A 222,932-nucleotide genomic window follows, 5' to 3' on the forward strand; every position below is an offset into this window, starting at 1 on the left:
AGCGCGCTGCTGCGCGACCGGCGCTTCCGGCAGGGCAACGCCCGGTGGCCGGCGCAGAACGGCATTCACTCCGGGCTCTTCTCCGACTGGTGGCAGGAGACGCTGCTCAGCCTGGAGGGCGACGACCACGCGCGGATCCGCCGACTGATGGTGCCGGCCTTCCGCAACAAGACCATCGCGGCGATGCGGCCACGCTTCCGGGCGCTGGCCAACGAGCTGATCGACGGCTTCGCCGACCGCGGGTCGGTCGAGTTCATCTCCGAGTTCGCCGAGCCGTACGCCGCCCGCATCATCTGCGTCCTGCTCGGGCTGCCCGAGGACAACTGGCTCCAAGTCGCCCACTGGGCCGACGACCTCGGCGCGTCGTTCTCGATCGACGTCGGCAACCAGGTGCCCCGGATCGAGGCAGCGCTGAACGGGCTCTACGGCTACGTCGACGAGATTGTCGCCGACCGGCAGGCCCACCCGCAGGACGACCTGGTGACGACCCTGGTGCAGGCCTCCGACGACGGCGACCGGCTGTCGCGGCACGAGCTCGGCGTGGCACTCGTGTTCCTGGCGTTCGCCGGCATGGAGACGACCCGCAACCAGCTCGGTCTCGCGCTCCAGACGATGCTCGCCCACCCCGACCAGTGGCGCCTCCTCGGTGAGCGGCCGGAGCTGGGCGAGCAGGCGGTCGAGGAGGTCATGCGGGTCAACCCGACCGTCACCTGGGTGACCCGGGAGGCGCTCGAGGACGTGGAGTTCCAGGGCCTCCACATCCCGCGGGGCGGCATCGTGCAGATGCTGTCGCACAGCGCCGGCACCGACCCGAGCGCGATGCCGGACCCGGCGTTCGACATCACCCAGCAACGGCCGCCGCACCACGGCTTCGGCGCCGGGGTGCACCACTGCCTCGGACACTTCGTCGCCCGCACCGACATGGCCGTGGCCCTGCCGCTGCTCGCCCGCAGGATGCCGGACGCCGTGCCGGACGGCCCGGGCGAGTGGCTACCGGTGTCGGGCAACACCGGAGCGCTGAGGTTCCCCATCACCTTCACGGCAGGAGTGCGCGCATGACCGTCGCTGTCACCGGATCCACCGGAGCCGTGGGCGGCCGGGTCGCCCGAGCACTCGCCGACCTGTCGCCCCGACTGGTCGTGCGCGACGCGTCCCGCGCACCCGCGGGCGACGTCCGGGTCTGCGAGTACGCCGACGAGGCGGCCGCCGTCGCGGCGCTCGAGGGGGTCGAGACGCTCTTCATGGTCTCGGCGGCCGAGGCCGTCGACCGGCGCGACCAGCACCGCACCTTCATCCGGGCCGCAGCGACGGCGGGGGTCGGCCACATCGTCTACACGTCCTTCGCCGGAGCGGCCCCGGACGCGACCTTCACGCTCGGCCGCGACCACTTCGATGCCGAGGCCGCGATCCGCGAGTCCGGCATGGCCTACACGCTCCTGCGCGACAACTTCTACAGCGACCTGCTGCCCTACTTCGCCGACGCGTCCGGTGTGATCCGCGGTCCGGCCGGTCACGGCCGGGTCGCGGCCGTCGCGCGCGCCGACGTCGCCGACGTGGCGGTCGCGGTGCTGCGCGACCCGGCCGGCCACGCGGGGGCGGCGTACACGCTGAGCGGACCGGAGGCCCTGACGATGGCCGAGATCGCGGCCCGTGCCGGTGCCGTCGTCGGACGCGAGCTGCGCTTCGAGGACGAGACGGTCGACGAGGCCTACGCGTCCCGGCGAGCGGCGTACGACGCCGAGCAGTGGCAGCTCGACGCCTGGGTCAGCACCTACACGGCGATCGCCGACGGCTCGGTCGGCACGGTCACCGACGACGTCGAGCGGGTCACCGGCCACCCGGCCCGGACGCTGGAGGAAGCGCTCACGCAGTGAGGTGGTGCACGTAGCACCAGCGCCAGTCCTCGCCCGCCTCGGCGGACTGCATGACCGGGTGCTGGGTCTCGTGGAAGTGCCGGGTCGCGTGCTGCTTCGGTGAGGAGTCGCAGCAGGCGACGTTGCCGCACTCGAGGCAGCGCCGCAGCGCCACCCACTGGGTGCCCTCGTCGAGACAGGCCTGGCAGTACGTCGCCGGCTCGTCGTCGACCTTGTCGTAGCGCCCGAGGTCGTCGCAGAGGTCGCCGGTCGTCCAGCGCCGGCTGGCGTAGGCGACGGTCTCGTCGCGCTCCTGCTCCGCACTGTCGAGCATCGACTCCTCGACGTCGAGCATGGCGAGCACGTCCGCGATCACCTCGGACGGGACCGTGCCGGACTTGCGGATGTCGAGGATCCGGCGCCGCTCGGCGTCGATCATCGCGGTCCGGACCCGGAAGTAGAGCGCGGCCGGCGACTCCTGGTCGGCCGTCGTGCTGAGCCGCTCCCAGGCCGCGAAGTTGCGCTGGTCGAGCCGCTGGCGCACCAGGTCGACGACACCGGCGTGGTCGTCGTACTCGAGCTCGTCGAGCTCGTCGAGCGCGGCCTTGGACGCCTGCTGGAGCAGCGTGGCGCGGGCGAGCGCGTCGTCGAGGGGGTCCGGAGCGGGGACGCGCAGGATCCGTGCGAACCACGGCAGCGTGAGGCCCTGGATCAGCAGGGTGCCGGCCACGACCGTGAACGCGATCATCAGGAGCACCTCGTGGTGCTCGGTCTTGGTCGGGATGATGAACGCAGCGGCCAGGGTGACCACGCCACGCATCCCGGCCCAGCCGACCAGGAAGGTCTGACTGAGCGGCGGCCGCTTGCCGGTGAGCGGGTCCGGACCGGGCCGGACCAGGATCCACCGCGACGCGAAGACGCAGACCAGCCGCAGCACGATGCAGGCGACCAGCGTGGCGGCGCAGACGGCGGCGATCCGGCCGCCGCTCATCGTGCTGTCGGCGAGGTCCTGGAAGAGCCACTGGGCCTGGAGCCCGATGAGCGCGAAGACGGCGTTCTCGAGGAGGAACGCGATCGTCTTCCAGTTGGTCCGCTCGGCGATCCGCGACTGTGCGGTCTGGAGGATCGGCGCCTTGTGCCCGAGCAGCAGACCCGCGACGACGACCGCGACCACGCCGGAGGAGTGCAGCTCCTCGGCGACCAGGAAGCACGCGAACGGGATCACGAACGAGAGCCCGACGTCGAGCACCGGGTCCTTGATGCGGCGGCGCATCCGGGCCACGATCAGGAAGGCCGCGATGCCGAGGAGCACGCCGCCGACCGAGGCCACCAGGAAGTCGACACCCACCCGCCACAGCGCAACGCCGCCGGCTGCCGCAGCGAGCGCCGTACGCAGCGTGACGAGCGCCGTGGCGTCGTTGAAGAGCGACTCGCCCTCGAGGATCGTGACGACCCGCCGCGGCAGGCCGATCGTGCGACCGATCGCGGTCGCGGCCACTGCATCGGGCGGCGCCACGACGGCACCGAGGGCGAAGGCGATGGCCCACGAGACACCCGGGACCATCATGTGCACGACCCAACCGACGCCCAGGGTGGTGACCAGCACCGCCCCCACCGACAGGGTCAGGATCACCCGCCGGTGGGCGTTGAAGTCCACCAGCGACGACGTGACGGCGGCCGAGTAGAGCAGCGGCGGCAGCAGGCCGAGCAGGACGACCTCGGGCTCGAGGTGCACCTGCGGCACGAACGGCAGGAACGACGCCGCGGCCCCGACCACCACGAGCAGCAGGGGGGCCGGGACACGGAGATAGGGCGCGACCACGACGCCGGCCAGGACGCCGACAGCGAGGGTGACCAGGAAAAGAGCGACGTCCACACACCCATCTTCCCGGATGGATGAGTCAGGCGGGTTGCGCGACCCAGCGCATGGGGTCGCCCCAGCCGAGCTCGTCGACGCCGTGGGCACCGAGCGCGAGCGCCACGAGGGTGCGCCGGTGAGCCGCGAAGGTCAGTACGTGGGCGATCATCCCGCCGTAGGTGAAGACCTCCGCGGGCTCGCAGAGCGCGTCCACGAAGGTGTCGTCGAGGCGGCCCTGGTCGACGACCTCGCGGACGTGGGAGAGGTACGTCGGGCCCTCGACGGCCAGCCGTCCGCGCAGCGAGGTGAGGGACTCGTGCTCCTCGACCGACCAGTCGTAGTCGCGGTGGGCGAGGGCGGCGTTCCACATGCCCATCTGCCCGACCAGCCGGGACAGCAGGGAGCGGATCGTCTGGCGGTCCTCGTCGACGTCGAGCTCGATCGGCTGGTCCAGCTGGTCGTCGCTGAGGGTGCCGGCGACCCGGACCATCTCACCGGTCAGCCAGACGTGGTGCTCGACCATCTTGGTCATCAGTTCCATAGCAGTCACCTTGTCTCGTGCGCGCAGCCGCAGGCTGCCTGGTGGGTGGAAGTGGACGCCGCTCGGTGCCTCGACCTGGAGGTGCCCGGGATTGCGGCGCCAGGCGGACGGCGCGACGCCGTACGCCCTGGTGAAGGCGCGCGTGAACGCCTCGTGGGACCCGTAGCCCGCGTCGGCGGCGATGTCGATCAGCGACGCGGAGGTCGTGATCATCCGGTAGGCCGCGCGCTCGAGCAGGAGGCGTCGGCGGAGGGCATCGGGCGGCTCTCCCGCGATCGACCGGATGACCCGGTCGAGGTGGTAGCGGGAGAAGTGCAGCCGCGCGGCCCGCGCGTCGGCGGTCAGCTCGTGGTCGTCGAGCGCCTCGGCGAGGTGGTCGACGAACCGGGCGAACAGGTCCGGGGCGGTGGTCATGTCCCGATCATGCGCGGTTCGTCACCGGCTCCGCTTGATCGTCCTTGCGTAGCCTGCGCGTGTGGTCGACCTGCTGCTCGTGCCGAGCCCGCTGCTCGGTCCTGCCGCGTGGGCACCGGTCGCCGAGCTGCTCGACGCCCGGGTGGCCACGGTCGACGAGGCGGCCGACGCCGCAGCCGGGCGGCCCGACGTCGTGCTCGTGCCGCACAGCAACGCCGGGCTCTACGCCCCCGACCTCGCCGAGCGGACGCGAGCGCGGGCGACCGTCTACGTCGACGCTGCGCTGGCGGGCGAGGGGCCGGACGCGGCGCTGGCGCCGCCACGCTTCCTCGACTTCCTCGCGGGGCTGGCCGACCAGGACGGCCTGCTGCCGCCGTGGACGCAGTGGTGGGGTGAGGAGGTCGACGACCTCTTCCCCGATGCCGCCGCACGGGCAGCCGTCGAGGCCGAGCAACCCCGGCTGCCGCTGTCCTACTTCACCTCGCGGGTCCCGGTGCCGCTCGGCTGGGCCGACCGGGCGTGCGCCTACCTCTCCTTCGGCGAGACGTACGCCGAGGAGGTGACGTTCGCCCGGGCGCACGACTGGCCCGTGACGACGCTGCCCGGCCGGCACCTGCACCAGCTCGTCGATCCGGCCGCGGTGGCCGCCGCCGTCACCGACCTCGTCGCTAGGGCGTGAGCGCGCGGATCCGCAGGTCGAGGTCGCGCCGGTTGTCGCGTCGTACGACGACCTCGACGACCTCGACGCCGCCGTTGGGCGAGGCGAGCGCCTGCTCGAGCTCGGGCAGGCTCGTGACCCGCAGGTGCGGGGTGCGCGTGGCGGCGCAGAGGCTGGCCAGGTCGACGTGGTGCGGGGTGCCGAAGAGCTTCTCGTAGCGGTCGGCGTACGCCGCGTCGCCCTGCTCGAGCATGGTGAAGATCGAGCCGCCGTCGTCGTTGACGACCACGATCGTCAGGTCGGGCACGGGCTCGCCGGGTCCGATGACGAGCCCGTTGGCGTCGTGGAGGAAGGTGACGTCGCCCATCAGCGCGATCGCACGGGTGCTGCCCGCCCGGGCGAGGGTGGCGCCGATCGCGGTGGAGACCGTGCCGTCGATGCCGGACAGACCGCGGTTGGCGATCACCTTGCGGCGCCCGCCGACGACGTAGCGCGGCACCATCAGGTCCAGGTCGCGGATCGGGCTCGACGCGCCGACCACCAGCAGGCCGCCCTCGGGCAGCGCGCGGGCGACGGCGCCGGCGACCTCGTGAGGAGTCAGGTCCGGCTCGGCCGCGAGCAGCGCGTCGAGCTGCCGGCCGACCGCCGCGTCGGCCGCCTTCCACTCGGCCAGCCAGGCCGGGTCGCCGGGCTCACCGGCGTGCGGGACCACGGGCAGGGCCTGGTCGACGGCGAACGGTCGCTCGGTCCACACGCCCCAGATGGGCGCGCTCACCACCTCGACGTCGTCACGGCCGAGCAGCCGGCTGACCGGCCGCGACAGGGTCGGACGTCCGCAGACGACGACCCGCTCGATCCGGTGGCCCAGCTCGCCGTCGAGCAGCAGCCGGTAGCAGCGCAGCGCGTTGTCGCCGGTGCGCGAACCGCTGCTGGGCTCGGCGAGCAGCGGCCAGTTCCCGCTCTCGGCCAGCTGACGTGCCTGAGGGCCGGCGTCGTCGCCGGCGACGACGACCGTGCGGGGGCCGGCGGGCAGGGTGACGTGGACCGCGGGCACCGCGCGCTGGACGGGCCGGCCCGGCGTCACGTCCGGGATCCAGGAGTCCTCGGGCAGGAGCGGCTCGTCGAGCGGGACGTTGAGGTGGATCGGCCCGACCTGCTGGAGGTCGACGGCCTCGCTGGCGTCCTGCGTCGGGACGAGCGGCCCGAAGATCCCGACCTGGTCGGTGGTCTGGTTGGCGGTGGTGCCGCGCAGCCGCGCCGGCCGGTCGGCGGTGACGACGACGAGGTCGATGCCGCTGTGGGCGGCCTCGAGGACCGCCGGGTGCAGGTTGGCGACGCCGGTGCCGGAGGTGCACATGACCGCGGCCCGGTTGCCGTTCTTGGTCAGCCCCAGCGCGAGGAACCCCGCACTGCGCTCGTCGATCCGGGTGTGCAGCCGCACCAGTCCGGCCGCGGCGGCGTCGTACGACGCGAAGGAGAGCGGCGCGTTGCGCGAGCCCGGCGCGACCACGATCTCGGTGACCCCGGCCTCGATCAGCGCGGTGACGACGGCGCGGGCGGTCTCGGTCGAGCTCACGGTCGTCGATCCTGCCGCACGGCCCGCACCTCGGCGAGCCGGGCCTCCCAGTGCGCCACCCGGTCGGGCTGGGCGTGCACCAGTGACTCGTCGACGGCGGGCACCCGCACCGGGAGTGCACCGTCGACCGGCAGCAGCGGCTCCGTGACGATGTCGCGCTCGAGCAGCTGGACCGTCGCGAGACCGCAGGCGTAGGGCAGCTCGGGCAGCGCCGCGGCGAGGGCCACCCCCGCGGCGATGCCGAGGCTGGTCTCCAGCGCGGAGGAGACGACGACCGGCAGCCCGATGTCCTCGGCGATCCGTAGGCAGGCCCGCACTCCCCCGAGCGGCTGCACCTTGAGCACCGCCACGTCGGCGGCCTCGAGGTCGCGGACCCGGTAGGGGTCGGCGGCTCGGCGGATCGACTCGTCGGCCGCGATCGGCACACCGACGGCGCGGCGTACGGCGGCCAGGTCCTCGACGCTCAGGCACGGCTGCTCGACGTACTCCAGCCCGCCGGCCGCCCGGTCGAGCACCGGGATCGACGCGACCGCGGTGTCGAGGTCCCACAGGCCGTTGACGTCGATCCGGACCCGGCCGTCGGGGCCGATCGCGTCGCGCACGGCCTCGAGCCGGGCCTGGTCGTCGGCGAGCGTCTGGCCGGGTTCGGCGACCTTGACCTTGGCGGTGCGGCACCCGCCGCGCAGCACGACGGCGTGAGCCTCCTCGGGACCGACCGCGGGCACCGTGACGTTGACGGGCACGCTCGACCGCAGTGGAGCCGGCCAGTCGCCGGCCGCGGCCTCCTCGGCACAGCGCAGCCACGGCTCGGCCACCTCGGCGTCGTACTCCAGGAAGGGGCTCCACTCGCCCCAGCCCGCCGCGCCGCGGATCAGCACGCCCTCGCGGACGTTGATGCCGCGGAACTTCGTCCGCATCGGCAGGCTGTAGACCCTCACGCCAGGCCTCGCAGGGTGAGCCGGTCGGGCTTGCCGTTGGGGAGCAGCGGGATCTCGTCGAGCACGACGACCTGGCGCGGCGCCCACGACCGCTGGTGCTTCTCGCCGACCCAGGCCCGGGCCTCGTCCAGCGAGATCGCCCCGACGACGAAGGCCACCACCCGGTTGCCCCACTCCTCGTCCGGTACGCCGAGCACCTCGACGGCCGCGACGTCCGGGTGCTCGCGAAGTCTCGCCGCGACCGCCGGGGCCGGGATGTTGACGCCCCCACTGACGACCACGTCGTCGACCCGGCCGAGCACGTGCAGCCGACCGTCCTCGTCGAGGCGGCCGGCGTCCGAGGTCAGGAACCAGCCGTCGACCAGCACCTCGGCGGTCCGCTCGGGCTCCCCGTCGTACCTCTCGAAGAGGGTCGGTCCGCCGATCCGGATCCGTCCGTCGCGGTCGAGCGCGACCGCGACACCGTCGAGCGCGTAGCCGTCGTAGACGCAGCCGCCGGCGGTCTCCGCCGAGCCGTACGTCGCGACCACGCGGACCCCCTCCGCCTCGGCGCGGGCGCGCAGCGCAGGATCGATCGGTCCGCCGCCGAGCAGCACGGTGCGGAAGCCCCGCAGGGCGTCCGCGTCGGTGTCGAGCAGCCGGTGCAGCTGGGTCGGGACGAGCGAGACGTAGTCCGCGTCCCGGGCCGCCTCGGCGAACGACGCGTGGTCCTCGAGCACGACCGGCTCGTGGCCCGCGACCAGCGACCGGCAGATCACCTGCACGCCGGCGACGTATGACGCGGGCAGCGCGAGCAGCCACCTGCCGGAGCCGCCCAGCCGACGTGCGGAGGCGTCCACGGACGCGAGCACGGCCGCCCGCGGGAGCACCACCCGCTTGGGAGCGCCGGTCGACCCGGAGGTCTCCACGACCCACGGCATGGGGTCGTCGGCGGCCAGCCAGGCGTCGAGCTCGCGGACCGCGGAAATCACGTGACCGACCCTAGCCGTGGGTGATGGGATGCCTCGGTGCCCTCCCGTCTCGACCGCTTCCTGCCGCCGACGCCGCTGGCACGCCGGCTCTCGATGCAGTCGATCCTCTTCGCCTTCGGCGAGGGGGCGTTCCTCACCGGCAGCGCGGTCTTCTTCACCCAGGTGGTCGGCCTCAGCGCCGCGCAGGTGGGCCTCGGCCTGACGGCGTCCGGCGTCGCGTCGTTCACGCTCGCCGTCCCGCTCGGCAAGCTGACCGACCGGATCGGTCCGCGGCAGATGTGGGCGCTCGCCGCCGGCTGCGAGGCCGCCCTCTACGCCGTCTGGCCCTTCATCGGTGGCTTCGCCACCTTCGTCGCGATGATGGTGCTGCTCGGGTTGGTGGACACGGGCGGTCGGTCCGGCCGGGGCGCCTACACGATCGACGTGTTCCCTCGCGAGGAGCGGGTCCAGTCCCTCGCGTTCATGCGCGCGGCGCTCAACATCGGGTTCACCTTCGGCGCGCTCCTCGGTGGCCTCGCGCTCGCCTTCGACAGCGACACCGTCATCCGCGCCGTCCCGTGGCTCACCGCCGCGATCCTGGCGTGCAACGCCGTGCTGATCTGGCGGCTGCCGAGCGTCGGGCACGCGAAGGTCGACGAGAGCGCCGCCGAGAAGGCGCTCAGCCCCGCCGCCCTGCGCAACAAGGGCTTCCTCGCCCTGATGACCTTCAACGGCGTCCTCGGCACCAACCAGGTGCTGCTCAACGTCGTCATCCCGCTCTGGCTGGTCCAGGAGACCGACGCACCCCGGGTGCTGCTGGCCTGGCTGTTCGGCACCAACACCGTGATGGCCGTGCTGCTCCAGGTGCCGGCGGCGCGTGGCGTGAACTCGGTGCCGACGTCGCTGCGCGCGGCCCGCATCAGTGCCGCCTTCTTCACCCTCTCCTGCGTGATCGTGCTGGCGACCCACGACACCCTCGGCTGGGCCACGATCCTCCTGGTCTGGCTGGGTCACGTGACCGTCACGGGCGCCGAGCTCTTCCAGTCCGCCGCGCAGTGGGGCTTCCTCTCGGAGCTGTCCGACCCGGAGCGCCGCGGCGAGTACCAGGGCGCCGCGCAGCTCGGCGGCACCCTCGGCGGGGTCTGGGCGCCGGCGGCGTTCACGTTCCTCGCGATCCACTGGGGTACGCCGGGCTGGTTGCTGATCGCCACGGTCATCGTGGTCGCCGTGCTCGGCATGGGACCGGCGTCGAGGGCCGCCGAGCGCTACCTGGCGCGCGCCGAGCAGCCGACGGCTGCTTGAATCCTCCGTTGTGGCAACTCCCGCTGACTGGCTCGCCGGTGCGCGACCCCGCACCCTGCCCGCCGCTGTCTCCCCCGTCGTCGCCGGCACCGGCGTCGCGGCGTACGTCGACGGCTCCGTGTGGTGGAAGGCCCTGCTCGCCCTCGTGGTGAGCCTCGCCCTCCAGGTCGCGGTCAACTACGCCAACGACTACTCCGACGGCGTGCGCGGGACCGACGCCGACCGGGTCGGCCCGATGCGGCTCGTCGGCTCCGGCACCGCCTCGCCGAGCGCCGTGAAGCGGGCGGCCTTCCTCGCCTTCGGCGTCGCCGGCGTCGCCGGGCTGGTGCTCGCTGCGACGACCGCGTGGTGGCTGGTGGCCGTGGGCGTCGTCTGCGTGCTGGCCGCGTGGTTCTACACGGGCGGCTCGAAGCCCTACGGCTACCTCGGCCTCGGCGAGGTCATGGTGTTCGTCTTCTTCGGGCTGGTCGCCGTCATCGGGACGACGTACGTCCAGACCGAGACCTGGGAGTGGGCCGCGCTCTACGCCGCCGTCGGCGTGGGCGCGCTCGCCTGCGCGATCCTGGTCGCCAACAACCTGCGCGACATCCCGACCGACACGATCGCCGGCAAGCGCACCCTCGCGGTGGTGCTCGGCGACCGGCGCACGCGTCTCCTGTACGCCGCCCTCGTGGTGCTCGCGGCCGCCGCGGTCGGCGCTCTCGCGGTCGTCACGTCCTGGTGGGTGCTGGTCGGACTCGGGTTCCTGGTGCTGGGGGTCCCCGCCATGCGCACGGTCCTCGGTGGAGCCACCGGGCCGGGGCTGATCCCCGTGCTCCAGCGGACCGGCCTCGCCGAGCTGCTCTGGGCGGTGCTGGTCGCCGCCGCGCTCGTCGCGTGTGGCTGAGGCCCCGACAGGGCAGGCTCCACCCATGAGCAAAGACTTCGCCGGGTGGGCCACGGTCACCGGCCTCCTGATCAGCCTGCTGCTGCTCGGCGTCGGATTCGGGATGTGGCACGACGCCCCCACCCCCGCCGACTCCGCGGTCGGCAAGGCCCTGCTGACCTTCGGCGCGTGCGCCGCGATCATCACCGTGGTGCTGCTGGCCATCGCGGTCAGCACCGCACCCAAGTCCGTCAGCGCGGCGAACCCGGGTCGCAGCGACCGGGAGTGAGCCTCGCGGCGTACGCTCGCAGCATGCTGTGGTTCATCCTGCTGGTCGTGGTCCTGGGCGTGCTGGCCTACCGGTTCCGGGTGCCGCTGCTCGCCAAGATCCTCGGCCAGGACCAGAGCCGGATCGAACGTCGGCTCAACAAGCCGAAGGACTGACCCGCACCGGCCAGCGGTGCCTCATCCACCTTCCAGGTCGGCCCATTCGGTGGAGGATCCACCGCCGACCCGACCCGCACCGGCTAGCGGTGCCTCATCCACCTTCAGGTCGGCTCGTTCGGTGGAGCACCCACCGCCGACCCGTGTCGCACCGGCCAGCGGTGCCTCATCCACCTTCCAGGTCGGCCCATTCGGTAGAGCACCCACCGCCGACCCGTGTCGCACCGGCCAGCGGTGCCTCATCCACCTTCCAGGTCGCCCCGTTCGGTGGAGCACCCACCGCCGACCCGTGTCGCACCGACGGCTCAGACGTCGTCGACGTCTTCCTTGGCGCGCATCTCCTCGACCTTGGCGGTCATCGCCTCGGCGCGGGTCTGCACCCGGCGGGCCAGCGCCTCGCGCTGCCGGTTGAGCAGGAAGTAGGAGCCCACCCCGCTCACGACGAACGCGATCACCACGGCCCAGAAGATCGGCGCCTGGCCGGTGATCGCGAACCACAGGCCCACCACGATCCCGAAGGATCCGAGGAAGAGCGCGATGCGCAGGCCGGTGTAGATGTAGAACTCCTTCACGGGTTCAGGGTAGGCCGTGACCAACAGGGTCCTACGCTGGAGGGGTGCTGAAGTTCCTCCTCGTGGTGATCCTGGTCGCGGTCGCGGTCTACCTGACCACCCGCGCGATCCAACGACGTGGCGTCGCGCCGGCACCGAAGCGGAAGCGGCCGGAGCCGCCCCGGTTCGTCGGACCCGACGACGACCCCGACTTCCTCCGCGATCTCGACCGCAAGCGCAAGCATCCGGAGGACCCGGACCTCTAGCTGTCCGCTAGGGCCGGTCGACCTGGATCACGCGCGCGCCGCCGGCGTACGAGTGCTGCGACGTGGTCGAGAAGTAGTTGATCCCGATGAAGTTGAACCACAGCGTGGCGACGCCGACCAGGGCGAGGATCGCGGCGTTGCGGCCCTTCCAGCCGGCCGTCGTCCGCGCGTGGAGGTAGGCCGCGTAGACCACCCAGGTGATGAACGCCCACACCTCCTTCGGGTCCCAGTTCCAGTACGACGACCAGGCCTGGTGCGCCCAGATCGGACCGGTGATGAGCACCGCGAAGGTCCACACGGGAAAGCCGAACGCGTGCATCCGGTAGGCGACCCGGTCGAGCACCTCGGGCTTCGGGAGCCGGGCGACGTAGCCCTTCTCGGTCGACCCGCCCTTGGCGATCGCGCGCGCCTTGACGAGGTAGAGCGCCGAGGTGATGCCGCCGAGGGTGAAGGCGCCGGTGGCGATGATCGCCGAGACGACGTGGATCACGAGCCAGTACGACGAGAGCGCCTCGGTCAGCGGCGCGACCGGGGCGTAGAGCCAGATCACCGCGACCATCAGGATCGTGAGCACGAAGGCCACCACGATCGGCGCCATCCAGGCGAGCCGGAACCTGCGGTAGAGCACGACGTAGAGGAACGCGACCACGAAGGTGCCGGTCAGCGTGAACTCGTACATGTTGCCCCACGGCACCCGGTTGGGGTCCGCGGCCATGCCGCGCGCGACGAGCCCCAGCCCGTGCACCGCGACGGCGAGGCAGGTCAGCAGGTAGCCGAGCCGGCCGAAGAGCGCCGTACGCCGGACACGCTCCTCGTTCTCGGCGTCCTCCGGCCCGGGGCCGGTGGTCACCGCGACGCCGCCCGGGATGTCGGCGGACAGCACGCTGTCGGCGGTCGCCGCGACCGGGACCTTGCGCAGCGCGGCCCACTCGACCAAGTGCGCGAGCAGGGCGAGGAAGTAGACCAGCCCGCAGACCGCCACGGCCTGGTTGCTGAGGCTCTCCCACTGCATGTCGGTCACGAGTCGTCCTTCCTCTTGCTCTTCCGGTCGGCGGTTGGTGCTCCGCCGAGGGCGCCGACCAGCTCGTCGACCAGGGCGGCCATGTCGCCGCCGCCGGAGCGGTCGAGGGCGGCCACCTCGACCAGTGTGCCGTCACCCTCGCGACGGGCGCGAACCCAGACCCGTCGCGGGCGGATGAAGAGCGACCCGAGCAGCCCGACCAGCGCCATCACGACGCCCGTCAGGGCGATCCACTTGCCCGGGGTCTGGCTGATCTGGATCTTGTTCCACTGCGCGAGCCCGTCGAAGCTCACGGTGCCGATGCCGTTGGGCAGCTTGACGGTGTCGCCCGGGCGGAGGTCGATGCGGTACGGCGCGCCGTTCTTCTTCGTCAGCATGGTCGCGTCGGACTTGTCGAGGGCGTAGTAGGACTGCGGCGTGCCGTCGTCCATGTGGAGGTCGCCGGTGTAGACGAGCATCGACACCAGGGGGTCGACCGCCTGGCCGAACACCGAGCTGTAGCTGCCGGTGTGCTTGTCGAACGCGACCGTCGGGTAGAACTCGCCCTCGAGGCCGATCTGCGTGGGATCGGCGTCCGGGGCCTTCACGACCCCGATGGACTGGAAGGTCTGGCTGGTCGGGAGGAAGATCGTCGGCCCGCTGGTGACCTTGTCGCCGTCGGCGTCGCGGATCGTGATGATCGGCGCGTAGCCGTGACCGATCAGGAAGAGCTCGGTGCTGCCGATGCTGAGCGGGTGGTTGACCCGCAGGTCGTAGGTCTTCTCCGGGCTGTCGAGCGACTCCCGGTAGGTCAGCTCGGACTCGAAGCCGCGGGCCATCCCGGCGCGCGGGCCCTTCGTCAGCCAGTCGACGTTGAACTTGTCGATCGAGAAGGAGAACGGCTCCATGCTGTCGGCGTCGAAGAGGCTGCCGGGCTTGAGCTCGTCGTACTGGTCGGGGGTGTTGGAGAAGCCGTACTGGTCGCCGACCAGCAGGATCACGCCGCCCTTGTAGCCGAACAGGCCGCCGAGGGCGAAGCCGACGAGGACCACCAGCACCGACAGGTGGAAGACCAGGTTGCCGACCTCGCGCAGGTAGCCGCGCTCGGCGGACACCGCGCCGTCGGCGACGACCAGCCGGTAGCGCCGCTTGCGCAGCAGCGCCCGGGCCTGCTCGAGGACGACCTCGGGCTCCTCGGCCACGTCGTACGACGCGTGGTCGGGCATCCGGGACAGGTTGCGCGGCGCGGTCGGCGGCTTGGCACGGATGCCGCGCGCGTAGTGGAACATCCGCGGCACGATGCAGCCGACCAGCGAGATCATCAACAGGATGTAGATCGCCGAGAACCACACCGAGTCGTAGACCGAGAAGAGCCCCATCCGGTCGTAGATCGGTGTCAGCGTGGGGTGGGCCGCCTGCCAGTTCGACGTCTTGAGGGAGTCGACGCCGGTCTGCGGGATGATCGAGCCGGGTACGGCGGCGAGCGCGAGCAGCAGGAGCAGGATCAGCGCGGTGCGCATCGAGGTGACCTGGCGCCACACCCAGCGCAGCAGCTCGCGGATCCCGAGCTCGCCCGGCCGCCGGTCGTCCTCGGGGGGCTTGGTGCTCAGGGACGTCTGGACGTTCGTCATACGGAGACCTCGCTGGAGTTCACGAGGTGGATCTGCAGCCAGGTGACGGCCTGGTCCCACCAGCCGGTGAGCAGCAGGACGCCGACGGCGACGAGCATCAGGCCGCCCGCGCGCATCACCCACACCTGGTGGCGGCGGACCCAGCCCACCGTGACGAGCGCCTTCTCGTAGGCGAGCCCGGCTGCGATGAAGGGCAGTCCCAGACCGATCGCGTAGACCGCCGACAGGACCGCACCGCGCGCGGCGGTGGACTCGTTGAAGGACAGGGTCGTGATGGCCGCGAGGGTCGGCCCGATGCAGGGCGTCCAGCCCAGCCCGAACAGGAAGCCGAGCAGCGGCGCGGCCGCCAGACCGACCGCGGGCACCGCGTGCACGCGCAGGTCGCGCTGGAACCACGGCAGCCAGCCGGCGAAGGCCAGGCCGAGCAGGATCGTGAGGATGCCGAGGACGACGGTCAGCTGGTCCTTCCAGGTGACCAGCCACTCGCCGGCCGCACCGGACAGGGTCCCGAGGATGACGAAGACGGTCGCGAACCCCGCGACGAAGAGCAGCGAGCCGGCGAACATCCGGCCGCGCCGGGTGCCGGCGACGCCGTTCGCCAGGTCAGCGCCGGAGAGCCCGGTGGCGTAGGACAGGTAGCCGGGCAGCAGCGGGATCACGCACGGCGAGAAGAACGAGACCAGGCCGGCGACCAGCGCCACCGGCAGGGCCAGGAGGAGGGATCCGGAGAGCGCCTGCTCCTGGAACCAGTCACCCATCCGCGGTCCCGTTGGTGGTCCCGCTCGCGACGTCGTCGACCACGTCGAGCAGGGTCTGCTTGCTCGGGATCGGTCCGGCGATCGTCGCCGCGACCCGCCCGTCCTCGTCGAGCACGATCGTGTTCGGGGTGGAGGCCAGCGGCGCCTTGCCGGCGAAGGCCAGGCCGACCTGGCCCTTTGGGTCGTAGATCGACGGGTAGTCGGCGCCGACGTTCTTCACGAACGACAGGCCGTTGTCCGGGCTCGAGTCGCGGACGTTGACGCCGAGCACGGCTGCGTCGGGCCCGAGCGCCTTGTCGGCCTCGGCGAGCATCGGCATCTCGGTGCGGCACGGACCGCAGCCCGACCACCAGAGGTTCACGACCAGCACCTTGCCGAGGTAGTCCTTCGACGAGATCGCCGTCCCCGTCAGCGACTGACCGTCGAACGAGACCGGATCCTGGCGGTCGGCGACGTCGATGACCTGCACGGTGCCGTCACCGCTGATGTAGCCCTTGCTGCCGGTGCTGCCGAGGGAGGTGCAGCCGGTCAGGAGCAGCACGCAGCCGAGGACCGCACCCAGGAGCTTCGTCACGTCAGGGCCTGCTGCTCTCGGGGGCGCCACCGGCCGAGAACGGCGCCTTCTTGTCCTTGACCGGGATCAGGTCGCCGGCCGGCTCGGAGTAGCTGACCTGGGTGATCCGGTCACCGACGAAGTGCAGCGACGTCAGCGAGCAGAGCGTGCACTCGCGGCGACGCGGGTCGTGCAGCTGGCGACGACCCTCGACGTGCAGGCGCGTCGTCCAGATCGGCAGCTGGTGGGAGACGATCACGGCCTCGTGGCCGGCGGCCGCGACCCGGGCGTCCTCGATGGCCGCCATCATCCGGGCGATGATCACCTTGTGCGGCTCGCCCCAGGACGGCCGTGCCGGGTTGTAGAAGTGGCGCCAGATCCGCGGCCGCTTGATGATCGACCAGGCACCCTGGCCGAAGTCCAGCCCCTCGAGCTTGTTGGCCGACTCGATGACCCGCTCGTCGGTGACGATCTCGAGACCCCGCGCCTCCGCGAGCGGCCGTGCGGTCTCCTGCGCGCGCTCCAGGGGCGACACCCGCAGGTGGACGATGTCGCGGTCGCCGATGGACTCCGCGATCCGCTGCGCCATCTTGGTGCCGAGGTCGGAGAGGTGGAAGCCGTCACGGCGGCCGTAGAGGATGCCCTCGGGGTTGTAGACCTCGCCGTGGCGCAGCAGGTGGACGATCGTGTCGGGGGTCTGACTCACGTATCTCTCCTACGCCTGCGCTGCGGCGGCAGCACGGGCGGCGTCGGGCAGGGCGTCGAGCACGGTCTGGACGGCACGGTCGTCGTGGGCCGAGGACAGGAACCACGCTTCGTACGCCGATGGCGGCAGGTAGACCTGCCGGTCCAGCATCGCGTGGAAGAACGCGGCGTACGCCGCCGAGTCGGTGGTCGACGCGTCCTCGAAGTCGCGGATCCGCCCGGTGTCGGTGAAGAAGATCGAGAACATCGTCCCGGTCGACTGCACGAGGTGGGCGACGCCGGCCTTGCTCAGGGCGTCGGAGGCCGCGGTCTTGATGGTGTCCGCGGCGGCGCCGATGTGGGCGTAGACCTCGTCGGTGGCCAGGCGCAGGGTCGTGAGACCGGCGGTGGTCGCGATCGGGTTCCCGGACAGGGTGCCGGCCTGGTAGACGGGGCCCTCGGGCGAGAGCCGCGACATCACGTCGGCCCGGCCGCCGAAGGCCGCAGCGGGGAAGCCACCGCCCATCACCTTGCCGAAGGTCATCAGGTCGGGCGCCCAGCCCTCGCCCGCGCCGTCCAGGCCCCACTGGCCCTGCTTGCTGGCACGGAAGCCGGTCATCACCTCGTCGCTGATGAAGAGCGCACCGTTGCGTCGGCAGGTCTCCGCGAGGAAGCCGTTGAACCCGGGCTCGGGCGGGACGACGCCCATGTTGCCGGGCGCGGCCTCGGTGATCAGGCAGGCGATCCGGTGGGGGTACTCCGCGAAGACCTTCTCGACGGCGGCCCGGTCGTTGTAGGGCAGCACCACGGTCAGCTCGGTGGAGGAGACCGGGACGCCGGGGGTGCCGGGCACGGCGAAGGTCGCGAGTCCCGACCCCGCGGAGGCCAGCAGCGAGTCGACGTGGCCGTGGTAGCAACCGGCGAACTTCACGATGACGTCGCGACCGGTGAAGCCGCGCGCGAGCCGGATGGCCGACATGGTGGCCTCGGTGCCGGAGGAGACGAAGCGGACCCGCTCGATCGGCGTACGCGCGACGATCTCCTCGGCGAGGTCGACCTCCGGCTCCGTCGGGGTGCCGTACGACGTCCCGCGCGCGACGGCCTCGGCGACCCGGGCCTGCACCTCGGGGTGGGCGTGGCCGAGCAGCATCGGGCCCCACGAGCAGATGAGGTCGACGTACTCGTTGCCGTCGACGTCGGTCAGCCAGGCGCCGGCCGCGGAGCGGATGAAGCGCGGCGTGCCGCCGACGGCGTTGAACGCACGGACCGGCGAGTTCACCCCGCCCGGCGTCACTGCGCGAGCGCGCTCGAAGAGGGCGTCGGAGGCAGGCGTTCCGGAGGTCACCGGCCCATTGTCCCCGAGCCTGCCAACCCGCCCCAGTCGGGGACGACCCACGCCTGCGCGAAGGTGGGCCAGACCACTTCGTGGGAGCCGGCGGCCGCGCACTGAATTCCGGGTTTCACCGTCATGACCTGCGGGAATGGTCGTCTCGATGATGGCGGGTCACCGCCGATCTGGGCCGGCGTACCGTAACTGGTGGTGGAGCTCGTCGTTACTACCGTCACACCGCCGTGCCGAGGGAGCACGTCGAGTTCCACGGGAGCAGGGGAGCATCACGATGTCCAGAAGTCGGTTCGGTCGCGGCCAGAAGGCCATGGCGCTGGTGCCGTTGGCAGTGCTGTCGGCAGCCTGGACGGCCAGCCTCGCCTCGACCGGCGCAGGCACGGCTCTCGCGGACGCATCGACGCAGAGCCCGCTCCCCGACGGCAGCACCGTCCCCACCCAGGCGATCGAGGCCCCGGCCAGCGTCTCCGACGCCGGCGGCACCGCCGGTGGCATCGCCCCCGGCATCGAGGGTGACACCGAGCAGGTCGTCGCCACCACGTCGACCTCCGGCATCCCCGCCGCGGCCCTCGCCGCCTACCAGCGCGCCGAGACCGTCATCAACGCGGCCGACAAGGGCTGCCACCTGTCGTGGCAGCTGGTCGCCGCCATCGGCCGGGTCGAGTCCGACCACGGCCGCACCAACGGCAACTCCCTCGACTCCGACGGCGTGGCCGAGCCGGGCATCTTCGGACTGGCCCTCGACGGCACCCACGGCACCTCGACGATCACCGACACCGACGCCGGCCAGTACGACGCCGACTCGAAGTACGACCGGGCCGTCGGCCCGATGCAGTTCATCCCGTCCACCTGGTCGGTGGTCGGCGTCGACGCCGACGGCGACGGCCAGCGCAACCCTCAGGACATCGACGACGCGGCGCTCGCGACCGCGGTCTACCTCTGCTCGGGTGACGACGACCTCTCCTCGACCGCGGGCCAGCGCTCGGCGGTCTTCCGCTACAACCACAGCGCGGCGTACGTCGACCTGGTGCTCTCGATCATGAACGCCTACCTCGACGGCGACTACACGTCGGTGCCCAACGGCACCACCTCCGCCGGCTACCTCGTCCCGCAGCCCGCCGGGTTCGGCGGCGGCCAGCCGGCCCACCACGGCCCGAAGCACCACCACCCGAGCCACCACCAGGACACCCCGTCCTCCGAGCCGACCACCGAGCCGACCACCGAGCCGAGCGACGAGCCGTCGAGCTCGCCGACGTCGCACCCCTCCCACACCGGTGGCCCGCTGCCCCACGTGCCGTCGGTCAGCGTCCCGCCGCTGCCGTCCACCTCGGTCAAGCCCGTCGACGAGCTGCTCACCAAGGTCCAGGCGATCGCCCAGTGCACGCTCGAGGGCTACGTCGACAACATCCTCAAGAGCGACGACGACTTCGACGTCTGCGTCTACGACTACACGCATCGGGACAAGAAGTAGGGCTGGTTCGTCGGTCGAGTAGCGAGCGCCAGCGAGCGTATCGAGACCACACCAGGCCGACTGTCGTCTGACCGTGATCTCGATACGCCGGTCGCGACCTCCTTCGTCGGTCGCGCGGCTACTCGATCCAGCGCGTGCTTCTCAGTCCTCGCGAGCTCGGACTGAGCGCCCTAGAGCAGGCGGGCGGCCTCGGCGGCCCAGTAGGTCAGCACGATGTCGGCGCCGGCGCGCCGGATCGAGGTGAGCGTCTCGAGGATCGCGGGCTCGCGGTCGATCCAGCCGTTGGCGGCCGCGGCCTCGAGCATGGCGTACTCCCCCGACACGTTGTACGCCGCGACCGGCACGTCGACCGCGTCACGCACGCGTCGTACGACGTCGAGGTAGGCGAGCGCCGGCTTGACCATCACGATGTCGGCACCCTGCTCGACGTCGAGCAGCGCCTCACGGACGCCCTCGACCGCGTTGGCGGAGTCCTGCTGGTAGGTGCGCCGATCGCCCTGGAGGGACGACCCGACGGCCTCGCGGAAGGGGCCGAAGTAGGCCGAGGCGTACTTCGCGGAGTAGGCCAGGATCGAGACGTCGGTGTGCTCGGCGGCATCCAGGGCAGCCCGGACCACCGCGACCTGGCCGTCCATCATCCCGCTCGGTCCGACCATGTCGACGCCGGCGTGGGCCTGGGCGAGCGCCATCTCGGCGTACGCCGCCAGGGTGCGGTCGTTGTCGACCTTGCCGTCGGGCGTGAGCACGCCGCAGTGGCCGTGGTCGGTGAACTCGTCGAGGCACAGGTCGCTCATCACGGTCAGCGCGTCGCCGACCTCGGCGACCACGTCGGTGATCGCGAGGTTGAGGATGCCGGCCGGGTCGAGGGCGCCCGAGCCGGTCGCGTCCTTGTGCTCCGGGATCCCGAAGAGCATGACGCCGCCGAGGCCCAGGTCGGCCGCCTCGGCGACCGCCTTGAGCAGCGTTCCGCGGGTGTGCTGGACGACGCCGGGCATCGAGCTGATCGGCTGCGGCTCGTCGATGCCCTCACGCACGAAGAGGGGTAGCACCAGCTGGCGCGGCTCGACCGAGGTCTCCGCGACCATCCGCCGCAGGGCGGGGGTGGTGCGCAGCCGGCGTGGCCGGACCGTCGGTCCGACCACCCCTGGAAGGTTGATGTCCACGTCGCTGTCCTCCACTTGCCGTTGCCCTTCGGCTCACCGGGTCTCGATACGGCCCGTCGCTCCTTCGTTCCTCAGGAGCGGGCCCACTCGACCCTTCCGCTTTACTGCGACGCCCCCGCTTCGCGGGTGCGTCGCCGAGCGGAAGGCTTGCGCTCCGACGGCTTGGTGACCGGCTGACCGGCGTCCACCATCGCGATCCGGCGGGTGGCGCCGAAGTCGGCGAGCGCGTCGACGAGCTCCTCGACGTCGGGCTTCGAGGCCAGCACGTCGACCCGGAGGCCGTGCTCCTCGGCGGTCTTGGCCGTCGCCGGCCCGATCACGGCGATGATCGTCGACGGGTGCGGCTTGCCGGCGATGCCGACCAGGTTGCGCACCGTCGAGGACGACGTGAAGACGACCGCGTCGAACTTGCCGGTCTTGATCGCGTCGCGGGTCTCGGGTGCGGGAGGAGCGGCACGGACGGTGCGGTACGCCGTGACGTCGTCGCACTCCCAGCCCAGGTCGATCAGCCCGGCCACGAGGTTCTCGGTCGCGATGTCGGCGCGCGGCAGGAAGACCCGGTTGATCGGGTCGAGCAGCTCGTCGTACTCCGGCCAGTCCTCGAGCAGGCCGGCGGCGGACTGCTCACCGGACGGCATCAGGTCGGCACGCAGGCCCCAGTGGGCGATGGCCTCGGCGGTCTTCTCACCGACCGCGGCGATCTTGAGGCCCGAGAAGGCGCGGGCGTCGAGGCCGTACTCCTCGAACTTCTCGCGCACGGCCTTGACCGCGTTGACGGAGGTGAAGGCGATCCACTCGTAGCGGCCCTCGACCAGGCCACGCACGGCCTTGTCCATCTGCAGCGGGTTGCGGGGCGGCTCGACGGAGATGGTGGGCACCTCGTCGGGGACTGCGCCGTAGCCGCGCAGGCGCTCGGACACCGCGCCGGCCTGCTCCTTGGTGCGGGGCACCAGGACACGCCAGCCGAAGAGCGGCTTGGTTTCGAACCAGGAGAGCGTCTCGCGCAGGTCGACGACGCGACCGACGACGGTCACCGCGGGCGGCGTCATCCGGGCGGCCCGGGCGTCGGCGGCGATCTGGTCGAGCGTCGAGGTGACGGTCGCCTGCTCGGTGGTGGTGCCGACGCGGGTCATGGCGACCGGCGTCTGCGGGTCACGACCAGCAGCCACGAGGGCCTTGCTGATGTCACCGATCTGGCCGACCGCCGACAGCAGGACGAGCGTGCGGGAGTCGGCGTACTGCGACCAGTCGACCTTGTCGCCACAGGTGACGACGGCGATCTCGCGGTTGTCCTTGGTGGTGAGCGGGATGCCGGCGTACGCCGGGACCGCGCTGACCGACGAGACACCGGGGACGATCTCGAAGCCGAGGCCGGCCTTGACGCAGGCCTGCGCCTCCTCGGGACCCGAGGCGTAGAGGAACGGGTCGCCCGCCATCAGCCGCACGACACGCAGGCCGCGCTTGGCGTGCTTGACGACCACCTTGGCGCGGGCAGCGTGGGTGAGCGGCTGGCCGTCCTCACCGAAGCCACCGTCGACGATCTCGGGGCCGGCCGGCTCGACGGGCGTCGCCGCCTCGGCGGTCTCGGCGTTGGCCACGGGCGTCGTGAGGCCGAGCAACTGGCGCACCAGGCCGGCGTGCTCGGGCACCTCGGTGACCACCACGTCGGCGCGGTGCAGCAGCTCCGCCGCGCGCACGGTGAGCAGGCCGGGATCGCCGGGGCCACTGCCCACGAACGACACCCAGCCGCGGCCCTGGTTCGGGTTGGTCTTGGTCATGCGTTCTGCCTCTTGTCTGCTGTGTCCGTCAGTCGTGCTGCACCGTCGGCGAGCATCTCGCTCGCCAGCCGGGTCCCGACACCTTCGGCATCGGCAGGGTCTCCGGTCGCGGACATCCGCACCGTGAGCCCCCCATCGGGAGACAGGGCCACCGCCCGCACCCAGAGTTCTTCGTCGTCCTCCCCCTCGGCCACCTCGGCCAGTGCACCGATGGGGGCCGAACATCCACCCTCGAGCGTCGCGAGCACCGCTCGCTCCGCCGTCACCGTGGCCCGGGCGTGCCGGTCGTCGAGCGCCCCGGCCAGCGCCGCAGCGAGGTCTCCCTCGGTGCGGCACTCCACCGCGAGAGCACCCTGCCCGGGGGCGGGGAGCATCTGCAGCGGGTCGAGCACCTCGGTCGCCTCGTCGAGCCGACCCAGTCGCGCCAGCCCGGCGCGAGCGAGCACGACGGCGTCGTACTCACCCGATCGGACCTTGGCGATGCGGGTGTCGACGTTGCCACGAACGCCGACCACGTCCAAACCGAGACCGAGCGCGTGCAGCTGGGCGACCCGGCGCGGGGAGCCCGTGCCGACCCGGCTGCCGACCGGCAGCTCGCCGAGCGTCAGGCCGTCGCGGGCGACGACCACGTCGCGCGGGTCCTCGCGCTGCGGGATGGCGGCGAGCGTGATGCCGTCAGCGGCGTACGTCGGGAGGTCCTTCAGCGAGTGGACGGCGACGTCGATGTCGCCACGGAGCAGCGCGTCGCGCAGCGCGCTCACGAAGATGCCCGTGCTGGCGGACCCGGCGATCGGCGTGCCCGCGGCCTGGCTGCGGTCGCCGGCGGTGGAGATCTCCACCAGCTCGACGTCCCAGCCGAGGTGGTCGTGGATGAGCGCGGCGATGTGTCGCGACTGCGTCGTCGCGAGCGCCGAGGCACGGGTGCCGATCCTGATCACCGTCATGCCAGATCACCTGGTCGGGTGACCGCCTCGACGGCCTCGGAGTCGAGGGCGAAGAGCTCGGCGAGGGCCGCGGCGTAGGACACGGCGCCGGTCTCGTTGGCGAGCTCCTTGACCCGGACCGTCGGCTGGTGGAGCAGCTTGTCGGCGACCCGGCGGACGGTGTGGAGGACCTCGGCACGGGCGGCGTCGTCGAGGTCGGGCAGCCGGCCGACCAGCCGCTCCATCTCCGCGTCGACCACCGAGGTGGCCATCGACCGGAGCGCGACCACGGTGGGCGTGACGCTCGACTGGCGACGGGCGGACAGGAACGCCGCGACCTCCTGGGTCACGATGCTGCGGACCGCCTCGACCTCCTGGCCGGCCTCCGAGTCGCGCAGCTCGTCGGCGAGCTCCGCGAGGTTGATCAGGGTGACGCCCGGGAGCTCACCGACCGACGGCTCGACGTCGTGTGGAAGAGCGAGGTCGATGATCGCGAGCTCGCGGCCGTCCGCGGTCGCGGCGACGACGTCCTCGGCGAGGACGATGACCCCGCTGGAGCCGGTGCAGGAGACGACCACGTCGGCCTGGGCCAGCTCGGCACGCAGGTCCGAGAGCGGGGCCGAGCGGGCGCCGTACTCGGCGGCGAGCCGGTTGGCGTTGTCGGACGTCCGGTTGGTCACCACGATGCTGGCGGCGCCGCGGCGCGAGACCGTCGCGGTCGCGAGACCGGCCATCGCACCGGCGCCGACGACGAGCACTCGCTTGCCGGTGAGGTCGCCGACGGCGGTGTGGCTGCGGTCGAGGGCGGCGGTCACGAGCGTCGGGGCGGCGCGGTCGATGTCGGTCTCGGCACGGGCCCGCTTGCCGACGCGCAGCGCCTGCTGGAAGAAGACGTTGAGCGCCGGGCCGACGGTGCCGATCTCCTGGCCGATGCTGAGGGCGTCGCGGGTCTGGCCGAGGATCTGGCCCTCGCCGAGCGCCATCGAGTCGAGGCCGGCGACCACCTTGAAGAGGTGGGAGACAGCCGCGTCGTCGTAGTGGACGTAGAGGTGCGGGAGCATCGCCTCGGTGGTCTCGCCGGCGCGCTCGATCAGCAGCCGGGAGACGTCCTCGACGCTGCCGTGGAAGCGGTCGACGTCGGCGTAGATCTCCACCCGGTTGCAGGTCGCGATGACCGTGACCTCGGTGACGTGCTCGCAGGCGTGGACGTCGTCGATCAGCTTGCGGACACCGTCGCCGTCGAGGGCGACCCGCTCCAGCAGCGAGACCGGTGCCGACTTGTGGGACATCCCGACCACCAGGACACTCATGCGCGTACTCGCTTCGCTCCGTGCGCGCATGAGGCACCGGACACACAGCTTTGAATGATTCGCTCGCTCCGCTCGCTCATGCGCTCGCCGCCCCCTGCGTCTTGCGCTGCTCGTGGTAGGCCAGGATCTGCAGCTCGATGGAGAGGTCGACCTTGCGGACGTCGACCTGCTCGGGGACGTTGAGCACCGTCGGCGCGAAGTTGAGGATGCTGGTGATGCCGCAGGCGACCATCCGGTCGGCGACGTCCTGGGCCGCGAGCGCCGGCGTCGCGATCACGCCGATCGCGACGGCGTGGTCGGCGGCGATCTGCTCGAGGTCGGCGAAGGGGCGTACGTCGATCCCGGCGACGACCTCCTCGTGGCGGGCCGGGTCGGCGTCGAGGAGGGCGACCACGCGGAAGCCGCGGCTGCGGAAGCCCGAGTAGTTGGCCAGCGCCTGCCCCAGGTTGCCGATGCCGACGATGACGACCGGGAGGTCCTGGGTCACGCCGATCTCGCGGGCGATCTGGTAGCGGAGGTAGTCGACGTCGTAGCCGACGCCGCGGGTGCCGTAGCTGCCGAGGTAGGACAGGTCCTTGCGGAGCTTGGCGCTGTTGACGCCCGCCGCGACCGCGAGCTCTTCGCTGGAGCAGGTGCTGGTGCCCTGCTCGGAGAGCGTCGTGAGTGCCCGGAGGTAGACGGGCAGTCGCGCGACGGTCGCCTCGGGGATGTCCCGAGCGTTCTCGGAGGAAGTCCGTGCGGTCACTGCTCTCGTCTCCATAGCCATGGAATGGGCCGTCGTCGAGCACGGGAAGGCGAGCCGTTCCTCGCACCCGGCGGCCCGATCACTGTAGGAGTTTGTGAACGGGAGAACAAAACGAGACGGGGCCGAAACGGCGCTGGGACTAGCACATGTGAGATGGCCCACGCCGCGCGGGGTGGATCAGCCGGTCAGGGCCGTGCGCAGCCGCTGCTCGTCGACGCGCCAGAAGTCGTGCTGGCGGCCGTCGACGAACGTCACCGGCACCTCGTCGGTGAACCGCTCCTGCAGGGCGGGGTCGTCGTCGATCGACACCTCGTCGTACGACTTCCCGAGCTCGGCGCAGACCCGCTCGATCACCGCACGAGCCTCGTCGCAGAGGTGGCAGCCGGGCCTCGAGTAGAGGGTGACGCGCGCATTCACTCGAGCAGGTCCAGGTTCCGGCGCCGTTCGAGCCCGCGAAGGCGGCCCTTCTGCACCTTGCCGGTCACCGTGCGCGGCAGCTCGTCGACGATCTCGATCCGGGACGGCTGCTTGAACCGCGCGAGGCGCTCGGCGCAGTGGGCGCGTACGGCGTCGGCGACCGTCGCCGGGTCGGCGCCCGGTGCGCGCACGTAGGCGACCACGGCCTCGCCCGTGTCGGGGTCCTCAGCGCCGATGACGGCCACCTCGGCCACCCCGGCGACCTCCTTGATCACGTCCTCGACCTCGACCGGGTAGACGTTGAACCCCGAGACGATGACCAGCTCCTTGAGCCGGTCGACGAGGAACAGGTCGCCCGTGTCGTCGAGGAAGCCCACGTCGCCGGTCGCCCACCAGCCGTCAGCGTCGGGTCCGCCGCTGCCGTCGGGCCAGTAGCCGCTGAACAGGTTGTCGCCCCGGATCTCGATCTCCCCCGGGTCCACGCCCTCCGGCGGCCGGCCGCTCTCGTCGACGAGCCGGATGTCGATCCCCGGGAGCGCGGCACCCACGGAACCGAGCTGGTTGACCTCGCTGCAGAGGGTGCTGGTGACGACCGGGGACGCCTCGGTCAGGCCATAGCCCTGGTGGACGGGGATGCCGGTGCGAGCGGTGAACCTCTCCACCACGTCCGGGGACAGGGGCGCCGACCCGGACAGGATCAGCCGCACGGGTCCGAGGTGCTCCTCGAGGTGCTCCTCGGGCAGCCAGTAGGCGAAGACGGGTGGCGCCACGGGCACCACGCTGCAGGCCTCGTCGTCGATGATCGCCAGCGTCTCCTGGGGATCGAACCGGTCGACGAGGACCAGCTTGGCCCGGTGCCGCAGGACGCCACCGAGGACGGCGTTGAGGCCGTAGACGTGGAAGAGCGGCAGGACTGCGAGGACGACGTCGTCGCCGTGGATCATCGGCGGGTCCACCTGGGCGACCTGGTCGATGTTGGCGAGCAGCGCCCGGTGCGTCAGCATCGCGGCCCGCGGCAGGCCCGACGTACCGCTCGTGTAGAGGAGCACCGCCAGCTTCTCCGGGTCCTGGAGCTGCGGCACGGGCCGGGCCGGCTGCGCCCGGAGCTGGTCGTAGCCGCGCTCGCCCGGCTGCAGGGTGGCGCCGACCACCACGAGTCGCGGCGCCTGCTCGAGCGTCGCGAGCGCCGCGCGCACGGAGGTCACCGTGTCGGCGTCGGCGACGACCATCCGGGATCCGGAGTCCTCGACCATCCGGGCGAGCTCGCTGACGGTGGACCGCGGGTTGACCGGTACGGCGACCGCCTGCGCGCGCAGGACGCCGAGGTACGTCGTCACGAACTCGATCCGGTTGCCGATCGCGATCAGGACCCGGTGCCCGCCGACGATGCCGGCCGCGCCGAGACCGGTCGCCAGCCGACCGACCTCGTCGTCGAGCTCGGCCCAGGTGAGGCTGCGCCCGCCGGCCTCCACGACAGCGAGCCGCTCCGGGCTCTCGGCGGCCGCTCGGCTCGCCAGCTCGGCCACGTCCCGCATCCCAGGCATGGAGGGGATACTTCCACACCGCTCGCGCGCCACCGTCGCGTCCGATCGGGGTCTACCCTGCCGGTGTGACGCCGCCCAACAAGTCGCCCCGGCCGCGCAACCTCCAGCTGCGTTCGACGCTCGCCGGCGAGGCGGCCGCCGCGTCCGCCGAGGTGGAGTCCGCGCTGACGCTCTCGCTGGACCGCGAGGCAGCGGCCTTCTTCGACGTCGACAACACCGTGATGCAGGGCGCGAGCATCTTCCACCTGGCCCGCGGCCTGCACCGCCGCAAGTTCTTCACGACCCGCGACATCCTCGGGGCCGCGTGGAAGCAGGCCTACTTCCGGATCGTCGGCGTCGAGGATCCCGAGCACGTCGCGGAGGCACGGTCCTCGGCGCTGAGCTTCATCGCCGGCCACACGGTCGCCGAGCTCGAGGAGCTGGGCGAGGAGATCTTCGACGAGGGCATGGCGCACCGGATCTGGCCCGGCACCCGCGCTCTCGCCCAGCTGCACCTCGACGAGGGCCAGCGGGTGTGGCTGGTGACGGCCGCCCCGATCGAGATCGCCACGATCATCGCCCGCCGGCTCGGCCTGACCGGCGCGATGGGCACCGTCGCCGAGCACGTCGACGGCGTCTACACCGGCCACCTGGTCGGCGACATGCTGCACGGCCCGGCCAAGGGCGAGGCCGTCAAGGCACTCGCCGCCCGTGAAGGACTGGACCTGCGCCGGTGCTCGGCGTACTCCGACTCCTACAACGACCTGCCGATGCTGTCCCTGGTCGGCGACCCGTGCGCGATCAACCCCGACGCCAGGCTGCGCGCCCACGCCCGCGAGAACGGCTGGCGGATCCGCGACTACCGCACCGGTCGCAAGGCGCTGCGCGCCGGTGTCCTCGTCGGCGCGGCGGCCGGCGCCGTCACCGGCACGGTGGCCGCGGGAGTCGCGCTGCGCGGCCGTCGCCGCTGACACCGCCCGTGTCCACCGAAATCTCAGTCCTCGGGTCTTTGCCTTCTGGTCTGGTCCAGAAGGAGTAACTCGCGTTTACTGGGGAATGGCTTCGGGGGAAGCATCCGGGAGGGGTTCCAGCACCATGCCGTACGACGGGGACATCGCACGCGGGCTCGACGCCCTGCGGCTCCTCGTTGCCCAGATCCTGCTCGCCGAGCAGCCGGTCCTCGCGGGCGGCGCCCCTCTCGACCGGCCGTCGCTCGGCCGGCCCGGCCTGCTCGCGACCGAGGCGGTCACCAGCAGCCACGCCCGCACCGCCTCCGGTGGACCGGGGGGCTACGGCGACGCCGACCTGGCCGCGTCCTCTGAAGAGGACGAGGGCGACCGGACCCGGCTCATCGCGCTCGTCGAGCTCGCCCGGCAGGGTGACGCCGACGCCTTCGGGCTCCTCTACGACCACTACCAGGGCTCGGTCTACCGGTTCCTTTTCTACCGCACCCGCTCGAGCACGCTGGCCGAGGACCTCACCTCGGAGACGTTCTTCCGCGCGCTGCGGAGCATGAACAACTTCCGGTGGCAGGGCAAGGACTTCGGCGCCTGGCTGATGACGATCGCCCGCAACCTGGCCACCGACCACTTCAAGGCCGGCCGGACCCGTCTCGAGCTCACCACCGAGGACATGGGCCTGCACGACGACGCCACCGAGGGTCCCGAGGGCATGGTGCTCGCCGGCCTCACCAACGAGATCCTGATGAAGGCCCTCACCGAGCTGCCCGCCGAGCAGCGCGACTGCCTGGTGATGCGGTTCCTGCAGGGGATGAGCATCGCCGAGACCGCCGCGGTCCTGGGCCGCAGCGACGGTGCCGTCAAGCAGCTCCAGCTGCGCGGCGTACGCAACCTGGCGAAGCTGATGCCGGACGGGATCCGGGACTGATGGCCGCCGTCGCCGAAATCGTTTACGTCGAGCCCCTCGCGCCCGTAACCTCGCCTCCGCTCACCTCGTTGAGATCGACATGACATGGGGTCTGACGGCGCAGCGTCGCGCCGACCAATTCAACGCGATGGTGGAGGACTCCTCCGCCGTCGCCCGGGGTGACGCCCGCGATGCCGAGCTCCTCGAGCTCGTCGGCGCGCTGCGCACCGTCCCGGAGATCAACGCCCGCCCGGAGTTCGTGACCGATCTCCGGGCCCTGCTCATGGCCGAGGCGCAAACCGCACTGGTCCCCGCCGACGTCTCGAAGCTCAGGCTCCCGCCGCGCAAGACCACCCGCGAGCGCCGTCTCGCCGCGGTGGTCGGCGGCATCGCGATCGTCGGCGCCTCCACGTCGGTCGCGCTGGCCGCCCAGTCCGCCGTGCCCGGTGAGTCGCTCTACCCGATCAAGCGGGTCATCGAGTCCGCCCACACCGGCCTCTCGGTCGGCGACGCGCACAAGGGCAGCACCATGCTCGGCAACGCCTCGAGCCGTCTCGACGAGGTCGACGCGCTCTCGCAGGACCCCGGCTTCGGTGACGACGTCCGGATCGCCAGCACCCTCGGCACCTTCGCGTCGCAGACCACGACCGCGGCCGACCTGCTCTTCGCCGACTACGCCGACCACGGCAACGAGGACTCCATCGTCGAGCTGCGTGACTTCGTGGCCTCCAGCCTCGACCAGCTCGAGGCCCTCGAGCCCACCATCCCCTACGCGGCCCGCGACGACCTGATCCGCGCCGCGGCCGTGCTCGGCCAGATCAACGCGGAGGCCGTCCAGCGGTGCCCGTCGTGCGGCGGTACGCCCGTCGGGTCCTTCCCGACGACGCTGCTGTCGAGCCCGGCGATCGTCGTGCCCGCCACCCCGGTCACGTCCCAGGTCGCCGCCACGACCAAGAAGCACGACGGCGCCAAGAAGCACGGTCACCAGCACGGTCACCAGCACGGCGACAAGGGCGGCTCGTCCGAGCTGCCCGACGTCGGTCAGGGCACGCCCCCGGGCAGCGTCCTCAGCCCGCCCGACCTGCTCCCCGACACCAGCGGCACCGACGGTGGCTCCAACCCGCTCCAGACCCTGACCGACGGACTGAGCGGTCGTGGCTCCGACCCGACCTCGACTCCGTCGGTGCCCTCGGTGGGCGACGTCGTGGACGGCGTCACCAAGCTCCTGCACGGTGTCGTCGACCCGATCACGGGCGAGACGATCGAGAAGTAGCTCGGCTACCGGAAGACGGACGTGCGCTGCATCAGCAGCGAGTAGAGCGTCTGCTGGATCGACTCACGCACCTGGTCGGTCACGTTGAACACCAGCATCGGGTCGTCGGCCGCGCCCGCGTCGAACTCGTCGGCGCGGATCGGCTCGCCGAACTCCAGCAGCCACTTCGACGGGAGCGGGACGAGGCCCAGCGGCCCGAGCAGCGGGAAGAACGGCGTGATCGGGATGTAGGGGAGACCCAGCAGCCGGGCCAGCGACGGGATGTTGCCGACCAGGGGGTAGATCTCCTCGGCCCCGACGACCGAGAGCGGGATGATCGGGACGCCGGCGCGCACGGCGGCTGACACGAACCCGCCGCGGCCGAACCGCTGCAGCTTGTAGCGCTCGGAGTAGGGCTTGCCGATGCCCTTGAAACCCTCCGGCCACACGCCGACGAGCTCACCGCCGGTGAGCATCCGCTCGGCGTCCTCGCCGCAGGCCAGGGTGGCGCCACCCTTGCGGGCCATCGCGCTCACGAACGGGAGCCGGAAGACCAGGTCCGCACCCAGGGGGCGCAGGAACCGGCCGGTGTGGTCGTGGATCGACACCATCGTCATCAGGCCGTCGATCGGGATCGTGCCCGAGTGGTTGGACACGACGAGCGCACCGCCCTCGGTGGGGATGTTCTCGATGCCCCGGACCTCGATCCGGAACCACTTCTGCGCGATCGGGCGCAGCGTGGCCATGAAGAAGCGCTCGGTGATCTCCTGGTCGAAGCCGTACTCGTCGACGACGTAGTCGCCGGACACGCGGCGACGCAGGAAGGCCAGGAAGCGAGCCAGCTGCGGCTCCCACTCGTCGCCGAAGACCTCGGCGGCACCGTGCTGGATGGCCGCGAGCCAGTCGGCGACGGGGATGCCGCCGGTCGGCGTGCGGTCGCGGGTCGTGGCCGCCGGGCGGGTCTCCTCGACGGGCGGGGCGGCGACCTCCTCGACGGGCTTCGGCTTGGGCTTGGGCTTGGGCTTCGGCTTCGGAGCGGACTTGGTGGCTGCCCGGGGCGCGGCTGACTTCGCGGGCGCGGTCTTCGCGCCCGCGGCGAGGCCGCGCGCGGCGGACGACGGCTGCGTGCCGGTGCCGCGACCGGGTCGGCCGCGGGTGCCGATCGGGATGATCTCGGCGTCACCCATGCTCGGGGCCTCCTGCCGCGACGGCGTAGCGGTCCGGGTCGGGCAGGCTGTCCGCGACGCGGCCGAGCAGCCGCTCGGTGCGACCACCGGTGGGCGTGAGCGGCGCTCCGAAGTCGGCGAACGCCTCCGCGGTGGTGAAGGAGGGCTCGAAGCCGAGCTCGCTGCGCATCCGGGTGGTGTCGACGCCGCGCCCGTAGGTGAGCAGGCCCAGCTGTTCGGGCGAGAAGTCCGCGACCCGGGCGGAGCGCAGCAGCGAGCCGACGTTGCCGACCGCGAACGACGGCAGCGCGACGGTCGGCCGCTGCAGCCGACGTACGGCCTGGGAGAGCATCATGATGCCGTCGCCGGCCACGTTGAACGTGCCGGCGACGTCGGTGAGCGTGGCGTGCCGCAGCACGTCGAGCAGGTCCTGCTCGTGCAGGAACTGCAGCCGTGGGTCGTGGCCGAAGACGGTCGGGATGACCGGCAGCCGGAAGTACGACGTGAGCGGGCTGGTCACGTTCGGCCCGATCACGTTGGCGCCGCGGATCATCGCGACCCGGACGTCGGGCCGGCGGCGCGCGAAACCACGGACGTAGCCCTCGATCTCGGCGACGTCCTTCGCGTAGCCCGCGCGCGGGGCGCGCCGAGGCTCCATGTCCTCGGTGAACATCGCAGGATCGCGGCTGCTCGCGCCGTAGACCGTGGTCGTCGACTTCACGACGAGGGCCCGCAGCCCTGGCGCCTTCTGACAGGCGGCCAGGAGCTGCATCGTCCCGATGACGTTGAGCTCCTTCATCGTGTTCCGCCCGCCGGCACTGCCGGGGGTGGCGATGACGCTCATGTGGACGACGGTGTCGACGTCCTCCTTGACGATGATCTTCGCGATCACCGGGTTGCGGATGTCTGCCCGCACGAAGGAGACGTCGCCGATGTCCCCGCGAGGCGGGATGGCGTCGACACCGATGACCCGCCCGATCGAGGGGTCAGCCGCAGCAGCGCGCGCGAACCGGCGCCCGAGGTCTCGAGAGACCCCGGTGACAAGGACGACCCTGCCGGCGCTGCTCATGCGGCGGACGGAGGGCTTACTTGCCGAGCTTGCGACGCTGGACGCGCGTCTTCTTCAGCAGCTTGCGGTGCTTCTTCTTGGCCATGCGCTTGCGCCGCTTCTTGATGACAGAACCCACAGGGAAACCTTTCAACAGCCGTACAGCTGCCCCCGGGATCTGCCCGGAGGACCGGCCCAGCCTATCCGTCGCCGGGCGCCGGGCAGAATCGGCCGGTCAAACTGGACGGTGCCCGCCTGAGGGACAACGAGCGGAGCGTCTACGGGGTACGTCGGGCCCGAGCCCGGCGACACCTCGTCCAGCGTTCAGCCGGCGTTGTAGAAGCTCTTGCGGAGGTACTCGTCCACATCGGACTCGAGCACCCGGAAGGAGCGGCCGACCCGGACGGCAGGAACCTCGCCGTTGTGGACGAGGCGGTAGACCGTCATCTTGGAAACGCGCATCATCCCTGCCACTTCGGCAACGGTGAGGAACTTCGACTCGGAGTTGTCCCCAGAGGTGGTAGCCATCGTGCACCGATACTTTCTGTCTGACGCGCCACCGGCTTCCCCACCGGTGAGTGCACGCGTCGCGCTCAGTGAGAATAGGGCCTGATGTGACTCGTGGGGAAGAGGATCACCAAAGTAACTCCAGGGGTACGGCGTGTCCCCTTGCGCGAGCGCGCGGAACCACTCTCGTGTAACCCGCATACGCGCAGGTCAGGGCATCGGGTCCAGGCCGTGGAGCGGGAAGACAGCCATCCGGGTCGCGTGGATCTCCCGGTCCAGCCAGGTGTCGGGGTCGTAGCCGTCGCGCCAGTCGCGGTAGGTCGGCGTCCGGCCGTCGGTGAGCCGGACCGGGGCGACCCGGCCGAGCGACGTACGCACGTGGTCGCGCCAGCCGCCCGGGGTCTCGGTCATGGGGTCGAGCGGCTGGCCGGCGACGATCGCGAGCAGGTGGGTCCAGGCGCGGGGCACGACGTCGACGACGGCGTAGCCGCCGCCTCCGGTCGCGACCCAGCGCCCCTCGCAGAGCTCGTGCGCGAGGTCGTGCAGGGCGAGGTAGGCCTCGCGCTGGCCGTCGACGGTCAGCATCAGGTGTGCGAGCGGGTCCTCGACGTGCGAGTCGCAGCCGTGCTGGGTGACCAGGACCTGGGGCTTGAACTCGCGGAGCAGCGGCGGCACCACCGCGTGGAAGGCGCGCAGCCAGCCCGCGTCGCTGGTGCCGGGAGGCAGGGCGACGTTGACGGCCGAGCCGGGCGCCTCCGGCCCGCCGTGGTCGGCCGCGAAGCCGGTGCCGGGGAAGAGCATCTGCCCGGTCTCGTGCAGCGAGATCGTCAGCACCCGCGGGTCGTCCCAGAAGATCTTCTCGACGCCGTCGCCGTGGTGCACGTCGACGTCGACGTACGCGACCCGCTCGGCCCCCTGGTCCAGCAGGCTCTGGATGCCGACGGCGACGTCGTTGTAGATGCAGAAGCCGCTGGCCCGGCCGGGCATCGCGTGGTGGAGCCCGCCGGTGATGTTGGCGGAGTGCAGCGACTCCCCCGACCAGACCTGCCGGAAGGCCTCGACGCTGGCGCCGACGATGTGCGCGGACGCCTGGTGCATCTCGGGGAAGACGGGGTTGTCGTCGGTGCCGAGCCCGTGGGCGAGGTCGTACGTCGAGGAGTCGCGGCCGGCCCGGATCACGGCCTCGATCAGGTCGGGCTCGTGCACGGATGCGATCAGGTCGTCCGACGCCATCGGTGCCGCGACGGTGCGCAGCCGGCTGCCGACGACGCCGAGCTCGTCGGCGAGTCGCATGGTGAGGTCGACGCGCAGCGGGGACATCGGGTGCGAGGGCCCGAAGTTGTAGCCGGTCAGGCTCGGGTCGAAGACGACCGTGGCCGGTCCCTGACAAGCGGGCATGGCGGCGACGCTACCGGTAGCCTGTCCGGGTGCTGACGACCCGTTCCACCCAGTGGTGGCCCGCCTGACCGGCGGACCACGCTCTGAAGCACACCCACTTCACACCACGGCCGCCCACGGGCGGCCGTCTCTCGTTGGTCGAGCTTGTCGAGACCGCCGACCCGTGGGCTCTCACACCAGGAGCACACGATGACCACTCTCTCCCTGCTGACCCCCTCGGGCCGACTCACCCTCGGCAACCTGCTCGGCGCGCTGCGCCCGATGAGCGAGCGCCAGGACGACGCCTACTACGGACTCTCCGACCTCCACGCGCTCACGACTCCGCACGACCCGGCGCTGCTGCGCGAGCGGGTGGCCGAGATGGCGACGCTCATGCTCGCGGTCGGGCTCGACCGGGCGACACTCTTCCGGCAGAGCCGGGTGCCGGCCCACGCCGAGCTCGCCTACCTGCTGGAGTGCACGGCCTACACCGGCGAGCTCAACCGGATGATCCAGTTCAAGGAGAAGGGCCGCGGGGTCGACTCGACCCGGGTCTCGCTCTTCACGTACCCGGTCCTGATGGCGGCCGACATCCTGCTCTACCGCCCGAGCGTCGTGCCGGTCGGCGCGGACCAGCGCCAGCACGTCGAGCTGACCCGCGACCTCGCGATCCGCTTCAACAACACCTACGGCCCGGTCTTCACCGTGCCGGAGATCGCGACTCCCCCGGCCGGCGCCCGGGTCATGGACCTCGCCTACCCGACCCGGAAGATGAGCAAGTCGGCCGACGCGGCCGGGTCGGTCTTCCTGCTGGACCCGCCGGACGTCGTACGCCGCAAGGTCGCGCGAGCCGTCACCGACTCGGACACCGGACCCGATGCGGTGCGCGCCGGCGCCGCCAAGCCCGGCGTCACCAACCTGCTCGAGATCCTGGCCGCCTGCGGCGGCTCGGCCGAGGGCATCACGACGTACGGCGCCCTCAAGAAGGCCGTCACCGAGACGGTCATCGCCGAGCTCGAGCCGATCCAGAAGAGGTACGCCGAGCTCGCCGCGGACCCGGCGTACGTCGAGTCGGTCTTCGCCGCCGGGGCAGCCCGCTGCCGCGAGGTGACCGCTCCGGTGCTCGCCGCAGCCAGCGCCGCGATCGGGCTCTGAGCAAGACTTGAACATGTTCAAAAACTGTCGTACGGTCTCCCCACCTACTGAATTGAACGTGTTCAAGAATGGAGATCCCGATGACCTGGACCGTTGGCACCTACGTCGTCTACCTGCTCGTCACCGTCCCCCTCACGATCTGGGTGGCCACCACGCTGTCGCGCAACGGCAAGGTCTTCCTGGAGGACGTCTTCGCCGGGAACGACGCGCTCGCCGGAGCCGTGAACAAGTTGCTCGTGGTCGGCTTCTACCTGCTCAACCTCGGCTTCGTCGTGCTCTTCCTGCGGATCGACGACCCGGTCTCCGACCTGGCGGGCCTCTTCGACCGGTTGAGCGTGAAGGTCGGTGTCGTGATGCTGACGCTGGGCGTCCTGCACTTCATCAACGTCTACGTCTTCAACTCGATCCGCCGCCGGAGCCGGATGGAGAACCTGCGATCTGCGCCGGTCCCGCCCCAGGGATACGTCCCGATGGCGCCCTACCCGGCCCCGTGACCGACCCTGTGACCGGCGTCCGGCTCACCGTCCTGACCGACCCCGGGTGCCCGCTCTGCTCGCGGTTCGCCGCGTGGCTCGACCGGCAGCCGCTGCTCGTGCCGCTCGACCTCGTGCCGGCGGGGTCGGCGGAGGCCCGGCGGAGGTTCCCGACGCTCGACCACGGCCGCACGCTCGAGGAGATCACCGTGGTCGGCGACGACGGGGCGGTCTGGGTCAACGAGTACGCGTGGGTGATGTGCCTGTGGGCGACCCGCTCGCACCGCGCGCTGGCGGAGCGGCTGTCGCGCAAGCACCTGCTCCCGCTGGCCAAGGGCGCGGCGTACACCGCGGCGGGCATCCGGCACCTGATGGCGCCGAACCTGGGCCCGAACCCCAGCCGAGGAGGTGACTACGCTGATGACTGTGCCGGAACCTGCCGCCCGATCCCCCAAGGCTGAGCAGACCCGGCAGTCGATCGCGGAGTCGGCGATGCGGCTGTTCCGGACCAAGGGCTACGACAAGACGACGATGCGGGCGATCGCGTCGGAGGCCGGGGTCTCGCTCGGCAACGCCTACTACTACTTCGGGTCCAAGGAACACCTGATCCAGGCGTTCTACGACCAGATGCAGGAGCAGCACGCGGCGGCCGCGGCCGCCGTGCTCGAGCGGGAGACCTCATTCGCGGCACGCCTCGAGGGCGTCCTGCTCGCCTGGCTCGACGTCGCGGAACCGAGCCACGAGTTCGCCGGCCAGTTCTTCAAGAACGCCGCCGACCCGGCCAGCCCGCTGTCGCCGTTCAGCCCCGAGTCGGCCCCCGCGCGGGACGCGAGCATCGAGCTCTTCCGCACGCTGGTCGAGGGCTCGGACGTGAAGCTGGCGACCGCTCTGCGTCGGGACCTGCCCGACCTGCTGTGGCTGCTCCAGATGGGCGTCGTGCTCTTCTGGGTCTACGACGCCAGCGACGGCCAGCAGCGGAGCCGGATGCTGGTCACGCGGGTCGTGCCGATCGTCGACCGGCTCACCCGGCTCTCCCGGCTGCCGGTCGTCCGCGGCGTCGTCGACGACGTGCTCGGCCTGATGGCTGCGCTGAGGTCATGACCGCGGATCGACCCCGAGCATGAGGCCGTACCTCTACGCCTTCGCCTCCATCTGGGGCACGTGGTTCGCCTGCCTCGTGGCCGCCTCGGTCCACGCCGACGCGTCGACGGACGCCACCGCGCTCGATGCGCCGTACCTCGTGTGGTTCCTCGGCGTCGCGGCGTCGGTGCTCCTCACGGTGGTGGCGTTCCTGGCGATCGCGGGCGCGCAGTGCCTCGAGGCCGCGGAGCGGCGACGCACCTGATCGTCAGCCGGCCTCGGCGAGCGCCTTCAACGTGCGCAGCTGCTTGCGCATCATCACCAGGTCACCCCAGGCGAGCAGCCGGGACCGGGTCCAACCGACGGGCCCGTCCTGGGCGACGGCCAACCGGCAGATGATCCGCGTGCCGGCGCCGGCGGGCTCGGCGGCGTACGTCATCGCGACCGGCCCGAACAGCTGCCGGCCGCGCTCGGTCGTCAGGGCGGTCCAGTGGTGCGGCGCGTCGTACGCGACCAGCTCGAAGACCACCGCCATCGGCTGGCCGAGCACCAGCTGGTCGGCTCCCGGGGTCAGCGAGCGGGGACTGCGACGGCCGCGGTTGTCGATCCAGTCGTAGGAGTACGGCGCGACCGCGATCTGGCAGAGCCAGCGCCAGGTCAGCTCCTGCGGGGCGGAGACGCCGATGCCGCGGGTCATCGTCAGCATGGTCCCGTCGACGAGGTGGTCGGCGGCGTACGGTCGGCGCGCCTCCGCCGGGGTCACACCCCAGGTCAGCGGCAGCACCATCGTCGTCAGCTGCCTTCGGCGAGTTCCCGGGAGCGGTCGCGCGCGGCTTCCATGGCCGCCAGGAACGCCGCCCGGACCTTGTGGATCTCGAGCTCGCGCAGAGCGGCCGCGGTGGTGCCGGCCGGCGAGGTGACCTGCTCGCGGAGCACGGTCGGGTGGGTGCCGGTCTCGCGCAGCATCTTGGCCGAGCCGACGAGGGTCTGGACGACGAGCTCGGTCGCGGTCGAGCGCGGCAGGCCGAGGTGGACGCCGGCCTCGATCATCGACTCGACGACGAAGAAGATGTAGGCCGGGCCCGAGCCGGAGATCGCCGTGACGGCGTCCTGCTGGCGCTCCGGGATGCGGAGCACCTTGCCGGTCGAGGCCATCAGCGCCTCGGCCTCGGCGAGGTGCTCGTCGCTGCAGTGGGAGCCGGGCGAGATCGCCGACATGCCCTCGTCGACGAGCGCCGGGGTGTTGGGCATGACCCGGACGACCGCGACGCCCTCGGGCACGCGCGCCTCGATGAAGGCGGTCGTGATGCCGGCGGCGAGCGAGACGACCAGCTGGCCGGGACGCAGCTCGGAGGCGATCTCGTCGAGGAGGTCGCCCATGTCCTGGGGCTTCACGACGAGGGCGAGGGTGTCGGCCTTGCGGGCGGCCTCGCGGTTGGAGACGACGGCGACGCCGTACCTGTCCTCGAGCTCCTTCGCGCGCTCGGCGCGCTTCTCGCCGACGAGGAGGTTGTCGACGCGGCGGCCCGCGCGGACCAGGCCGGAGAGCAGGGTCTCGCCCATGACTCCGGCGCCGAGGATCGCGGTCTGCGCCATGAATTGCACCTAGCTCTTCGAGATCAGGGACCGCAGGAAGAATGTCAGGTTCTGCGGGCGCTCGGCGAGCCTTCTCATCAGGTAGCCGTACCACTCGGTGCCGTAGGGGACGTAGACGCGCATCGTCTCGCCGCGCTCCGCCAGCTTGCGCTGCTCCTCGGGGCGGATGCCGTAGAGCATCTGGAACTCGTAGGTGCCGGGTGCCCGGCCGAAGCGGCTCGCGAGCGAGGTCGCGATCTCGACCATCCGCGGGTCGTGGGTGGCGATCATCGGGTAGCCCTCGCCAGCGAGCAGCACCTTGAGGCAGCGGACGTAGGACTTGTCGATGTCGATCCGGTCCTGGAACGCGACGCCCTCGGGCTCGAGGTAGGCGCCCTTGCAGAGACGGACCCGTGAGCCCTCGTGGGCGAGCGTGCGGCAGTCGGCCTCCGTGCGGTGGAGCGCGGCCTGCAGCACCGCACCCGTCTCCGGGAAGTCCTTGCGCAGCTCGCGCAGCGTCGCGAGCGTCGCGTCGGTGGTGGTGTGGTCCTCCATGTCGAGAGTGACCGTCGTCCCCGCGTTGCGCGCCGCCCGGCAGATGGTGCGGGCGTTCTCGAGGGCGATCTTGTGACCGCTCTCGGGGAGGTACTGGCCGATGGCGCTCAGCTTGACCGACACCTCGGCGTGGCGGGTCAGGCCGCGGGCGCTGAGCTGCTGGAGGAGGTCGAGGTACGCCGTGACCGTGGCGTCGGCCTGCTCGACGTCCAGGGTGTCCTCACCGAGGAAGTCGAGGGTGATCCGCAGACCGTCGTCGACCAGGCCGGCGGTGGCCTCGACGGCGGCCTCGGTGGTCTCACCGGGGACGTAGCTGCGGACGATCCCGGCGGACACCGGCATGGTGCTGACGAGCTTCTTGACCTGCGCGCTGCGGGCAAGCAGCAGGAGCGGCTGACGGAGGAGCGACATGCCGTTCAGGCTACGTCGTCCTCCTGCGAAGAGTCACAGCGCCGAGGGCCAACCCGGCGGCCGCGAAGCCCGCGACGACCGCGAGATCGGCCCACACGTCGGCGGTGGCGGTCGTGGTGGTGAGGGTCTGCATCGCGTCGACCGCGTAGCTCAGCGGGAGCAGGTCGCTGACGGTGCTGAGCACGTCGGGGAGCTGGTCGCGGGGGACGAACAAGCCGCACAGCAGGATCTGCGGGATGACCACCGCCGGCATGAACTGCACGGCCTGGAACTCGGTCCGGGCGAAGGCGCTGACGAAGAGGCCGAGCGCCGTCCCGAGGACCGCGTCGACGATCGCGACCACGAGCAGCAGCCACACCGGTCCTTGGACGTCGAGGCCGAGCAGCCCGACGCTGAGCGCCACCGCGAGGGCCGACTGCACCGCTGCGACGATCCCGAACGCGATGCCGTAGCCGAGCAGGAAGTCGAGCTTGCCCATCGGCATCGCGAGCAGGCGCTCGAGCGTGCCGCTGGAGCGCTCACGCAGCGTCGTCACGCTGGTCACCAGGAACATCACGATGAACGGGAACATCGCGAGCAGCGCCGGTCCGACCTGGTCGAAGACCGGGGTGTCCTTGAACATCCACCAGAGCAGGGTGATCAGCGCGCAGGGCAGGACCAGGAGGAGCGCGAGGGTACGACGGTCGCGGCGGAGCTGGATCAGGACGCGGGAGGCGACGGCCCCGGTGATCCGGGGAGTCATGCGGAGTCCTGGCGGACGATCGCGAGGAACGCGTCCTCGATGTTGTCGGCAAAGGCCTCCTGCTTGATCTCGGCCGGGCGGCCGTCGGCGATGATCCGGCCCTCCCGCACCAGCAGGAGCCGGTCGCAGCGCTCGGCCTCGTCCATGACGTGACTGGAGACGAACACCGCGGTCCCCGCGTCGGCGAGCTCGTGGAAGAGCGCCCAGAGGTCCTGACGCAGCACCGGGTCGAGGCCGACCGTGGGCTCGTCGAGCACGAGCAGGTCGGGGCTGCCGAGCAGCGCGACGGCCAGGCTGGCGCGGCTCCGCTGACCGCCGCTGAGCCGTCCGACCACCTGGTCGCGGTGGGCGGTCAGGTCGACGGCCGTCACGACCCGGTCGACCTCGTCGCGACCGACGCCGAGCACCTGCGCGAAGAACCGGAGGTTCTCGGCGATCGTCAGGTCGTCGTACACGCTGGCGGCCTGGGTGACGTAGCCGACCCGGTCACGCAAGGGCTTGCTGCCGGCCGCGTGGTCGAAGACCGTGACCGTGCCGCTCTCGACCAGCTGTACGCCGACCAGGCAGCGCATCAGCGTGGACTTGCCGCAGCCCGAGGGGCCGAGCAGTCCGGTCACGCCGCCGCCGATCGTGATGTCCAGGTGCTCGAGAACCGTCCGGCCACCCCGCACGACGTGGAGGTCCCGGATCCGGATCGGGTCGTTCACGGCGTGGGCACTGCCAGGTGCTCGCGGGCGAACTCCAGCGACTCGCGCAGGTCGGCCTCGCGCTCGTCGCGGTCGGCGCACTTGCGGGTGTTGATCTCGAGCACGATCTCGCCGTCGAAGCCGGTGCTGGCCAGGTGCTGCAGGAACCGGTCGGCGCCCATCACGCCGCGGCCCGGCACCAGGTGCTCGTCCTTGGGCGACCCGGTGCCGTCGGTCAGGTGGATGTGGCGCAGCCGGCTCCCGAGCCGCTCGGCCATCTCGACCACGTCGGACTTCGCGATGGCCGCGTGGGAGAGGTCGATGGTCGTGTTGGCGTAGGGCTCCTCCGACGGGTCCCACCCGGGGAGGTACATCTCCATGCCGCGGCTGGAGGCGCGCCACGGGTACATGTTCTCGACGGCGTACGCGAGACCGGTCGAGGCCTCCAGGGCAGCGATGCCGTCGACGAACTCGCGGGCATAGCTCTTCTGCCAGCGGAAGGGCGGGTGCACGACGACCACCTCGGCGCCCACCGCGTGGGCCATCTCGGCCGACCGCTCGAGCTTGCCCCACGGCTCGGTCCCCCAGACCCGCTGGGTGAAGAGGAGGCACGGCGCGTGCACCGCGCACACCGGCATCTCGTGGTGGTCGGACAGCTGCTTGATCGCGGAGGTCTGCTGGCTGAGCGCGTCGATGCCGACCATCACCTCGACCGCGTCGTAGCCGACCGACGAGGCGTAGGCGAAGGCATGGGCCGTCGACTCGGGATAGACCGAGACGGTGGAGAGGCCGATCCGGGGCATCCGACTCACCCGAGCTCGCTGATCTGGTCGAGGCGCTCGAGGATCACGCCCTCGCGCAGGGCCCAGGGGCAGATCTCGAGCTCGGTGATCTCGAAGATGTCCATCACGGCCTCGGCGACCAGCGCGCCCGGCACGATCTGGTGGCTGCGGCTCGGCGACACCCCGGGCAGCCGCGCCAGCTCGTCGCCGGTCATCGTGACCAGCTTGGGGATCCACTCGAGCAGGGAGTCCTGGGGCAACGTCCGCGGGACGAGCGGCCCCTCACCGGACGGCGCGGCACCACAGATCCGGGCCAGCGACCGGAAGGTCTTCGAGGTCGCGGCCGCGAGGTCCGGGGTGCCGGCGCGCAGCAGCCGCCCCGCGTCGCGGGCGACCTCGGCGCGGATCTGCTTGCGGAGCAGGCGGACGGCCTCGTCGTCGGGGACCGTGCCGCCGAAGTGCAGCCGCGCCAGGCGGGCGGCTCCGAGGGGCAGCGACCAGGCGACGTCGGGGGTCTCGTCGTCGCCGCCGGCGATCTCGAGCGAGCCACCGCCGATGTCGAAGACGGACAGGCGGCCGGCGGACCAGCCGAACCACCGGCGTACGGCGAGGAAGGTCAGCCGTGCCTCGTCCTCACCGGAGAGGACCGCGATCTCCTGGCCGGTGCGCTCGCGCACCTCGCCGAGGACCGCGTCGCAGTTGACGGCGTCGCGGACCGCCGAGGTGGCGAACGCCAGGATGCCCTCGCTGCCCTTGTCCTCCGCCACCCGGAGGGCGGAGGCGGTGAAGTCGGCGAGGGCGTCGATCCCCTGCTGGGACACGGCTCCTGCCTCGTCGAGGTGCTCGGCGAGACGCAGCGGCTCCTTGTGGGAGAAGGCCGGGAGCGGCGCAGCGCCACGGTGCGCGTCCACCACGAGCAGGTGCCCGGTGTTGGAGCCGATGTCGAGGACGCCCAAGCGCATGGGTCAAACGTACTAGGCCCGATTCTGGGGGCACGTAGGGTTGAGCCCGTGCCCGAAGTCGATCTGGTGTTTCCCCGCGCGTTCGTCGAGTTCGTCAATCCCGCGGACGAGACCGAGGTGATGCGCTGCGACCTCACCTGGCTGACGTCGAGCTACACCTGCATCTTCGGCCAGGGCTGCCAGGGCATCTACGCCGATGCGCCGGACGTCGGCTGCTGCACGCTGGGCGCGCACTTCGCCGACAAGGACGACGAGAAGCGGGTGGCGGCGTACGTCGACATGCTCGACGACACGCTGTGGCAGCAGAAGCCGCAGGGTCGCGCGGTCAGGAAGAAGGACTGGATCGAGCTCGACGAGGACGGCGAGCGCAAGACCCGCACCAGCGTGGTCGACGGCCAGCAGGCATGCGTCTTCCAGAACCGTCCCGGCTTCGAGGCCGGCGCGGGCTGCGCCCTGCACGCACTGGCGTTCGTGCTCGAGAAGAACCCGCTCGAGACCAAGCCGGACGTGTGCTGGCAGCTGCCGATCCGACGTACGTTCCGCAACGTCGAGCGGCAGGACGGCTCGACGTACACCGAGGTCTCGATCGGTGAGTACGACCGCCGCGGCTGGGGCCCGGGCGGCCACGACCTCGACTGGTACTGCTCCGGCAACACCGAGGCGCACGTCGGCGTCGAGCCCGTCTACGTCTCCAACGAGGCCGAGCTGACCGAGCTGATGGGCAAGGCGGCGTACGACGAGCTGGTCCGTCACTGCGAGGCGCACGTGCGTTCCCGGTCGGCCCTCGCGCTGCACCCTGCTGACACGTTCTAGCCACTCCCGGGGAACGTCTCGACGTCAAGAGACCCCGACCCCGGTGTCAGGTGTTCCTGAGAGAACGCACAGAATCACTGCATGCGCCTGGACCATCTTTCTTTCGCAGCAGGACCGGATGGCCTCGCCAGCACCGCCCAGCGCATCGGGGGACTGCTCGGCAAGGACTTCGTGGACGGTGGCGTCCACCCACGGTTCGGCACCCGCAACATGATCATGCCGCTCGCCGGCCACACCTACCTCGAGGTCGTCGAGGTGCTCGACCACCCGGCGTCCGACAAGGCCCCGTTCGGGCAGGCAGTGCGTGCGCGCTCCCTCCTCGGAGGCGGCTGGCTCGGCTGGGTCGTCGCCGTGCAGGACATCAAGGTCGTCGAGACCCGTCTCGGCCGTGAGGCCGCCAACGGCAACCGGCACCGTCCCGACGGCACCGAGCTGCGGTGGAAGCAGATCGGCATCAACGGCCTGATCGCCGACCCGCAGCTGCCGTTCTTCATCGAGTGGGACAGCACCTCGCACCTGCACCCGAGCGATGGCGCCGACGAGGCGTTCTCCCTTGCCTGCTTGGAGATCGCGGGCGACCCGCAGCGCGTGAGCGAGTGGCTCGGCGAGAGCGTCGAAGCTCCTCTCGAGGACGTGAAGGTCGAGTGGGTCGCGCCGAACGGCACGCCCGGCATCCTCGCCGCGCAGTTCCTCACGCCCAACGGGCTCGTCCGCATCTGACGGCCTGACCGAGCAGCAGACCGCGAGGCACGAGCGGACTGCGTCGTGAGGCAGATTGAGCAAGCCCCGCGACCGAGGAACGAGGTCGCGATGGGCGGGTCGAAATCGAACGTCTCGCCCGGGGCGCGACCGAGCCCCAACATCTGGAACGACCCGGCGACGTACGAGACCGAGAACCGCGCCGTCGACCCCGACGGTGCCATCGAGGCCGCGATGCGGTCCGTGGCGTCCTGGGACGGCCGGGCCGTGCTCGACGTCGGGTGCGGCACGGGGTTCCACCTGCCGTGGTTCGCGTCGACCGCGTCGTCGGTGGTCGGCGTCGAGCCGCACGCCGACCTGGTCGCGCTGGCCCGGCGGCGTACGCGGCGGCTCGCCAACGTCACGGTGCACCAGGGCGCGGCCCAGTCACTGCCGCTGCCCGATGCGTCCGTCGACGTCGTGCACGCACGCTGGGCCTACTTCTTCGGGCCGGGCTGCGAGCCCGGGCTGGCCGAGCTGGACCGCGTCGTACGTCGCGGCGGCACGGCGTACGTCATCGACAACGACCCGACCCGCTCGACCTTCGGGTCGTGGTTCCGCCGGGGCTACCCCGACGTCGATCCCCGGGTGGTCGAGCGGTTCTGGTCGACGCGGGGGTGGACCCGGATCCCGGTCGACATGCGCTGGTCCTTCACGTCGCGGGCCGACCTGGAGAGCGTCGTCCGCATCGAGTTCACCCGCGCAGTGGCCGACAGCGTCCTGGCGGAGCACGAGGGCACGGAGGTCGACTACGCGGTCAACGTGTGGTGGAAGGGCTTCTAGCTCGAGCCGCGCATCGCCAGGGTCGGGGGCAGCAGGACACCGGGACCGACAGCCGGCGGATGACCGAGGAGACCCTCGAGCGCCTTGACGACCTCGACGGCGACGTCCTCGAGCGGCTGGCGCACCGAGGTCAGGCCGGGCGGCACGACCTGGGCGACCTGGGAGTCGTCGAAGCCCACGACGGCGATGTTCTCGCCCGCACGCAGGCCCCGGTCGCGCAGCGTGTGGAGCACGCCCATCGCGAGGGTGTCGGACGCGCAGACGAAGGCCGAGGGGTGCGCCTGGTCGAGCAGGACGGCGCTCGCCTCGCGGCCGCTGGCGACGGTGTCCTCGACCCGGCAGGCCATGCCGGTGGTCGACAGGTCCCGGGCGTGCATCGCCCGGCTCCAGCCGGAGCGGCGGTCCTCGCCGATGAAGGAGTCCTTGCGCCAGCCGATCCAGGCGATCCGCTGGTGGCCGCGGTCGAGCAGGTGGTTGGTCGCGAGCTCCGTGCCGGCCGCCCCGTCGACGTCGACCCAGGGGTGCCGGGCCTCGGGGTGGTTCCACGGCCGGCCGAAGGCGACGAACGGCGCACGCCGGGCCTCGAGCCACGACGACTGCGGGTTGCCGAGGTAGGTGTCGGTGACCACGAACGCGTCGACGGCGGTCGAGCGGAGGAGGTCGTCGTACCCCACGATCGGGTCGACGGCGTCGCCCGCGAAGAGCAGGACGTGGTAGCCCGCCTCGCGCGAGGTCTCGACGAGCGAGTGGACGAACCGGTCCATCGTCGCGTTGGCGGTGCCCTCCTGCGCCGGGCCGATCCGCATGCCGATCAGGTGCGAGGCGCGGGTGCGGAGGTTGCGCGCGGCCCGGTTGGGCGAGTAGCCGAGGGCGTCGATCGCCTCCTGCACCCGGGCCAACGTGTCGGGGCGCAGCAGGTCGGGGTTGTTGATCGCGTTGGACACGGTCTGGCGCGAGACGCCAGCGCGCTCGGCGACGTCGGCCAGCGTCGGCGGAGTCGCCGGAAGCTTCGGCGAGAACCGGGCCGAGGCTCGGCCCAGCGCATCGTCAGTACGACGGGACACCCCCACCTCCTCGACAACGCGGGGTCGCCTTGATCGTTCCAATGACACCACATGGCGGGCCGATCCAGAAGGTCCGGTGCGCCAGTGGGACGAGTGTCGGCGCCGACGCCTAGCGTTCGGGCATGCCCAAGACGACGCGCCCCGCCTTCCGCTGCTCCGAGTGCGGGTGGGAGACCGCGAAGTGGGTCGGTCGCTGCGGCGAGTGCCAGGCGTGGGGGTCGGTCGCCGAGGCGGCCGTGGTGCCGGCCGGACGGACGGTGGCCAGCGCGGTCACGACCCCGGCGGTGCCGATCGGTCAGGTGTCGGTGGAGGAGTCGGCCTTCCGCACCAGCGGGGTGCCCGAGCTCGACCGGGTCCTCGGGGGCGGGCTGGTGCCGGGTGCCGCGATCCTGCTGGCCGGCGAGCCGGGCGTCGGCAAGAGCACCCTCCTGCTCGAGGTCGCGGCCCAGACCGCGCGCTACCAGCGCCGCACCCTCTACGTCACCGGCGAGGAGTCCGCCTCCCAGGTGCGGCTGCGTGCCGACCGCACCGGCGGCGTGCACGACGAGCTCTACCTCGCCGCCGAGACCGACCTCGGCGCGGTGCTCACCCACATCGAGCAGGTCCGCCCCGAGCTGATCGTCGTCGACTCCGTCCAGACCATCGGCGCCGCCGGCATCGAGGGCACGCCCGGCGGGGTCACCCAGGTGCGCGAGGTCGCGGCCGCGCTGATCCGGGTCGCGAAGACGCGCAACATCACCACCGTCCTCGTCGGCCACGTCACCAAGGACGGCGCGATCGCCGGCCCGCGGGTGCTCGAGCACCTCGTCGACGTGGTGCTCCACTTCGAGGGCGACCGCAACTCCCGCTTCCGGATGGTCCGCGCGATGAAGAACCGCTTCGGGCCGGTCGACGAGGTCGGCTGCTTCGACCTCTCCGCCGAGGGCATCACGGCGGTGACCGACCCGACCGGGCTCTTCGTCGAGAACCACCACGCGATGGTGCCCGGCACCTGCGTCGCGGTGACCATGGAGGGCCGACGTCCGATGCTCGCCGAGGTCCAGGCGCTGGTCACCCACAGCGCCGCCGAGCGCCCGCGCCGCACGACCTCGGGGCTCGACTCCTCCCGGATCGCCATGGTGATGGCGGTGCTCCAGCAGCACTGCCGGATCAGGCTGCAGAGCTTCGACGTGTTCGCGTCGACCGTCGGCGGGGCCAGGGTCGTCGAGCCGGCCAGCGACCTCGCGGTCGCCGTCGCGCTGGCGTCCGCCACCCGCGGGGTGGCAGCACCGCGAGGCGTGGTGGCGATGGGCGAGATCGGCCTGGCCGGCGAGCTGCGCCGGGTGCGCGACCTGCCCCAGCGGCTGTCCGAGGCGGCGCGACTCGGGTTCCAGCTCGCGGTGGTGCCGAGCGAGCCGGGCCGAGCGCCGGCCCGCTCCCCCGAGTCCTGGACGGTCGACGGGATGAAGGTGCTCGACGTCGCCGACGTCCACTCCGCGCTCCGGCTGCTCAACGTCGTCGAGGCCGAGCGCCAGAAGCCGCGCGCCGTCGACGGGATCTAGCGCGCGTCCCCGACGTGCACGCCCTAGACTGACCGCGCGCGGCCGTCGTACGCCGCCACGTTGTCCCAGGGAGGGATCGTCGAGGTGCCCACCGACCGCTCGGACGAGCAGCTGCGCCTGCGCGCCACCCTCGCCTCGATCGCGCCCGGCACGCCGCTGCGCGACGGGCTCGAGCGGATCCTGCGCGGCCGTACCGGCGCCCTGATCGTGATGGGCTCCGACAAGGTCGTCGACTCGATCGCGACCGGTGGCTTCACCCTCGACGTGCCGTTCACCGCGACCGGCCTGCGCGAGCTGGCCAAGATGGACGGCGCGATCATCGTCGACAAGGACGTCACGCGGATCCTGCGCGCGGCCGTCCACCTGATGCCCGACCACACCATCCCGTCCGAGGAGACCGGCACCCGGCACCGCACCGCCGACCGCGTCGCCCGGCAGACCGGCTTCCCGGTCATCTCGGTGTCGCAGTCGATGCAGATCATCGCGGCGTACGTCGGGGAGACCCGCCACGTCCTCGAGGACTCCGGCCAGATCCTGTCTCGCGCCAACCAGGCGCTGGCGACCCTGGAGCGCTACAAGCTGCGCCTCGACGAGGTGTCCAGCACCCTGTCCGCGCTGGAGATCGAGGACCTGGTCACCGTGCGCGACGTCGCCGTCGTCGCCCAGCGCCTGGAGATGGTCACCCGGATCGCCAGCGAGATCGAGGACTACGTGCTCGAGCTCGGCACCGACGGCCGCCTGCTCTCCCTGCAGCTCGAGGAGCTGATCACCGGCGTCGACACCGAGCGCGAGCTGGTGATCCGCGACTACCTCCCGGTCGGTCGCCGGTCCAAGACCCCCGAGTCGGTGCTCAACCGGCTCGAGTCGCTCTCCTCGACCGAGCTGGTCGACCCGGCGGCCGCCGCTCGCGCCCTCGGTCTCGGCACCGGCGAGCACCTCGACGGCGCGGTCGCCCCGCGCGGCTACCGGCTCCTGGCCAAGGTCCCGCGGCTGCCCAGCGCCGTCGTCGACCGGCTGGTCGAGCACTTCGGCACGCTGCAGAAGCTGCTCTCCGCCGGCGTCGACGACCTCCAGGCCGTCGAGGGCGTCGGCGAGCTGCGCGCCCGCAGCGTCCGCGAGGGCCTGTCCCGCCTCGCCGAGTCGACGATCCTCGAGCGCTACGTCTAGGTCGAATCGAGACTTCCGTCAGTCGAGTCGAGAGTTCCGTCCGTCAGAAGTCTCGATTGGACGAACGGAAGTCTCGACTCAACCTTGGGGCGACTGGGTCGGGTCGGCGGTCCTGGTGACCGTCCCGGCGACCGGGGTCGTCAGCTCGAACTGCAGGTCCGACGGCTCACCGCCGAGCGACGAGGCGGCGACGTGGTACCAGCCCGGCATCGGCCAGCCAGCGAGCGGCGTGCACTGGGCGTCGGACCGCATCGCCTGCTTCCACACGATGCCGACGTTGGTCGTGACCGCCTGACGGACCACGACGTCGCGCACCGGGATCGCCTTCGGGCAGTCGTTGCTCGACCAGATGTCGTCGGCGCCGGACGTGATCTTCACCGTCAGGGCGTCGTTCGAGACGCGCCACGTGCACGCGGGCGACTGGAGGGTGCGCAGCTGGAGGACGATCAGGACGTCGCGGCCGGCGACCGCGTTGGTCACCTTCGGCGTGACCGCGATGTCCGATCCCCTGCACTGTCCGACGGGATCGGCGAGGACCGGCGCCTCGCTGGTCTGCTGCGTGCCGGGCTGCTTGGTCGTGTGGTGCTTCTTGGGACCCTTGGAGGTGTCCGTGGTCGTCGGCTCCACCGGCAGGCTCGACGACTCGGCGGTGGTGCTGGGGGTGGTGCCGGCGGCGACCTGGGCCGCCTTGTCCTCACCCGACGACGCGTCGCTGCCGCCACCGAGCAGGCGGGCGATGCCGACGACGAGCAGCAGCGCCACACTGAGCACCGCGAGTCGGCGCACCCAGTAGACGCGCGCCGGAAGCGGGCCTCGGGTCATGGCGGGCATGCCGCAACGCTAGTCAGTACCGCCGTCGGGATCGTGCTGCCACACCGGCGAGAATGGTGGCGATGAGTCATCTCCACGAGCCGGTCCTCGATTGGTACGACGAGCACGCGCGCGAGCTGCCGTGGCGCGGCCCCGACGCGTCCGCGTGGTCGGTCATGGTCTCGGAGTTCATGCTGCAGCAGACACCCGTCGCCCGGGTGCTGCCCGTGCACGAGCAGTGGCTCGAGCGCTGGCCGACTCCGGCCGACCTGGCCGCCGAGCCGAGCGGCGAGGCGGTCCGCGCCTGGGGCCGGCTCGGCTACCCGCGCCGGGCGCTGCGGCTGCACGCCGCGGCGACCGCGATCGTCGAGCGGCACGGCGGCGAGGTGCCGGCGTCGTACGACGAGCTGAAGGCGCTGCCCGGCATCGGGGACTACACGGCGGCCGCGATCGCGTCGTTCGCCTACGGCCGGCGCCACGTCGTGCTCGACACCAACGTGCGCCGGGTCTTCGCCCGAGCCGTCCAGGGAGTGGAGTTCCCGGCGGCGGCGGTCACGAAGGCGGAGCGCGAGGTGGCGTCCGAGCTGCTGCCCGACGACGACCACACCGCGGCGACCTGGGCGGTGGCGGTCATGGAGCTGGGGGCGCTCGTGTGCACGGCCGCCAACCCGCGCTGCGCGGACTGTCCGATCCGTGACGCGTGCGCCTGGCGGGCGGCGGGCCACCCGGCGTACGACGGTCCTCCGCGCAAGGTGCAGACCTGGGCCGGGACCGATCGTCAGTGCCGCGGCCGCCTGCTGGCGGTCCTCCGCGACAGCGACGGCCCGGTGCACCGCAGCCTCCTCGACGCCGTCTGGACCGAGGAGTCGCAGCGGATCCGCTGCCTGGCCTCGCTCTGCGCGGACGGCCTGGTCGTCAGCAGCGGGGCGGACACCTACCGACTGCCCTGATCCCGCACCCGCGCGAGCGCCCGCCGTAGGACGCCTGGTCGACCGGAGCTCGGCTGGGCTCGGGTGCGGGCGCGCTTCCGGCCGGCCTGCTCGATCCGGTCGCTGAGGACCTGGGCGAGCGCCTGCTCCGCGGCGGCCAGCAGCGCGGCGCCGTCCAGCACGACGGGCTCGTCGGCGAAGGCGTCGTCACGTGGCAGCAGGTCCGTGAGGTCGCCGGTGACCGCATAGCCGCGCTGCTCCAGGATGGCGATGGTGCGCTCAGCGGTCGCCCGGCACCACTCCTGGCGCTCGCGGGGCAGCCGGGGCGGCTCACCCTGCTGGGCGCCGAGGACCCGCTCGGCGAAGTAGCGCTTGCCCACCTCGCCGTACGGCGCCCGGCGCAGGGCCTCCTCCGGGAGGATCGCGTTGATCCGGGCGAGCAGCTCGGCCTGGACACGTCCGATCGAGGCGTTGACCGACGACACCTCGGTGGTCAACCCGTCGGCATCCACGCCGAGCAGTCCGAAGAAGCGGTGGGCGAGCACGGTCGAGGGGGTCCCCCGCGGCGGGACGGTGACGACGTGGACCCGGTCCGCCGGCAGGGTTGGCGCCCACCTGTCGGTGACGCCGACGACGTCCTGCGAGAGCCGGAACCCCCGGGCGCCCGTCCCCTTGCCCTTCCCTGCCACCACGGCCTCGACGAAGTCGTCGAAGGGCACCGTGCTGCGCGCCTTCACCGCCTGCTGCCACGCCGACGGCACCTGGCGGCCCAGGTCGCGCACGGTCAGCACCACGTGGACGTCGTGGTCGCTGAGGGTCTCGAGCACGCGGGCCACCGTCGTCGGCGACGCCACCGACAGGGACTCCTGAGTGAGCAGCGCCCGGGTCGCCCCCTGCTCGGCGGCCCGGCGCAGCACCTCGGGCAGCCGCGCCAGCGAGCCACCGATCTGGGCCGCGTCGGCGTCGTCGTCGTAGCGCCCCCGGGCGTCTCGCACCAGCTCGAAGGCCTCGTGCTGGGAACCCGGCACGACGGCCAGTCCCTGGCGGATGAGCTCGTCGTACGACGCCCAGGCGACGCCTTGGAGGTAGGACGTCCCGGTCTTCTTCAGGCCGATGTGGAGATAGACGGGGAGCGGCCGCACGGCGTCATCATGGCACGCCCGAAATGCCGAGTCGGCGCAGTGTCAGGTGACACTGCGCCGACTCGGGTGTGGCTCATTCGGACTTCGGGACGTCCGCGCCGCTGTCGCTGTCGTCGGGGCCCTCAAGCAGGGTGCCCTCGGCGGCCGCCACCTCGGCGGTCTCGAACGGCGGGAGGTCGGGCAGCTCGCCCATCTTCTGCCCGGAGAAGGTGAACGAGGCCGTGGGGCCCTCACCCTCGACGTCGACGAGCACGATCTGGCCGGGGCCGACGTCACCGAAGAGCATCTTCTCGGACAGGACGTCCTCGATCTCGCGCTGGATCGTGCGACGCAGCGGCCGCGCACCGAGCACCGGGTCGAAGCCCCGCTCGGCGAGCAGGTTCTTGGCCGCCTGGGTCAGCTCGATCTTCATGTCGCGATCGCGCATCCGCAGCTCCACCGACGCGATCATGTTGTCGACCATGTGGACGATCTGGTCCTGCGTCAGCGGCGGGAACACGATGATCTCGTCGACACGGTTGAGGAACTCGGGCCGGAAGTGCTGCTTGAGCTCCTCCTGCACCTTGCCCTTCATCCGCTCGTACGACCCCGCAGCGTCGCCGGACGCCTGGAAGCCCAGGTTGATGCCCTTCGCGATGTCGCGGGTACCGAGGTTGGTGGTCATGATGATGACGGTGTTCTTGAAGTCGACCACCCGGCCCTGCGAGTCGGTCAGGCGACCTTCCTCGAGGATCTGCAGCAGGCTGTTGAAGATGTCCGGGTGGGCCTTCTCGACCTCGTCGAAGAGCACGACGGAGAACGGCTTGCGGCGCACCTTCTCGGTGAGCTGGCCACCCTCTTCGTAGCCGACGTAGCCCGGAGGCGAGCCGAAGAGCCGCGAGACGGTGTGCTTCTCGCCGAACTCCGACATGTCGAGCTGGATCAGGGAGTCCTCGTCGCCGAAGAGGAACTCGGCGAGCGTCTTGGACAGCCAGGTCTTACCGACACCGGACGGACCGGCGAAGATGAACGAGCCGCCGGGACGCTTCGGGTCCTTGAGGCCGGCGCGCGTACGACGGATCGCCCGCGAGATCGCCTTGACCGCCTCGTCCTGACCGATGACGCGCTTGTGGAGCTCGTCCTCCATGTTGAGCAGCCGGGTCGACTCCTCCTCGGAGAGCTTGACGATCGGGATGCCGGTGGCGACCGCGAGGACCTCGGCGATCAGCTCCTCGTCGACCTCCGCGACCTCGTCCATGTCGCCCGCGCGCCACTGCTTCTCGCGCTCGGACTTCTTGAGGATGAGCTGCTTCTCCTCGTCGCGCAGGCGTGCGGCGGCCTCGAAGTCCTGGCCGTCGATCGCGGCTTCCTTGCGCTGGCGGACCTCGCCGATCTTGTCGTCGTACTCACGCAGGTCGGCGGGCGCCGTCATCCGGCGGATCCGCAGGCGCGAGCCGGCCTCGTCGATCAGGTCGATGGCCTTGTCCGGCAGGAACCGGTCGGAGATGTAGCGGTCGGCCAGCGTCGCGGCCGAGACCAGTGCCTCGTCGGTGATCGTCACCCGGTGGTGCGCCTCGTAGCGGTCGCGCAGGCCCTTGAGCATCTCGATCGTGTGAGCGATCGACGGCTCGGCGACCTGGATCGGCTGGAACCGACGCTCGAGCGCGGCGTCCTTCTCGAGGTACTTGCGGTACTCGTCCAGGGTGGTCGCACCGATCGTCTGCAGCTCGCCGCGGGCCAGCATCGGCTTGAGGATGCTGGCGGCGTCGATCGCGCCCTCGGCCGCACCGGCACCCACGAGGGTGTGGATCTCGTCGATGAACAGCACGATGTCGCCGCGGGTGCGGATCTCCTTGAGCACCTTCTTCAGGCGCTCCTCGAAGTCACCGCGGTAGCGCGAACCGGCCACCAGGGCGCCCAGGTCGAGCGTGTAGATCTGCTTGTCCTTGAGCGTCTCGGGGACGTTGCCCTTGACGATGTCCTGGGCCAGGCCCTCGACGATCGTCGTCTTGCCGACGCCGGGCTCACCGATGAGGACCGGGTTGTTCTTCGTACGGCGGGACAGGATCTGCATGACCCGCTCGATCTCCTGCTCCCGGCCGATGACCGGGTCCAGCTTGCCCTCGCGGGCGTCCTGGGTGAGGTTGCGACCGAATTGGTCGAGCACCAGGGACGACGACGGGGCGTCGCTGCCGGCGGCACCGGCCGCGGCGGCGGAGCCGGACGACTCCTTGCCCTGGAAGCCGGAGAGTAGCTGGATGACCTGCTGGCGGACCCGGTTGAGGTCGGCGCCGAGCTTCTGCAGCACCTGGGCGGCGACGCCCTCACCCTCGCGGATCAGGCCGAGCAGGATGTGCTCGGTGCCGATGTAGGAGTGGCCGAGCTGCAGCGCCTCGCGCAGGGACAGTTCGAGCACCTTCTTGGCGCGCGGGGTGAAGGGGATGTGGCCGCTGGGCGCCTGCTGGCCCTGGCCGATGATCTCCTCGACCTGGGCGCGCACGGCCTCCAACGAGATGTCCAGGCTCTCGAGCGCCTTCGCAGCGACACCCTCGCCCTCGTGGATGAGGCCGAGCAGGATGTGCTCGGTACCGATGTAGTTGTGGGAGAGCATGCGGGCCTCTTCTTGGGCCAGCACGACAACCCGCCGGGCTCGGTCTGTGAACCGCTCGAACATGCGCATCGCTCCTGAAGCTTTGAAGGGGGTACGAGACAACTAACCCCACGAACAGCCTACGCGTTCCCCCACACAGACCTAGAGCGGTCCGCTGAGAGCGAACATGAAGCGAGCAGCGGCGCGTGAGGCACGAACGCGGCGCGTGGGCGAGACCAGATCGAGTAGGCACGCGACCGACGGTAGGAGGTCGCGACCGGCCGTATCGAGATCCCGGTGAGATGCGTCAGGGCGGTGACCCGGAGGTCACCGCCATGTTCGTGTTGCCGGATCTCGATACGCGCGTCGCGTCCTCGTGCCTCGGCCGCGGCTACTCGATCTCCCGCCCTGAGCCGCGAGTTCGCACGCTCACTCGCGGAGGCGTGATCAGTGGGCCTGGTCGTACGCCGCGCGCACGTCGGCCGACACCCGGCCGCGGTCGGGGACGTCGTGGCCGTTGGAGCGGGCCCAGTCGCGGATCTCGGCGGCGCTCGGGCCGCTGCTCGACGCCGCGGCCTTGCGACCACGCCGCGGGCCGGAGCCGACCTTGCGGCCGTGACCGATGTAGCCGGCCAGCGCCTCACGCAGCGCGGCGGCGTTCTTGTCGTTCAGGTCGATCTCGTACGTCGTGCCGTCCAGACCGAACGTCACGGTCTCGGCAGCTTCGCTGCCGTCGAGATCGTCGACCAGGACGATGCTGACTTTCTGGGCCATTCGAATTACCTCATCCGTGAATTCACAACGACAATTCCGCATTCATCATGCCACGCGTTATGAGATTCACCGAAAACGACGTCGGAGGGTGAGGTCGAATTCGTCGTCAGCGTTGTTCGAAGGTGTAACCGAACTCCTCGATGTCGGGCGCATAGAGCTCCGCGACCCGCTCACGGGTCTCGTCGGTGTAATACGTGCTGTAGTGGCGGTGCTTGCTCTTGTTGCGTCGGGGCAGCTCGGCCACCGGCTCCAGACCCAGACGCTCGCGGGCGACGTTCATGTCGGCGACGAGGTTCTCGGTGCGCCCGATGAAGTCGACGCCGATGCCGCCGCCCTTGGCGGTGAGCATGTTGATCTGCGGGCGCCCCAGGCGCGGGTGACCTTCGGGACCCTCGAGCACGAACTTCTCGAAGGTGTCGTTGTACTCCACCAGCGGAGCCCATATCCGCCGCTGCTTCTCCCACTTGCGGGTGGTCTCCTCCTTGCCGCGCTCGAGGCGACGCTCGAAGTCGACCGCCATCGACCACCACGAGACCATCCGCGCCCAGGGGTTGCGGACGAAACCGAACGACCAGTAGTCCTCGAGCTCCGGCTCGGCCTTCACGATCTTGGCGTACGGCGCGTGGCGGAGCAGGCCCTTGCCCTTGCGGGCGTCGGGTACCTCGTCGTCCCACATCGCATCGATGGTGGAACCGCCCGTCTTCTGGACATGGACGAAGAGCACCCGACGAGAATCACTGACACGCACCGCGTGAAGGTACCAGTCGGCGGGTCAGCGGCCGCTGTTGCGGAGGAAGGTCAGCTCGAGGCCGCGCAGGGTGAGCCACGGCGAGTGGTGGGTGAAGCAGCGGCACTCGTCGATCACGAGGCCGGCGAGATATCCGGTCGCGATCACCTGCACGTCGGCCGGGTCCGCACCGAGATCGACGATCATCCGGGAGACAATTCCCTCGACCTGGCTGGCGACTCCGAAAACCATTCCGGACTGCAACGCCTCGACCGTGTTCTTCGCGATCACAGAACGCGGACGCAGCAATTCGACTTTGCGCAGCTGAGCGCCGCGGCGACCGAGCGCCTCGAGCGAGATCTCGATTCCCGGGGCGATCGCTCCGCCGATGTACTGGCCCTTCTCGGAGATCACGTCGAACGTCGTCGCCGTACCGCCGAAGTCGACCACGATCGCCGGACCGCCGTACTCGTGGACGGCGGCGAGAGCGTTGAGGATCCGGTCGCTGCCGACCTCGCGCGGGTTGTCCATCAGCACCGGGATGCCGGTCCGCACCCCGGGCTCGACGACGACCTGGGGGACGTCGGAGAAGTGCCGGCCGAGCATGTTGCGCCACTCGTGCAGGACGGCGGGCACGGTCGAGCAGACCGCGATCCCGGAGATCTCGTCGAGCGCCGACCCCACGAGCCCGCGCAGGAGGACCGCCCACTCGTCGGCGGTACGCCGCTCGTCGGTGGCGACCCGCCAGTCGGCGGTGACCTGGCCGTCGTCGAGCAGGCCGAGCACCGTGTGGCTGTTGCCGATGTCGGCGGCGAGGAGCGCCATCAGCCGAGGTCCAGCCCGAGGTCGAAGACCTTGACCGAGTGGGTCAGGGCGCCGACGGAGATGAAGTCGACCCCGGTCTCGGCGACCTCGCGGGCCCGCTCGAAGGTCAGCCCGCCGGACGCCTCGAGGGTCGCGCGGCCGGCCGTGATCTCGACGGCCCTGGCCATCGTGGGCGAGTCCATGTTGTCGAGCAGGATCTCGGTGCAGCCGACGTCGAGCAGCTCGACGAGCTGGTCGAGGTCGGTGACCTCCACCTCGACCCGCAGGTCCGGGTAGGCCTCGCGCACCGCGCGGTAGGCCGGCACCACTCCTCCGGCCGCGACCACGTGGTTGTCCTTGACCATCGCCCGGTCGCTGAGGCTGAAGCGGTGGTTGACGCCGCCGCCGCAGCGCACGGCGTACTTCTGCAGGGCGCGGAAGGTCGGGAGCGTCTTGCGGGTGTCGAGCACCCGGGCGCGGGTGCCCTCGAGCGCCGTCACCCAGGCCGCGGTCGCGGTGGCGATCCCGGAGAGGTGGCTGGCGTAGTTGAGCGCGGTGCGCTCGGCGGTGAGCAGGCCGCGGGTCGGGCCGGACACCCGCATCACCACGTCACCGGGCTCGACCCGGGTCCCGTCGGGCACCCGGTCGGTGACCTTCACCGTGTCGCCCATGACCTCATGGAAGACCAGCGCGGCCACGCCGAGCCCGGCGACGACGCCGGCCTCGCGGGCACCGAACACCGCCGTGCCGTGGGCGTCCGGCGCGATCGTCGCCACCGAGGTGACGTCCTCTCCGGGGAGGTCCTCCGCCAGCGCGAGCCGCACCTGGGCGAGCAGGGCCTCCGGGTCGAGCCCGGCAGCCCTGAGCTCCGCGTCGTACGGCGTCATGTCAGCTCCACCGTGGTGACGCCGTCGGCCATGCGTACGTCGAAGTGGCCGGAGAAGTGGTCGTCGTCGCGCTCGGGGAAGTCCTCGCGCCAGTGGGAGCCGCGGGTCTCCTCGCGCAGCGTCGCGGCGTCGGCGAGCGCCAGGCTGATGGTGAGCAGGTTGGTGGTCTCCCACGACTCCTGGTCGATCACCTCGGCGACGCCGGCAGCCAGCTTGTCGAGGAGCTCGGTCGCGCCGCCGAGGCCGTCGGCGTTGCGGAGCACGCCGGCCCGCGCCGTCATCACCTCCTGCAGCTCACGGCGTACGGCGCCGGGCACGAGCCCCGCGGTCCGCGCGTCGACCACGGGGTCGAGCTGGGGGCGCAGCTCACCGGGGAGCACCTGCGCGATCCGGCGGGAGAAGACGAGGCCCTCGAGCAGCGAGTTGGACGCCAGACGGTTGGCGCCGTGGACGCCCGAGCAGGCGACCTCGCCGGTGGCGTAGAGCCCGGGCACGCTCGAGCGTCCCCACAGGTCGGTGCGCACCCCGCCGGAGGCGTAGTGGCAGGCCGGCGAGACCGGGATCAGGTCGGTGACCGGGTCGACGCCGTGGCTGCGGCAGGTCGCCAGGATGGTCGGGAACCGGCGCTCCCAGAACGCCGCGCCCAGGTGGGTCGCGTCGAGCCACATGTGCGGCTTGCCGGTCTCGTTCATGCGGCGGGTGATCGCCTTCGCGACCACGTCGCGCGGCGCCAGGTCGGCCAGCTCGTGGACGCCTTGCATGAAGCGGTTGCCCTCCCAGTCGACGAGGAACGCACCCTCGCCGCGGACGGCCTCCGAGATCAGCGGCTGCTGGCCGCGCGAGTCGGGTCCGAGGTACATCACCGTCGGGTGGAACTGCACGAACTCGAGGTCACGCAGGACCGCGCCGGCCCGGAGCGCGACCGCCATCCCGTCGCCGGTCGAGACCGCCGGGTTGGTGGTCTGCGAGAAGACCTGGCCGAGCCCGCCGCTGGCGAGCACGACCGCCCGGCAGCGCACGGCGCCGACCCCGTCGCGCTGGCCCTCGCCCATCACGTGCAGGGTCAGCCCGGCGACGCCGCCGTCCTCGGCGAGCAGCAGGTCGACGGCGAGCGCGTGCTGGATCACCTCGATCTCGGGCGCCTGCTCGATCGCCGCGATCAGGGCTCGTTGGATCTCGGCACCCGTGGCGTCGCCGCCTGCGTGCGCGATCCGGTCACGGTGGTGTCCGCCCTCGCGGGTCAGCGAGAGCTCACCGTCGGGGTCGTGGTCGAAGTTGGTGCCGAGCGCGATCAGCTCGCGGACCGCTTCGGGTCCCTCCGTCACCAGCACGCGGACGGCGTCCTGGTCGCACGCCCCGGCACCGGCCACGAGGGTGTCGAGCTCGTGCTCGGCCGGGGTGTCGCCGGGTCCGAGCGCGGCCGCGATCCCGCCCTGCGCCCACTGGGTCGAGCCCGCGGCGAGGACGTCCTTGGTGACGACGAGGATCTTGTCGACGTGTCCGCGCAGTCGCAGCGCGGCGGTCAGGCCGGCGATGCCGGAACCGACCACCACCACGTCGGCGGTGGTGGTCCACCCGGGATCGGGAGCGACCAACCGGCCAGGGACGCGACGTACGGAGGCAGACACCTGTGAAGGCTAGCGCTGTGCCAGCTGGTCACCGCGGACCAGTCCGGAGCCGACCGGCGCCTCGGCCGGGTCGAACCCGGTCGCCAGGATCTTGTTGTCCGCGTCGACGAAGACGACGTGCGGGTGGAACTCGCGGGCCTCGGCGGTCTCCATCTGGCCGTAGGCGATGAGGATGACCAGGTCGCCCGGGTGCACCAGACGGGCCGCGGCTCCGTTGATGCCGATCACGCCCGACCCCCGCTCGCCGGCGATCGTGTAGGTCTCGAGCCGGGCGCCGTTGGTGATGTCGACGATGTGCACGAGCTCGCCGGACAGCAGGTCGGCCGCGTCGAGGAGGTCCTCGTCGACGGTCACCGAGCCCACGTAGTGGAGGTCGGCCTGCGTGACCGTCGCCCGGTGGATCTTGCTCTTCATCATGGTGCGGAGCATCAGCGCTCTCCATCGTTGCGGCCGAGGACCAGGGGCAGGTTGTCGATCAGGCGGGTGGTGCCGACCCGGGCGGCGACGAGGATCCTCGCCTCGGTGCCGGGAGGGACCTCCTCGGGGAGCTCGCCGAGGTCGGGGTCGGTGACGACGAGGTAGTCGAGGTTGACCTCGTGCTCGGTGCGCAGCTCCGCGCGCGCCTCGTCGAGCGCCACGTCGACGCCGTACGACGCGTTCTCCTGGGCCGCTCGCAGCGCGCGGTTGAGGACGGTGGCGGCGACCCGCTGCTCGGGGTCGAGGTAGCGGTTGCGGCTGGAGAGCGCGAGGCCGTCCTCCTCGCGCACGGTCTCGGCGCCGACGATCTCGACGCCCATGTTGAGGTCGAGCGCCATCCGGCGGATGAGCACCAGCTGCTGGTAGTCCTTCTGCCCGAAGACGGCGACGTCCGGACGGACCAGGCCAAAGAGCTTGGCGACCACGGTCAGCACGCCGCGGAAGTGACCGGGCCGGGTCTTGCCCTCGAGGATCTCTGCGACCGGTCCCGGGTGGACCGTCACCTGGGGCGGACCGCCGGGGTATACCTCGTCGACGCTCGGCGCGAAGACGATGTCGACACCCTCGCGGGCACAGAGATCGAGGTCGTCGTCGAGGGTGCGCGGATAGCGGTCGAGGTCCTCGCCGGCGCCGAACTGCAGCGGGTTGACGAAGATCGAGGTCACGAGTGGGCCGTCGCCGATGCGGTCGCGGGCCGTGCGGAGCAGGCTCGCGTGGCCGTCGTGGAGCGCGCCCATGGTCGGGACCATGCCCACGGGGCCGGGGCGCGCGTCGGCGAGCAACGTCGCCAGCTCAGCACGACTGGAGGCGAGCACGGGGGTCTGGCTCATCGACGGCGGGACGTGCTGGGCCGTGCGGCGCGCTCGGCCTCGTCGAGCGCCCGGACGATCGCGGCGGCCCGGATCGGCAGCACGCGGCCGTCGGTGACGACGCGGTCGAGGGTGTCGCGGGCCATGGCGACGTACGGCGCCAGCGTGTGCGGCGCGTTGGCCGCGATGTCGGCGAGGTGTGCGCGGACGGTGTTGACGTCGCCGCGCACGATCGGGCCGGTGAGAGCGGCGTCGCCCTGGTCGAGGGCGTTGTCGAGGGCGGCGGTGAGCAGCGGGCGCAGCGTCCCGGCGGGGTCGTCGGCGCCGGCGGCGGTCAACAGCTCCATCGCCTGGGTGACCAGGGTGACGAGGTGGTTGGCGCCGTGGGCGAGACCGGCGTGGTAGAGCGTGCGCATCTCCTCCGGCACCCACATGGGGCTGCCGCCGAGGTCGGCGACCAGGCCCTCGGCGAAGGCACGCTCCCCGGGGCCGGCGGTGAGGCCGAAGACGCACCCCGGCAGGCGGTCGAGGTCGACGGCCGTGCCGGTGAAGGTCATCGCGGGGTGCAGGGCGACCACGCGGGCGCCGAGGGCGGCGGCCGGGGCGAGGACGGCGAGCCCGTGGCGGCCGGAGGTGTGGACGACGTACTGGCCCTCGCGGATCGCGCCCGCGTCGCTCAGCGTGGTCACGACGTTGCCGAGCATGTCGTCGGGGACCGTCAGCAGCAGGACGTCGCAGGCGCGGGCGACCGCGGTCGGCTTCAGCGTGGCGACACCCGGCAGGAGCTCGGCGATCCGGGACCGTGAGGCGTCGGACTCACCGGCGGCGGCCACGACCTGGTGACCGGCGGTCTCGAGCGCGGCGGCCAGTACGGCGCCGACTCGGCCGGCTCCGACCACGCCGATGCGCAGGACGGTCGCCGAGGACGGGTGCGTCATGAAAGAACCTTCCGTTCCAGTCCCTCCGACCACTCGCATCCTGAGCCTCCAGGAGCGAGCCGGTGTGGGTACCGGACGTTGTAGATGCAGACGCTGTGAGGTTACGCCCGCGGTCACGCGCTCGAAACACCTCGGTTCCGTGGACTGGGTCACACCGGGTGCCGCAAGGACACGTCAGCCGCGCGAGAGCCGCCGTCGCTGCCGGCGTGCGATCTCGCGCAGGAGGTCCTTGCTCGAGGTCGAGGCGAGGCGAGGTCCGGAGGGCCGGGGGGACGGCCGGGGCGGGCGTGCCTGGAGTGCCTTCTCCCGGCGCAGGGCCGCGGCGACGACGCCCTCGATCGCGCGGGCCGCGCTCTCGATCGACACCATCGTCGGCTGGTCGCCGATCTCCTCCTCGTGCTCGTCGGGCACGAACCGCAACCTGCTGGGGTCACCGACGACGCGAGCGCCCGACTCCACGACGGCGCGCGACCGGTAGTCGCTCATCTCGGCCACCTTCTCGGCCGCCCAGCGCGGCAGGAGCGGGATGGCGATGTCGGTGGCGGCCGCAGGCGCCTTCCGCAGAGCAGGGAGGACTCCGGTGTACATCATCCGGCGCCACTCGGCGTCGCTCAGGCCGAGCTCGCTGCTCGCCAGGTTGAGCCGACGGTAGAGCTCGACGCGGTCGTAGCTGAGCGAGGTGTTCTTCCACGGGCCCGGCTTGAGCAGGTGCTCGGGCAGGCCGAGCAGCTGCTCGAAGGTCCGGTGGAGCTGCTCGCGGTCCCTCTCGTCGGCGACCACGACCGTGACCTGCTCGGGCGCGATGGCATGGCACCACCGGTTCACGGTGCCCTCGAGCCCTTGGTTGCGCCAGAACGTCCGTGCGGCCTCGCTCCCCTTCTCGCGGTGGAGCACCTCGTGCAGCCACTGGTCGTAGGTGCGGACCTCGCGGCGCGACTTCACGCGTTCCTGCCACGCCGACGGCAGCAGGCGATCCAGCGGGCGCACGGTCGCGACCATGTGGACCCGGTCCGCACCGAGGTCGTCGACCAGCTTCTGGATCTTCGCCGCACTCAGGGTCGCGAACGACTCGGTGCTGATGCACGCGCGGCGTGCCCCGCTCTCCCGGATCTCCTTGGCGGCGGCATCCCACTCGGCGATCGGGACGACCGGGATCCCGGGCGGCGACTTGCCGATGAGGGCCCACCCGGGTCGGGCGAAGCGATGGGTCGGCCCGGGGTAGAGGACGCCGTGCTCGGCCAGCTCCTCGCGGTGGAGGTGCAGCGACGCCTGCAGGGCCGTGGTCCCGGTCTTGGGCGGACCGATGTGCACGAGCACCGACCCGTCAGGGAGCAGCAGGTCCTGGTCTGGCACGAAGGTTGCCTCGAACACGTCATCGGGGGCGGGTCGCCCGCACTCTAACCCGTCGAGCGGGGACCTCGCCGCGTGACCCGAGCCCACTGGCGGCGCCCGATCTCGCGGAGCATGGCGCGGCTCGACGTGTGCGCAACGGCCGGGCCACCCGGCGCGCTGACCTGGGCGTCGGCGGCCCTACGCGCGCGGTCGGCCTTGTCGCGCTGCCGTTCCTCCTCGCGCAACGAGGCGGTCACCACGCCGACGACTGCCCGGGAGGCGGTGTCGAGCGAGACCAGGTCGACCTCGACGGGCCGGTCGGCGCCACCGGACGAGACCGGCGTGGCGAGGGTGTCGAGATCCCCGACGACGTTGAGCCCGAGCGACCGGATGGCGTCGATCCGTCCCTGGCTGCGGGCAGCGACGTGCTCGGCTGCCCAGGCAGGCACGGGCGGGATGCGCTCGTCGAGCTCCGACCGGTCGCCCTCCTGGAGCGACGCCACGAGACCGCGCTGCACCAGCTCGGCGTAGGCGCGATCGTCCCACCCGCGCTCCTCGAAGACGCCGTTGAGGCGCCGGAGCAGCTCGGTGGCGTTGTAGCTCAACGACGCGTTGGAGTTGGTGTCGAGCGTCAGGAAGCCGTCCGGCAGTCCCAGCATCGACTCGAAGACGCGGAGCAGGAGGGCGCGGTCCGAGTCGTCGGTCGTGATCACGGTGAACCGCTCGGCCGGCACGAAGTCCAGCCAGAGCGAGGCCACCCGGTTGATGTCGTTGGAGGACCAGAAGCTGCGGTGCGCCTCGTCCTTGTCGTCGCCGAGCAGCACGGCCTGCAGCCACTCGTCGTAGCTGCGGGTGTCGTGGCTCTTGATCCGCTCCTGCCAGTGCGAGGGCAGCAGGCGGTCGAAGCGGCGCGCGACGTAGACGATGTGCAACCGGTCGGCCCCCAGGTCCTCGGCGATCTTGCGGCTGCGCTCGATCTTCTGCAGCCGACCGAAGTCCTCGGTGCTCAGGCAGACCCGGACGTCGTCCAGCGCCCGGACCTGCGCAGCGAACTCGTCCCAGACGCTCACGTCGGGGACCGCGTGACCGCGCGGCGCCCAGCGCATCAGCGCGTGACCGACCCCGAACAGGCGACGCCACCGACCGGGGTAGGCGACACCGTACGGCGCCATCTCGTCGCGCCGGGCCCACAGCGCCGACTGCAGCGCGGTCGAGCCGGTCTTGAAGGGGCCGATGTGGAGCAGGACGGCGTTCTCCGGCAGCAGGAGGTCCTGGTCAGACACGGGTGAGGGCGCCTTCGTGGGTGTGGCGAACGGGCTGGCCCGGTCGGGCGAGCGCTGGGGCGCACCGACTCTAGCCGACCTCGACCGCCCTCCGAGGCGGCCGCTGAGGCGGAGACCAGGCGGGCGCCCGCCGTATGCGAAGGTTCTCCCATGCACGATCCGACCGACCCCTCGTCCACGAGCGACCGCCAGGTCCTGGTCGTCGCCGGCTCCGGACGCAGCGGGACAAGCCTCTTCACCGGCCTGACCGGACGGCTCGGGTTCCACATCCCCAAGCCGGAGGTCGCGGCCAACAAGTCGAACCCGCGCGGCTTCGGCGAGCCCCGCTGGGCCGTCGACTTCCACAACGAGCTGCTCGCGTCCGCCGACGTCGTGGTCGAGGACGGTCGCCCGGAGGCCTGGGACGCCACCAGCGAGCTGGCCAAGCGCCCCGAGGTGGTCGCTCGACTGCAGGAATGGCTCGAGGAGCAGTTCGCCGAGTCCGACCGCGTCGTCGTGAAGGACCCTCGGCTGGCGTGGTTCTTCGAGCTCTACCGGGTGACCGCAGCCGAGCTCGGCGCCGACCTGCACGTCGCGACGATGCTGCGCGACCCGGCCGAGGTGCTGAAGTCGCGGGAGATCGCCTACGGCACCCGCACGGTCAACACCACGCGGACCATCGGCTGGATCAACATGATGCTCGGCATCGAGCGACGTACCCGGGACCTGCCGCGGGCCACGATCCGCTACACCGACCTCCTGGACGACTGGCACACGGCGTTCGCCACCGCCGACCGCACCCTCGGGACGGGCCTGATCGAGCGGGCGACGCCCGAGCAGATCGCCGAGGCCGGTGAGCTGGTCGACCCCAACCTCCGCCGCTCGGTGACCAGCCTGGACGACCTCGGGCTCGGCTCGATGACCCGCGACCTCACGACCCGGGTCTACGACGCCTACGGGCGCCTCGTCGGCGCGGAGGGCGAGGCGCAGACCGCCGTACGCGCGGAACTCGACGCCCTCACCGACGAGTTCACCGCGTTCTACGACGAGTGCTTCGACGTCGCACGCAACCGCACCGGGGCGACGGCCCGTCGCGAGCGCCGCAAGGGCGTCCGCAAGGTGCGCGAGGAGCTCACCGCCGCCCACGCCGCAGAGCTGGAGGCGGCCCGGGAAGCCCAGCCGTCGGGCCTGCGCGGACGGATCGGCTCGATCGTGCGCGGAGGCCGTGACTCGTGACCGCACCCAGAGTCGCGGTCCTGCTCGCGGGGGGCGTCGGCACGCGCGTCGGCCTGGACATCCCCAAGCAGCTGATCAAGATCGCCGGCAAGACGATCCTCGAGCACACCCTCTTCGCGGTGCAGCAGCACCCGATGGTCGACGAGATCATCGTGATGATGGCGCCCGGGCACCTCGACGCGGTGCACGCCATCCTGCGCAGCGGTCAGTACGACAAGGTCACCGCGGTCCTCGAGGGTGCGGACACCCGCAACGGCACGACGCTGCGCGCGCTCGACGCGATCGGTGACCGCGACTGCAAGCTGCTCCTCCACGACGCCGTGCGCCCCATGGTCAGCGCCCGGATCATCAGCGACTGCTTCGACGCCCTCGACACGTACGACGCCGTCGACGTCGCCATCCCGTCGGCCGACACGATCATCGAGGTCACGCCGGAGAACACCATCCGGCAGATCCCGGTGCGCGACAACCTCCGTCGCGGCCAGACCCCGCAGGCCTTCCGTGCCTCTGTGCTGCGCCAGGCGTACGACGTCGCCGCGGGCGACCCCGACTTCCGGGCCACCGACGACTGCGGCGTCGTCCTGCGCTACCTGCCCGACGTCCCGATCTGGGTCGTCGCCGGCGAGGAGCGCAACATGAAGGTCACCGACCCGATCGACGTGTTCATCGCCGACAAGCTCTTCCAGCTCACCGCCGACTCGGTGCCGACGCCCCAGACCGAGGACGGCCTGCGCGCCGCGCTCGAGGGCAAGGTGCTGGTCATCCTCGGCGGCAGCTACGGCATCGGCGCCGACATCGCGGCCCTGGCCAAGCAGCACGGTGCCACGGTCTGCTCCTTCAGCCGGTCGAGCACCGGCACCCACGTCGAGCGACGCGAGGACCTGGTCGAGGTGGCCGAGCAGGTCGCGGCCGAGCACGGCCGGATCGACTACGTCGTCAACACCGCCGGCATCCTGCCGCGCGGCTCGCTGCTGGAGTCGACCGAGGAGACCATCTACGCCTCGACCGACGTCAACTACCTCGCGCCGATCCTGATCAGCCAGGTCTTCCACCCGCACCTCGCCCGCACCCAGGGGAGCCTGCTGCTCTTCACCTCCAGCTCCTACACGCGGGGGCGCAGCGGCTACAGCCTCTACTCGTCGGCCAAGGCCGCGGTGGTCAACCTGACCCAGGCGCTCGCTGACGAGTGGGCCGAGGACGGGGTCCGGGTCAACTGCGTCAACCCCGAGCGCACCGGCACCCCGATGCGCACCCAGGCCTTCGGTGTCGAGGACCCCGACCTGCTGCTGACCTCCGGCTCGGTCGCCGCCTCGTCCCTCGACGTCCTCGTCTCCGGGGGCACCGGGCACATCCTCGACCTGCGCAAGCTCGACCCGCTCTCCGGTTCCGCCTTGCTCGAAGGCTCCTGACATGGCCGGCACCCCCCGCAGGATCGCGCGACGGATCGCCACGCGACTCCCGGACTCCGTCGTCGACCGGGCCGGCTCCGCCGCCGGCCGGGCCGCTCGCACCGGATCGGGCGTCGGCACGCGCGTACGCCGTACGTGGCACCGCTCCACGCCGGTGCCCGGGCTGCTCAGCGTCGTGGTGCCCTGCTACCAGGTCGAGGACTACCTCGACGAGTGCCTGATCTCCGTGCGCTTCCAGCACTACCGGCAGGTCGAGATCATCGTGGTCGACGACGGCAGCCCGGACCGCAGCGGCGAGATCGCGCGGGCCCATGCGCGGCGCGACCCCCGCGTCCGCGTCGTACGACGCCCGAACGGCGGCCTGAGCGCGGCCCGCAACACCGGCATCGAGCACGCACGCGGCGAGTTCATCACCTTCCTCGACTCCGACGACACCGTGCCGCCGGACGCCTTCACCAACGCGGTCGGTGCGCTCCAGCAGTCCGGGTCGGACTTCGCCGTGAGCTACTACGACCGGCTCAAGGAGGACCGCTACCACCCGGCGGGCCGCTGGATCCGCGACGCCCACCGGAAGCGTCGCCTCGCGACCACGCTGGACGAGTTCCCCGAGGCGATGGTCAACGCCGTCGCGTGGGGCAAGGTCTACCGCCGGGAGTTCTGGGACCGCGCCGGGCTGGTCTTCCCCGAGGGCCGTCTCTACGAGGACCAGCCGGTGTCGATGTCGGCGTTCGCGCTGGCCCGCTCCTTCGACGTGCTACCCGAGGTCGGGGTCCACTGGCGGATCCGCGCCGACCAGTCGTCGATCTCCCAGCGCTCGGGCTCGGTCACGAACCTCGCCGAGCACAACGCGACCGTGCGCGACTCGCTGGCCAACCTCGTCGCCGCGGGCAAGAGCGAGGCCGCCGGCATCCGCGCGGCCCAGCTGCTCGCCAACAACATGCCCTACTTCACCCGTCACCTGATCACCGGTGGCGACGAGTTCTGGCAGCTGCTCCGCGAGGGCATCGGTGACCTGCTCGAGGTCGCACCCCGCGAGCTCTTCCAGCGCTGGGTCACGGCGTCCGACAAGATGATCGACGAGCTGATCGTCGCCGACCGACGCGCCGACGCCGAGGAGTTCCTCGAGCAGTTCGGCCAGGAGCTGCAGCGGTTCCGGACGCACGCGCGTGAGGACGGCGTCCACGCCGACCTGCCCTTCGCCGACACGCTCCCCGACTACGCCAACATGCTCGCCGAGACCCAGGTCGAGCTCGCGGCCCGGATCCTCCGCGTGGCCTGGGCGGACGACGGCTCGCTCCACCTCGACGGCTGGGCCTACCTGCGCAACCTCGACCTGGCCGAGTCACCGCCGGTCACCGGTCTCGAGCTGGTCTCCCCCGACGGCTCCGAGCGCCACCGCTTCGAGGTCGAGTCCCGCGAGGAGCCGCGCCTCGACGTGGTCGGGAGCCACTGGTACGCCAACTACCGCCCGGGCGGCTTCCAGGCGACCCTGCCCGCCGGCACGCTGCCGGCCCGTGCCGTCGACTGGCACGTCGAGGTGACGATCACCGCGGCCGGTGTCACGCGGGTCGGATCCATCAACGAGATCGCGCTCGGCGGCTCGGGCGGCGTGGTCCAGGCCCACCCGATCGCCCCCGGCTACGTCGCGAAGGTCGCGAGCCGGCTGCGACAGCTGCTGGTCAGCGTCACCGCCGGGCCGTACGTCGTCCGCACCGAGGTCTCGCCCGAGGGCCGCGCCACGGTCCTCTTCTCCGGCGACGACCTGACCGTCCGCGAGGTCGTCCTGGCCCACCACGACCGCCGCCGGCCGCTGCTGACTGCCACGCCGAGGCGCACCGCCGACGGCTGGACCGTCGAGCTCGACCTCACCGCCATCCCCGCCTCCGCCCAGAGCGGCGCGCGGGCGACCGTGCCGGTGTGGGTCTGCGTCGACGGACCCGACGGCACCCGCACCCCGCTGCTCGCCCCGGCCGACCTGCCGCGCTCCCCCGGCGTCGTCACCGACCCGACGGACACCACCGGCCACGTGCTCACGCGCGGCCGGCACGGTGAGCTCGAGGTCCTCGACCGCGTCCCGGTGGCGACCACCCCGACCGTGACCGACGACGAGTTCGTCATCACCGTCGCCGGTCCGGCTGCGATGACGACGTGGGCGCCGGTGCTCGAGACGAGCAAGGATCGCATCGCCGGCACCTGGGACGAGAGCGGCCCGCGGCCGCGGATCGTCTTCGCGCTGACCCGCACCCGCTGGGCCCGGGAGGGCCTGGCCCTGTCGCCGGGCAAGTACACCGTCTCGCTGGTCGACGGCTCCGGCACCCGGATCCCGGTGACGCCCGCGGCCGATCTGGTCGACGTGCTGCCGTACGACGTCGGCCTCACCCGCTACCGCGGGATCGTCGAGCTCCAGGTCGCCCGGGTCCCCACCCTCGCCATCACGCTCGCGCCGCCCCTCGCGGACGACGAGCGCGGCGCCCGCAACCAGCGTCGCCTGCGCGAGGAGGCCCAGGCGGCGGTGGCCGACGAGGACAGCGTCTTCTTCCGCGCCCTGTACGGCGATGCCGCCAACTGCAACGGCCTCGGCGTGCACCGCGAGCTGCGTCGTCGCGGATCCGACCTGACGCTCTACTGGTCGATCGCCGACCGCTCGGTGCCCGTGCCCGAGGGCGGGATCGGCCTGGTCCAGGAGACCCGTGCGTGGCACTACGCGCTCGCCCGGTCGCGCTACCACATGATCAACGTCCACCAGATCGGTTGGTTCACCAAGCCCGAGGGCCAGGTGATGATCCAGACGATGCACGGCTACCCCTACAAGGTGATGGGCCACGAGTGGTGGTCGAAGGGCGGCTTCCTCGGCAGCCAGATCCTCAACTTCGACCGTCGCGCCCGGGAGTGGGACTACTTCGTCTCGCCCGCGTCGTACGCCACTCCCCTGCTGCGCAAGGCGTTCCTCGAGCCGGCCGGCGCCACCTGCGAGGTGCTCGAGATCGGCTACCCGCGCAACGACGTGCTCGTCTCCGAGGAGGGCGCCAGGATCCGCGAGCGGACCCGCGACGACCTCGGCATCCGGCCCGACCAGGTCGCGGTCATGTACGCCCCGACGTTCCGCGACTACATGTCGCTCGACGACATGTCCGCGAAGCGGGTCGACTTCCTCGACGTCGAGCGGGCCTCCGAGATGCTCGGCGACGGCTTCGTCCTGCTGGTGCGCGGGCACGCGTTCAACGCCCGGTCGCAGACCCGGCTCTTCAGCGAGCGGGTGATCGACGTGACCGACCACCCGGACATCAACGACCTGATCCTCGCCTCCGACGTCGCGGTCCTCGACTACTCGTCCCTGCGCTTCGACTACGGCATCACCGACAAGCCGATGATCTTCCTGGTCCCCGACCTCGAGAGGTACGACGCAGCGCGCGGCGGCGTGATCGACTACCTGCCCACCGCACCGGGGCCGCGGGTCACCACCACCGCCGAGGTGGTCGGTCTGCTGCAGGACATGGACGGGCTGCGCGCGACCTCCGCTCCGCTCGTCGAGCAGTTCCGCCGCGACTACGTCGACCTCGACGACGGGCACGCGTCGGCGCGACTGGTCGACGCGGTGTTCGTGCCGCGCGGCGACGCCCCGTCAGCCTGACGAGCGCTCCACGAGCTCCAGCAGCGCATCGACGACCCGCTCGCTGGCCCGGCCGTCCTGGTAGGGCTGGTAGCGCGCGTTGAACGCCGCGATCCGCGGACCCCACTCCGCGGCCAGGCCCGGATCGCGCAGTGCGGCCACCACGCCGGCGGTGTCGTCGACGAACGGGCCGGGCGCCGAGTCCTCGAACGGGAAGAGGAACTGCCGGCTGCCGGCGCCGTACTCCTCGAGGTCGGGCACCAGGAAGACCATCGGCCGTCCGGTGAGCGCGAAGTCGAAGCGCAGGGACGAGTAGTCGAGCACCGCGGCGTCGGACGCCAGGATCAGGTCGTTGATCTCGGGGTACGCCGTGACGTCGACGACCCGCGCCGCACCCCTGACCGGGGGCGGCCGGTGGAACCGGTGGCCGCGCAGCAGCACCACGAAGCCGGGTCCGAGCTCGGTCGCCGCCTGCGCCAGGTCGAGGTGCTCGGTCATCGCAGCGAGACGTGGCCGGCTCGCCAGGTGGTCGCGCCAGGTGGGTGCGTAGAGGACGGCCGTCTGGTCGGCGCCGATGCCGAGCAGCGACCGGACGAGATCGCGCCGGGCGTCCGCACCGGGGGCCGTGAGGTCGTCGTCGCGCGGGTAGCCCTGCTCGAAGGCCGGACCGTCGTAGTCGTACTGCTCGCGGTAGTGCCGGGTCATCTCCGGCGTCGGGGTGAGGATCGCGCTCCAGGTGTCGACGCCGCGCGCGCGGAACTCGCGGACCAGAGACGGCGGGTAGTCCTTGGCCTCCCACTGGCTGCGCCCCATCGCCTTGGAGGGGTAGCCGTGGAAGGTCTGCAGCAGCACCTGCCCGGGACGCCGCCGGAACCACACCTCGGTGTCCGTGTTCATCACGATCACGCCGGCACCGGCCAGCACGTCGTACCACTCGCGGCTGCGGATGAGCACCGGCGTCGCACCGTCGGGCGCCCGCTGTCCCGCGTCGGCGATCCCCCACCGCACGCGGACGTCGGGCCGCCGACGACGCAGCTCCTCGAAGATCGCGCGGGGGCTGTCGGTGGCGGTGCGACCGGCATAGCTCTCGAAGTAGAAGAGGTCCGGGTCGACGGGGCGGTCGGTGACGGCGTACGCCGACTGCAGCCGCTGCTGGGCGTACGGCCCGAGCTCGTCGTCGGTGAGCGGCGCGCCGAGCTCGATGACGAGGCCGCCGCGCGGGCCGAGGTGGGCGCGGACCCGGTGCCGCGACCCGAGCTGGACCTCGGGCAGCCGCCCGCGGAGCTGCTCGGTCACGGCGACGTTGTCGGCCCCGGCGACCACGCGGTAGCTGCCCGGCGCGAGGGCGGCCAGCTCGCCGAACAGGTCGGCGGAGAGGTCGATGCGGACCTGACCGTCACCGAGCTCGGTCGGTGTCGCCACGACGACGTCGCCACGGCCGAGCACCCGGACCAGGCCGAGGTCACCGGTGCCGGTCACCACCAGCGCACCGCCGTCGACGCTCAGGTCCTCGACGACGACCCGGCTGGTCAGGCGCGGCACCCGCGCAGGCAGGTGTGCCCGGCCGCTGCGCGTCAGCTCGCCGACGGACACCGTGATCTGCAACCGCGTCGCTCGGGCACCCGGGACCCGCACCGACACCGCGGTGGCGGCCTGGAAGCGGCGGCCGAACCACCGGCTCGCCTCCGCCGGATCGATCGGCTCGAGGTCGACGGCCTCGCCGCGCGCGTCGCGCACGACGATCCGGGTCTGCGGGTCAGCGAGGTCGACGTGGTCGATGGCCAGCAGCAGCTCGGCCCGACGGTCCGGACCGGGCGGACCGACGCGGGACACGCGGGTCAGCAGCCCGGTCTCGGTGCGCGGCAGCTCCCGGATCTCCTCGGGCAGGTCGGTGACCGGCCACTCGGCGAGCACCGCTGCGCCCCGCCGGACCGTGCGCAGGTCCTCCCCGAGCGCGGCGATCTCGGCGGCCACCAGCTCGAGGTCGGCGCGACGGTCCTCGGTCGCGAGCCACAGCAAGGCGCGGGCTGCGGCGCCCACGCCGACCCACCACCGGTCCTGGCCGGTGACCGCGGTCGTCACCTCGCGGAGCCGGCGCCACTCGTCGGCGTCCGCGCGCTCGGCGTCCTGCAGCAGCCGCGGCACCTCGAAGCCGGCCACGGTCCGTCGCCAGCGTTCGGCGAGCCGGCCCTCTCCGAGGAGGTCGCGGATCCGCTCCATCCGGGCAGCCCGGTCGTCGAGCTCCGGCAACGCGCTCGGCGTGGCGCCGTACGCACGGGTGCCGTGGTCGGGGAACCAGGTGTACGTCGGCTCCACGAGCAGGTCAGCAGTGCCGGGCCCGGCCAGCAGCCGGGCGACCCCGGTGGAGAGCAGCCAGTCCTCGTCGGGCTCGAGCGCCGTCCAGGCGGACCGACGGATCATCGTCCCGCCGAGGGTGAGGTCGAGCGGCAGGTGCACCCCACCACCGCTCGGGTGCGCCGTGCGGGCGACCGCGTGACCGCGTCCCTGCGCACGCAGCAACCACGGCTCGGGAGCACCGGCCTGGTCGAGGCGGCCGGAGCAGAGCACGCTGCCCGAGGCGGTCAGCGACTCGACCATGAGCCGGATCGCGTCCGGCGCGAGCAGGTCGCACCCGCGGAGCAGGACGACGAAGTCGCCACGCCCGGCGGCGACGCCGGTGTTGGCTGCGGCCTGCCAGGTCGGCTCGGCGTCGGTCACCGGAGAGACCCGCACCGTGACGTGGGCGTAGCCCTGCCCGCTGACCGAGCGAAGTGCCGCGTCGAGGCGCGGTCGGTCCACCGGCTCCACGACGACCACCACGTCGACCGTCGGCAGCGAGACGGTGCGGGCCCGCCGTACGACCGCACCCATCCGGGAGCGCAGGGTCCGGACAGGCAGGGACCGGGCGGACATGGGCTCACCCTAGGCCGTCCGGGGCCTCGGGCGACCGCACCCCCAATGGACGGTGAACAGTGGTCGAGCACCTGCTGTCCGGCCCCGGCCCGGCCGGATTCCGCTGTTAGCGTCGCGCTCGACCGCCCACCTACTGGAGGAGCCCTCGTTGCCGCGCGCTCTCGAGCCGATGCGTTTCGGCTTCCTGATCGCCGGCACGCAGAAGGCCGCGACCAGCTCGCTCTCCGGGCTCCTCAACCAGCACCCGCAGGTGCAGCGGGCCCCGCTGAAGGAGATGCACTTCTTCGACGTCGAGCGGCGTGGCTGGCCGCACGTCGACTACTCGACGTACGAGGTCGTGCCCGACGACCCGCGCCGCCGGATCGTCGGCGACGCCACCCCGCTCTACCTCTGGTGGCCGCGGGCGATGGTGCGGATCCAGCGCTACAACCCGGACATGAAGTTCATCGTGGTCTTCCGAGACCCCCTCGAGCGGTTGTTCTCGCAGTGGTCGATGGTCGTCAACCGGTGGCCCGACCACGCGCCGACCTGGTCCGCCTTCCTCACCGAGCTCGCCCCGGACACGCTGGAGGACCGGATCCCCGAGGGGACGAACCCCAGCACCTACCGGATGCGGTCCGGGATCGTGCGCGGCTACTACGGCGCGCAGCTCGCGCGCGGCTTCGAGATGTTCGGGCGCGAGCGGTTCCACCTGGTGGAGTTCCGCGCCTTCGTCGGTCGCCCGGAGCCGGCGGTCGACGCGATCACGGACTTCCTCGGGCTGGACCGGTTCGTGCGCCAGCCGCGGCTGCCCCACGCGCTGCCCGGACGACCGGCGACCACCGACGACGTACCGACCGGGTCGGACATCACCGGCCTGGTCGAGGTCTACCGGGCCGACTTCGAGCTGTTCAAGCAGCTCTCCGGCCTCGACGTGGCGCACTGGCCGATCCAGCGGCTGATCGACGGCCGGCTCGACCCGGCCGAGCTGGCCGACCAGTTCGCAGCGAAGCTCATCCAGCCGGCGCGAGGCTGACCTCCCGCTGGTCCAGCGGCACCGTGATCGGCCGGGACTGCTCCGGCAACCAACGCTGGGTCGTGTAGGTGATCACGTGGTCGTACTCCGGCGGCGCCTCGATCCGGACCAGGCCCGCGATCTCCGCAGCCCGGCCGTCGCGCAACGCGTGGAAGACCTCCCACTCGCGCAGCTTGCGCATCGTGCGCTGGGTGGCGCCGAAGGCGTCCGGGGCGACCCAGTGGTCGAACTCGTCGCTGTCGAGGTACTTCAGCTCGACGCAGAGACCCTCGGGCAGCCGCATCCGCTCGGCGTGGCCGGGGACCATCCGCAGCTCCCACTCGTAGGCCTTCACGTGGCGGTAGTGCTCGCCCATCGGGAAGACGTACTCCTCGACGTTGACCATGTGCACGTCGAGGTAGGCGACCCGGTCGCTCTCGACGAAGAGCGGGTGGCGCGGCATGGAGACCACGGCCTCGACGTTCTCGAGCTGCCAGGCCAGGTCCGCGAAGGTGTCGACGCCCTCGACGGTGAGGACCATGTCGCCGTCCCACTTCATGGAGTACGACGTCGCGACGTGGGAGAAGGACCAGTTGTAGAAGTAGGCGAGGTTGTGGACCGACCGCTCGGGTGTCTCGAGGTGCTCGGCGCCGCAGCGGCTGACGACGAACGGGTAGTCCGTCACCACCAGTCGGTCGGCGGCGCCGACGTGGGCGGCCACCGCGCGGGCGACCGCGGCGGTGTCGTCGGTGGACTGGTTGTCGACGACGACCACGCTCTGCACCGCTCGGAAGAGCGGGGGCAGCACCCACGGCAGGCTGCGCGCCTCGTTGCGCACGCGCAGCACCGCGGTCAGCCCCGGGTCCAGCTCCCGGAAGTCGCGGGGCCAGTGGATGCGGTAGTCCTCGAGCTCCTCGAGGTTCTCGAGCCGGAGGTACTGGCTGGGCACCTCAGACCTCCTTCGGACCGGCCAGCCGGTCGATCCGACGCACGACCCGACCCACGAACCGGCGGGTGCGCAGGTAGAGGCGGCGCATGGGCGACGATGCGTCGTACGCCGCCTGCGCGGCCGCCTCGGCCTCCTCGGCCCGGGCTCGTCGGGTGGACCGGAGGAACGCCGGCCCGGCGGCCTCGATGCTCGAGCCGGCGAGCGCCTCGGCCTGCGCGTAGAGGTCGCCGTACGCGCGGCGCAGCTCGTCGAGCGAGGCGTGGACCGCGGCCTGCTCGGTCTCGCCCGGCTCGACGAGCAGGTTGAGCTGGGACCAGGTCTCCTCGGCGATCTCGCGCAGGGCGGGCGGCACGGCGAGGTCCATCCAGGACGCGCGGACCCGGTGCAGCTGGGGATCCACGAACTGGTGGATCTCCTGCATCGCCCGGGTGCCAGCGTGCTGGATCGGTTCGATGTCCAGCTCCTCGCCGACCCGCACCACGCTGCTCGTCCAGTCGGCGAGCAGGTCGTGGTAGCGCACGTAGCTGCGCGGCGAGCTGCGCGTCGCGCGCTCGGTGAAGAGCATCATGTTGGTCCAGCCCGCCAGCCGGCTGATGTCGCCCAGCTTGCCGCCGTAGTAGGTGTTCTTGCTGCCCACCACCTCGGCGGGGTGGCGCAGCATCGTGATCGTCGAGGTCGATGCTCCGCAGCGCACCGCGGCCACCCGCCACATGCCCAGGAACCACGAGATCCGCGGGTCCTTGACCACGAGCGAGTCCGAGACCGCGAACTGCTGCTGGAGCCACGCCGCGAGGTCCGAGCGGTTCCACTCACGGGTGCCGGCCCGGCCGGCGTCGAACCAGGCACCGGGGCGCGCGTCGCCGGCGTGCACGTTGACCCGGTGCAGCAGCGTGTCGTGGAAGTCCACGACCCACTGCGGCTCGCCGAAGCCCTTCGGGTTGGAGCGGTCGGCCACCACCTCGGGCTCCGGGACGTGCAGTCCCATGTGCCGCAGGATGCCGGACATCAGGCTGGTCCCACTGCGCCCGGACCCCGCCACGATCACGAGGTTGCGCGTCGGCGCGACGGGGTTCGGCGTGGCCGCCATCGCCAGGAGCTCCTCGGTGAGGGGCGGGTCGTCGACGACGGCAACGGGCCGGTGGGTGAGCATGCGGCGACCGTAGGGGTGCCGGGCGAACAGTTCCCGACCAGAGCACAAAGGGCAGGTGGCCACCGTTTCGAAGCGGTCCAGACCGGCCTACTGTCCTACGCCGTGACCTCCTCGACAGACACACGTCGTCTGACCCTCGTCGTCGGCGCGGGCCGCTCCGGGACCAGCACGGTCGCCGGGGTGCTGCGCCGGCTCGGCCTGCACGTCCCCGGGCCCGAGGTCACCACCGACCCCACCAACCCGAAGGGCTTCGCCGAGCCGCAGTGGGTCGTGGACTTCCACGACGACCTGCTCCGCCAGGCCCGGGTCGAGGTCTCGGACGCCCGCCCGGAGGCGTGGGTGCACGCGGCGGCGGTCGGCCGGGACGCCGAGGTCGCCGACCGGCTGCGCGAGTGGCTGGCAGAGCAGCTGACCGACGCCGACCACCTGCTGGTGAAGGACCCGCGGCTGCTGTGGTTCATCCCGCTGTGGACCACGACCGCGCGAGAGCTGGGCGTCGAGCCGTCGTTCGTGACGATGCTGCGACCGCCGGCCGAGGTCGTGGGCAGCAAGCGGGCGTCGTACAACCGCTGCCTCGACGACGCGCACGGCGTCGCCTCGTGGCTCAACCTGATGCTCGGCACCGAGCGGGCGACCCGGGGCGCGGACCGCGCCTTCGTCCGCTACCACGACCTGCTCGACGACTGGGTCGCGACGACCGACCACCTCGCCGCCAACCTCGGGCTCGTGCTCGACCTCGACCGGGCGCGCTCGACCCGCGAGATCGACCGGTTCGTCGACCCGGGGCTGCGCCGGGTCCGGCTCACGTGGTCCGACCTCGACCTTCCGGCGGCGGTCGCCGAGCAGGCGCGCGAGACCTGGACCCTGCTCGACCGGCTGGCGGAGTCCGGATCGCCGGCCGACCCGGGCACGGTCGAGCGGCTCGACCTGGTCCACGCCGCGCACGCCCACGGCTACCGACAGGCGGAGGCGACCGTGCGGTCGTCCCTCCGGGCGGTGCGACGCGAGTCGGCGCAGCCCGCCCCGGACGCCCCCGGGGTCCGTGAGTCGGTGCGGTTGCTGGGCGCGGCGCTGACGCGTCGTCTGCGCCCAGTTGTCACCCAGCAGTCGGCCGCGCGGCCACCGCGCTTCACCCACGCGCCCTAGCGTCCGGAGCATGCCCCGGAGCACGTTGAGCGTCGTCGTCCCGGCGTACAACGTCGAGGACTACCTCGACGAGTGTCTCGTCAGCATCCTCACCCAGTCGTACGCCGACCTCGAGGTGATCGTCGTCGACGACGGTTCCACCGACTCGACGGCCGAGGTCGCGGCCCGCTACGCCGCCACCGACGCGCGCGTGCGGCTGCACCGGCAGGACAACGTCGGGCTGGGTGCGACCCGCAACGTCGGGATCGAGCTCGCGCGCGGCGACCTGCTCGCCTTCGCGGACAGCGACGACGTCGTCTTCCCGGGCGCCTACCGGGCCCTGGTCGACAGCCTGGACGCGAGCGGCTCGGACCTCGCGATCGGGTCCGCGCACCGGCTCCGGGGCGAGAAGGCGTCCATGACGCCACTGATGCGGGAGAACCACCAGCGCCGCGTCAGCGGGGTGAACGTCGACGAGCGGCCGCTGCTGCTCGCGGACTGCTTCGCCTGGAACAAGGTCTTCCGCCGATCGTTCTGGGACCGGGCCGCGCTGCGGTTCCCGGTCGACGTCCGCTACGAGGACCAGCCCACGATCACCCGTGCCCTGGTCGAGGCGTCGCGCTTCGACTCGCTGCCGGACCCGGTCTACGGCTGGCGGGTGCGCGACGACGGCTCGTCGATCAGCCAGCAGCGCGGCGACGTCGCCGACCTCGCGGACCGGATCCGGACCAAGCGCTGGGCGACCAGCATCGTGCGTCAGCGCACGGCGCCTCTGACCCAGTTCACGTGGTACGCCCGGGTCCTGCCGGTCGACCTGTGGGAGTACTTCCGCTGCGCGCCCGATGCGTCGGAGGAGTACTGGGAGCTGCTGCGCGGCTGCCTGGCGGAGTTCTGGGGGCCGGAGACGGTCCCGCTGGCGCAGGCCGACCTGCCGGCCAGGCAACGTCGGATGGCCGAGCTGGTGGTCGCCGATCGGCGTGACGACCTGCGGGACGTCATACGGTCAGAGCATGGGGACGCACTGACCGTATGACGTCCGCGCGAGAGGTCAGAGCAGTCCGGCCTCGGTGAGGAAGTCGTGGGCGACGTCCTCGGGCTTGGCGCGGTCGACCGCCACCTTGGCGTTGAGCTCGGTGAGCTTCTCGGTCGTGAGCGCGGCCATCAGCGAGTTGAGCAGGTCGGCCACGTCGTCGTGGTCGGCCAGGAACGTGCTGCTGACCGCCGGGACGAGGTTCTGCGCCGGCTGGATCTGCTTGTCGTCCTCGAGGACCACCAGGCCCTGGGAGTCCAGGGTGCCGTCGGTCGTGCTGGTCTCGCCCAGCTCGGACTCGCCGTTGATCACCGACTGGTAGGTCTGGTCGCTGGCGTAGCCCAGCGGCAGCACCTTGGTGATGTCGATGCCGTACTGGTCGGAGAGCCCGCCCTCGCAGTCGAGACGCCCCTCGCAGTCGGGAGCCGCGGCCAGCGTGACGGACTTGCCGGAGAGGTCGGAGAGCTTGGTGACGCCCTCGGACTCGGAGTAGTCCTTGGTCACGAAGAACGCGTTGGTGTCCGTGGCCGGGGACTGGTCGAGCAGCGTGATCCCGGCGTCGTCGAGCAGGGACTTGCCCTGGTCGGCGAGCTCGGCGCCGTCACCAGCGGTGAACGGCTCGGCCTTCGCGCCGTTGGCCTTGGCGTTGAGGAAGTTGACGATGCCGCCGACGTACTCGGGCACCACGTCGATGCTCTTCGGGAACGTCGCCATGTAGGCGTCGCGGGTGTCGACGAGCTTGACGTCGGTGTCGTAACCGGCGTTGGTGAGCAGCTCGTCGTACATGGCGGCGACCAGGGCCGCCTCCGGGAAGGACTGGCCGGAGATCCGGACCGGGCCCTTGTCGGCCGAGCCCGACGAGGAGGTGCCGGTGCTCGGGTCGCTCGATGAGTCGCTCAGGTCGGAGCCGGCGCACGCGCCGACGAGGAGGAGGGAGCCGACGGCCAGGGCCGCGGCGAGGGAACGTCGTACGTGCATGGTGCTGTCACCTTCTGTGTCCCGCGGGGTTGGAGCCGCGCGTGTCCGGTCGAGCTAGTGACCAACGGCGTCGGTCTCCTCGGCAACCATAGAGCGGGTCACCGACATTCCCCGATGACGATTTGATGACGGTCCCGGGATCGGGTTGAGGGCGCGCTGGACGACGCTGGCGAGCAGCTCGAGCACCAGCGCGACCGCGGCCACGACGATCGCACCGGCGATGCCCTTGCCGTAGTTGGTGCGGTAGAAGCCGTCGGTGATGATCCGGCCCAGGCCCGGGCCGGCGACCAGGGCGGCGATGGTCGCGGTCGCCCAGACCTGCACGAGCGCCAGGCGGATGCCGGACATGATGAGCGGGGACGCGAGCGGCAGCTCGACCCGGAAGAACTTCTGCCGCCCGGTCATGCCCATCCCGTCGGCAGCCTGCTTCACGGGCGCCGAGACCTCACGGACCGCCACGTTGGCGTTGGTGATGATCGGGGGCAGCGCGAAGAGCGTGAGCGCGATGATCGTCGCGAGCCCGGCCCGGCCGTAGGGCCCGAACTCCTGCGTGCCCGGCCAGTCGGCGGTGACGAGCACCGCCAGGAGGGCGAACGTCGGCACCGCGCGGCCGATGTTGGAGACGTTGATGGCGAGCAGCCCGCCACGGCCCCGGTGGCCGAGCCACAGCGCGATCGGCAGCCCGATCAGCATCGCGACCAGCAGCGCCGTGACGCTGATCAGGAGCTGCTCGACGAGCAGCTGGAGCATCCCGCCGTCACCGGTCCAGTTGGACGCGGTGGTCAGGTAGTCCCAGGTGTCGGAGAGGACCGTCATGACCGAGCTCCTCTCGTCCAGGGGGTCACGAGCCACTGGGCACCGACGATCAGCAGGTCCAGGACGACCGCGATCAGCACGCAGAGGACCGACGCGGTCAGCAGCTCGGCGCGGAAGTTGGTCAGGACGCCGTCCGAGATCAGGTTGCCGAGCCCGCCGTACGACACGATCGTCCCGACGGTCGTGAGCGCGACGGTCGACACGGTCGCGACCCGGAGGCCGGCCATGATGACCGGCAGGGCGAGCGGCAGTTCGACCCGGAAGAGCAGCCGGGTCGGTCCGTAGCCCAGGCCCCGGGCGGACTCGCGGACGTCGTCCGGCACGCTGCGCAGGCCCTCGAGCATGCTGCGCACCAGGATCGTCAGCGAGTAGAGACCGAGCCCGATCACGACCGTGGTCATGCTCAGCCCGGTGAAGGGCACCAGCAACGGAAGCAGCGCCAGCGACGGGATCGTGTAGACCGCCGTCGCCGCGCCGACGATCCCGGCCTCGATCCGCGGCAGCCGCCGGGCGACCAGCGCCAGCGGGAAGGCGATCACCACCCCGAGCAGCACCGCGGCGAGCGTGATCTGGAGGTGCTCGACGGTCGCGTCCACCAGCTCGCTCTGCCGGTCCTGGACGTACTGCCAGCAGAACCACTCGTTGGTCAGCCGGCTGTAGCAACTCGGTTCGACAGCACTGGCTGCGGCCACGAGTAAGGTCACCGCATGGACGCTACCCCCTCGGCGGGCTCGACTCCGATGATCCGTCTCAGCGGCGTCGGCAAGACCTACGACGACGGGACGGTCGCCGTGCAGGAGCTCGACCTCGTCGTCGAGCGCGGCGAGCTGGTCTGCCTGGTCGGGCCGTCGGGCTGCGGCAAGTCGACGACGCTGAAGATGATCAACCGCCTGATCGAGCCGACCAGCGGCCGGATCGAGATCGACGGCGTCGACGTGACCGAGCAGGACCCGGTCGAGCTGCGGCGCGGCATCGGCTACGTCATCCAGCAGGTGGGGCTCTTCCCGCACCAGAAGATCATCACCAACGTGATGACGGTGCCGCTGCTGTACGGCGAGTCGAAGGCGACCGCCCGCACGCGGGCCATGGAGCTGCTCGAGCTCGTCGGGCTCGACCCCGCGACGTACGCCGACCGCTACCCGCACCAGCTCTCCGGCGGTCAGCAGCAGCGGGTCGGGGTGGCCCGCGCCCTGGCGGCGAACCCGCCCGTGCTCCTGATGGACGAGCCCTTCGGCGCCGTCGACCCGCTGGTGCGGCTGCGGCTGCAGGACGAGTTCCTGCGGCTCCACGACGACCTCGGCGTGACGGTCGTCTTCGTGACCCACGACATCGACGAGGCGGTCCGGCTCGGCGACCGGGTCGCGGTGTTCGCGACCGGGGGTCGGCTCGCGCAGTACGACCCGCCCTCGCGGCTCCTGGGCCGACCGTCCGACGACTTCGTCTCGGAGTTCGTGGGCTCCACCAGCAGCCTGCGGCGGCTCGCGGTGATCCCGCTCGACCCTGCCCACGTCGAACCGCTCGACGGCGTGCAGCTCGGCGACTTGGACGCCGCGATCGACGTCGACGCGAGCCTGGGTGACGCGCTCGCCGTGCTGCTCCGCGAGGACCGCGGGATGATCGGCGTCAAGGACGGCGCCCAGTTCGTCGGCGTGCTCACTCCCAACGGCGTGCACCGCGCGCTGCGCGCAGCCCTCGCCGACATGGCTGACGCCTAGTCGACCTGCACGTCCCGATGCCAGGACTCGGTGACGTACTTCGTCGCCCAGCCCATCGACGTGTAGAGGCCGGCAGCCCCGGTCGGTGAGTCGGCGTCGACCTCGAGGCCCACGCGGTCGCGGCCGCGCGCGGCGGCGTCGGCGATGATCGTGCGCAGCAGGCCCTTGGCCACGCCGCGGCCTCGGGCGGCCTCGAGCACGCCGAGGTAGGACACGTAGGAACCGTCCGGGCCGGTGGAGCTCTCGGAGACCGTGCCGATCAGCGCACCGACCGGCTGGGGTCCGTCGTCGCCCTCGAGCTCGGCCAGCCACCAGTGGTCCCAGCGGTGGCCCGGGTCCTCCCGGAGCCGGTGCACGAACTCCTCGAAGGTCTCCTCGCTGGAGTTGAAGTGGTCGACGAAGGCGCCCTCCAGCACCTCGTGCACCTCGCGGAGGTCGTCCTCGTCGGGCATCCCGCCGCCGGTACGCCGTACGGTCCGGAAGACCACGCCGTCGGCCTCCCAGTGCTCCGAGGACTCCACCAGCTCGGCCTCGTCGGCGACCACCGGCCGGCTCATCTGCCACCAGGTCCGGACCCGCTCGAAGCCGGACTCCGTCAGCCAGCGCGCCTGGCGCTCGTCGCCCTCGAAGGCGCCGGTGTCGATCTGCTGGGTCTCGAGCCCGCGGGCGGCGCCGACCGCGCGCGCCTGGCCCTCGGCCCACTCGACGAGCAGCTCGGAGCACTTGTCGGCGATGTCGTCGGGGAGGTCGCGCTGGACCACGTGCACGAAGAGCATCCGGCCGACCGAGCGGTCGTGCACGCTGCCCCACGCGTGGATGTCGCCCTCGCCGTCGCGCACCACGATGTTCTCGCGCATGAGCAGGCCGTGCTCCGAGACCTCGACCAGCACGTCGTCGACCCCCGACGCGGCCCAGCCGCGTCCCTCGCGCTCGTGGCCGCGCAGCAGGTGGGTCAGGCGGGCGACGTCGAACCGGTCGGTGGGGTCGGGAGTCCCGACGGTCCAGCCAGACGGAAGACCTGGGATGTCACCGAGCACGCGCTCGGGGTCGCTCTCGAACCGGTTCTCGTCAGGGATCACGATTCGTGATCATGCCGCACCGGTGCGGTGCGGAAACGTGGCACGCGACTCACGCCCGCTTGCGCAGGCCCGCCTCGGCGCTGTGCCAGGCCTGCGTGACGACGTCGAGCTCGGCGCGTACGACGTCCAGCTCCTGCTCCAGCTCGGCGACCCGGACCACGGCCTCGGCGGCCCGCTCCTCCGCCTCGGCGAGGCGGCCCTCGAGTCGCTCGGTCGAGTCGCGGCTGTCGCGCTCGGCGGCGTCGGCCCGGCGCGCCTCCTGGTTGAGCTTGCGGGTCGCCTCGGCCGCGCGGCTCTGGGCGGCGGTCAACGCGTCCTCGAGCTGGTGGACGGCGACCTCCTGGCGAGCGGCCCGCTCCTGCATGGTGTCGACGAAGGCCGCGTGCTCGGTGGTGCGCACCTCGGTCAGGCGGCGGTACTCCTTCGCCTGCTCGGCACGGTCACGCGCCGCCTCGCGACGCGCCTCGGCCAGCTCGGCGTTGGTGATCCGGGTGGCGGCGGCGCCCAGGGCGACACCGAGGACGGCGGCGGTGGTGACGAGCAGCCACGACCCGCTCACGATCGCGCCGACCACCAGGAGGGCGGCGACGGCGAGGAGGACGGCGGCGACGGTCAGCCGGGTGCTGCGCTGGCGCCGACGGCTGGACCGAGCAGTGGCCGCTGGGGCCAGTGGTGCCTGAGGGGAAGCCATGACTAGGAGGTTACGAGTCGTCAGGGTCGGATCTCACGCGACACGCACGCTCGAGCAGCATCGCTGTGACCATGATCGCCACCCCGGCCAGGCCTGCGGCGACCGACCGCCAGGCACGCTGGTTGGCGAGCTCGGCCTCGACGCCGACCCAGCTCAGGGCGTAGCCGAAGTAGCCACCGGCCATGAGCGCGCCGACGAGGGCGCAGGCACGGGCGAGCACCAGCCGGTTGACGGCCCGATGCGGATCGAGGCGTTGCTGGTGGACGTGCACGGTGCGCCAGGTGGCGTACGCCGTCGCGCCGAGGATCGCGGCGACCAGCACCAGCGCGAGCGGCTGGGCCCAGGTGATGATCGGGGCGCTGCCCCGGATCCGTTGCGAGACCGGGTGCAGCAGCCAACCACCGACCAGACCGATCAGCCCCCACGCGGTCAGCACCGCAGCGGACGTCGGCCGCAGCCGCCCGCCCGGAGACTCGTCGCCGGGCCGGCCGGCGCTCACGGCAGGGTCACTCGACTTCGAGGACCAGGTCGTCGCGGAGCTTGATGCCGCTCGAGTCGGCCTTCTCCAGCAGCTCGGCGACCGGGCCCAGGTCGGGGAACTCCGCCCCGGGGTCGACGTCGAGCCACGGGCGGAGCACGAACGCGCGCTCGGCGGCCCGCGGGTGCGGGAGCCGCAGGAAGTCCTCGTCGCTGCGACGGTCGCCAACGACGATCAGGTCGACGTCGAGCGTGCGCGGGGCGTTCTTCACGTCGCTGCGCTCGCGGTCGAAGGCGTCCTCGATCGCCAGGGCGCGATCCATCAGCCGGCTCGCTGCCAGCGTGGTGTCGATCAGGACGACGGCGTTGAGGTAGTTCTTCGCGTCGGGCGGGCAGTCGACCGGCTCGGTCTCGTAGACCGGGGAGACCCCGGTGACCCACACGTCGGGAGTGTCGGCGATCGCGTTGACGGCGCCCTGGAGGCTGGCCATCCGCTCCCCGAGGTTCGACCCCAGCGCCAGCACGGCGCGACGGATCGGACGCATCTCGCCGGTCAACGTGTCGGCGTCGATGATGTTCGGGTTGGGGGTCTCAGTCACGGGCGGCCTCACGGTTGCGGGTGATCGTCAGCGCCACGTCCGAGAACGTCGCGTCGATGGGTGCGTCCGGCTTGTGAACGGTGACCCGAGCCCATTCAACACGGTCGCCCAAGAGGCAGACATCCGCGATCCGCTGGGCCAGGGTCTCGATCAGGTCGACCGGATCCTTCTCCACGGCGGCTTTCACCGAGGTCACGAGACTCCCGTAGTCGACCGTGTCTTGCAAGTCGTCGGAAGCCGCCGCCGGGGCGGTGTCCATGCCGAGCACGAGGTCGATGACGAAGGTCTGTCCCTCCCGCTTCTCGAACTCGAACACCCCGTGGTGGCCGTAGCACTCGATCCCCAAGACAGCGAGCTCGTCCTGAGTAGCCCGCGAGGAACGAGCGGGCATATCGAAGGGCTCATCGGTCATCTGGGGCCTCCTGGTCCAGCCGCTCGAGGACCCTCAGGGCGTCCCGCGCGGCGCGTACGTCGTGCACCCGCAGGCCCCACACCCCTTGCTGGGCGAGCAGGACGGTGAGGGCGGTGTTCGCGTGCTCCCGCAACTCGACCGGCCGGGGCGTGCCACCGGTCGCGAGGAGCCTACCGAGGAACGACTTGCGGCTCGCACCGACCAGGAGCGGGTAGCCGAGGTCCTGGATGACGCTCAGCCCGTGGAGCAGCGTCCAGCTGTGCTCGCTGTGCTTGGCGAACCCGAGGCCGGGGTCGAGGACGACCCGGTCGGGCGCGATCCCCGCCGCGAGCAGCACGTCCACGCGCGCGGCGAGCTCGTCGCGCACGGCGGCGACCACACCGCCGGGGCCGTCGTAGACCGCGAAGTCGCGCATGTGGTCGGCGTGCGCGCGCCAGTGCATGGCGACGTACGTCGCTCCCGCCTCCGCGACGACCGACGGCATCCGCGCGTCGGCGAGTCCGCCCGAGACGTCGTTGACGATCGTGGCCCCGGCGGCGAGCGCCGCCTCGGCGACCTCGGCGCGCATGGTGTCGACGGACACGACCGCTCCCCCCGCGGCGAGCTCGGTGATCACCGGGATCACCCGGCCCAGCTCCTCCTCGACCAGGGGGCGGGTCGCCCCGGGACGGGTGGACTCACCGCCGATGTCGAGGATGTCGGCCCCGTCGGCGATCAGCTCACGACCGTGCGCGATCGCCGCGTCCGGCTCCAGCCAGCGACCGCCGTCGGAGAACGAGTCGGGCGTGACGTTGACGACGCCCATGAGCACCGGGATCGCCGTCATGCCCCAACGCTAGTGGTCGCCCTCGTCGCACCTCGACCAGACCATCTGGACGAGGGACTAAGACCCCGTATTATCCGTGTGACCACCGTCACCCTGCCGCCCCGAGCTCGAGGAGCCGCGATGTCCACCACCTCCATCGGCGAGACCACCGCCCAGCGTCGCGACCGGCTGGTCGCGGCAGCCATCGAGGCGGCCGGGTCCGACGACTTCGGCTCCGACAGCTGGCAGCCGGGGCTCGAGATCTACCTGCAGTCGCTCACCGAGACCGCCCAGCTCAACGAGGTCGGCGTCGGCGTCGCCGAGGACGGCGTCGTGACCGACCTGTCCAACCGCCTCCGGATTGAGGCCTGGCGCAAGGACCACCCGGCGGTGGCGGCGCAGGAGATCGTCCGGCCGATCATCATCGTCGGCCAGCCCCGCACGGGCACCACGATCCTGCACGACCTGATGGCGCAGGACCCGGCCAACCGGGCACCGCTGAGCTGGGAGATGGAGCGGCCCGTCCCCGCACCGCAGACCGCGACCTTTGAGACCGACCCCCGGATCGCCGAGGCCCAGGCGGGCTTCGACCTGGTCGACATGTTCATCCCCGGCTTCGCCGCCTTCCACGAGCTCGGTGCGCAGCTCGCCCAGGAGGACGTGCGGATCTTCACCAGCGACTTCCGGTCGATGCAGCACTCCCTTCAGTTCGAGGTCACGGCGTACAACCACTGGCTGCTGCACGAGGCCGACATGGCCCCGGCGTACGCCTGGCACCGGCGCTTCCTCCAGCACCTGCAGTCCGAGCACCACTCGGAGCGCTGGCTGCTGAAGTCGCCGGCCCACCTGTGGTGCCTGCCCGCGCTGCTGGCGGAGTACCCCGACGCCGTCGTGATCCAGACCCACCGCGACCCCCTCAAGGTGATCGCCTCGATCAGCGCCCTCGGCGCGAGCCTGCGCGAGATGACCACCGACCACTTCGAGGTCACCAGCCTGGCCGCGCAGTACGGCGAGGACATCCCGCTCGGGCTCGAGCGCGCTCTCCAGGCCCGCCACGACGGCATCTTCGCGCCGGGCCAGGTCGTCGACGTCCGCTACCAGGACATCCGCCACGACCTGATCGGCGCGGTCGCCCGGATCTACGACGAGATCGGGCTCGAGCTGACGACCGAGGCCGAGGGCCGGATGCGCGCCTTCCTCGCCGCCCACCCGGGCGACCAGGGCGGCACCCTGAAGCGCTACTCGTTCGCCGAGACCGGCCTCGACGAGGGCGCGCTGCGCGAGCGGGTCCGCGACTACCAGGAGTTCTTCGACGTGGAGTCGGAGGAGCTGGGCTGAGCGCGTCGAGCGCCGCTTGGTCGAGCTCGGGGTGGCGGCGTCCGGTCTCGGCGGCCGTGGCCGAGGAAGGCGACGACCGCTGCGCTCAGCTCCGGGCTGGGCACAGCAGGCGTCAGCGTCTGCTGTTGATGAGCGCGAACGCCTCGGCGCGGGTCGTGGCGTTGGAGCGCATGGTGCCGCGTACGGCGGACGTGATCGTCCGGGCGCCGGCCTTCTTGACCCCGCGCATCGTCATGCACAGGTGCTCCGCCTCGATCACGACGATCACGCCGCGCGCCTCGAGCAGCTCCACCAGTGCGTCGGCCACCTGGGTCGTCAGCCGCTCCTGCACCTGGGGGCGCTTGGCGTAGACGTCGACCAGTCGCGCGAGCTTGGAGATGCCGGTGATCTTGCCGGACGACGCCGGGATGTAGCCGACGTGCGCCACGCCCGTGAACGGCACGAGATGGTGCTCGCACATCGACCAGAGCTCGATGTCGCGGACCAGGACCATCTCGTCGTGCCCGATGTCGAACGTCGTGGTGAGGACGTCGGACGGGGTCATCCGCAGCCCCGCCGTGACCTCGGCGTACGCCCGCGCGACCCGGGCGGGGGTGTCGTGCAGCCCCTCGCGGTCGGGGTCCTCGCCGATCGCGATCAGCAGCTCGCGTACGGCGGCCTCCGCGCGGGCGTGGTCGAACGGAGGGATGTCTGCAGGATCCCGGTCATCGGGTCGGATCGAGTCGGTCATCCGGTCAGTGTGGCGGAAGCTGCGAGTCGGGACCCTGCGGTCCGGGGCCACCGTGGACATCGCCGCCGGACCCCGGAGGCGTCAGGATCGCTCCGGACTCCTCCTCGCCCTCGGCCGCGGGGGGTGCGTCACCGTTGGACGCGGCGAAGGCGGCGGCGTTGGCGGTGGCGCGGTCCTTGATCCACTGCGGGATCTCGACCGGCGGGATCGCCGACGGGATGCGTCGGTCGGAGCCGGTCCACGCGGGGCGCTCCGGGCGACGGCGCAGCGGCTCGAAGATGCGTGCGACCTGCTCCTTGTCGAGCGTCTCCTTGTCGAAGAGCTCGAGCACGAGCGTGTCGAGCACGTCGCGGTTCTCCTCGAGGATCTCGAACGCCTCCTGGTGGGCGACGGCGAGGAACTTCTTGGTCTCCTCGTCGATCTTCGCCGCGACGTCCTCGGAGTAGTTGCGCTGGTGGCCCATGTCGCGACCCAGGAACGGCTCGGAGTTGGAGTCGCCGAGCTTGATCGCGCCGAGCGACTCGGTCATGCCGTACTGCGTGACCATTGCCCGGGCCAGGCTCGTGGCCTTCTCGATGTCGTTGCCGGCACCCGTGGTCGGGTCGTGGAAGACCATCTCCTCCGCGGCCCGGCCGCCGAGCATGTAGGCCAGCGAGTCGAGCATCTGCGAACGGGTCTGGCTGTACTTGTCCTCGTCGGGCAGCACCATCGTGTAGCCGAGCGCACGACCGCGCGGGAGGATCGTGATCTTGTGCACCGGGTCGGTGCCGGGCAGCGCCGCTGCCACCAGGGCGTGGCCGCCCTCGTGGTAGGCCGTGATCAGCTTCTCCTTCTCGCTCATCAGGCGGGTGCGCCGCTGCGGACCTGCGATCACGCGGTCGATCGCCTCGTCCATGCTCTGCGGGGTGATCAGCTTCTCGTTGCCGCGGGCGGTCAGCAGCGCGGCCTCGTTGAGCACGTTGGCCAGGTCGGCGCCGGTGAAGCCGGGCGTACGACGGGCGACCGACAGGAGGTCGATCTCGGGGGACATCGGCTTGCCCCGCGAGTGGACCTTGAGGATCTGGTGGCGGCCCGACAGGTCGGGGGCGTCGACCGCGATCTGGCGGTCGAAGCGGCCCGGGCGCAGCAGCGCGGGGTCGAGCACGTCGGGCCGGTTGGTCGCGGCGATCAGGATGACGCCACCGCGGACGTCGAAGCCGTCCATCTCGACGAGCAGCTGGTTGAGCGTCTGCTCGCGCTCGTCGTGACCGCCGCCCATGCCGGCGCCACGGTGGCGGCCGACGGCGTCGATCTCGTCGATGAAGACGATCGCCGGGGCGTTCTCCTTGGCCTGCTCGAACAGGTCGCGCACGCGGGACGCACCGACACCGACGAACATCTCGACGAAGTCGGAGCCGGAGATGGAGTAGAAGGGGACGCCCGCCTCGCCGGCGACGGCGCGCGCGAGCAGGGTCTTGCCGGTGCCGGGAGGTCCGTAGAGCAGCACGCCCTTGGGGATCTTGGCTCCGACGGCCTGGAACTTGGCGGGCTCCTGGAGGAACTCCTTGATCTCGCCGAGCTCCTCGATGGCCTCCTCGCAGCCGGCGACGTCGGTGAACGTCGTCTTCGGCATGTCCTTGGAGATCAGCTTGGCCTTGGACTTGGCGAACTGCATGACACCGCGGCCGCCACCGCCCTGGACCTGGTTCATCAGGAAGAGGAAGAGCAGGATGATCAGCGCGAAGGGCAGCAACGTGGCCAGGATCGAGCCGAGCAGGCTCGGCTTCGGCACCTCGACGGTGTACTTCTCGATCGCGCCCTTGTCGACCTGGGCCTGGACCTCGTCCTTGATCGCGTCCTGGGTGCCGTCGAGCCAGAACGTCGTGACCTTGTCGCCGTCGTCGAGGGTCGCCTGGATCTGCTGGTCACCGTCGACGAAGGTCAGCTCCTTGATCTCGCCGGAGCTGATGTACTCCTGCATCTTCGAGGAGTCGACCTCTTTGTACCCGCCGTTGGGGGCGAGGTACTGCAGGGCGAGCAGGACTCCCACGACGGCGAGCACGATCCACAGCCATGGACCCTTGAATATGCGCTTCACAGGCTTCTCTCGGACGAACTGATCTGAACGGTCGACGGTACACGGGGACCAACGGCCGCTCCCATTGTCTCAGGTGGGGCCAGAGAGGACCCGGTCACGAGTAGACGTGGGGTGCCAGGGTGCCGATGTCCCGGAGGTTGCGGTAGCGCTCCTTGTAGTCGAGCCCGTAGCCGACGACGAACTCGTTGGGGATGTCCCAGCCGACGTACTTCACGTCGACCGGCATCGTCAGCGCCTCGGGCTTGCGCAGGAGGGTGCAGATCTCGACGCTCGCGGGGTTGCGCGACGCGAGGTTCGCGGTCAGCCAGGACAGCGTCAGGCCGGTGTCGATGATCTCGTCGACGATGACCACGTGGCGCCCGGAGATGTCGGTGTCGAGGTCCTTGAGGATGCGTACGACGCCGCTGGACTTGGTGCCGGAGCCGTACGACGACACCGCCATCCAGTCCATCTCGAGGTGCCGGCTGAAACTGCGGGCGAGGTCGGCCATCACCATCACGGCCCCGCGGAGGATGCCGACGATGAGGAGGTCCTTGCCGGCGTAGTCGCCGTCGATCTCGGCGGCGAGCTCACGCAGTCGGGCCTGGATCTGGTCCTCCGTGAAGAGCACGTTGACCAGGTCGTTCTCCACGTCCGATGCGTCCATGGGCTTGAGCCTAGGACAGGCGTGGGATCAGCGACCGGTCCGGGTGACGTAGAACGGCAACGAGACGGGCCTCTTGGTCTTCAGGACCGCGTCGTTGCCTCCGAAGTAGACCGTCACCGTGTGGTCCCCGAGCTTCTGCTTGGGCAGCTTGACGGTGACGTGCCCGTCGTTCTCGTCCTTGATCGGCGTCTTCCAGGCGGCGTCCTTGTCGACCTTGACGTAGAGGTCGCCGGCGATCGGGCGCACCTCCTTGCTCGTGAGCGAGATCTTGAGCAGTGCCTGCTTCGACGGCTTGACGCTGCTGTCCACGAACTCGAGCGACAGGTTGGCGTTGACCTTGCGAGCGAGGGTCAGAGTCTCGGTGGAGACCGTGTAGACCTGCTTCTTCTTCACGGTGATGGTCGACGACCACTCGGTGTCGAAGGGGTCCTTGGACTTCTTGAGGCTCGAGTAGCGCAGCTTGTAGTCGCCGGGCTTGAGGTCGTAGAGCCGGAACCAGCCGTGGCCGTCCTGGTAGTCGGGCGCGTAGGTCAGCGCCGAGGCGACCGGGTCGCCCTTGGTGTCCGAGGCGGGGAACGCCGCGACCTCGACGCCGTCGACGTAGCGCTTGCCCCGGTCCTGCACCGAGCCCTGGATCCAGGCTTTGTTCTTGGGCGGCTTGGTGGGCACCAGGGCGCGGTCGGAGCCCGCAGCCCCCGCCTGGGGTGCCGCGTCAGCCGGCAGGGCGTGCGGAGCGAGTCCGACACCGATGAGCACGGCGAGGGCGGCGATGAGTCGGCGGGACATACGGGTTCTCCTCCAGCGGTCGGACCGAGCGCTCGGTCCAGCGTCAAGTCTGACCTCTCAGTCGGCCGCCCGCGGCCGATTCCGAGGGATTTGTCCGTCGGCGCGGTCGAGGTGCAGTCGACCGTCTCGCCGCGAGCAGCGCAGCGAACCGGGCAGGTCGACCCACTTCTGACCGTGCCAGCCGGTGAGCAGGGCGTCCACGGCGAGCACGTGCTCGTGGAAGAGCTCGGCGGGCGGAGCGCCGGCCTCGACCGCGGCCAGGCGCAGGACGCGGCGACGGATCGAGGTGGGTTGGGCGAGGAGTCCGTCGACGGGGAGGTCGCGGAGGTCGCCGTACGCCGCCTCGGCGACGGCGTCGAGGAGGTCCATGTCGTCGCGCAGCTGGTCGGCGGTGCGGGCGAGGGTCGCGGCGATGCCGGGCCCGAGCTGGTCCTCCAGCACCGGGAGGACCGTGCGCCGGACCCGGACGCGGGTGAAGCCGGGGTCGGCGTTGTGCGGGTCGTCCCAGGTGGCGATGCCCTCGACCTGGCAGGCGGTGACGGTGTCGTCGCGCGACACGTCGAGCAGCGGGCGCACGAAGGGGCCGAAGGCCCGGCGCATCCCGGCCAGGCTCCGGCCGCCGGAGCCGCGGGCCAGGCCGAGCAGCACGGTCTCGGCCTGGTCGTCGCGGGTGTGGCCGAGGACGACGGCGGCCGCGTCGAAGCGCTCGGCGACCTCCTCGAGCACGGCGTACCTCGCCTGCCGGGCGGCGGCCTCGGGGCCGAGCCCCGCGCTCTCGACCTCCACCCGTGCGGTGATCGTCTCGTCGACACCGAGCTCCACCATCTGGCCGACCACCCGGTCGGCCTGCGCGGCGGAGCCGTCCTGCAGTCCGTGGTCGACCGTCGCGCCCACGACGTGCCAGCCCGCCTTGCGGCCCTCGAACACCGTCGCCGCGAGCAGGGCGAGCGAGTCCGGTCCGCCGGAGCAGGCGACGACGACGGTCCGGCCCGCGTCGACGTCGGCGAGCGCGCGGCGTACGCCGAGACGGACGGCGGCGACGGCCGGGTGGAGGCTCATGCCCTACAGGACTCGGGTGACCCAGGCAGCGGGGTCGGCGATCTCGGCCTTGGTCGGCAGGTTCTCCGCGCGCTCCCAGACCGCGTTGAACTCGGTCATCCCGGCCTTGTCGACGACCGCGCGGACGAACTTCGCGCCGTCGCGGTACTGCGCCATCTTCGCGTCGAGGCCGAGCACGCGGCGCAGCACCCGGTCGAGGACGCCGACACCCTTGCGACGGCGGTTGAAGCTCGTGCGGATGTCACCGACGGTGGGGATGACGCTCGGCCCGACGCCGTCCATGACGACGTCGGCGTGGCCCTCGAGCAGCGACATGACACCGGTGACCCGGTCGACGATCTCCTTCTGCTCGGGGCTGCCGATCATCTCGATCAGGTTGCCGCCGCGGTTGCCACCCTTGAGCGCCTCCGTGATCCGGGACAGACCGTCGTCGAGGAAGCCGGAGGGCTCGAGGGTGTCGGCGATGGCGTGCATCTCGCCGAGCAGGTGGTCGGAGAGCCACGGGGTCGCGGTGAACTGGACCCGGTGGGTCTCCTCGTGGAGGCAGACCCACAGCCGGAAGTCGTGCGGGTCGGCGTCGAGCTCGCGCTCGACGTGGACGATGTTGGGGGCGACCAGCAGCAGCCGGCCGTCGGCGCCGTAGAACGGGTCGAACTGGCCCAGCACCTTGCCGGCCAGGAAGCCCAGCAGCGCACCGACCTCGGCGCCGGTGACCCGTGAGCCGATCGCGTGGGTGAGGCGACCCGGGGCGCCCTTGTCACCGGAGATCTTGTCGACGACGGGCGCGAGCACGGTCGCGAAGCCGTCTGCGTTGGCCTGCACCCAGCCCGGCCGGTCGACCACGAGGACCGGGGCGGTGTGCTCGGCGGCGACCAGCCCGGTGAACTCGCGGACCAACCCGGTCGACCGGTCGGCGTCGGCCCTCAGCTCGGCGACGACGGCGTCGGCGTCCTCGCGGGTGATCTCCGGACCGTCGCCGGCCAGGCGGGAGCCCAGCGAGACGGCCAGGTCCCAGTCGACCATGCTGGGGCGTTCGCTGCTCATGCGGCGACCGTACCCGGACGATCCATGCTCAACTCCCGCAGCGGCAGGCGGCGAGAGCGGTCGCGACCTCGTCCAGGGCCTCGCGCGCATCGAGGGTGTCGAGGACGTCGACCCGGTCGGCGATCAGGGCGAAGACGATCGGCGTGCCGTCGCGGTCGGTGACGATCCCGGCCAGCCCGCTGGTCCCGGTGAGGGTCCCGGTCTTGGCGCGGACGACGCCGCGGCCGGCCAGGTCGCCCTGCCCGAACCGGTCGACCAGCGACCCGGTGAACCCGGCGACCGGCAGGCCGGTCACCACGCTCCGCAGCTCGGGGTGGTCGGCCGACGCCGCGACCTCGAGCACCGACGCCAGGGTGTCGGAGCCGACGAGGTCGTCGCGGGACAGCCCGCTGCCGTCGTACACCTTCGCACCGGAGGTGGGTACGCCGAGGTCGTCGACCGACTGGACGACGGCCTTGGCGCCGGCCGCGAAGCTGCCGACCCCCGAGACCGCGAGACCGACCTGGTGGCTGAGCACCTCGGCGGCCTCGTTGTCGCTGGTCGTGAGGGTGTGCTCGACGATCTGGGAGAGCGGGCGGCTGCTGATCCGCGCGACCTCGGTGCCGTCGGCGACGGTCCGCTCGTCCGGCGTGCCACGGACGGTGAGGCCGGCCCGGACGAGGTCGTCGGCGAACACCTGCGCGGCAGCCGCAGCGGGGTCGTCCACGCGACCGAAGCCCGTCGCCGCCCGGCCCTCGTCGACCCAGAGGGCCTGGATCGGTGAGACCACGCCCTCGGGCACGTAGGTCGCCGGCCAGTGCGGGTTGATCGCCGGGCCGCTGAAGAGGCTGATGTCGTAGGAGACCTTGACCGTGCCGGTGACCTTGGCCGCGGTGGCGCGGGCGAGCTTCTTCAGGTCCTGCGGGGACAGGAGCGGGTCGCCGCCACCGACGAGCACGACGCGGCGCGGTCCGTCGGTGACCACGGTGGTGTCGAAGGTGTGGTCCGGACCGAGCGTGTCGAGCGCGGCCGTCGTGGTCAGCAGCTTGAGCGTCGACGCCGGCATCGCCGTGCCGCTGCCGGCGGAGTAGAGCTGCGACCCGTCCAGGCCGGCGATCGTGGCGAGCACGTGCGGGCCGAGGTCGGCGTCGTCGAGGACCTGCTCGACGGCACGGCGTACGGCGCCGGGGTCGGCGCTGCCGGTGGCCCCCGTCGCCACCGGCGACGGGGTCGTGAGGGCCGGGAGGGTCAGTCCGGCGGGCGGCGGGATCGCGGCCGGGTCGTCGGACGGGGCGGCCCGGTCGACCTCGACGTACGCGATCCCGGCGGCCGCGAGCAACCCCAGAACGAGCACCACCGGCAGCCAGAAGGCGAGGCGAGAACCGTGGCGTGCGTCACGTCGCCCCACAGTTCACCTCTTCCGACTCCACGTTTGCGGCCATTGTGCGGGAGACTGTGCGGTGCCCGCCGCGCGGGCCTACAAGTTTCGATGACGATGGCGGAGGAAGACGTGCTCGAGTTCGACGTGCTGGTGGAGATCCCCAAGGGTGAGCGCAACAAGTACGAGGTCGACCACGAGTCCGGCCGGATCCGGCTCGACCGGACGCTCTTCACCTCGACGGCGTACCCGGCCGACTACGGCTACATCGAGAACACGCTCGGCCAGGACGGCGACCCGCTCGACGCGATGGTGATCCTCCAGCAGCCGACGTTCCCCGGCTGCCTGATCCGCTGCCGCGCGATCGGCATGTTCCGGATGACCGACGAGGCCGGCGGCGACGACAAGGTCCTCTGCGTGCCCGCGAGCGACCCGCGCCTCGAGCACCTGCGCGACATCAGCCACGTCTCGAAGTTCGACCGCCTCGAGATCCAGCACTTCTTCGAGGTCTACAAGGACCTCGAGCCTGGCAAGTCCGTCGAAGGCGCCGAGTGGGTCGGCCGCACCGAGGCCGAGGCCGAGGTCCACGCGTCCTTCGCCCGCCTCAAGGAGTCCGGCGACCAGCACTGACCTCGGCTGGCGGGTCGCTAGCCCGCGGAATACCCGGTTCACCGGGTATTCCTGACGTTCTTGGGTGTTGCAACGCCCCAGAACATCAGGAACTGCCCGAGAAGCAGGGCATGGATCCGTTCTCCACAGCCGCCAGAACCGCACGCGTCGAGTACGGCGCGCACGGGCATGCGTTTTCGCATGATGGTTCCTCCCGCACGTCCCGCCGACGACCCGCGCAACGCGCCTGTCTACCTGCGCAAGACCCTGATCGCCCAGGGTCACGACGACCGTTCGATCGCCCGTCTCGTCGCTGACGGCGTCCTCGTGAAGGTCCGCAGGGGCGCGTACGCCGACCGAGCACCGTTTCTGCAGCTGGACGAGGCCGGCCGGCACGGGGTCCGTGGCCGAGCCGTCCTGCAGCAGGCGAAGACCAGGGTCGTGCTCTCGCACGTGTCCGGCGTACCGGAGTACGACGGACCCACCTGGGGACTGGACCTGAGCGATGTCCACGTCACGCGCTCCGACGGCTGCGCCGGACGGCACGAGGCGGGCGTCCACCAGCACTGCGGGACCATCCTTCCCGGCGACGTCCGCCGACGAAACGGCGTCGAGGTGATGAGCCCAACCCGAGTCGCACTCGAGGTGTCGACGCTCGCGAGCGTCGAGGCGAGCCTGGTGGTCGTGAACCACTTCCTCCACTGCGGCGCGACGACCGAGTCCGCTCTGGCCGAGCGCTACGCACTCATGGGCCAGTGGCCGAAGACTCTGAGCACGGACCTGATCCTCAGGCTGGCCGATCGGCGTATCGAGTCCGTAGGCGAGTCCCGCACCTTCTTCCTGTGCTTCCGCCAGGGCTTGCCGATGCCTCAGCCGCAGTACCCCATCGAAGACCACGACGGACGGGTCTTCGCCTACGTCGACTTCGCGTGGCCGCAGCTCGGGGTGTTCCTGGAGTTCGACGGTCTGGTGAAGTACGAACGACTCCGGCGCCCCGGCCAGAGCGCGTCCGAAGTCGTCGTCGCGGAGAAGCGACGCGAGGAGCGGATCTGCCGGCTCACGGGATGGCGATGCATTCGCATCGTGTGGTCGGACCTGTCTCGACCCCAGGCCACCGCGGCCGCGATCCGAGCGATGTTGTTCCCGGCCGTCGACGCGGCCTGACCCCTCGACTTCTCGGCCACTTCATGGACTTCTGGGGCGTTGCAACCCCCCAGAACTCCATGAATACCCGGTTCACCGGGTATCCCGCGGGCACCTAGCCCAGCAGCGCCGGCGAGCGCAGCATCTCGGTGGGGACGCCCCACGCGTCGACGTAGTCGACGGCGAGCGGGCGCACCTTGCGGCAGAGGCTGCCGATCTCGCGGCTGATCGCCTTGGAGCGCTGGACGGACAGCCGGCCGTGCTCCATGAACCACGCCCGGTCGGCCTCGATGGTCGAGAGCGCGAACAGGTCGCACAGAAGGTTGAGCGCGACCTTCTGGTCGCCGTCCGGCAGCGCGGCCGTCTTGTCGACGAACGCCTCGAGGACCAGCCGCTCGACGTGGGCGTTGGCCGCCGCGATCACGTGGTCCTGGACCCGCGAGAAGACGACGCCCGGGTTCATCTTCTGGTCGATGCCCCGCTTCAGCCGGCGGGCCACCCCCGCGAGCATGTGCTCCTCGCGGAAGCGCAGCATCGCGAGCTGGTACGACGGGTCGAGCAGGCCGGCGTCCTGGTCCCACTGGTCGCCCCCGGGCATCAGGTCCTTGACCCGCTCCAGCAGCTTGTGGGCCGAGGTCTTCTCGATGACCGTCTCGACGGCGAGGTTGGTGACGAAGCGGACCATGCCGAGCTGGTCCATGTCCTCGAACTCGCTCGCGTAGTCGGTCAGCAGGCCCTTCGCGACGAGCTGCAGCAGCACGTGGTTGTCGCCCTCGAACGTCGTGAAGACGTCGGTGTCGGCCTTGAGCGCGGCGAACCGGTTCTCGGCCAGGTAGCCCGCTCCCCCGCAGGCCTCGCGGCACTCCTGGATGGTGCGGGTCGCGTGCCAGGTGCCGAGCGCCTTGGTGCCGGCCGCGCGCGACTCGAGCTCGCGCCGCGTGTGGTCGTCGTCCTTGATGCCGGAGAAGACGTCGTGCAGCTGCGCGGCGACGACCTCCTGGGCAAAGTGCAGCGCGTAGGTGCGCGCGATCAGCGGGAAGAGGCGCCGCTGGTGCATGCCGTAGTCGAGGAGCAGCTCCTCCTCGGTGTCCGAGGTGGCCTCGAACTGCCGGCGGCGTGCGGCGTACTTCGTCGCGATCGCCAGCGCGACCTTGCTCGCGTTGATGCCGGCGCCGCCGACGCAGACCCGGCCCTGCACGAGCGTGCCGAGCATCGTGAAGAAGCGGCGGTTGGGGTTGTCGATCTCGCTCTCGTAGACACCCGCGGGCGTGACATCGGCGAAGCGGTTGAGCAGCGCCTCGCGCGGGACCCGCACCTCGGTGAAGCGGATCCGGCCGTTGTCGACGCCGTTCAGGCCCATCTTGCGGCCGTCGTCCTCGATCTCGACGCCTGCGCAGGGCTTGCCGCCCTCACGGATCGGTACGACGAAAGCGTGCACGCCCTCCGAGGCGCCGCCGACCTCGAGCTGCGCGAAGACGACCGCTACCTCGGCGTGCTTCGCGGCGTTGCCGATGTAGTCCTTGCGCGCCCCGTCGCCGTGCGTGGTGATCACGAACTCCTGGGTCGCCACGTCGTACGTCGCGACGGTGCCGAGCGCCTGGACGTTGGAGCCGTGTCCGGTCTCGGTCATCGCGAAGCAGCCCATCAGCTTCCCGGTGATCAGGTCGGCGAGGTAGGCGTCGTGGTGGCGCTGGGTGCCGAGCTGCAGGATCGCGCCGCCGAAGAGACCGAACTGCACGCCGACCTTCACGAGCACCGACAGGTCGCCGTACGCGAGCGTCTCGAACGCCGCGATCGAGGCGCCGATGTCGCCGCCCCCGCCGTACTCCTGGGGGAAGCCCATGCCGGTCTGACCGGTCGCCGCCATCTCGACGACGACCTCCTTGACCCGCTCGCGGAAGTCGTCGACGGACAGGTCCTCGGCGTCCTCGAGGATCGAGGAGTACTCCGCGAGGTTCGTGCGGACCAGGTTGCGGACCTCGGCGTACTTCCCGTCGAGCAGCGCGGTGAGCGCGGGTACGTCGATCTCGGGCTGGACGTAGCCGTTCGTGGTCGGGGGCGCGGCGGTGTCGGTGGCCATGCCTCGACGCTACCCACGGCGCCTGCGGCCCAAGCAGTGCTCTGGACCGGCCTACGTCACATCAGGGACGGGCGTAGAAGTTCGGCGCGGTCCAGGAGTACATCGAGCTCTCGCGGACCGGGACACCCGTGCGCGGGGCCTCGATGATCATGCCGCCGCCGACGTAGAGGGCGACGTGGTAGATCGAGCTCGGGTCGCTCGACGACCCCCAGAACACCAGGTCACCGGGCTGCAGGGTGCTCGCGGCGATCGGGGTCGACTGCTCGTACTGCGCGACGGAGTAGTGCGGGAGGGAGGTCCCACCGGCCCGCCAGGCGCCCATGGTCAGACCGGAGCAGTCCCAGGCGCTGGGGCCCGATGCTCCCCAGCGATAGGGCTCGCCGATCTGGGCGCGTGCGAAGGCGATCGCCGCCCCGGCGCCGGCTGCGGGTCCCGAGGGGGCGGGAGGCGCGGGGGGTGCCGGCGGGGTCGAGGGCGTCGTGGGCTTCGGCTCTGGCGGGTCGGTGGGGTCGGGGGACTGCGTCGGCTCCGGGTCGGAGCTGGGATGGGGGTCGGGGGTCGGCTGGGGAGTCGGGCTCGACACCGGCTCCGGTGCCTGCTGCTCCTGCTCCTGCTCGGCCGCGGCGGCCGCTGCCGCGGCGGCCTGCTGCTCGAGGTGGGACTGGCGGCGCTGGGCGAGCTTGACGCTGATGTGCTGGAGGTCGGCGAGCTGCGCGATCAGCGCGGCCTTCTCGTCGGCGATCGCGGTGGCCTGCGCGGCGGCGGCGTCAGCCGCGTCCTGGGCCTGCTGCTTCGCGTCGAGCGCGTCCTGCTGCGCCTTCACCGCGGCGTCCTCGGCGTCGTCGGCCTGGTCGCTCGCGACGTCGGCGAGGGTGGCGGCCGCCCGGAACTCGTCGTAGTTGCCGTCCAGGGCGTCCTCGGCGTTGCCCATCGACACCGTCCGCTGGATCACCGTGTCGATGCCGTCGGACCGCACGATCGCGGAGAGCGCCGTCAGCCCGGGAGCCATCTCGTACGACGTGACGATCGCGTCGCCGTACGCCTCCCGCTGACGCTGGACGTCGCTCTCCGCGATCGCCGATCGCCGCTGCGCTGCCGCGGCCGCCTTGCGGGCCTCCGCGGCGCGCCACCGGGCTCCGTTGTAGGCCTCGGACGCCTGGGCGGCGACGACGGCCGACTGCTGGAGCCGCTGGTTGGCCAGCACGAGACGGGCGCGGACCGAGTCGACGTCGTCGGCCTTGGCCTGGACGGCGACGCGGGCTTCCTGGACGTCGTGGCGCGACGGGGTGTGGTCGTCGGCGACGGCCACTCCGGTCGCGACGCCACCGATCCCGAGGGACAGCGCGAGGACCGCGGTCAGACCGAGCGCACGCACGTGATTCCCCCTGGTGGAAAGGCCGCCCCATGCGGCACTCGCAGCACGCTAGACAACTTTCGTCACAAAAGGAACAAAAACCTCAACTTTTTCTTCAGTCCCCGGCGTGTCGGCTTGACGAACTACACCGGTGTAACTTTCGCGCGCGTTGGCGTAGTCACGGACGTTGTGGTGGTCCCAGGGCCGAAATAGCCACCACAACGTCCGTGACAACCTCGCCAGATCGGCAGGGAGATCAGGACCGGGTCAGCGGTCGACGGGGACGGCCGAGGTGGTCGTCGTCGGGTGCGAGGCGAGCCCGTGGTGGTCGAACTTCTGACCGCTGGCGATGCCGCCGACGTAGAAGGAGACGAAGGCGATCATCACGCCGGCGATGTCGTCGGCGATGTAGTGCCAGCCGAAGTAGAGGGTGGCGATCATGGTGACGCCGAAGTTCACCCAGAAGACGATCCGGAGCACCCGGTTCTGGACGGTGTACTGGATCATCAGCGCGACCAGCAGCGTGATCGCGCAGTGCAGGCTGGCGAACCCGGCGACCGACTGCACCGCGTTGGTGCTGACGCCCTGGATCACCAGGGCGCGGCCGTTGACGAGCGACTCCATCAGCTGGCTCGCCGGGGTGTCGGGAAGGCCCTGGTAGAGCCAGACGTACTTGAGGCCGGGGCCGAGCGTCGGGAGCGCGTAGTACGACGCGGTGCCGAGCGTCCACGCCACGCACTGCGACGTCACGAACCAGTAGCCGTAGGACAGGTTGCGCGACCAGACGACCCAGGCCGTGACGGCGATCGGGACGAGCGGCAGGAACCACAGGTAGACGTAGGAGAAGCCGTACGCCATGAAGCCCTCGCCGAAGATCCCGTGCAGGATCAGCGCCGGGTCGTGGCCGAAGAGGAGCAGCCGGTCGAGCATGTGGAGCTCGCGGTCGTACTTCACCTCGCGGACGAACGGGAGGAACGACTTCAGGTTCCGGTAGCTCACGTAGACGATGTAGAAGCAGATGATGCCCATCGCGACGAGGGTCCAGCGCTCGCGGGTCCAGTGCGTCTTCCACCGGGTCCGGACGATCGCGGGCATCGCCTTCGGGTTCATCTTGGAGTACCAGAGCGTGCGGGGCAGCAGGTCGAGCAGCAGCGCACCGAAGAGCAGCAGCGGCAGGCGCAGCCACGACGGACCCAGGAAGCTGCCCTCCGGGTCGATCAGCCGCTTGTCGTAGACGACCGCCACCAGGATCGCCAGACCCCCCATGAGGATGGCGTTGGCCACGAGGAGGGTCCAGGCACGGCGATACACGGAGGTCAGTGTAGAGAAGGTTGCCAGTCAGCAACCTTCAGGTATCGGGGCGAGCCTGCTCCGGTCCACCCCCAGGGTCACCCGCTCCCCCGGCGCGGCGTGCGCGTCGAGCCTGGCCACGGCGTCCAGCTCGCCGATCCCGTCGACGTCGACGACCAGCCGGACCTGCTCCGGCGTCGCCCGCCCCGAGCGCACGACGCCGTGCAGCGGACCGGCGTCGTCGAGGGTCAGCGCAGAGCGTCGTACGGCGACCGCGTCGGCCTCCGGCAGACCCGCCGCCGCGAGCAGCGTCGACCCGGCGGGGCCGTCGAGCACGCGGGCGTAGCCGAGGAACAGCGCCGTCTCCGGGTCGACCGGCGCCCGCCACACCTCGGCGATCTCACCCTGCTGGACGATCCGCCCCGCGCGCATCACCGCGAGCCGGTCCGCGACCGCGAACGCCTCGTCGTGGTCGTGGGTCACCATCAGCGCGGTCGTGCCGGCCTCGCGCAGGATCGTGCGCAGGTCGGCGGCGAGGCGCTCGCGCAGACCGGCGTCGAGCGCCGAGAGCGGCTCGTCGAGCAGCAGCAGCCGAGGGCGTACGGCGAGCGAGCGGGCCAGCGCGACCCGCTGACGTTCACCGCCCGAGAGAGTGGCGGGCAGCCGGTCGCCGTACCCCTCGAGACCGACGAGCGCGAGCAGCTCGCGGACCCTCTCGGCGGCGTGAGGCGTACGCCGGATGCGCAGCGCGTAGCCGACGTTGCGCGCCACCGTGAGGTGGTTGAAGAGCTGGCCGTCCTGGAACATCAGCGCGAAGCCGCGCTTGTGGGTCGGCACCCCGGCCAGGTCGGACCCGTCCCACGAGATCCGCCCGCCGGTGGTCGGCTCGAGACCCGCGACCGCGCGCAGCAGGGTCGACTTGCCGGAGCCGGACGGGCCGAGCACGGCCAGCACCTGGCCGTCGGTGAGCTCGAGGGAGGCGTCGACGACGGCGGGCTCGCCGTCGTACGCCACACCGACGTGGTCGAGGGTGAGGGTCACAGCGCACCCACCGACGGGACCCGGAGCCGCTCGACGACCAGCATCACCAGGGCGGTGGTGGCGGCGAGGACGACCGATGCGGCGAGGGCCATGCCGTAGTTCATCGCACCCGGGTGCCCGATGAGCCGGAAGATCACGATCGGCATCGTCGGGTGGTCGTCGCGCGCGAGGAACGACGTCGCACCGAACTCCCCGAGCGACACCGCGAAGGCGAACCCGGCGGCGGCGAGCAGCGGCTTCCACATCGCCGGGAGGTCGACGGTCAGGAACACCCGCAGCGGACCCGCGCCGAGCGACGCGGCCGCCTGGCGCTGCCGGTCCTCGATGCCGCCCAGCACCGGCACGAGGGTGCGTACGACGAGCGGCAGCGCCACCAGGGCCTGGGCGATCGGCACGAGGAGCAACGAGTCGCGGAAGTCCACCGGCGGCTTGTCGAGCGTGATCAGGAACCCGAAGCCGAGGGTCACCGCGGACACGCCGAGCGGCAGCATGAAGAGCCCGTCGAGCGCGCCGCGGGTGCGGCGCTCGGCGCGCGAGTGCGAGCGTCGGGTCACCACGATCGCGACCAGGACGCCGAGGCTGAGCGACATCCAGGTCGCGTCGACCGCCGTACGCAGCGAGGTCACGAGCGCATCGGTCGCCGGCACCAGCAGCGCGTCGTGCGAGCCGTGGCCGCTCAGCGCCCGGTAGTTGCCGAGGCTCCACGAGTCGCGCACCCGCAGCGATCCGACGACGAGGGCGAGCAGCGGCGCACCGACCAGCACCAGCACCAGGCCGGTCGAGAGCAGCCCGGGCCAGTCGCCGGGCGACGGCCGCGGCATCCGCTGCGTGGTGCGGACGACACCTGCGTCAGGTACGGCGCGCAGGCGGCCGGCGACGACGAGCAGCGCGGTGATCGCGAGCAGCTGCACGATCGAGAGCGCCGCCGCAGCCTGGAGGTCGAGCAGGTTGGTGGTCAGCAGGTAGATCTCGGTCTCGACCGACGAGTAGCGCAGCCCGCCGAGGGTCAGCACCACGCCGAACGCCGTCGCGCAGAAGAGGAAGACCACGCTCGCCGCCGAGATGATCGCGGGCCGCAGCGTCGGGAGCGTGACGGTCCGGAAGACGTGCACCGGTCCGGCTCCCAGTGCTGCCGCGGCCTGCGCCGGCCGCGGGTCGAGCGACTCCCAGCTCGCGCCGACCGCCCGCACCACGACCGCGACGTTGAAGAAGACCAGCCCGGCGATGATCGCCCCGGCCGAGCCGTCGAAGCCGAGGAAGCCCAGCGGCCCCGCCTCCCCGATCAGCTCACGGAACGCGACGCCGACGACGACGGTCGGCAGCACGAACGGCACCACCAGCAGCGCCCGCAGCAGCCGTCGCCCGCGGAAGCGTCGGCGGTAGAGCAGGTGGGCGGTCGGCAGCCCGAGGAGCACGGCGAACGCCGTGCCCAGCAGCGAGGACCACAGGGTGAACCAGACGACCCGGTGCACCCGCGGCCGCGCCAGCACCTCCAAGACCGCCCCCGGGTCGAACGTGCCGTCGACCCAGAAGCCCTCCGAGATCATCCCGCTCACCGGGAGCACGAAGAAGAGACCCAGCACCGTCAGCGGGACGGCGGCCAGGGCTGCGAGGGCGAGGGCCCGCCTCATCGCGAGGTGACGTCGCTCCACTCGCGCAGCCACTCGTCACGGTGCGCGGTGATGTCGGCGGGGTCGACCTGCCAGGGGTCGGTGGGCTTCTTCGCGAACTCGGCCCACTCCTGCGGCAGCTCCACCGAGGAGTCGACCGGGAAGACGTACATGCTCTCCGGCAGTGCCGCCTGCACCTCGGGCGTCAGCAGGAAGTCGACCAGCGCCTCGGCGCCCTTCGGGTTCTCGGCGCCGGCCAGCACCCCGGCGTACTCCACCTGGCGGAAGCAGGTGTCGAGCAGCGCGCTCGTCGAGGACCTCCCACCGGACACGGTGAAGGCCGGCGACGAGTCGTAGGACAGCACGATCGGCCGGTCACCCTTGCCGCCGCCCTGGGTGAAGTCGACCTCGTAGGCGTCCGACCAGCCGGCGTCGAGCTTGGCGCCGTTGGCCATTAGCCTGGTCCAGTAGTCCTGCCACCCGTCGTCGCCGTACGCCGCGATCGTCGAGAGCAGGAAGGCCATCCCGGGCGAGCTCGTGGTCGCGCCGGGCGTCACGAAGAGGTCCTTGTAGTCCGGCTTCACCAGGTCGTCGAGCGTCGTCGGCGGCGCCAGGTCGTGGTCGGTGAACCAGGTGTCGTCGACGTTGACGCAGACGCTCGCGTTGTCGATCGGCGTGAGGTCGTGGTCGTCGTCGCCGGGCAGGGCGTACTCCTCCGCACCCGCCGGCAGCGTGGCGTCGTACGGCGCGAGGACGCCCTCGTCGATCGCGCGGGACGCGAAGGTGTTGTCGATGCCGAAGGTGACGTCGCCGAGCGGGTCGTCCTTCGTGAGCACCAGCTTGTTGGTCAGGGCGCCGGCGTCGCCGGACGCGCGGACGACGAGCTGGTAGCCCGACTCCTGCTCGAACTGCTTCTCGAGCTTCTTCGGCAGCACGAACGAGTCGTGCGTGACCAGGACGACGCGCTTCGAGGCGGGCTCGTCGTCGGCTGAGTCCTGCCCCATCGTGGAGCAGGCGCTCATCGTCAGGGCGAGGACCACGGCAGGCGCCATGGCACGGATGACCTTCAACTCGGACTCCCTATCGCCGGTACTAACCGGATCAGGTTCGTAGGGTCTGCGGCTGGTCCGCACTCTCAGCACGTTGATGGCGTGCTCCCCTGTCTTGTGGAGTCGACTGTAGACCCCTGCCCCGCCGTTGGTTGAGGAGGTCGCGCAGCGACCGTCTCGAAACCCCCGCAGCCGACGCACCTACGTCGGTTTCCGGGGTTTCGAGACAGGACTTCGTCCTTCCTCAACCACCGGGAGCTCAGCGGGTCAGCACCACCACGGCGTCCAGGCGAGCCAGCTTCGCCGGGTTGCGTACGACGTAGAGGCCGGTCACCGCACCGTCCTCGACCACCATCGTGGCGATCGTGTCGATCTCGCCGTCGATGACGATGCGGAGGGCGGCGGCGCCGTTGACGACCACCACATCTGCCACGGCGTTGAGGCCCGAGCCGACCGCGTCGAGGAAGCGCACCACCTTGTCGCGACCGAGGATCGGCCGCAGGGCCGCCTTCTTCACGCCGCCGCCGTCGGTCACCAGCACGACGTCGGGCGCGAGCACGTCCATCAGGCTCTGGATGTCACCGGTCGCGACCGCGCTCATGAAGGTCGCGAGCACCCGGTCCCGCTCGACCTGCGACGCCTCCCCGCGCGGGCGACGCTCCTCGACGTGGGCCCGCGCCCGATGGGCGATCTGGCGGACCGCGGCCGGCGACTTGTCGACGGCGACCGCGATCTCGTCGTAGCCGAAGTCGAAGACCTCACGCAGCACGAACACCGCCCGCTCGGTCGGCGCGAGGGTCTCCAGCACCGTCAGCATCGCCAGCGAGACGGAGTCCGCGAGCTCGACGTCCTCGGCCACGTCGGGTGCCGTGAGCAACGGCTCCGGCAGCCACGGCCCGACGTACGACTCACGCCGCCGGGCGTTGGTGCGCATCCGGTTGAGCGCGAGCCGCGCGGTGATCCGCACCAGGTAGGCCCGGTCGTCGTGGACGGTCGGCAGGTCGACGTCGACCCACCGCAGCCAGGTCTCCTGGAGCACGTCCTCCGCGTCGGCCGCGGAGCCGAGCATCTCGTAGGCGACCGTGAAGAGCAGGTTGCGGTGCCGGACGAAGACCTCCGTCGCGTCGGCATTCATGCCGTCTCCATGGACCCAGACGCTACGGCGAGGGGCAGCTCGCACACATCCGAGTAACCCTGGCTCTGCAGCCCGGCCGCGGAGTTGAAGCGCGAGCGCATGTTCTCCAGGGCGATCATCTGGGTGAGCTCGACGACGGCCGCCTCACCGAGCTGGGAGATCAGCCCGGCGACCATCTCGTCGGTGACCGTCAGCGGTGTCGTGCTCATCGCCTCGGCGTACTCCAGCACGTCGCGCTCCAGCTGGCTGAAGACGTCGGACTCGCGCCACCGCGGCACCTCGCGCACCTTGGCGAGGTCGAGGCCGTCGTTGTGCGCCAGGAAGTAGCCGAAGTCGAGGCACCAGCTGCAGCCGATGACGCCCGCGCTCGCGAGCTGCGCGTAGGACTTCAGCGTCGGGTCGAGCTCGTCCCACTTCGACACCTTGCCCTCGAAGCCGAGGACCGCCTTGAGCACCGGCTTGTGGTGGAAGTAGACGTAGGCGTTGTCCGGGATCGCGCCGTAGGTGCGGCGGGCGTAGACGGACATGACCCGCCCGTACAGGCAGGTGATCGGGGCCTTCGGGATGCGGAACGTGCTGGGCATCGGACTCTCCTTCTGTCGTTTGCCCACCAGACACCGACCACCGCCGATCTGTGACAACCTGCCGCTCATGATCACCAGCGCCCGCTCGTTCGCGGACCTCGAGCCCGCGATCGCGTACGCCGCGTGGCGACTGCGCCAGGACGTGTTCGTGATCGAGCAGGACTGTCCCTACCCCGACCTCGACGGCCGCGACGTCGAGCCCGGCACCCGCCACGTGCTGCTCCTCGAGGGCGACGACCTCCTCGGCTACGCGCGGGTGCTCGACGACGTGGACACGTGGCGGATCGGCCGCGTCGTGCTGGCCCGGTCCGCGCGCGGCCAGGGTCTCGCCGACCACGTCATGACCACCGCCCTCGAGGTCTGCCCCGGCCGCGACGTCGTCCTCGACGCCCAGTCGCCGCTGGTGGGCTGGTACGCCGGGTTCGGCTTCGCCCCCGACGGCGACGAGTTCCTCGAGGACGGCATCCCGCACACGCCGATGCGCCGCGCAACGAGCGCGTAACCCGCGACCGGCACACTCGGCGGATGCTTCCCGTCGCCGAGCTCCACCTCCACCTCGAGGGGACCATCGAGTCCGACCTCCTGGTCACCCTGGCCCGCCGCAACGACATCGCGCTGCCGACGTACGACCCGGTCGAGCTCACCGCCCGCTACGACCACTTCGCGGACCTGCAGTCCTTCCTCGACATCCACTACGCCAACCTCACGGTGCTGCGGACCGAGCAGGACTTCTACGACCTGGCCAGCGGCTACCTCGCGCGTGCCGCGGCCGCGGGCGTACGCCGCGCCGAGATGTTCTGCGACCCGCAGACGCACCTCGGGCACGGCGTCCCGCTGGCCGCCGTCTTCGACGGGTTCTCCGCCGCGATCGCGGACGCCGAGTCGGCGACCGGCATCTCCGCCGACCTGATCGTCTGCTTCCTGCGCGACCTCGGTGGCGACGCCGCCGAGGAGCTGATCCGCGCGGCGCTCCCCTTCCGCGACCGGTTCATCGGCGTCGGCCTCGACTCCACCGAGATCGGCTACCCGCCGCGGCTCTTCGAGACGGCCTACTCCATCGCGGCGTCCGAGGGTCTCCACCGGGTCGCGCACGCCGGCGAGGAGGCCGGGCCCGACTACGTGTGGGAGGCGCTCGACGTCCTCGGCGTCGAGCGGATCGACCACGGCAACCGGGCGCTCGAGGACCCGGTCCTGGTGCAGCGGCTGGTCGACGAGCAGATCCCGCTGACGACCTGCCCGCTGTCCAACGTCTACCTCAAGGTCGTCGACGACCTGGCCGACCACCCGTTGCCGCGGATGCTCGAGCTCGGGCTGCGCGCGACGGTCAGCAGCGACGACCCGGCCTACTTCGGCGGCGGGGTGGACGACAACTTCGCCGCCCTGCGCAACGACCTGGGCATGAGCGAGACCGACCTGGCGACGCTGGCGCGCAACTCGTTCGAGGCGGCGTTCGTCGACGACACCACCCGCGCCGGATGGATCAGCGAGCTGGAGGGCTGACCTCGGCATCGAGCGGGCCGTCCGCAGGCTGGGTCACCAGCGACGGACGGGCGTCATCGCTCTTGCCGAGGCCGGCGTACGCACGGGCCATCCGGCTGACGAACTGGTAGACGCCGTCCTCCTCGGGCGCGAGGGGTCCGGGCACCGACTGCGGCGACGCGAGGCCACGCTGCACCGACTCGCAGGCCGCCCAGTCCTGACGGTTGGTCAGGTCCCAGAAGTCCACGGCGTACGCCGGGTCGAAGCCCTCCCGCTCCGCGACCTCCTTCGGGAAGGCCCACGAGCACTCGACGAACGTGCGGCCGGCGTCGATCGGACGCAGCAGGTGGGTCATCACGTAGTCGGGGTGAAGGCTGACCAGCAGGTTGGGGAAGCCGACGAGGTACATCACCGTGCGCAGCTCGGTGTCGTTGAGCCCCTCGATCGGGGTGCCGCCGCTGCGACCGTCGAGCGACATCGTGTCGGCCTCGGGGATGAGGGCCATCCAGCCACCGATCCACTCACCCTCGAAGTCGAGGTTGTCGCCGCTCTGCGGCGGGCTGATCCGCGTGAGCTCGGGGTGGATCGAGGAGCAGTGGTAGCACTCCTGGTAGTTCTCGACGATCACCTTCCAGTTCGCCGTGAGCTCGTAGGAGTGGCTCGCCACGGTGACCAGGTCCTCGGGGCGGTAGCGACCGACGATCTCCTCCATGCCGGCGACGTGGTCCTCGAAGGGACCGCTGCTCGCCGAGGGGTCGATGAAGAGCCAGCCGTGCCAGTCGACGACCGGGATCGGGAGCAGCCCGAACTCGCCCTTGTCGAAGCCCTCGAGGCTGCGGAAGCCACCGGGTGCGTTGCGCAGGCTGCCGTCGAGCTTGTACGACCACGCGTGGTAGGGACACACGATGCTGCGCCGGTTGGTGCTCGAGCCGCAGGGCAGCAGCTCGTGGCCGCGGTGCCGACAGGTGTTGGCGAAGGCGCGGAGCTCGCCGTCCTCGCCGCGGACCAGCAGCACGCCACCGGCTCCCGTCTCGACGGACCTCTGGGCGCCGGGCTCGGCCAGGGTGGCGGCGGATCCGACGCACTGCCAGCCGGAGAAGACGTTGGCCTGCTCCCAGTCGTGGACCGCGGGATCGAGGTAGGCGGCCGCCGGCAGCATCCGCGAGGTGCCGAACTCGGCGTACGACCGGGCGACCTCCGCCTCTGGGAGCGGAGCCAACGTTCCACGCAGCTGATCCATCACCTGGTCAGTGTCGCCCACCACCAGCCGCGCGATCCAGAGCTGGACCACATCGGGCTCGCGCGGGTCTGCTGGCCGCTAGTCTCGCGGCGTGAACCCCGCCACCCGCGTCGCCAACCGAGGGATCCTCGCCGCTCGGCGATGGCTCGACCGGACCGGTTCGATCGTCCCCGGCACCCACGCGGCCAAGGCCTTCGGCACGTTCGGCGAGGGCAGCTGCATCGACTTCCCGCCCGCCACGCTGCTCAACACCGGGTCGATCCACATCGGCCAGGACACCTTGGTCGGCAAGCAGGCGACTCTGTCGGTCGGCTACGGCGTGGGGCAGACCAACCTGCCCGACCGCGGGCTCGTCGTCGGCGACGACTGCGTGCTCGGCGCGCGGATCAGCATCACCGCCCACGAGTCGATCGTGATCGGCGACGGCGTCTTCTTCGGCCAGAGCGTCTTCGTCACGGACGCCAGCCACGGCTACCAGGACCCGACCCGACCGATCGGCGACCAGTTCGGCGCCCACCAGCCGGTGTCGATCGGCTCCGGGAGCTGGATCGGCCACGGCGCCGTGATCCTCCCCGGCGCCCAGATCGGCCGCAACGTCGTGGTCGCGGCCGGCGCCATCGTGCGCGGCACGGTCGAGGACTTCGCGATCGTCGGCGGCAACCCGGCCAAGGTCATCCGGCGCCACGAGCCCGGCATCGGCTGGGTGGGTTCCAAGGGCGACGTACGTCCCGTGCTCACCACGGAGTTCGGCATCGAGCGCACCCCTCCGTTGGAAGAGGCGCTCTAGCGCTTGCGGCGCGCCCCCGCCGACCGCGGCGGCGCCGACCGCATGTGGTCGCGCACCGGCGCCAGCAGGTCGCCGAGCTCCTGGACCTTGGCACCCGACAACGGGGCGAAGAGCTGCTGCCGCAGGACCTCCACGTGGCCGGGGATCACCCGCGCGATCACCGCGCGACCGGCGTCGGTGACGGTCACCGTCACGCTGCGCTCGTCGTCGGGCGAGGGCGCGCGCACCACCAGCCCGGCCTTCTCGAGCAGGCCCGCCTGGTAGGTCAGGCCGCTGCGGCTGTAGACGACACCGTCGGCCAGGTCGGTCATCCGCTCGCTGCCGGTGGGTGAGTCGAGAGCCAGGCGCGCCAGGAGCTGGAACTGCACGTAGCTCAGGTCGCCCTCGTCCCGCAGCTGCTGCTCGACCGCGTGGCGCAGCAGGCCGGCCACGTCCATCAGGGCGAAGTAGGCGCCGAGCTGCACGGAGTCGAGGGCGTCGGACGCGGGAGTCGGCTTCGGCATGCCCCCACGCTACCAATTACTTCACGTTCGAAACAGTTGCTTCACATTCGAAGCACTGCTACCGTCGTCATCATGCTTCGAATTCGAAGCACTCACGTCACTCAGGAGGTAAAGCCATGAAGGCCATCCGTTTCCACCAGTACGGCGACGCCGACGTCCTGCGCTACGAGGACGTCGCGACCCCCACCCCCGGCGCCGGCGAGGTGCGCATCAAGGTCGCCGGGACGTCGTTCAACGGCGTCGACGGCAACATCCGGGCCGGGAACATGCAGGGTCCGATGCCGCTGACGCTCCCCCACGTCCCCGGCCTCGACGTCGCAGGCACCGTCGACGAGGTCGGCGACGACGTCACCGGCCTGCGGGTCGGCGACCGGGTCGTCGGCTTCCTGCCGTTCGTCGTCGACGGCGCCTCCGCCGACTACGTGGTCGCACCCGCCCAGGCGCTCGCGAGCGCGCCGACCAGCATCCCGCTCAGCGACGCAGCGGCACTCCCGATCGTCGGCCTGACCGCGTGGCAGGCGCTCTTCGAGCACGCCGACCTCCGACCGGGTCAGCGCATCCTGGTCAACGGCGCGAGCGGCGCGGTGGGCGGGTACGCCGTCCAGCTGGCCAAGACCACCGGCGCCCACGTCATCGCCACCGGCAGCGCGCGCAGCGCCGCCCACCTCGCGTCGCTCGGCGTCGACGAGGTCGTCGACCACACCACGACCGACGTGGCCGCGGCCGTCACCGAGCCCGTCGACGTGCTGCTCAACCTCGCTCCGGTCACTCCTGAGCAGCTCACGGCCCTGGCCGGGCGGGTCGCCGACGGCGGGGTCGTGGTCAACACGACCGTGTGGATGCCGGCCCCGAGCGACGAGGCGCGCGGCGTACGCGGGATCGACCTCTACGTCCGCAGCGACGCGCAGCAGCTCTCCGAGCTGGTCGCGCGCGTCGACCGCGGCGAGCTCGTCGTCGACGTCGCCGAGCGGGTGCCGCTCGCAGACCTCGCGTCCGTCCACGCGCGTGCGGCGTCGGGCTCGCTCACCGGCAAGGTCGTGGTGGTGCCCGGCGTGGACCAGCGCTGAGTCAGGCCTTCTTCGTGGCCCGCTTCTTCTTCGCAGGCTTCTTCGGCTTCGACCGCCGCGGCATCGGGTCGAGGCCGAGCTTCTCCTCGGCGTACTCGATCGCGATGTCGTAGGCCAGGTCGGCGTTGATGTCCGGGTCCTCGAGCGCGACCTGGGTCGCGATGCCGTCGAGCAGCATGGTGAAGGTCAGCGCGAAGCGCCGTACGTCGAGCTCGGCAGCCACCTCGCCGGAGGACTGGCCGTCGCGCAGGACGCCCTCGACCAGGTCGCGCCACTTGCGGTCCTGCTCGACGCGCGCCTCGCCGACCTCCTCGTGGCGGAAGGCCGTGGCCCACAGGTCGAGCCACAGGCCCCAGGCGCCGCTGACCTCACCGTCGGTCTGCGGCACGCAGCACCACTCGACGATCGTCGAGAGCCGCTCGCGGAAGCCGGTGACCTCGGCGAGCGTCTTCGCTGCGGTGTCGTAGAAGCTCTCCTCGGAGTAGCGCAGGGCGTCGACGAGCAGCCGGTCGCGGGTGCCGAAGTAGTAGATGACGAGCGCCGAGCTCGCGCCCGCACGCTTGGCGACGTCGGCGATCCGCGTTTCCCCGAAGCCGCGCTCGCTGATCAGCTCGGCGGCTGCCTCGAGCATCGCGCGGCGGCGCGCCTCGTTGCCCTCCGTCGCGGGCGCGGCCTCAGCCATCGGACCAGCCTCTCGCAGGAGTCGTTCTCGGGCTCCGAGGCTAGCACTGGATTGGATTGATCAGTCAGTCAAACGACAGCGTGACCCACCGCAGGCACCGCGTGCGAAGCGGCGAAGAACTGACCGCGCAGCAGCGCGATGACGGTGCGCACGGCGATGCCGCCGATCAGCAGGGAGATCGCCGCGACCACGGCGTACTCGTAGGCGACGTAGCCCGCCGGCCGGAGCGCGTCGAGCCAGTGCAGCCCCACGGTGGCGACCGCCGCCCAGCTGAAGGTGAAGGCCCAGAAGCTGGGCAGGAAGGTCAGCCGGGCGAACAACGGGACCAGCCGCACCTGTGCGAGCACCATCAGCGCGCCGTAGCCCGCCAGGAACGCCGCGACCGCGTCGACGTGGCCGCCGTTCATGGCGAAGTACGCCGTGCTGGCGACCGCCGCAGGGGCCACCTCGATCGCGAGCGTCGGGACCAGCGGCGTCGGCAGCGCTGGTGCGAAGAAGAGACGGGCCAGGATCATCGAGCCGACCACCAGCCAGGAGACGACACCGAGGCCGAACATCGCCTCGGCCAGGCGCGGCTGCCCGACGGCGGACGCACCGATCGAGGCGACCAGGCCGCCGCCGACCGTCGGCAGGAAGTAGCCCGGGTGGATCGTGGCGAACTCGAGCGGGCCGTAGATCCACTGGCCGGTGAACCACGAGCCGAGCAGCACGATGCCGACGACGAACACGTCGACCAGCACGCGGCCGGTCGTCGCCGCGTGCGGATGAACGCCCTGGGCGGCCAGGAGTACCGGGGTGATGAACACCAGCGACGCGAAGGGGCTCGCGATCGGGTCGAGCAGGTCCGCGCGGAGCCGCCCCTTCTCAGCCACCGCGTGCCGGAGGTAGGCGACGACGAGCACGACCCACACCCCCGCCGCCAGGACGAGCAGGACGTCGCCGACCGCGACCGGCGCCCGTCCGTGGTCGGCCAGGACGAGCCAGCTGCCGGCGAGGCCGGCCAGCCCGAACGGGATGCCGAAGAAGTTGAGCGGGATGCGAGGAGCGGCCATGCCTCCACCATGGGCGGCCCGCGCGAGCCGAAAAAGAGGCACTTCCGGAACGCATTCATCGGCGGGACCGATCAATCCGCCCTACGGTTCCGGTGTGGAGCTGCGCCAGCTGGAGGCCTTCGTCGCGGTCGCCGACGAGCTGCACTTCGGTCGCGCCGCCCAGCGGGTCCAGATCGGCCAGCCCGCGCTCAGCGAGCTGATCCAGCGGCTCGAGCGCGAGCTGGGCGCACGCCTCTTCGTGCGCACGACGCGGAAGGTGTCGCTGACCGGCGCCGGAGACGAGCTCCTCCCCCGCGCCCGCGACATCCTCGACCGGGCCGAAGCAGCCAAGAGCGCCGTACGCCGCGTGGCGGCCGGGGCCGCCGGCTCCCTGCGGATCGGGATCACCCCACCGGCCGCTCCGGTCCTGGTGCCCTACCTCGTCGAGCGGTTCGCGGAGCTGGCTCCGCTGGTCGAGGTCACCGTCGAGCAGCTGTGGCTCCCCGCGCTCTCCCAGAAGCTCGACGCGGGCGAGATCGACGTCGGCGTGACCTGCGCGATCACCGTGGCGAGACCGGGCACCCGCCACGAGGTCTTCTGCGCCGAACGACTCCTCGTGGCCCTGCGTCCGACGCACCCCCACGCCGCCGACGCGACGGTGGAGCTGTCCGACCTCGCTGGTGACACCCTCGGGATGTCGCGCGAGAGCCTGTTCCCTGCGTGGGCGCTCAGTCAGCAGCAGGTGCTCACGATGGCCGGCATCTCACCGCCGATGCTGCCGCTGGTCGACACCGACATCTCGGCCCGGCGGTGGCAGGAGCAGGACGGCGTCGACTGGGTGATGCTGATCGGCTCGTTCACTCCGGGACACGACCCGGCGAGCGTCAAGGTCGTGCAGCCCGAGCTGACCGTCCCCTTCGTCCTGCAGTGGGCACCCGAGCGGACGACGAGCGCCGCGGTCGTCAACTTCGTCGAGATGGCGCTCAGCATGGATCCGCCGCCCGGGTGGTCCACCGCTCCGGCACACCGACGTCACCGCAAGCTCGCCTGATCCAGCCGAGCTGTCTCAGTGCTGCTCTTCGCCGCCGTCGACGAAGAGCTCGCTGCCGGTCATGAAGCTGCTCTCGTCCGAGGCGAGGAAGAGCACGGCCGCCGCGATCTCCGACGGCAGACCGGGTCGACCGATCGGCAGGGCGCTGGCCAGCTGGTCCACCAGCGCGTCGGCCGCACCGGCGTCGGGTGCGAGGCCGCGGAGGCCCTCGGTCTCCGTCGGCCCCGGGATGACGGCGTTGACCCGCACCCCGCGGCCGGCGAGCTCGACCGCCCAGGTCCGGGCGAACGCGCGCACCGCGGCCTTGCTGGCGCCGTACACCCCGAAGGCGGGCACCCCGCTGGTCGCCGCGGTCGACCCGGTCAGCACGACCGACGCACCCCGGTTCAGCAGGGGCAGCGCCTTCTGCACCGTGAACAACGTCCCGCGCACGTTGGTCGAGAAGGTCTCGTCGAAGTGCTCCGGGGTGACGTCCTCGAGCGCGGCGAACGATCCACCGCCGGCGTTGGCGACCAGGATGTCGAGCCCTGCGCCGCGCTCGGCGATCGCTTCGTAGACCCGGTCGAGGTCGTCGAGGTCCGAGACGTCCCCGCGCACCCCACGTGCGTGGGCGCCGAGCTGGGCGATCGTGGCGTCGAGCGCCTCCTGGCGGCGCCCGGTCACGAAGACGAACGCTCCCTCGTCGACGAATCGCTGCGCGGTGGCGCGGCCGATCCCCGAGGTCGCTCCGGTGACGAGCGCAGTCTTGCCGTCGAGCTGTCCCATGGTGGTCTCCTGTCCCGGGCGATGAGGCCCATTACGTGATATGTCATGCTTAACCGCGATGGACCGGCCGGCATTCCCGGGGGTCGTCAGCACGAGGAGGCACGGTGCCTGGCAGGGCGAGAGACACCAGTACGACGCTGCAGGCGGAGCAGGCAGAGACCTGGTTCGCCTACATGCGCGTCGTGCTCCGCATGGACTACGAGGTGAACCGCGAGCTGCAGGCCGACACAGGCCTCTCGCACCAGGACTTCCACGTCCTCAATGCCCTGGCGGACTCACCGGGGCAGCGCCTCCGGCTCAGCGACCTCGCGATCCGGATCGGGTGGGAGCGCAGCCGAGTCTCGCACCACGTGCTGCGCATGGAGGGTCGCGGGCTCGTCGACCGCTCCCCGTCGGCCACCGACCGTAGGGCGACCGACGCGGTGCTGACGGACGAGGGCCGTGCTGCGTTGGGTCGAGCCATCCCGGGCCACGTGGCGCTCGTGAAGACGTTGTTCTTCGACGGCCTCGACCCCGAGCTGCTGGGGCCGCTGCGCCAGGCGCTGGAGCAGATCTACGCGCAGGTCGTGACCCACGGGTCGCTGCCCGCACCGCCGTCCCACCAGGTCGACTGGACCGAGGCCTGACCTGTCGGCGCCCGCCCCTACGGTCGGCCCATGGACATCGGTGTGGTCGAGCTGCGTCAGTACACCCTGCGTCCCGGGACCCGTGACGGGCTGATCGAGCTCTTCGACCGTGAGCTCGTGGAGACCCAGGAGGCCTGCGGGATGACGGTGATCGGCCAGTTCCGCGACCTCGACCGTCCGGACCGGTTCGTGTGGCTCCGCGGCTTCGCCGACATGGAAGGCCGCCGCCGCGCACTCGAGGCCTTCTACGGCGGGCCGGTCTGGGCCGAGCACGGTCCGGCCGCCAACGTCACGATGATCGACTTCGACGACGTACGCCTCCTCGCCCCCGTCGTCGCGCCAGAGCTGACCGGGACCCGCCCGACCGGCGCCGAGCCGACGCAGTTGGCGATCACCGTCCACGACGTCTCCTACTCCGAGCAGGTGGCGCCCGACGCGATCGGTCTCTTCGAGACCCTCGACGCCGTCAACACCTACCCCGGACTGCCGATCCGGGGTGGCGACCCTGTCGTGGTCCGGATCGGCCCAACGCCGCGGGTCGGCGTCCCCGCGCTCCAGGAGATCCGGGCCGAGACCACCGGGCGGTCCTGGCTGAGGTGAGTACCGCTCCGCCCGTCAGGCCACGTGGAGCAACAGCGCCAGCGCGAGCACGGCCAGCCCGAGGACGAGCAGTCCCAGGTGGATCAGCTTGACGAGGCGCACACCGCGAGCGGCTCGGGTCATCGCCGCGGCGGTCACCGGGTCGGTCAGGTCAGGCTCGGGAGGATCCTCGTCGTCCCAGTCATGGTGCAGCCTCACTCAGTCAGTGTCGCCCGCGCGGCGCCGCGTGACGAGGGAGGCGACGGCGCGCCAGCCCACCATCGTCACCACGAGGAAGATGGCGGCCACGACCAGGAAGCCGGGCGCCATGCCGCGGCCGGAGAGCGCGCGCAGGAGCATGCCGAGCACGTAGGTGACGGCGACGACCGTCGCACCCTCGGGCCAGATCCGCAGGGACTGGCGACCACGCCGAGCCAGCAGCAGGTGCGCCAGCACGGCGGCCGCCGCGAACGGCCAGGCGATGGTGAGCAGGATCCAGTCGGACTCACCGGGTTCGTGCGAGCTCTTCCCGCCGAGTGCCAGCGCTAGCACGCAGACGAGGTCGGCGACGAGCGGCCAGAGACGTCGGGCGTTCACACGACCTCGTCGTCGTCGACGACGTCGCGACCGTCGGCGGTCACCGGGTTGTCGTCGATCGCCTCGACGGCCTCCGTGATCTCGGGCTCGGCGGCGGGACGCTTGTCGAGGTGGACGCCGGCGATCATGCAGCGCACGGAGCCGCCAGCCAGCTCGATGGTCGGGATGTCGACCGAGAGGATCGTGCAGGACTTCTCGATCTCGTCGATCTGGTCCTGGCGCAGGCTGCGGTGGGCCTCGGCCGACATCGCCATGATGTAGTTGCGGCGGCCGTCCGGCGTACGACCACAGAGCTCGACAGCGTTGCCCGCGAAGTGGCGGACCTGCTCCTCGGTGAGCTCGACGACCGTGCGCCCGTTGACCGTCAGCCGCTCGCGGACCTGCTCGCGGCGCTGCTTGTCGGGGATCAGGTCGAGCGCGAAGAGCGCGACGTCCGTGCCGACGCAGCCCATGACGTTGGTGTGGTAGACCGGCACGCCGTCGTGGTCGACCGCGTCGAACGCCATCGGCTCGTAGCCGAAGTCGGTGCAGAAGCGCTCCAACACGTGGGTGTCCGCGCGGTGGCTGCGCGCGGCATACGCGACCCGGGAGACGTGGTCGAGCACCATCGCGCCCGTGCCCTCGAGGAAGATGCCGTCCGGCTCCAGGCCGGAGTAGTCGATGATCGTCTGCACGCGGTACTCGGACTTGAGCATCTCGAGCACGTCGGCGCGGCGCTCGTGGCGGCGGTTGGACGCGTACATCGGGTAGACCGCGACGTTGCCGCCGGCGTGCGTGGAGAGCCAGTTGTTCGGGAAGACGCTGTCCGGTCGGGTGTGGTCCTCGTCGGAGAAAACATGCACGCGTACGCCGGCCGCGCGGAGCGCCTCGGCGAGCGCGTCCATCTCGGCCAGCGCCTTGAGGGCGGTCTCGTCGTCGTCCTGACCCGCCGGCACGTCGTGCTGGAAGGCGTTGTCGGCGGCGGTCGCCGGGTTGGGCTTGAACCGCTCGGCGCGGATCAGGATCACAGCGGATGGGGCTTGAGCACTCACAACAGACGAATGTAAGCCCTCACCGGTCGACGCTCCGAACCGCCGACGGCGACGTCAGGTGCCGATCAAAGGGCACGTCGATGGGCGTCCGTGCGACTCGGCCGGTACCTGCTCATCTCACACCTGCGTCGCCGAGGACTCGCTTGCTGATCTCACGACGACCGACACGCCCTCAGTCGACCGCGACGTCACTCCGCCGCCTGTTGGACGAGTCGGTCGACGGAGCTGGGACCGCCAGAGAATGGGCGGGTGGTCCACAAGCCGTCTCGAGTGTTGCTCGACGTCGACACGGGAATCGACGACGCGCTCGCCCTGCTCTACGCCGCCACCGAGACGCGCCTGGATCTGGTGGGCGTCACTGCGGTGGTCGGCAACGTTCCGGTCGACGTCGCCGCGCGCAACTCCGCGGCCGTCCTTGCGGTGGCTCGCGCATCACAGGTCCCGGTGGTGGTCGGAGCGGCGCGCACCGTTGGTGGGTCCGGTCACCGCAGCGGAGAGACAAACCACGGCAGCGGCGGTCTGGGCGGGGTGGTGCTGCCAGCGCCCGCCACGGGGGCGGTCAGAGACGAGGATCCGTCGGAGCTCGTCGGCCTACTGTCGCGCGCTGCACCTCTGGCGGTTGCCGCATGCGCTCCGCTGACCAACGTCGCGCGGTACGTCTCCCAGCCCGGTGTCGATCACGTCGTCATGGTCGGGGGCGAGCTGGCGGCCGCATCAGAGCCAGAGTTCAACGTCGCCCACGACGCCGCTTCGGCCGCGACGGTGCTCTCCGCGGGAACGCCGCTCACCGTCTACACCGCCGACGTGTTCGAGACCATTGCCGTCCCACCCCTGCTGGTCACCAAGCTACGAGGCTCGCGCGACCCGGCGGCCCGACTGGCGGGCGAGTTACTGGCCGTTTGACGTCGCCATCTACTCGGGGACGCCGGCGCCCTCGTGCTCATGGCACATCCCGACCTGTTCGACGTCCGACCAAAGCACATGGCCCTGGACGGAGACCAACTGGTGCCGCACCCGTCCCGAGATGTCGGACGCGAGGTCAACGTCGTGATTGCCGCCGACGTGCCCGGGGTGATCAACGCCTTCATCTCTGCCCTGGACGACTCGGTCATCTCGCGGCCCGACTGAGCCGCGCGAGCGCGACCTGCGCCACCAGCAGCTCCAGGTGCGCCTTCGTCTCCATGGCCGCCATGCCCTGGCTGAACTCGTCGAGCTCGTCGAAGGCCTTCTCGTGGCGGGTCCAGCCGAGGGTGTGGGCGACGGAGAAGCCGGTGGCCGGGCCGTCGGCGAGCGCCGCGAGGCTGAGGTCGAGGCGGCGGTCGTGGAAGGCGAGCAGCTCGTCGACGCGCTGGTGCGAGGACGGGGCGACCGGGCCGTGGGCCGGGAGGATCTGGAGGTCGGGGAGCGAGCGGACCTTGGTCAGCGAGGCCATGAAGTCGCCGAGCGGGTCGGGGGTCGGGGGGACCGTGAAGCCGATCGAAGGGGTGATCGTCGGGAGCACGTGGTCGCCGGCGAAGAGCAGGCCGGCGGCCTGGTCGGCGTAGACGAAGTGGCCGGGTGTGTGCCCCGGCGTGTGTACGGCGTCGAGGGTGCGCGCCCCGACGGCGATCTGCTGGTCACCGTCGAGCCAGGTGTGGGGGTACATCCAGATCGACGGGCTCGGCTCGTCCGACGAGCCGGCTGCCCAGATCTCCGCGATCTCGTGGGCGCCGGCGGTGCGGAGCACGTCGAGGAAGGGGTTGTGGCTGAGGTCCGGGTCGTTGAGCAGGTCGAGCGCGGGCTTCTCGCCGAGGCCGAGGGCGACGTCCGCGCCGTACTCGTGGCCCAGCACCGTCGCCAGGGTGAAGTGGTCGCGGTGGACGTGGGTGACGAGGAAGCGCTTGATGTCGCCGAAGCCGTAGCCGACGTCGCGCAGGCAGCTCTCGAGCAGGTCGCGGGCGACCTGGATCGACCAGCCGCCGTCGATCAGCGTGAGCCCGTCGTCGGTCTCGATGACGTAGACGTTGATGGCCTTGAGGCCGTCCATCGGGAGCGGCAACGGGATCCGGTGGATCCCCTCGGTCACCTTCCAGGCGCCCTCCTTGCTCCAGTGCTCGCCGGAGTCCGGCGAGACGGCAAGGGCAGTGGGCGTGTTGGAGGTCGTCACTTCCCGGACCCTACGAGGTCACGTCGGGGAAGCCGAGGTCGAGGGTGGGCTGCTGGATGCCGCCGTCGATCTCGATCAGCTTGCCGGTGACGTACTGCCCCGCCTTCGAGGAGAGGTAGAGGACGCCAGCCGCGATGTCCTCCGGCTCGCCGACCCGGCCGAGCGGCGTCTTGCCCTCGAGCTGACCCATCAGCTCGGGCTGGCCTGCGACGAACTCCAGCGCGCTGGTGAGGATCGAGCCGACGTAGATGCCGTTGACCCGGATCCGCGGCGAGAGGTCCTGCGCGGCCATCTTGGTCCAGTGCGCGAGCGCGGCCTTGGCGGTGCCGTAGGCGACGAACCCGCGGTCCGCCGTACGCCCCATCATCGAGCTGATCGTGACGACGCTCTTCTGCTGGCCGTCGTCGTCCTTGAGCATGAGCGGTACGGCGGCGCGGGTGAGCGCGTGCGCGGTGGCGACGTTGAAGCTGAAGGCCTCGTTGAGGAAGCGCGGGCTGGTCTTCAGGAACTCCTTCGGGAAGGTGCCCCCGACGTTGTTGACGATCGTGTCGAGACGACCGAGCTCGTCGTACGCCGTCTGCGCGAGGCCGGCGACGGCGTCGAGGTCGCTGAGGTCGGCGGGTACGACGACGCAGCGACGTCCCGTTGCGCGGACCTGCTCGGCGACGACCTCGAGCTGGTCGGGGGTGCGCGCGGAGATGAGGACGTCGGCGCCCGCCTCGGCCAGCGCGACGGCGGTGGCGGCACCCAGGCCGCGGCCGGCGCCGGTGACGATGGCGACCTGACCCTCGATGGAGAAACGGTCCAGGATGCTCATGCCTTGCTCACCAGGCCCCTTCCGGTGACGAGTGGGAGGTCGAGCGCGGTGATGAGACCGCCCTTCGCCTCGACGACGGCGGGCAGCGCGTTGACCAGGCGCTGCGCGGTGGTGATCATCCCGGAGACGTTGTGGTCGCCGTGCTCACCGTGGTGGGTCAGGTCGAGCTGCATCATCGGCTCGCCGGTGATGATCACCCGGTAGCCACCGCCGCCCTCGGCCGGCTGCGCCCACTCGGGCACCTGGTCCTCGGCCGTACGGGTGACGTGCTCGAGCACGACGCGCGGGATGCCGTCGACGTTGCCGATCAGCTCGAAGCGGACCGCGCCCATGGTCCCGGCCTTCACGTCGCCGGAGACGCTGGGGGTGTCGACCTCGGCGGCGCGGCGCTCGACCTTCTCGATGAGCGGCTCGTCGAGCACGATGTCGAGACCGGCCGCGATCTGGCGGACCACGCTGCCCCACGCCATGGTGAGGATGCCGGGCTGCCAGAGCAGCGGCTCGAAGTCCATCGGCCGCCCGAAGCCGAACATGTCGCCCATGACGACGGGCTGGTAGTACGTCGAGTAGTCGGCGATCTCCATCACGCGCACCTCGTCGATGCGCTGGCTCAGGCTGGTCAGCGCGAGCGGCAGGAGGTCGTTGGCATAGCCCGGGTCGATGCCGTTGACGTGCAGGCTCGCGCCCGTACGACGTCCCGCCTCCTGGAGCCGGTCGAGCATCGTGTCGGGGAGGATCTTCTCGGGCCACTGCAGCAGCACCGGACCGCTGGACACGACGTTGATGCCGGCCTCGACGAAGCCGAAGAGGTCCTCGATGCACTCGAAGACCCGGTCGTCGGCCATCGCGGTGTGCACGATCGCGTCCGGCTTCAGCGCGATCAGCGCGTCCCGGTCGGTGGTGGCCAGGACGCCCAGGGTGCGGCCGAGGTCCGCCAGGATCCCGGCGTCCTTGCCGTCCTTCTCGGGGTTGGACACCCAGACGCCCACCAGCTCCATGCGCGGGTGCGCGTCGATCCCGGCGATCGCGTGGCGACCGATGGTCCCGGTCGACCAGACGACGACTCTCAGCTTGTCTCCCATGGCGGCCAACCTAGAACACGTTCTAGTTCTTTGGGAAGGGTCGCTTTTTGGCTTCCGGGGTTTCGAGACGGTTGCTGCGCAACCTCCTCAACCAACGGCGGGGGTTGCTGCGCAACCTCCTCAACCACCGGCGGGGGTGATCACCGGGCAGCGGGTGCCGGAGTAGATGGTCGGCATGCAGCGGTTGCAGTGGATGCAGACGCCGGCGGTGGCCTCGGCCGACTGCAGGCGGTTGACCAGGTCGGGCTCGCGGAGCAGCGCGCGGCCCATGGCGACGAAGTCGAAGCCGTCGGCCATCGCCTGGTCCATCGTGTCCTTGCGGTTGATGCCGCCGAGCTGCATCAGCGGCATCGTGAGCGCCGCGCGGAAGCGCAGCTGCTTCTCGCGGAAGTAGGCCTCCTCGAAAGGGTAGGACTTGAGGAAGCCCTTGCCCACCGGCGTCTTCATGCCGAGGCGTACGACGAGGGGCATCGTCTCCGCGAACTCCTTGAGCGGAGCGTCGCCCCGGAAGAGGTACATCGGGTTCATCAGCGACGACCCGCCGCTGAGCTGGAGCGCGTCGAGGGTGCCGTCGGACTCGAGCAGCTGCGCATACTCCAGCCCCTCGTCGGTCGACACCCCACCCTTGAAGCCGTCGCCGACCGACACCTTCGCGGTGAGCGCGACCTCGTTGCCGACCTCGTCGCGTACGGCGCGCGCGACCTGCCGACCGAGCCGGGCACGGTTTTCGAGCGAGCCGCCCCAGCCGTCCTTGCGGCGGTTGAGCCCGGGGGCGAGGAACGACGAGATCAGGTAGCTGTGGGCCATGTGCAGCTCGAGCACGTCGAACCCGGCGCCGACCAGGGTCCGCGCGGCGGCGACGTACGCCTTGGTGACGCGGGTCAGGTCGGCCTCGGTCGCCGCGCGGATCATCTGCATCGACAGCGGGCTCGGCATCCGCGAGGAGCTGATCGCCTTCACGCCGTTGGACCGGCCGTTGGCGACCGGGCCCGCGTGGCCGACCTGGCCGGCGATGGCGGCGCCCTCGTGGTGGATGGCGTCGACCAACCGGGCCAGCCCGTCGCGGGTGTCGGGCCCGACGACGATCTGCTCGCGGTGGGTCCGGCCTTCCGGCGCGACGGCGAGGTAGGCGACCGTCGTCAACCCGACCCCGCCGGTCGCGACGGCCAGGTGGTAGTCGATCAACGCGTCCGTCACCTGACCGTCGGGCGCCCGGCCCTCGAACGTCGCGGCCTTCACGGTCCGGTTGCGCAGTCGCACGGGACCGAGCTGGACAGGGGCGAAGACGTCGGCAGTCACCCCGGCAATCTAGAACACGTTCCAGATTTCAGCGAGGGGTCAGAGGGCCGCGAGGTCGAACAGCTCCGGCTGGCTGAGCTCGGCGAGCAGCCGCGCCTCGGTCGCGTCGTACGCCTTGTCGCCGCGCAGGATCCGCAGCAGGCCCGCGTAGCCGTCGCCGGCGGCGAGGCTCAGCACCAGGGCGTCCGCGCCGAACCGGTCGAGCCAGGTCCAGAGCGTCGCCGCGTCGATGCGGTGCCGGGCGACCCGCTCGACGACGAAGTCGGCGTGCGCGCCGGACAGGTCCGCGTCGAGGCGGCGCTGGACGTCGCCGAGGTTGGCGAGAGCGGGGTGCCGGACCACCCGACGGCGACGGCGGTCGGCCTCGCGTCGACGAGCGGTGGGGGTGGCGGTCGCGGTGGCCAGCCACCCGATCAGGGCGGAGGCCAGGACGGCGATGACGATGACGGTGTTCATGGTGGTTTCCTGTGTGGGGGTCGTTGACAGGAACACCGTGCCGCTCAGCGCTTGGTGGGCGCTGGGGCTCCGCTGGGGGTGACTGGGAGCGCTACTGGGAGTCGGCTGGGAGCCGCTTCTGCCGGCGCAGCCAGAAGAGCCCGGCGATGGGCAGGGCGGCGGGCACGAACCCGTAGCCGATGCCGTAGTCGGACCACACCGACGGGTCCGGGAACCACCGCTCCACCACGAGGCTGAGCGTGCCGACGGTGAGGACGCCGCCGAGCTCGACCCACAGCATCACGCTGGCGAAGCCGGTCTTCCCGTACGACGCCTGGCGGATCGCATACCAACCCAGCGCGTAGGTCACCGCTGCGGCGGCAGAGAGCCAGTAGGCGACCGGCGCGTCGTCGTACTGCGTGGTCAGCTGCACCAGCGCGCGGGCGCCGGCGGCCAGGGTGAAGAGCGCGTAGAAGGCGAGCAGGACCTTGTGCGGTCCCGAGCGGGGGGTGTCGGTCACGTCAGGTCCCTCAGGTCCAGGTCATCTGCAGGCGTACGGCGATCACGCCGACCGCGATCGCGGCGACCGCGACGACGGCCGACGACCACACCCCGCGGTCCTCGGTGATCGACGCCATCGCGATCGGCAGGATGCAGACCGACGCCGCGAGGTAGCCGATGTGCGCGGACATCTCGGCCGGCCGCGAGCCGCCGAGCATGCTGCCGAGACCGGCGACGGCGCGGATCACGTTGAGCACCTCGAGCAGCCAGACCATGCTGTCCAGCCACGGCGGCCGCTGCCGTCGGGTGAGCGCGATGGCCAGGGCAGCGACGGCGACGATGGCGGCGTACCCGACCACGAAGACGCTGATCTGGGCCAGCCCGCTCGACATGCCACCATCATCGACCATGGCGTACGACGATCTGGTGGCCACCCTCCGCGCGGCCGGCTGCGTCTTCGCCGAGGACGAGGCGCGGCTGCTGCTCGATGCAGCCGCCGACGACGACCACCTCGAGCGGATGGTCGCCGAGCGGGTGAGCGGCACCCCGCTCGAGCTCGTGATCGGCTACGCCGAGTTCTGCGGGCTGCGGATCGCGGTCGCACCGGGGGTGTTCGTGCCCCGGCAGCGCACCGCCGATCTCGTACGCCGCGCTGCCGACGGTCTCCGTGCGGGGGACGTCGCGGTCGACCTGTGCTGCGGGACCGGCGCGCTCGGGGCGGCGCTGCTGGACGCCGTCCCGGGGATCGAGCTGCACGCCGCCGACGTCGACCCGGCCGCCGTCGCCTGCGCCCGGCGCAACCTGGACCCCGAGCGCGTGCACGAGGGCGACCTCTACACGGCGCTGCCGACCGCGCTCCGGGGCCGGGTCGCGGTGATCCTGGCCAACGCGCCGTACGTGCCCACCGAGGCGATCGCCCTGATGCCGCCCGAGGCCCGCGACCACGAGCACCGGGTCGCCCTCGACGGCGGCGCCGACGGGCTCGACGTCCAGCGCCGGGTGATCGCCGAGGCGCCCGAGTGGCTCCGGCCCCGCGGCCTGCTCCTGGTCGAGTCGAGCGAGGAGCAGGGCCCCGTCAGCGCTGACCTGATGGAGGCTTCCGGTCTCGCCGCCGAGGTCGACGGCACCGTGGTGATCGGGACCCTAGGCTGACCTCATGGGCGAGCTGGCCGTCACCTGGTGGGGACACGCCTCCGCCACGGTCGAGATCGACGGCGCCCAGGTGGCGCTCGACCCGCTCTTCAGCGACCAGCTCTTCCACCTGCGCCGCTACACCGCGCACCCCACCGACGAGGCCACCGACGCCGACGTCGTGCTGATCTCCCACCTCCACCACGACCACCTGCACCTGCCGTCGCTGCGCCGCTTCGCGCGCGACACCCCGATCCTGGTGCCGCGCGGCGGGGAGTCCCTGCTCCGCGACCTCGGGTCCGACCGGGTGCTGCCGGTCGGCCCCGGCGAGGTGCACGAGATCGCCGGCGTGACGATCCGCGTCCTGGCCGCCACCCACGACGGCGGTCGCGGCCCGCACACCAAGATCACCGGGCCGCCGCTGGGCTTCCGGGTCGACGGCGGTGGCCGCTCCTTCTGGTTCCCCGGTGACACCGAGCTGCGTGACGACATGGCCGAGGTCGGCCACGTCGACCTCGCGCTGATCCCCATCGGCGGCTGGGGTCCGACCCTCGACGACGGCCACATGGACCCGGTGCACGGCGCCGAGGCGGTCGAGCGCGTGGGAGCCGACGTGGCGATCCCCGTGCACTGGGGGACGTTCTGGCCGCTGGGCCTGCGCCGGGTCGCGAAGGCCAACCACCGGCACCTCTTCGTGACGCCGGGCGACCGGTTCCTCGAGGCGCTCGCCCGGACCACCAGCACCGCCGAGCCGCTGCTCGTCGAGCCCGGTCAGACGGTCAGGCTCTGACTAGCGGAGCACCAGCCGGGTCAGCAGCGGCCGGTGGTCGCTGTTGTAGCCGCTGAGCACCCACTGCCCGTCGAACTGGATCCGGCCGGACCGGTAGGCGCCCTTGTCGGCCCAGACGTAGTCGATGTTGCGGCCGTTCTCGGGGAAGGTCGTCGCGACGTCCAGGCCCAGCTCCTCGTACGACGAGACGGCGGTCCTGCGCAGCGCGCGGGTCGGACCACCGGCCGGGAGGTAGGCGGCGTCGGCGCGGGCGTCGAAGTTGAAGTCGCCGGTCCCGATCACCCAGCGGCCCTGCGCCTGCGCCCAGATCGCCGCGAGCCGCTGCAGCTGGATGCGCGCGCGGAACGCGTTCTTCGTGTCGGTCCAGTGGCCGGGGTGGTGGTCGAAGTCCTCGATCTTCTGCGGCAGGTGCACGTTGATCACGGTCAGCTGCCGGCCGGACTGGCGGTCCTGGAGAGTCACCTGGGCGACCAAGCGGTTGCCGAACGGGTAGCGGCCCTCGTAGGAGCTGACGCCGTACGCCACCCGCTTCTGGTCCGCCGCGACCAGGCGGAACCGCGAGCTGCGCCAGGAGATCGCGAGCTCGGAGCTGCCGCCGCTGTAGGGGAACGTCTTGGTCGCGAAGCCGGGCAGGCGGTGCAGGACCGCCCCGAAGTCTTCCGCCTCCTGCCAGCCGACCACGTCGACACCGGGCCGCGACGTCAGCCGGCGGGCGTCGTGCAGCGCGTGGGCGGAGGAGAGCTGACGGAACATGTTCATGCTCGCCACCCCGACGTCGAGCGGGGCGAGGCGCAGCGGCTTGAGGCCGGCGGTCAGCTGGCCGCCCTGGCTGGACGGCACGACCTGGGGCCGCACGATCCGGGGCTCGATCGAGCGCGGCGTGGCGGCCACGCTGACGATCGCGGCCTGCGGAGCCGGCTCGTCCGGGGCGTCGTGGTCGACGAGCGGAGCGACGAGGAATCCGAGCACGGTCGCCAACAGCAGCAGCGGCGGCGGACCTGTCCACCTGCTGGGGTGTCGGCGCGCCTCACGGCGGTCGCGTCGCACCACGCGGCGTATCCCCTCGGCTCGATCGTCGGCCCAGTGACCGATTGAGCGATCACGCTAGCCTCGCGAGTCCCTCCGGCCCCGTAGGCCACGCCGACCGGCCCGCCGAAGAGATCCCCGAGCACGGCAAGTAACGTCACGGTGTGACCACCGCGCATCCGACGTACGAGCAGCTCGTGGACCTTCCCGCCTACTCCTCGCAGCCCGTCCCGGCGGCGTTCGAGGACATCAACGGCCACCTGAACATCCGCCACTACCTCGGCATCGCCAGCGAGGGACTCGACGAGTCCCTCGAAGCGGTCGGCATCCCGCAGAACTGGCCGACCCTCGCCGGTCAGGCCGTCTTCAGCGCCGAGCACCACCTCACCTACCTCGCCGAGCTGCACACCGGCGACCGGGTCTCGGCCCGGGTGCTGCTGATCGGCCGCGCCGCGCGCGCCGCGCACGCGGTCGTCTACCTGCTCGACGACACCCACCAGCGGCTGAGCTACGTCATGGAGGAGGTCTTCCTCCACATCGACATGGGCACGCGGCGTACGTCGGAGTGGCCGGCCGACGTGGCCGCCGCGCTCGACAAGCGGATCGAGACGGACGGCGCGCTGCCCTGGCAGCCGACGCTCTCCGGGTCGATCTCGCTGCGCTGACCTCAGGACCGACGTGTCCGCCGCGCCGACCGACCTGCTCGGCACGTGGAGCCTGGTGCGGGTGGTCGACGACCGGCTCGCCGGTGAGCGCCGCGACGTGCGCGGCACGGCCACGCTCGCGCTCGAGTCGCCCGACCGGGTCCGCTGGAGCGAGGAGGGCGTGATGACGTGGGGCGACCACTCGGTGCCTGTCGAGCGCACGCTCTACGTCGACCGGGGCGACGACGGCTGGTTCGTGCACTTCTCCGACGGGCGGCCCTTCCACCCGTGGACGACCGGCGCGTCCGTGACGCACCCGTGCGCGCCGGACACCTACACCGGCCGCATCGACGTGACCGGCGACCCGGTGAGCCACTGGGACGTGGAGTGGCAGGCGACCGGTCCGCAGAAGGACTACGTGATGACCACGAGGCACGCCGACCGGCGCTGAGCCCTCAGCCGAGGTCGTTCTGGAGGCACCAGGCGACCGCCTGGGTACGGCTGTGCACGCCGATCTTGCGGTAGGCCGAGCGGATGTAGGTCTTCACCGAGTTGATGCTGACGAAGACCTGGTCCGCGATCGCCTGGTTGCTCAGGCCGCGCGCGATCAGACGCAGCACCTCGAGCTCGCGCGGGGTCAGGGCAGCGAGCGGCCCCGGAGTGCCGATCTCTCCTGCAGCCGCGGCTTCGACGACCCGGAGGATCTCCGTGACGTCGGCACCCACCGAGACCCACGCGACCGGCTCAGCCGGGTCGAGGCGGTCGTGGATCACGACGTCCGGCGTCACGGACTCGTCGCGGTGGTCGACCACGACGACGCGGTCCGCGTGGTCGGCGAGCATCGATCGGAGGCCCTGCGAGACGATCTGGTTCGTGCTGGCGATGGCCAGGCGCACTGGTTGACCTGACATGGTCAGAATCCTGTCGATCCGACCGGATCGCACGCGAGTCGGACTCGCCACCCGAAGGGGTGAAAGTTGAACGACCGGTGTCCGTCAGTGGTCGCGCAGCGCCGAGATCAGCTCGTCCTTGGACATCGACGAGCGGCCCTCGATGTCCAGCTCCGCTGCCCGCTTGCGCAGGTCGTCGACCGTCCAGTCGTCGTACGCCGGGGACGACCCGCCCTTCTTGCCGACCGCGCTGCGCGAGGTGTTGGCCGCGGCGTTCGCGATGGCCGCGGACTTCTGCTTGCTGTTGCCCTCGTCCCGGAGCTTCTCGTAGAGCTCGTCGTCCTTGACGCTCGGGCCGGGCTTCTTGCTGCTGGGCACGATGACCTCCTCGGTTGACGGTCCTCGTCCCGTACCCACCCCTCGTGCGCACATGCGAGAGCCCCTCTCCACCACGGTGAAGAGGGGCTCAGGCGTGGGGGGTCACGCCGCGCGACGTACGTCGGACTTGGCGGCCACGCGACCACCGAAGGCGACCACGGGCTGCGAGGCGAAGAGGCGGCTGTCGCGAGCAGCGATGACGAGGCCGACGACCGCGGCGGCGATGGCGCACGCGGCGAAGACGAAGAAGGCGATGACAGCGGGCTGGTAGGCGTCGAACATGGGAATCTCCTGGGTGTGTGACTCGGTGGGGGTGTCGGGCTGTTTGTCCGACGGGTAGACCATGTCGCGACCCGCTTGGGACCCACTGGGAGCCGACTGGGAAGTATTTGCCAGGCCCATGACAACCCGCCCGAACCGTTCGGAGTTCTTCTCGGTGTGACGATCTGGAGCAGGAGTTGATCCCCGCCGCCGACCGGCGCGCCTTCGAGCAGTTCGTGGCCGCGTCCTCGGACCGGCTGGTGCGCACGGCGTACCTCCTGTGCGGCGACCGCGGCCACGCCGAGGACCTCGTGCAGACCGCGCTGCTGCGCACGGCCCGCCGCTGGCGGACCGCGCGTGAGCAGCCGGACGCCTACGCCCGCCGGGTGGTGGTCAACCTCGCGAAGGACCGGTGGCGGATGCTCGGCCGCCGGCCCAGCGAGACGCCGATCGAGGCGGACGTCGCGATCCCGGTGACCGACGGGGTCGCCGACCGCGACGAGCTCCTGCGCGCTGCCCGGCAGCTGCCGGCGGGGCAACGGGCCGTGCTCGTGCTGCGCTACTTCGACGACCTCTCGGTCGAGGAGACCGCGGCCGCGCTCGGCTGCTCCACCGGCACCGTCAAGTCACAGACCGCCCGCGCCCTGGAACGCCTCCGGGCCGCGCTCGTCCCCGAGAAGGAGAACGTCGATGTTGACCGATGAGGACCTCACCCGCCAGCTGAGCGCTGGTTACCGCGACACCACCGACCACCTGTCGTACGCCGGCAAGGTGCCCGCCCCGCGGAGCATCCCGCGCCTCGCCGTACCCGTCGGCGCGACCGTCGCCGCCGCTGCCGTGCTGACCGTCGTCGCGACGACCGCCACCGACGACAGCCCGGCCCCGACACCCCCGCCCTCAGCCGCCCCGTCGGTGAGCGCGCACCCCAAGCTCGTGACCAGCACGATCAAGGTCGCCGGCTACACCTTCACCTATCGCCACGCGGTCGGCGACGAGCGCGCCGACGACCTCTACGCCGTGATGAACCCGGGCTCCGTACCCGATGACGCCACGCCGATCTCGGCACCTTCTCCCGCGAAGGCATGGGTCGGCACCGACCCGGAGTCCGGCGATCACGCGCTCTGGGTCGATGCACCGACGCGCAACGACGGTCAGCTCTTCGAGATGCTCTCGCCGACCTGGACGACCGACCAGCTTGCGGACCTCTTCCACAACGGTGACCGGGAGCCCCTCGCGATCCCGGCGATCACCCGCTGACGCTGGAACACGTTCCAGTTCTGGCCCTATGTTGTCGCCATGACCTGGTCCCGTAGCGAGCTCGAGTCCGCCTTCCAGCACTACCAGGACGAGGTGGAGAAGGCCTGCGCCACCCGCGACTGGGACCTCTTCGCGGCGCTCTTCACCGAGGACGCGACGTACGTCGAGCACGCCTACGGCAACTTCGAGGGCCGCGAGGCGATCCGCACCTGGATCACCCGCACCATGACCGAGGAGTTCCCGGGCACCGAGATGCCGCACTTCCCGATCGACTGGTACGTCGTCGACGAGGAGCGGGGCCGGATCGTCTGCGAGGTCTTCAACCAGCTCGCCGACGTCGGCGACGGCTTGCGCCACGGCGCCAGCAACATCACGATCCTCACCTACGCCGGCGACAACCAGTGGTCGTGCGAGGAGGACGTCTACAACCCGGCGACCTTCCTGCGCGCCGTACGCCGCTACTGCAAGGCCGCCCGCGAGCACGGCACGCTCTCGGCCGAGGGCGAGGCCTGGATGGCCGCCTTCGGAGGTTGAGGAAGGACGAAGTCCTGTCTCGAAACCCCGGAAACCAAGGCTCCTACGTCAGCTGCGGGGGTTTCGAGACAGGCGCTAGCGCGCCTTCCTCAACCACCGACACCCGGAGGTTGAGGAGGTTGCGCAGCAACCGTCTCGAAACCCCGGAAACCAACGTACCTACGTCAGCTGCAGGGGTTTCGAGACAGGCGCTAGCGCGCCTTCCTCAACCACCGACACCCGGCGGTTGAGGAGGTTGCGCAGCGCCTTCCTCAACCCCCGACGCCCGGTGGTTGAGCAGGTTGCGCAGCGCCTTCCTCAACCACCGACACCCGGCGGTTGAGGAGGTTGCGCAGCAACCGTCTCGAAACCCCGGAAACCAACGCACCCACGTCAGCTGCGGGGGTTTCGAGACAGGCGCTAGCGCGCCTTCCTCAACCACCGACACCCCGAGGTTGAGGAGGTTGCGCAGCAACCGTCTCGAAACCCCGGAAACCAACGCACCTACGTCGGGTGCAGGGGTTTCGAGACGGTTGCTAGCGCAACCTCCTCAACCACCGCGTGGCTACTTCACCTTCAGCCGGACCGACCCCGCGCCGTAGCCGGACTTCGACGCCTTCGCGACGAGCGGGCCGGCCTTGGTCGACTTCGGGAAGGTGATCGCGCACGTGCCGCTGGCTGCGGTGGTGCAGGACTTCGAGCCGGCCTTGACCTTCGCGCCGGCGACGGCGTCACCGGCGTCGCTGACGGTGAAGGTGACCTTCTTCTTGTGGCCGTGCGGCCAGGACGTCGGCTTCGCCTTCACGGTCAGGCCGGGCGCCACCTGGGTGTGCCAGTAGCCGTCGCCGACGTTGACGACGACGTCGCCGCGCGAGGTGGTGCCGTTGATCGCGAGGGAGTACGCCGAGTCCTTGTGCGGCGGCATCCTCAGGTTGCGCGCCGGACCGAAGCCGGTCCCGGCGATGTTGGTGCGCAGGGCGTGCACGACCGGGATGTTGTCGCTCCAGGCGATCCACATCCGGCCCGACGGTCCCGGGCTGATCGCGAGGTTGTCGGCGTACTTGGTCCCGGGGACCTTGTGCACGGTCGAGGTGCCGACCTTCCAGAGGCCGATGTGCCCGCAGTAGGGGTAGCCCGTGCAGTAGGCCAGGTAGACCCCGCCGCCGTCTCGGGCGACGAGCGCGACGCGGTCGGTGGGGATCGAGTCGGCGCCGACGCTCGACTGCGGCGCCTTCGTGATCGGTCCGAGCGTCGGCGCGATCTGGCGGACGAAGGTGCCGTTGCCCGCAGGCGAGTTGCCGTTGGCGTACCACGCGATCCACACGTCGTCGCCGTCGCGGACCATCGTCAGGTTGTAGGCGCAGCAGGAGACAGTGAACGACTGGTCGGGGTCCGAGCCGGTGCCGGTGTGCCAGGTGATGGTGGAGTTCGACGTGAAGGCGGCGACCGGCGTCCCGTCAGCGAGCGTGGTCGCGCCGGTGCCGTAGCTGCCGTAGCCACCCGTGCTGATGCCCACCGCCTCGGCAGGCAGCTCCCAGCTCGCGCCGGACTCCGGTGCCGTCATCGTGTAGATCCGGCCCTGCGACCAGAAGCCGTCGGTGGAGTCCTTGATGCCGCCGGCGATGACCCGGATCCCGTCGGCGCCGTCGCCGACCACGACCGGGGTGCTGTCGATCGAGGCCCAGGACGTCGGGAGGATGTCGTTCTGCACGGCGACGGTCCCGTCCGGGTCGATCGCGGTGTGCCCGAGCTGGGAGTCGGCGTCGCCGACCGACCTCGGGTAGACGACGTGCAGCACGCCGTCCGGCGTCCGGTAGAGGCCCGACTGGCTGGTGATGCCGACGCCTCCGGTGGAGATCTTGGTCCAGGTGCCGGGCGCGCCCCTGAGCTGCGCCGCCGGCCCGTCAGGCGACACCGCGACCGCGGTGCCGTTCCCCGCCGCGCCCAGCCCGGCAGCCACGAGCACCGCCGCGATCGGTGCCATCCAACGCCTCACCCGCATGTCGACCTCCACCTCTGTCCCGGACACGAGCTCCCACCTTCTCCCGCCGTTCGGGCCGACCACCATGGCTCAGACGGGCTAACCTCCGAGCCGACAGACGAGAGGATCCGGATGCGCTTCGCGGTCGTGTCGGCGTTCGTGCCGACCCACGAGATCCCTGCCATCGCGGTCGCGGCCGACGAGCTCGGCTACGAGAGCCTCACCATCGCCGACCACGTCGTCGACCTCGAGCAGCTCGCGACGCCGTATCCCTACGAGGCGAGCGGCAACCGTCGGTGGGACCCGTCCTGCGAGTGGCCCGACCCGTGGGTGCTCGTCGGCTCGCTGGCCGCGGTCACCACGCGCCTGCGCTTCTTCACCTCCATCTACGTGGCGGCCCTGCGCAGTCCCTTCCAGGTCGCGAAGTCGGTGGGTACGGCGGCCGTGCTGTCCGGTGGACGGGTCAGCCTCGGGGTGGGCGTGGGCTGGTGCCGCGAGGAGTTCGAGCTGCTCGGCCAGGGGTTCGGTGACCGCGGACGTCGTACGGACGAGGCGCTGGAGCTGCTCGGCAAGCTCTGGTCGCCGGGGTGGACCGAGCACGACGGCGAGCTCTACCCGACGCCGCGACTGGTGATGCGGCCCGAGCCCGAAACGCCCGTGCCGATCCTGGTCGGTGGCCTGTCCGACGTCGCGCTGCGGCGGGCTGCCCGCCACGACGGCTGGGTCGGCGACGTGTGCACGACCGACGAGGCGATCGCCGTCGCCGCCCGGCTGCGCGCACTTCGCGAGGAGGCCGGTGCCGGTGGACCGTTCGAGGTCATCCCGGCCCTGTCCGACGCGATCCTGCCCGACGACTTCGCCCGCGCCCGCGAGGGCGGCGTCACCCAGGTGATGACCGCGCCGTGGATGTACTACTTCGGCCGCCGCGCCACCCTCGAGCAGAAGCTGGAAGGCATGCAGCGCTTCCACGACGACGTGCTGGCGCACCTGCGATGAGCGGCTTCGAGCACCTCCTGCGTCCCGGGCGGATCGGGACGATGGAGCTGCGCAACCGGATCGTCATGTCGCCGATGGAGACGATGTACGGCACGCCCGAGGGCCTGCCCTCGGACCGGACCGTCGCCTACTTCGCGACCCGCGCAGCCGGTGGCGTCGGGCTGGTCACCGTCGGTGCGACCGGCATCGACCACCTCCACCCCGAGACGCCGGGCGGGCTGCACCTCGGCACCGACGAGTCGGTCGCCGCGCACCGCCGGCTGACCGACGCGGTGCACGCGCACGGCGCCAAGATCCAGCCGCAGATCGTGCACGCCGGCCCCGACGGGCTCGGACCGGAGATGCACGGCGTCACGTCGCTGGGGCCGTCGGTGATCCCGTCGTACCTGACCGGCCGACCGTCGACCGAGGTCACGCCCGACCAGATCGCCGCGATCATGGACCTCTACAAGGCGGCCGTACGACGCGCCCGTGAGGCCGGCTACGACGGCATCGAGCTGCACGCGGCCCACGGCTACATGTTCCTGGGCTCCTTCCTCGCGCCGCAGCGCAACCGGCGCGGTGATCGCTACCGCGGCACCTCCGTCGAGGGCCGGATCCGCGTGGTCCTCGAAGCACTGGCAGCGATCCGCGCCGAGGTCGGGCCCGACTTCCCGGTCACGCTGCGGATCTCGGGCTACGAGCGGGTCGCCGGCGGGCGCCCGTCGTACGAGACCGCCCAGGTGGCGCCACTGCTGGTCGAGGCCGGCGTCGACGCCTTCCACGTCAGCGGCGGGGTCATCGACCGGCTGGTCACCCAGATGGTCAACGGGTCCGACTACGGCGACGGCCTCAACGTCGGCGCGGCCGCGGCGGTGAAGGAGGTGGTCGACGTCCCGGTGATCGCGGTCGGGCGGCTGCACGACCCGGCGTACGCCGAGGCGGTGCTGGCCGACGGCCGCGCCGACTTCGTCGCCCTTGCGCGGCCGCTGCTGGCCGATCCCGACCTGCCCCGCAAGCTCGCCTCCGGAGACGTACGACGCGTGCGTCGCTGCATCTCCTGCGAGAACTGCATCGACTCGCTGGAGCAGCGCTTCTCGACCGACTGCGCGGTCAATCCCCTGACCGGCAAGGAGCACGAGCTCCTCGACCTCCGACCGTCTCCGCGGCACGTCGTCGTGGTCGGCGGTGGTCCCGGCGGCATGGAGGCCGCGCGGCTGTCGGCCGGGCTGGGTCACCGGGTCACGCTGCTGGAGAGGTCCGACCGGCTCGGTGGTGCGCTGGTCTGGGCCTCGGCCGTCCACCCCGAGAACGCGACCTTCCTCGACTGGCTGCGCGCCGAGATCACGGCCAGCCCGGTGGAAGTCCGGCTGGGGGTGACTGCCGACGCCGATGCGATCGCCGACCTCGCGCCCGACGCCGTGGTCGTGGCCACCGGCGGCGACCTGCGGACGCCCGAGCTGCCAGGGGTCGACCTGCCGCACGTGCATCTCGGCGCCGAGGTCTACGAGCTGATCGCTGCCGGGAGCCCGCCGCCGCTGGGCCGTCGGGTCTGCGTGGTGAGCGGTTCGCTGGCGAGCGCGGAGCTCGCCGAGACGCTGGCCCGCGCCGGCCACCTCGTGGCGCTGATGGTCGAAGGGCCGGCCCTGGCGCCGGAGTTCGGGCCGAAGCGGGTCACCGAGCACCTCGACCAGCTGGACCGGCTCGGCGTGACCATCCACGTCACGGCTCCGGTCGAGCGGATCGAGCCCGAGGCCGTCGTCTTCACCCCGTCCGGGGGTACGACGCGGCGGCTGGCCGCCGACAGCGTGGTCCTGGCCGGTGACGTCCAGCCGGACCTGACGCTGCACGACGCGATCGTCGCCCGGCTCCCGGGCATCGAGGTGCACGCGGTCGGCGACTGCACCGGCCTCGGTGTGATCCGGGGCGCGACCGACGACGCCGCGCGGGCGGCGTACGCGATCGGGCTCTAGGCCTGCTGCTTCGCGTCGATCGGGATGGTCAGCGCGAGCGCCGCACCGAGGAATGCCGCGCACGCCGCGACCACGAAGCAGAGCTTGAAGGCGCCTTCGGTCGGCAGCCCGAAGGAGCTCAGCTGGGCGGTGAGCAGGGCGGCCATGACGGCCGCGGCGACCGTGGTGCCGACCGAGCGCATCAGCCCGTTGATGCCGACCGCCGAGCCGGCCTCCTGGCTCGGCACGGCGTCCATGATCAGGGTCGGCATCGCGGCGTAGCCGATGCCGACACCGGCCGAGCAGACCGACGACGCGATCAGGATCTCCCACGGCGCGCTGATCAGGAAGAACGAGACGAGGTAGCCGAGGCCGAGCACCGTCGCGCCGATCGCGAGCGCGAACTTCGCACCGAGAGTGCGGATCAGCCGGCTCGAGACCGGCGCGAAGAAGAGCATCATCAGGCCACCGGGAGCCATCCAGAGGCCGGCGTGGAGCACCGACTGGCCCATGCCGTAGCCGGTCTCCTCCGGGATCTGCAGCAGCTGCGGGAAGACGATGGCCTGCGCCATCATCCCGAAGCCGACCGCGATCGCGGCGACGTTGGTGAGCAGCACCGGACGGCGGGCGGTCACCCGCAGGTCGCAGAGCGGCTGGCTCTGAGCCAGCTCGTAGCGTCCCCAGACCAGGAGCACGACGACGCCGAGGACGAGCGCACCGATCGTCTCCGTCGAGGCCCAGCCCCAGTCGTTGCCCTTCGAGACACCGACCAGCACCGACACGAGCCCGATCGCGAGGCCGATGGCGCCGCCGACGTCGAAGGTCCCCGAGTGGCCGTCGTGGATGTGCGGCAGCAGGAACACGCTCGCGAGCAGGACCAGCACCGCCATCCCGGCCGCGACCCAGAAGAGGGTGTGCCAGTCGTGGGACCCGGCGATCCAAGCGGCGAGCGGGAGGCCGATCGCGCCGCCGACACCAAGGGTCGCGCTCATGGCCGCGATGCCGGTTGCTGCCATCTCGGCCGGGACCGCCTCGCGGATCAGGCTGATGCCGACGGGGATGAACCCCATCGCGAGACCTTGCAGGGTGCGACCCGCGAGGACCGGCAGGAGGCTGCTCGAGAGCGCACACACCACCGAGCCCACGAGCATGAGCACCGCGCTGCCGACGAGCACCCGCTGCTTGCCGAAGAGGTCGGCGAGCCGGCCCGCGATCGGCATCGCGACGGCCGCACCGAGCAGGGTCGCGGTGACGACCCACGACGCGTTGGCCGCCGTGGTGTGCAGGTAGCCCGGCAGCTGGGTCTGGATCGGGATGACCAGCGTCTGCATGAGCGCGACGCTCATGCCGCTGAAGCAGAGCGCGGCGATGACCACGAAACCGGATGCCTTCGGCGGGAGCGCGGCGAGCACTGCGCTCTCGTCGGTCTCCACCGGCACGGTCTCGGTCATCGTCGTCCCCCCCACGTCGGCCGCTGGTCGGCCATCCGCGTGCATCGTACATGTGTACGATGCACATGTGCCCTCCCGGACCGCCAGTGCAGTCGACGTCACACTGCTGCCCGAGCTCGCCGACGAGCTGATGCGGATCGGCCGCCGCCGGCCGGGTTTCGTCGCGGGGACCGAGCTCGACGCCTCGGCGTACAAGCTCCTCTGGATCCTGTCCGACGGCCGCGCCCGCACGCTCAAGGAGCTCGCCGACGAGCTCGACCTCGAGCTCTCGACGATCAACCGCCAGGTCAACGGCGCGGTCCGCGCCGGGCTGCTCGAGCGCTTCGCCGTGCCCGACCACCCGAGCCGGCCGGTGCGTCCGACACCGGAGGGCGCCCGCCTCTACGAGCACGACAGCGCCGTGCGCGCCGCTCACCTCAGCGCCATCCTCGACGAGATGGGTCCGGGTGCCGCACAGGAGTTCATCCGCGGGCTGCGCGCCTACAACGACGCCTACGACCGCACGGTCCCGAGGAAATGACCGTTCTCGCGCTGCGCAGTACCCTGGAGGGGTAGAGGGTTTCACGCGTCTTGGAGGTGGGTTCGGCGCGTCGTTCTGACGCACCCGAAAGGCCCCCTCCGTGTCACCCCTCGCTTCTTACCGGCGACTCTTCGAGCTCGCCGGGACGCCGTACGTCGTCGTCGCGTTCCTGGCCCGGCTGCCGCTCGCGATGAGCCAGCTCGGCACCCTCCTGCTCGTCTCGGGCGCCACCGGCAGCTACGGCCTCGGCGGTCTCGCCGCCGGCGCGCTGGCCGTCGCCAACGCCATCGGCGCACCCTTTGCGGGGGCGCTCGCCGACCGGATCGGTCAGCGCCCCGTCGTGCTCGTCCAGTCGATCGCCGGAGCGCTGTCCCTGACGTTGCTGGTCGCCCTCGTCCACGCGGACGCCCACCACCTGGCCATGGTCGGCGCGGCCGCGCTGGCCGGCCTCACCATGCCCCAGGTCGGCCCGCTCGCCCGGGTGCGGTGGCGTCCGATCACCGCCGGCGCGGGCGCGCAGCAGCGCCGCCTGGTCGACGTCGCGTTCTCCTACGAGGGCGCGGCCGACGAGGCGTCCTTCGCGATCGGCCCGGCCCTGGTGGGCCTCGGTGTCGTCGCGGTGTCGCCCAGCGGCGCCCTGCTGCTCGCGGCCACGCTGCTCGCGGTCTTCGGTACGGCGTTCGCGCTGCACCGCACCGCACGCGTCAGCCGGGGCGGCGGCATCCAGCTCGCCACCGGTCGGCTGCTCACGCCGGTGCTCGTCGTCCTCGTGACCGCCCAGCTGCTCATCGGCACCCTCTTCGGCGCCACCCAGACCGGCACCACCGTGCTCGCGACCGAGGTCGGCCACCCCGGCGCCGCGGGTCTCGTCCACGCCGCCCTCGGTGTCGGCAGCGCCCTGGCCGGGATCGCGACCGCGTTCATCCCCGAGCGGATCGGGCCGGAACGCCGGATCCTCATTGCCGCGAGTGCCCTGCTCCTGCTCTCGCTCCCGCTCCTGATGGCCCACGACCTCGGCACCCTCGCCGCAGTCGTCGCCGTGCTCGGGGTCGCCGTCGCGCCGTTCATGATCGGTGTCTTCACCCTGGCCGAGCGGGTCGTCGCCCCGGCCCGGGTCGCCACCGCCATGACCATGCTCGCCAGCGCGACCGGGGTCGGCTACGCCCTCGGCTCGACCATCGCCGGCCGCCTCGCCGACCACCACGGCTACCCGGCAGCGTTCTGCGTCACGATCGCCGCGATGGCCTGCGCCGTCACGCTGGCCGCCACCAACCAGCGTCGGCTGCGCCGGGCACTGGCCCAGCCGGACGATGAGGTCGCACCGAGGTCGACGCTGGTCACCCACGCACCGGCCTGAGCCGCTGCGCCTTCCGTGCGTCATCATCGAGGGATGCGTGACCAGTGGCGCGGGAGGCTCAGCCGTGAGGTGAGGCGGCTGCGCAACGGCTGGCGCGGCGCCGTGCTCTGGTCGCTGCGCATCACGGTGGCGGCCGTGACCAGCTACGTCGTGGCGACCCTGTTCTTCCCCGGGACCGTGCCCCTGCTCGCACCGCTGACGGCGATGCTGGTCGTCCAGGTCACGCCGGTCTCGCTGCTGGCCAGCGGTGTCGACCGTGTCGTGGCCGTGGTGACCGGCGTGTCACTGGCGGTCGCGTTCGCCGCCGTCGTACCCCTGGAGTGGTGGAGCCTCGGCGCCCTGATCTTCGTCTCGATCACCGTGGGGCAGGCGCTCCGGCTCCAGTCGAACCTGCTCGAGGTCGCGATCAGCGGCATGCTCGTGCTCGGTGTCGGCTCGCTCGGCGTCGAGGCCGCCGCCGGACAGCGGATCGCGGAGACCCTGGTCGGGGCCGCCGTCGGCGTCGCGGCCAACCTGCTCTTCCCGCCGCGCGTCCCCACGTCCGACGCCGGCCGGGAGATCGAGGGTCTCGCCGACTCGATCAGCGACCTCCTGAGGCGCTCGGCCGACGCGCTGGAGCAGCTGGCCGCCGACCCTCGATCGGTCGGCTCGGCCGCGGAGGCCTGGCTCGGGGACGCGCGCCTGATCACCCAGCACGACGTGCCGCGCGTCGGCGCGGCGCTCCTGCGCGCCGAGCAGGGCCGCCGGCTCAACGTCCGGGCGGCAGGCACGCCGGACCTGGGGCCGGGGCTGCGACACGGGCTGGAGTCGCTCGAGCACACCGGGCTGACGGTGCGGTCGATGTACCGAGCGCTCGCCGATGCCACCGCCGGCGATCACGCCTGGCTCGGGGCCGAGGGCGCCACGGACGTGCTCCTCGGCCTGGTGCAGACGTTCCGCGAGATGGCGGCCGCCGTCGACGCCTTCGGTGAGCTGGTGCGGCTCGACGCGGCGCCAGCCGGCCAGGCGAGCTCGGCGGACTTCGAGGCGCTGCGCGAGGCGATGGAGGGGTTGCCGGAGGCACGGGCCCGCCTGGAGGAGATGTCGACGTCGGTAGCCGACGCCGACCTGCGCGAGCTGCACGCGGCCGTGCTGTCGACCGTGAAGCGCGTGCAACGCGAGCTCGACCTCGAGCAGCGGGTCCGACGTCAGCTCCAGCTGCGCCGACCGCTCCGGACCTGGCCGGCGCCGCTGCGTCCGCACCCCTCCCGTCGCCGAGCCACCTCGCTCCCGGCGGCCGGACCCGCGGGCGATGGCGACGCCGAGACCGTGCGGATGCCGCGGCTCTCCGACGGCGATCGGTGACGGCGGGTCCGGGCCGTCGGTGGCTCAGCAGCCGTCAGCTCGACTCACTGCAGGTAGCCCTCGACCGTCGACTCGGGGCGCATCGAGGCTTCGCCGACATCCTGCCCGAACTCGCTTCGAGACCTCCGTTGACGAAGCAGGTCCCACAGCTGGTCCAGCTCCCGTTCGACGGCCGCTAACCGTGAGTGCTCCTCCTCGAGGGTGATCTCGCCTCGGCTCAGCCGCTCGCGCAACGCATGCTCCTCGGCGACCAAGTCACTGATCTGACGTTGCGTAGAAGGTTCGTCGTCCACCTTGCGCTCCACTTCCTCGTACCGGGTCTCAGGCGCAGCGTCGCCAGCCGTCTCGAGGACAGCCTGACCCTGTGGAGGTCGAGAGTCGAGGGCATCGGCGGAACAGGGCACGCCGGGCACGCTGCGGCTGCTGGAGGATGCACCGGATCTGGCACCGGAATCCGGCTGGGCCGACACGCAAAAAAGGGCCCCGACCTGCATCTCTGCAGATCAGGGCCCTCGCCTGAGCCGCCTGTCAGAATCGAACTGACGACCTTCTCATTACGAGTGAGACGCTCTACCGACTGAGCTAAGGCGGCGTGCTGCGGGTCCTGGCGAGCCAGTCTCCGAACAACCTGGAGAAGTATACGGACGCCGGTCCGGTGCGCGAAAACGGCACCAGGACCGGCGTCCAGGGCTCCGATCGGTACGACGAACGCGACTACGCCGGACGTCTCGGAGAGCTTGCGGGGACCCTGCTCGGGTCAGGCGGCGAGGGCGACCTTGCGGGTGCTGGTCGCGCCCTTGCCGGTGACGATCGACTGGTCGGCGCCACACCAGCAGGTGAAGGCGACGACGATGCCGTGGTCGGTGTTGGTCATGGCGGTCACCTGGCTCGGGAAGATCAGCTGACGCTTCTCGCACGCGGTGCACTTGTGGTCGAACATGAGGACCTCCCTCGGAGTGGGCGAACTGCTTACGCCTCTATTGTTCGACATCTGTAGACATAGGGGTAGCCTTGCTTTCCTTCGGAAACCCTAGGTTGGACCTATGCTTTCGCTGCACCAGCTCACCTGCTTCCTCGCGACCTACGAGCACGGCTCGCTGACCGCGGCCGCGGAGGAGCTCGGCTACGCGCAGCCCTCGGTGTCGGAGCAGATCCGGTCGCTGGAGAAGTCGCTCGGCGTCCAGCTCTTCCGGCGCGTGGGGCGCGGCGTCGTACCCACCACCGTCGCCGACACCCTGCGGCCGCACGCCGAGCGCGTGCTCGCGGCCGTCGACGAGGCGCAGCAGTCGGTGCAGCGGGTGAAGAGCTTCGAGACCGGGACGATCCGCTTCGGGATGTTCGGCACCGCACGTCTGTACGCCGGGGCCGGGCTGGTCGCCGACGTGCTCTCGCGTTACCCCGGCGTGCGGGTCGAGCTGATCGGCCAGAACTCCACGGACGTCCAGGAGGACCTGCGCCGAGGGCGGATCGAGGCTGCGATGATCGCGGTGCCGTCGGTCAACAGCGAGGGGTTCGTGGTCCGGCCGGTCGCCCGCGACGAGCTCGTCTACATCAGCGCCGACCCCGCGCGGCTCGAGACGCCGGTCAACGCGCACCGGCTCTCGCTCGCCTCGTTGGTGCTCCCCGAGACCACCTGGCGGGCCGACGACTCGACCCGACGGGTGCTGCGGCAGATGCTCCACGAGACCGGCCGCAACCCGCAGACCCGGATCGAGGTCGAGGACGTCGAGACCGCGGTCGAGCTGGTCGGCATGGGCTATGCCGACTCGGTGATCCCCAAGGGCGCCGCGGTGCAGCTGCTCCCGCGACTGGCGCCGAAGGCCGGATGGGTGTCGCTGCGGCCGCGGACCTACGACATGTTCGCGGTCGTGCACCGGGCCGGCGCGACCCTCTCCCCCGCCGCCCAGCTGATGATCGAGCTGGCCACCCGACGGATCCAGGCCATCGCGGAGCCCCTGTAGCAAGCCTTGGCGATCGGCCTACGCTCGAAGCATGAGCACCCCGGAGTCCGTCGTACGAGACCTGCTCGCGCATCTCGCCGCCCACGAGGTGGAGGAGGCGATCGAGCTGCTGGACGTCGACGTCGTCTGGCGCAACACCTTGATGCCGACCTTCCGCGGGCCGCAGGTCGCGAAGGCGCTGCGCGACATGGTCTCGCGCGGGATCGGCTTCGAGGTGGACTACCACCACGTGGCCACCTCGGGCGACGTCGTGCTGACCGACCGCACCGACGTGTTGTCGTACGGCGCCTGGCGCAGCTCCTTCGCGGTGCGCGGCACCTTCGAGGTCCGTGACGGCAAGGTCGTGCTCTGGGACGACGCCTTCAGCTGGATCGACGCGATCAGCTCCGGCGTGGTGGGACTCGTGAAGGGCATCCTCCCCCGCTAGTTGCCCCTACGATTTGGTGCGTGTGTGACACCTTCGTGATCCGGTCCGACTCGGGAACGGTGCTGGCGAAGAACTCCGACCGCGATCCCAACGAGGCACAGCTCTGGGAGTGGACGCCTGCGGCGGACCACGACCCGGACGCCCGGGCGCTCACGACCTACGTCGACCTGCCGCAGGCCGCCCGCACGCACGCGACCGTCGTGTCGCGGCCGTGGTGGATGTGGGGCGCCGAGATGGGCGCCAACGAGCACGGGGTCGCGATCGGCAACGAGGCGGTCTTCACCAAGGAGTCGACCAGCCTCGAGCCCGGGCTGCTCGGCATGGACCTGCTCCGGCTGGCCCTCGAGCGGGCCGCTTCCGCACGCGACGCGGTCGAGCTGATCGTCGACCTGCTCGAGCAGCACGGGCAGAGCGGGCGGTGCAGCGCCGAGCACCGGCGGTTCACCTACCACAACAGCTTCCTCGTGGCCGACCGCGACCACGCGATCGTGCTGGAGACCGCGGGACGGCAGTGGGCGACCGAGGAGGTCACCGGCCGCGCGCGGAGCATCAGCAACGGCCTGACCATCCCGGCCTTCGCGGAGAAGTACGCCGACCGGCTGCGCGGCCGGGTCGCCAACTGCGCCGTACGCCGTCACCTGACCGAGCAGCGCGCGACGGATGCCCGTGGTGTCTTCGGGTCGATGCGGATCCTGCGCGACAACGGCACCGGCACCGGACCCCGCTGGTCACCCGTCAACGGTTCGATGAGCGGACCGAACATGCACGCCGGCGGGCTGCTCGCCTCGAGCCAGACCGTGTCGTCGTGGGTGAGCGACCTCGGCTCCGGGACGCACTGGGCGACGGGCACGTCCGACCCGGCGCTGTCGCTCTTCGTGCCGCTGCGCGTCGACCAGCCGGTCGGCGAGGCGGCCTACCCGACCGAGGGCGTCGACAACCGGGTCGACGACCGGTCGCTGTGGTGGCGGCACGCGGAGCTGCACCGGCGCGCGCTGCGTGGCTGGACCCGCTCCGAGGGCGTCATATCGGCCGACCGCGACCGGCTGCAGCGGGGGTGGATCGCCTCTCCGCCGAGCACCGAGGACGCGCTCGCCGAGGCGGGTGCGGCGTACGACCGCTGGCTGCCGGCGGTCGCGCGCGTGACGCAGCGCGACACCCGGCCGTGGTGGCTGCAGCGCCGCTGGGCCGGCTTCGAGCGAGCGGCGGGCCGACCACGGCTCGCCGAGGTGAGCGTGTGACGACCCCCGTGACCACCGACGTCGTCGTCATCGGCGCGGGGCTCTCCGGCCTCGCGGCGGCCCGTGCCGTGCAGGCCGCCGGTCGCTCCGTGGTCGTCGTCGAGGCCCGCGACCGCGTCGGCGGGCGGACCGAGGCCGGCGCCCTGGCCGACGGGCAGTGGATCGAGCTCGGCGGGCAGTGGGTCGGACCGACCCAGGACCGGATGTACGAGCTGATCGGCGAGCTCGGCCTGACCACGGTCCCGACGTACAACGACGGCGACATCGTCTTCTCCCTCTGCGGGCGCACCGGGCGGCTGGCCGGCACGAAGGGAGCGATCCCGCGGTTGAACCCGTTCGCGATCGCCGACCTCGCCCAGGGCACGCTGCGTTTCGCGCGGCTCGCGAAGCGGATCGACCTGGACCGGCCGTGGGAGTCGCCGGACGCCGAGCTCCTCGACGGGCAGACCTTCCGGACCTGGGTGCGCCGCAACCTCAAGACCCCGCAGGGGCGGGCCTACTTCGAGCTCTACTGCGAGGCGGTCTTCTCGGCCGGCCTCTCCGACCTGTCGCTGCTGCACGCGCTCTTCTATACGCGGTCCGGCACCGACATGGACACGCTGATGGCCGTCGACCGGGGCGCGCAGCAGGACCGGATCGACGGCGGCTCGATCCTGGTCAGCGAGCGGATGGCGGCCGACCTCGACGTCCGACTGTCGTCGCCGGTGCGCACGGTCGCCCAGACCTCGTCCGGGGTGCGCGTGACGGCCCGCGACGGCACGACGTACGACGCGGCCCGCGCGATCATCACGCTGCCGCCGACACTGGCCGGCCGACTGGAGTACGACCCGCCGCTGCCGAGCTGGCGCGACCAGCTCACCCAGAAGCTCCCCGCGGGCAGCGTCTTCAAGGTCTACGCGGTCTACCCGACACCGTTCTGGCGTGCGGACGGCCTCAACGGTCAGGCGGGGTCGGACCAGGGACCGGTGAAGGTCACCTTCGACAACACCCCGCCCGGCTACGACCGCGGCATCCTGATGGGCTTCATCGAGGCCGACGACGGCCGCGCGTGGGCACGCCGTACGCCGGAGGAGCGGCGGGCCGCGGTGGTCGACTGCTTCGTGCGCTACTTCGGTCCGCAGGCCGCCGAGCCGCTGGAGTACGTCGAGCGCGACTGGATGGCCGAGGAGTTCAGCCGCGGCTGCTACGGCGCGCACTTCGCGCCCGGCGTCTGGACGTCGTACGGCGAGGCGCTCCGCGAGCCCGTCGGACGGCTGCACTGGGCGGGCGCCGAGTGCAGCCCGGTGTGGAACGGCTACATGGAGGGTGCCGTCCGCTCCGGCGAGACGACCGCCCAGGAAGTGCTCGTGTCGCTGGCGTGATCATATGTCTAGTGTTTAACTAGACATATGACAGTTATCGATCGCCCCCAGATCCTGTCCGTCGCGCGGCTCGGCGGGCGGATCGGCGCCCAGATCGACGGCGTCCGCCTCGGCGCCGACCTCGGCGGGGAGACCGTCGCCTCGATCCGCGCCGCGCTGCTCGCGCACAAGGTCGTCTTCTTCCGCGGGCAGGACCACCTCGACGACGCGGGTCAGATCGCCTTCGCCGAGCAGCTCGGCACCCTCACGACCGCGCACCCCACCGTCAACACCGGCAGCGCCCACGTGCTGAGCCTGGCCGCGACGCAGGGCATGGCTGCCAACAGCTGGCACACCGACGTCACGTTCGTCGACCGGCCGCCGGCCTTCAGCGTCCTGCGGGGCGTCACCATCCCGCCGTACGGCGGCACCACCAATTGGGCCAACACGGCTGCGGCGTACGACGCCCTCCCGGCGACGCTGAAGGCGCTGGTCGACGGGCTGTGGGCCTCGCACACGAACACGTTCGACTACGCCCGCGACTCCGAGGACGACAACGAGGGTCAGGACCGCGACGCGCTCGACCGCACGCAGTTCCGCTCGACCTACTACGAGACCGAGCACCCGGTCGTGCGGGTGCACCCCGAGACCGGCGAGCGCAGCCTGCTGCTCGGCCACTTCGTGAAGAAGTTCGTGGGCCTCAACACCTCGGAGTCCTCGGCGATCTTCCAGCTGCTGCAGAACCGCGTCACCAAGCTGGAGAACACCGTGCGCTGGCAGTGGCAGGAGGGCGACGTCGCGGTCTGGGACAACCGAGCCACCCAGCACTACGCGGTCGCGGACTTCGACAACCACCGGCGCGAGGTGCGCCGCGTGACCGTCGCGGGCGACGTACCGGTCGGCATCGACGGGCGCACCAGCCGCGTCGTCGCCGGCGACTCCGACGCCTACACCCGGATCGACGAGCTGATCAGCTAGCGGTCCCCCCGTTCGGGAGCCCCTGGGGAACGCACCCTCCCCGGGGGCTCCGTCATGTCGGTCTCGACACGCTCGACCACCATCAGCGGATCCGCTAGCGCGTCTCCGCTAGCAGGACAACCCGTCCTTAGGCACGGTGCCGTCGACCAGGTAGTCCTCGACCGCCGAGTCGATGCACGCGTTGCCCTCGTTGTAGGCCGTGTGACCGTCGCCGTCGCGCGACACGAGGACACCGGAGTCGAGCTGGGCGGCGAGGTGGACGGCCCAGTCGTACGGCGTCGCCGGGTCGCGCGTGGTGCCGATGACGACGATCGGCGCGGCGCCCTTCGCGTCGATGACCCGGTCGTGCTCGGTCGCGCGCACCTGGATGCCGCCGCAGTTGGTCGCACCCCAGGCGAAGCCGCGGCCGAAGGTCGGCGAGGCCGCTTCGTACCTCGCGATCGCGGCCGGCACCTCCGACTCCGAGATCGCGCTCGGGTCGTCGAGGCAGCTGATCGCCGGGAACGCCTCCAGCGAGTTGTCGAGGTAGCCGCTCTGCCCGCGAGAGGAGTAGCTGTCGGCGAGCCTCAGCAGCAGGGTGCCGTCGCCGTCGAAGGCGTCCTGCAGCGCCTGGGTGAGGTAGGGCCAGAAGCTCTTGTTGTAGAGGGTGAAGGCGATGCCGGTCGTCGCGATGCCCTCCGTGAGCACCCGGTCACCGAGGGTCGTCTCGAGCGGCTGCCCGTCGACCTGGTCGAGGAAGTCGGTGATCCGGGCCGAGCCCGCCTCGGCGGTGTCGCCGAGGAAGCAGCTGCCCGCGTCGACGCAGTGCTGGAGATAGCTGGTCAGGGCGGTCTCGAAGCCGGCCGCCTGCTGGAGCCCGAGCTCGAGCGTGCCGAGCGAGAGGTCGATCGCGCCGTCGAGGACGAGCCGTCCGACCTTGTCGGGGAAGAGGTCGGCGTACGTCGCGCCGAGCTGGGTGCCGTACGACGCTCCGAGGTAGTCGAGCTGGGAGTCGCCGAGCGTCGCGCGCAGGACGTCCATGTCGCGGGCGGCCTCGATCGTGGTGATGTGTGCGGCCAGGTTCCCCGACTTCTCTGCGCAGCCGCGCCAGAAGGCCTGGTTGGCGGCGATGTAGTCGTCGGCCTCGGCGGCGGTGTCGGGATCCGGGTCGCGGGCCAGGAAGGTGTCGAGGTCGCCGTCGCTGAGGCAGTCGACCGGACTGCTGCTGCCGGTGCCGCGCGGGTCGAAGCCCACGATGTCGTAGACGTCGAGGAGCGGCGCGCGGAAGACTTTGTCGGCGTTGGCGGCGTAGTCGGTGCCGGGCGCACCGGGCCCGCCGGGGTTGACCACGAGGGAGCCGATCCGGTCGGCGGGGTGGGCCGCCGGGACCTTGAGCAGCGCGAGCTCGATCGTGTCGCCGGTCGGGTGGCGGTAGTCGAGCGGCACGGTGAGCGTCGAGCAGAGGTCGGTCGTGCGGCACTGCGTCCAGGTCAGCTGCTGGGAGTAGAACGGCGCGAGGGCGGGCCTCGGCGGTGTCGTGGCGCCCGGCTCGGGGGTCGTGGTGGGTGCGTCCAGGGGCGCGCCCTGCTCGGACCCCGAACCCAGGGCGACCAGCGCTGCGGTCCCACCCACGGCAAGCAGCATCGCGACCACGAGGAGCACGACGACCAGCCGCTTCACCGGGAGCGGACCTCCGGGGCGACGAGCGCGAGCATCATCGACTCCAGGGCCAGCATCGGCGGCACGTTGAACTCGAGCATCTGCTCGCGGGCCTCGAAGATCGCGGCGATCCGGCGCAGCTGGGTCTCCGGCGTCGACGAGCTGGCGAGCAGCTCGACGTCGCTGCGGATCTCCTCGTTGATGAGCGACCCCTGGGCCCTCGTCGAGACCGCGATCGCGTCGCGGTAGACCGAGACCAGGTCCATCAGGCCACGGTCGATGACGTCGAGGTGGCGGCGCTTGGCTCGGGTGCGCTGGTCCTTCTCGAGGTCACGCAGCGCGGGGGCGTACTCCCGCGGCCGGCGTCCGCGCTCGACCACGCCGTACGCCGAGTCGAGGTCGGCCTTCTCGCGCACGGCGAGCTCGCCGGTGATCAGGTCGGCCTCCTCCTTGGTGACCTCGCTGAGGCTCGACGCAGCGCTCATGCACGCGCCCAACGACGTGAGCCGGGCGGGGATGGCGACGACCTCGCGGCGACGGTTGCGGGTGTCCTCGTCGCGAGCGAGCGCGCGGGCCCGGCCGATGTGGCCCTGGCTGGCGCGGGCGGCGTACGACGCGACCGCAGGCGGCACGCCGTCGCGGCGGACGAGGAACGCGGCGACGTCGTCGGTGGTGGGCGTGGTGAGGGTGACCAGGCGGCAGCGGGACCGGATGGTCGGCAGCACGTCCTCGACCGTGGGCGCGCAGAGGATCCAGACGGTGCGCAGCGTGGGCTCCTCGATCGCCTTGAGCAGCGCGTTGCACGCCTGCTCGGTGAGGCGGTCGGCGTCCTCGACGATCATGATCTGCCAGCGCTTGCCGACCGGGGCGAGGGCCGAGCGGCGGACCAGGTCGCGGGTCTCCTTGACGCCGATCGAGAGGCCCTCGGTGCGGACCATGGCGACGTCGGCGTGGCTGCCGGCGAGGACGGTATGGCACTCGTGGCACTCGCCGCAGCCCGCGCGCTCGCACTGGAGCGCGGCCGCGAAGGCGACCGCGGCGTTGGAGCGGCCCGAGCCCGGAGGACCGACGAACAGGTAGGCGTGGCTCATGCCCTTGCCCTCGGCGGCGGCCGACAGCACCTCGACGACCTTGCGCTGGCCGACCAGCTCGTCCCAGACCGTCATCGGCGCTTCGCCTGGTCGAGGAGAGGGGTGATCCGCTCGCGCACGGCGGCCGCGATCTCGTCGACCTCGGCCCGGGCGTCGAGCACGAGGTAGTGCTCCGGGTCGGCCTCGGCCATCTCGACGAACGCGTCGCGCACCCGCTCGTGGAACTCGATCGACTCGCCCTCGATCCGGTCGCGCCCGGCGAACCGGCTCAGCCCGCGCCGCGGGTCGAGGTCGAGCACGACGGTGACGTGCGGGCGCAGGTCGTGGGTGGCCCAGCGGGCGACCCGCTCGACCTCCTCGACGACCAGCGAGCGGCCGGCGCCCTGGTAGGCGAGCGTGGAGTCGACGTAGCGGTCGGTGATCACGACGTCGCCCCGGTCGAGGGCCGGCTGGACGACGGTGTCGACGTGCTCGGCCTTGTCGGCGGCGTAGAGGAGCGCCTCGGTGCGGTCGGAGAGCTGCCCGGTCTCGGGGCTGAGCACGATCCGCCGCAGCTCGCGCCCGACGACCGTGTCGCCGGGCTCGAAGGTGAGCAGCACGGCGTACCCCTGCTCCTGCAGCCAGTCGCGCAGCATCCCGGACTGGGTCGACTTGCCCGACCCCTCGCCGCCCTCGAAGCAGACGAAGACACCCGTCTCGGCGTAGACCCCGTTGCTCATTCCGGGGTCCCCGCGGAGGCGTGAGCGAAGCGAGCGGCTTCGTGGGGTGAGATCACGACGCACAGCCTAGGTGGGGGTGCCGACCTCGGTCGTCCACAGGTCCACAGGCGTCCGGTTTGGGTCGACTCGGGCGGGGCCGATCCTCGGGTGATGGACCCGCTTGCCGAGACACTCCGCAGCCAGGACGGCGTCATCGCCCGTCGGCAGCTGCTGGAGCACGACATCGGCCTGCCGGCGATCGCTCGCATGGTCCGACGCCGTGAGCTGGCACGGGTCCATCCCGGCGTGTACGCCGAGCACACCGGGCCGTTGACCTGGCACCAGCGGGCGTGGGCGGCGGTGCTGTTCTCCTGGCCCGCGGCCCTGACCCACGAATCCGCACTCCGGGCGGCGGAGGGCCCGGGCCGTCGGGACCGCGACGAGGACGTCATGCATGTCGCGGTCGACCGGGAGCGACGTCTCGTCCAGCCTCCCGGCGTACGCATCCATCGGATCGCAGGCTTCGACGACCGTGTGCGGTGGAACCTCGGACCGCCGCGGGTGCGCTACGAGCACGCGGTGCTCGATGTCGCAGGCGCTGCCGGCTCGGACCTGCGGGCGATCGCGGTGCTCGCGGATGCGTGCGGCTCTCGTCGGTCGACCGCCCAGCGTCTGGTGGCGACGCTCGCCGATCGGCCGCGCCAGGCCCGTCGGGCCTGGATCTCGGGCGTCCTCGACGACGTAGCCGCCGGCACCTGCTCCGTCCTCGAGCAGGGGTACCTGTCCCACGTCCAGCGCGCTCATGGACTCCCAGCGGGCCGGCGCCAGGCAAGCCATCGGCACGCAGGGGTGCTCACGCTCCGCGACGTCGACTACGCGGAGCTCGGGGTCGTCGTCGAGCTCGACGGCCGTCTCTTCCACGATTCCGCGACACGGCGTGACCGCGACATGGACCGCGACCTCGACAGCACGGCAGCCGATGGCTCTTTGACCATCCGGCTCTCGTGGGGCCAGGTCTTCGACCGACCCTGTCGCACCGCTTCCCGGCTCGCCCTGGTCCTCCAGGGACGGGGATGGCTGGGGTCCCTCGCCCACTGCCCGGAGTGTGGTTGATCCGATGCACCTGGTGCATCGGATCAACCACACTTCGACAACGGTGGGTGGCGTCGAGCGAGGCCTGTGGATATCGGCGACGGTCGACCGAGCCACCTCGTTACCGTGCCGACCTCCCGCTTGAAAGGCCGGGACTCAGAGCGACGGGGGCACCATGGGTCACTACCACCGCATCATCAACCTGACGCAGCGCATGGCGATCGAGCCGACGGACGTCGGCGTGCTGGACAAGCTTTGCGAGTTCGGGCAGAGCTCGGGGACCGCGATGGCGGCCGTGTGGCTACTACTCGGCCGTGAAGCATGGTGCGGTGATCGGATCGCCATCTTGGGCTACGAGGGCAGGCCGAACGACCTGCCTCCCGAGGTCGTCTCGGCGACAGGCATCGACGGCACGGCGTTCTACGACTACTTCGACACTGCCGCAGAAGTCGCCCGGTCCGTGCTGGTCGAGCGTGGTGTCAGCACCTTCACAACGAGGATGTCCGGCAACGTCGAGCTGTGGGACGCGCACCCTGTCGACCCAGTCGCCCCTGCAGGCGTTGAGGTCGTGGCTGCCAATCTCGACCGAGAACAGGTCCTCGATCCCGCACAATTCGGCGACAGCCGCGATCTCCATCTAGCCGCCGCCAACGGCGGCCTCGGCGGCGTGACCACGGCGCTGGCCGCCGTACTGGCAGCCTCGAACCGAGGCGGAAGCCGTGGCGGCGGCGACCTGCGAAGCTGGCACCCGCTCGTCGGTTCCTGGGCGGGCGATCGAGTCGGCGTCGTGCCGATCGGCCTCGCAAGTGACTTCACCGACGTGTCCGCGGACGTCCGACAAGTACTCGCGGACGCGGAAGAAGGTGCCTATGAGGTGACGACTCGAGGCGTGATGCGACTGGACCCTCCGTGGTTCGCTCGCGCATTCACCGTCACTGAAGCGGACTAACCCAGGTTCGGGCGAACAAGACCGAGGTCAAGACTTCTTGGTCGCGGCCTTCTTGGTGGTCTTCTTCGCGGTCTTCTTGGCGGCGCGCTTGGCAGGGGCCTTCTTGGTCGCCTTCTTGGCGGCCTTCTTCGCGGGACCCTTGGCGCGGCGCTCGGCGAGCAGCTCGGCGGCGCGCTCGATGGTGATCGACTCGACCGAGTCCTCCTTGCGGAGGGTGGCGTTGTACTCGCCGTCGGTGACGTACTCGCCGAAGCGGCCGGCCTTCACGACGACCGGCTGCTTGGAGACCGGGTCCTCGCCGAGCTCCTTGAGCGGCGCGGCGGCCGCGGCGCGACCGCGCTGCTTGGGCTGGGCGTAGATCCGCAGCGCCTCGTCGAGGGTGATCGTCAGCAGCTGGTCCTCGGAGACCAACGAGCGGGAGTCGGTGCCCTTCTTGAGGTAGGGACCGTAGCGACCGTTCTGCGCGGTGATGTCCTCGCCGTCCTCGGCCTGGCCGACCACGCGCGGCAGCGAGAGCAGCTGCAGGGCGTCGTCGAGGCTGATCGTGTCGAGCGACATCGACTTGAAGAGCGAGCCGGTGCGGGCCTTGGCGTTCTTGGGGGCGTCCTCCGGCAAGACCTCGGTCACGTAGGGACCGAAGCGGCCGTTCTTGGCCACGATCTGCAGCCCGGAGTCGGGGTGGACGCCGAGCTCGATCTCCTCACCCGAGGGGTTGGCCAGCAGCTCCTTGGCCTTCTCGAGGGTGAGCTCGTCGGGCGGCAGGTCGTCGGGCACGTTGGCCCGCTTGCCGATCGGGTTGCCCTCGTCGTCGGGACCCTCGAGGTAGGGGCCGTAGCGGCCGACGCGCAGGTTGATCCCGCTCGAGCCGTCGCCGACCGGGAAGGTCGCCAGCTCGCGGGCGTCGATGTCACCGAGGCCGTCGACGAGGGGCTTGAGCCCGGTCACGGTGTCGGAGCCGTAGTAGAACTCGCCGAGCTCGGTGCTGCGGTCCTTGCGGCCGCCCGCGATCTCGTCGAGGACGTCCTCCATGCCGGCGGTGAACTCGTAGGAGATCTGCCGCGGGAAGTGTTCCTCGAGCAGCCGGGTGACCGAGAAGGCCAGCCAGGCCGGCACCAGGGCGGTGCCCTTCTTGTAGACGTAGCCGCGGTTGAGGATGGTGCCGATGATCGAGGCGTACGTCGAGGGGCGACCGATCTCGCGGTCCTCGAGCTCCTTGATCAGCGTGGCCTCGGTGTAGCGGGCCGGCGGCTTGGTCTCGTGTCCGCTGGCGCTGATCGAGGCAGCGGTGACGGCGTCGCCCTCGTGGAGGTCGGGCAGCGGCACCTGGTCGTCGTCGCTGCGCTTGCCGCCCTCGGTGCCCTCGACGTACGCCCGCAGGAAACCGTGGAACGTGATGACGCGACCGGACGCACCGAAGACGACGTCGCGACCGTCGGCGGACGCGCCACCGATCCGGATCGAGACCGACTGGCCGACGGCGTCCTTCATCTGCGAGGCGACGGTGCGCATCCAGATCAGCTCGTAGAGACGGAACTGCTCGCCGGTGAGGCCGGTCTGCGCCGGGGTGCGGAAGGACTCGCCGGCGGGCCGGATCGCCTCGTGCGCCTCCTGGGCGTTCTTGACCTTGCTGGCGTAGGTGCGCGGGGCGTCGGGGAGGTACTCCGCGCCGTACAGCTCCCGCACCTGGGAGCGCGCGGCGTCGACCGCACCACCGGAGAGGGTGGTGGAGTCGGTGCGCATGTAGGTGATGAAGCCGTTCTCGTAGAGCCGCTGCGCGACCGACATCGCGACCGACGCGCTCATGCCGAGCTTGCGGCTCGCCTCCTGCTGGAGGGTGGTCGTGCGGAACGGGGCGTACGGCGAGCGCCGGTAGGGCTTGGCCTCGACCGAGCGGACGTCGAACGTCGTGTCCTGCAGTGCGGCCGACAGCGCCTCGGCCTCCTGGCGGTCGAGGTGGACGCGCTCGTCCTTCTTCGACTTCAGCAGCCCGTCGGGGCCGAAGTCGGAGCCGCTCGCGACCCGGGCGCCGTCGATCGAGTGGATCTTGGCCGGGAACATCCGGGGGTCCTTGGTCGCACCCGCGTCGAAGGTGCCTTCGAGGTCCCAGTACGACGCGACGCGGAAGGCCATCCGCTCGCGCTCCTTGTCGACGACCAGCCGGGTCGCGACGGACTGCACGCGACCGGCGGACAGGCCGGACATGACCTTCTTCCACAGGACCGGGCTGACCTCGTAGCCGTAGAGACGGTCGAGGATCCGGCGGGCCTCCTGCGCCTCGACCAGGTCCATGTCGAGCTCGCGCGGGTTGTCGGCGGCGTCGAGGATCGCCTGCTTGGTGATCTCGTGGAAGACCATCCGCTTGACCGGGATGCCGGCCTTCGGCTTCAGCTCGTCGAGGAGGTGCCAGGCGATCGCCTCGCCCTCGCGGTCCTCATCGGTGGCGAGGTAGAGCTCGTCGGCGTCCTTCAGCAGGCCCTTGAGCTTGGAGATGTGCGCCTTCTTGTCCCGCGGCACGACGTAGTAGGGCTCGAAGCCGTTCTCGACGTCGACGGCGAGCCGGCCCCACGGCTTGTCCTTGATCTTCGCGGGAGTGTCCGCAGCGTTGTTCGGAAGGTCGCGGATGTGGCCGATGGAGGACTCGACGACGTACCCCTGACCGAGGTACCCGCCGATCGTGCGGGCCTTCGCCGGGGACTCGACGATCACCAACTTGTGTGCCACTGGACCTGTCATTTCCTTCGCTGTGCGGGGGGTGGGCGCCCGATGAGGGAGCCCACGGCCGAACACGGTAGCGCGTACGGCGAACAACACATTCCCGGCGACCCTCAACGTTTCGAGCGGGCCACCCGTCATTGCAGAGTAGGTGAGAGGCGATCACGGTGGCTCGGAGGCCGAATTCATGGACGATGGGAAGCACCAGGACTTCGCGGAGTTCGCAGCGGCGCAGACACGGCCGTTGCTCGGCTTCGCGCACGCCCTGACCGCCAACCCCCACGACGCCTGGGACCTGACCCAGGAGACGCTCGCCCGGTTGGGCGAGCGGTGGGGCCGGATGCGGTTCGACGAGCCGGCGGCGTACGCCCGCACCGTGATGGTGCGGCTCAACATCGACCGGATCCGGCGCCTGCGTCGCGAGCTGCCCCTGCTCGGCCACCCCGCGGAGGACGCCCCGGTCGACGTGACCGGCGAGCTCGAGCCGTGGCTGGTCGAGGCGCTGGCGACGCTCAGCCCGCGCCAGCGGACGGCGCTCGCCCTGCGCTACGTCGAGGACCTCGACGTCCGCGGCATCGCCGAGCGGATGGGCTGCTCGGAAGGAACCGTCAAGAGCCAGCTGTCCCGCGGGACCGAGCGGCTCCGCCAGCACGCACGTGAGCACGCACCCGTGCTCGACCGCCTGATCGACCGAGAGGACGTGAACCGAGCATGAGCATCACCGACCCCTTCCACGACGAGATCCAGGCCGCCTACCGGAGCCTGGACGACAGCCTCGCTCCCCCGATGGACGCCGCCGAGCGGATCGGCCGGCGGATCGTCGTACGACGTCGGCGCCGGCGAGCAGCGACCGCCGGCGCCGGCGGCGTGGCCGCCCTGGCGCTGGTCGGGTCCGTGCTCGTGCTGAGCGGTGGCGACGCCCCCGACGGCAACGACATCGCGACCGACCCGACCGGCGGCCAGGGCAGCACCCTCGTGATGACCCGCCCCGACGGCTCGACGTACGCCTTCGACGACGTGACGGTGAGCTGCAAGCCGGCAGAGGCCTATGGCAAGTCGGTCGTCGACCAGCCCGGGCACATCTACATGTTCAGCCCGATCGAGCTGAGCGGCCCGGTCGACGACAACGGGGACAACAAGGACCTCCGGGCCGTCCAGCCGTTCGTCACCTTCGAAGGCATCATCGACAAGATCCAGGGCGACCAGACCTTCACGTTCCCGAACGCCTGGGAGGAGGGTGCGAACTCCAGCACGGACGACTCCCCCGTGATCCTGTTCATGGCCGACACGGACGGCAACGAGGTCGCCAGCACCGCGGGCGGCGAGTCCGGCACCATCCGGGTGCTGGAGGCGTCCTGCTCGCCGAAGCCGGTGCTGCGCCTCGAGGTCGACATGACCCTCGGCAGCGAGGTCGAGAAGCACACTCTCGACATCGCCGGCTCGCTGGGATAGCGACCCACGCCTGACGACGCGCAGCGACCTCGACATCGCCTTCAGGAAGTAGTGAGGAAGCCCTCGGCCACCAGCTCGCGCACGGCCGGCAGGTAGGTGTCGCGCACCTCGACGGCGTCGAGGTCGAGCAGCTGCGCGAGCGCGTCCAGGATCTGGCCGACGCTGAGCTCGCCGTCGCAGGCGCCGACCAGCGCGGCCTCGACCGTGTCGGCCTGACGGGCACGGCGCAACCCACGCTGCTGGCGCAGGACCACGGCCTCCGGGTCCTCGGCGCCGGGAGCACCGACCGTCTCCTGGCGTACGTCGGAGCGCACGACCAACCGGGAGCCGAGGTCGACCCGCGCGTCGTGCGAGACCGCCCAGTCGCCGATCGCGGGGGCGATCGGCTGCTCGACGTCGTACGGCCACTCGAGGAACTCGCGGGCCGGGTCGGCGACGCCGGAGCGGCGCAGGTTGATCCACCCGAAGCCGATCGCTTCGATGCCCTGGTCCTCGAACCAGGACAGCCAGGTGTCGTAGCGGACCAGGTAGTCGGCGGAGCCGTGCAGGCCGGCGTCCTTCAGCCAGAGCTCGACGTACGACGCCGGGTCGATGACCTCGCGCTGCACCACGAACGCGTCGCAGTCGTCGGCGACCCAGGACCCGAGCCGCTCCTGCCACGACGCCCCCGCCGGGATCACCCAGTTGGCGAGGACCTGGCACCAGCCACCCTCGGTGAGGTGGTCGGGCGCGGCCCGGACGATGTCCTCGACCACGCGGTCGCCCGGCAGGCCGGAGTCGCGGTAGACGAGCCGCTCACCCGTGGCCGGGGAGATCACGAACGGCGGGTTGGTGGCGATCAGGTCGAAGCGCTCACCCGCGACCGGGTCGAAGAACGAGCCGTCGCGGACCTCGACCGGGGTGCGTACGTCGTTGAGCTCGACGTTGAACCGCGCGAGCCGCAGCGCCCGCTGGTTGACGTCGGTCGCGACGACCAGGTCGCTGTGGGCGGCGAGGTGGAGCGCCTGGACGCCGCAGCCGGTGCCGAGGTCGAGCGCCCGGCCGACCGGCTCGCGCAGGGTGAGCTGAGCCAGCGACGTGGAGGCCGAGCTGATCCCGAGCACGTGGTCGGGGCTGACCCGGCTGAGACCGCCGTCGAGTCCTGGCGTGAGGTCGCTGACCACCCAGAGGTGGTCGCGGTCGGCGGCGTACGGGCGGACGTCGAGGCGCGCCGCGACCTCGCCGACGGTCTGCTCGAGGAAGCCCTCGACGGCCAGGCGGTCGACCAGGCCCGGCAGCGCCCGCTCGGCGGCGTCGAGCGCGACCGGGGTCTGGAGCAGGAAGAGGCGGATCAGCGTCTCGACCGGGAAGCCGTCCTGGGTGATCCGCAGGGCCGGCGTGGTCTCGTTGCGCGACAGGGCCGCGTGGGCCTCCGGGCCGAGCACCTCGGCGACGCCGTCGTACGTGAAGCCCGCCATGACCAGCGCAGCCCTGAGTCGCTGCGGCAGGGTCGAGATCGTGGACGGGGTCACGAGTGCGAGCCTAGGACGGTGACGGCTGGGCGTCGCCTCCACCTGTCTAGGCCAGCGGATTCACGGCGCTTCGTGACGGGCATCACAGCGCTCATGCGGACACTCACACGCGCCGTCGGCGCAGTCGTCGTCTCGGCTCTCGTCGCCGGTGGTCTGACCTGGGGATCGTCGCTCGTGCTGCAGGCATCTGCCGCGGCCGGGGCGGGGCTGCCACCGCTCCCGGTCCCCACCATCACGCTGCCGACGATCACCCTGCCGACGCTCCCGACGGCGACGTCCTCGACCACGTCCTCGCCGACCGGGTCGCCGAGCTCGTCCCCGACCTCGGGAGCGACCACCGGGCTGCCGACGCTGCCCACGCTGCCCACCCTGCCGACGGGGACGACCTCACCCACCTCGTCGCCCGGCACGACGCCGACGGAGGTCACCGACGTCCTCACGCTCCTGAGCGGGCTGGGCCTGCCGACCCAGGCCGCGGTCGGCCAGCTGGTCACCGTCACGGCCCCGGTCTGGAGCCTGCCCGGCGTGACCACGACCTACCAGTGGCTGCGCGACGGCACCCCGATCCCCGGCGCCGGCGACCCGACGTACGTCCCGACGCTCGACGACGCGGGCCACGCGCTCGCCGTCCAGGCGACCGGAGCGCTCGCCGGCGTGCCGATGCTCGCCGTGGTCAGCAACGCGCTCAACATCCCGCTGGCCACCGAGCCGGCGCTCACGCCCGCGGGTGACATCACGGTCACCGGCAGCCGCAAGATCGGCACCACGCTCGCCCTGAGCGGCCCGACCTGGGACCCGTCCGACGCGACCAACAGCTACCAGTGGCTGCGAGACGGCGCGCCGATCGGCGGTGCCACGACCACGTCGTACGCGCTGGTCGCCGCCGACTTCGGTCACTCCGTCGCGGTCGCTGTGACCGGCCACAAGCAGGGCTACACCGACAGCACGCTCACGAGCGACCCCGTGACGCCCCTGGTCGGCGACGCGATCCAGTTCGTGATGAAGCCCCGGATCACCGGGACCGGCAAGGTCGGCAAGCTGCTCACCGCCGACCCCGGCCAGTGGACGGGCGGGGCCGAGGGCAGCGGGATGCCGACCTACACCTACCAGTGGTTCCGGGGCACCAGCCCGATCTCCGGTGCGGTCGCCCAGACCTATCAGGTCACCACCGCCGACATCGGCCGGGCGCTCGCGGTGGCCGTGACGGCGACCCGGCCGGCGTACAAGGCGGGGAAGTTCACCACGGCGTCGGTGACCGTGGCCAAGCTGGCCTCGACGGTCGGCGCGACCCTCGCGAAGAAGACCGTGGCCCAGGGGCAGAAGGCCGCGCTCACGATGGTGGTCACGGCGTCTCGCGGCGTGGTGCCGGTCGGCACGATCACGGTCTTCGACGGGAAGAAGAAGCTGAAGACGGTCGCGCTGAAGCCGGGTTCGAAGGGCCGCTCGACCCTGAAGCTGAGCGGACTCAAGCCGGGGGTCCACCAGCTCAAGGCGGTGTACGCCGGGTCGCCGACCGTCGCAGGCGCCAGCTCGAAGGTCGTGAGGCTGACGGTCGTGAAGCCGCCGAAGAAGAAGTGAAATGACGTCGACCCGCCCGAAAGTTTCGGGCGGGTCGACGTCGTCGATCGATCTCTACTGCTGGGTCGGCGCCCCGAACTGCTGCGTCGGCGCCGGGTCCGTCTCCGCGACCGGCGGCGGAGGCGGCGGCGGTGCCGACGACCCGGAGTCGTCGTCACCGAGCATGACCTCGCGCTGCTTGGAGATGTAGACCGCGACGGCGATGATCGCCACGCAGACCAGGGCGATGAGGACCCGGAGCACGTCGTGCTGGTCCTTGCCGACGCTCATCGAGACGACGGCGCTGGCGATCAGCAGCGAGACCAGGTTCATCACCTTGATGAGCGGGTTGATGGCCGGGCCGGCGGTGTCCTTGAACGGGTCGCCGACGGTGTCGCCGATGATCGTGGCCGCGTGGGCGTCCGAGCCCTTGCCGCCGTGGTTGCCGTCCTCGACCAGCTTCTTCGCGTTGTCCCAGGCACCGCCCGAGTTGGCGAGGAAGACGGCCATCAGGGTGCCGGTGCCGATCGCGCCGGCCAGGAAGCCCGCAAGTGCGGTGACGCCGAGGCCGAAGCCGACCGCGACCGGCGCCAGCACCGCCAGGATGCCCGGCGTGATCAGCTCACGCAGGGAGTCCTTGGTGACGATGTCGACGACCTTGCCGTACTCCGGACGACCGGTGCCCTCCATGATCCCGGGGATCTCCCGGAACTGGCGGCGGACCTCGTAGACGACCGCGCCCGCTGCCCGGGCCACGGCGTTGATCGCCAGACCCGAGAACATGAAGACAACGGCCGCACCGAGGAGCACGCCGACCAGGACGGCCGGGTTGAAGACCGCGAAGTCGAGCAGGTTGCTCTCCTTCGCCGACGGCTGTGCCTTGACCAGGGCCTCGGCGACCGAGGTCGCGTAGGAGCCGAACAGCGCGGTGGCTGCGAGGACCGCCGTCGCGATCGCGATGCCCTTGGTGATGGCCTTGGTCGTGTTGCCGACCGCGTCGAGCTCGGTCAGGATCTGCGCGCCCTCCGGGCTCACGTCGCCCGACATCTCCGCGATGCCCTGCGCGTTGTCGGATACCGGGCCGAAGGTGTCCATCGCGACGATGACGCCGACGGTGGTCAGCAGGCCGGTGCCGGCGAGGGCCACCGCGAAGAGCGAGACGGTCAGCGCCGCACCACCCAACAGGTAGGCCCCGAACACGGCCGCTCCGATGACCAGCGTCGTGTAGACGGCGGACTCGAAACCGACCGAGAGGCCGGAGAGGATGACCGTGGCCGCACCGGTGAGCGACGTCTTGCCGACGTCCTTGACCGGTCGGTACTCGGTGCCGGTGTAGTAGCCGGTGAGGGCCAGGATCCCGGCCGACATCACGATGCCGATCACCACCGCGCTCGAGGCGATGATCCGCGGGTCCCCGTCGAAGCGGGCGTAGAGCAGGCCGAAGTCGGCGAAGCTGCTCGGCAGGTATACGAACGACACGATCACGCTCGCCACGGCGGCGATCGCCGAGGACAGGTAGAACGACCGGTTGATGGTCGTGAGGCCGTTCTCGCCGACCCTCGGGTTCGTGAGGTAGACACCGGCGACCGCGGTCAGCGCGCCGATGGCGGGGATCAGCAGCGGGAAGACCAGGCCCTTGTCGCCGAAGACCTGCGAGCCGAGGATCAGCGCGGCGACCAGCGTCACGGCGTACGACTCGAAGAGGTCGGCCGCCATGCCGGCGCAGTCGCCGACGTTGTCGCCCACGTTGTCGGCGATCGTCGCCGCGTTGCGCGGGTCGTCCTCGGGGATGTTCTGCTCGACCTTGCCGACCAGGTCGGCACCGACGTCGGCAGCCTTGGTGAAGATGCCGCCGCCGACGCGCATGAACATGGCGAGCAGCGCGGCGCCGAAGCCGAAGCCCTCGAGCACCTTGGGCGCCTCGTCCTGGAAGCAGATCACCACGATGCTGGCGCCGAGCAGGCCGAGGCCGACGGTGAGCATGCCGACCATCGCGCCGGTCCGCAGACCGATCCGCATGGCGGGTTCGCGGCCCTGCTCGTTGGCGGCCGCAGCCACCCGCAGGTTGGCGCGCACGGCGAGGTTCATGCCGAGGTACCCCACGCTGGCGGAGAAGCCGGCGCCGACGAGGAAGAAGACGGACCGGAAGATCCGGACCGTGGCGTCATCGGCAGGTAGTGCGAGCAACGCGAAGAAGGCGATCGCCGCGAAGATGGCGAGCGTCCGGAACTGTCGCGTCAGGTAGGCGTTGGCGCCTTCCTGCACCGCTTGCGCGATGTTCTTCATGTTGTCGGTGCCTTCACCGGCGGCGAGTACCTCTTGACGGAACATCGCAGCCATCGCAAGCGCGCCCAGCGCGATCAGTGCGACGACGATGACCAGAACGAGGTTGCCTCCGGTGAGGTCCACGACTGCGGGACTGATCCCCGTCATGCGATTCCTCCTGGGAGTGATGCAGATCTCACGGACGGGCCGGAGTCTACGCATGCGCACGCCTGGGAGAGCACGGACATGTGACCCGCGCCACACGGCGAGTCGTCAGTGTGGGCAGGCAGGAGGACGCGCCGGTCCGACGGACCTACGCGTGGGAGGAGCTGCTGGGAGAGGTCAGCTGCTGGCGAGCGCGGCGTCGGCCGACTCGTGGATCACGAAGACCTTCGCGAGTCCGGTGATCCGGAAGATCTTCAGCAGCCGGTCTTGGTTGCAGACCAGCTGCAGCGAACCGTCGTGGGCGCGGACCTTCTTGAGTCCGCCGACCAGGACACCGAGGCCGGTCGAGTCCAGGAACTCGACCTCCTCCATGTCGATCACGATCTCGTAGACGCCAGCGGCCACCAGCTCGGTGATCTTGTCCCGCAGCTTGGGCGCCGTGTAGACGTCGATCTCGCCACCGACGGCAACGATGGTCTTGCCACCGGCGTCGCGCGTCGTCAGAGTCAGATCCACCTAGGTCTCCCGGAGCCGTTCGATCGGTCGGCCGGTCGTCGCGGTCTTCACCCCGACATCAGCCTGGACAATGAAACCACGCTCGCACTGTCCCGCGCACAAAGTAGCCCACAGTCTCGGCTCGTGTGCGCCCCTGGACACTACGACGTGCACCTCCCCCACCGCACGCCTGGGTCCCGCAGCGTCGGTGCGGTCGGCAAGGATGGGACGCGTGAACCCGGCACCCCCCACCCGCTCTCCGGGCGTGTCGGGCCTGGTCGACCGGCTCGCCTCGGTGCCCGGTCGGGAGGACCGGCTGCGCCACCTGGAGGTCCTGCCGCCCCGTCCGGCGGTGCTCGCGAGCTGGCCGGAGTGGGCCGACCCCGCGGTCGTCGCCGCCTTCCGTGAACGCGGCGTCGACCGGCCGTGGGCGCACCAGATCACGGCCGCGGACACGGCCCACCTCGGTCAGCACGTCGTCCTCGCGACCGGCACCGCGTCTGGCAAGAGCCTCGGCTACCAGCTGCCGGCGCTCTCCGCCATCCGCACGTCCCGAGGTCCGCGCGGGCGGCGCGGCGCGACCGTCCTCTACCTCGCGCCGACCAAGGCGCTCGCCCAGGACCAGCTCGCCGGCATCGGTTCCCTGGGTCTCGACGTCCGGGTGACCACCCACGACGGCGACAGCAGCCACGAGCAGCGCGACTGGGCCCGGGCCCACGGCGAGTACGTCCTGACCAATCCCGACATGCTCCACCGCTCGCTGCTCCCCGGCCACGCACGGTGGGCGTCCTTCCTGGGCTCGCTGCAGTACGTCGTGGTCGACGAGTGCCACCACTACCGCGGCGTCTTCGGGGCCCATGTCAGCCACGTGCTCCGCCGGCTGCGACGGGTGTGCGCGGCGTACGGCGCGACGCCGACATTCGTCCTCGCCTCCGCGACCGTCGCCGAGCCCGAGGTCGCCGCCCACCGGCTGACCGGGCTCGACGTCCTCGCGGTGACCCGGGACGGGTCGCCGCGCGGCCAGGTCGCGCTCGCGCTGTGGGAGCCGCCGTTCACGTCGTACGCCGGGGAGAACGGTGCCCCGGTGCGCCGCGCTGCCTCCTCGGAGACCGCCGACCTGCTCGCCGACCTGGTCGCCGAGGACGTCCGCACGCTGGCGTTCATCCGCTCGCGGCGTGGCGCCGAGCAGGTCGCGATGACCACCGCCGAGCTGCTGGCGGAGGTCGACCCGTCCCTGCCGGGGCGGGTGGCGTCCTACCGCGGTGGCTACCTGCCCGAGGAACGCCGCGCGATCGAGGAGCAGCTCCGGCGCGGCGAGCTGATCGGGCTGGCAGCGACCAACGCGCTCGAGCTCGGCATCGACATCAGCGGGCTCGACGCGGTGCTGATGGCGGGCTTCCCGGGCACCCGTGCCGCGTTCTGGCAGCAGATCGGCCGCGCCGGCCGCTCGGGCGGCGATGCCCTCGGCATCCTGGTCGCGCGCGACGACCCGCTCGACACCTACCTCGTGACCCACCCCGAGGCGCTGCTCGGCAAGCCGGTCGAGGCGACCGTCTTCGACCCGTCCAACCCGCACGTGCTCGGTCCGCACCTCTGCGCCGCCGCCCAGGAGCTGCCGCTCACCGACGCCGACCTGCCGCTCTTCGGGCCCACGGCGCGTGAGGTGGTCGACGCGCTGACCGAGGGTGGCCTGCTCCGGCGCCGGCCGCGCGGGTGGTTCTGGACCGACCGCGGTCGAGCCAGCGATCTCGCCGACATCCGCTCGACCGGGGGCGCACCGGTCCAGCTCGTCGAGGCGGACACCGGCCGCGTGATCGGCACGGTCGATGCGTCCAGCGCCCACGGGACGGCCCACCAGGGAGCCGTCTACGTCCACCGCGGCGACACCTGGCTGGTCCAGTCGCTCGACCTCGACGAGCACGTGGCGGTGATCGCCCGGGCCGAGCCCGACTACTCGACGACCGCCCGGGAGATCACGGACATCTCGATCGCGCAGGAGCGTGAGCATGCCCGGTGGGGCGACTGCCGGCTGTCGCTCGGCGAGGTCGAGGTGACCCACCAGGTGGTGTCCTACCTCCGCCGTCGACAGCCCGGAGGAGAGGTGCTCGGCGAGGAGCCGCTCGACCTCCCCGAACGCACCCTGCGCACCACCGCGGTGTGGTGGACCGTGCCCGACCACGTCCTGGCCGAGGCCGGCTTCGCCACCGCCGACCTCCCCGGCGCGGCGCACGCCGCCGAGCACTGCTCGATCGGGCTGCTGCCGCTCTTCGCCACCTGCGACCGCTGGGACATCGGCGGCGTCTCGACCGCCCGGCACGCCGACACCGGCGTGCTCACTGTCTTCGTCTACGACGGCCACCCGGGAGGCGCGGGGTTCTCCGAGCGCGGCTTCCGGGCCGCCCGCGAGTGGCTCACCGCCACCCGCGACACGATCGACTCCTGCGCCTGCGACGACGGCTGCCCGTCGTGCATCCAGTCGCCCAAGTGCGGCAACCAGAACAACCCGCTCGACAAGGCAGGCGCGGTCGGCCTGCTCGACCTGCTGCTCGGCGCGCCCTAGGGTTCCGACATGGTCCTGGGGTTGCTTCTCATGCTGGTCGGTGCGCTCGCCGTCGTCGCGGCGGTCTTCACCTCGCACGGCAGCGCGGAGCTGCTCGGTGTCGACACCAGCGCGTTGGCGCTCTACCTCATCGGTCTGGGCAGCGGCGTCGCGATCCTGTGGGGCTTCAGCCTCACGAAGTGGGGCACGAAGCGGAACCTGCGCCAGCGTCGCGAGTCCAAGCGGCTCGACGACCTCTCGGAGAAGCTCGACAAGCGCGACGCCCACGAGCGCGAGGACAACCAGGAGAACGGCGACCGCTCCCTCTAGGCCGGGCCTGCTCGCGCCTCCGCGGCCAGGTCGGCGACCTGGCCCAGCCAGTGCGGTCCCTCGACCTGCACGGTGACCCTCGCCTCGCGACCGTCCACCGCACAGGTGACCAGCCGCGCCTCGTTGGCGGCGGCGACCGCCGCACCGACAGCGCACGGGTCACTCCCGGAGCCGACGGCGTCGGCGACCGCCAGCGCCGCCAGGTCGGCCGCGGACTGGGCGCTCCGGTGGGCGTGCACCATCGCGGTGACGACGCCCAGCGCCGCGCCGAGCAGCAGGACGAGGCCGATGCAGGCGATCGCGAAAGGCACCGCGGAGCCGCGCTCCCCACGCGGGGTCATGGGCCGGAGTCCTCGGTCGCGGCCACCGCTCGCGCGGAGACCGTCACCCCGGGGAGCGCCCCGAAGAGGCCGCCCGGACCCGTGACCCGCCCGGTCACGACTGCGGTGACCCGACCGCCGGCGTCGGAGACGGTCACCCGGCTCCCGGGTGGTGCGACCTGCTCGCCGCGAGCGACGGCCGCGGAGGTGTCGTCCCCCCGCGCGACCGCCCGTGCGGTCTCCCGGGCTGCGTCGACCGCGCGGACCTGGGCCGCCCCGACCGCGAGCAGCCAGACGAGCCCGATCGTGACGGCGATGAGCAGGGGGAGCACCATCGCCAGCTCGGCGGTCGCGGCACCACGCTGGTCGCGGCGGCGAGCAGGTCGCGGGCTCACCCGATGCCCAGGAGCCCGAGGACGTGGTCGAAGAGCGTCTTGAGCAGCTGGTCGCCGAAGCCGCCGGTCAGCAGCTTGTAGAGCAGACCGGCCAGGCCGGCGCCGGCTGCCGTCCCGACGGCGTACTCCGCGGTCGTGATGCCGCGCTCGTCGCGGGCCGTCCGAGCGATCCGGCGGGACTGGTGAAGCGTTCGCAGTGACATGGGTCCTCCTGGTTGCCGGCCGCCCGATGCGGCCCGTCGGCGACGACCCTCGGCGATCTCGCAGCGACGCGCAGGTCCGGTCTCCGTCGCTGTGGATCCCTGTGCAGCAAGGGGATCCGGTGGATGGTTGGTGGGCCGACGTGCCTAGAGGTCGAGGCTGGCGAGCAGGGCCACGACGAGCGGCACGATGCCGATCAGGACGAAGGCCGGGAGCAGGCACAGACCGAGGGGTACGGCGGCCTTGACGCCGACCGCTCGCGCGCGTTCCTCGGTGTCGGCGCGAGCGGCGCGCTCGAGCTCGACGCCGAGCCGCTCGACGGCGGCGACGACCGGGGCTCCGGAGTGCTGGGCGCGCGCGAGGGCCCGGCCGAGCCGCCCGAGCTGCGGGTCGTCGGCGAGCGACGACCAGACCTGGACCGGGTCGAGACCCAGCGACAGCCGGGCAGCGACGACCGCCAACCGATCGGCGGCGGCGCCCGGCAGGGCAGCACAGACGAGCGCGATGCCGTCGGACGGAGCCGCACCGGCGCGCAGGGTGGCGGCGAACAGCGCGACGACGTGCGGCAGGTCGCGGCGTACGGCGTCGTGGCGGGCGCGCACGTGCGCCGGCTCGGCACGCCCGATCAGCACCCAGGCGGCCACCCCCGCGACCGCCCCCGCGACCGGGCCCGCCCGGCCCTGCACGAAGACCAGCGCGCCGGCTCCGGCCAGCAGGCACCACAGCAGCCGGTGGCGGTGCAGCCAGCCGGGTGCCTCCGTCGCGGGCGCAGCCGTCCGGGGCTCGGTGAGCACCACCCGGACCGGCACCAGCAGGGCGGCGGCGAGGGCTGCACAGCCGACCGGGATCCACGGCGTCATGCGGACTCCTCGGCGGACCGGGCGATCGCCTCGATCCACCAGAGTCCGGCGAACCCGAACGCGAGACCGCCCGCGAGGCAGGCCAACCCGGGCGGTGTGCCGAGCAGGAAGCCCCACGGATTGCCGCCGGCGCCCGAGCCCATGGCGAGGGCGAGCACCGGAAGGCCGGCCACCAGGCGCGCGGTCGCCCGGGCAGACGCGAGCTCGCCGGCCACCACGCGCCGGGTCGCTCCCGCGGCGCGCAGCGACTCCGCGACCCGGTCGACCGCTGCGGCGAGCCCGGCGCCGGTGCGGTGCGCAACCTGCCAGGCGGCCGCGACCACGCGGAGGTCGCGCGCACCGGCCAGATCGTCGGCGAGCTCACGCAGCGCCGTGGGGACGTCGGCTCCGACGCGGAACGCCTCCGCGACGGGACCCAGCGGCGGCCAGGCCGTCGCGGCCCGGTCGAGGCACTGCCCGGGCGGCTGTCCGGCGGACAGCTCGGCAGCGAGCAGCTCACAGGTCTCGAGCACCTGGGCGGAGACGGCGGCGGCCGACCGGCGCGCGAGGCGACGTCGCCACAGTGCGCCCGCCGCGACCAGAGCGCCGCCGGCCACGAGCACCAGCAGCCCGAGCCGCGGGGCCACGACCAAGGCCACGACCACCGGTCCGCTGGCCAGGGCCAGCAGGCCGACCCGGCTCGGCGGCGCACCGCCGGCACGGCCACTCCGGAGCCGCGCCGGCGGACGGACGAGGAGCGCGGCGGCGACCGCCGCGCAGGCGACGGCCACGAGCGTCATCGCGCCAGCCTCGCGGCGAGAGCCGGGCCGCCCGGACCCGGGAACGTGCGTCCGTCGGCATCGACGTCGAGTGCGGACACCATCGCGACGAGGCCGTCGGGCCGGCGTTCGGGCACCGCCACCTGACGGACCCGACGGACGCCGTCGGGTCCACGGGCGAGGTGAACGACCGCGTCGACCGCGGACGCGAGCTGGCTGTGTGCGGCCTCGCGGGCGAGCCCGGCGGCGAGCGCGAGCGCCTCGACCCGGGCCGGCACGTCGACGGCTGAGTTGGCGTGGAGGGTGCCGCAACCACCCTCGTGGCCGGTGTTGAGCGCAGCGAGGAGGTCGACCACCTCCGCTCCCCGCACCTCGCCGACGACCAGCCGGTCGGGCCGCATCCGCAGCGCCTGCCGGACCAGGGTGCGGACCGGCACCTCGCCCGCGCCCTCGATGTTGGCCGGACGGCCCTCGAGCGCGACGACGTGGGGATGGTCGGGGCGGAGCTCGCTCGCGTCCTCGACCAGGACCAGCCGCTCACCGGGATCGGCCCGGGCGAGCAGCGCGGCGAGCAGGGTCGTCTTGCCCGAGCCGGTGCCGCCGCTGACCAGGAAGGCCAGCCGCGCGGCCACGACCGCGTCGAGCAGCGTCGCCGTCTCCTCGCAGAGCGTGCCGCAGGCGACCAGCTCCTCGAGGGTGAAGGCCTGTCGCCGCGGGACGCGCAGCGACACGACGGTGCCGGGTCGAGCGAGCGGCGCCAGCACGCAGTGGAAGCGGGTGCCGTCGGGCAGCCGGAGATCGGCGTACGGCGTCGCGTCGTCGAGGCGGCGCCCACCGAGCGCGGCCAGTCGCTGCGCGAGCCGGCGCACGGCCGCCTCGTCGGGGAAGCGGACCGAGGTGAGCTCGAGGCCGGCGCCGCGATCGAGGTAGACGCGGTCGGGTCCGTTGACGAGCACGTCGGTCACCTGGGGAGTGCGCAGCAACGGCTCGAGGGGTCCCGCTCCGACGACGTCGCGGCGCAGCGTCTCGTAGACCGCGAGGACGGTCGCGTCGCCAACCGGTCGCCCGGTCTCACGCAGGGCCTCGGCCACGCGGTGCGGAGTGATCTCGCCCGGGTTGCGCGCGAGCCGGTCGCGCACGACCTCCAGGTCGGCATCGAGCGGAGACACCGTCATGCGGCCGTGGCGTGCATCAGGGCGAGCTGGTCGAGCACCTCCGTCGCCGCGCGGCCGAGCGCTCCGCGTCGGGACCGGACCGGACCGACCCCGAGGTCGATCGCCTCGGCCAGGCCGCGCTGGTCGGGCATCGTCGCGAGGACCGGGATCCGGGTCGCGCGGGTCACCGCCTGCGGGTCGATGCCGCTGCCGCGCAGCACCAGCCGGACGGCCGCGGGGTCGCGGTGACGGGCACAGATCCGGGCGGCGGACGCCACCCCAGCCACGCTCGGGACCGCCACCACGAGCAGGCGGTCGCACCGGGCGACGACCTCGTCGACCAGGGCGTCGGGCGAGCGGGGCAGGTCGACGATCACGAAGTCGTGGCCGCGCTGGGCGGCCGACAGCACCTCCCGCACTGCGAACGCCTGCAGGCTCCCGGGCAGACCTGCGTGCCAGGTCAGGGCGCCGAGCCCCTCACGTCGAGGCACGGCCTCGCGCAGCGACCGAGCGCTGAGCCGCCCCGTCGTCTGGCACAGGCCGTCCCACCGGACACCGTCGCGGTCCTCGAGGCCCAGGACCCGGTCGACACCAGGCCCCAGGGGGTCGGCGTCGATCACCACGGCCCGGCCCCGCCGCGCGGCGAGCTGCCCGAGCGCACACGCGAACGTGGTCGCGCCCGCACCGCCGCTGCCGCCGACCACCCCGATCACGAGGCCGGCCGAGCGTTGCGGGTCACCGAGATCGGTGAGTCCCTCGGTCAACCAGGCCTCCGACTCGGGCAGCCCGACCACGCTCTCCGCACCCAGGTCGACCGCGATCCGGAACATCTCGTCGGGCGCGCGCCCCCACATCACGACGTGCACGCGCTGGCGTCGGACCGGCGACACGCTCGCCAGCTCGGCGGCCACGTCGGAGCCCACGAGCACCAGCGGCGCGGCCGACCAGCCGCGGAGCGCAGCGCCGATGTCCGCGGCGAGATCGGGGGTGATCCCGGCCGCGGCGGCGAGCCGGAGGAGCTCGTCGAGGAGGGACTGGTCGCGGGTGACGAAGAGAGGTGCGGTCATGGGATCGATGGTTCCCGCAGCATCCGACGACCGCGGCTCTCGCCGACAGCCCTTGTGGACAAGGGGGTTCAAGACGTCCCTGTGGACGCCAGGTGGGCCGGGGAGACGGTCCGTCCACCTACGATGGCTCCATGGCGTCCCGCCCGACCGCGGCCTTCTTCGATCTCGACAAGACGATCATCGCCAAGTCGAGCACGCTCGCCTTCAGCAAGCCCTTCCAGGCGGGCGGCCTGATCTCCCGTCGCGCGGTGCTGCGTTCGGCGTACGCCCAGTTCGTCTACCTCGTCGGCGGCGCGGACCACGACCAGATGGAGAAGATGCGGCAGTTCATGTCGCAGCTCTGCGCCGGGTGGGACGTCGCGACGGTGCGCGAGATCGTCGCCGACACCCTCCACAACGTGGTCGACCCGATCGTGTACGACGAGGCGGTGGGCCTGATCGAGGAGCACCGCCTCGCCGGGCGCGATGTCGTCATCGTGTCGGCGTCGGGTGCCGAGGTCGTCGAGCCGATCGCCGCCATGCTGGGCGCCGACCGGGTGATCGCGACCCGGATGGAGATCGTCGACGGGGCCTACAGCGGCAACATCGAGTACTACGCGTACGCCGAGGAGAAGGCGCGGGCGATCCGCGAGCTGGCCGAGGCCGAGGGCTACGACCTCGAGGGCAGCTACGCCTACAGCGACTCGGTCACCGACGTCCCCATGCTCGAGGCGGTCGGCCACTCCCACGCGGTCAACCCCGACAAGGAGCTGCGCAGGGCCGCAGCCGCGCACGGCTGGCCGGTGCTGGTCTTCACCAAGCCGGTCGCGCTGCGCGCCCGCGTCCCGCTGCCGCCCGCCAAGCCGGCCCTCGCGGCCCTGGCCGTCGGCGGTGTCGTCGCCGTCAGCGGGGTGCTGTGGGCCAACGCCCGGAAGCGTCGCCTCGGCGCCTGATCTGGCGCGCGAGAACCCCAAAAGTCAAGGGTTGTGGGGCGCGTCGAACCGGCGTACACATGAGACAAGAACTGAAGAACCTGCACGTGAGCCGGGTACCCACGCGGCGATCTACCCTTCGTTGAGGGCGCTTGCCATCCGGGACACACCCGGGACAGCAGTTAGAATTTGCACGCTTGGTAGCCCATCAGGTCTCACGTGTCAGCGGCGGCACCCGGCCCACTTAACTCGAGATCCGGGTGCCGTTCGCATCTCCACACCAGGTTGGCTCTCGTCTACCGGGTCTCGAGACGGTTGCTGCGCGACCTCCTCAACCAGCGGGCCGGCGCAAGGGACTCGCCTCGGCTCCCGCGGCGTACGCCTCCGCGGCGTAGAGCAGCCACGACTGCACGCCGGCCTGGCCCCCGTCGCGGTAGCCGCGCAGGTTGGACTCGTACGCCGCGCGCAGGGCCAGGTGCCCCGCCTCGGGGACGACGAGCGACTTCTCGTCCACGCCCCGCGCGACCAGTACCAGCCGTTCGGCGGCGCGGGCGACCAGCCCGTTGTGGGAGGAGAACGGAGCGGCCGTGGCGAGCTCGGCGTGCACGACCGCCGCCTGGAGCAGGGCCGGTGCGGTCGTCGCCCCGGTGATCAGCTCGCCGATGCCCCGCAGGTGGCTGGCCGCGTCGCCGTCGCGCGGACGGCCACGCTGCTCGGCGGGCAGGGACACCGCGGCCAGCGCGTGGATCCGCGCCAGGGCCTGCAGGGGCGAGCGGGTCAGCGTCGGCGCCAACCCGAGCAGCTCGGTCGAGACCCGCACCGCGTCCGAAGCGACCTCGTCGCCGGCGCCGTCGCGGACCTCCGCCAGCGACGACGTCGACCCTTCGAGGACCGCGCTCGCGTGCGCGCCGCGGAGCAGGCTCTCGCCGGTCATCTCGGGGGAGGTACGCCGCAGGCCGCGGTCGCGCAGCATCACGTCGATCCCGTCGCGGGCGGCGGCGTACGCCGAGGGCACGCCCTCCAACGAGGCCAATGCCGACAAGGGATCCGTGGTCACCAGCCGAAGGCTACCCAGCAGGTAGCGTGGCCCCGATGAGTGACCAGCCCTCTCCCGCCCGTTCCTTCGGCGACGTCGCCGACGCCTACGACCGCGCGCGGCCGAGCTACCCCGCCGAGGCCGTGGCCTGGGCGCTCGGCGACCACCCGGTCACCGTCCTCGAGCTGGGAGCCGGCACCGGCAAGCTCACCGAGACCCTGGTCGCGCTCGGCCACGACGTGCACGCCACCGACCCCGACGAGCAGATGCTCGCCGTGCTGCGGGCCAAGCTGCCCGACGTACGCACCAGCTGCTCCACCGCCGAGGAGATCCCCGCACCGGACGCGTCGTACGACGTCGTGGTGGTCGCGCAGGCCTTCCACTGGTTCGACCACGAACGGGCGCTGCCCGAGATCGCGCGCGTCCTCAAGCCCGGGGGGTGGCTGGCCGTGGTCACCAACACCCGCGACGAGCGGATCCCGTGGGTGCGCAAGCTGGGTGTGCTCATCGGCAGCATGACCCAGGTCAGCAGCAGCGAGGTGCTCGGGGCGAGCACGATCTTCGGCGAGGTCGAGGAGGAGCGGTTCAAGAACTGGCAGCAGATCGATCGCACCTCGATCCAGGAGCTGGTGCTGTCGCGCTCCAACGTCGCGATGCTCGACGAGGACGGGCGCCGGGCCAAGCTGGCCGAGGTGCTCGCGTTCTACGACGACTACGGCCGCGGCATGGACGGCATGCAGCTCCCCTACGTCACCGCGTGCCGCCGAGCGGTCGTGGTCGAGCAGGTCAGGTCGGCGCCGCCGGTGACCACCGAGGAGGCCCCGGAGAAGCCGGCACCCCCGGCGGACGACATGCTGCTCATCGACTTCCGCTGACCGGCGGTCCGATCACGTGCGCCTGATCCTGGTCCGCCACGGCGAGACGCCGTCCAACGTCGCTGGCGCGCTCGACACCGCCCACCCGGGTGCGCCCCTGACGGAGCTGGGGCACCGCCAGGCGGCCGCGATCCCGCCGGTCCTGACCACCGAGCCGATCGCGGCCGTCCACGCGTCGCCGTTGCTGCGCACCCAGCTCACGGCCGCGCCGCTCGCCACCGCGCGCGGCCTCGACGTGGTCGTCACCGACGGCCTCGAGGAGATCACCGCCGGGTCGCTGGAGATGCACACCGCGGAGGAGTCCATCGAGGCGTACGCCGACACCGTGACCGCCTGGATCGCCGGCGACCTCGCGACGCGGATGCCGGGCGGCGAGGACGGTCACACGTTCTTCGACCGCTACGAGACCGCCGTACGCACACTCACCGAGCCGCACCACGACGGCGCGACCGTGGTGGTGGTGAGCCACGGCGCCGCGATCCGCACTTTCGCCTCGCGCCACGGCGGCCCGCACGACCAGCGCCTGCTCAACACCGGTGCCGTCCGTCTCGAGGGCTCCCCGCGCCGGGGGTGGGTGGTGACCGGGTGGTCCGGGGACCCGCTCGGCGGGCCGCAGCTCGCCGACCCGGCCGCGGTCGACCCGACGGGCGACCCTGACCCGGTCTAGGAGGAACGGCTTCCGCTGACCGACTCCGGCGATGTGTCACCCGTCACACAAGTGGGTACGGGATTCCCCGGCGCTCGGGCGCCACCGCTCCGGGCTCCCCTGCGCTTCCTGGTAGGCGCAGGACGACTCGCGAACGGAGCAGGCGATGAGCACCGACCAGTCCCCGACCACCACGACCCCAGCGACTCCCGGCAGTCACCTGGCCGACCCGGCACCCCTCGGTCTCGCGGCTTTCGCCCTGACGACCTTCGTGCTGAGCTTCGTCAACACCGGGCTGTTCAAAGCCGAACCAGTCGTCTTCGGACTCGCGCTCGCGTACGGCGGCGCAGCCCAGTTCGCCGCCGGCATGTGGGAGTTCGCCAAGGGCAACACATTCGGCGCGACGGCGTTCACGTCGTACGGCGCGTTCTGGATCTCCTTCTGGTACCTCACCGGGCACACCGATCTCAGCGGGGTGAAGCCCGACGACCTGAGCAACGGCCTGGGCCTGTTCCTCCTCGCATGGTGCATCTTCACGGCCTACATGACCATCGGGGCACTGCGCCTCAGCGGCGCCCTGACCGCGGTGTTCGCGCTGCTGACGCTCACCTTCCTCTTCCTGTCGCTGGGCGACTTCGCGACCTCCGACGGGCTCACCCACATCGGCGGCTGGCTCGGTCTCGCGACGGCGGCGGCCGCGTGGTACGCCTCGCTCGCCGGTGTCACGGCCTTCACCCACAAGCGCCCGGTGTTCCCGGTCGGGCAGCGCTGACTAGTGTGGCGAGTGCCACTCGTTCCTCGACCCAGGAGTGATTCATCGTGAGCGAAGAGACGCTGTCCAACCTCCTCAAGGAGGACCGGCGGTTCGAGCCGCCGGCCGAGATCGCCGACCACGCCAACCTCAAGGCCGAGGCCTACGAGCGGGCTGCCGCCGACCCGGAGGCGTTCTGGGCCGAGCAGGCCGAGCGGCTCGACTGGGACCAGAAGTGGGACCGGGTCCTCGACTGGGACGACCCGCCGTTCGCGAAGTGGTTCGTCGGCGGTCGCCTCAACGCGTCGTACAACTGCGTCGACCGGCACGTCGAGGCCGGCCGTGGTGACAAGGTCGCGCTGCACTGGGTCGGTGAGCCGGTCGAGGACAAGCGCGACATCACCTACGCGCAGCTCAAGGACGAGGTCTCGCAGGCCGCCAACGCGCTGACGGAGCTCGGGGTGCAGACCGGCGACCGGGTCGCGATCTACCTGCCGATGATCCCCGAGGCCGTCGTCGCGATGCTGGCCTGCGCGCGGATCGGCGCTCCCCACACCGTGATCTTCGGCGGGTTCTCCTCCGAGGCGCTCTCGTCACGGCTGGTCGACTGCCAGGCCAAGGTCGTGATCACCTCCGACGGCGGCTACCGGCGCGGCTCCGCGGCCGCCCTGAAGCCGGCGGTCGACGAGGCGCGCGAGAAGAGCGCGGCCCAGGGCCACACGGTCGACAAGGTCCTCGTCGTACGCCGGACCGGGCAGGACGTCGCGTGGGACGACTCGGTCGACGTGTGGTGGCACGACGCCGTCGCCAACGCGTCGACCGACCACACCCCCGAGTTCTTCGACGCCGAGCACCCGCTCTACGTCATGTACACCTCCGGCACGACCGGCAAGCCCAAGGGCATCCTGCACACGACGGGCGGCTACCTGGTCGGTACGTCGTACACGCACTGGGCGGTCTTCGACCTCAAGCCCGAGACCGACGTCTACTGGTGCTCGGCCGACATCGGCTGGGTCACCGGCCACTCGTACATGGTCTACGGACCGCTCGCCAACGGCGCGACCCAGGTGATGTACGAAGGTGTCCCGGACAGCCCCGAGCGCGGGCGTTGGTGGCAGATCATCGAGGACTACCAGGTCACCATCTTCTACACCGCGCCGACCGCGATCCGGTCCTTCATGAAGCAGGGCCGCGAGATCCCGGACCGCTTCGACATGTCGTCGTTGCGGATCCTCGGATCGGTCGGTGAGCCGATCAACCCCGAGGCCTACGTCTGGTACCGCCACGTCATCGGCGGCGACCGCACCCCGGTCGTCGACACCTGGTGGCAGACCGAGACGGGCGCGATCATGATCAGCCCGCTGCCCGGGGTGACCGCCGGCAAGCCGGGCTCGGCCATGACGCCCATCCCGGGCGTGGCGGCCGAGGTCGTCACCGAGCAGGGCGAGGCGGTGCCCAACGGCTCGGGCGGCTACCTCGTGCTGACCAAGCCGTGGCCGTCGATGCTGCGCACCATCTGGGGCGACGACGAGCGCTTCAAGGACACCTACTGGTCGCGCTTCGCCGAGGAGGGCTTCTACTTCGCGGGCGACGGGGCGAAGAAGGACGACGACGGCGACATCTGGGTGCTCGGCCGGGTCGACGACGTCATGAACGTCTCGGGCCACCGCCTCTCCACCACCGAGATCGAGTCGGCGCTCGTGTCCCACCCGAAGGTCGCGGAGGCCGCGGTCGTCGGCGCCAAGGACGAGGACACCGGCCAGGCCGTCTGCGCCTTCGTGATCCTGCGCGAGGAGGCCGGCGACGGGGGCGAGGACATCGTCAAGGAGCTGCGCGACCACGTCCGCAAGGAGATCGGCCCGATCGCGACGCCGCGGCAGATCATGATCGTCCCCGAGCTCCCGAAGACCCGCTCCGGCAAGATCATGCGGCGCCTGCTCAAGGACGTCGCCGAGCACCGCGAGGTCGGTGACGTCACGACCCTGGCCGACTCCACGGTCATGGACCTGATCAAGGACAAGGAGAGCTCGGGCTCCGGCGAGGACTGAGACTCTTTACTTCCCGGGACGCCCCACGCGGGGCGTCCCGGGTGTCTGATGTGCGCATGGACCGTTTCCGTAGCCTCGCCAGCGCGGCCTTCGTCCTGGCCGCCACCGTCGCCGCGCTCCCTGCCAGCGCCACCGCTGCTCCCGCCGAGCCGCAGACCCGCGTCATCGCCGACTGCGTCCACCGCAAGGTCGAGCCGCGCACCGTCGTACCCTTCTGCGCCGACGGCAACGTGTGGGCGGTCATCAAGCGCTACGGGTCGTGGGGCCACCAGGTGGCGTGGGGCAGCGGCCGGCTGCACATGAACGACTGCGACCCCAGCTGCTCCGCGGGCACGGTCCACTCCTACCAGGCGACCTTCCGTCTCTACCGGGTCGTCGAGACCAGGAGCGGCCCGATGTTCACCCGCCTCGGGGTGACCTACGTGAAGGGCGGCGAGCAGAAGAACGTCCACTACTCGCTCCCGAAGAACCCGCTCTGACCCTGCTTGTAGGCTCTCCTCCGGTGCGCCGGGAAGTCTGGTCGGCATTCTTTCGTCGACCCCGAGGAGCGCACGTTGAGCCTGCCGAAGCACCAGAGCCGGCTCTTCGCCCGTGGCTCCTGGCTCGAGACGTCACGGACCGCCGAGATCCTGCGCGCGGAGACGACCGGCGGTCTGCTGCTGATCATGGCCGCCGGGACCGCGCTGGTCTGGGCGAACAGCCCGTGGCGCGACGCCTACTTCACGCTGCGCGACACCGTCGTCGGACCCCATGCCCTCCACCTGGACCTGTCGATCGGTGGATGGGCGGCCGACGGCCTGCTCGCCATCTTCTTCTTCGTGGCCGGTCTCGAGCTCAAGCGTGAGTTCGTCGCCGGCGACCTGCGCGACCCGCGACGGGCGGCGTTGCCGGTCGCCGCTGCGGTCGGCGGCATGGCGATGCCGGCGGTCATCTTCGTGGTGTGGAACCTCGGCACCGACAACCTGATCGGCTGGGCGGTCCCGACCGCGACGGACATCGCCTTCGCCCTCGCGATCCTCGCCGTGATCAGCACGCACCTGCCCGCGGGGCTGCGCACCTTCCTACTCACGCTGGCCGTGGTCGACGACCTCCTCGCGATCACCATCATCGCGATCTTCTACACCGAGGACGTCGACCTCCCCTACCTGCTGCTCGCACTGGTGCCGATCGCGGCGTTCGGGTTCCTGGCGCAGCGCCGCATCTACCGCGCCTGGCTGCTGCTGCCCCTGGCCCTCGTGGCGTGGGACCTGGTGCACGCCTCCGGTGTGCACGCGACGGTCGCTGGTGTGCTGCTGGCCTTCACGGTCCCCGTACGGCGTGCCGACGGTGAGCCGGGGCCTGGCCTCGCCGAGCACCTCGAGCACCTGGTCCGGCCGATCTCTGCCGGCTTCGCCGTACCCGTCTTCGCGTTCTTCGCCGCCGGCGTGTACGTCGGGGGGCTGGACGGGCTGGGCGACGCGCTGAGCGACAAGATCGCGCTCGGCATCATCTGCGGCCTGGTGCTCGGCAAGACGATCGGCATCACCGGGTCGACCTGGCTGCTCGCGACCTTCACCCACGCCGACCTCGACGACGAGCTGAGCTGGGTGGACGTGGTCGGCCTGTCGATCCTGGCCGGGGTCGGCTTCACGGTCTCGCTGCTGATCGGCGAGCTCGCCTTCGGCACCGGCACGACCGCCGACGACCACGCCAAGGTGGGCGTGCTGGTCGGCTCGCTGGTGGCGGCGCTGCTGGCGACCGTCGTGCTGCGACTGCGCAACCGGGACTACCGCCGGATCCGCGAGGTCGAGGAGCGTGACGACGACCAGGACGGGGTACCGGACGTCTACGGCCGCGGCGACAGCCCGGGCTGACGATTCTGTAGGGTGGCGCGCATGTCGAGCAACCAGGTCCGAGACGAAGATCCCACCATCGGCCGCCTGGTCAGTGACGCGAGCCGTGACCTGTCGAGCCTGGTCCAGAAGGAGATCCAGCTCGCGAAGTCCGAGCTGAAGGTCAGCGTCCGGGCCGGCGGCGTCGGCATCGGCCTGTTCGCCGGTGCGGCCTTCATCCTGGTCCTCGCGATCATCATGCTCTCGGTCTCGATCGCCTACTTCATCAACTGGAACGGTGAGGGCCTCGCCCTGCACTGGGCGTTCCTGATCGTCTTCGGCTTCTACGTGCTGCTCGCCGCCCTGATGGTCTACATCGGCATCCGCAAGGTGAAGCAGGTCCGCGCGCCCGAGCGGGCGATCGAGCAGGGCAAGGCCATCCCGCCGGCCCTCAAGGGCAAGCACGCGAGCTAGCCGCGCTCAGCGACGCCTGCTTCTCGGCTCACGGGATCTCGACGCGCGGTCGCGGCTTCGCCGATCTCACCCGGCGCAGTCGCCCGTGTCGACCTGGTCGGAGCTGGTCACGCCCGCTGCGGCGCTGGCCCGGACCTGGTCGGCCGTCAGCGCGTAGCCCGTCTCGCGGTCGGTGACCGACGCGGCGAACACGACGCCGGCGACGTCGCCCGCCGAGGTGAGCAGCGGGCCACCGGAGTTGCCCGGCCGGATCAGGCCACGCAGCGAGAACACCTCGCGGATCACCGCGCCGTCGCCGTAGATGTTGGGCGACCGGAGCCGCTGCTCCGAGCGGATCCGGGCCGGCTGCACGTCGTACGGGCCGTCCTCGGGGTAGCCCAGGACCGCGACCCCGTCGGGCGCCTTGGCCGTCAGGTCGAACTGGAGGGTGGGGCTGTCACCGCTGTCGAAGGACAGCACGGCGACGTCGATGTCGGGGTTGTAGTAGACGACCTCGGCCGGGACCGAGCTGTCGCCGACGATGATCTCGGGGTCCTCGACGCCGGCGACGACGTGGGCGTTGGTCATCAGCCGGTTGTCGGCGTACAGGAAGCCCGAGCCCTCGACCCCCCTGCCGCAGGAGTTGCTGCCGCGGACCTTCATCACGCTCGCGGCCGCGCGCTCGACGTCGGGATCGTGCAGGAGTCGCTTGGGTCCCGGGCCGACCTCGACGATCCGCTCGGGCGCGAACGGCTCGAGGTAGCGCGGGAAGAAGCTGGTGCCGACCACGTCGTTGAAGGCCTGCAGGGCGCCTCCGGCGGAGGCGGGCATCGCCTCGTTGACGTGGGCCAGCACGGTCGAGTTGCGCACCAGCGGGGTGATGCCGCCGATGCGCGAGCCGGAGACCGCGACGCCGAGCGCCCAGGCGACGATCAGCACGGCGAGGGCACTGAGCGCGGCACCGCCGACCGCGTCGAGGGCGCGGACCGGCTGCCAGGTGATCTTCTCGCGGATCCGGGAGCCGGCGAACTGGAAGACCGCCTGCCCGAGCGACGCGGCGAGGATCACGATGAAGAGGGCACCGAGCGAGACGAGCAGCGACGGGTTGGCGTCGCCGAGCGCGATCGGCGCCAGCCACACGCCGAAGAGACCACCGAGCAGCAGCCCGGTGGTCGCGAAGACACCGGTGATGAAGCCCTGCCAGTAGCCCGAGAGGGCGTAGGCGAGGACGAGGACGACGAGCAGCCAGTCGAGGAGGTTCACGTGTCGTCCTCGATGTCGAGCAGGTCGCCGCGGGGCCGGCGCTCCGCGCCGGAGAACATGTAGGCCGGCAGGTCGCGGACCCGCGACTCGTCCCAGGGCTTCGACCAGCCGAGGAAGTCGAGCAGGCGGGCGATGATGCCGCCGGTGAAGCCCCACAGGATCACGTCGCGATCGGGCCCGATCAGGAACCCGGGGCTGCGGTAGGCACCACCGGGCAGCTCGACGGTGACCCGGTTGTCCGGGTCGATCAGGTCGGCGAGAGCGACGTGGTGGATGGCGTGGACCTCCGCACGGCTCACGACCGACACGTCCGCGGGCTCGCGCCACCAGCCGAGCACCGGGGTGACCGCGAAGTTGGACGGCGGCAGCCAGAGCTCGGGCAACCGGCCGAACACCTCGACCGAGCCCGGCTCGACACCGACCTCTTCCTCCGCCTCACGCAGCGCAGCCTCGACCACGTCCTCGCCCTCGTCCAGCGACCCGCCGGGGAAGGAGACCTGTCCCGGGTGGGAACGCATGTCGTGAGCGCGCTCGGTGAGCAGCAGCTCACCCCCGTTCGGGCCCTCGCCGAAGAGCATCAGGACGGCGCCCGGGCGCGCGTCGCCGCCCGGCGGAGGCGTGAAGCGGGTCAGGTCGTCGGCGCGGATGTCGCGGGCCGCCTGCTCGACCGGCTGCAGCCAGTCGGGGATCACAGATCGGTCCCGAGGTGCTCGTTGACCAGGCCGACCAGCTCGTCGTACGACGCCACGCCGCCGAACTTGCGGAAGGTGGCGTCGCCGTCGGCGTCGATGAACATGAGGTAGGGGTAGCCGCGGATGATCGGGAAGGGGTCCTGCGCGCTCAGGTCGCCGCCGGGGTCGGCGAGCAGGGGGTAGGTGACCCCGAGCTTCTTCGCGAACTCCAGCGCCGCCTGCGGCTGCACGTCTGTCGAGTCGATGCCGATGACCGGCACCTGGTCGCCGTACTTCTCGCTGAACTCCTGCAGCGCCGGCATCTCCTTGAGGCAGGGCTTGCAGAAGGACTGCCACAGGTTGACGACCATCGGGCCCTGGAGGGTCGAGAGATCCACGTCGGGACCGCCGCCGAGGCAGGGCAGGGTGACGTCGGGCAGCCCGCCGTCGGTGGCCGTGCCGGGCCGGCAGTCGTCGATGCCGGCGGCCTTCTTGATCTCGCGGAGCGCGGGGGTGTCGACGTCGACCTTCGCCTCGCCGGGGGACGAGACCGGGTCGGAGGTGCAGCCGGACAGGACCAGCAGGGCCACGGCGAGCGCGGCCGGAAGCAGACGCCTCATGCTCTGCCCTCGGTCTTCACCAGCTTGGCCGCGGCCTCGGGGTCGGTCGGCCCCTCGCCGTACGACGGGCACCACTTCGCGACGGGGCAGGCGCCGCACGCGGGCTTCTGCGCGTGGCAGACGCGGCGGCCGTGCCAGATCAGGTGGTGACTGAGCATCGTCCAGTCGCGCTTCTCGAAGAGGGCGCCGACGGCGTGCTCGACCTTGACCGGGTCGGTCTCCTCGGTCCAGCGGAAGCGGCGCGAGAGCCGGCCGAAGTGGGTGTCGACGGTGATGCCGGGGATGTCGAAGGCGTTGCCGAGGACGACGTTGGCGGTCTTGCGGCCGACGCCCGGGAGCTTGACCAGGTCGTCGAGACGGGGCGGCACCTGCCCGCCGTGGTCGGCGACCAGAGCGGCGCTGAGCTTGAGCAGCGACTCGGTCTTGGCGCGGAAGAAGCCGAGCGGACCGATGATGCCCTCGAGCGTGGCGCGGTCGGCGGCGGCCATCGCCGGGGCGTCGGGATAGGCGGCGAAGAGCGTGGGCCGGACCGCGTTGACCCGCTTGTCGGTGGTCTGGGCCGACAGGACGGTCACGACGAGCAGCTGGAACGGGTCGTCGAAGTCGAGCTCGCAGCGCGCATCGGGGTAGGTCTCACCGAGCATCCGGTCGATCTTGCGAGCGCGACGGACGAGCCCGGTGCGGGTCTCCCCGGTGGTGGACCCGGTCGTGGACGCGTCTGGCACGGGCCAAGAGTACGGCGGCTCACCGACACCACCGATTCGGTGTCCGGGGCGACTTGTCGGAGCGTCGTGGGACCTGATGGTGCCTGTGACCTTTCCCACTGGTTAGGATCAGCGCGGAACCCGTGTGCGTGCGGGGACATCTCACGAGGAGGATCCGTGGACAACGACGTACTCCGTCAGGCGCCGCTGTTCAGCGCGCTCGACGACGAAGCGGCCACCGCACTGCGCGCCTCGATGGCCGAGTCGCGGATGCGCCGCGGGGACGTGCTGTTCCACGAGGGCGACTCCGGCGACAAGCTCTACATCGTCCTCGACGGCAAGGTGAAGCTCGGCCGGACCTCGTCCGACGGCCGCGAGAACCTGCTCGCCATCCTCGGCCCCGGCCAGATGTTCGGTGAGCTCTCGCTCTTCGACCCGGGCCCGCGCTCGGCGACGGTGACCGCGGTGACCGACGTGACGTTCGCGTCGCTCTCCCACGAGGACCTGCTGCGCTGGCTCGAGGGCCGCCCGGTCGTCGCCCGCGGCCTGCTCACCCAGCTCGCCGGCCGGCTCCGCAAGGCCAACGACGTGGTCGCCGACCTGGTGTTCTCCGACGTGCCCGGCCGCGTCGCCAAGGCGCTGCTCGACCTCGCCGACCGCTTCGGCCGCACCGCCGACGACGGCGTCCACGTCCACCACGACCTCACCCAGGAGGAGCTCGCCCAGCTGGTCGGCGCCTCCCGCGAGACGGTCAACAAGGCGCTCGCCGACTTCGCGTCGCGCGGCTGGCTGCGCCTCGAGCCCCGCTCGGTCGTGATCATGGACGTCGAACGACTCTCCCGCCGCGCCCGCTAGGTCGAATCGAGACTTCCGTCGTGTGAATCGAGAGTTCCGGCCGACGGAACTCTCGATTCGACCGACGGAACTCTCGACTCAACGAGTGGCGAGGTGGGCGAGCTGGGCGCGGACCGACCACTCGGCGGCACCCCAGAGCGACTCATCGACGTCGGCGTAGACGACCTCGACGACCCGGCGGGGCAGCGTCTCGTCCTCGGCCGACTCGGCGGTCAGCGTGACGCCGAGCTCGCGGACGGCGGACTCCACCTGGGCCAGCCGCTCGCGGCGGTGGGCCAGGTAGAAGTCGAGCACGCCGAGGGCGTCGTCGAGGACCGGGCCGTGCGCCGGCCAGAGCGTGCGCACCTCGCCGGCCAGGACGAGCGCACGCATCCGCTCGATCGAGGCGAAGTACGAGCCGAGCTGCCCGTCCGGGTGGGCGACGACGGTCGTGCCGCGACCGAGCACCATGTCACCGGTCAGCAGCGCCCCGTCGCCGGGGAGCACGAGCGAGATCGAGTCGGCGGTGTGGCCCGGCGTCGTGACGACCCGCACCGACAGCCCGTCGACGTCGAGCAGCTCGCCGTCGACCAGGGGCGGCGCGTCCAGGCAGTACGCCGGGTCCAGGGCGCGTACGGCGCACCCCTTGCGCCGCGCGAACTCCACGGCGACCTCCGCGTGGTCGAAGTGGTGGTGGGTCAGCAGCACCAGCCCGACGTCACCGGTCTCGGCGGTGATCCGCTCCAGGTGACCGTCCTCGATCGGGCCGGGGTCGACCACGATGCTGGCCGAGGCGCCCGGCTCCTGGAGCACCCAGGTGTTGGTACCGTCGAGCGTCATCATCCCGGGGTTGGGGGCGAGCAGGCAGCGTCCGCGCTCGCCGAAGGTCCCCCCGGTCCAGGCGTTCACACCCGCCGCCGTGCGGCGACGAGCGGCCGCAGCCGGTCCGGCATCGACAGCGTCCAGCCCTCGCCGAGCGGCTCCACCGACGGCGTGAACACCTCGACCGAGCGCGATGCGGCCACGGAGAGCACCTCCTCGGGCGAGGAGTGCTCGCCGACCTCCATCGAGGTGAGGTACGTCGGGGGCATCAGCGCCAGCTCGCCGGCGTCGGCCTGCTGGGCGGCGATCCGTGCGGGCAGCCAGCTGACCGACGACGACTCGGACGACACGTCGCGGGTCACCTGCCCGGTCGGCAGCGACGCGACGAAGAACCAGGTGCGGTAGCGCCGCGGCTCGAAGATGGGGGTCAGCCAGGCGTCCCAGACACCGAGCAGGTCGGTGCGCAGCACCAGCCCGCGCCGGTTGAGGAAGTCGGTCAGCGACAGCTCACGCGACTCGAGGGCGGTCCGGTCGGCCTCCCAGTCGTCGGCGGTCGTGTCGGCGACGACGTCCGAGGACGACGTACCGGCGAGCAGGACGCCCGCCTCCTCGAAGGTCTCGCGCACGGCGGCGCACACGAGCGCCCGGGCGGTCTCCTCGTCGCAGCCCAGCCGCGCGGCCCACTCGGCCGGCGACGGACCCGCCCAGGAGACCGTCGAGTCGAAGTCGCGGGGGTCGACGCCACCCCCGGGAAAGACGCACATCCCCCCGGCGAAGTCCATCGAGACCTGGCGGCGCATGTAGTAGACCTCGGGACCGTCAGCGGAGGGCCGCATCAGGATCACGGTGGCGGCGTTGCGGGGCTCGGCCGGCGTTTTGGTGCCGTCGGCGAACTCCCGGGCGGCGTCGACCAGCGACTCCGGCAGCGGCACCGGAGGAAGCGGGATCCTCATGAAGCTGTGCGGACGATCAGCTCGACCTCGACGGGCGCGTCGAGCGGCAGCACGGGTACGCCGACGGCGGACCTCGCGTGCACTCCCGCGTCGCCGAAGACCTTGCCGAGCAGCTCGGAGGCGCCGTTCGCGACCTGCGGCTGCCCGGTGAAGTCGGGGGTCGACGCGATGAAGGCGACCACCTTGACGACCTGCACGACACGGTCGAGGTCACCGACGACGGACTTCACCGCGGCGATCGCGTTGAGCACGCACTGCTGCGCGCACTCCGTCGCCTCCTCGGCACTCACCTCGCCACCGACCTTGCCGGTCACCATGAGCTCGCCGCTGCGCATCGGCAGCTGGCCCGAGGTGAAGACCAGGTCACCCGACACGACGGCCGGGACGTACGCCGCCACCGGCTTGGCCACCTCGGGCACGGACAGCCCGAGCTCGGCCAGCCGATCCTCCGGCGCGCTCACTGGAGGGGTCGCTTGAAGTAGCCGACGAGGTTCTCCGGGTTCATGCCCGGCGCGACCTGCACGAGCTCCCACCCGTCGGCCCCGAAGTTGTCCAGGATCTGCTTGGCCGCATGCGTGAGGATCGGCGCGGTCAGGTACTCCCACTTGGTCATGGCTCGCACCCTACTCGTGAGGCTGGGTCCGCCGACCGGGGCGACCGACGCAGCGGCGTCGCGGCCTCGCCGTCCGGATGCCACGACGCCTCGGGACCTTCCCGGCCGGAGGGGGTACGACGGCGTCGCGGAGCCGCACGAGCGCCTCGGCGCGCAGCTGCACGACCTGGGCGACGGTGGCCCCGAGCTCGGCGGCCAGCTCGGCCACGGACCGGCGTTCGACGAAGTAGCCCTCGACAACGAGCCGCAGCTGCTCGGGGAGCTCGCGGATGGCCTCGACGAGGTGGTGCAGCGGGGAAGGTTCCTCGGACATCACACGAGGGACGGCGATGCGGCGCTCCTATGACGCGAGGAAGGCGCAGAACTCGTTGCCCTCCGGGTCGGCCAGCACGGTCCAGCCGATCTCGTCGTCCTGGGCCCGGAGCACGGTCGCCCCGGCCGCGACGATCGCCTCGAGGTCGCGGGTGGTGACGTCGAGGTGGATCCGGTTCTTGACCGTCTTGGGCTCGGGCACCGGCACGAAGACGAGGTAGGCGAACGGCGCCTCGGGGATCTCCTCGATGCCGGCCCAGCCGTGCTCGGCGTCGTACTCGCACCGCCCGCCGATCAAGCCGGCCCACCAGGTCGCCAGCGACTGCGGGTCGGCGCAGTCGACGACGACCTCGTAGAGGCGGTCCTCCGGCACCTGCTCGCGCTCGAAGGCGCAGAGCTCGCCGCCCTCCGGGTCGCGCAGGACCTTCCACCGGAACGACCGCAGGTCGAGCGGCGTCGCCCCGAGAGCGAGCACGTCCTCGACATCGTCGGTGTGCACGTCGAGGTGCACGCGCTGCTTCACGGTCACCGGCTCCGGCACCGGGTTGACCCAGACCGTGTGGCGCGGGGTCCGGCCGGTGATGAAGGCGACGCCGTCGTTGCGGTGGGTCACCTCACCGCCCAGGACACCCGCCCAGAACCCGGCGATCACCGGGACGTCGAGGGCGTCCACGCAGAGGGAGTGATAGGTCGCGAGGCGGTCGGTCATGCGACTGAGGTTATCGAGGGTTATCGAGTTGACCTCAACCGGAGTTGAAGTCCTACCGTCACCCTCGTGACCCTGACCGCCCCGCCCGTCGAACCGCGCCCCCGGCTGCTCTCGCCGGCGTACGCCGCGACCACGGTCGGCATGTTCGCGCTGGTCGCGTTCTCGGCGTTCGAGGCCACCGCGGTGACGACCGTGATGCCGTCGGTCGCCCGCGAGCTCGACGGGGTCGGGCTCTACGCGCTGTCGTTCGCGGCACCGCTGGCCAGCGGCGTCGTCGGCATGGTCGCGGCCGGGGCTCGCAGCGACCGGCACGGCCCGGTCGGCCCGCTGACCGTGGCCCTCGTGCTCTTCGCGCTCGGCCTGGTCGTCTGCGGCACCGCTCCGTCGATGGAGGTGCTGGTCGCCGGCCGGGTGCTCCAGGGGCTCGGCGGCGGCGCGATGACCGTCTGCCTGTACGTCGTGGTGGGGCTGGTCTTCCCCGCGGTCCTGCAACCCGCCGTGTTCGCCAGCTTCGCCGCGGCCTGGGTGCTCCCGTCGCTGTTCGGGCCGGCGCTGGCGGCGTTCGTGGCGCACGCCCTCGGCTGGCGCTGGGTGTTCCTCGGCGTGGTCCTCCTCGTCGGGGCGGCCACGCTGCTGATCCTGCCCGCGCTGCGCGGGCTCGAGGCCCGCGGCGGGCACGACGAGACCCCGCGCTCGCGACTGGTCTGGGCGGTGATCGGTGCGACCGCCGTCCTCGGCCTGGAGCTCGTCGGCTCGCACCGCGGTGCGATCGGCCTGCTCGCGGTGCTCGCCCTCGGCGTCGTGGTCCTGTCCCTGCGCCGGCTGCTCCCCCAGGGGTCCCTGGTCGCGCGGCGCGGACTGCCCGCCGTGATCGGCACCCGCGGCCTACTGAGCGCGTCCTTCTTCTGCGCCGAGGCCTACATCGTCTTCGTGCTCCAGGACCACTGGGGCCTCTCCCCCGGCACGGCCGGCCTCGCGCTGACCGCGGTCGGCCTCGTCTGGGCGGGCTCCAGCCAGGTCCAGTCCCGGCTCGGGCCCCGGGTCTCCGACGTCGCCGCGATGCGCTGGGGCACGGCGCTCGTCCTCGTCGGCACGGTCGCGCTGACCCTCGTCGTGATCGGCGACGTCTCGCCGGTGCTCGCGATCGCGGCGTACGTCGTCGCCGGCGCCGGGATGGGCTTCGGCTACCCGCGCACCGGCGTCGCGATGCTGGCCGCGTCGACCGACGCCGACCGCGGCTTCAACTCCTCGGCGTTGTCGATCGCCGACTCGCTCGGCGGCGCGCTCTCGCTGTCGCTCTCGGGCATCGTCTTCGGGATCGCGGACCGCTTCGGTGCCGACCCGTTCGTGGCCGTGTTCGTCCTCGCCGCCGGCATCGCCGTGGTCGGCGTGCTCACGGCCTCGCGGACCGGAGCTTCTCCGGCGCGCGGATGATGTCGATGCGCGTGATCAGCTCGCCGTCGACGGTGAACGACAGCACCGAGTCGAGTCGGTCCCCGTCGTAGAACGCGACACCGGTGCGGCCGTTGACGTCCACGATCTCGGCGCGTCCAGGCTTGCGAGTGACGCCAGCCATGAACCGGGCCACCCGGTCCGGCCCGAGGACCGGTCGGCGCGCAGCGTTGACGACGCCGCCGCCGTCGCTGGTGAGCACGACCGCCGGGTCGAGCTGCCGCACCAGGCCGGCCAGGTCGCCGCCGGCGGCAGCGCCGAGGAAGGCACCCACGACCCGGTCGTGGGTGCCCGAATCGACCGAGACCCTCGGCGTCCCCGCGGCGACGTGCTGCCGTGCCCGGCGGGCGAGCTGGCGCACCGCCTCGGGCGTGCGACCGACCGCGTCGGCCACGTCGGCGAAGGGCAGCTCGAAGATGTCGTGCAGGACCCAGGCCGTCCGCTCGGCCGGGGTGAGCCGCTCGAGCGCGACGAGCAGGGCGTAGCGGACCGAGTCGTCGAGGCTCACCCGGTCGGCGGCGTCCGGTACGGCTGCCACGACCGGCTCCGGGAGCCAGGGCCCGACGTACGTCTCGCGCCGCACCCGTGCCGACCGGAGCACGTCGAGCGCCGCCCGGGCGACCGTCACGGTCGCCCAGGCACCGACGTCGCGGACCGGGTCGCGCTCGTCGGCGACGACCAGCCGCAGCCAGCAGTCAGCCACGACGTCCTCGGCCTCGACCTGGCTGCCGAGGATCGCGTAGGCGACCCGGACCAGCCGCGGTCGCTCCGCGTCGTACGCCGTCGCGAGCTCGGTCTCGTCGCTCACGACCCCGCCAGCCACTCCTCGAAGGTGACCTGGCCGCGCGGGCCGTCCACCTCCGGGACGAGGGCACCCGAGCGCATCGCCCTGCCAGCCGCTCCCGGCATCCGCACCGGCACGACCCGGCGACCGAGACCGCGCGCCGAGGACACCCGTCGAGCGAGGTCGACCATCTGCAGCCGCTCCGGTCCGGCGAGGTCGGGCGCACGACCGACGGGCCCTCCCTCGGCGATCTGCACCAGCGCCTGCGCGACCTCGCGCGCTGCCACCGGCTGGCTGAGCATCCGCGGGACCAACGAGAACGGCCCGACCCGCACGAAGCCCAGCGCCTGCTCGGCGAACTCGTGGAACTGCGTCGCCCGCAGCACCGACCACGGGACCGGTCCCTCGGCCACCAGCCGCTCCTGGAGCCGCTTCCCGGCGTAGTAGCCGGTGTCGACGTCGTCGATGCCGACGATCGAGAGGAGGACGTGGTGACCGACGCCCGCCTCGACCTCCGCGGTCAGGAGGGTGCGGGTGACGCCGCCGAAGAACGCCTCGGCGTCCTCGCGCTTCTGGGTCGTCACGTTGGTCGCGTCGATGACCGCACCGACACCGGTCAGCCGCTCGACGAGACCCGTGCCGGTCGTCAGGTCGACGCCCGCCGACCGGGCGAGGACGACGACGTCGTGGCCGCGCTCGCGGGCGGCGTCGACGATCATCGCGCCGACCAGGCCGGTGCCGCCGGCAACGGCGATCCTCATGCCGCCACCTCCGTCCGCCGCTCGGTCCGCGCCGGCACCAGCAGGAGCACGGCGAGGACCAGGGTCCCACCCAGTGCCACCACGTTGCCGACGACGTCGATCGCCTCGAGGTCGGCGAGGTGATGGAGGTGGTAGCCCAGGTGCAGGAACGAGAAGGTCGTCCACGCGGCGCCGAGCAGCAACGTCGTACGCCGCTCGCGCCACGCGACGGCGAGGACACCGGCGACCGCCAGGGCCAGGTAGAGACCGCCGACGTCACGCACGAGGTGCTCGTTGTAGGGGCCGTCACCGCCGACCCACATGCGGTTCAGGCCGGGGAAGCTGTCGTAGAAGGACCGTGGCGCGAGCGCGGCCCACCCGCCGACGTAGAGCGCCGACGCGGTGAGCACCCCCGTCGCCACGGTGTGTGTTGTCGTGTTCATGCCCCTAGGACGAGACAGCCCGTCACGGACGTGACATCGAGCCCGGCGCCCAGCCGAGCGCCGGGCCGAGCCGGGTCGCCAGGTCGGTGAGGATCTGCACGTAGTCGGCGTGCTCGAACGAGAACGGCAGCGCGAAGGCGACCTCGTCGATCTCGCGGTAGGCCGCGTGCGCGTGCAGCTGCTCCGCGAGCTCGGCGGACGTGCCGACCAGGTCGGGGCTGAACACCATCCGGGCCGGGCCCTGCGGCTCGCGGGTGCGCGGCAGGCGGGACTCGACGTACGCCGCGTACTTGGCGCGCTGCTCACTGGTGGCGGTGTCGGTCGGGATGACGACGAGGCCCTGCGAGACCCGGGCGGCGTCGCCGGCCGGGTGGTGGGCGCGGAAGGTGCGCACGTGGCCGAGCTGGATCTCGGCGAAGTCCGTCGGCCCGTCGTCCTCGGCCTTGACGACGCTGCTGGTCAGGAAGTTGAGCCCGTGCTCGCCGGCCCACTGCGCCGACCGGGTGCTCGCGCCGCCGTACCAGAGCCGGGACGCGAGGCCCGGCGAGTGCGGCTCGACCCGGTCCGAGAACTCCTCGATCCCGGCGGTCCCCTTGAACCCCGATGCCGTCTCGCCGCGCACGAAGGACAGCAGCCGCTCGATCCGCGCGTAGGAGAAGTCCTCGGCGTCGGCCGTGTCGGGGTAGAGCGCCTCCTTCACGTCGTCCCACCGCATCGGCGGGCCGACGCTGAGGCCGGGGTTGAGCCGGCCACCGGACAGGACGTCGACGGTTGCCAGGTCCTCGGCGAGACGGAGCGGGTTCTCCCAGCCGACCGGGATTACCGCGGTGCCGAGCTCGATCCGGCTGGTGCGCTGGCTGGCGGCCGCGAGGACCGCGACCGGCGACGAGATGCCGTACTGCAGGTGCCGGTGCCGCAGCCACGCGCTGTCGAAGCCCAGCTGCTCTCCGAGCTCGATGATCGCCAGCGTCGACTCGTGGCCCGGGCCGGGGTCGGCGCCGTCGAACAGCCCGATCGTCAGGAAGCCCAGCTTGCGCAGCACCCGGCTCATGACACCGGGGGCTCGGTCTTCTCGCGGACCTCGTCCTCGGTCACGTCCGGGGCGAGCTCGACGAGCTTCAGTCCCCCACCTTCTGAGGCAGGAAGGATGTCGAGGACGCAGAGGTCAGTGATGATCCGCTGCACGCAGCCGCGGCCGGTGTAGGGCAGCGAGCACTCCTCGACGATCTTGTAGGACCCGTCGCGGGCGACGTGCTCCATGAGGACGATGACCCGCTTGGCGCCGTTGACGAGGTCCATCGCCCCGCCCATGCCCTTGACCATCTTGCCGGGGATCATCCAGTTCGCGATGTCGCCGTCCTTGCTGACCTGCATCGCGCCCAGGATGGCGGCGTCGATCTTGCCGCCGCGGATCATCCCGAAGCTGGTGGCCGAGTCGAAGATCGACGCACCGGGCCGCAGCGTCACGGTCTCCTTGCCGGCGTTGATCAGGTCCGGGTCGACCGCGTCCTCGGTCGGGTAGGCGCCGGTGCCGAGGACGCCGTTCTCCGACTGGAGGACGAGCTCGACACCCTCGGGCACGTAGTTGGGCACCAGCGTCGGCAACCCGATCCCGAGGTTGACGTAGGAGCCGTCGGACAGCTCAGCGGCCGCGCGGGCGGCCATCTCCTCACGCGTCCAGCTCATCGGACCGTCCTCTTCTCGATGCGCTTGTCGGCGGCCTGCTCGGGAGTCAACGCCACCACGCGGTGCACGAACACCCCAGGGGTGTGCACCTGGGCGGGCTCGATCTCGCCGGGCTCGACCAGCTCCTCGACCTCCGCGATCGTGACCCGGCCGCACATCGCGGCCAGGTTGTTGAAGTTGCCCGCGGACTCGCGGTAGACGAGGTTGCCGTGCCGGTCGCCCTTCCAGGCCCGCACCAGCCCGAAGTCGGCCACGATCGCGTGCTCGAGCACGAACTCCTTGTCGCCCTCCGGCGTCGCGAAGACCTGCGTCTGCTTCGCGGGGCTGGACACGACCACGTTGCCCGCGTCGTCGTACTTCCACGGCAGCCCGCCCTCGGCGACCTGGGTGCCGACACCGGTCGCGGTGAAGAAGGCCGCGATCCCGGTGCCACCGGCACGCATCCGCTCGGCCAGGGTGCCCTGCGGCGTCAGCTCGACCTCCAGCTCACCGGAGAGGTACTGCCGGGCGAACTCCTTGTTCTCCCCGACGTACGACGACACCATCCGCCGGATCCGTCGCTGCGCCAGCAGACGGCCCAGGCCCCAGTCGTCGACACCGCAGTTGTTCGACACCGCCTCGAGGTCCGTGGTGCCCGACACCAGCAGCGCCTCGATCAGGACCGACGGGATCCCGCACAACCCGAAGCCGCCCACCGAGAGCCGTGCTCCGTCCGGGATGTCTGCGACCGCTTCCGCGGCGGACGTGACCACTTTGTCCACGTTCTAATCCTCCTCGAGGTGTGACTCTTCCTGTGACCAGAGCCTCATCGATCCTAGGAGGTCTGCGCCTAGGCTCGATCCATGACCGGCCCCACGAGCGCCCCCGACTGGTCACGGGTGCGCCTGCACGTCGTGACCGGCAAGGGCGGGACCGGCAAGTCGACCGTCGCCGCGGCGCTCGCGCTGGGGCTCGCGTCCCAGGGCAAGAACGTGCTGCTCTGCGAGGTCGAGGGCCGCCAGGGCATCGCCCGGATGTTCGACGTCGACCCGTTGCCCTACGAGGAGCGCCGGATCGCGACCGGCCTGCGCCACGACGGCCGCGCACCCGGTGTCGTCCACGCGCTGCACATCGACGCGGAGTCGGCGCTGCTGGAGTACCTCGCGATGTACTACAAGCTCGGCCGCGCCGGACGAGCGCTCGACCGGTTCGGCGTCATCGAGTTCGCCACCACGATCGCCCCGGGCGTGCGCGACGTGCTGCTCACCGGCAAGGTCTTCGAGGCGGTGCAGCGCAACAGCCGCAACAAGAATGCCATCCAGTACGACGCGGTGGTGCTCGACGCCCCGCCGACCGGGCGGATCACGCAGTTCCTCAACGTCAACGAGGAGCTCTCGGGCCTGGCCAAGGTCGGCCCGATCAAGAGCCAGTCCGACACCGTGATGACCCTCTTCCGCTCGCCGCGCACCGTGGTCCACCTGGTGACCGTGCTCGAGGAGATGCCGGTGCAGGAGACCGCCGACGGCATCGCCGAGCTCGAGAAGGCGCGGCTGCCGGTGGGTGCCGTGATCGTCAACCAGGTGCGCCCGCGTGACATCCCCGCCGACCAGCTCGCGCCGGCCCGCGAAGGGCGCCTCGACGCCGCGCAGGTGGCGCGCGAGCTCAAGGAGGCGGGCGTCGACGGCGGCGAGGACCTGGTCGACGGGCTGCTCGCCGAGGCGCACGACCACGCCGAGCGCCGCGCGCTCGAGGACGCGCAACGGGCCGTGGTCGACACGCTCGGCCCCCCGTCGTACGAGCTCCCCCGGCTGGCCGGCGGCATCGACCTCGGCGGGCTCTACGAGCTCGCCGGCGCGCTCAAGAAACAGGGTCTCGGATGAAGAGCCGCACGCGCGTCGGGCCGCTCGCGACCAGCCCGGGACCAGCCCCAGCGATGGACGTCGACGCGCTGATCGACGACCCCGCCACCGGCATCATCGTCTGCTGCGGCTCGGGTGGCGTCGGCAAGACCACCACGTCGGCGGCGCTCGCGCTGCGGGCAGCGGAGCGCGGGCGCAAGGTCGTCGTGCTGACGATCGACCCGGCCCGGCGGCTCGCGCAGTCGATGGGGATCGAGCAGCTCGACAACGTCCCGCGGCCGGTCACGGGCCTGCGCACCAACGCGAAGGGCAACCGCAAGGGCGGCAGCCTCGACGCGATGATGCTGGACATGAAGCGCACCTTCGACGAGGTCGTCGAGGGACAGGCCACTCCCGAGAAGGCCAAGCAGATCCTGGAGAACCCCTTCTACATCGCGCTCTCGAGCTCGTTCGCCGGGACCCAGGAGTACATGGCGATGGAGAAGCTCGGCCAGATCCACGCCGCGGCCCAGCGCGACGGCACCTACGACCTGATCATCGTCGACACCCCGCCGTCGCGGTCGGCGCTGGACTTCCTGGACGCCCCCGAACGGCTCTCGAGCTTCCTCGACGGCCGTTTCATCCGGCTGCTCATCACGCCGGCCAAGGGCCCGGCCCGGATGATGTCGGCCGGCTTCGGGATCATCACCAACGCGCTCAACAAGATCCTCGGCGCGCAGGTGCTGCGCGACATGCAGACCTTCGTCGCGGCGTTCGACACCCTCTTCGGCGGCTTCCGGCAGCGCGCCCAGAAGACCTTCGAGCTGCTCCAGGCCGACGGTACGGCGTTCCTCGTGATCGCCGCGCCGGAGCCGGACGCGCTCCGCGAGGCGGCGTACTTCGTCGAGCGCCTGGGCGAGGACGACATGCCGCTCGTCGGGATGATCGTCAACCGCGCCAGCCCGGTGCCGCAGGGCACCCTGTCGGCCGACGAGGCGATGGCGGCGTCGGCCCGCCTGCGGCAGCACGACCCGGAGTCGCTGACCGCGGGTCTGCTGCGGCTGCACGCCGACCAGACCCGCATCGTCGAGCGCGAGGCCGGGCTGCGCGCGCGGTTCGCCGCCGCGCACCCGCAGGTGCCGACGGCGGTCGTGCCGGCCCTCCCCGGCGACGTCCACGACCTGACGGGTCTCCGCCGGGTGGGCGAGCTACTCGCTGACGGATGAGTCAGGAACGCGACCCGGTCTCGACACGCCGGTCGCGACCTCGCAAGCTCGCTCGCGCGGCTCGCTCGACCACCATCAGAGGATCCGCTGACGCGTCTCCGCTAGACCGAGACGGTCTTCGCCGTCACCGGCGCGCCCTGCTCACGCGCGGTCTCGAGGACCGAGCGCCAGGACGCGTTCGGGCGCCGGCGCAGCAGCGCACGGCGCTCCCGCTCGGTCATGCCGCCCCAGACGCCCCACTCGATCTGGTTGTCGAGCGCCTCAGCGAGGCACTCGGTGCGCACCGGGCAGCCGGCGCACAGCTGCTTGGCCTTGTTCTGCTCCGCACCCCGTACGAAGAGCTGGTCCGGCTGTGTCTGGCGGCACGCGGCGGCGCTCGCCCAATCTTCAACCCACATAGCTGATGTCCCCACATCGCTCCGAGATAGGCGGCGTCCCCATGACGTCTCCCGGGAATAGATCCCCTCGAGTAAAGAAGTTAAGGAATTGTTCAGGATCGAAACAGACCCCAAGGGTCCAAATCCCCTAGTCCATTCGGACTAGTCCGAACGGGTCATCTCCGCCCATTTGGGCCATGCCGACGAATGGGACCTGCTACGACCGGTCCCGTATCCTGGGCGCATGTCCGTCCCGCGCGATGAGCGTCTGTCTGCCAGCCGCGTCTTCTCCCACCTCGTCGTCATGGTGGCAGTGGCCGCGGTGATGGGCGTCCTCGTCGCCGGCCTCGTGATCCCGTTCACCGGCGTGCTCGGCGTCGGCGCCAACAACGTCGCGAAGGCCATGGACAACCTCCCCGCGGAGCTCGAGACCGACCCGCTCCCGCAGAAGACGCGGATGCTCGACTCCGACGGCAACGTCATCGCGACGCTCTTCGACGAGAACCGCGTCAACGTCACCCTCGACCAGATCTCGCGGACCATGGTCAAGGCGATCGTCGCGATCGAGGACTCGCGCTTCTACGAGCACGGCGCCCTCGACCTGCGTGGCACGCTCCGCGCCCTGGTCACCAACCAGGCGAGCAGCGGAACCGTCCAGGGTGGCTCGTCGATCACCCAGCAGATGGTCAAGCTGACCCTGGTCCAGCAGGCCGACACCAAGGCCGAGCGCAAGGCAGCGACCGCCGACACCTACCAGCGCAAGCTCAACGAGCTCCGCTACGCCATCGCCTTCGAGCAGCACCACTCGAAGGACTGGATCCTCGAGCGCTACCTCAACATCGCCTACTTCGGCGACGGCACCTACGGCATCCAGTCGGCCGCCCGCCACTACTTCAACGTCAACGCGAGCAAGCTCAACCTGCGTCAGTCCGCGGTGCTCGCGGGGCTGGTCAAGAACCCCACCGGCTACGACCCGACGAACTCGCCCGACCGGGCCATCGAGCGCCGCAACGTCGTGCTCGACCGGATGGCCCAGCTCGACGTCATCTCCCACCAGAAGGCCGCGAAGACCAAGCGCGAGGGCCTCGGCCTCCACGTGATCCCGGCCAAGAACGGTTGTCTCTACTCCACGGCGCCGTTCTTCTGCGACTACGTCACCAACTACCTGCTCCACGACCCGTCCCTCGGCAAGACCGTCGGGGAGCGCAAGCGGCTGCTCAAGTCGGGCGGTCTGACGATCCACACGACCGTCGACATGACCGACCAGAAGGCCGCCGACGCCGCGGTCTCGAGCCACGTCAACCGCACCGACCAGGCGGTCGGTGCGCTCGCGATGGTCGAGCCCGGCACCGGTGAGGTCCGCGCGCTGGCCCAGTCGCGGCCGATGGGCAACGACGAGGCCGACGGCCAGACCTACCTCAACTACACCGTCCCGACGAAGTACGGCGACTCCGCGGGCTTCCAGGCCGGCTCGACGTTCAAGCCGTTCGTGCTGGCGACCGCGGTGACCGACGGGCTCCCGCTGACCACGACGTTCAACGCGCCGCAGTCGATGGTCCTGCCGCAGGACGAGTTCGCCAACTGCGAGGGAGCACCGAGCTTCGCCGGCGAGTGGGACGTCAGTTCGTCGACCAGCTCGGGCACGATGGACGCCGTCCGCGGCACCCGCGAGTCGGTCAACACCTACTTCGCCCTGCTCGAGCGCGCGACCGGCGTGTGCGACCCGTTCCGCCTCGCCAAGAAGATGGGCGTCGAGCTCGACGACCCCACCGGCGACTCCCAGGGCAACGGCGCCGAGCGCGTGGTCACCTTCACGCTCGGCACCCCCAACGCCAGCCCGCTCGAGATGGCCGAGGCCTACGCGACGTTCGCGGCGCGGGGCAAGCACTGCGACTCCCGCCCGGTGACAGCGATCGACGACCCGACCGGGGCCACGATCAAGGAGTACCCCGCCACCTGCTCGCAGGTGATGCCGCAGAACACCGCCGACTCCGTCAACTACGTCCTGCGCGGCGTGCAGGAGCCGGGCGGCTTCGGCTACGACCTCGGCGGCACGGGCCTCCCGGTGCCGTCCGCGGCCAAGACCGGCACAACCCAGGACGGCAAGTCGGTCTGGTACGTCGGCTACACCCCGCAGCTCGCGACCGCCGCGATGATCGCCGGCGCCAGCAAGGTCGGCAACCGGCCGATCCCGCTGGCCGGTCAGACCATCGGTGGCAACTACATCTCGTCCGTCTCCGGCTCGGGCTTCGCCGGCCCGATGTGGGCGGCCGCGATGCAGGCGATCGAGGGCAACTTCGACGACATCGACTTCGTCGACCCGACGAGCACCACGCCGACCGGTGTGCCGACGCTGGTCCCGAGCACCTCGGGCATGAGCATCGACACCGCGATCGAGACGCTCCAGGCGGCCGGCTTCCGCGGCGTCCGGGCCGGCAGCACCTCGTCGTCGAGCCCGGCCGGCACCGTGGCCTACACGTCGCCGTCCGGCGGCGAGACCGTCCCGGTCGACACCCCGATCCTCGTCTACGAGTCCACCGGCTACACGCCGCCTCCGCCGCGGCAGGGCGGCGGGAACAGTGGCGGCAACGGGGGCGGCGGCCCGGGCAACGGCGGCGGCCGGGGCCACTGACCCCGGGTCACCCGAGCTGGCGGCGTACCTCCGCAGCGACGGCACCGCCGTCGGCACGACCCTTGACCTGCGGGGTCACCACGCCCATCACCTTGCCCATGGCCTTCATGCCCTCGCCGGCGGCGCCGACCTGGGCGATCACGGCGGTGACCAGGTCGGAGATCTCCTCGCTGCTGAGCTGCGCGGGGAGGTAGTCGGCGATCACGGCCGCCTCGGCGGTCTCCTTGGCGGCCATCTCGGCGCGGCCGCCGTCGGCGAAGGCGGTCGCGGCCTCGCGGCGCTTCTTGGCCTCGGTCGACAGGACGCCGATGATGTCGTCGTCGCTGAGCTCGCGGGCCTCCTTGCCGGCGACCTCGGCGTTGGTGATGGCGGTGAGCACCATCCGCAGCGTCGAGGAGCGCACCTCGTCACGGGCCTTGATCGACGTGGTGAGGTCGGCGCGGAGACGGTCCTTCAGCTGGCTCATGTCGCCATTGTGGCAGCCTTGGCGCCGTGACCCTCCCCGCCGCCGTACGCCGTAGCGCGCTGGGCGTCGTCGGCGCCGGAGCGGTCGGCGGCGTCGGGCTCACGGCGTACGCCATGGTCGAGGCGCGTGCCTACACGCTGCGGCGCGTGCGGGTGCCCGTGCTGCCGACCGGGGCACCGGAGCTCCGCGTGCTCCACCTCAGCGACATCCACCTGACACCGGGACAGACGCGCAAGCGGGAGTGGCTGGCCGGGCTGGCCGACCTCGCTCCCGACCTGGTCATCGACACCGGCGACAACCTCGCCCACCGCGACGCCGTGCCGGCCGTGGTCGACTCGCTGGCCGGCCTGCTGGACGTCCCGGGTGCGTTCGTCCTCGGGTCGAACGACTACTTCGAGCCGACCCTGCGCAACCCCTTCCGCTACCTGCTGCCCGACGACGGGAAGCGCCACACCGACGTGCCGCAGCTCCCCTGGCGCGACCTCCGCCGCGACCTCACCGGCGCGGGCTGGCTCGACCTGACGAACACCCGCGGGACGCTCGAGGTGCGCGGGATCCGGATCGCCCTCGCAGGCGTCGACGACCCGCACCTGGGCTACGACCGGCTCGACGAGGTGTCCGGTCCGGCCGACGCCACCGCCGACCTGCGGCTCGGGGTCGCGCACGCGCCGTACCTGCGGGTCCTCGACCAGTTCGCCGCCGACGGGTACGACGCCGTGCTCGCCGGCCACACCCACGGGGGCCAGGTCTGCCTGCCGTTCGTCGGGGCACTCACCACCAACTGCGACCTGGAGCCGGCTCGGGCCAAGGGGCTGCACCGGCATCCGGCGGCCTCGCGGCCCGGTGACCCGGGGTCCTCGTGGCTCCACGTCTCGGCCGGCATCGGCACCAGCCCCTACGCCCGGATCCGGGTCGCGTGCAAGCCGGAGGCGACGCTGCTGACCCTCGTCGCGACCGACGGCTGATCCGATTTCAGGACGCCCGAGGTGCTCGGGTATGGTTGCCCCCGGCCTGCTCCGGTGGGCCGATCGGGCTGTGGCGCAGCTTGGTAGCGCGCTTCGTTCGGGACGAAGAGGCCGCAGGTTCAAATCCTGTCAGCCCGACAGATCAGAGGCTCGGATCCAGCACGGATCCGGGCCTCTTTCTGTTTCCCCGACCGACGCGCGTGGCAGACTCCGGACATGGTGGATGGGGATCAGGAGAGCACCGGGCCGTCGCTCGAGCTCCCGAAGCTGGGCTGGCGTCGCAAGCAGAAGGCGACCGCTCCCGAGCCGGCACCCGCGCCGACGCCAGAGCCCCTTCCCGAGGCACCCGTAGCCGAGGAAACCCCGGCTCCTCCTCCCGCACCCGCGCCACCGGCCCCCGCGCCGGAGCTCGCGGAGACCCGGCCCTTGTACGTCGACGAGGCCGAGACGGCCGTCGCGACCGAGCCGGCTCCGCCCCCTGCACCTGCGCCTGTGCCGGTGGTCGACTCTCCCCCGCGCTCGATCAAGCTCCGCCGCCCCGGCGGCATGCTCGCCGTCGTCGTCACCGGCATCGTGGTCGGCCTCGGCATGGTCGGGCTCACCTGGGCGTCCCTGCAGGCCTGCTCGGCCATCCAGGGCACGTCGTCCTGCGGCAGGACGGGCTACCCGATGCTGATCGTGATCCTGGTCCTCGCGGTGGTCCTCGGCGGACTGCTGCTCCGGGTCGCGCGCGTGCCCGAGCCGGGCAGCACCAGCTTCCTCGCGGTCGGTCTGGCCTCGGTGATCGCGCTGCTGTTCTTCGTCAACTCACTCACCGACCCGGCGATGGTCGCGGTCATCCCGATCGTCTGCGCGGCGACGTACGCCCTCGCTCACTGGGTGACCCGGACCTTCATCGAGCCGGCCAGCCGCTGAGCTGCGCGTCTGCTACCTGCGCAGACCCGCCGCGACCAGCTCCGCAATCTGCACGGTGTTGAGCGCCGCACCCTTGCGCAGGTTGTCGTTGGAGATGAAGAGCGCCAGGCCGCGGTCGCCGTCGACGCCCTCGTCCTGACGGATCCGGCCGACGTACGACGGGTCCTGGCCCGCGGCCTGCAGCGGGTTGGGGATGTCGGACAGCTCGACGCCCGGGGCGTCCGCGAGCAGCTCGGTGGCCCGGGCGGGGGTCAGCGGGCGCTCGAACTCCGCGTTGATCGCCAGCGAGTGCCCGGTGAAGACCGGGACGCGCACGCAGATGCCGGAGACCGGGAGATCGGGGATGCCGAGGATCTTGCGGGACTCGTTGCGGAGCTTCTGCTCCTCGTCGGTCTCGTGGAGGCCGTCGTCGACGATCGAGCCCGCCATCGGGAGCACGTTGTAGGCGATGGTCCGCTCGTACTTCACCGGGTCGGGGAACGTGACCGCGGTGCCGTCGTAGGCGAGCTCGGTGGCCTTGTCACCGGCCGCGGCGACCTGGCCGGCCAGCTCCTCGACGCCGGCGACGCCGGAGCCGGAGACGGCCTGGTAGGTCGACGCGATCAGCCGGACCAGCCCGGCCTCGTCGTGGAGCACCTTGAGGACCGGCATCGCGGCCATGGTGGTGCAGTTGGGGTTGGCGATGATGCCGCGCCCGGCCTCGATCACCTCGAGCAGCGCCTCGGGGTTGACCTCCGAGACGACCAGCGGGATGGCGGGGTCCTTGCGGAACGCGCTGGAGTTGTCGACGACGATCACCCCGGCCTCGACGAACTTCGGGACCAGCGCGCGCGACGTGGTCGCGCCCGCGGAGAAGAGCGCGATGTCGAGACCTGCCGGGTCGGCGGTGTCGGCGTCCTCGACGACGACGTCGCGGCCCTGGAAGGGCAGCACCTTGCCCGCGGAGCGCGCGGAGGCGAAGAAGCGGACCTGGTCGACCGGGAAGCCACGCTCCTCGAGGATCTGGCGCATGGCGACGCCGACCTGTCCAGTGGCGCCGACGACGCCGAGGTTGATGCCCATGGTTATCGGCCCGTCCCGCCGTACACGACCGCCTCGACCTCGGTGGAGTCCAGGTCGAACGCCGTGTGGGTCGCGCGGACGGCCTCGTCGACCTGCGACTCGGCCACGATCACCGAGATCCGGATCTCCGAGGTGGAGATCATCTCGATGTTGACGCCGGCGGAGGCGAGCGACGCGAAGAACTTGGCCGTGATGCCCGGGTGGGAGCGCATGCCGGCGCCGATCAGCGAGACCTTGCCGATCTGGTCGTCGTAGAGCAGCTTGTCGTAGCCGACCTCGTCCTGGATGCGCGCCAGGGCACCCATCGCCGCCTGGCCGTCGGCGCGGGGCAGCGTGAAGGAGATGTCGGTGAGGGCGGTCGCGGCGGCCGAGACGTTCTGCACGACCATGTCGATGTTGACCTCGGTGGCGGCGAGCGCCTCGAAGATGCGGGCCGCCTCGCCGACCTTGTCGGGGACGCCGACGACGGTGATCTTGGCCTCGCTCCGGTCGTGGGCGACGCCGGCGATGATCGCCTGCTCCATGTCCTCGTCTCCTGACTTGCTGTCCGGGATGACCCAGGTGCCTTCCTTCTGGGAGAAGGAGGAGCGCACGTGGATCGGCATGTTGTAGCGGCGGGCGTACTCGACGCACCGCAGGTGGAGGATCTTGGCGCCCGAGGCGGCCATCTCGAGCATCTCCTCGGTGGAGATGGTGTCGAGCTTGCGCGCGGCCGGGACGATCCGGGGGTCAGCGGTGAAGACGCCGTCGACGTCGCTGTAGATCTCGCAGACCTCGGCGCCGAGCGCTGCGGCCAGGGCCACCGCGGTCGTGTCGGAGGCGCCGCGACCGAGCGTGGTGACGTCCTTGGTGTCCTGCGAGACGCCCTGGAAGCCGGCGACGATCGCGATCGCGCCGTCGGCAATCGCGGCCTCGATCCGACCCGGGGTGATGTCGATGATCTTCGCCTTGCCGTGGGCGGAGTCGGTGATGACGCCCGCCTGCGAACCGGTGAAGGACTGCGCCTTGTGCCCGAGCGCCGCGATCGCCATCGCGACCAGCGCCATCGAGATCCGCTCGCCCGCGGTGAGCAGCATGTCGAGCTCGCGCGGCGGCGGCAGCGGCGTCACCTGCTCGGCGAGGTCGCGGAGGTCGTCGGTGTGGTCGCCCATGGCCGAGACCACGACGACCACGTCGTTGCCCGCCTTGCGCGTGTTGACGATCCGCTGCGCGACGCGCTTGATGCCGGCTGCGTCGGCGACCGACGATCCGCCGTACTTCTGCACGACAATGCCCACGGTAGATCCCTTGTTGCTCGAGGTTGCTCTCGATGCTGAGTTTACCGGGGCGAGAGATCCTCGGATTCGAGCATCTCATCGGCGACGGCGAGCAGCTCCTCCTCCTCGATGGGGGTGTCGGCGTCGAGGCGGTCGTGGGCGACGATCGAGAGCAGCGCGTTGAGCGCGGCGCCGGCGAGGTTGCCCCACGAGGAGACGTAGGAGAACTGCCACCACCACAGCGCCTCGAAGACGTTGCCGAGGCGGTAGTGGCGCAGGCCGTTCTCGAGGTCGGTCGCGATGCTGGTGAGGTCGTCGGAGAGCTGGCTCTCGACCACCTCGGGCACGTAGGGGTCGAAGACGAAACCGTAGGTGTCGACGCTGTCGAGCATCGCGGCGAGCCGGAGCCGCATCTCGTCGATGTCGGGCTCGGGGCCGACGTCGGGCTGGTACTCCGCGATCGGGGTGAAGTCGCGCTGAGCCCCGAGCCGGGCACCGGCGAGCAGCACCTGGCTGATCTCGAGCAGCAGCAGCGAGATGGCGCGGCCTCCGTCGGCCTCGCGGGCGATGGCCTGCAGCGCGAGCAGGAAGCTCTCGACCTGGTCGGCGATCTGCTGCGCGAACTCCTCCGTCTCGGGGTCGAGGAACTCGGGCTCCGTCACGGACGGGGTCGTGTCAGTCATCTGCTGATCGCCTTCCTGCGAACGCGCGGCCCAGGGTCACCTCGTCGGCATACTCCAGATCGCCACCTACAGGCAGTCCACTCGCCAAACGCGTCACACGCAAGCCGATCGGCTTGAGCATCCGGGTGAGATATGTCGCCGTCGCCTCACCCTCGAGGTTGGGATCGGTCGCGAGGATCACCTCGGTGATGGTGCCGTCGGCCAGTCGGACCATCAGCTCGCGGATGCGCAGCTGGTCGGGCCCGATGCCGTCGATCGGCGAGATCGCGCCGCCGAGGACGTGGTAGCGGCCGCGGAACTCACGCGTGCGCTCGATCGCGACGACGTCCTTGTACTCCTCCACCACGCAGAGCACAGCCGGGTCGCGTCGCGGGTCCCGGCAGATCCGGCACTGGTCGTCCTCGGACACGTTGAAGCAGATGCTGCAGAACTTCACCTTGGCCTTGACCTCGATGAGCACGTCGGCGAGGCGGCGTACGTCGGTGGGGTCGGCCTGCAGCAGGTGGAACGCGATCCGCTGCGCGCTCTTGGGACCGACGCCCGGCAACCGGCCGAGCTCGTCGATCAGGTCCTGGACGATGCCTTCGTACAAGTGGGGTCGTCCTGCCTAGAAACCGATTTGGCCGGGCGCGCCCGGCATCGCGCCGCCACCGGCGAGCGGGCCGAGGGCCTCGCTCGCGAGCGCGTCGGCCTGGGCCTTCGCGTCGCGGTAGGCGGCGACGATCATGTCGCCGAGGTCGGCCAGGTCGTCGGGGTCGCTGCCGTCGAAGCCGCCGGCCTTGATCTCGACACCGACCAGCTCGCCGACGCCGTTGACCTTGGCGGTCACGGCGCCGCCGGCGACGGTGCCGTCGACCACGGTCTCGGTGAGGCGCGCCTGGGCGTTCTGCAGCTGTTCCTGCATCTGCTGGGCCTGCTGGAGCAGGGCGTTCATGTCGAAGCCCCCGTCGCCGAGGCCCTCGAAGGGGTTCTGGGTCATCGGTTCGCCTCTCGGTTGGTGCGTACGTTGCTGGGTGGGGTGGTCACTGGTGCTTGATCTCCTCGATCATCTGGGCGCCGAGCTCGCGCTGGAGCAGCTCGGTGGTGCTGATGCCCTGGTGGTCGGCGTCGAGGTCGTCGGGGTGGGCGTCGGCGTCGGCCTCGGCCCACGCGGGGGTGCTCTCCGCCCGGCCCTGGTCGGCCGACCGGGTCTGCTGGATCGCGTCACGAGCCGCTGCCACGGCATCCGGATCGCTCGCACGCTGCTCGGGCTCGGGGGCGGGCGCGGCCTCGGGTGCGGGCTCGGGTGCCATCGACGGTGCCTCGGGTGCGGGATCCGGGGCGGTCGCGGACTTCACCACCGTCGGCGTCCCCTCCGCCTTGGCGCTGGGGTCGACGATCGTGTCGATCTTCCAGTCGGCGCCGACCACGTCGATCGCCGCCTGGCGCAGCACGTCGTCGCAGCCACCGGAGATGAAGGAGTCACGGGCACCGGCGTTGGCGAAGCCCAGGGTGAGGGTCTTCGCGTCGACCGAGACGACCTGGCAGTTCTGGGTGAGGTGCATCCACGCGAGACGGCGGCGGAGCTTGGTGGCGTCGACGATGTCGGGCCACAGCCGGCGTACGTCGACCAGGGTCAGCCCACCGGCGGGCGCGGGTGCCGCCGGGGCAGGCTCGGGCGGGGCGGGCCGCGACTCGGCCACGGGGGCCTCGACGGGCTCGGCCACCGGCACCGGTGTCGGCTCGGGGGTCGGCTCGGGGGTCGGCTCGGCGGCGACCGGCCCGGGAACAGGAGCGGGCGTCGGCGCCGGGGCGGGCTCGGGCCGCGCGGCGGCGGGGTCGGGCGCCTCGGTCCGGCTCGGGACGGGTGCGGGGCGGTCCTGGGCGGGCGCACTGGGGGCCGCGGCGACCGGGGTCGGGACCCCGGTGATGGTGAGCCGCTTCTCGAGCCGGTCGAGGCGGGCGAGCACGCCGTCGGTCGCGTGGTCGGCGCCCGGCAGCAGCACCCGGGCGCAGAGGAGCTCGAGGAGCAGCCGGGGAGCGGTCGCGCCACGCATCTCGGTGAGCCCGGTCGCGACGATGTCGGCGGCCCGGCTGAGCTCGGCCGACCCGAAGCGGGCGGCCTGGGCGACGAGGCGCTCACCCTGGTCCTCGGAGACGTCGATCAGGCCGGTCGCCGGGGCGTCGGGGACCGCGGCCACGATCACCAGGTCGCGCAGCCGGCGCAGGAGGTCCTCGGTGAAGCGGCGCGGGTCCTGGCCGGTCTCGATGACCTTGTCGACGACCCCGAAGACGGCCGCGCCGTCACCGGCCGCGAAGGCGTCGACGACGTCGTCGAGCAGCGTGTCGGGGGTGTAGCCGAGCAGTCCGGTGGCCAGCTCGTAGGTCACCCCCGCCGAGCCCGCACCGCCCAGCAGCTGGTCGAGGACCGAGAGGGTGTCGCGGGCCGAGCCCGCACCGGCCCGGACGACCAGCGGCAGCGCGGCGGCGTCGATGGTGACGCCTTCCTTCTCGCACAGCTCGGAGAGGTACGACGAGAGCAGCCGCGGCGGGATCAGCCGGAACGGGTAGTGGTGGGTGCGCGACCGGATCGTCGGCAGCACCTTGTCGGGCTCGGTCGTGGCGAAGATGAAGCGCAGGTGCGGCGGGGGCTCCTCGACCAGCTTGAGCAGGGCGTTGAAGCCCTGCGTCGTGACCATGTGGGCCTCGTCGATGATGTAGACCTTGTAGCGGCTGCGCACCGGCGCGAAGAACGCCTTCTCGCGCAGGTCGCGGGCGTCGTCGACGCCGCCGTGCGAGGCCGCGTCGATCTCGATCACGTCGATCGATCCCGGGCCGCCGCGCGCGAGGTCCTTGCAGCTGTCGCACTCGCCGCACGGGTCGGCGATCGGCGCCTGCTCGCAGTTGAGCGCCCGGGCCAGGATCCGCGCCGAGGTGGTCTTGCCGCAGCCGCGAGGACCGGAGAAGAGATAGGCGTGGTTGACCCGGTTGTTGGCGAGCGCGGCCCGTAGGGGCTCGGTGACGTGATCCTGGCCGATGACCTCGGCGAAGGTCTCCGGCCGGTAGCGGCGGTACAACGCGAGGGGTGACTCCACGCCTGAACCCTAACCACCGCTCCCGACAGTGGGTAGCGGCGCACTCGCTGGTCGAGTGGCCCGCGAGGAACGAGCGGGCGTATCGAGACCACCTGGGTCTCGATACGCGTCGCGGTCGCCTTCGGCGTCCGCCGACGCCACTCGACCTCCCGCCCCGGATCGAGCTCCTCGCGGGCTCGGAGCTCGGGGCGTGAAAAGGCCCCCCGCGCACCCGACAGAGCTCGCTTACCCTTGCTGCCTTCCGGCCCTGGGGGAGTTCGGCAAGATATCGCCACACGGGGGGTTGGCCAGAGTCTAGGTGAGCGCCCCGGACCACACCAAGACGGCCCCGTTCCCTGTCGCCCGGGCGAGGGTCAGGGCGATTTCACCCCCTCGTCACCCGACAGGTACGCTCCTCCGCGGAGGATTCGCCTAGTGGCCTATGGCGCTCGCTTGGAAAGCGGGTTGGGTTAACGCCCTCAGGGGTTCGAATCCCCTATCCTCCGCCACTCGAACGGCGTCGCACCCTGGTGCGGCGCCGTTCGTGATTTCAGGATCGACGCCGCGCCAGCACCGGCCGGAGCAGCAGCGCGACCACGAGCAGGCCGCCGCCGATGAGGCCCCACCAGACCGCGTCGTCGCGGGTCTCGGCCAGGACGTCGGGCGCGGGCACCGGGGCGGTCGCCTCGGGGTGGACGTCGGCCTGGGTCACGGTCCGCTCCACGTCGCCCTTCGCGCCGGGATCGAGCGGGCGGGTCAGCGCCTCGTAGGGCTGGACGACGCCCGCGCCGGTGAGCGGGGTCGGGTCGTCGGTGGTGCCGTTGGCGGTGTTCACCAGGCGGGCGATGATCTGCTTCGCGGAGTCGTGGCGGTACATCTGCCACAGCAGCGCCACCACGCCACTGACCTCCGCAGCCGCGGCGCCGGTCGAGATCGGGTCGACCGCGCACGAGCTGCCGCTGAGGCCGTACGAGACGCCGTGGTACGTCGGGGCAGCGACCGTCGTCCGCGAGTTGGCGCGCACGATGCTCATCGGGTCGTCCGGGTAGCCGTCACCGGTCGAGTTGACCGCCACCACGTGGGGGAAGGCCGCGGGGTAGGAGTCGGTCGCCGCGTCGTCGGCCCGCAGCTCCTCCGCCGTCGGCTCCGTGCCGTCGGTCGGCGCGACCCGGTCACCCGTCGCCGCGACGACGACGACGTCCTTGGCCTGCGCCTCCTCCACGGCGGCCCGCAGCCCCGGCCCGTTGCTGACCGGGAACGCGATGGTGGCGACCTTGATGTTGAGGTCGCGAGCGTTCTGGGCCACCCACCGGAGCGCGCGGGCGGTGGTGCCGCTCGTCGGCCTCAGCTCCTTGTCGTCGGCCGTCGGGTCGACGTAGGTCCGGACGTCGACGATCTCGGTGCCGGGAGCGAAGCCCACGTGTCGCGAGCCGTCGTCGGCACCGGCGATCAGCCCGGCGACCTCGGTGCCGAGGAAGTAGGAGACGTCGGCGTCGGGCGGCATGTAGCTGACGGTCTTCCTCACCGGGATCGAGTCGGCGTTCGCAGCGCCGACACCCGAGTCGAGCACCGCGACGCGGACCGGCTCTCCGGCCGGGGGCGCGAAGTCGTCGACCTGCTGCTGGGCACGCTCCAGGCCGAGCTGGTCGAACGGCGCGCTGCTGATCCCGGCCTCGCCGCCGCCGTCGGGACTGCTCTCGGCGCACGTGACCGTGACGGCCTGCGCGGGAGCACCGGTCAGACCGACGAGGGCGAACGCCGTCGCCCCCGCGAGCACCGACCTCAGGTGCATGCGTCGCCGTCCTGGGTGGTCGGTCGCATCAGTGCGTCGTTCTGGGAGAGCGTCACTCCGCAGTCGAACAGCTTCACCCAGGTGTCGGGTACGACGACCACGGGGAAGTCCGCGTAGCCCAGCTGGCTCGCGGCGTTGCCGAGGAGCGGGTTGGCCGAGCCGCTCGAGTCGATGGCGAACGGCGAACCGGTGTCGGTCGCGCTCCAGCTGCCCGAGAGGACGTAGGCCCCACGGCCGGTGTCGACGGCCTGCTCCTTGCGGTCCGCGCCGAGTGCACCGACGCCGGCCTCGTCGCCGGGCAGCGCGAGGGTGACCGTCGGGGACTGGTCGTGCTCGGCGACGAGCTGGGCACAGGGGTCGCCGACGAACTCGTCGGTCGGAGGCGCGGCCGGCCAGCCGGTGTCGGTGCCCAGGTCGTCGGCGAACTCGACCCCCGGGGCCGCGTCGAGCCTGTGGACGTCGGGCAGCTTGCCGTTCTCGGTCAGGGAGTTGTCGTAGACCAGCTGCGCGAACCCGGCGAGCGGCGCCGGGCCACCGTTGGTCACGACGTACTGGTCGCCACCGGGAGCGATCAGCACGTCGCCGATCACCGCACCCGTCTGCTCGCTCGCCGCCGGACTCTTCGGAGGATCTCCGAACCCGTCGATCTCGAAGCTCTGCCCGTTGAGCGGGGCGCCGACCGGGAAGAGGTTGAGCCACTCCCGCGGCACGGTGACGGCAGCGCTCTTGGACGGCAGGTTCAGCGCGTGCAGGAGGCTGTCGGTCTGGTCCCGCGTGCCCGTGCCCTGGGGCGGCACGGCGTAGACGGTCGCCGACTCGCGACCCAGGTCGTCGACGGAGTCGATGATCGCGTAGTACTTGCCCTCGCTCTCGACGGTCAGCCCGCGGTCGGGTGTCGGCGTGACGTCGGGCGTCGTCGAGACCCGGACCCGGATCCCGTGGTCGGCGGCCGTGCAGGCGGTCCAGCCGGAGTCGATCAGCTGGGACGACGGCGGCAGGGCGGGTGCACCGAGGATGCCGATGTCGTCGCCGATCTGCTCGCCGGAGATCGTGTCCTGGGAGAGCATCGTGGGATCGGCGTCCGGGCCGAGGATCAGCTGGGCGCTGGTGGGGTTGATGACGGGGCGGAGCTCGGGGTCGTCGCTCTCCTCGAGGATGACGTACGACGCCCCGGTGTCAGCGGAGATGATCAGCCCGGGCTTCTTCCAGTCCGAGGGCGCGGTCGGGGAGAAGACACCGGCGATCGCCGCTCCGGCGGCCAGGAGGACGGCGAGCGCGAGACCGCCCACGATGGTGCGACCGGGCCGCGCGGGCTCGACCTCGCGGCCGCCGGGCGCGCCCGAGACGAACGCCGTGACGAGTCGGCGCCGACTGAACGAGTAGGCCTCGACGAGGTCCTTCTTGGTGGCCACGAGGCCCTATTACCCACGGATCGCTGAGAAGACACCGACCGCGACGACGAGCAGCGGCAGGAGCGACAGCAGGGCGACGCTCTCGGCCACGTCACCGAGGCGACCGCGACGCACCGACGGGGTCGACGGCAGGAGCGTCACGGCCAGCAGCACCGCGCCGGTCGCAGCCAGTGCGACGGCGACGCCGGGCCGCCAGTCGGGGTGGATCCACAGCGCGGCGACCGCGGTCGAGAGCAGCCCGACGATGCCCGACACCAGGCCGACGAGGACCTCGGAGCCGGTGCGGTACTGACGGGTGCGCAGCATCACGACCAGGCAGCACATGACCGCGAGGGCGGCACCGGCGCCACCGAGCGAGACGGCGAGCGGGGCGATCAGCACGAGCAGCAGCCCGACGGTCGCCGAGACGGCGACCAGGATCTCGTGGGCGATCCGGGCGTCGGCGCCGACGCGGACCGGGTCGACGGGTCGTGGCTCGGCCGTGATGTCGGCGACGTTGTAGAGCTGGTCGACCGAGGTGCGGGTGACGCCGAGCGCCAACCACGGGAAGACACTGCCGACGATGACCACCAGGACCAGGGCGATGGTCAGGACGACGGCGGCGTCGAAGTCGGCGGCCTGCAGCAGCAGGCCGGTCGCGAGGAACACCGCACCGACGACGACCGGTGGCAGCACGAGGGTGCGACCCTCGCCGAGTCCGACCAGGCAGACCAGCCCAGCGGCCAGGGCGCCGCCGCCGGCAGCAGCGATGGGCAGACCGAAGAACGGGTCGTCGGTCACGAGCATCAGGCCCGCGACCGCGGCGTACAGCGAACCCATCCAGGCCACGGCGACCGCTGCCTCGGGCTCCTGCTGGGCCCGGGAGAGCACGATCGAGCCGGTGACGAGGGCGGCAGCGACCACGACGGCCGAGACGCCGGCGAGCACCGAGCCACGCTGGATGAGCAGTGCGACGGCGCCGAGGGCCATCAGCAGGCCGGCCGCGCAGAGCGCCGTACGGCGCCCGGACGCGGGTTCCCACGGCTTGAGGTCGTGCTCGACGACGTCGGTCATCGCCTCGACGATGTCGTCGTAGACGCGCGGCGGAGCGTCGTCGACGCCGGCGGCCACGGTGAGCAGCCCGCCGTCCTCGATGCCCTGGATCACCAGGCCCGCATCGATGGCGAGCTCGCGGCCCTCGGCCGTGATCAGCCGGTAGCCGCCGTAGACGGTCGACGGATCGAGGAGGCCGACGCTGCGGGCGAGCTCCGGCACCAGCTCCGCGACGGGCACGGCGCCGGGGAGGACGAGGTCCACCCGGCGGGTGCCCGAAGCGACGGTGACGCGGACCAGGCCCGAGGCGCCGGCTCGTGCCTCAGATGTCGAAGGAGGCAGCGCCACGCTGGTCGGCGGCCTTGTACTCGGCGTTCGACTGGTGCACGGTCGCGCTGGTGTCGGCGAGCAGCCCCTTCATCTCCTGCATGGCGGTGTCCCACTTGGTCTTGGCGACCTGGTAGGACTGCTGGGCGCTACCGGTCCAGTCGCTGCGCAGCGGCGCGAGCTCCTGCTCCAGGCGGTTGAGGCGGTCGTCGATCTGCTTGACCGCGGTGCCGAGGTCCTCGGCCGCAGTGTCGAGGCCGGCGTGGTTGACGCGAAGTCCGTCGAGGGTCATGTCACTCATTCCTTGTCTCGAGTCAGCGTCAGCCGAGGCGGCCGGCGAAACGGTTGTAGGACGACGACTGGGTCTCGTCGGTGTTGAGGTTGTCCTTCTCGGTCGAGGTCAGCGAGGCCTCGAACTCGTTGAGGGCGTTGGTGATCACGCGCTGCTTCTCGGTCCAGGCCTGGTGCAGCGAGAAGAAGGCGGTCCCGCCCGCTCCGGCCCACTTGCCCTGGAGGCCTGCGATCTTGCCCTCCAGAGCCTTGCTCAGTGCTTCGAAATCCTGACGGGCCTCGACCACGAGGCCGGCTGCGCGGGTGAGTGTGTGTTCACCCTGTCCCATCTCCGGTGCGCCTTGCGACATGTCGCCAACTCCTTCCCCCGTGGCGGCCGAGGCCGCTCGAGAACGATGTGTGTGCCTAGCGTTGTCTGCCAGTGATCGACTCGATCCGTTCCCCGAGCCGGACTGTCTTCGGTTACCCGGGCCGATGTGGCGCAAACCTCAAGAACTGAGTTCCCACAGGCTCGCGATCTCCCACAGCTCGCGGAACCATCCGGACGCCACGACCAGGCTGGCGAGGGCCAGTGCACCGCACAGTCCTTCGGCGACCTCGGCTCGTCGCGACCACCAGGCCGAGCGCCAGCCCCGACCGGTGGCGACGGCCACCAGGACCACCACGACGGCGAGCGCAGCGGCGCACGTCGAGACGATCCACCGGCCCTGGTCGTCGAGCAGTCGGAGGAGTACGACGAGCAGCGCGGCCCAGCAGCCGAGGCCGGCCGCGCGCAACAGGGACCGGGCCGCGCGGTGCCGGTAGCTGCGGGCGGCCAGCAGCAGGGCTGCGCCGGCGAAGCCGACCAGGCACCGTGCGCCGATCCGGTCGACGGGCAGGGTCGCGGTCGCGAGCAGCAGCGGAGCGGCGAGCAGGGCGACGACCAGGACGGCGGTCGACGCGGCGGTCACGATGCGGGTCCCCCGGGTGGCGACGGCCGACACCGCGGAGGGCGGTACGACGGAGCGACCGCGCTTGCCGCCGGCCCGCTCGCGGGCGGACCAGGCGGTGACGGCGAGGCGCTCGAGGTCGAGGAGGTACTGGTCGGGGACGTCGATCGCGACGCCCGGGACGAACCGGGCCGCGAGGACGGCGATCACCAGGAGCAGCGACCAGGTCAGGCGTGGCGGTGCACCGCCGAGCGTGCAGAGTCCCGTGATCGCGAATACCCCGGCGCCCGCGACGATCCAGACCTGGAGCGCCTCGTCGGCGCCCTGGTTGAGCGCGCGACCGGTGGCCGCGGCGAGCGCAGCCGCGAGCGCGCAGACCCCGATCACCATCGGCAGCCGCTCGGGCTGCGAATCCCAGGCGACGGCGAACGCGGCACCGGCCGCGAACGCCGGCGCGGCGATGAGCCGGGGCGGCACGAACCTCCCGACGGGCAGGACGCCGATCACGGCACCCGCCACGAGCAGGGCGAGGACCGCTGTGCGCTCGGGTCCGTCGGACATGGTCGAGGCGCACCAACCGGCGACGACGGCACAGACGGCGGCCAGCGTGGCGACCAGGACTGCAGCGGCGCCGGACCGGCGCTCGGGCCGAGGGCCGCGGCGCTCGGCGCGACGACCGGCGACCGGCACGACCGCGCTGGTCGCGACCAGGAGGTCGCCCGAGGCGACACCGGCCCGGGTCAGCGGGAGGTCGGGGGTCAGCACCACGCCGATCCGCGTGCACAGCGTCGGGACCGACGAGAGGCCGGCCTGCCGCGCGTACTCCTCGGCGACGTCGGCGGCGAGCGCCCCCGGAGGGACCACGAGGTCGAGCACGCCGAGCGGGCCGTGGACGCTCACGGCCAGGCTCTCGGCGGTTCCGCTGCTCACGACCCGCTCACCACTTGGTCACCACGACGTGGACCTTCCCCCAGGAAGAGAGGCGTCAACCTCGTCTCAGTGGGGTAGTTCCTCCCCGTGACGACCACGCTGCGAGGCGCGCGCCTCGACGAGCCGGAGCTGCCCACCGGGCAGATCGTTCTCCAGCCACCCCCGCAGATCGAGCCCAACGAGGGCGCGAGCGGGGTGCTCATGAACGCGATTCCGATGCTGGGCAGCCTCGGGTCGATCGTGCTGGTCGCCACGATGGGCAAGACCAACGGCGGCCGTGGCCTGATCGCGGCGGGCATGTTCCTCTTCGCCACGGTCGGCTTCATCATCGTCCAGATCGACCGGCAGCGGAAACAGCGCGCCCAGCAGGTCACCGGCTCCCGCACGGAGTACCTCCGCTACCTCGCCAACGTCCGCAAGATCGCTCGTGACGCCGCCGACCAGCAGCGTCGCGCCCTCACCTGGCACCACCCGGACCCGTCCGCGCTGCCCGCCCTCGCCGAGGAGCGCTCACGGGTCTGGGAGCACGGCTCGGGCGATCCCGGCTTCCTCCAGGTGCGGTACGGCGTGTGCGCCCAGCCGCTCTCGTTGGAGCTGGTCCCTCCCGAGAGCACGCCCATCGACCAGGTCGACCCGGCCGCGGCCTCGGCCCTCCACCGGCTCCTGGTGGTCCACCGCCTCCAGCCCGACCTGCCGGCATCGGTCGACCTGCGCGCCTTCGACCGGCTCGAGGTCTGCGGACCGGAGGAGCCGGCGCGTTCCCTGGCCCGGTCGCTGATCTGCTCCGCAACCGCCTTCCACTCCCCCGAGCACCTCGTGGTCGCCGTGCTCTCGTCGGAGCAGAACCTCGCGCACTGGGACTGGGTGAAGTGGCTGCCGCACGCCCAGAGCGCCCAGCAGTCGGACGCCGTCGGCCCGATGCGGATGGTGTCCACGTCGCTGGCCGACCTGGCCGCACTGCTCCCGCCCGACCTGAGCGAGCGGCCCCGGTTCGGCGCCGACGAGCGCCCCGCAACTCCGCACCTGCTGCTCGTGATCGACGGTGGCGAGCTGCCGCCCGGCAACCACGTCGTCCCACCCGACGGCCTGCACGGCGTGACCCTGCTCGACCTCCCCGCACGCTGGGACGAGCTCGAGGACGCGAGCCGGTTGCGGATCCAGTTCGACGGCGAGCCGGCCACCGACGGCCGCTACCCGGTGCTCGCGCTGCGGCTGCGCGAGGAGCCGATCCGGGCGCGTGCCGACCAGTGCCCGGTCGCGACGGCGGAGGCCTTCGCGCGGCGGCTGACCCCCCTGCACACGATCGCCTCGGGCGTCGTCGACCCGACCAGTGGCGAGATCGCCGGACCGAGCGACTTCATGGAGCTGCTCGCCCTCGGCGACGTGCGCTCCTTCGACCCCGAGCTCGCCTGGCGCCCACGTCCCGCCCGCGACCGCCTCCGGGTGCCGATCGGCCTCGGCGAGGGCGGCTCGCTGGTCCACCTCGACATCAAGGAGTCCGCCCAGCAGGGCATGGGCCCGCACGGTCTGGTGATCGGGGCGACCGGGTCGGGCAAGTCGGAGTTCCTGCGCACCCTGGTGCTCGGCCTGGCGATGACGCACTCCCCTGAGCAGCTCAACATGGTGCTCGTCGACTTCAAGGGCGGCGCGACCTTCGCCGGCATGTCGGAGATGCCGCACGTCTCCGCGGTGATCACCAACCTGGCCCAGGAGCTGACCCTCGTCGACCGCATGCAGGACGCCCTCTCGGGCGAGATGGTGCGCCGCCAGGAGCTGCTCCGCGAGGCCGGCAACTTCGCCTCGATCCGCGACTACGAGAAGGCCCGCGCCGCCGGCGAGGACCTCGCGCCGATGCCGTCGCTCTTCCTGGTCGTCGACGAGTTCTCCGAGATGCTTTCCGCCAAGCCGGAGTTCATCGACCTCTTCGTCGCGATCGGCCGTCTCGGCCGCTCGCTCGGACTCCACCTCCTGCTCGCGTCGCAGCGGCTGGAGGAGGGCCGGCTCCGCGGCCTCGAGTCCCACCTGTCCTACCGGGTCGGCCTGCGCACGTTCAGCGCGTCGGAGTCGCGGTCGGTGCTCGGCGTACCCGATGCCTACGAGCTGCCCGCCGACCCCGGTCTCGGCTACCTCAAGCCCGACCCGTCGACGATGCTGCGCTTCAAGGCGGCGTACGTCTCCGGCCCGCCGACCGGTCGGACCCGCGTCCGCCGCGACGAGGGCGGCCACGTGCGCGGCATCCTCCCCTTCACGATCTCCGAGGTGCAGAGCCTGGAGGTCGTCGAGCCCGAGCCGGAGCCGGTCGTCGTGGAGGCGCCGGACGACACCGACTCCCTCCTCGACATCGCCGTGCAGCACATGACCGGCCAGGGGACACCTGCCCACCAGGTCTGGCTGCCGCCGCTCGACGTGCCCGACACGCTCGACGACCTGATGGCCGACCTGGCCGTCGACCCGCAGCTCGGGCTCGTGTCGGCCCAGTGGCGCGGCCTCGGTGGTCTGGTCGTGCCCCTCGGCACCGTCGACCGCCCGCGCGAGCAGCGCCGCGACACCCTCACCATCGACCTCGGCGGCGCCGGTGGTCACGTGGCGGTCGTCGGTGGTCCGCGCAGCGGCAAGAGCACCCTGCTCCGCACGGTCGTCACGAGCATGTCGTTGACGACCACCCCGTTGGAGTCGCAGTTCTTCGTGCTCGACTTCGGCGGCGGCACGTTCTCGCCGTTCACCGCCCTGCCCCACGTCGCGGGTGTCGGCACCCGCGCCGAGCCCGACGTCGTACGCCGGATCGTCGCGGAGGTGCGCGGGATCGTCGACCGTCGCGAGGCCTACTTCCGCGCGAACGGCATCGACTCGATCGAGACCTACCGGACGCGACGCGCCGGCGGGCTTGTCGACGACGGCTACGGCGACGTCTTCCTCGTCGTCGACGGGTGGAGCACCCTGCGCGCCGACTTCGACGACCTCGAGGCCGAGATCCAGCAGCTCGCCACCCGCGGCCTGACCTTCGGGCTGCACGTCGTGGTCGGCGCCGCGCGCTGGGCGGACTTCCGGGCCGCGATGCGCGACCTGTTCGGCACCCGCCTCGAGATGCGGCTCGGCGACCCGATGGACTCCGAGATCGACCGCAAGATCGCCGCCCTGGTCCCGACCGGTCGCTCGGGCCGCGGCCTGGTGCAGAGCAAGCTGCACTTCCTCTCGGCGCTGCCGCGCATCGACGGGGCGCCTGACACCGAGACCCTCGGCGACGGCGTCGACGACCTGATCAAGCGGATCTCGGCCGCGTGGGAGGGACCGACCGGCCCCAAGCTGCGGCTGCTGCCCGAGCAGATCGACCTGGCCGCCGTACGCGAGCTGGCTCCTGCCGACGACCGCCGGCTCCTCGTCGGCGTCAACGAGAAGGACCTCGGCGCGGTCGGCCTCGACGTCGACGCCGAGCCGCACCTGCTGATCTTCGGCGACGGGCAGTCCGGCAAGAGCGCCGTCCTCCGCGCCTACGCCCAGGAGCTGATGCGGACCCGCTCGCCGAAGGAGGCGCAGCTCGTCGTCGTCGACTACAGGCGCTCGATGCTCGGCGAGGTCCCGGAGGAGTACCTCCTCAACTACCTCACCTCCGCGACCCAGGCGCAGCCCGCCCTCAGCGAGCTGGCGTCCTACCTCGAGGGGCGGATCCCCGGCCCCGACGTGACGCCCGAGCAGCTGCGCAACCGGAGCTGGTGGACCGGCGCCGAGGTGTTCGTGCTCATCGACGACTACGACCTGGTCGCGACCCAGCAGAGCTCGCCCGCCCAGGCGCTGGCACCCCTGCTCGCGCAGGCCCGCGACGTGGGCCTGCACCTCGTCGTGGCGCGCCGCTCCGGCGGTGCGTCGCGGGCCCTCTACGAACCGGTCATCCAGTCGCTGCGCGACCTGGCGATGCCCGGCCTGCTGCTCGCCGGCAGCCCCGACGAGGGTCCGCTGATCGGCAACCAGAAGCCGCAGCCCGGACCCCCCGGACGCGGGCGACTGGTCACCCGCGACCGGGGTGTCGAGGTCGTGCAGGCGGCGTGGAGCGAGCCGACTCTGTAGGTCGACCGTTCGTTCGTTGGTCGAGTAGCGAGCGCCAGCGAGCGTATCGAGACCACGACTGCGGTCTCGATACGTCCGTCGCGGCTTCGTACCTCAGCCGCGGGTCTACTCGACCTGGCACGGACCTCCGCCGCCTCGCAAGCTCGGCAGCGGCGCGCTCAGACGTGCGTGTGCTCGCCCGGGCCGTTGACCTTGGTGCCCGGCAGGTCCTTGAGGTCGTAGGTGATCTCGAAGGTGCGCTGGTAGCCCGTGTGCGCGATCCGCCAGCCGTCCGGCGTACGCACGTAGCGATCGGAGTAGAAGGCCGCGCCCTCGAGCATGAACTGGAAGGCCGGGACGATCACCTTGTCCTGGAGGTACCAGTGCCCGGTGGCGGTGTCGCCGTCCACCTCGATCTCGGGGTGGTGCACCTGGTGCATGGTGAGGAAGCCCTCGCCCAGGTTGGTGCGCATGTAGTCGACCAGGGTGTCGCGGTCCTCGAAGAGCAGACCGTTGTAGTCGCCCGTCGCGTCCTGGAGGAAGCACTCCCGGAACCCGTCCCACGCCTTGGTGTCGAGGGAGCGCAGGTAGCGGTACTTGAGATGGCTGATAGCGGTGATGTCGTCCACAAAACTAGAACGTATTCCAGTTTTCGCCTGAGCGGCAGGAAACGTTTGACGCACTCGTAACGTGGGGTCAATCTCCCCGCGATCTGAACGATCCAATCTTGGTGGTGCGAGGCCGCCCCATCCACCGGTGGCAGCGCGACGAAACCCGACCACACACCGGATCTCGATCTTGGGAGGCACACATGGACGAGCGGAAGACCTTCGACATCGCGTACGACGAGCTGCTGGAGAAGCGGACCCAGCTCCGGCTGCGCCACGCTCAGGCGCTCACCTCGCTCATGGAGGAGCGGACCGACCTCCGGGGCGTCCACGCCCTCGCGGACCACTTCGACGACGCGGTGCGCTGGACCGCCTGACCCACCCGTCGAGGGTGGTCCCGGCCACCCGGGGCGTCGTTATAGTCGCGGCGTGATCTTCAAGCGCGTCGGTGACGGGAGGCCCTATCCCGATCACGGGCTGTCCTCCCGGGCCTGGGCGGCGGTGCCGCCACGTCAGGTTCGCCTCGACCAGCTGGTCACCACCAAGGACACGCTCCAGCTCGCCGCGCTGCTCGACGAGGACTCGACGTTCTACGGCGACCTGTTCGCCCACGTGATCGAGTGGCACGGCGAGCTCTACCTCGAGGACGGACTGCACCGCGCGCTGCGCGCCGCCCTGCAGCAGCGCAACGTGCTGCACGCTCGCGTCCACGTGCTGGAGGTGTGATGACCCGCGGCGCCCGGACGGCCGTGACGATCGCCGTGCTGTGCGTGCTCCTCGCCGTGGCCGCCGTCTGGGGCTGGCACGCCACGACCAAGCCGCTCCCGGGGAAGGTGGACAGCCCGATCTGCGTCGACACCTCCGTCGCCGCAGGGGACAAGGTCTTCCCCGAGCAGGTCACCGTCAGCGTCTACAACGCCGGCGACCGCGAGGGCCTGGCGGGGCGCACCATGCAGCTGCTCACCGACGCCGGCTTCGCCGAGGGCAAGAGCGGCAACGCCCCGGACGGCAAGGTCAGCGACGTCGCGATCTGGACCCAGGAGCCCGACAACCCGGCGGTGCTGCTGGTCGCGAGCCGGCTCGGGCCCGACGTGGACATCGTGGACAAGCCGGGGCAGGGCGCCGGGGTCACCGTCGTCGTCGGCGACGACTTCACCGACCTCGTCAAGGGACGGCGCGCGATCACCGCCGCCGCCGACAGCCAGATCTGCAGCCCACCCGTCGACTGACCGGTCGCTGCTCGGTCAGTGCCGTGGCGGCTCGCCGAGCCACTGGGCGAGCCGGCCGTGGGCGCTCACCTGGCGCAGCCGCTCCTCGGTCTGCTCGCGCTGCTTGCGCGGGGTCACGACCAGGAGGTCGTCGCCGTGGCGCAGGACGGTACGCCGCTCCGGCACCAACGACCTGCCTTCGCGGATCACCATCGACACCGACGAGCCCGCCGGCAGCCGGAGCTCGCCCACCTCGACCCCGTGCATCTGGGAGACGGGGCTGATCGTGACCTGCAGGAGGTCGGCGGCGATCCGCTCGAGCGGGGCAGCCTCCATCTCCAGCCCGCGGGGCTCGGAGCGGCGCGCCACCTTGAGCACGCGCGCGACCATCGGCAGGGTCGGACCGGTCAGCACCGTGTAGATGACGACCATCACGAACACGATGTCGAAGAGCTTGGTCGCGTCCTCGACACCCTCGGCGAGCGGGATCGTCGCCAGCACGATGGGGACCGCGCCCCGGAGTCCGGCCCAGGAGATGAAGCCCAGCTCGCGCCAGGGCAGTGGCTGCACGACCGAGCTGACGAGCACCGACAGCGGTCGCGCGAGCAGGGTGAGGATGAGCCCGGCCGCGATCGCGAGGCCGATCGTCGAGAGCGAGATCCGGCCCGGCGAGAGCAGCAGCCCGAGCATCACGAACAGCCCGATCTGGGCGAGCCAGGCGACGCCCTCCGCGAACGAGCGGGTCGCCGCCCGGTGCGGGAGCTCCTTGTTGCCGAGCACGAGCGCGCAGACGTAGACGGCGGCGAAGCCGGAGCCGTGGACGAACGCGGACGCGCCGTACGCCAGGAAGGCGAGCGTCAGCACGGCCAGCGGGTAGAGGCCGGACGACGGCAGCGCGGCGCGGCGCATCAGCCAGGCGCCACCGAATCCGACCCCGAGCCCGATCACCGTGCCGATCACGAGCTCGTAGGCAATGATCCCGAAGACGGCGAGGACGCCGTGCTCCGTCGCTGCTCCGGAGGACACCAACGTCACCAGCACGACCGTCGGGGCGTCGTTCAGGCCGGACTCGGCCTCGAGGGTGCCGGTGAGCTTGCGCGGCAACGGCACGACGCGCAGCACCGAGAACACCGCTGCGGCGTCGGTCGGCGACGTGAGCGCGCCGAGCAGCACCGAGAGCTCCCACGAGAGCCCGAGCAGGAAGTGCGCGGCGACCGCGACCACGGCGACCGAGACCGCGACGCCGATCGTCGCGAGCGACAGCCCGAGCCGGATCACCGGCCGCATCTCGCGCCACGGCGTCGACAGACCACCCTCGGCCAGGATGATCGCGAGCGCGAGGAAGCCGAGCGAGTGGGCGACCTCGGCGTTCTCGAAGTGGATGCCGAGGCCCTTCTCACCGAGGGCGACACCCATGAGGAGGTAGATCAGCAGGCTCGGCAGTCCCGCGCGGGAGGAGACGCGCACCGCCAAGATGGCGAGGAGGGTGACCGCGGAGCCCACCAGCACGAACGTGTCGAGCTGATGGACGTTGAACGACACGGTTCACCTCGGCGATCGTCGGGGCGGGAACGCAGTCTATCGGTGGCGGGACGGCCCGTTGACCGGGTCGCCTCCCATGGAATTGGAACTTGTTCTAGATTTGCGCCATGAGCTCCAGCGGTACCGCCCACGGCCTGGCCATCCCCGAGGTCCTCGACGCCAGCGTGCTGGCCGACGACACCCCGTCGTACGACGTCGTCGTGGTCGGTTTCGGCATCGCCGGCGGGTGCGCCGCGCTGGAGGCGGCCCGGGCCGGTGCGCGGGTGCTGCTGCTCGAGAAGGCGGCCGTCCACGGCGGCACCTCCTCGATGTCGGGCGGCCACTTCTACCTCGGCGGCGGCACCGCGGTGCAGGTCGCGACCGGCCACGAGGACTCCGCCGACGAGATGTACAAGTACCTCGTCGCGGTCTCGAAGGAGCCCGAGCACGACAAGATCCGCGTCTACTGCGACGACTCGGTCGAGCACTTCGACTGGCTCGAGGCGCTGGGCTTCGAGTTCGAGCGCTCCTACTACCCCGAGAAGGCAGTGATCCAGCCGGGCACCCAGGGGCTGATGTTCACCGGCAACGAGAAGGTGTGGCCGTTCAAGCAGGAGGCGGTGCCCGCGCCGCGGGGCCACAAGGTGCCGGTGCCGGGTGACACCGAGGGCACCAAGATGGTGATGGACCTGCTGCGCGCGCGGGTCGAGGAAGCGGGCGTCGAGGTCCGCTACGAGACCGGGGTGACGAACCTCGTGGTCGCCGACGGCGCTGTCGTCGGCGTGGGGTGGAAGTCCTTCGAGCAGACCGGCCTGATCGCCGCGTCGGCCGTCATCGTCGCTGCGGGCGGCTTCGTGATGAACCCGGACATGGTCGCGGAGTACACGCCGTCGCTGGCCGAGAAGCCCTTCACGCTCGGCTCGACGTACGACGACGGCCTGGGCATCCGGCTCGGTGCGTCGGTCGGCGCGGAGCTCAAGCACATGGAGGAGCCGTTCATCACCGCGCCCTTCTACCCGCCGTCGGCGCTGATGACCGGCTTCCTGGTCAACTCGTCCGGGGAACGGTTCGTGGCCGAGGACTGCTACCACTCGCGGACGTCGCAGTTCGTGATGGAGCAGCCGGACCACACGGCGTACCTCATCGTCGACAGCGAGCACGTGGAGTACCCCAAGTTCCCGCTGGTGCCGCTGATCGACGGCTTCGAGACGATCGAGGAGCTGGAGACCTCGTTGGGGCTGCCGGCAGGATCGGTCGCGAAGACGCTGGAGCGCTACAACGAGATGGCCGCGGCGGGCGAAGACCTCGACTTCCACAAGGGTGCCGAGTGGCTCGCACCCCAGGCCACCGGGCCGTGGGCGGTCTTCGACCTGCGGCTCGGCAAGGCGATCTACGCCGGCTTCACCCTCGGCGGCATCCGCACGTCGGTCGACGCCGAGGCGCTGCGTGCCGACGGCTCGGTCATCCCGGGCCTGTACGCCGCCGGGGCGTGTGCGTCCAACATCGCCCAGGACGGCAAGGGCTACTGCTCCGGCACCCAGCTCGGCGAGGGGTCGTTCTTCGGGCGCCGGGCTGGTCGGCACGCCGCAGGAATACCCGGTTAACCGGGTATTCATGGACTTCTGGGGCGTTGCAACACCCCAGAAGTGCGGCAATACCCGGTGAACCGGGTATTCCGACACCCGTACGCTCGCCCCATGACCGACCGGTTCCAGGTGGCGTCGCGCGCCAACGTCCCGCCGTTTCACGTGATGGACCTGCTGGCGGCGGCGACGACCCGGCAGCGCACGCACGGCGACCTGCTCAACCTGCTGGCCGGCCAGCCCATGACGGGCGCTCCCGGTCCGGTCCGCGAGGAGGCCAAGCGGCTGCTCGACTCGGGTGACGCGCTGGGCTACACGCCGGCTGCGGGCGTGCTCGAGCTCCGCGAGGCGATCGCCACCCATCACAAGCGGATGCACGGGATCGACGTCGACCCGGACGAGGTCGTGGTGACGACCGGCAGCAGCGGCGGGTTCCTGCTCGCGTTCCTCGCGGCGTTCGAGGTCGGCGACCGGGTGGCGATGGCCCGCCCCGGCTACCCCTGCTACCGCAACGTCCTGGCCGCGCTCGGCTGCGAGGTGGTCGAGATCCCGACCGGCCCGGAGACCCGCTTCCAGCCGACCGTCGAGCAGCTGGCCGAGCTGAAGGACATCAAGGGCCTCGTCGTCGCCAGCCCGGCCAACCCCACCGGGACGATGCTGCTCCCGAGCGAGCTGGCCGCGCTCGCGACGTACTGCGAGGAGCAGCAGATCCAGCTGATCTCCGACGAGATCTACCACGGGATCGAGTACGCCCCGTTCTCGACAGGGGAGCCCCACCTCGCCCGCAGTGCCTGGGAGACCAGCCGCGAGGCGGTCGTCTTCTCCAGCTTCAGCAAGTACTTCTCCATGACCGGCTGGCGGATCGGCTGGATGCTCGTCCCCGACCGGCTCCGGCGCGCGGTCGACATCCTCACCGGCAACTTCACGATCTGCCCGCCGGTGCTCGCGCAGTGGGCGAGCATCGCGGCCTTCAGCGACCCGTCGTACGTCGAGCTCGACGGCCACGTCGCGCGCTACGCC

229 protein-coding genes, 3 tRNA genes, 1 other RNA gene and 1 riboswitch (2 of these 234 only partly in view) are annotated in these 222,932 nt (G+C 71.5%); of the genes, 89 read left to right on the plus strand and 144 right to left on the minus strand.

Translation table 11 applies throughout. The features are described from left to right. Positions 1–1,059 carry the 3' portion of a cytochrome P450 gene (locus tag ABLE68_RS05470; protein WP_348870276.1) on the plus strand. 126 nt of this gene lie to the left of the window's left edge, so 1,059 of the gene's 1,185 nt are visible here — the last part of the coding sequence; its start codon lies beyond the left edge, outside the window; it ends in the stop codon at positions 1,057–1,059. Beyond that, complete coding sequence (locus tag ABLE68_RS05475) at positions 1,056–1,874, plus strand: NAD(P)H-binding protein (protein ID WP_348870277.1); 819 nt, start codon at positions 1,056–1,058, stop codon at positions 1,872–1,874. The genes ABLE68_RS05470 and ABLE68_RS05475 overlap by 4 nt, the downstream gene beginning before the upstream one ends. Here the strand turns inward: ABLE68_RS05475 and ABLE68_RS05480 are convergent. Together ABLE68_RS05480 and ABLE68_RS05485 are read right to left on the minus strand one after the other, a co-directional pair. Further along, positions 1,864–3,729: a Na+/H+ antiporter gene (locus tag ABLE68_RS05480; protein ID WP_348870278.1), complete on the minus strand. Its 1,866-nt coding sequence runs from the start codon at positions 3,727–3,729 to the stop codon at positions 1,864–1,866. The genes ABLE68_RS05475 and ABLE68_RS05480 overlap by 11 nt on opposite strands. A 25-nt stretch (positions 3,730–3,754) precedes the next feature. Then, the gene (locus ABLE68_RS05485) at positions 3,755–4,666 is read right to left on the minus strand and encodes a helix-turn-helix domain-containing protein (RefSeq protein WP_348870279.1); all 912 of its coding nucleotides are present in this window, start codon (positions 4,664–4,666) and stop codon (positions 3,755–3,757) included. Positions 4,667–4,727: 61 nt separating this feature from the next. Between ABLE68_RS05485 and ABLE68_RS05490 the strand changes: the two genes are divergently transcribed. Beyond that, the gene (locus tag ABLE68_RS05490; protein ID WP_348870280.1) at positions 4,728–5,345 is read left to right on the plus strand and encodes a hypothetical protein; all 618 of its coding nucleotides are present in this window, start codon (positions 4,728–4,730) and stop codon (positions 5,343–5,345) included. On the opposite strand, the gene menD is transcribed toward ABLE68_RS05490, so the two are convergent. The 3 genes from menD to ABLE68_RS05505 are packed head-to-tail and all read right to left on the minus strand — an operon-like array spanning position 5,335 to position 8,809. Then, the gene (gene menD, locus ABLE68_RS05495; RefSeq protein ID WP_348870281.1) at positions 5,335–6,900 is read right to left on the minus strand and encodes a 2-succinyl-5-enolpyruvyl-6-hydroxy-3-cyclohexene-1-carboxylic-acid synthase; all 1,566 of its coding nucleotides are present in this window, start codon (positions 6,898–6,900) and stop codon (positions 5,335–5,337) included. The genes ABLE68_RS05490 and menD overlap by 11 nt on opposite strands. After that, positions 6,897–7,838: an o-succinylbenzoate synthase gene (locus tag ABLE68_RS05500; protein WP_348870282.1), complete on the minus strand. Its 942-nt coding sequence runs from the start codon at positions 7,836–7,838 to the stop codon at positions 6,897–6,899. Before ABLE68_RS05500 ends, menD begins: the two co-directional genes overlap by 4 nt. Beyond that, entirely contained in the window at positions 7,835–8,809 is a 975-nt protein-coding gene (locus ABLE68_RS05505) for an AMP-binding protein (protein ID WP_348870283.1), read from the minus strand. The genes ABLE68_RS05500 and ABLE68_RS05505 overlap by 4 nt, the downstream gene beginning before the upstream one ends. Before the next feature lie 36 nt (positions 8,810–8,845). Between ABLE68_RS05505 and ABLE68_RS05510 the strand changes: the two genes are divergently transcribed. From ABLE68_RS05510 to ABLE68_RS05525, 4 genes are read left to right on the plus strand one after another with little or no spacing between them, the layout of a single operon-like run. Further along, positions 8,846–10,090: an MFS transporter gene (locus ABLE68_RS05510; RefSeq protein ID WP_348870284.1), complete on the plus strand. Its 1,245-nt coding sequence runs from the start codon at positions 8,846–8,848 to the stop codon at positions 10,088–10,090. Positions 10,091–10,100: 10 nt separating this feature from the next. Beyond that, complete coding sequence (locus ABLE68_RS05515; RefSeq protein ID WP_348870285.1) at positions 10,101–10,976, plus strand: 1,4-dihydroxy-2-naphthoate polyprenyltransferase; 876 nt, start codon at positions 10,101–10,103, stop codon at positions 10,974–10,976. Positions 10,977–11,001: 25 nt separating this feature from the next. After that, positions 11,002–11,244: a hypothetical protein gene (locus ABLE68_RS05520; RefSeq protein WP_348870286.1), complete on the plus strand. Its 243-nt coding sequence runs from the start codon at positions 11,002–11,004 to the stop codon at positions 11,242–11,244. A 23-nt stretch (positions 11,245–11,267) separates the two neighbouring features. Beyond that, positions 11,268–11,399, plus strand: a complete 132-nt coding sequence (locus tag ABLE68_RS05525; protein ID WP_348870287.1) for a hypothetical protein — start codon at positions 11,268–11,270, stop codon at positions 11,397–11,399. Positions 11,400–11,704: 305 nt separating this feature from the next. Here the strand turns inward: ABLE68_RS05525 and ABLE68_RS05530 are convergent, their stop codons facing one another. Beyond that, positions 11,705–11,971 carry a DUF4229 domain-containing protein gene (locus ABLE68_RS05530; protein ID WP_348870288.1) on the minus strand — a complete coding sequence of 89 codons (267 nt, stop codon included), beginning with the start codon at positions 11,969–11,971 and terminating at the stop codon, positions 11,705–11,707. Positions 11,972–12,015: 44 nt separating this feature from the next. On the opposite strand from ABLE68_RS05530, the gene ABLE68_RS05535 reads away from it, so the two are divergent. Beyond that, entirely contained in the window at positions 12,016–12,216 is a 201-nt protein-coding gene (locus tag ABLE68_RS05535) for a hypothetical protein (RefSeq protein WP_348870289.1), read from the plus strand. 7 nt (positions 12,217–12,223) lie between these two features. On the opposite strand, the gene ccsB is transcribed toward ABLE68_RS05535, so the two are convergent. Genes ccsB through hemL form a run of 6 tightly spaced genes read right to left on the minus strand, consistent with a single transcriptional unit; the run spans position 12,224 to position 18,187 of the window. Further along, on the minus strand, positions 12,224–13,228 hold the full coding sequence (gene ccsB, locus ABLE68_RS05540) for a c-type cytochrome biogenesis protein CcsB (RefSeq protein ID WP_348873233.1): 1,005 nt from the start codon (positions 13,226–13,228) through the stop codon (positions 12,224–12,226). 5 nt (positions 13,229–13,233) lie between these two features. Next, entirely contained in the window at positions 13,234–14,847 is a 1,614-nt protein-coding gene (gene resB, locus ABLE68_RS05545) for a cytochrome c biogenesis protein ResB (RefSeq protein ID WP_348870290.1), read from the minus strand. After that, a complete protein-coding gene (locus ABLE68_RS05550) occupies positions 14,844–15,605 on the minus strand; it encodes a cytochrome c biogenesis CcdA family protein (RefSeq protein ID WP_348870291.1) in 762 nt (253 codons plus the stop codon). Before ABLE68_RS05550 ends, resB begins: the two co-directional genes overlap by 4 nt. Next, positions 15,598–16,179, minus strand: coding sequence for a TlpA family protein disulfide reductase (locus tag ABLE68_RS05555; RefSeq protein WP_348870292.1), 582 nt, complete (start codon positions 16,177–16,179; stop codon positions 15,598–15,600). Before ABLE68_RS05555 ends, ABLE68_RS05550 begins: the two co-directional genes overlap by 8 nt. A 1-nt stretch (position 16,180) precedes the next feature. Continuing rightward, positions 16,181–16,864 (minus strand): histidine phosphatase family protein, encoded by a 684-nt coding sequence (locus tag ABLE68_RS05560; protein ID WP_348870293.1) that lies wholly within the window; start codon positions 16,862–16,864, stop codon positions 16,181–16,183. Positions 16,865–16,873: 9 nt separating this feature from the next. Continuing rightward, positions 16,874–18,187 carry a glutamate-1-semialdehyde 2,1-aminomutase gene (gene hemL, locus ABLE68_RS05565; protein WP_348870294.1) on the minus strand — a complete coding sequence of 438 codons (1,314 nt, stop codon included), beginning with the start codon at positions 18,185–18,187 and terminating at the stop codon, positions 16,874–16,876. Between the two features lie 274 nt (positions 18,188–18,461). Here hemL and ABLE68_RS05570 point away from each other — a divergent pair, with 274 nt between their 5' ends. Then, positions 18,462–19,658, plus strand: a complete 1,197-nt coding sequence (locus ABLE68_RS05570; protein WP_348870295.1) for a lytic transglycosylase domain-containing protein — start codon at positions 18,462–18,464, stop codon at positions 19,656–19,658. Between the two features lie 170 nt (positions 19,659–19,828). On the opposite strand, the gene hemB is transcribed toward ABLE68_RS05570, so the two are convergent. From hemB to ABLE68_RS05605, 7 genes are all read right to left on the minus strand, one after another. Then, on the minus strand, positions 19,829–20,821 hold the full coding sequence (gene hemB / locus ABLE68_RS05575; RefSeq protein ID WP_348870296.1) for a porphobilinogen synthase: 993 nt from the start codon (positions 20,819–20,821) through the stop codon (positions 19,829–19,831). Between the two features lie 101 nt (positions 20,822–20,922). Further along, on the minus strand, positions 20,923–22,599 hold the full coding sequence (locus ABLE68_RS05580; RefSeq protein ID WP_348870297.1) for a bifunctional uroporphyrinogen-III C-methyltransferase/uroporphyrinogen-III synthase: 1,677 nt from the start codon (positions 22,597–22,599) through the stop codon (positions 20,923–20,925). Next, positions 22,596–23,543 (minus strand): hydroxymethylbilane synthase, encoded by a 948-nt coding sequence (gene hemC, locus ABLE68_RS05585; RefSeq protein ID WP_348870299.1) that lies wholly within the window; start codon positions 23,541–23,543, stop codon positions 22,596–22,598. The genes ABLE68_RS05580 and hemC overlap by 4 nt, the downstream gene beginning before the upstream one ends. Continuing rightward, the gene (locus ABLE68_RS05590; protein WP_348870300.1) at positions 23,540–24,832 is read right to left on the minus strand and encodes a glutamyl-tRNA reductase; all 1,293 of its coding nucleotides are present in this window, start codon (positions 24,830–24,832) and stop codon (positions 23,540–23,542) included. The genes hemC and ABLE68_RS05590 overlap by 4 nt, the downstream gene beginning before the upstream one ends. 76 nt (positions 24,833–24,908) lie before the next feature. Next, the gene (locus tag ABLE68_RS05595; RefSeq protein WP_348870302.1) at positions 24,909–25,592 is read right to left on the minus strand and encodes a redox-sensing transcriptional repressor Rex; all 684 of its coding nucleotides are present in this window, start codon (positions 25,590–25,592) and stop codon (positions 24,909–24,911) included. A gap of 162 nt (positions 25,593–25,754) precedes the next feature. Next, the gene (locus ABLE68_RS05600; protein WP_348870303.1) at positions 25,755–25,994 is read right to left on the minus strand and encodes a glutaredoxin family protein; all 240 of its coding nucleotides are present in this window, start codon (positions 25,992–25,994) and stop codon (positions 25,755–25,757) included. Then, positions 25,991–27,538 (minus strand): class I adenylate-forming enzyme family protein, encoded by a 1,548-nt coding sequence (locus tag ABLE68_RS05605; RefSeq protein WP_348870305.1) that lies wholly within the window; start codon positions 27,536–27,538, stop codon positions 25,991–25,993. The genes ABLE68_RS05600 and ABLE68_RS05605 overlap by 4 nt, the downstream gene beginning before the upstream one ends. 65 nt (positions 27,539–27,603) lie before the next feature. Between ABLE68_RS05605 and ABLE68_RS05610 the strand changes: the two genes are divergently transcribed. From ABLE68_RS05610 to ABLE68_RS05620, 3 genes are all read left to right on the plus strand, one after another. Then, positions 27,604–28,488, plus strand: a complete 885-nt coding sequence (locus ABLE68_RS05610; RefSeq protein ID WP_348870307.1) for an HAD family hydrolase — start codon at positions 27,604–27,606, stop codon at positions 28,486–28,488. Positions 28,489–28,612: 124 nt separating this feature from the next. Next, complete coding sequence (locus tag ABLE68_RS05615) at positions 28,613–29,404, plus strand: sigma-70 family RNA polymerase sigma factor (RefSeq protein ID WP_348870308.1); 792 nt, start codon at positions 28,613–28,615, stop codon at positions 29,402–29,404. A 79-nt stretch (positions 29,405–29,483) separates the two neighbouring features. Continuing rightward, positions 29,484–30,656: a DUF5667 domain-containing protein gene (locus ABLE68_RS05620; protein ID WP_348870310.1), complete on the plus strand. Its 1,173-nt coding sequence runs from the start codon at positions 29,484–29,486 to the stop codon at positions 30,654–30,656. 5 nt (positions 30,657–30,661) lie between these two features. On the opposite strand, the gene ABLE68_RS05625 is transcribed toward ABLE68_RS05620, so the two are convergent. From ABLE68_RS05625 to ABLE68_RS05645, 5 genes are all read right to left on the minus strand, one after another. Then, positions 30,662–31,822: a lysophospholipid acyltransferase family protein gene (locus ABLE68_RS05625; RefSeq protein WP_348870311.1), complete on the minus strand. Its 1,161-nt coding sequence runs from the start codon at positions 31,820–31,822 to the stop codon at positions 30,662–30,664. Then, positions 31,815–32,870, minus strand: a complete 1,056-nt coding sequence (locus tag ABLE68_RS05630; protein ID WP_348870312.1) for an NAD-dependent epimerase/dehydratase family protein — start codon at positions 32,868–32,870, stop codon at positions 31,815–31,817. Before ABLE68_RS05630 ends, ABLE68_RS05625 begins: the two co-directional genes overlap by 8 nt. Positions 32,871–32,886: 16 nt before the next feature. Beyond that, positions 32,887–32,988: a 30S ribosomal protein bS22 gene (locus ABLE68_RS05635; RefSeq protein WP_008356322.1), complete on the minus strand. Its 102-nt coding sequence runs from the start codon at positions 32,986–32,988 to the stop codon at positions 32,887–32,889. Between the two features lie 185 nt (positions 32,989–33,173). After that, positions 33,174–33,377 carry a helix-turn-helix domain-containing protein gene (locus ABLE68_RS05640; protein WP_348870313.1) on the minus strand — a complete coding sequence of 68 codons (204 nt, stop codon included), beginning with the start codon at positions 33,375–33,377 and terminating at the stop codon, positions 33,174–33,176. Between the two features lie 189 nt (positions 33,378–33,566). Further along, complete coding sequence (locus ABLE68_RS05645; RefSeq protein WP_348870314.1) at positions 33,567–34,754, minus strand: acetoin utilization protein AcuC; 1,188 nt, start codon at positions 34,752–34,754, stop codon at positions 33,567–33,569. Positions 34,755–34,943: 189 nt separating this feature from the next. Here ABLE68_RS05645 and trpS point away from each other — a divergent pair, with 189 nt between their 5' ends. The 5 genes from trpS to ABLE68_RS05670 all read left to right on the plus strand — a co-directional run bounded on the left by trpS (position 34,944) and on the right by ABLE68_RS05670 (position 37,706). After that, the gene (trpS, locus tag ABLE68_RS05650) at positions 34,944–35,888 is read left to right on the plus strand and encodes a tryptophan--tRNA ligase (RefSeq protein WP_348870315.1); all 945 of its coding nucleotides are present in this window, start codon (positions 34,944–34,946) and stop codon (positions 35,886–35,888) included. 80 nt (positions 35,889–35,968) lie between these two features. Further along, positions 35,969–36,382, plus strand: coding sequence for a hypothetical protein (locus tag ABLE68_RS05655; protein ID WP_348870316.1), 414 nt, complete (start codon positions 35,969–35,971; stop codon positions 36,380–36,382). Beyond that, on the plus strand, positions 36,379–36,822 hold the full coding sequence (locus ABLE68_RS05660) for a thiol-disulfide oxidoreductase DCC family protein (RefSeq protein ID WP_348870317.1): 444 nt from the start codon (positions 36,379–36,381) through the stop codon (positions 36,820–36,822). Before ABLE68_RS05655 ends, ABLE68_RS05660 begins: the two co-directional genes overlap by 4 nt. Continuing rightward, a complete protein-coding gene (locus ABLE68_RS05665; protein WP_348870318.1) occupies positions 36,788–37,462 on the plus strand; it encodes a TetR/AcrR family transcriptional regulator in 675 nt (224 codons plus the stop codon). Before ABLE68_RS05660 ends, ABLE68_RS05665 begins: the two co-directional genes overlap by 35 nt. A 19-nt stretch (positions 37,463–37,481) precedes the next feature. Continuing rightward, complete coding sequence (locus tag ABLE68_RS05670; RefSeq protein WP_348870319.1) at positions 37,482–37,706, plus strand: hypothetical protein; 225 nt, start codon at positions 37,482–37,484, stop codon at positions 37,704–37,706. Between the two features lie 3 nt (positions 37,707–37,709). Here ABLE68_RS05670 and ABLE68_RS05675 read toward each other — a convergent pair whose 3' ends face one another. From ABLE68_RS05675 to ABLE68_RS05705, 7 genes are read right to left on the minus strand one after another with little or no spacing between them, the layout of a single operon-like run. Beyond that, positions 37,710–38,228 (minus strand): SRPBCC family protein, encoded by a 519-nt coding sequence (locus ABLE68_RS05675; protein WP_348870321.1) that lies wholly within the window; start codon positions 38,226–38,228, stop codon positions 37,710–37,712. 5 nt (positions 38,229–38,233) lie between these two features. Continuing rightward, a complete protein-coding gene (gene proC / locus ABLE68_RS05680; RefSeq protein ID WP_348870322.1) occupies positions 38,234–39,037 on the minus strand; it encodes a pyrroline-5-carboxylate reductase in 804 nt (267 codons plus the stop codon). Positions 39,038–39,046: 9 nt separating this feature from the next. Continuing rightward, complete coding sequence (locus tag ABLE68_RS05685) at positions 39,047–39,982, minus strand: proline dehydrogenase family protein (protein ID WP_348870323.1); 936 nt, start codon at positions 39,980–39,982, stop codon at positions 39,047–39,049. 10 nt (positions 39,983–39,992) lie between these two features. After that, complete coding sequence (locus tag ABLE68_RS05690) at positions 39,993–40,724, minus strand: ABC transporter permease (RefSeq protein WP_348870324.1); 732 nt, start codon at positions 40,722–40,724, stop codon at positions 39,993–39,995. Next, positions 40,721–41,431, minus strand: a complete 711-nt coding sequence (locus ABLE68_RS05695; protein WP_348870326.1) for an ABC transporter ATP-binding protein — start codon at positions 41,429–41,431, stop codon at positions 40,721–40,723. The genes ABLE68_RS05690 and ABLE68_RS05695 overlap by 4 nt, the downstream gene beginning before the upstream one ends. Beyond that, complete coding sequence (locus tag ABLE68_RS05700) at positions 41,428–42,213, minus strand: sugar phosphate isomerase/epimerase family protein (protein WP_348873234.1); 786 nt, start codon at positions 42,211–42,213, stop codon at positions 41,428–41,430. The genes ABLE68_RS05695 and ABLE68_RS05700 overlap by 4 nt, the downstream gene beginning before the upstream one ends. 5 nt (positions 42,214–42,218) lie before the next feature. Further along, a complete protein-coding gene (locus ABLE68_RS05705; RefSeq protein ID WP_348870327.1) occupies positions 42,219–43,154 on the minus strand; it encodes a Ppx/GppA family phosphatase in 936 nt (311 codons plus the stop codon). A 48-nt stretch (positions 43,155–43,202) separates the two neighbouring features. Here ABLE68_RS05705 and ABLE68_RS05710 point away from each other — a divergent pair, with 48 nt between their 5' ends. The 3 genes from ABLE68_RS05710 (at position 43,203) to ABLE68_RS05720 (ending at position 45,488) form a co-directional block, all read left to right on the plus strand. Next, positions 43,203–43,967 (plus strand): DUF3109 family protein, encoded by a 765-nt coding sequence (locus tag ABLE68_RS05710; RefSeq protein ID WP_348870328.1) that lies wholly within the window; start codon positions 43,203–43,205, stop codon positions 43,965–43,967. An 81-nt stretch (positions 43,968–44,048) separates the two neighbouring features. Beyond that, the gene (locus tag ABLE68_RS05715) at positions 44,049–44,687 is read left to right on the plus strand and encodes a VOC family protein (protein WP_348870329.1); all 639 of its coding nucleotides are present in this window, start codon (positions 44,049–44,051) and stop codon (positions 44,685–44,687) included. Between the two features lie 90 nt (positions 44,688–44,777). After that, entirely contained in the window at positions 44,778–45,488 is a 711-nt protein-coding gene (locus ABLE68_RS05720; RefSeq protein ID WP_348870330.1) for a class I SAM-dependent methyltransferase, read from the plus strand. Here ABLE68_RS05720 and ABLE68_RS05725 read toward each other — a convergent pair. Continuing rightward, entirely contained in the window at positions 45,485–46,552 is a 1,068-nt protein-coding gene (locus tag ABLE68_RS05725; protein ID WP_348870331.1) for a LacI family DNA-binding transcriptional regulator, read from the minus strand. The two genes, ABLE68_RS05720 and ABLE68_RS05725, sit on opposite strands and share 4 nt — an antisense overlap. A 122-nt stretch (positions 46,553–46,674) precedes the next feature. Here ABLE68_RS05725 and radA point away from each other — a divergent pair, with 122 nt between their 5' ends. Together radA and disA are read left to right on the plus strand one after the other, a co-directional pair. Continuing rightward, the gene (gene radA, locus ABLE68_RS05730) at positions 46,675–48,093 is read left to right on the plus strand and encodes a DNA repair protein RadA (protein WP_348870333.1); all 1,419 of its coding nucleotides are present in this window, start codon (positions 46,675–46,677) and stop codon (positions 48,091–48,093) included. A gap of 84 nt (positions 48,094–48,177) precedes the next feature. Beyond that, a complete protein-coding gene (disA, locus tag ABLE68_RS05735; RefSeq protein ID WP_348870334.1) occupies positions 48,178–49,260 on the plus strand; it encodes a DNA integrity scanning diadenylate cyclase DisA in 1,083 nt (360 codons plus the stop codon). 78 nt (positions 49,261–49,338) lie between these two features. Here disA and ABLE68_RS05740 read toward each other — a convergent pair whose 3' ends face one another. Further along, positions 49,339–50,091: a hypothetical protein gene (locus tag ABLE68_RS05740; protein WP_348870335.1), complete on the minus strand. Its 753-nt coding sequence runs from the start codon at positions 50,089–50,091 to the stop codon at positions 49,339–49,341. 62 nt (positions 50,092–50,153) lie between these two features. Between ABLE68_RS05740 and ABLE68_RS05745 the strand changes: the two genes are divergently transcribed. Further along, the gene (locus tag ABLE68_RS05745) at positions 50,154–51,020 is read left to right on the plus strand and encodes an HhH-GPD family protein (RefSeq protein WP_348870337.1); all 867 of its coding nucleotides are present in this window, start codon (positions 50,154–50,156) and stop codon (positions 51,018–51,020) included. Here ABLE68_RS05745 and ABLE68_RS05750 read toward each other — a convergent pair. The 12 genes from ABLE68_RS05750 to ABLE68_RS05805 form a co-directional block, all read right to left on the minus strand. Further along, a complete protein-coding gene (locus tag ABLE68_RS05750) occupies positions 51,005–52,141 on the minus strand; it encodes a hypothetical protein (RefSeq protein WP_348870339.1) in 1,137 nt (378 codons plus the stop codon). The two genes, ABLE68_RS05745 and ABLE68_RS05750, sit on opposite strands and share 16 nt — an antisense overlap. 73 nt (positions 52,142–52,214) lie before the next feature. Then, positions 52,215–54,794, minus strand: coding sequence for an ATP-dependent Clp protease ATP-binding subunit (locus tag ABLE68_RS05755; RefSeq protein ID WP_348870340.1), 2,580 nt, complete (start codon positions 54,792–54,794; stop codon positions 52,215–52,217). A 363-nt stretch (positions 54,795–55,157) separates the two neighbouring features. Further along, positions 55,158–55,484 carry a histone-like nucleoid-structuring protein Lsr2 gene (locus ABLE68_RS05760; RefSeq protein ID WP_348870341.1) on the minus strand — a complete coding sequence of 109 codons (327 nt, stop codon included), beginning with the start codon at positions 55,482–55,484 and terminating at the stop codon, positions 55,158–55,160. A gap of 106 nt (positions 55,485–55,590) precedes the next feature. Beyond that, on the minus strand, positions 55,591–56,232 hold the full coding sequence (locus tag ABLE68_RS05765; protein ID WP_348870342.1) for a sulfotransferase family 2 domain-containing protein: 642 nt from the start codon (positions 56,230–56,232) through the stop codon (positions 55,591–55,593). A gap of 24 nt (positions 56,233–56,256) precedes the next feature. Next, positions 56,257–57,036: a type III pantothenate kinase gene (locus ABLE68_RS05770; protein WP_348870344.1), complete on the minus strand. Its 780-nt coding sequence runs from the start codon at positions 57,034–57,036 to the stop codon at positions 56,257–56,259. After that, the gene (nadC, locus tag ABLE68_RS05775) at positions 57,036–57,902 is read right to left on the minus strand and encodes a carboxylating nicotinate-nucleotide diphosphorylase (protein WP_348870345.1); all 867 of its coding nucleotides are present in this window, start codon (positions 57,900–57,902) and stop codon (positions 57,036–57,038) included. Before nadC ends, ABLE68_RS05770 begins: the two co-directional genes overlap by 1 nt. Next, entirely contained in the window at positions 57,899–59,530 is a 1,632-nt protein-coding gene (locus tag ABLE68_RS05780; RefSeq protein WP_348870346.1) for an L-aspartate oxidase, read from the minus strand. The genes nadC and ABLE68_RS05780 overlap by 4 nt, the downstream gene beginning before the upstream one ends. A 9-nt stretch (positions 59,531–59,539) precedes the next feature. Further along, complete coding sequence (panD, locus tag ABLE68_RS05785; protein WP_348870347.1) at positions 59,540–59,959, minus strand: aspartate 1-decarboxylase; 420 nt, start codon at positions 59,957–59,959, stop codon at positions 59,540–59,542. Then, positions 59,959–60,837: a pantoate--beta-alanine ligase gene (gene panC, locus ABLE68_RS05790; protein WP_348870348.1), complete on the minus strand. Its 879-nt coding sequence runs from the start codon at positions 60,835–60,837 to the stop codon at positions 59,959–59,961. The genes panD and panC overlap by 1 nt, the downstream gene beginning before the upstream one ends. After that, entirely contained in the window at positions 60,834–61,754 is a 921-nt protein-coding gene (locus ABLE68_RS05795; RefSeq protein ID WP_348870349.1) for a Rossmann-like and DUF2520 domain-containing protein, read from the minus strand. The genes panC and ABLE68_RS05795 overlap by 4 nt, the downstream gene beginning before the upstream one ends. Before the next feature lie 174 nt (positions 61,755–61,928). Continuing rightward, complete coding sequence (locus tag ABLE68_RS05800; RefSeq protein ID WP_348870350.1) at positions 61,929–63,107, minus strand: hypothetical protein; 1,179 nt, start codon at positions 63,105–63,107, stop codon at positions 61,929–61,931. Between the two features lie 44 nt (positions 63,108–63,151). Beyond that, a complete protein-coding gene (locus ABLE68_RS05805; protein ID WP_348870351.1) occupies positions 63,152–64,369 on the minus strand; it encodes a hypothetical protein in 1,218 nt (405 codons plus the stop codon). Positions 64,370–64,519: 150 nt separating this feature from the next. On the opposite strand from ABLE68_RS05805, the gene ABLE68_RS05810 reads away from it, so the two are divergent. Genes ABLE68_RS05810 through ABLE68_RS05820 form a run of 3 tightly spaced genes read left to right on the plus strand, consistent with a single transcriptional unit; the run spans position 64,520 to position 70,624 of the window. Then, complete coding sequence (locus tag ABLE68_RS05810) at positions 64,520–65,584, plus strand: sulfotransferase family protein (protein ID WP_348870353.1); 1,065 nt, start codon at positions 64,520–64,522, stop codon at positions 65,582–65,584. Then, the gene (locus tag ABLE68_RS05815) at positions 65,581–66,993 is read left to right on the plus strand and encodes an SDR family NAD(P)-dependent oxidoreductase (protein WP_348870354.1); all 1,413 of its coding nucleotides are present in this window, start codon (positions 65,581–65,583) and stop codon (positions 66,991–66,993) included. Before ABLE68_RS05810 ends, ABLE68_RS05815 begins: the two co-directional genes overlap by 4 nt. A 1-nt stretch (position 66,994) precedes the next feature. Beyond that, positions 66,995–70,624, plus strand: a complete 3,630-nt coding sequence (locus ABLE68_RS05820) for a bifunctional glycosyltransferase/CDP-glycerol:glycerophosphate glycerophosphotransferase (protein WP_348870355.1) — start codon at positions 66,995–66,997, stop codon at positions 70,622–70,624. Here the strand turns inward: ABLE68_RS05820 and ABLE68_RS05825 are convergent. Further along, positions 70,616–73,516, minus strand: a complete 2,901-nt coding sequence (locus ABLE68_RS05825) for a bifunctional glycosyltransferase/CDP-glycerol:glycerophosphate glycerophosphotransferase (protein WP_348870356.1) — start codon at positions 73,514–73,516, stop codon at positions 70,616–70,618. The two genes, ABLE68_RS05820 and ABLE68_RS05825, sit on opposite strands and share 9 nt — an antisense overlap. Positions 73,517–73,664: 148 nt before the next feature. Between ABLE68_RS05825 and ABLE68_RS05830 the strand changes: the two genes are divergently transcribed. After that, positions 73,665–74,531 carry a sulfotransferase family protein gene (locus tag ABLE68_RS05830; protein ID WP_348870357.1) on the plus strand — a complete coding sequence of 289 codons (867 nt, stop codon included), beginning with the start codon at positions 73,665–73,667 and terminating at the stop codon, positions 74,529–74,531. Here the strand turns inward: ABLE68_RS05830 and ABLE68_RS05835 are convergent. Beyond that, positions 74,509–75,459, minus strand: coding sequence for a hypothetical protein (locus tag ABLE68_RS05835; RefSeq protein ID WP_348870358.1), 951 nt, complete (start codon positions 75,457–75,459; stop codon positions 74,509–74,511). The genes ABLE68_RS05830 and ABLE68_RS05835 overlap by 23 nt on opposite strands. 1 nt (position 75,460) lies before the next feature. Further along, on the minus strand, positions 75,461–76,609 hold the full coding sequence (locus tag ABLE68_RS05840; RefSeq protein ID WP_348870359.1) for a sulfotransferase family protein: 1,149 nt from the start codon (positions 76,607–76,609) through the stop codon (positions 75,461–75,463). A gap of 102 nt (positions 76,610–76,711) precedes the next feature. Here ABLE68_RS05840 and ABLE68_RS05845 point away from each other — a divergent pair, with 102 nt between their 5' ends. Beyond that, a complete protein-coding gene (locus ABLE68_RS05845; protein WP_348870361.1) occupies positions 76,712–77,755 on the plus strand; it encodes a sulfotransferase family protein in 1,044 nt (347 codons plus the stop codon). A gap of 10 nt (positions 77,756–77,765) precedes the next feature. Beyond that, the gene (locus ABLE68_RS05850; RefSeq protein WP_348870362.1) at positions 77,766–78,767 is read left to right on the plus strand and encodes a glycosyltransferase family 2 protein; all 1,002 of its coding nucleotides are present in this window, start codon (positions 77,766–77,768) and stop codon (positions 78,765–78,767) included. Positions 78,768–78,782: 15 nt separating this feature from the next. Here the strand turns inward: ABLE68_RS05850 and ABLE68_RS05855 are convergent, their stop codons facing one another. From ABLE68_RS05855 to ABLE68_RS05865, 3 genes are read right to left on the minus strand one after another with little or no spacing between them, the layout of a single operon-like run. Further along, the gene (locus ABLE68_RS05855) at positions 78,783–79,742 is read right to left on the minus strand and encodes an ABC transporter substrate-binding protein (protein WP_348870363.1); all 960 of its coding nucleotides are present in this window, start codon (positions 79,740–79,742) and stop codon (positions 78,783–78,785) included. A gap of 54 nt (positions 79,743–79,796) precedes the next feature. Continuing rightward, positions 79,797–80,558: an ABC transporter permease gene (locus tag ABLE68_RS05860; RefSeq protein ID WP_348870364.1), complete on the minus strand. Its 762-nt coding sequence runs from the start codon at positions 80,556–80,558 to the stop codon at positions 79,797–79,799. After that, on the minus strand, positions 80,555–81,262 hold the full coding sequence (locus tag ABLE68_RS05865) for an ABC transporter permease (protein WP_348870365.1): 708 nt from the start codon (positions 81,260–81,262) through the stop codon (positions 80,555–80,557). Before ABLE68_RS05865 ends, ABLE68_RS05860 begins: the two co-directional genes overlap by 4 nt. A gap of 3 nt (positions 81,263–81,265) precedes the next feature. Here ABLE68_RS05865 and ABLE68_RS05870 point away from each other — a divergent pair, with 3 nt between their 5' ends. Beyond that, positions 81,266–82,273 carry an ABC transporter ATP-binding protein gene (locus ABLE68_RS05870; RefSeq protein ID WP_348870366.1) on the plus strand — a complete coding sequence of 336 codons (1,008 nt, stop codon included), beginning with the start codon at positions 81,266–81,268 and terminating at the stop codon, positions 82,271–82,273. On the opposite strand, the gene ABLE68_RS05875 is transcribed toward ABLE68_RS05870, so the two are convergent. Genes ABLE68_RS05875 through folP form a run of 6 tightly spaced genes read right to left on the minus strand, consistent with a single transcriptional unit; the run spans position 82,270 to position 86,357 of the window. Beyond that, a complete protein-coding gene (locus ABLE68_RS05875; RefSeq protein ID WP_348870367.1) occupies positions 82,270–83,352 on the minus strand; it encodes a GNAT family N-acetyltransferase in 1,083 nt (360 codons plus the stop codon). The genes ABLE68_RS05870 and ABLE68_RS05875 overlap by 4 nt on opposite strands. A gap of 49 nt (positions 83,353–83,401) precedes the next feature. After that, positions 83,402–84,043: a hypothetical protein gene (locus ABLE68_RS05880; protein WP_348870368.1), complete on the minus strand. Its 642-nt coding sequence runs from the start codon at positions 84,041–84,043 to the stop codon at positions 83,402–83,404. 10 nt (positions 84,044–84,053) lie between these two features. Further along, a complete protein-coding gene (locus tag ABLE68_RS05885; protein WP_348870369.1) occupies positions 84,054–84,542 on the minus strand; it encodes a DUF3180 domain-containing protein in 489 nt (162 codons plus the stop codon). Between the two features lie 7 nt (positions 84,543–84,549). Next, on the minus strand, positions 84,550–85,119 hold the full coding sequence (gene folK / locus ABLE68_RS05890) for a 2-amino-4-hydroxy-6-hydroxymethyldihydropteridine diphosphokinase (protein WP_348870370.1): 570 nt from the start codon (positions 85,117–85,119) through the stop codon (positions 84,550–84,552). Beyond that, entirely contained in the window at positions 85,112–85,531 is a 420-nt protein-coding gene (gene folB / locus ABLE68_RS05895) for a dihydroneopterin aldolase (RefSeq protein WP_348870371.1), read from the minus strand. The genes folK and folB overlap by 8 nt, the downstream gene beginning before the upstream one ends. Beyond that, positions 85,521–86,357, minus strand: coding sequence for a dihydropteroate synthase (gene folP, locus ABLE68_RS05900; RefSeq protein WP_348870372.1), 837 nt, complete (start codon positions 86,355–86,357; stop codon positions 85,521–85,523). The genes folB and folP overlap by 11 nt, the downstream gene beginning before the upstream one ends. A gap of 120 nt (positions 86,358–86,477) precedes the next feature. On the opposite strand from folP, the gene ABLE68_RS05905 reads away from it, so the two are divergent. Continuing rightward, entirely contained in the window at positions 86,478–87,674 is a 1,197-nt protein-coding gene (locus ABLE68_RS05905) for a sulfotransferase family protein (protein WP_348870373.1), read from the plus strand. Positions 87,675–87,786: 112 nt separating this feature from the next. On the opposite strand, the gene folE is transcribed toward ABLE68_RS05905, so the two are convergent. The 7 genes from folE to dacB form a co-directional block, all read right to left on the minus strand. Further along, positions 87,787–88,404 carry a GTP cyclohydrolase I FolE gene (gene folE, locus ABLE68_RS05910; protein WP_348870374.1) on the minus strand — a complete coding sequence of 206 codons (618 nt, stop codon included), beginning with the start codon at positions 88,402–88,404 and terminating at the stop codon, positions 87,787–87,789. 4 nt (positions 88,405–88,408) lie between these two features. Further along, a complete protein-coding gene (ftsH, locus tag ABLE68_RS05915; protein WP_348870375.1) occupies positions 88,409–90,481 on the minus strand; it encodes an ATP-dependent zinc metalloprotease FtsH in 2,073 nt (690 codons plus the stop codon). Positions 90,482–90,575: 94 nt separating this feature from the next. Next, the gene (gene hpt, locus ABLE68_RS05920) at positions 90,576–91,127 is read right to left on the minus strand and encodes a hypoxanthine phosphoribosyltransferase (RefSeq protein WP_348870376.1); all 552 of its coding nucleotides are present in this window, start codon (positions 91,125–91,127) and stop codon (positions 90,576–90,578) included. Between the two features lie 27 nt (positions 91,128–91,154). Continuing rightward, positions 91,155–91,913 carry a carboxypeptidase-like regulatory domain-containing protein gene (locus tag ABLE68_RS05925; protein WP_348870377.1) on the minus strand — a complete coding sequence of 253 codons (759 nt, stop codon included), beginning with the start codon at positions 91,911–91,913 and terminating at the stop codon, positions 91,155–91,157. A 57-nt stretch (positions 91,914–91,970) separates the two neighbouring features. Beyond that, entirely contained in the window at positions 91,971–92,972 is a 1,002-nt protein-coding gene (gene tilS / locus ABLE68_RS05930; protein ID WP_348870379.1) for a tRNA lysidine(34) synthetase TilS, read from the minus strand. 3 nt (positions 92,973–92,975) lie between these two features. Next, positions 92,976–94,016 carry a zinc-dependent metalloprotease gene (locus ABLE68_RS05935; RefSeq protein WP_348870380.1) on the minus strand — a complete coding sequence of 347 codons (1,041 nt, stop codon included), beginning with the start codon at positions 94,014–94,016 and terminating at the stop codon, positions 92,976–92,978. Positions 94,017–94,044: 28 nt separating this feature from the next. Next, positions 94,045–95,352, minus strand: coding sequence for a D-alanyl-D-alanine carboxypeptidase/D-alanyl-D-alanine endopeptidase (gene dacB / locus ABLE68_RS05940; protein WP_348870381.1), 1,308 nt, complete (start codon positions 95,350–95,352; stop codon positions 94,045–94,047). A 132-nt stretch (positions 95,353–95,484) separates the two neighbouring features. On the opposite strand from dacB, the gene ABLE68_RS05945 reads away from it, so the two are divergent. Together ABLE68_RS05945 and ABLE68_RS05950 are read left to right on the plus strand one after the other, a co-directional pair. Then, entirely contained in the window at positions 95,485–96,003 is a 519-nt protein-coding gene (locus ABLE68_RS05945; RefSeq protein ID WP_348870382.1) for an inorganic diphosphatase, read from the plus strand. A 180-nt stretch (positions 96,004–96,183) separates the two neighbouring features. Beyond that, positions 96,184–97,146, plus strand: a complete 963-nt coding sequence (locus ABLE68_RS05950; RefSeq protein WP_348870384.1) for a type IV toxin-antitoxin system AbiEi family antitoxin domain-containing protein — start codon at positions 96,184–96,186, stop codon at positions 97,144–97,146. Between the two features lie 94 nt (positions 97,147–97,240). Here the strand turns inward: ABLE68_RS05950 and ABLE68_RS05955 are convergent, their stop codons facing one another. From ABLE68_RS05955 to ABLE68_RS05990, 8 genes are all read right to left on the minus strand, one after another. Beyond that, complete coding sequence (locus ABLE68_RS05955; RefSeq protein ID WP_348870385.1) at positions 97,241–99,205, minus strand: acyl-CoA dehydrogenase family protein; 1,965 nt, start codon at positions 99,203–99,205, stop codon at positions 97,241–97,243. 61 nt (positions 99,206–99,266) lie between these two features. Further along, entirely contained in the window at positions 99,267–100,580 is a 1,314-nt protein-coding gene (locus ABLE68_RS05960) for a C40 family peptidase (RefSeq protein ID WP_348870386.1), read from the minus strand. 246 nt (positions 100,581–100,826) lie between these two features. Further along, positions 100,827–101,870 carry a phosphatase PAP2 family protein gene (locus tag ABLE68_RS05965; protein ID WP_348870387.1) on the minus strand — a complete coding sequence of 348 codons (1,044 nt, stop codon included), beginning with the start codon at positions 101,868–101,870 and terminating at the stop codon, positions 100,827–100,829. A 27-nt stretch (positions 101,871–101,897) separates the two neighbouring features. Continuing rightward, positions 101,898–102,890: an ABC transporter ATP-binding protein gene (locus tag ABLE68_RS05970; protein WP_348870388.1), complete on the minus strand. Its 993-nt coding sequence runs from the start codon at positions 102,888–102,890 to the stop codon at positions 101,898–101,900. Continuing rightward, a complete protein-coding gene (locus ABLE68_RS05975) occupies positions 102,887–104,542 on the minus strand; it encodes an ABC transporter permease (RefSeq protein WP_348870389.1) in 1,656 nt (551 codons plus the stop codon). Before ABLE68_RS05975 ends, ABLE68_RS05970 begins: the two co-directional genes overlap by 4 nt. Beyond that, positions 104,518–105,570: a thiamine ABC transporter substrate-binding protein gene (locus tag ABLE68_RS05980; RefSeq protein ID WP_348870390.1), complete on the minus strand. Its 1,053-nt coding sequence runs from the start codon at positions 105,568–105,570 to the stop codon at positions 104,518–104,520. The genes ABLE68_RS05975 and ABLE68_RS05980 overlap by 25 nt, the downstream gene beginning before the upstream one ends. Then, positions 105,561–105,671, minus strand: a riboswitch (TPP riboswitch). Its footprint overlaps the gene before it by 10 nt. Positions 105,672–105,808: 137 nt before the next feature. Continuing rightward, positions 105,809–106,684 carry an RNA polymerase sigma-70 factor gene (locus ABLE68_RS05985; protein ID WP_348870391.1) on the minus strand — a complete coding sequence of 292 codons (876 nt, stop codon included), beginning with the start codon at positions 106,682–106,684 and terminating at the stop codon, positions 105,809–105,811. Beyond that, positions 106,681–107,268 carry a carboxymuconolactone decarboxylase family protein gene (locus ABLE68_RS05990; protein WP_348870392.1) on the minus strand — a complete coding sequence of 196 codons (588 nt, stop codon included), beginning with the start codon at positions 107,266–107,268 and terminating at the stop codon, positions 106,681–106,683. Before ABLE68_RS05990 ends, ABLE68_RS05985 begins: the two co-directional genes overlap by 4 nt. A gap of 67 nt (positions 107,269–107,335) precedes the next feature. On the opposite strand from ABLE68_RS05990, the gene ABLE68_RS05995 reads away from it, so the two are divergent. Next, positions 107,336–107,770: a GNAT family N-acetyltransferase gene (locus ABLE68_RS05995; RefSeq protein ID WP_348870393.1), complete on the plus strand. Its 435-nt coding sequence runs from the start codon at positions 107,336–107,338 to the stop codon at positions 107,768–107,770. A 23-nt stretch (positions 107,771–107,793) separates the two neighbouring features. After that, positions 107,794–108,768 carry an adenosine deaminase gene (locus ABLE68_RS06000; protein ID WP_348870394.1) on the plus strand — a complete coding sequence of 325 codons (975 nt, stop codon included), beginning with the start codon at positions 107,794–107,796 and terminating at the stop codon, positions 108,766–108,768. Here the strand turns inward: ABLE68_RS06000 and ABLE68_RS06005 are convergent. Further along, positions 108,749–109,966 carry an aromatic ring-hydroxylating oxygenase subunit alpha gene (locus ABLE68_RS06005; RefSeq protein ID WP_348870395.1) on the minus strand — a complete coding sequence of 406 codons (1,218 nt, stop codon included), beginning with the start codon at positions 109,964–109,966 and terminating at the stop codon, positions 108,749–108,751. The genes ABLE68_RS06000 and ABLE68_RS06005 overlap by 20 nt on opposite strands. A gap of 112 nt (positions 109,967–110,078) precedes the next feature. Between ABLE68_RS06005 and ABLE68_RS06010 the strand changes: the two genes are divergently transcribed. Continuing rightward, positions 110,079–110,774 carry an acyltransferase gene (locus ABLE68_RS06010; RefSeq protein WP_348870396.1) on the plus strand — a complete coding sequence of 232 codons (696 nt, stop codon included), beginning with the start codon at positions 110,079–110,081 and terminating at the stop codon, positions 110,772–110,774. On the opposite strand, the gene ABLE68_RS06015 is transcribed toward ABLE68_RS06010, so the two are convergent. Further along, the gene (locus ABLE68_RS06015; protein WP_348870397.1) at positions 110,771–111,277 is read right to left on the minus strand and encodes a MarR family winged helix-turn-helix transcriptional regulator; all 507 of its coding nucleotides are present in this window, start codon (positions 111,275–111,277) and stop codon (positions 110,771–110,773) included. The genes ABLE68_RS06010 and ABLE68_RS06015 overlap by 4 nt on opposite strands. Positions 111,278–111,393: 116 nt before the next feature. Between ABLE68_RS06015 and ABLE68_RS06020 the strand changes: the two genes are divergently transcribed. Continuing rightward, positions 111,394–112,344 (plus strand): NADP-dependent oxidoreductase, encoded by a 951-nt coding sequence (locus ABLE68_RS06020; RefSeq protein ID WP_348870398.1) that lies wholly within the window; start codon positions 111,394–111,396, stop codon positions 112,342–112,344. A gap of 1 nt (position 112,345) precedes the next feature. Here the strand turns inward: ABLE68_RS06020 and ABLE68_RS06025 are convergent, their stop codons facing one another. Together ABLE68_RS06025 and ABLE68_RS06030 are read right to left on the minus strand one after the other, a co-directional pair. Further along, positions 112,346–113,026, minus strand: coding sequence for a TetR/AcrR family transcriptional regulator (locus tag ABLE68_RS06025; RefSeq protein WP_348870399.1), 681 nt, complete (start codon positions 113,024–113,026; stop codon positions 112,346–112,348). Positions 113,027–113,094: 68 nt separating this feature from the next. Continuing rightward, positions 113,095–114,078, minus strand: coding sequence for an SLAC1 family transporter (locus ABLE68_RS06030; RefSeq protein ID WP_348870401.1), 984 nt, complete (start codon positions 114,076–114,078; stop codon positions 113,095–113,097). 94 nt (positions 114,079–114,172) lie between these two features. Between ABLE68_RS06030 and ABLE68_RS06035 the strand changes: the two genes are divergently transcribed. Beyond that, on the plus strand, positions 114,173–115,108 hold the full coding sequence (locus tag ABLE68_RS06035; protein WP_348870402.1) for a LysR family transcriptional regulator: 936 nt from the start codon (positions 114,173–114,175) through the stop codon (positions 115,106–115,108). 15 nt (positions 115,109–115,123) lie between these two features. Here the strand turns inward: ABLE68_RS06035 and ABLE68_RS06040 are convergent, their stop codons facing one another. Then, the gene (locus tag ABLE68_RS06040) at positions 115,124–115,873 is read right to left on the minus strand and encodes an SDR family NAD(P)-dependent oxidoreductase (RefSeq protein WP_348870403.1); all 750 of its coding nucleotides are present in this window, start codon (positions 115,871–115,873) and stop codon (positions 115,124–115,126) included. Positions 115,874–115,977: 104 nt separating this feature from the next. Between ABLE68_RS06040 and ABLE68_RS06045 the strand changes: the two genes are divergently transcribed. Both ABLE68_RS06045 and ABLE68_RS06050 read left to right on the plus strand, forming a co-directional pair. After that, positions 115,978–116,499, plus strand: coding sequence for a MarR family winged helix-turn-helix transcriptional regulator (locus tag ABLE68_RS06045; RefSeq protein WP_348870404.1), 522 nt, complete (start codon positions 115,978–115,980; stop codon positions 116,497–116,499). A 30-nt stretch (positions 116,500–116,529) separates the two neighbouring features. After that, on the plus strand, positions 116,530–117,099 hold the full coding sequence (locus ABLE68_RS06050) for an NIPSNAP family protein (RefSeq protein ID WP_348870405.1): 570 nt from the start codon (positions 116,530–116,532) through the stop codon (positions 117,097–117,099). 15 nt (positions 117,100–117,114) lie between these two features. Here ABLE68_RS06050 and ABLE68_RS06055 read toward each other — a convergent pair whose 3' ends face one another. From ABLE68_RS06055 to ctlX, 3 genes are read right to left on the minus strand one after another with little or no spacing between them, the layout of a single operon-like run. Continuing rightward, a complete protein-coding gene (locus ABLE68_RS06055; RefSeq protein ID WP_348870407.1) occupies positions 117,115–117,297 on the minus strand; it encodes a hypothetical protein in 183 nt (60 codons plus the stop codon). Beyond that, the gene (locus tag ABLE68_RS06060) at positions 117,298–117,675 is read right to left on the minus strand and encodes a DUF3054 domain-containing protein (RefSeq protein WP_348870408.1); all 378 of its coding nucleotides are present in this window, start codon (positions 117,673–117,675) and stop codon (positions 117,298–117,300) included. Further along, positions 117,672–118,706 carry a citrulline utilization hydrolase CtlX gene (gene ctlX, locus ABLE68_RS06065; protein ID WP_348870409.1) on the minus strand — a complete coding sequence of 345 codons (1,035 nt, stop codon included), beginning with the start codon at positions 118,704–118,706 and terminating at the stop codon, positions 117,672–117,674. Before ctlX ends, ABLE68_RS06060 begins: the two co-directional genes overlap by 4 nt. 249 nt (positions 118,707–118,955) lie before the next feature. On the opposite strand from ctlX, the gene ABLE68_RS06070 reads away from it, so the two are divergent. Together ABLE68_RS06070 and ABLE68_RS06075 are read left to right on the plus strand one after the other, a co-directional pair. Further along, a complete protein-coding gene (locus ABLE68_RS06070) occupies positions 118,956–119,609 on the plus strand; it encodes a nucleoside hydrolase (RefSeq protein WP_348870410.1) in 654 nt (217 codons plus the stop codon). 39 nt (positions 119,610–119,648) lie between these two features. Beyond that, positions 119,649–119,834, plus strand: a complete 186-nt coding sequence (locus ABLE68_RS06075) for a hypothetical protein (protein ID WP_348870411.1) — start codon at positions 119,649–119,651, stop codon at positions 119,832–119,834. On the opposite strand, the gene ABLE68_RS06080 is transcribed toward ABLE68_RS06075, so the two are convergent. The 7 genes from ABLE68_RS06080 to ABLE68_RS06110 form a co-directional block, all read right to left on the minus strand. Beyond that, the gene (locus ABLE68_RS06080; protein ID WP_348870412.1) at positions 119,815–120,852 is read right to left on the minus strand and encodes an MBL fold metallo-hydrolase; all 1,038 of its coding nucleotides are present in this window, start codon (positions 120,850–120,852) and stop codon (positions 119,815–119,817) included. The two genes, ABLE68_RS06075 and ABLE68_RS06080, sit on opposite strands and share 20 nt — an antisense overlap. A 10-nt stretch (positions 120,853–120,862) precedes the next feature. Beyond that, complete coding sequence (locus ABLE68_RS06085; protein WP_348870413.1) at positions 120,863–121,669, minus strand: SDR family oxidoreductase; 807 nt, start codon at positions 121,667–121,669, stop codon at positions 120,863–120,865. Then, a complete protein-coding gene (locus tag ABLE68_RS06090; protein WP_348870414.1) occupies positions 121,666–122,751 on the minus strand; it encodes an NAD(P)H-dependent amine dehydrogenase family protein in 1,086 nt (361 codons plus the stop codon). The genes ABLE68_RS06085 and ABLE68_RS06090 overlap by 4 nt, the downstream gene beginning before the upstream one ends. A 120-nt stretch (positions 122,752–122,871) precedes the next feature. After that, the gene (locus tag ABLE68_RS06095; RefSeq protein WP_348870415.1) at positions 122,872–124,050 is read right to left on the minus strand and encodes an oxidoreductase; all 1,179 of its coding nucleotides are present in this window, start codon (positions 124,048–124,050) and stop codon (positions 122,872–122,874) included. 39 nt (positions 124,051–124,089) lie between these two features. Further along, entirely contained in the window at positions 124,090–124,506 is a 417-nt protein-coding gene (locus tag ABLE68_RS06100; RefSeq protein WP_348870416.1) for a hypothetical protein, read from the minus strand. A 91-nt stretch (positions 124,507–124,597) separates the two neighbouring features. Next, positions 124,598–125,005 carry a hypothetical protein gene (locus tag ABLE68_RS06105; RefSeq protein ID WP_348870417.1) on the minus strand — a complete coding sequence of 136 codons (408 nt, stop codon included), beginning with the start codon at positions 125,003–125,005 and terminating at the stop codon, positions 124,598–124,600. Between the two features lie 10 nt (positions 125,006–125,015). Continuing rightward, positions 125,016–125,378 (minus strand): hypothetical protein, encoded by a 363-nt coding sequence (locus ABLE68_RS06110; RefSeq protein WP_348870418.1) that lies wholly within the window; start codon positions 125,376–125,378, stop codon positions 125,016–125,018. A gap of 16 nt (positions 125,379–125,394) precedes the next feature. On the opposite strand from ABLE68_RS06110, the gene ABLE68_RS06115 reads away from it, so the two are divergent. Beyond that, complete coding sequence (locus ABLE68_RS06115) at positions 125,395–126,138, plus strand: putative protein N(5)-glutamine methyltransferase (RefSeq protein ID WP_348870419.1); 744 nt, start codon at positions 125,395–125,397, stop codon at positions 126,136–126,138. 4 nt (positions 126,139–126,142) lie between these two features. After that, positions 126,143–126,907: an MBL fold metallo-hydrolase gene (locus ABLE68_RS06120; protein ID WP_348870420.1), complete on the plus strand. Its 765-nt coding sequence runs from the start codon at positions 126,143–126,145 to the stop codon at positions 126,905–126,907. Here ABLE68_RS06120 and ABLE68_RS06125 read toward each other — a convergent pair whose 3' ends face one another. Next, positions 126,908–127,957 carry an exonuclease/endonuclease/phosphatase family protein gene (locus tag ABLE68_RS06125; protein ID WP_348870421.1) on the minus strand — a complete coding sequence of 350 codons (1,050 nt, stop codon included), beginning with the start codon at positions 127,955–127,957 and terminating at the stop codon, positions 126,908–126,910. 140 nt (positions 127,958–128,097) lie between these two features. Between ABLE68_RS06125 and ABLE68_RS06130 the strand changes: the two genes are divergently transcribed. Next, positions 128,098–128,598 carry a thioesterase family protein gene (locus ABLE68_RS06130; protein ID WP_348870423.1) on the plus strand — a complete coding sequence of 167 codons (501 nt, stop codon included), beginning with the start codon at positions 128,098–128,100 and terminating at the stop codon, positions 128,596–128,598. A gap of 13 nt (positions 128,599–128,611) precedes the next feature. After that, positions 128,612–129,028, plus strand: coding sequence for a DUF6314 family protein (locus ABLE68_RS06135; protein WP_348870424.1), 417 nt, complete (start codon positions 128,612–128,614; stop codon positions 129,026–129,028). 4 nt (positions 129,029–129,032) lie between these two features. Here ABLE68_RS06135 and ABLE68_RS06140 read toward each other — a convergent pair whose 3' ends face one another. From ABLE68_RS06140 to ABLE68_RS06150, 3 genes are all read right to left on the minus strand, one after another. Further along, the gene (locus tag ABLE68_RS06140; protein ID WP_348870425.1) at positions 129,033–129,488 is read right to left on the minus strand and encodes a response regulator transcription factor; all 456 of its coding nucleotides are present in this window, start codon (positions 129,486–129,488) and stop codon (positions 129,033–129,035) included. A gap of 84 nt (positions 129,489–129,572) precedes the next feature. Further along, on the minus strand, positions 129,573–129,845 hold the full coding sequence (locus tag ABLE68_RS06145) for a DUF7218 family protein (protein ID WP_348870426.1): 273 nt from the start codon (positions 129,843–129,845) through the stop codon (positions 129,573–129,575). 102 nt (positions 129,846–129,947) lie between these two features. Next, complete coding sequence (locus tag ABLE68_RS06150) at positions 129,948–130,127, minus strand: hypothetical protein (RefSeq protein ID WP_348870427.1); 180 nt, start codon at positions 130,125–130,127, stop codon at positions 129,948–129,950. A 176-nt stretch (positions 130,128–130,303) separates the two neighbouring features. On the opposite strand from ABLE68_RS06150, the gene ABLE68_RS06155 reads away from it, so the two are divergent. Genes ABLE68_RS06155 through ABLE68_RS06165 form a run of 3 tightly spaced genes read left to right on the plus strand, consistent with a single transcriptional unit; the run spans position 130,304 to position 131,897 of the window. Beyond that, on the plus strand, positions 130,304–130,810 hold the full coding sequence (locus ABLE68_RS06155; RefSeq protein WP_348870428.1) for a SigE family RNA polymerase sigma factor: 507 nt from the start codon (positions 130,304–130,306) through the stop codon (positions 130,808–130,810). After that, positions 130,797–131,363 carry a hypothetical protein gene (locus ABLE68_RS06160; protein WP_348870429.1) on the plus strand — a complete coding sequence of 189 codons (567 nt, stop codon included), beginning with the start codon at positions 130,797–130,799 and terminating at the stop codon, positions 131,361–131,363. Before ABLE68_RS06155 ends, ABLE68_RS06160 begins: the two co-directional genes overlap by 14 nt. Before the next feature lie 39 nt (positions 131,364–131,402). Further along, on the plus strand, positions 131,403–131,897 hold the full coding sequence (locus tag ABLE68_RS06165; RefSeq protein WP_348870430.1) for a nuclear transport factor 2 family protein: 495 nt from the start codon (positions 131,403–131,405) through the stop codon (positions 131,895–131,897). Between the two features lie 544 nt (positions 131,898–132,441). Here the strand turns inward: ABLE68_RS06165 and ABLE68_RS06170 are convergent. Then, on the minus strand, positions 132,442–133,860 hold the full coding sequence (locus ABLE68_RS06170; protein ID WP_348870431.1) for a hypothetical protein: 1,419 nt from the start codon (positions 133,858–133,860) through the stop codon (positions 132,442–132,444). 129 nt (positions 133,861–133,989) lie between these two features. Between ABLE68_RS06170 and ABLE68_RS06175 the strand changes: the two genes are divergently transcribed. Both ABLE68_RS06175 and ABLE68_RS06180 read left to right on the plus strand, forming a co-directional pair. Further along, a complete protein-coding gene (locus ABLE68_RS06175) occupies positions 133,990–134,853 on the plus strand; it encodes a TIGR03619 family F420-dependent LLM class oxidoreductase (protein ID WP_348870432.1) in 864 nt (287 codons plus the stop codon). Then, a complete protein-coding gene (locus ABLE68_RS06180) occupies positions 134,850–136,805 on the plus strand; it encodes an oxidoreductase (protein ID WP_348870433.1) in 1,956 nt (651 codons plus the stop codon). Before ABLE68_RS06175 ends, ABLE68_RS06180 begins: the two co-directional genes overlap by 4 nt. Here ABLE68_RS06180 and ABLE68_RS06185 read toward each other — a convergent pair. Further along, positions 136,802–138,235, minus strand: a complete 1,434-nt coding sequence (locus ABLE68_RS06185; RefSeq protein WP_348870434.1) for an MFS transporter — start codon at positions 138,233–138,235, stop codon at positions 136,802–136,804. The genes ABLE68_RS06180 and ABLE68_RS06185 overlap by 4 nt on opposite strands. A 67-nt stretch (positions 138,236–138,302) precedes the next feature. Here ABLE68_RS06185 and ABLE68_RS06190 point away from each other — a divergent pair, with 67 nt between their 5' ends. The 3 genes from ABLE68_RS06190 to ABLE68_RS06200 all read left to right on the plus strand — a co-directional run bounded on the left by ABLE68_RS06190 (position 138,303) and on the right by ABLE68_RS06200 (position 141,456). Further along, positions 138,303–138,755, plus strand: coding sequence for a MarR family winged helix-turn-helix transcriptional regulator (locus ABLE68_RS06190; protein WP_348870435.1), 453 nt, complete (start codon positions 138,303–138,305; stop codon positions 138,753–138,755). 100 nt (positions 138,756–138,855) lie between these two features. After that, complete coding sequence (locus tag ABLE68_RS06195; RefSeq protein ID WP_348870436.1) at positions 138,856–140,112, plus strand: MFS transporter; 1,257 nt, start codon at positions 138,856–138,858, stop codon at positions 140,110–140,112. Between the two features lie 33 nt (positions 140,113–140,145). Then, positions 140,146–141,456, plus strand: a complete 1,311-nt coding sequence (locus ABLE68_RS06200) for an FUSC family protein (RefSeq protein ID WP_348870437.1) — start codon at positions 140,146–140,148, stop codon at positions 141,454–141,456. 44 nt (positions 141,457–141,500) lie between these two features. Here the strand turns inward: ABLE68_RS06200 and ABLE68_RS06205 are convergent, their stop codons facing one another. The 3 genes from ABLE68_RS06205 to ABLE68_RS06215 form a co-directional block, all read right to left on the minus strand. Next, positions 141,501–141,869 (minus strand): DUF2630 family protein, encoded by a 369-nt coding sequence (locus ABLE68_RS06205; protein WP_348870438.1) that lies wholly within the window; start codon positions 141,867–141,869, stop codon positions 141,501–141,503. 106 nt (positions 141,870–141,975) lie between these two features. Next, a tRNA-Thr gene (locus tag ABLE68_RS06210) sits at positions 141,976–142,048 on the minus strand. Between the two features lie 165 nt (positions 142,049–142,213). Continuing rightward, positions 142,214–142,396, minus strand: a complete 183-nt coding sequence (locus tag ABLE68_RS06215) for a hypothetical protein (protein ID WP_348870439.1) — start codon at positions 142,394–142,396, stop codon at positions 142,214–142,216. A gap of 103 nt (positions 142,397–142,499) precedes the next feature. On the opposite strand from ABLE68_RS06215, the gene ABLE68_RS06220 reads away from it, so the two are divergent. From ABLE68_RS06220 to ABLE68_RS06240, 5 genes are read left to right on the plus strand one after another with little or no spacing between them, the layout of a single operon-like run. Continuing rightward, positions 142,500–143,417 carry a LysR family transcriptional regulator gene (locus tag ABLE68_RS06220; RefSeq protein ID WP_348870440.1) on the plus strand — a complete coding sequence of 306 codons (918 nt, stop codon included), beginning with the start codon at positions 142,500–142,502 and terminating at the stop codon, positions 143,415–143,417. Between the two features lie 31 nt (positions 143,418–143,448). After that, a complete protein-coding gene (locus ABLE68_RS06225; protein ID WP_348870441.1) occupies positions 143,449–143,844 on the plus strand; it encodes a limonene-1,2-epoxide hydrolase family protein in 396 nt (131 codons plus the stop codon). 20 nt (positions 143,845–143,864) lie between these two features. Further along, positions 143,865–145,082, plus strand: a complete 1,218-nt coding sequence (locus ABLE68_RS06230; RefSeq protein WP_348870443.1) for a carcinine hydrolase/isopenicillin-N N-acyltransferase family protein — start codon at positions 143,865–143,867, stop codon at positions 145,080–145,082. Beyond that, entirely contained in the window at positions 145,079–146,443 is a 1,365-nt protein-coding gene (locus ABLE68_RS06235) for a flavin monoamine oxidase family protein (protein WP_348870444.1), read from the plus strand. The genes ABLE68_RS06230 and ABLE68_RS06235 overlap by 4 nt, the downstream gene beginning before the upstream one ends. A gap of 27 nt (positions 146,444–146,470) precedes the next feature. Continuing rightward, positions 146,471–147,400, plus strand: a complete 930-nt coding sequence (locus tag ABLE68_RS06240; RefSeq protein WP_348870446.1) for a TauD/TfdA dioxygenase family protein — start codon at positions 146,471–146,473, stop codon at positions 147,398–147,400. A 108-nt stretch (positions 147,401–147,508) separates the two neighbouring features. Here the strand turns inward: ABLE68_RS06240 and ABLE68_RS06245 are convergent, their stop codons facing one another. The 3 genes from ABLE68_RS06245 to tmk are packed head-to-tail and all read right to left on the minus strand — an operon-like array spanning position 147,509 to position 150,848. Continuing rightward, positions 147,509–149,059, minus strand: a complete 1,551-nt coding sequence (locus ABLE68_RS06245; protein WP_348870448.1) for an alpha/beta hydrolase — start codon at positions 149,057–149,059, stop codon at positions 147,509–147,511. Further along, positions 149,056–150,204: a DNA polymerase III subunit delta' gene (locus ABLE68_RS06250; protein WP_348870449.1), complete on the minus strand. Its 1,149-nt coding sequence runs from the start codon at positions 150,202–150,204 to the stop codon at positions 149,056–149,058. Before ABLE68_RS06250 ends, ABLE68_RS06245 begins: the two co-directional genes overlap by 4 nt. After that, positions 150,201–150,848 carry a dTMP kinase gene (tmk, locus tag ABLE68_RS06255; RefSeq protein ID WP_348870450.1) on the minus strand — a complete coding sequence of 216 codons (648 nt, stop codon included), beginning with the start codon at positions 150,846–150,848 and terminating at the stop codon, positions 150,201–150,203. Before tmk ends, ABLE68_RS06250 begins: the two co-directional genes overlap by 4 nt. Before the next feature lie 150 nt (positions 150,849–150,998). On the opposite strand from tmk, the gene ABLE68_RS06260 reads away from it, so the two are divergent. Both ABLE68_RS06260 and ABLE68_RS06265 read left to right on the plus strand, forming a co-directional pair. Continuing rightward, positions 150,999–151,940, plus strand: coding sequence for a type IV toxin-antitoxin system AbiEi family antitoxin domain-containing protein (locus ABLE68_RS06260; RefSeq protein WP_348870451.1), 942 nt, complete (start codon positions 150,999–151,001; stop codon positions 151,938–151,940). Between the two features lie 154 nt (positions 151,941–152,094). Further along, positions 152,095–152,868 (plus strand): hypothetical protein, encoded by a 774-nt coding sequence (locus ABLE68_RS06265; protein ID WP_348870452.1) that lies wholly within the window; start codon positions 152,095–152,097, stop codon positions 152,866–152,868. 27 nt (positions 152,869–152,895) lie between these two features. On the opposite strand, the gene topA is transcribed toward ABLE68_RS06265, so the two are convergent. After that, positions 152,896–155,601 (minus strand): type I DNA topoisomerase, encoded by a 2,706-nt coding sequence (gene topA / locus ABLE68_RS06270; RefSeq protein WP_348870454.1) that lies wholly within the window; start codon positions 155,599–155,601, stop codon positions 152,896–152,898. 166 nt (positions 155,602–155,767) lie between these two features. On the opposite strand from topA, the gene ABLE68_RS06275 reads away from it, so the two are divergent. Together ABLE68_RS06275 and ABLE68_RS06280 are read left to right on the plus strand one after the other, a co-directional pair. After that, positions 155,768–156,295, plus strand: a complete 528-nt coding sequence (locus ABLE68_RS06275; RefSeq protein WP_348870455.1) for a sigma-70 family RNA polymerase sigma factor — start codon at positions 155,768–155,770, stop codon at positions 156,293–156,295. Next, positions 156,292–157,032, plus strand: a complete 741-nt coding sequence (locus ABLE68_RS06280) for a hypothetical protein (RefSeq protein ID WP_348870457.1) — start codon at positions 156,292–156,294, stop codon at positions 157,030–157,032. The genes ABLE68_RS06275 and ABLE68_RS06280 overlap by 4 nt, the downstream gene beginning before the upstream one ends. Before the next feature lie 41 nt (positions 157,033–157,073). Here ABLE68_RS06280 and ABLE68_RS06285 read toward each other — a convergent pair whose 3' ends face one another. Further along, positions 157,074–158,543, minus strand: a complete 1,470-nt coding sequence (locus ABLE68_RS06285) for a DUF7059 domain-containing protein (protein WP_348870458.1) — start codon at positions 158,541–158,543, stop codon at positions 157,074–157,076. Between the two features lie 93 nt (positions 158,544–158,636). Here ABLE68_RS06285 and ABLE68_RS06290 point away from each other — a divergent pair, with 93 nt between their 5' ends. Next, positions 158,637–160,121: an Ig-like domain repeat protein gene (locus tag ABLE68_RS06290; RefSeq protein WP_348870459.1), complete on the plus strand. Its 1,485-nt coding sequence runs from the start codon at positions 158,637–158,639 to the stop codon at positions 160,119–160,121. Positions 160,122–160,175: 54 nt separating this feature from the next. Here the strand turns inward: ABLE68_RS06290 and ABLE68_RS06295 are convergent, their stop codons facing one another. Next, complete coding sequence (locus ABLE68_RS06295; RefSeq protein ID WP_348870460.1) at positions 160,176–162,533, minus strand: sodium-translocating pyrophosphatase; 2,358 nt, start codon at positions 162,531–162,533, stop codon at positions 160,176–160,178. 174 nt (positions 162,534–162,707) lie between these two features. Next, positions 162,708–163,046, minus strand: a complete 339-nt coding sequence (locus tag ABLE68_RS06300; protein WP_348870461.1) for an STAS domain-containing protein — start codon at positions 163,044–163,046, stop codon at positions 162,708–162,710. Positions 163,047–163,257: 211 nt separating this feature from the next. On the opposite strand from ABLE68_RS06300, the gene ABLE68_RS06305 reads away from it, so the two are divergent. Together ABLE68_RS06305 and ABLE68_RS06310 are read left to right on the plus strand one after the other, a co-directional pair. Beyond that, the gene (locus ABLE68_RS06305) at positions 163,258–165,585 is read left to right on the plus strand and encodes a DEAD/DEAH box helicase (protein ID WP_348870462.1); all 2,328 of its coding nucleotides are present in this window, start codon (positions 163,258–163,260) and stop codon (positions 165,583–165,585) included. Between the two features lie 9 nt (positions 165,586–165,594). Further along, the gene (locus tag ABLE68_RS06310) at positions 165,595–165,894 is read left to right on the plus strand and encodes a hypothetical protein (RefSeq protein ID WP_348870463.1); all 300 of its coding nucleotides are present in this window, start codon (positions 165,595–165,597) and stop codon (positions 165,892–165,894) included. On the opposite strand, the gene ABLE68_RS06315 is transcribed toward ABLE68_RS06310, so the two are convergent. From ABLE68_RS06315 to ssd, 7 genes are all read right to left on the minus strand, one after another. Continuing rightward, complete coding sequence (locus ABLE68_RS06315) at positions 165,891–166,235, minus strand: Rv3654c family TadE-like protein (protein ID WP_348870464.1); 345 nt, start codon at positions 166,233–166,235, stop codon at positions 165,891–165,893. The genes ABLE68_RS06310 and ABLE68_RS06315 overlap by 4 nt on opposite strands. Continuing rightward, entirely contained in the window at positions 166,232–166,609 is a 378-nt protein-coding gene (locus ABLE68_RS06320; RefSeq protein WP_348870465.1) for a TadE family type IV pilus minor pilin, read from the minus strand. The genes ABLE68_RS06315 and ABLE68_RS06320 overlap by 4 nt, the downstream gene beginning before the upstream one ends. Continuing rightward, positions 166,606–166,812, minus strand: a complete 207-nt coding sequence (locus ABLE68_RS06325) for a DUF4244 domain-containing protein (protein ID WP_348870466.1) — start codon at positions 166,810–166,812, stop codon at positions 166,606–166,608. Before ABLE68_RS06325 ends, ABLE68_RS06320 begins: the two co-directional genes overlap by 4 nt. 144 nt (positions 166,813–166,956) lie before the next feature. Beyond that, positions 166,957–167,670 (minus strand): type II secretion system F family protein, encoded by a 714-nt coding sequence (locus ABLE68_RS06330; RefSeq protein WP_348870467.1) that lies wholly within the window; start codon positions 167,668–167,670, stop codon positions 166,957–166,959. Continuing rightward, entirely contained in the window at positions 167,667–168,182 is a 516-nt protein-coding gene (locus ABLE68_RS06335) for a type II secretion system F family protein (protein WP_425475646.1), read from the minus strand. Before ABLE68_RS06335 ends, ABLE68_RS06330 begins: the two co-directional genes overlap by 4 nt. 263 nt (positions 168,183–168,445) lie before the next feature. Next, complete coding sequence (locus ABLE68_RS06340; protein WP_348870469.1) at positions 168,446–169,603, minus strand: TadA family conjugal transfer-associated ATPase; 1,158 nt, start codon at positions 169,601–169,603, stop codon at positions 168,446–168,448. Next, positions 169,600–170,649 carry a septum site-determining protein Ssd gene (gene ssd / locus ABLE68_RS06345; RefSeq protein ID WP_348870470.1) on the minus strand — a complete coding sequence of 350 codons (1,050 nt, stop codon included), beginning with the start codon at positions 170,647–170,649 and terminating at the stop codon, positions 169,600–169,602. Before ssd ends, ABLE68_RS06340 begins: the two co-directional genes overlap by 4 nt. A 131-nt stretch (positions 170,650–170,780) precedes the next feature. On the opposite strand from ssd, the gene ABLE68_RS06350 reads away from it, so the two are divergent. Continuing rightward, on the plus strand, positions 170,781–171,581 hold the full coding sequence (locus ABLE68_RS06350) for an HAD family hydrolase (protein ID WP_348870471.1): 801 nt from the start codon (positions 170,781–170,783) through the stop codon (positions 171,579–171,581). A 310-nt stretch (positions 171,582–171,891) separates the two neighbouring features. Here ABLE68_RS06350 and ABLE68_RS06355 read toward each other — a convergent pair whose 3' ends face one another. Further along, a complete protein-coding gene (locus tag ABLE68_RS06355; RefSeq protein WP_348870472.1) occupies positions 171,892–172,617 on the minus strand; it encodes a Fic family protein in 726 nt (241 codons plus the stop codon). 35 nt (positions 172,618–172,652) lie between these two features. Here ABLE68_RS06355 and ABLE68_RS06360 point away from each other — a divergent pair, with 35 nt between their 5' ends. From ABLE68_RS06360 to ABLE68_RS06390, 7 genes are all read left to right on the plus strand, one after another. Then, positions 172,653–173,471: a class I SAM-dependent methyltransferase gene (locus ABLE68_RS06360; protein ID WP_348870473.1), complete on the plus strand. Its 819-nt coding sequence runs from the start codon at positions 172,653–172,655 to the stop codon at positions 173,469–173,471. 16 nt (positions 173,472–173,487) lie between these two features. Then, the gene (locus ABLE68_RS06365) at positions 173,488–174,138 is read left to right on the plus strand and encodes a histidine phosphatase family protein (RefSeq protein ID WP_348870474.1); all 651 of its coding nucleotides are present in this window, start codon (positions 173,488–173,490) and stop codon (positions 174,136–174,138) included. A 145-nt stretch (positions 174,139–174,283) separates the two neighbouring features. Then, positions 174,284–174,889, plus strand: coding sequence for an acetate uptake transporter (locus ABLE68_RS06370; protein WP_348870475.1), 606 nt, complete (start codon positions 174,284–174,286; stop codon positions 174,887–174,889). A gap of 47 nt (positions 174,890–174,936) precedes the next feature. Then, entirely contained in the window at positions 174,937–176,916 is a 1,980-nt protein-coding gene (acs, locus tag ABLE68_RS06375) for an acetate--CoA ligase (RefSeq protein WP_348870476.1), read from the plus strand. A gap of 56 nt (positions 176,917–176,972) precedes the next feature. Further along, on the plus strand, positions 176,973–177,395 hold the full coding sequence (locus tag ABLE68_RS06380) for a hypothetical protein (protein ID WP_348870477.1): 423 nt from the start codon (positions 176,973–176,975) through the stop codon (positions 177,393–177,395). Positions 177,396–177,470: 75 nt separating this feature from the next. Beyond that, positions 177,471–178,769 carry a Na+/H+ antiporter NhaA gene (gene nhaA, locus ABLE68_RS06385; protein WP_348870478.1) on the plus strand — a complete coding sequence of 433 codons (1,299 nt, stop codon included), beginning with the start codon at positions 177,471–177,473 and terminating at the stop codon, positions 178,767–178,769. A gap of 21 nt (positions 178,770–178,790) precedes the next feature. Further along, the gene (locus ABLE68_RS06390) at positions 178,791–179,201 is read left to right on the plus strand and encodes a phage holin family protein (protein ID WP_348870479.1); all 411 of its coding nucleotides are present in this window, start codon (positions 178,791–178,793) and stop codon (positions 179,199–179,201) included. A gap of 66 nt (positions 179,202–179,267) precedes the next feature. Here ABLE68_RS06390 and ABLE68_RS06395 read toward each other — a convergent pair whose 3' ends face one another. From ABLE68_RS06395 to nth, 4 genes are read right to left on the minus strand one after another with little or no spacing between them, the layout of a single operon-like run. Continuing rightward, positions 179,268–180,443, minus strand: a complete 1,176-nt coding sequence (locus ABLE68_RS06395) for a MarP family serine protease (RefSeq protein ID WP_348870480.1) — start codon at positions 180,441–180,443, stop codon at positions 179,268–179,270. After that, on the minus strand, positions 180,440–181,135 hold the full coding sequence (locus tag ABLE68_RS06400; RefSeq protein ID WP_348870481.1) for an NUDIX hydrolase: 696 nt from the start codon (positions 181,133–181,135) through the stop codon (positions 180,440–180,442). The genes ABLE68_RS06395 and ABLE68_RS06400 overlap by 4 nt, the downstream gene beginning before the upstream one ends. Then, positions 181,132–181,734, minus strand: coding sequence for a TlpA family protein disulfide reductase (locus tag ABLE68_RS06405; RefSeq protein WP_348870482.1), 603 nt, complete (start codon positions 181,732–181,734; stop codon positions 181,132–181,134). Before ABLE68_RS06405 ends, ABLE68_RS06400 begins: the two co-directional genes overlap by 4 nt. Beyond that, positions 181,731–182,378, minus strand: a complete 648-nt coding sequence (gene nth / locus ABLE68_RS06410) for an endonuclease III (RefSeq protein WP_425475647.1) — start codon at positions 182,376–182,378, stop codon at positions 181,731–181,733. The genes ABLE68_RS06405 and nth overlap by 4 nt, the downstream gene beginning before the upstream one ends. Positions 182,379–182,615: 237 nt before the next feature. On the opposite strand from nth, the gene ABLE68_RS06415 reads away from it, so the two are divergent. After that, positions 182,616–183,293 carry a Crp/Fnr family transcriptional regulator gene (locus tag ABLE68_RS06415; RefSeq protein WP_348870484.1) on the plus strand — a complete coding sequence of 226 codons (678 nt, stop codon included), beginning with the start codon at positions 182,616–182,618 and terminating at the stop codon, positions 183,291–183,293. A 78-nt stretch (positions 183,294–183,371) separates the two neighbouring features. Here the strand turns inward: ABLE68_RS06415 and ABLE68_RS06420 are convergent, their stop codons facing one another. From ABLE68_RS06420 to ABLE68_RS06445, 6 genes are read right to left on the minus strand one after another with little or no spacing between them, the layout of a single operon-like run. Next, positions 183,372–184,181 (minus strand): MBL fold metallo-hydrolase, encoded by an 810-nt coding sequence (locus tag ABLE68_RS06420; protein WP_348870485.1) that lies wholly within the window; start codon positions 184,179–184,181, stop codon positions 183,372–183,374. Beyond that, a complete protein-coding gene (locus ABLE68_RS06425; protein ID WP_348870486.1) occupies positions 184,178–185,047 on the minus strand; it encodes an NUDIX hydrolase in 870 nt (289 codons plus the stop codon). The genes ABLE68_RS06420 and ABLE68_RS06425 overlap by 4 nt, the downstream gene beginning before the upstream one ends. Continuing rightward, entirely contained in the window at positions 185,044–185,508 is a 465-nt protein-coding gene (locus tag ABLE68_RS06430; protein ID WP_348870487.1) for a RidA family protein, read from the minus strand. The genes ABLE68_RS06425 and ABLE68_RS06430 overlap by 4 nt, the downstream gene beginning before the upstream one ends. Beyond that, a complete protein-coding gene (sp36, locus tag ABLE68_RS06435) occupies positions 185,505–185,660 on the minus strand; it encodes a Sp36 family protein (RefSeq protein ID WP_348870488.1) in 156 nt (51 codons plus the stop codon). Before sp36 ends, ABLE68_RS06430 begins: the two co-directional genes overlap by 4 nt. 10 nt (positions 185,661–185,670) lie before the next feature. Beyond that, on the minus strand, positions 185,671–185,973 hold the full coding sequence (locus ABLE68_RS06440) for a sigma factor-like helix-turn-helix DNA-binding protein (RefSeq protein WP_348870489.1): 303 nt from the start codon (positions 185,971–185,973) through the stop codon (positions 185,671–185,673). A 27-nt stretch (positions 185,974–186,000) separates the two neighbouring features. Beyond that, a complete protein-coding gene (locus ABLE68_RS06445) occupies positions 186,001–186,681 on the minus strand; it encodes a VOC family protein (RefSeq protein WP_348870490.1) in 681 nt (226 codons plus the stop codon). 66 nt (positions 186,682–186,747) lie between these two features. Here ABLE68_RS06445 and ABLE68_RS06450 point away from each other — a divergent pair, with 66 nt between their 5' ends. After that, entirely contained in the window at positions 186,748–188,115 is a 1,368-nt protein-coding gene (locus ABLE68_RS06450; RefSeq protein WP_348870491.1) for an MFS transporter, read from the plus strand. Here ABLE68_RS06450 and sigJ read toward each other — a convergent pair. From sigJ to ABLE68_RS06480, 6 genes are read right to left on the minus strand one after another with little or no spacing between them, the layout of a single operon-like run. Continuing rightward, positions 188,075–188,941 (minus strand): RNA polymerase sigma factor SigJ, encoded by an 867-nt coding sequence (sigJ, locus tag ABLE68_RS06455; RefSeq protein WP_348870492.1) that lies wholly within the window; start codon positions 188,939–188,941, stop codon positions 188,075–188,077. The genes ABLE68_RS06450 and sigJ overlap by 41 nt on opposite strands. Then, positions 188,938–189,678, minus strand: coding sequence for an SDR family oxidoreductase (locus ABLE68_RS06460; protein WP_348870493.1), 741 nt, complete (start codon positions 189,676–189,678; stop codon positions 188,938–188,940). The genes sigJ and ABLE68_RS06460 overlap by 4 nt, the downstream gene beginning before the upstream one ends. Continuing rightward, on the minus strand, positions 189,675–190,100 hold the full coding sequence (locus ABLE68_RS06465) for a hypothetical protein (RefSeq protein ID WP_348870494.1): 426 nt from the start codon (positions 190,098–190,100) through the stop codon (positions 189,675–189,677). Before ABLE68_RS06465 ends, ABLE68_RS06460 begins: the two co-directional genes overlap by 4 nt. A 22-nt stretch (positions 190,101–190,122) precedes the next feature. Then, positions 190,123–191,151 carry an LLM class flavin-dependent oxidoreductase gene (locus ABLE68_RS06470; RefSeq protein ID WP_348870495.1) on the minus strand — a complete coding sequence of 343 codons (1,029 nt, stop codon included), beginning with the start codon at positions 191,149–191,151 and terminating at the stop codon, positions 190,123–190,125. Continuing rightward, positions 191,148–191,786 (minus strand): 3-oxoacid CoA-transferase subunit B, encoded by a 639-nt coding sequence (locus ABLE68_RS06475; protein ID WP_348870496.1) that lies wholly within the window; start codon positions 191,784–191,786, stop codon positions 191,148–191,150. The genes ABLE68_RS06470 and ABLE68_RS06475 overlap by 4 nt, the downstream gene beginning before the upstream one ends. Then, a complete protein-coding gene (locus ABLE68_RS06480; RefSeq protein WP_348870497.1) occupies positions 191,783–192,547 on the minus strand; it encodes a CoA transferase subunit A in 765 nt (254 codons plus the stop codon). Before ABLE68_RS06480 ends, ABLE68_RS06475 begins: the two co-directional genes overlap by 4 nt. An 81-nt stretch (positions 192,548–192,628) precedes the next feature. Between ABLE68_RS06480 and bagA the strand changes: the two genes are divergently transcribed. Continuing rightward, positions 192,629–193,645 carry an ATPase BagA gene (bagA, locus tag ABLE68_RS06485; protein WP_348870498.1) on the plus strand — a complete coding sequence of 339 codons (1,017 nt, stop codon included), beginning with the start codon at positions 192,629–192,631 and terminating at the stop codon, positions 193,643–193,645. After that, positions 193,642–194,829, plus strand: a complete 1,188-nt coding sequence (gene bagB, locus ABLE68_RS06490; protein WP_348870499.1) for an ArsA family ATPase — start codon at positions 193,642–193,644, stop codon at positions 194,827–194,829. The genes bagA and bagB overlap by 4 nt, the downstream gene beginning before the upstream one ends. Before the next feature lie 101 nt (positions 194,830–194,930). Here bagB and ABLE68_RS06495 read toward each other — a convergent pair whose 3' ends face one another. Then, a complete protein-coding gene (locus ABLE68_RS06495; protein WP_348870500.1) occupies positions 194,931–195,227 on the minus strand; it encodes a WhiB family transcriptional regulator in 297 nt (98 codons plus the stop codon). A 223-nt stretch (positions 195,228–195,450) separates the two neighbouring features. On the opposite strand from ABLE68_RS06495, the gene ABLE68_RS06500 reads away from it, so the two are divergent. Next, a complete protein-coding gene (locus tag ABLE68_RS06500) occupies positions 195,451–197,838 on the plus strand; it encodes a transglycosylase domain-containing protein (protein WP_348870501.1) in 2,388 nt (795 codons plus the stop codon). Positions 197,839–197,845: 7 nt separating this feature from the next. Here the strand turns inward: ABLE68_RS06500 and ABLE68_RS06505 are convergent, their stop codons facing one another. After that, complete coding sequence (locus ABLE68_RS06505; RefSeq protein ID WP_348870502.1) at positions 197,846–198,304, minus strand: GatB/YqeY domain-containing protein; 459 nt, start codon at positions 198,302–198,304, stop codon at positions 197,846–197,848. Between the two features lie 26 nt (positions 198,305–198,330). Here ABLE68_RS06505 and ABLE68_RS06510 point away from each other — a divergent pair, with 26 nt between their 5' ends. The 3 genes from ABLE68_RS06510 to ABLE68_RS06520 all read left to right on the plus strand — a co-directional run bounded on the left by ABLE68_RS06510 (position 198,331) and on the right by ABLE68_RS06520 (position 200,184). Further along, on the plus strand, positions 198,331–199,269 hold the full coding sequence (locus tag ABLE68_RS06510) for a metallophosphoesterase (RefSeq protein ID WP_348870503.1): 939 nt from the start codon (positions 198,331–198,333) through the stop codon (positions 199,267–199,269). Positions 199,270–199,333: 64 nt separating this feature from the next. Then, a tRNA-Pro gene (locus ABLE68_RS06515) sits at positions 199,334–199,407 on the plus strand. Between the two features lie 78 nt (positions 199,408–199,485). Further along, entirely contained in the window at positions 199,486–200,184 is a 699-nt protein-coding gene (locus ABLE68_RS06520; protein ID WP_348870504.1) for a hypothetical protein, read from the plus strand. Positions 200,185–200,196: 12 nt separating this feature from the next. Here ABLE68_RS06520 and ABLE68_RS06525 read toward each other — a convergent pair whose 3' ends face one another. From ABLE68_RS06525 to ffs, 7 genes are all read right to left on the minus strand, one after another. Continuing rightward, positions 200,197–201,246, minus strand: a complete 1,050-nt coding sequence (locus ABLE68_RS06525) for an aspartate-semialdehyde dehydrogenase (protein WP_348870505.1) — start codon at positions 201,244–201,246, stop codon at positions 200,197–200,199. A 2-nt stretch (positions 201,247–201,248) separates the two neighbouring features. Beyond that, entirely contained in the window at positions 201,249–202,523 is a 1,275-nt protein-coding gene (locus tag ABLE68_RS06530) for an aspartate kinase (protein WP_348870506.1), read from the minus strand. Between the two features lie 41 nt (positions 202,524–202,564). Beyond that, the gene (locus ABLE68_RS06535) at positions 202,565–203,185 is read right to left on the minus strand and encodes a DUF5063 domain-containing protein (RefSeq protein WP_348870507.1); all 621 of its coding nucleotides are present in this window, start codon (positions 203,183–203,185) and stop codon (positions 202,565–202,567) included. Next, positions 203,178–203,777 (minus strand): recombination mediator RecR, encoded by a 600-nt coding sequence (gene recR, locus ABLE68_RS06540; RefSeq protein WP_348870508.1) that lies wholly within the window; start codon positions 203,775–203,777, stop codon positions 203,178–203,180. Before recR ends, ABLE68_RS06535 begins: the two co-directional genes overlap by 8 nt. Positions 203,778–203,792: 15 nt before the next feature. Next, a complete protein-coding gene (locus ABLE68_RS06545) occupies positions 203,793–204,164 on the minus strand; it encodes a YbaB/EbfC family nucleoid-associated protein (RefSeq protein ID WP_348870509.1) in 372 nt (123 codons plus the stop codon). Between the two features lie 43 nt (positions 204,165–204,207). Further along, positions 204,208–206,259, minus strand: a complete 2,052-nt coding sequence (locus ABLE68_RS06550) for a DNA polymerase III subunit gamma and tau (RefSeq protein WP_348870510.1) — start codon at positions 206,257–206,259, stop codon at positions 204,208–204,210. 194 nt (positions 206,260–206,453) lie between these two features. Next, positions 206,454–206,544: signal recognition particle sRNA small type (gene ffs, locus ABLE68_RS06555), an RNA gene on the minus strand. A gap of 115 nt (positions 206,545–206,659) precedes the next feature. Between ffs and ABLE68_RS06560 the strand changes: the two genes are divergently transcribed. Beyond that, positions 206,660–206,747 (plus strand) — tRNA-Ser (locus ABLE68_RS06560). A gap of 41 nt (positions 206,748–206,788) precedes the next feature. Here the strand turns inward: ABLE68_RS06560 and ABLE68_RS06565 are convergent. The 6 genes from ABLE68_RS06565 to ABLE68_RS06590 all read right to left on the minus strand — a co-directional run bounded on the left by ABLE68_RS06565 (position 206,789) and on the right by ABLE68_RS06590 (position 212,951). Further along, positions 206,789–208,030 carry a S8 family peptidase gene (locus tag ABLE68_RS06565; RefSeq protein ID WP_348870511.1) on the minus strand — a complete coding sequence of 414 codons (1,242 nt, stop codon included), beginning with the start codon at positions 208,028–208,030 and terminating at the stop codon, positions 206,789–206,791. Then, complete coding sequence (locus ABLE68_RS06570; protein ID WP_348870512.1) at positions 208,021–209,442, minus strand: type VII secretion protein EccB; 1,422 nt, start codon at positions 209,440–209,442, stop codon at positions 208,021–208,023. Before ABLE68_RS06570 ends, ABLE68_RS06565 begins: the two co-directional genes overlap by 10 nt. 9 nt (positions 209,443–209,451) lie before the next feature. After that, positions 209,452–210,822: a type VII secretion integral membrane protein EccD gene (gene eccD, locus ABLE68_RS06575; RefSeq protein WP_348870513.1), complete on the minus strand. Its 1,371-nt coding sequence runs from the start codon at positions 210,820–210,822 to the stop codon at positions 209,452–209,454. Beyond that, positions 210,797–211,102 (minus strand): WXG100 family type VII secretion target, encoded by a 306-nt coding sequence (locus ABLE68_RS06580; RefSeq protein WP_348870514.1) that lies wholly within the window; start codon positions 211,100–211,102, stop codon positions 210,797–210,799. The genes eccD and ABLE68_RS06580 overlap by 26 nt, the downstream gene beginning before the upstream one ends. Before the next feature lie 19 nt (positions 211,103–211,121). Beyond that, positions 211,122–211,421 carry a WXG100 family type VII secretion target gene (locus ABLE68_RS06585; RefSeq protein WP_348870515.1) on the minus strand — a complete coding sequence of 100 codons (300 nt, stop codon included), beginning with the start codon at positions 211,419–211,421 and terminating at the stop codon, positions 211,122–211,124. A 159-nt stretch (positions 211,422–211,580) separates the two neighbouring features. Further along, positions 211,581–212,951 carry a hypothetical protein gene (locus tag ABLE68_RS06590; protein ID WP_348870516.1) on the minus strand — a complete coding sequence of 457 codons (1,371 nt, stop codon included), beginning with the start codon at positions 212,949–212,951 and terminating at the stop codon, positions 211,581–211,583. Positions 212,952–213,038: 87 nt separating this feature from the next. Between ABLE68_RS06590 and eccCa the strand changes: the two genes are divergently transcribed. Continuing rightward, positions 213,039–217,013, plus strand: a complete 3,975-nt coding sequence (eccCa, locus tag ABLE68_RS06595; RefSeq protein ID WP_348870517.1) for a type VII secretion protein EccCa — start codon at positions 213,039–213,041, stop codon at positions 217,011–217,013. A gap of 158 nt (positions 217,014–217,171) precedes the next feature. On the opposite strand, the gene ABLE68_RS06600 is transcribed toward eccCa, so the two are convergent. Further along, the gene (locus ABLE68_RS06600; protein ID WP_348870518.1) at positions 217,172–217,621 is read right to left on the minus strand and encodes a nuclear transport factor 2 family protein; all 450 of its coding nucleotides are present in this window, start codon (positions 217,619–217,621) and stop codon (positions 217,172–217,174) included. Positions 217,622–217,803: 182 nt separating this feature from the next. Between ABLE68_RS06600 and ABLE68_RS06605 the strand changes: the two genes are divergently transcribed. Genes ABLE68_RS06605 through ABLE68_RS06615 form a run of 3 tightly spaced genes read left to right on the plus strand, consistent with a single transcriptional unit; the run spans position 217,804 to position 218,829 of the window. Beyond that, a complete protein-coding gene (locus ABLE68_RS06605) occupies positions 217,804–217,977 on the plus strand; it encodes a hypothetical protein (RefSeq protein WP_348870519.1) in 174 nt (57 codons plus the stop codon). Positions 217,978–218,029: 52 nt separating this feature from the next. After that, positions 218,030–218,326 (plus strand): type II toxin-antitoxin system VapB family antitoxin, encoded by a 297-nt coding sequence (locus tag ABLE68_RS06610; RefSeq protein WP_348870520.1) that lies wholly within the window; start codon positions 218,030–218,032, stop codon positions 218,324–218,326. Then, positions 218,326–218,829, plus strand: a complete 504-nt coding sequence (locus ABLE68_RS06615; protein WP_348870521.1) for a LytR C-terminal domain-containing protein — start codon at positions 218,326–218,328, stop codon at positions 218,827–218,829. Before ABLE68_RS06610 ends, ABLE68_RS06615 begins: the two co-directional genes overlap by 1 nt. 15 nt (positions 218,830–218,844) lie before the next feature. On the opposite strand, the gene ABLE68_RS06620 is transcribed toward ABLE68_RS06615, so the two are convergent. Further along, a complete protein-coding gene (locus tag ABLE68_RS06620) occupies positions 218,845–220,350 on the minus strand; it encodes a potassium/proton antiporter (RefSeq protein WP_348870522.1) in 1,506 nt (501 codons plus the stop codon). Positions 220,351–220,457: 107 nt separating this feature from the next. Here ABLE68_RS06620 and ABLE68_RS06625 point away from each other — a divergent pair, with 107 nt between their 5' ends. Together ABLE68_RS06625 and ABLE68_RS06630 are read left to right on the plus strand one after the other, a co-directional pair. Beyond that, positions 220,458–221,933, plus strand: coding sequence for an FAD-binding protein (locus ABLE68_RS06625; RefSeq protein ID WP_348870523.1), 1,476 nt, complete (start codon positions 220,458–220,460; stop codon positions 221,931–221,933). Positions 221,934–222,026: 93 nt separating this feature from the next. Continuing rightward, positions 222,027–222,932 carry the 5' portion of a pyridoxal phosphate-dependent aminotransferase gene (locus tag ABLE68_RS06630; protein WP_348870524.1) on the plus strand. The gene runs 279 nt beyond the window's last position, so 906 of the gene's 1,185 nt are visible here — the first part of the coding sequence; the start codon lies at positions 222,027–222,029; its stop codon lies off the right edge, out of view.

Origin of the sequence: Nocardioides pollutisoli, from assembly GCF_040045055.1 — a bacterium.
GTDB classification, from domain to species: Bacteria; Actinomycetota; Actinomycetes; order Propionibacteriales; family Nocardioidaceae; genus Nocardioides; species Nocardioides tweenelious.

What these genes read in the sequence shown, in the direction of transcription:
- proC (WP_348870322.1), bottom strand. Translation starts at nt 39,037, where the DNA reads ATGGCGCAGACCGCGATCCTCGGCGCCGGAGTCATGGGCGAGACCCTG.
- tilS (WP_348870379.1), bottom strand. Translation starts at nt 92,972, where the DNA reads ATGAGCCTCCACCCGGCCGTCGCCGCCGTCCGTCTCGGCGTACGCCGC.
- ABLE68_RS05935 (WP_348870380.1), bottom strand. Translation starts at nt 94,016, where the DNA reads ATGAGCAGCGAACGCCCCAGCATGGTCGACTGGGACCTGGCCGTCTCG.
- ABLE68_RS06185 (WP_348870434.1), bottom strand. Translation starts at nt 138,235, where the DNA reads ATGACCGAGACCGTGCCGGTGGAGACCGACGAGAGCGCAGTGCTCGCC.
- ABLE68_RS05685 (WP_348870323.1), bottom strand. Translation starts at nt 39,982, where the DNA reads ATGTCGCTCCTCCGTCAGCCGCTCCTGCTGCTTGCCCGCAGCGCGCAG.
- ABLE68_RS05985 (WP_348870391.1), bottom strand. Translation starts at nt 106,684, where the DNA reads ATGAATGCCGACGCGACGGAGGTCTTCGTCCGGCACCGCAACCTGCTC.
- ABLE68_RS05770 (WP_348870344.1), bottom strand. Translation starts at nt 57,036, where the DNA reads ATGGCGCTCCTCGCCGCCGACATCGGCAACAGCCACACGGTGCTCGGC.
- ABLE68_RS05475 (WP_348870277.1), top strand. Translation starts at nt 1,056, where the DNA reads ATGACCGTCGCTGTCACCGGATCCACCGGAGCCGTGGGCGGCCGGGTC.
- ABLE68_RS06110 (WP_348870418.1), bottom strand. Translation starts at nt 125,378, where the DNA reads ATGTCGAGCGGGCTGGCCCAGATCAGCGTCTTCGTGGTCGGGTACGCC.
- ABLE68_RS05630 (WP_348870312.1), bottom strand. Translation starts at nt 32,870, where the DNA reads ATGAGCAGCGCCGGCAGGGTCGTCCTTGTCACCGGGGTCTCTCGAGAC.
- hpt (WP_348870376.1), bottom strand. Translation starts at nt 91,127, where the DNA reads ATGGACGCATCGGACGTGGAGAACGACCTGGTCAACGTGCTCTTCACG.
- ABLE68_RS06280 (WP_348870457.1), top strand. Translation starts at nt 156,292, where the DNA reads ATGAGCATCACCGACCCCTTCCACGACGAGATCCAGGCCGCCTACCGG.
- ABLE68_RS05605 (WP_348870305.1), bottom strand. Translation starts at nt 27,538, where the DNA reads ATGCCTGGGATGCGGGACGTGGCCGAGCTGGCGAGCCGAGCGGCCGCC.
- ABLE68_RS05925 (WP_348870377.1), bottom strand. Translation starts at nt 91,913, where the DNA reads ATGTCCCGCCGACTCATCGCCGCCCTCGCCGTGCTCATCGGTGTCGGA.
- ABLE68_RS06240 (WP_348870446.1), top strand. Translation starts at nt 146,471, where the DNA reads ATGACAGTTATCGATCGCCCCCAGATCCTGTCCGTCGCGCGGCTCGGC.
- ABLE68_RS06000 (WP_348870394.1), top strand. Translation starts at nt 107,794, where the DNA reads ATGCTTCCCGTCGCCGAGCTCCACCTCCACCTCGAGGGGACCATCGAG.
- ABLE68_RS06525 (WP_348870505.1), bottom strand. Translation starts at nt 201,246, where the DNA reads ATGGGCATCAACCTCGGCGTCGTCGGCGCCACTGGACAGGTCGGCGTC.
- sp36 (WP_348870488.1), bottom strand. Translation starts at nt 185,660, where the DNA reads ATGACCAAGTGGGAGTACCTGACCGCGCCGATCCTCACGCATGCGGCC.
- ABLE68_RS05700 (WP_348873234.1), bottom strand. Translation starts at nt 42,213, where the DNA reads ATGCCCCGGATCGGCCTCTCCACCGTCTCGGTCTATCCCGAGTCGACG.
- ABLE68_RS06090 (WP_348870414.1), bottom strand. Translation starts at nt 122,751, where the DNA reads ATGGGAGACAAGCTGAGAGTCGTCGTCTGGTCGACCGGGACCATCGGT.
- nth (WP_425475647.1), bottom strand. Translation starts at nt 182,378, where the DNA reads ATGCTCGGTGAGACCTACCCCGATGCGCGCTGCGAGCTCGACTTCGAC.
- folE (WP_348870374.1), bottom strand. Translation starts at nt 88,404, where the DNA reads ATGACCGACTCGATCCGACCCGATGACCGGGATCCTGCAGACATCCCT.
- ABLE68_RS05820 (WP_348870355.1), top strand. Translation starts at nt 66,995, where the DNA reads ATGGCCGGCACCCCCCGCAGGATCGCGCGACGGATCGCCACGCGACTC.
- ABLE68_RS06580 (WP_348870514.1), bottom strand. Translation starts at nt 211,102, where the DNA reads ATGAGTGACATGACCCTCGACGGACTTCGCGTCAACCACGCCGGCCTC.
- ABLE68_RS05870 (WP_348870366.1), top strand. Translation starts at nt 81,266, where the DNA reads ATGGACGCTACCCCCTCGGCGGGCTCGACTCCGATGATCCGTCTCAGC.
- ABLE68_RS06380 (WP_348870477.1), top strand. Translation starts at nt 176,973, where the DNA reads ATGGACCGTTTCCGTAGCCTCGCCAGCGCGGCCTTCGTCCTGGCCGCC.
- ABLE68_RS06295 (WP_348870460.1), bottom strand. Translation starts at nt 162,533, where the DNA reads ATGACGGGGATCAGTCCCGCAGTCGTGGACCTCACCGGAGGCAACCTC.
- ABLE68_RS06175 (WP_348870432.1), top strand. Translation starts at nt 133,990, where the DNA reads ATGCGCTTCGCGGTCGTGTCGGCGTTCGTGCCGACCCACGAGATCCCT.
- ABLE68_RS06015 (WP_348870397.1), bottom strand. Translation starts at nt 111,277, where the DNA reads ATGCCGAAGCCGACTCCCGCGTCCGACGCCCTCGACTCCGTGCAGCTC.
- ABLE68_RS06505 (WP_348870502.1), bottom strand. Translation starts at nt 198,304, where the DNA reads ATGAGCCAGCTGAAGGACCGTCTCCGCGCCGACCTCACCACGTCGATC.
- ABLE68_RS06025 (WP_348870399.1), bottom strand. Translation starts at nt 113,026, where the DNA reads ATGGCTGAGGCCGCGCCCGCGACGGAGGGCAACGAGGCGCGCCGCCGC.
- ABLE68_RS06390 (WP_348870479.1), top strand. Translation starts at nt 178,791, where the DNA reads ATGTCGAGCAACCAGGTCCGAGACGAAGATCCCACCATCGGCCGCCTG.
- ABLE68_RS06225 (WP_348870441.1), top strand. Translation starts at nt 143,449, where the DNA reads ATGAGCACCCCGGAGTCCGTCGTACGAGACCTGCTCGCGCATCTCGCC.
- ABLE68_RS05950 (WP_348870384.1), top strand. Translation starts at nt 96,184, where the DNA reads ATGATGGTTCCTCCCGCACGTCCCGCCGACGACCCGCGCAACGCGCCT.
- ABLE68_RS05590 (WP_348870300.1), bottom strand. Translation starts at nt 24,832, where the DNA reads ATGAGTGTCCTGGTGGTCGGGATGTCCCACAAGTCGGCACCGGTCTCG.
- ABLE68_RS06275 (WP_348870455.1), top strand. Translation starts at nt 155,768, where the DNA reads ATGGACGATGGGAAGCACCAGGACTTCGCGGAGTTCGCAGCGGCGCAG.
- ABLE68_RS06050 (WP_348870405.1), top strand. Translation starts at nt 116,530, where the DNA reads ATGGACATCGGTGTGGTCGAGCTGCGTCAGTACACCCTGCGTCCCGGG.
- ABLE68_RS06020 (WP_348870398.1), top strand. Translation starts at nt 111,394, where the DNA reads ATGAAGGCCATCCGTTTCCACCAGTACGGCGACGCCGACGTCCTGCGC.
- bagA (WP_348870498.1), top strand. Translation starts at nt 192,629, where the DNA reads ATGACCGGCCCCACGAGCGCCCCCGACTGGTCACGGGTGCGCCTGCAC.
- ABLE68_RS06165 (WP_348870430.1), top strand. Translation starts at nt 131,403, where the DNA reads ATGACCTGGTCCCGTAGCGAGCTCGAGTCCGCCTTCCAGCACTACCAG.
- ABLE68_RS06215 (WP_348870439.1), bottom strand. Translation starts at nt 142,396, where the DNA reads ATGTTCGACCACAAGTGCACCGCGTGCGAGAAGCGTCAGCTGATCTTC.
- ABLE68_RS06115 (WP_348870419.1), top strand. Translation starts at nt 125,395, where the DNA reads ATGGCGTACGACGATCTGGTGGCCACCCTCCGCGCGGCCGGCTGCGTC.
- resB (WP_348870290.1), bottom strand. Translation starts at nt 14,847, where the DNA reads ATGACGAACGTCCAGACGTCCCTGAGCACCAAGCCCCCCGAGGACGAC.
- ABLE68_RS06565 (WP_348870511.1), bottom strand. Translation starts at nt 208,030, where the DNA reads ATGCACCTGAGGTCGGTGCTCGCGGGGGCGACGGCGTTCGCCCTCGTC.
- ABLE68_RS05715 (WP_348870329.1), top strand. Translation starts at nt 44,049, where the DNA reads ATGCGCCTGGACCATCTTTCTTTCGCAGCAGGACCGGATGGCCTCGCC.
- ABLE68_RS06605 (WP_348870519.1), top strand. Translation starts at nt 217,804, where the DNA reads ATGGACGAGCGGAAGACCTTCGACATCGCGTACGACGAGCTGCTGGAG.
- ABLE68_RS06405 (WP_348870482.1), bottom strand. Translation starts at nt 181,734, where the DNA reads ATGAGGCGTCTGCTTCCGGCCGCGCTCGCCGTGGCCCTGCTGGTCCTG.
- ABLE68_RS05860 (WP_348870364.1), bottom strand. Translation starts at nt 80,558, where the DNA reads ATGACGGTCCTCTCCGACACCTGGGACTACCTGACCACCGCGTCCAAC.
- ABLE68_RS06100 (WP_348870416.1), bottom strand. Translation starts at nt 124,506, where the DNA reads ATGAACACCGTCATCGTCATCGCCGTCCTGGCCTCCGCCCTGATCGGG.
- ABLE68_RS06260 (WP_348870451.1), top strand. Translation starts at nt 150,999, where the DNA reads ATGGACCCGCTTGCCGAGACACTCCGCAGCCAGGACGGCGTCATCGCC.
- ABLE68_RS06495 (WP_348870500.1), bottom strand. Translation starts at nt 195,227, where the DNA reads ATGTGGGTTGAAGATTGGGCGAGCGCCGCCGCGTGCCGCCAGACACAG.
- ABLE68_RS05855 (WP_348870363.1), bottom strand. Translation starts at nt 79,742, where the DNA reads ATGCACGTACGACGTTCCCTCGCCGCGGCCCTGGCCGTCGGCTCCCTC.
- ABLE68_RS05755 (WP_348870340.1), bottom strand. Translation starts at nt 54,794, where the DNA reads ATGTTCGAGCGGTTCACAGACCGAGCCCGGCGGGTTGTCGTGCTGGCC.
- ABLE68_RS06615 (WP_348870521.1), top strand. Translation starts at nt 218,326, where the DNA reads ATGACCCGCGGCGCCCGGACGGCCGTGACGATCGCCGTGCTGTGCGTG.
- radA (WP_348870333.1), top strand. Translation starts at nt 46,675, where the DNA reads ATGCCCAAGACGACGCGCCCCGCCTTCCGCTGCTCCGAGTGCGGGTGG.
- ccsB (WP_348873233.1), bottom strand. Translation starts at nt 13,228, where the DNA reads ATGCAGTGGGAGAGCCTCAGCAACCAGGCCGTGGCGGTCTGCGGGCTG.
- ABLE68_RS05485 (WP_348870279.1), bottom strand. Translation starts at nt 4,666, where the DNA reads ATGACCACCGCCCCGGACCTGTTCGCCCGGTTCGTCGACCACCTCGCC.
- ABLE68_RS06625 (WP_348870523.1), top strand. Translation starts at nt 220,458, where the DNA reads ATGAGCTCCAGCGGTACCGCCCACGGCCTGGCCATCCCCGAGGTCCTC.
- ABLE68_RS06545 (WP_348870509.1), bottom strand. Translation starts at nt 204,164, where the DNA reads ATGACCCAGAACCCCTTCGAGGGCCTCGGCGACGGGGGCTTCGACATG.
- ABLE68_RS06465 (WP_348870494.1), bottom strand. Translation starts at nt 190,100, where the DNA reads ATGAACACGACAACACACACCGTGGCGACGGGGGTGCTCACCGCGTCG.
- ABLE68_RS06520 (WP_348870504.1), top strand. Translation starts at nt 199,486, where the DNA reads ATGGTGGATGGGGATCAGGAGAGCACCGGGCCGTCGCTCGAGCTCCCG.
- ABLE68_RS05520 (WP_348870286.1), top strand. Translation starts at nt 11,002, where the DNA reads ATGAGCAAAGACTTCGCCGGGTGGGCCACGGTCACCGGCCTCCTGATC.
- ABLE68_RS06290 (WP_348870459.1), top strand. Translation starts at nt 158,637, where the DNA reads ATGCGGACACTCACACGCGCCGTCGGCGCAGTCGTCGTCTCGGCTCTC.
- ABLE68_RS05570 (WP_348870295.1), top strand. Translation starts at nt 18,462, where the DNA reads ATGTCCAGAAGTCGGTTCGGTCGCGGCCAGAAGGCCATGGCGCTGGTG.
- ABLE68_RS06325 (WP_348870466.1), bottom strand. Translation starts at nt 166,812, where the DNA reads ATGTCACTGCGAACGCTTCACCAGTCCCGCCGGATCGCTCGGACGGCC.
- ABLE68_RS06220 (WP_348870440.1), top strand. Translation starts at nt 142,500, where the DNA reads ATGCTTTCGCTGCACCAGCTCACCTGCTTCCTCGCGACCTACGAGCAC.
- ABLE68_RS06315 (WP_348870464.1), bottom strand. Translation starts at nt 166,235, where the DNA reads ATGACCCCGCGTGGGGAGCGCGGCTCCGCGGTGCCTTTCGCGATCGCC.
- ABLE68_RS05645 (WP_348870314.1), bottom strand. Translation starts at nt 34,754, where the DNA reads ATGCCCGCTTGTCAGGGACCGGCCACGGTCGTCTTCGACCCGAGCCTG.
- panD (WP_348870347.1), bottom strand. Translation starts at nt 59,959, where the DNA reads ATGCTCCGCACCATGATGAAGAGCAAGATCCACCGGGCGACGGTCACG.
- ABLE68_RS05850 (WP_348870362.1), top strand. Translation starts at nt 77,766, where the DNA reads ATGCCCCGGAGCACGTTGAGCGTCGTCGTCCCGGCGTACAACGTCGAG.
- ABLE68_RS06160 (WP_348870429.1), top strand. Translation starts at nt 130,797, where the DNA reads ATGTTGACCGATGAGGACCTCACCCGCCAGCTGAGCGCTGGTTACCGC.
- ABLE68_RS05595 (WP_348870302.1), bottom strand. Translation starts at nt 25,592, where the DNA reads ATGGAGACGAGAGCAGTGACCGCACGGACTTCCTCCGAGAACGCTCGG.
- ABLE68_RS05705 (WP_348870327.1), bottom strand. Translation starts at nt 43,154, where the DNA reads ATGCGCTTGGGCGTCCTCGACATCGGCTCCAACACCGGGCACCTGCTC.
- ABLE68_RS06265 (WP_348870452.1), top strand. Translation starts at nt 152,095, where the DNA reads ATGGGTCACTACCACCGCATCATCAACCTGACGCAGCGCATGGCGATC.
- tmk (WP_348870450.1), bottom strand. Translation starts at nt 150,848, where the DNA reads ATGAGCAACGGGGTCTACGCCGAGACGGGTGTCTTCGTCTGCTTCGAG.
- ABLE68_RS06445 (WP_348870490.1), bottom strand. Translation starts at nt 186,681, where the DNA reads ATGACCGACCGCCTCGCGACCTATCACTCCCTCTGCGTGGACGCCCTC.
- ABLE68_RS05905 (WP_348870373.1), top strand. Translation starts at nt 86,478, where the DNA reads ATGTCCACCACCTCCATCGGCGAGACCACCGCCCAGCGTCGCGACCGG.
- ABLE68_RS06500 (WP_348870501.1), top strand. Translation starts at nt 195,451, where the DNA reads ATGTCCGTCCCGCGCGATGAGCGTCTGTCTGCCAGCCGCGTCTTCTCC.
- ABLE68_RS05760 (WP_348870341.1), bottom strand. Translation starts at nt 55,484, where the DNA reads ATGGCCCAGAAAGTCAGCATCGTCCTGGTCGACGATCTCGACGGCAGC.
- ABLE68_RS06180 (WP_348870433.1), top strand. Translation starts at nt 134,850, where the DNA reads ATGAGCGGCTTCGAGCACCTCCTGCGTCCCGGGCGGATCGGGACGATG.
- trpS (WP_348870315.1), top strand. Translation starts at nt 34,944, where the DNA reads ATGACCACTCTCTCCCTGCTGACCCCCTCGGGCCGACTCACCCTCGGC.
- ssd (WP_348870470.1), bottom strand. Translation starts at nt 170,649, where the DNA reads ATGACCGCACCTCTCTTCGTCACCCGCGACCAGTCCCTCCTCGACGAG.
- bagB (WP_348870499.1), top strand. Translation starts at nt 193,642, where the DNA reads ATGAAGAGCCGCACGCGCGTCGGGCCGCTCGCGACCAGCCCGGGACCA.
- ABLE68_RS05620 (WP_348870310.1), top strand. Translation starts at nt 29,484, where the DNA reads ATGACATGGGGTCTGACGGCGCAGCGTCGCGCCGACCAATTCAACGCG.
- ABLE68_RS05580 (WP_348870297.1), bottom strand. Translation starts at nt 22,599, where the DNA reads ATGACCAAGACCAACCCGAACCAGGGCCGCGGCTGGGTGTCGTTCGTG.
- ABLE68_RS05955 (WP_348870385.1), bottom strand. Translation starts at nt 99,205, where the DNA reads ATGGCCACCGACACCGCCGCGCCCCCGACCACGAACGGCTACGTCCAG.
- ABLE68_RS05625 (WP_348870311.1), bottom strand. Translation starts at nt 31,822, where the DNA reads ATGGGTGACGCCGAGATCATCCCGATCGGCACCCGCGGCCGACCCGGT.
- folP (WP_348870372.1), bottom strand. Translation starts at nt 86,357, where the DNA reads ATGACGGCGATCCCGGTGCTCATGGGCGTCGTCAACGTCACGCCCGAC.
- ABLE68_RS05690 (WP_348870324.1), bottom strand. Translation starts at nt 40,724, where the DNA reads ATGACTCCCCGGATCACCGGGGCCGTCGCCTCCCGCGTCCTGATCCAG.
- ABLE68_RS06120 (WP_348870420.1), top strand. Translation starts at nt 126,143, where the DNA reads ATGGGCGAGCTGGCCGTCACCTGGTGGGGACACGCCTCCGCCACGGTC.
- ABLE68_RS05795 (WP_348870349.1), bottom strand. Translation starts at nt 61,754, where the DNA reads ATGACGCACCCGTCCTCGGCGACCGTCCTGCGCATCGGCGTGGTCGGA.
- ABLE68_RS05745 (WP_348870337.1), top strand. Translation starts at nt 50,154, where the DNA reads ATGAGTCATCTCCACGAGCCGGTCCTCGATTGGTACGACGAGCACGCG.
- ABLE68_RS06340 (WP_348870469.1), bottom strand. Translation starts at nt 169,603, where the DNA reads ATGACGGTGTCTCCGCTCGATGCCGACCTGGAGGTCGTGCGCGACCGG.
- ABLE68_RS06170 (WP_348870431.1), bottom strand. Translation starts at nt 133,860, where the DNA reads ATGGCACCGATCGCGGCGGTGCTCGTGGCTGCCGGGCTGGGCGCGGCG.
- ABLE68_RS06250 (WP_348870449.1), bottom strand. Translation starts at nt 150,204, where the DNA reads ATGACGGTCTGGGACGAGCTGGTCGGCCAGCGCAAGGTCGTCGAGGTG.
- ABLE68_RS06330 (WP_348870467.1), bottom strand. Translation starts at nt 167,670, where the DNA reads ATGACGCCGTGGATCCCGGTCGGCTGTGCAGCCCTCGCCGCCGCCCTG.
- ABLE68_RS06370 (WP_348870475.1), top strand. Translation starts at nt 174,284, where the DNA reads ATGAGCACCGACCAGTCCCCGACCACCACGACCCCAGCGACTCCCGGC.
- ABLE68_RS06150 (WP_348870427.1), bottom strand. Translation starts at nt 130,127, where the DNA reads ATGTTCGACGCCTACCAGCCCGCTGTCATCGCCTTCTTCGTCTTCGCC.
- ABLE68_RS06085 (WP_348870413.1), bottom strand. Translation starts at nt 121,669, where the DNA reads ATGAGCATCCTGGACCGTTTCTCCATCGAGGGTCAGGTCGCCATCGTC.
- topA (WP_348870454.1), bottom strand. Translation starts at nt 155,601, where the DNA reads ATGACAGGTCCAGTGGCACACAAGTTGGTGATCGTCGAGTCCCCGGCG.
- ABLE68_RS06440 (WP_348870489.1), bottom strand. Translation starts at nt 185,973, where the DNA reads ATGTCCGAGGAACCTTCCCCGCTGCACCACCTCGTCGAGGCCATCCGC.
- ABLE68_RS05640 (WP_348870313.1), bottom strand. Translation starts at nt 33,377, where the DNA reads ATGGCTACCACCTCTGGGGACAACTCCGAGTCGAAGTTCCTCACCGTT.
- ABLE68_RS05525 (WP_348870287.1), top strand. Translation starts at nt 11,268, where the DNA reads ATGCTGTGGTTCATCCTGCTGGTCGTGGTCCTGGGCGTGCTGGCCTAC.
- ABLE68_RS05945 (WP_348870382.1), top strand. Translation starts at nt 95,485, where the DNA reads ATGACGATGGCGGAGGAAGACGTGCTCGAGTTCGACGTGCTGGTGGAG.
- ABLE68_RS05655 (WP_348870316.1), top strand. Translation starts at nt 35,969, where the DNA reads ATGACCTGGACCGTTGGCACCTACGTCGTCTACCTGCTCGTCACCGTC.
- ABLE68_RS06585 (WP_348870515.1), bottom strand. Translation starts at nt 211,421, where the DNA reads ATGGGACAGGGTGAACACACACTCACCCGCGCAGCCGGCCTCGTGGTC.
- ABLE68_RS05740 (WP_348870335.1), bottom strand. Translation starts at nt 50,091, where the DNA reads ATGCCCGCCATGACCCGAGGCCCGCTTCCGGCGCGCGTCTACTGGGTG.
- panC (WP_348870348.1), bottom strand. Translation starts at nt 60,837, where the DNA reads ATGAGCCAGACCCCCGTGCTCGCCTCCAGTCGTGCTGAGCTGGCGACG.
- ABLE68_RS06140 (WP_348870425.1), bottom strand. Translation starts at nt 129,488, where the DNA reads ATGTCAGGTCAACCAGTGCGCCTGGCCATCGCCAGCACGAACCAGATC.
- ABLE68_RS05615 (WP_348870308.1), top strand. Translation starts at nt 28,613, where the DNA reads ATGCCGTACGACGGGGACATCGCACGCGGGCTCGACGCCCTGCGGCTC.
- ABLE68_RS05550 (WP_348870291.1), bottom strand. Translation starts at nt 15,605, where the DNA reads ATGGGTGACTGGTTCCAGGAGCAGGCGCTCTCCGGATCCCTCCTCCTG.
- ABLE68_RS05840 (WP_348870359.1), bottom strand. Translation starts at nt 76,609, where the DNA reads ATGCTCACCCACCGGCCCGTTGCCGTCGTCGACGACCCGCCCCTCACC.
- ABLE68_RS06460 (WP_348870493.1), bottom strand. Translation starts at nt 189,678, where the DNA reads ATGAGGATCGCCGTTGCCGGCGGCACCGGCCTGGTCGGCGCGATGATC.
- ABLE68_RS05995 (WP_348870393.1), top strand. Translation starts at nt 107,336, where the DNA reads ATGATCACCAGCGCCCGCTCGTTCGCGGACCTCGAGCCCGCGATCGCG.
- ABLE68_RS06470 (WP_348870495.1), bottom strand. Translation starts at nt 191,151, where the DNA reads ATGAGCCGGGTGCTGCGCAAGCTGGGCTTCCTGACGATCGGGCTGTTC.
- ABLE68_RS06360 (WP_348870473.1), top strand. Translation starts at nt 172,653, where the DNA reads ATGAGTGACCAGCCCTCTCCCGCCCGTTCCTTCGGCGACGTCGCCGAC.
- ABLE68_RS06200 (WP_348870437.1), top strand. Translation starts at nt 140,146, where the DNA reads ATGCGTGACCAGTGGCGCGGGAGGCTCAGCCGTGAGGTGAGGCGGCTG.
- folB (WP_348870371.1), bottom strand. Translation starts at nt 85,531, where the DNA reads ATGACCGATGAGCCCTTCGATATGCCCGCTCGTTCCTCGCGGGCTACT.
- ABLE68_RS06075 (WP_348870411.1), top strand. Translation starts at nt 119,649, where the DNA reads ATGGCACATCCCGACCTGTTCGACGTCCGACCAAAGCACATGGCCCTG.
- ABLE68_RS05670 (WP_348870319.1), top strand. Translation starts at nt 37,482, where the DNA reads ATGAGGCCGTACCTCTACGCCTTCGCCTCCATCTGGGGCACGTGGTTC.
- ABLE68_RS06310 (WP_348870463.1), top strand. Translation starts at nt 165,595, where the DNA reads ATGGTCCTGGGGTTGCTTCTCATGCTGGTCGGTGCGCTCGCCGTCGTC.
- ABLE68_RS05825 (WP_348870356.1), bottom strand. Translation starts at nt 73,516, where the DNA reads ATGTCCGCCCGGTCCCTGCCTGTCCGGACCCTGCGCTCCCGGATGGGT.
- ABLE68_RS06475 (WP_348870496.1), bottom strand. Translation starts at nt 191,786, where the DNA reads ATGAGCTGGACGCGTGAGGAGATGGCCGCCCGCGCGGCCGCTGAGCTG.
- ABLE68_RS05720 (WP_348870330.1), top strand. Translation starts at nt 44,778, where the DNA reads ATGGGCGGGTCGAAATCGAACGTCTCGCCCGGGGCGCGACCGAGCCCC.
- ABLE68_RS05675 (WP_348870321.1), bottom strand. Translation starts at nt 38,228, where the DNA reads ATGGTGCTGCCGCTGACCTGGGGTGTGACCCCGGCGGAGGCGCGCCGA.
- ABLE68_RS06535 (WP_348870507.1), bottom strand. Translation starts at nt 203,185, where the DNA reads ATGACTGACACGACCCCGTCCGTGACGGAGCCCGAGTTCCTCGACCCC.
- hemC (WP_348870299.1), bottom strand. Translation starts at nt 23,543, where the DNA reads ATGACGGTGATCAGGATCGGCACCCGTGCCTCGGCGCTCGCGACGACG.
- ABLE68_RS06040 (WP_348870403.1), bottom strand. Translation starts at nt 115,873, where the DNA reads ATGGGACAGCTCGACGGCAAGACTGCGCTCGTCACCGGAGCGACCTCG.
- ABLE68_RS05990 (WP_348870392.1), bottom strand. Translation starts at nt 107,268, where the DNA reads ATGCCCAGCACGTTCCGCATCCCGAAGGCCCCGATCACCTGCCTGTAC.
- ABLE68_RS06350 (WP_348870471.1), top strand. Translation starts at nt 170,781, where the DNA reads ATGGCGTCCCGCCCGACCGCGGCCTTCTTCGATCTCGACAAGACGATC.
- ABLE68_RS05880 (WP_348870368.1), bottom strand. Translation starts at nt 84,043, where the DNA reads ATGGCTTCCCCTCAGGCACCACTGGCCCCAGCGGCCACTGCTCGGTCC.
- ABLE68_RS06425 (WP_348870486.1), bottom strand. Translation starts at nt 185,047, where the DNA reads ATGAGGATCCCGCTTCCTCCGGTGCCGCTGCCGGAGTCGCTGGTCGAC.
- nadC (WP_348870345.1), bottom strand. Translation starts at nt 57,902, where the DNA reads ATGACGCCGTACGACGCGGAGCTCAGGGCTGCCGGGCTCGACCCGGAG.
- ABLE68_RS05810 (WP_348870353.1), top strand. Translation starts at nt 64,520, where the DNA reads ATGCACGATCCGACCGACCCCTCGTCCACGAGCGACCGCCAGGTCCTG.
- ABLE68_RS06030 (WP_348870401.1), bottom strand. Translation starts at nt 114,078, where the DNA reads ATGGCCGCTCCTCGCATCCCGCTCAACTTCTTCGGCATCCCGTTCGGG.